The organism is Kocuria sabuli (assembly GCF_040981185.1).
Classification (GTDB): domain Bacteria; phylum Actinomycetota; class Actinomycetes; order Actinomycetales; family Micrococcaceae; genus Kocuria; species Kocuria sabuli.
On record NZ_JAVHZE010000004.1, the window covers coordinates 1 to 226,759 of the forward strand.

211 protein-coding genes, 4 tRNA genes, 1 pseudogene and 1 riboswitch (1 of these 217 cut by a window edge) are annotated in these 226,759 nt (G+C 73.4%); of the genes and pseudogenes, 124 read left to right on the forward strand and 92 right to left on the reverse strand.

Going from position 1 to position 226,759, the window contains the following annotated elements; translation table 11 throughout:
- Positions 1-276: hypothetical protein (locus tag RE027_RS05600; RefSeq protein ID WP_368807267.1), on the forward strand; the 276-nt coding region annotated here is incomplete at its 5' end.
- Here the strand turns inward: RE027_RS05600 and RE027_RS05605 are convergent.
- The 12 genes from RE027_RS05605 to tadA form a co-directional block, all read right to left on the reverse strand.
- Positions 270-764, reverse strand: coding sequence for a nucleoside deaminase (locus tag RE027_RS05605; RefSeq protein WP_368807268.1), 495 nt, complete (start codon positions 762-764; stop codon positions 270-272). The two genes, RE027_RS05600 and RE027_RS05605, sit on opposite strands and share 7 nt — an antisense overlap.
- Before the next feature lie 313 nt (positions 765-1,077).
- Positions 1,078-1,410, reverse strand: coding sequence for a carboxymuconolactone decarboxylase family protein (locus RE027_RS05610; RefSeq protein ID WP_368807269.1), 333 nt, complete (start codon positions 1,408-1,410; stop codon positions 1,078-1,080).
- Positions 1,411-1,589: 179 nt separating this feature from the next.
- Complete coding sequence (locus RE027_RS05615; RefSeq protein ID WP_368807270.1) at positions 1,590-3,065, reverse strand: stealth family protein; 1,476 nt, start codon at positions 3,063-3,065, stop codon at positions 1,590-1,592.
- Between the two features lie 183 nt (positions 3,066-3,248).
- Entirely contained in the window at positions 3,249-4,088 is an 840-nt protein-coding gene (locus RE027_RS05620) for a DNA-formamidopyrimidine glycosylase family protein (RefSeq protein ID WP_368807271.1), read from the reverse strand.
- A gap of 27 nt (positions 4,089-4,115) precedes the next feature.
- Positions 4,116-9,158, reverse strand: coding sequence for an Lhr family ATP-dependent helicase (locus RE027_RS05625; protein WP_368807272.1), 5,043 nt, complete (start codon positions 9,156-9,158; stop codon positions 4,116-4,118).
- On the reverse strand, positions 9,151-9,993 hold the full coding sequence (locus RE027_RS05630) for a DUF4232 domain-containing protein (RefSeq protein WP_368807273.1): 843 nt from the start codon (positions 9,991-9,993) through the stop codon (positions 9,151-9,153). The genes RE027_RS05625 and RE027_RS05630 overlap by 8 nt, the downstream gene beginning before the upstream one ends.
- Before the next feature lie 137 nt (positions 9,994-10,130).
- Positions 10,131-13,001: an FAD-binding and (Fe-S)-binding domain-containing protein gene (locus RE027_RS05635; protein WP_368807274.1), complete on the reverse strand. Its 2,871-nt coding sequence runs from the start codon at positions 12,999-13,001 to the stop codon at positions 10,131-10,133.
- An 86-nt stretch (positions 13,002-13,087) separates the two neighbouring features.
- The gene (locus tag RE027_RS05640; protein ID WP_368807275.1) at positions 13,088-13,414 is read right to left on the reverse strand and encodes a 2Fe-2S iron-sulfur cluster-binding protein; all 327 of its coding nucleotides are present in this window, start codon (positions 13,412-13,414) and stop codon (positions 13,088-13,090) included.
- Between the two features lie 101 nt (positions 13,415-13,515).
- On the reverse strand, positions 13,516-14,349 hold the full coding sequence (locus RE027_RS05645) for a thioesterase family protein (protein ID WP_368807276.1): 834 nt from the start codon (positions 14,347-14,349) through the stop codon (positions 13,516-13,518).
- A 100-nt stretch (positions 14,350-14,449) separates the two neighbouring features.
- Positions 14,450-15,184 (reverse strand): potassium channel family protein, encoded by a 735-nt coding sequence (locus RE027_RS05650; RefSeq protein ID WP_368807277.1) that lies wholly within the window; start codon positions 15,182-15,184, stop codon positions 14,450-14,452.
- A gap of 153 nt (positions 15,185-15,337) precedes the next feature.
- A tRNA-Ser gene (locus RE027_RS05655) sits at positions 15,338-15,424 on the reverse strand.
- Positions 15,425-15,453: 29 nt separating this feature from the next.
- On the reverse strand, positions 15,454-15,996 hold the full coding sequence (gene tadA, locus RE027_RS05660; RefSeq protein WP_368807278.1) for a tRNA adenosine(34) deaminase TadA: 543 nt from the start codon (positions 15,994-15,996) through the stop codon (positions 15,454-15,456).
- A gap of 80 nt (positions 15,997-16,076) precedes the next feature.
- Between tadA and upp the strand changes: the two genes are divergently transcribed.
- From upp to RE027_RS05685, 5 genes are all read left to right on the forward strand, one after another.
- A complete protein-coding gene (upp, locus tag RE027_RS05665) occupies positions 16,077-16,712 on the forward strand; it encodes a uracil phosphoribosyltransferase (RefSeq protein ID WP_368807279.1) in 636 nt (211 codons plus the stop codon).
- A 507-nt stretch (positions 16,713-17,219) separates the two neighbouring features.
- Positions 17,220-18,044, forward strand: coding sequence for a winged helix-turn-helix domain-containing protein (locus RE027_RS05670; RefSeq protein ID WP_368807280.1), 825 nt, complete (start codon positions 17,220-17,222; stop codon positions 18,042-18,044).
- A gap of 94 nt (positions 18,045-18,138) precedes the next feature.
- The gene (locus RE027_RS05675) at positions 18,139-18,678 is read left to right on the forward strand and encodes a SixA phosphatase family protein (protein ID WP_368807281.1); all 540 of its coding nucleotides are present in this window, start codon (positions 18,139-18,141) and stop codon (positions 18,676-18,678) included.
- Positions 18,679-18,731: 53 nt separating this feature from the next.
- Positions 18,732-19,718 (forward strand): aldo/keto reductase, encoded by a 987-nt coding sequence (locus RE027_RS05680; protein ID WP_368807282.1) that lies wholly within the window; start codon positions 18,732-18,734, stop codon positions 19,716-19,718.
- A gap of 13 nt (positions 19,719-19,731) precedes the next feature.
- Positions 19,732-20,916 carry an FAD-dependent monooxygenase gene (locus tag RE027_RS05685; protein WP_368807283.1) on the forward strand — a complete coding sequence of 395 codons (1,185 nt, stop codon included), beginning with the start codon at positions 19,732-19,734 and terminating at the stop codon, positions 20,914-20,916.
- Positions 20,917-21,006: 90 nt separating this feature from the next.
- Here the strand turns inward: RE027_RS05685 and RE027_RS05690 are convergent.
- Positions 21,007-21,082, reverse strand: a tRNA-Arg gene (locus RE027_RS05690).
- Positions 21,083-21,369: 287 nt separating this feature from the next.
- Here RE027_RS05690 and RE027_RS05695 point away from each other — a divergent pair.
- The 3 genes from RE027_RS05695 to RE027_RS05705 all read left to right on the forward strand — a co-directional run bounded on the left by RE027_RS05695 (position 21,370) and on the right by RE027_RS05705 (position 25,135).
- The gene (locus RE027_RS05695; protein WP_368807284.1) at positions 21,370-23,235 is read left to right on the forward strand and encodes a phosphoenolpyruvate carboxykinase (GTP); all 1,866 of its coding nucleotides are present in this window, start codon (positions 21,370-21,372) and stop codon (positions 23,233-23,235) included.
- Positions 23,236-23,398: 163 nt separating this feature from the next.
- The gene (locus RE027_RS05700; protein ID WP_368807285.1) at positions 23,399-23,890 is read left to right on the forward strand and encodes an RrF2 family transcriptional regulator; all 492 of its coding nucleotides are present in this window, start codon (positions 23,399-23,401) and stop codon (positions 23,888-23,890) included.
- Between the two features lie 57 nt (positions 23,891-23,947).
- A complete protein-coding gene (locus RE027_RS05705; RefSeq protein WP_368807286.1) occupies positions 23,948-25,135 on the forward strand; it encodes a globin domain-containing protein in 1,188 nt (395 codons plus the stop codon).
- Between the two features lie 63 nt (positions 25,136-25,198).
- Here RE027_RS05705 and RE027_RS05710 read toward each other — a convergent pair whose 3' ends face one another.
- The gene (locus RE027_RS05710; RefSeq protein ID WP_368807287.1) at positions 25,199-26,599 is read right to left on the reverse strand and encodes a phosphomannomutase/phosphoglucomutase; all 1,401 of its coding nucleotides are present in this window, start codon (positions 26,597-26,599) and stop codon (positions 25,199-25,201) included.
- A gap of 72 nt (positions 26,600-26,671) precedes the next feature.
- Between RE027_RS05710 and manA the strand changes: the two genes are divergently transcribed.
- Positions 26,672-27,829, forward strand: a complete 1,158-nt coding sequence (gene manA, locus RE027_RS05715) for a mannose-6-phosphate isomerase, class I (protein WP_368807288.1) — start codon at positions 26,672-26,674, stop codon at positions 27,827-27,829.
- Between the two features lie 84 nt (positions 27,830-27,913).
- On the forward strand, positions 27,914-28,126 hold the full coding sequence (locus RE027_RS05720) for a hypothetical protein (RefSeq protein ID WP_368807289.1): 213 nt from the start codon (positions 27,914-27,916) through the stop codon (positions 28,124-28,126).
- 12 nt (positions 28,127-28,138) lie between these two features.
- On the opposite strand, the gene RE027_RS05725 is transcribed toward RE027_RS05720, so the two are convergent.
- A complete protein-coding gene (locus RE027_RS05725; RefSeq protein ID WP_368807290.1) occupies positions 28,139-29,011 on the reverse strand; it encodes an FRG domain-containing protein in 873 nt (290 codons plus the stop codon).
- Between the two features lie 136 nt (positions 29,012-29,147).
- On the reverse strand, positions 29,148-30,362 hold the full coding sequence (locus tag RE027_RS05730; RefSeq protein ID WP_368807291.1) for a glycerophosphodiester phosphodiesterase family protein: 1,215 nt from the start codon (positions 30,360-30,362) through the stop codon (positions 29,148-29,150).
- A 129-nt stretch (positions 30,363-30,491) separates the two neighbouring features.
- Between RE027_RS05730 and RE027_RS05735 the strand changes: the two genes are divergently transcribed.
- The 3 genes from RE027_RS05735 to RE027_RS05745 all read left to right on the forward strand — a co-directional run bounded on the left by RE027_RS05735 (position 30,492) and on the right by RE027_RS05745 (position 32,999).
- Complete coding sequence (locus RE027_RS05735) at positions 30,492-31,829, forward strand: hemolysin family protein (protein ID WP_368807292.1); 1,338 nt, start codon at positions 30,492-30,494, stop codon at positions 31,827-31,829.
- A 139-nt stretch (positions 31,830-31,968) separates the two neighbouring features.
- A complete protein-coding gene (locus RE027_RS05740) occupies positions 31,969-32,265 on the forward strand; it encodes a DUF1540 domain-containing protein (RefSeq protein WP_368807293.1) in 297 nt (98 codons plus the stop codon).
- Between the two features lie 164 nt (positions 32,266-32,429).
- Positions 32,430-32,999: a hypothetical protein gene (locus RE027_RS05745; RefSeq protein WP_368807294.1), complete on the forward strand. Its 570-nt coding sequence runs from the start codon at positions 32,430-32,432 to the stop codon at positions 32,997-32,999.
- A gap of 42 nt (positions 33,000-33,041) precedes the next feature.
- Here RE027_RS05745 and RE027_RS05750 read toward each other — a convergent pair whose 3' ends face one another.
- On the reverse strand, positions 33,042-33,545 hold the full coding sequence (locus RE027_RS05750; protein ID WP_368807295.1) for a metallophosphoesterase family protein: 504 nt from the start codon (positions 33,543-33,545) through the stop codon (positions 33,042-33,044).
- A 217-nt stretch (positions 33,546-33,762) separates the two neighbouring features.
- On the opposite strand from RE027_RS05750, the gene RE027_RS05755 reads away from it, so the two are divergent.
- Positions 33,763-34,305: a type 1 glutamine amidotransferase domain-containing protein gene (locus RE027_RS05755; RefSeq protein WP_368807296.1), complete on the forward strand. Its 543-nt coding sequence runs from the start codon at positions 33,763-33,765 to the stop codon at positions 34,303-34,305.
- Positions 34,306-34,381: 76 nt separating this feature from the next.
- On the opposite strand, the gene nhaA is transcribed toward RE027_RS05755, so the two are convergent.
- The 3 genes from nhaA to RE027_RS05770 form a co-directional block, all read right to left on the reverse strand.
- Positions 34,382-35,797: a Na+/H+ antiporter NhaA gene (gene nhaA / locus RE027_RS05760; protein ID WP_368807297.1), complete on the reverse strand. Its 1,416-nt coding sequence runs from the start codon at positions 35,795-35,797 to the stop codon at positions 34,382-34,384.
- Between the two features lie 156 nt (positions 35,798-35,953).
- On the reverse strand, positions 35,954-37,558 hold the full coding sequence (locus RE027_RS05765; RefSeq protein WP_368807298.1) for an ABC transporter permease: 1,605 nt from the start codon (positions 37,556-37,558) through the stop codon (positions 35,954-35,956).
- Positions 37,555-38,499: an ABC transporter ATP-binding protein gene (locus RE027_RS05770; RefSeq protein ID WP_368807299.1), complete on the reverse strand. Its 945-nt coding sequence runs from the start codon at positions 38,497-38,499 to the stop codon at positions 37,555-37,557. The genes RE027_RS05765 and RE027_RS05770 overlap by 4 nt, the downstream gene beginning before the upstream one ends.
- Before the next feature lie 189 nt (positions 38,500-38,688).
- Here RE027_RS05770 and RE027_RS05775 point away from each other — a divergent pair, with 189 nt between their 5' ends.
- A complete protein-coding gene (locus RE027_RS05775) occupies positions 38,689-39,675 on the forward strand; it encodes a hypothetical protein (protein ID WP_368807300.1) in 987 nt (328 codons plus the stop codon).
- A gap of 85 nt (positions 39,676-39,760) precedes the next feature.
- Positions 39,761-40,246: a hypothetical protein gene (locus RE027_RS05780; protein ID WP_368807301.1), complete on the forward strand. Its 486-nt coding sequence runs from the start codon at positions 39,761-39,763 to the stop codon at positions 40,244-40,246.
- Positions 40,247-40,412: 166 nt separating this feature from the next.
- Here the strand turns inward: RE027_RS05780 and RE027_RS05785 are convergent, their stop codons facing one another.
- A complete protein-coding gene (locus tag RE027_RS05785; RefSeq protein ID WP_368807302.1) occupies positions 40,413-41,297 on the reverse strand; it encodes an alpha/beta fold hydrolase in 885 nt (294 codons plus the stop codon).
- Positions 41,298-41,360: 63 nt separating this feature from the next.
- Positions 41,361-41,651: a metallothionein gene (locus tag RE027_RS05790; RefSeq protein WP_368807303.1), complete on the reverse strand. Its 291-nt coding sequence runs from the start codon at positions 41,649-41,651 to the stop codon at positions 41,361-41,363.
- 196 nt (positions 41,652-41,847) lie between these two features.
- Here RE027_RS05790 and RE027_RS05795 point away from each other — a divergent pair, with 196 nt between their 5' ends.
- On the forward strand, positions 41,848-43,134 hold the full coding sequence (locus RE027_RS05795; RefSeq protein WP_368807304.1) for a cytochrome P450: 1,287 nt from the start codon (positions 41,848-41,850) through the stop codon (positions 43,132-43,134).
- On the opposite strand, the gene RE027_RS05800 is transcribed toward RE027_RS05795, so the two are convergent.
- A complete protein-coding gene (locus tag RE027_RS05800; RefSeq protein ID WP_368807305.1) occupies positions 43,092-43,934 on the reverse strand; it encodes an NAD-dependent epimerase/dehydratase family protein in 843 nt (280 codons plus the stop codon). The two genes, RE027_RS05795 and RE027_RS05800, sit on opposite strands and share 43 nt — an antisense overlap.
- A 113-nt stretch (positions 43,935-44,047) precedes the next feature.
- Here RE027_RS05800 and RE027_RS05805 point away from each other — a divergent pair, with 113 nt between their 5' ends.
- Both RE027_RS05805 and RE027_RS05810 read left to right on the forward strand, forming a co-directional pair.
- Positions 44,048-44,548: a pyridoxamine 5'-phosphate oxidase family protein gene (locus tag RE027_RS05805; RefSeq protein WP_368807306.1), complete on the forward strand. Its 501-nt coding sequence runs from the start codon at positions 44,048-44,050 to the stop codon at positions 44,546-44,548.
- Positions 44,549-44,625: 77 nt separating this feature from the next.
- On the forward strand, positions 44,626-45,234 hold the full coding sequence (locus RE027_RS05810) for a hypothetical protein (RefSeq protein ID WP_368807307.1): 609 nt from the start codon (positions 44,626-44,628) through the stop codon (positions 45,232-45,234).
- 39 nt (positions 45,235-45,273) lie between these two features.
- Here the strand turns inward: RE027_RS05810 and RE027_RS05815 are convergent, their stop codons facing one another.
- Positions 45,274-45,441 carry a hypothetical protein gene (locus RE027_RS05815; RefSeq protein ID WP_368807308.1) on the reverse strand — a complete coding sequence of 56 codons (168 nt, stop codon included), beginning with the start codon at positions 45,439-45,441 and terminating at the stop codon, positions 45,274-45,276.
- Between the two features lie 181 nt (positions 45,442-45,622).
- Here RE027_RS05815 and RE027_RS05820 point away from each other — a divergent pair, with 181 nt between their 5' ends.
- The 5 genes from RE027_RS05820 to RE027_RS05840 all read left to right on the forward strand — a co-directional run bounded on the left by RE027_RS05820 (position 45,623) and on the right by RE027_RS05840 (position 48,690).
- On the forward strand, positions 45,623-46,282 hold the full coding sequence (locus RE027_RS05820; RefSeq protein ID WP_368807309.1) for an SDR family oxidoreductase: 660 nt from the start codon (positions 45,623-45,625) through the stop codon (positions 46,280-46,282).
- A gap of 196 nt (positions 46,283-46,478) precedes the next feature.
- The gene (locus tag RE027_RS05825; protein ID WP_368807310.1) at positions 46,479-46,961 is read left to right on the forward strand and encodes a pyridoxamine 5'-phosphate oxidase family protein; all 483 of its coding nucleotides are present in this window, start codon (positions 46,479-46,481) and stop codon (positions 46,959-46,961) included.
- Complete coding sequence (locus tag RE027_RS05830; RefSeq protein ID WP_368807311.1) at positions 46,958-47,296, forward strand: acylphosphatase; 339 nt, start codon at positions 46,958-46,960, stop codon at positions 47,294-47,296. The genes RE027_RS05825 and RE027_RS05830 overlap by 4 nt, the downstream gene beginning before the upstream one ends.
- Before the next feature lie 40 nt (positions 47,297-47,336).
- On the forward strand, positions 47,337-48,308 hold the full coding sequence (locus RE027_RS05835) for a cation diffusion facilitator family transporter (RefSeq protein ID WP_368807312.1): 972 nt from the start codon (positions 47,337-47,339) through the stop codon (positions 48,306-48,308).
- Positions 48,298-48,690, forward strand: coding sequence for a YqfO family protein (locus RE027_RS05840; RefSeq protein ID WP_368807313.1), 393 nt, complete (start codon positions 48,298-48,300; stop codon positions 48,688-48,690). The genes RE027_RS05835 and RE027_RS05840 overlap by 11 nt, the downstream gene beginning before the upstream one ends.
- On the opposite strand, the gene RE027_RS05845 is transcribed toward RE027_RS05840, so the two are convergent.
- Together RE027_RS05845 and RE027_RS05850 are read right to left on the reverse strand one after the other, a co-directional pair.
- Positions 48,665-49,102 carry a DUF779 domain-containing protein gene (locus tag RE027_RS05845; protein WP_368807314.1) on the reverse strand — a complete coding sequence of 146 codons (438 nt, stop codon included), beginning with the start codon at positions 49,100-49,102 and terminating at the stop codon, positions 48,665-48,667. The two genes, RE027_RS05840 and RE027_RS05845, sit on opposite strands and share 26 nt — an antisense overlap.
- Before the next feature lie 32 nt (positions 49,103-49,134).
- Positions 49,135-49,905 (reverse strand): spermidine synthase, encoded by a 771-nt coding sequence (locus RE027_RS05850; RefSeq protein WP_368807315.1) that lies wholly within the window; start codon positions 49,903-49,905, stop codon positions 49,135-49,137.
- A gap of 91 nt (positions 49,906-49,996) precedes the next feature.
- Between RE027_RS05850 and RE027_RS05855 the strand changes: the two genes are divergently transcribed.
- Complete coding sequence (locus RE027_RS05855) at positions 49,997-51,514, forward strand: MDR family MFS transporter (RefSeq protein WP_368807316.1); 1,518 nt, start codon at positions 49,997-49,999, stop codon at positions 51,512-51,514.
- Here the strand turns inward: RE027_RS05855 and RE027_RS05860 are convergent.
- Positions 51,480-52,085: a cyclodeaminase/cyclohydrolase family protein gene (locus RE027_RS05860; RefSeq protein WP_368807317.1), complete on the reverse strand. Its 606-nt coding sequence runs from the start codon at positions 52,083-52,085 to the stop codon at positions 51,480-51,482. The genes RE027_RS05855 and RE027_RS05860 overlap by 35 nt on opposite strands.
- Before the next feature lie 227 nt (positions 52,086-52,312).
- Between RE027_RS05860 and RE027_RS05865 the strand changes: the two genes are divergently transcribed.
- From RE027_RS05865 to RE027_RS05900, 8 genes are all read left to right on the forward strand, one after another.
- Positions 52,313-52,591 carry a hypothetical protein gene (locus RE027_RS05865; RefSeq protein ID WP_368807318.1) on the forward strand — a complete coding sequence of 93 codons (279 nt, stop codon included), beginning with the start codon at positions 52,313-52,315 and terminating at the stop codon, positions 52,589-52,591.
- A 231-nt stretch (positions 52,592-52,822) separates the two neighbouring features.
- A complete protein-coding gene (locus RE027_RS05870) occupies positions 52,823-53,947 on the forward strand; it encodes an endonuclease/exonuclease/phosphatase family protein (protein WP_387920074.1) in 1,125 nt (374 codons plus the stop codon).
- Complete coding sequence (locus RE027_RS05875) at positions 53,944-55,773, forward strand: pyruvate kinase (RefSeq protein ID WP_368807319.1); 1,830 nt, start codon at positions 53,944-53,946, stop codon at positions 55,771-55,773. Before RE027_RS05870 ends, RE027_RS05875 begins: the two co-directional genes overlap by 4 nt.
- 30 nt (positions 55,774-55,803) lie before the next feature.
- Positions 55,804-56,778 carry an acyl-CoA thioesterase gene (locus RE027_RS05880; protein WP_368807320.1) on the forward strand — a complete coding sequence of 325 codons (975 nt, stop codon included), beginning with the start codon at positions 55,804-55,806 and terminating at the stop codon, positions 56,776-56,778.
- 104 nt (positions 56,779-56,882) lie between these two features.
- Positions 56,883-57,695 (forward strand): di- and tripeptidase, encoded by an 813-nt coding sequence (locus tag RE027_RS05885; protein ID WP_368807321.1) that lies wholly within the window; start codon positions 56,883-56,885, stop codon positions 57,693-57,695.
- 184 nt (positions 57,696-57,879) lie between these two features.
- On the forward strand, positions 57,880-58,842 hold the full coding sequence (locus RE027_RS05890; RefSeq protein WP_368807322.1) for a glycerophosphodiester phosphodiesterase: 963 nt from the start codon (positions 57,880-57,882) through the stop codon (positions 58,840-58,842).
- A 114-nt stretch (positions 58,843-58,956) separates the two neighbouring features.
- Positions 58,957-59,856 (forward strand): FAD:protein FMN transferase, encoded by a 900-nt coding sequence (locus RE027_RS05895; RefSeq protein ID WP_368807323.1) that lies wholly within the window; start codon positions 58,957-58,959, stop codon positions 59,854-59,856.
- 533 nt (positions 59,857-60,389) lie between these two features.
- Entirely contained in the window at positions 60,390-64,379 is a 3,990-nt protein-coding gene (locus RE027_RS05900; RefSeq protein WP_368807324.1) for a Pls/PosA family non-ribosomal peptide synthetase, read from the forward strand.
- A gap of 82 nt (positions 64,380-64,461) precedes the next feature.
- Here the strand turns inward: RE027_RS05900 and RE027_RS05905 are convergent, their stop codons facing one another.
- On the reverse strand, positions 64,462-65,175 hold the full coding sequence (locus RE027_RS05905; protein WP_368807325.1) for an AfsR/SARP family transcriptional regulator: 714 nt from the start codon (positions 65,173-65,175) through the stop codon (positions 64,462-64,464).
- Positions 65,176-65,493: 318 nt separating this feature from the next.
- Between RE027_RS05905 and RE027_RS05910 the strand changes: the two genes are divergently transcribed.
- Positions 65,494-65,757 (forward strand): DUF3892 domain-containing protein, encoded by a 264-nt coding sequence (locus RE027_RS05910; protein ID WP_368807326.1) that lies wholly within the window; start codon positions 65,494-65,496, stop codon positions 65,755-65,757.
- A 166-nt stretch (positions 65,758-65,923) separates the two neighbouring features.
- Here RE027_RS05910 and purB read toward each other — a convergent pair whose 3' ends face one another.
- A complete protein-coding gene (purB, locus tag RE027_RS05915) occupies positions 65,924-67,351 on the reverse strand; it encodes an adenylosuccinate lyase (protein WP_368807327.1) in 1,428 nt (475 codons plus the stop codon).
- A 168-nt stretch (positions 67,352-67,519) separates the two neighbouring features.
- Between purB and RE027_RS05920 the strand changes: the two genes are divergently transcribed.
- From RE027_RS05920 to RE027_RS05940, 5 genes are all read left to right on the forward strand, one after another.
- Positions 67,520-68,683 carry a histidinol-phosphate transaminase gene (locus RE027_RS05920; RefSeq protein ID WP_368807328.1) on the forward strand — a complete coding sequence of 388 codons (1,164 nt, stop codon included), beginning with the start codon at positions 67,520-67,522 and terminating at the stop codon, positions 68,681-68,683.
- Positions 68,684-68,739: 56 nt separating this feature from the next.
- Positions 68,740-70,050: a pyruvate dehydrogenase (acetyl-transferring) E1 component subunit alpha gene (gene pdhA / locus RE027_RS05925; protein ID WP_368807329.1), complete on the forward strand. Its 1,311-nt coding sequence runs from the start codon at positions 68,740-68,742 to the stop codon at positions 70,048-70,050.
- Positions 70,047-71,030, forward strand: coding sequence for an alpha-ketoacid dehydrogenase subunit beta (locus tag RE027_RS05930; protein WP_368807330.1), 984 nt, complete (start codon positions 70,047-70,049; stop codon positions 71,028-71,030). The genes pdhA and RE027_RS05930 overlap by 4 nt, the downstream gene beginning before the upstream one ends.
- 81 nt (positions 71,031-71,111) lie before the next feature.
- On the forward strand, positions 71,112-72,632 hold the full coding sequence (locus RE027_RS05935; RefSeq protein WP_368807331.1) for a dihydrolipoamide acetyltransferase family protein: 1,521 nt from the start codon (positions 71,112-71,114) through the stop codon (positions 72,630-72,632).
- Positions 72,633-73,093: 461 nt separating this feature from the next.
- The gene (locus tag RE027_RS05940; RefSeq protein ID WP_368807332.1) at positions 73,094-74,323 is read left to right on the forward strand and encodes an aminotransferase class I/II-fold pyridoxal phosphate-dependent enzyme; all 1,230 of its coding nucleotides are present in this window, start codon (positions 73,094-73,096) and stop codon (positions 74,321-74,323) included.
- Here the strand turns inward: RE027_RS05940 and RE027_RS05945 are convergent.
- The 5 genes from RE027_RS05945 to RE027_RS05965 form a co-directional block, all read right to left on the reverse strand.
- Positions 74,289-74,954: a DNA-3-methyladenine glycosylase I gene (locus RE027_RS05945; protein WP_368807333.1), complete on the reverse strand. Its 666-nt coding sequence runs from the start codon at positions 74,952-74,954 to the stop codon at positions 74,289-74,291. The two genes, RE027_RS05940 and RE027_RS05945, sit on opposite strands and share 35 nt — an antisense overlap.
- 145 nt (positions 74,955-75,099) lie before the next feature.
- The gene (locus RE027_RS05950; protein WP_368807334.1) at positions 75,100-76,113 is read right to left on the reverse strand and encodes a DUF8320 family protein; all 1,014 of its coding nucleotides are present in this window, start codon (positions 76,111-76,113) and stop codon (positions 75,100-75,102) included.
- A complete protein-coding gene (locus tag RE027_RS05955) occupies positions 76,110-77,405 on the reverse strand; it encodes a sensor histidine kinase (RefSeq protein WP_368807335.1) in 1,296 nt (431 codons plus the stop codon). Before RE027_RS05955 ends, RE027_RS05950 begins: the two co-directional genes overlap by 4 nt.
- A gap of 33 nt (positions 77,406-77,438) precedes the next feature.
- Entirely contained in the window at positions 77,439-78,155 is a 717-nt protein-coding gene (locus RE027_RS05960) for a LuxR C-terminal-related transcriptional regulator (RefSeq protein ID WP_368807336.1), read from the reverse strand.
- 135 nt (positions 78,156-78,290) lie between these two features.
- The gene (locus RE027_RS05965) at positions 78,291-79,262 is read right to left on the reverse strand and encodes a hypothetical protein (RefSeq protein WP_368807337.1); all 972 of its coding nucleotides are present in this window, start codon (positions 79,260-79,262) and stop codon (positions 78,291-78,293) included.
- A 73-nt stretch (positions 79,263-79,335) separates the two neighbouring features.
- Between RE027_RS05965 and RE027_RS05970 the strand changes: the two genes are divergently transcribed.
- On the forward strand, positions 79,336-81,042 hold the full coding sequence (locus tag RE027_RS05970; RefSeq protein ID WP_368807338.1) for a long-chain-fatty-acid--CoA ligase: 1,707 nt from the start codon (positions 79,336-79,338) through the stop codon (positions 81,040-81,042).
- Between the two features lie 10 nt (positions 81,043-81,052).
- Here the strand turns inward: RE027_RS05970 and RE027_RS05975 are convergent, their stop codons facing one another.
- Positions 81,053-81,667 (reverse strand): flavin reductase family protein, encoded by a 615-nt coding sequence (locus tag RE027_RS05975; protein WP_368807339.1) that lies wholly within the window; start codon positions 81,665-81,667, stop codon positions 81,053-81,055.
- A 184-nt stretch (positions 81,668-81,851) separates the two neighbouring features.
- Between RE027_RS05975 and RE027_RS05980 the strand changes: the two genes are divergently transcribed.
- Together RE027_RS05980 and catC are read left to right on the forward strand one after the other, a co-directional pair.
- On the forward strand, positions 81,852-82,745 hold the full coding sequence (locus tag RE027_RS05980) for a LysR substrate-binding domain-containing protein (protein ID WP_368807340.1): 894 nt from the start codon (positions 81,852-81,854) through the stop codon (positions 82,743-82,745).
- A 66-nt stretch (positions 82,746-82,811) separates the two neighbouring features.
- Positions 82,812-83,090, forward strand: coding sequence for a muconolactone Delta-isomerase (gene catC / locus RE027_RS05985; protein ID WP_368807341.1), 279 nt, complete (start codon positions 82,812-82,814; stop codon positions 83,088-83,090).
- 394 nt (positions 83,091-83,484) lie between these two features.
- Here catC and RE027_RS05990 read toward each other — a convergent pair whose 3' ends face one another.
- Positions 83,485-83,967 (reverse strand): MarR family winged helix-turn-helix transcriptional regulator, encoded by a 483-nt coding sequence (locus RE027_RS05990; RefSeq protein WP_368807342.1) that lies wholly within the window; start codon positions 83,965-83,967, stop codon positions 83,485-83,487.
- A gap of 59 nt (positions 83,968-84,026) precedes the next feature.
- Complete coding sequence (locus RE027_RS05995) at positions 84,027-84,734, reverse strand: MFS transporter (RefSeq protein WP_368807343.1); 708 nt, start codon at positions 84,732-84,734, stop codon at positions 84,027-84,029.
- Between the two features lie 144 nt (positions 84,735-84,878).
- Between RE027_RS05995 and RE027_RS06000 the strand changes: the two genes are divergently transcribed.
- Both RE027_RS06000 and RE027_RS06005 read left to right on the forward strand, forming a co-directional pair.
- The gene (locus RE027_RS06000; RefSeq protein ID WP_368807344.1) at positions 84,879-85,955 is read left to right on the forward strand and encodes a glutathione S-transferase family protein; all 1,077 of its coding nucleotides are present in this window, start codon (positions 84,879-84,881) and stop codon (positions 85,953-85,955) included.
- A 114-nt stretch (positions 85,956-86,069) separates the two neighbouring features.
- On the forward strand, positions 86,070-86,915 hold the full coding sequence (locus RE027_RS06005; protein WP_368807345.1) for an HpcH/HpaI aldolase/citrate lyase family protein: 846 nt from the start codon (positions 86,070-86,072) through the stop codon (positions 86,913-86,915).
- Positions 86,916-86,948: 33 nt separating this feature from the next.
- On the opposite strand, the gene RE027_RS06010 is transcribed toward RE027_RS06005, so the two are convergent.
- Positions 86,949-87,665, reverse strand: a complete 717-nt coding sequence (locus RE027_RS06010) for an HAD family hydrolase (RefSeq protein WP_368807346.1) — start codon at positions 87,663-87,665, stop codon at positions 86,949-86,951.
- A 156-nt stretch (positions 87,666-87,821) separates the two neighbouring features.
- On the opposite strand from RE027_RS06010, the gene RE027_RS06015 reads away from it, so the two are divergent.
- From RE027_RS06015 to RE027_RS06065, 11 genes are all read left to right on the forward strand, one after another.
- Complete coding sequence (locus tag RE027_RS06015; protein ID WP_368807347.1) at positions 87,822-88,814, forward strand: LLM class flavin-dependent oxidoreductase; 993 nt, start codon at positions 87,822-87,824, stop codon at positions 88,812-88,814.
- Between the two features lie 106 nt (positions 88,815-88,920).
- Positions 88,921-89,967, forward strand: coding sequence for an NAD(P)-dependent alcohol dehydrogenase (locus RE027_RS06020; RefSeq protein WP_368807348.1), 1,047 nt, complete (start codon positions 88,921-88,923; stop codon positions 89,965-89,967).
- A gap of 57 nt (positions 89,968-90,024) precedes the next feature.
- Positions 90,025-92,235 (forward strand): 4-alpha-glucanotransferase, encoded by a 2,211-nt coding sequence (gene malQ, locus RE027_RS06025; protein ID WP_368807349.1) that lies wholly within the window; start codon positions 90,025-90,027, stop codon positions 92,233-92,235.
- A gap of 44 nt (positions 92,236-92,279) precedes the next feature.
- Positions 92,280-93,143 (forward strand): SGNH/GDSL hydrolase family protein, encoded by an 864-nt coding sequence (locus RE027_RS06030; protein ID WP_368807350.1) that lies wholly within the window; start codon positions 92,280-92,282, stop codon positions 93,141-93,143.
- Positions 93,144-93,518: 375 nt separating this feature from the next.
- Positions 93,519-93,755, forward strand: coding sequence for a 50S ribosomal protein L28 (gene rpmB, locus RE027_RS06035; protein WP_368807351.1), 237 nt, complete (start codon positions 93,519-93,521; stop codon positions 93,753-93,755).
- Position 93,756: 1 nt separating this feature from the next.
- Positions 93,757-93,924, forward strand: a complete 168-nt coding sequence (gene rpmG / locus RE027_RS06040) for a 50S ribosomal protein L33 (RefSeq protein ID WP_017832642.1) — start codon at positions 93,757-93,759, stop codon at positions 93,922-93,924.
- A gap of 4 nt (positions 93,925-93,928) precedes the next feature.
- Entirely contained in the window at positions 93,929-94,234 is a 306-nt protein-coding gene (gene rpsN, locus RE027_RS06045; RefSeq protein ID WP_368807352.1) for a 30S ribosomal protein S14, read from the forward strand.
- 73 nt (positions 94,235-94,307) lie between these two features.
- Entirely contained in the window at positions 94,308-94,592 is a 285-nt protein-coding gene (locus RE027_RS06050) for an HU family DNA-binding protein (protein WP_031282576.1), read from the forward strand.
- A gap of 319 nt (positions 94,593-94,911) precedes the next feature.
- Positions 94,912-95,466, forward strand: coding sequence for a copper resistance CopC family protein (locus RE027_RS06055; RefSeq protein ID WP_368807353.1), 555 nt, complete (start codon positions 94,912-94,914; stop codon positions 95,464-95,466).
- A gap of 123 nt (positions 95,467-95,589) precedes the next feature.
- Entirely contained in the window at positions 95,590-97,755 is a 2,166-nt protein-coding gene (locus RE027_RS06060) for a bifunctional copper resistance protein CopD/cytochrome c oxidase assembly protein (RefSeq protein ID WP_368807354.1), read from the forward strand.
- Between the two features lie 41 nt (positions 97,756-97,796).
- Entirely contained in the window at positions 97,797-99,692 is a 1,896-nt protein-coding gene (locus RE027_RS06065; RefSeq protein WP_368807355.1) for an NHL domain-containing thioredoxin family protein, read from the forward strand.
- A gap of 78 nt (positions 99,693-99,770) precedes the next feature.
- On the opposite strand, the gene RE027_RS06070 is transcribed toward RE027_RS06065, so the two are convergent.
- Entirely contained in the window at positions 99,771-100,748 is a 978-nt protein-coding gene (locus RE027_RS06070; protein WP_368807356.1) for a zinc ribbon domain-containing protein, read from the reverse strand.
- Positions 100,749-100,921: 173 nt separating this feature from the next.
- On the opposite strand from RE027_RS06070, the gene RE027_RS06075 reads away from it, so the two are divergent.
- On the forward strand, positions 100,922-101,572 hold the full coding sequence (locus tag RE027_RS06075; RefSeq protein WP_368807357.1) for a hypothetical protein: 651 nt from the start codon (positions 100,922-100,924) through the stop codon (positions 101,570-101,572).
- 66 nt (positions 101,573-101,638) lie between these two features.
- Here the strand turns inward: RE027_RS06075 and RE027_RS06080 are convergent, their stop codons facing one another.
- The 7 genes from RE027_RS06080 to RE027_RS06110 all read right to left on the reverse strand — a co-directional run bounded on the left by RE027_RS06080 (position 101,639) and on the right by RE027_RS06110 (position 107,996).
- The gene (locus RE027_RS06080) at positions 101,639-102,898 is read right to left on the reverse strand and encodes an ABC transporter ATP-binding protein (RefSeq protein ID WP_368807358.1); all 1,260 of its coding nucleotides are present in this window, start codon (positions 102,896-102,898) and stop codon (positions 101,639-101,641) included.
- A 52-nt stretch (positions 102,899-102,950) separates the two neighbouring features.
- Complete coding sequence (locus RE027_RS06085; protein WP_368807359.1) at positions 102,951-103,784, reverse strand: carbohydrate ABC transporter permease; 834 nt, start codon at positions 103,782-103,784, stop codon at positions 102,951-102,953.
- A gap of 6 nt (positions 103,785-103,790) precedes the next feature.
- Positions 103,791-104,783 carry a carbohydrate ABC transporter permease gene (locus RE027_RS06090; protein WP_368807360.1) on the reverse strand — a complete coding sequence of 331 codons (993 nt, stop codon included), beginning with the start codon at positions 104,781-104,783 and terminating at the stop codon, positions 103,791-103,793.
- Positions 104,780-106,102, reverse strand: a complete 1,323-nt coding sequence (locus tag RE027_RS06095) for an extracellular solute-binding protein (protein WP_438612418.1) — start codon at positions 106,100-106,102, stop codon at positions 104,780-104,782. The genes RE027_RS06090 and RE027_RS06095 overlap by 4 nt, the downstream gene beginning before the upstream one ends.
- 215 nt (positions 106,103-106,317) lie before the next feature.
- The gene (locus RE027_RS06100; RefSeq protein WP_368807361.1) at positions 106,318-107,244 is read right to left on the reverse strand and encodes an AEC family transporter; all 927 of its coding nucleotides are present in this window, start codon (positions 107,242-107,244) and stop codon (positions 106,318-106,320) included.
- Between the two features lie 91 nt (positions 107,245-107,335).
- Positions 107,336-107,782: an aspartate 1-decarboxylase gene (gene panD / locus RE027_RS06105; protein ID WP_368807362.1), complete on the reverse strand. Its 447-nt coding sequence runs from the start codon at positions 107,780-107,782 to the stop codon at positions 107,336-107,338.
- A 143-nt stretch (positions 107,783-107,925) separates the two neighbouring features.
- A tRNA-Gly gene (locus RE027_RS06110) sits at positions 107,926-107,996 on the reverse strand.
- Positions 107,997-108,119: 123 nt separating this feature from the next.
- Between RE027_RS06110 and dcd the strand changes: the two genes are divergently transcribed.
- The gene (dcd, locus tag RE027_RS06115) at positions 108,120-108,695 is read left to right on the forward strand and encodes a dCTP deaminase (protein WP_368807363.1); all 576 of its coding nucleotides are present in this window, start codon (positions 108,120-108,122) and stop codon (positions 108,693-108,695) included.
- 60 nt (positions 108,696-108,755) lie between these two features.
- Here dcd and RE027_RS06120 read toward each other — a convergent pair whose 3' ends face one another.
- Positions 108,756-110,105, reverse strand: a complete 1,350-nt coding sequence (locus RE027_RS06120; protein ID WP_368807364.1) for an MFS transporter — start codon at positions 110,103-110,105, stop codon at positions 108,756-108,758.
- A 240-nt stretch (positions 110,106-110,345) separates the two neighbouring features.
- On the opposite strand from RE027_RS06120, the gene RE027_RS06125 reads away from it, so the two are divergent.
- From RE027_RS06125 to RE027_RS06170, 10 genes are all read left to right on the forward strand, one after another.
- A complete protein-coding gene (locus tag RE027_RS06125; RefSeq protein ID WP_368807365.1) occupies positions 110,346-113,468 on the forward strand; it encodes a Na+/H+ antiporter subunit A in 3,123 nt (1,040 codons plus the stop codon).
- Positions 113,465-113,956, forward strand: coding sequence for a Na(+)/H(+) antiporter subunit C (locus tag RE027_RS06130; protein ID WP_368807366.1), 492 nt, complete (start codon positions 113,465-113,467; stop codon positions 113,954-113,956). The genes RE027_RS06125 and RE027_RS06130 overlap by 4 nt, the downstream gene beginning before the upstream one ends.
- Positions 113,953-115,593 (forward strand): Na+/H+ antiporter subunit D, encoded by a 1,641-nt coding sequence (locus tag RE027_RS06135; protein WP_368807367.1) that lies wholly within the window; start codon positions 113,953-113,955, stop codon positions 115,591-115,593. Before RE027_RS06130 ends, RE027_RS06135 begins: the two co-directional genes overlap by 4 nt.
- A complete protein-coding gene (locus RE027_RS06140; RefSeq protein WP_368807368.1) occupies positions 115,590-116,264 on the forward strand; it encodes a Na+/H+ antiporter subunit E in 675 nt (224 codons plus the stop codon). The genes RE027_RS06135 and RE027_RS06140 overlap by 4 nt, the downstream gene beginning before the upstream one ends.
- Complete coding sequence (locus RE027_RS06145) at positions 116,261-116,533, forward strand: MrpF/PhaF family protein (protein WP_368807369.1); 273 nt, start codon at positions 116,261-116,263, stop codon at positions 116,531-116,533. The genes RE027_RS06140 and RE027_RS06145 overlap by 4 nt, the downstream gene beginning before the upstream one ends.
- 5 nt (positions 116,534-116,538) lie before the next feature.
- The gene (mnhG, locus tag RE027_RS06150; protein WP_368807370.1) at positions 116,539-116,997 is read left to right on the forward strand and encodes a monovalent cation/H(+) antiporter subunit G; all 459 of its coding nucleotides are present in this window, start codon (positions 116,539-116,541) and stop codon (positions 116,995-116,997) included.
- Between the two features lie 58 nt (positions 116,998-117,055).
- The gene (locus RE027_RS06155; RefSeq protein ID WP_368807371.1) at positions 117,056-117,328 is read left to right on the forward strand and encodes a DUF4235 domain-containing protein; all 273 of its coding nucleotides are present in this window, start codon (positions 117,056-117,058) and stop codon (positions 117,326-117,328) included.
- Between the two features lie 119 nt (positions 117,329-117,447).
- A riboswitch (TPP riboswitch) is annotated at positions 117,448-117,568 on the forward strand.
- Between the two features lie 92 nt (positions 117,569-117,660).
- Positions 117,661-118,269 carry an ECF transporter S component gene (locus tag RE027_RS06160; RefSeq protein WP_368807372.1) on the forward strand — a complete coding sequence of 203 codons (609 nt, stop codon included), beginning with the start codon at positions 117,661-117,663 and terminating at the stop codon, positions 118,267-118,269.
- Positions 118,266-120,008 carry an ABC transporter ATP-binding protein gene (locus RE027_RS06165; protein WP_368807373.1) on the forward strand — a complete coding sequence of 581 codons (1,743 nt, stop codon included), beginning with the start codon at positions 118,266-118,268 and terminating at the stop codon, positions 120,006-120,008. The genes RE027_RS06160 and RE027_RS06165 overlap by 4 nt, the downstream gene beginning before the upstream one ends.
- A complete protein-coding gene (locus RE027_RS06170; protein ID WP_368807374.1) occupies positions 120,005-120,802 on the forward strand; it encodes an energy-coupling factor transporter transmembrane component T family protein in 798 nt (265 codons plus the stop codon). The genes RE027_RS06165 and RE027_RS06170 overlap by 4 nt, the downstream gene beginning before the upstream one ends.
- Before the next feature lie 9 nt (positions 120,803-120,811).
- Here RE027_RS06170 and RE027_RS06175 read toward each other — a convergent pair whose 3' ends face one another.
- From RE027_RS06175 to RE027_RS06190, 4 genes are all read right to left on the reverse strand, one after another.
- On the reverse strand, positions 120,812-121,693 hold the full coding sequence (locus RE027_RS06175) for an aminodeoxychorismate lyase (protein ID WP_368807375.1): 882 nt from the start codon (positions 121,691-121,693) through the stop codon (positions 120,812-120,814).
- 29 nt (positions 121,694-121,722) lie between these two features.
- Positions 121,723-122,316: a nucleoside/nucleotide kinase family protein gene (locus tag RE027_RS06180; RefSeq protein ID WP_368807376.1), complete on the reverse strand. Its 594-nt coding sequence runs from the start codon at positions 122,314-122,316 to the stop codon at positions 121,723-121,725.
- A complete protein-coding gene (locus tag RE027_RS06185; protein WP_368807377.1) occupies positions 122,313-122,861 on the reverse strand; it encodes a low molecular weight protein-tyrosine-phosphatase in 549 nt (182 codons plus the stop codon). Before RE027_RS06185 ends, RE027_RS06180 begins: the two co-directional genes overlap by 4 nt.
- Positions 122,862-122,947: 86 nt before the next feature.
- Positions 122,948-124,849 (reverse strand): BCCT family transporter, encoded by a 1,902-nt coding sequence (locus RE027_RS06190; protein ID WP_368807378.1) that lies wholly within the window; start codon positions 124,847-124,849, stop codon positions 122,948-122,950.
- Positions 124,850-125,151: 302 nt separating this feature from the next.
- On the opposite strand from RE027_RS06190, the gene dnaK reads away from it, so the two are divergent.
- From dnaK to RE027_RS06210, 4 genes are all read left to right on the forward strand, one after another.
- Complete coding sequence (dnaK, locus tag RE027_RS06195; RefSeq protein WP_368807379.1) at positions 125,152-127,002, forward strand: molecular chaperone DnaK; 1,851 nt, start codon at positions 125,152-125,154, stop codon at positions 127,000-127,002.
- Positions 126,999-127,640: a nucleotide exchange factor GrpE gene (locus RE027_RS06200; RefSeq protein ID WP_368807380.1), complete on the forward strand. Its 642-nt coding sequence runs from the start codon at positions 126,999-127,001 to the stop codon at positions 127,638-127,640. The genes dnaK and RE027_RS06200 overlap by 4 nt, the downstream gene beginning before the upstream one ends.
- A gap of 153 nt (positions 127,641-127,793) precedes the next feature.
- Complete coding sequence (locus tag RE027_RS06205) at positions 127,794-128,807, forward strand: DnaJ C-terminal domain-containing protein (RefSeq protein ID WP_368807381.1); 1,014 nt, start codon at positions 127,794-127,796, stop codon at positions 128,805-128,807.
- Between the two features lies 1 nt (position 128,808).
- Positions 128,809-129,249, forward strand: coding sequence for a heat shock protein transcriptional repressor HspR (locus RE027_RS06210; RefSeq protein ID WP_368807382.1), 441 nt, complete (start codon positions 128,809-128,811; stop codon positions 129,247-129,249).
- Positions 129,250-129,259: 10 nt separating this feature from the next.
- On the opposite strand, the gene RE027_RS06215 is transcribed toward RE027_RS06210, so the two are convergent.
- From RE027_RS06215 to RE027_RS06225, 3 genes are read right to left on the reverse strand one after another with little or no spacing between them, the layout of a single operon-like run.
- Positions 129,260-129,754 carry a GNAT family N-acetyltransferase gene (locus tag RE027_RS06215; RefSeq protein ID WP_368807383.1) on the reverse strand — a complete coding sequence of 165 codons (495 nt, stop codon included), beginning with the start codon at positions 129,752-129,754 and terminating at the stop codon, positions 129,260-129,262.
- On the reverse strand, positions 129,751-130,566 hold the full coding sequence (trmB, locus tag RE027_RS06220) for a tRNA (guanosine(46)-N7)-methyltransferase TrmB (RefSeq protein ID WP_368807384.1): 816 nt from the start codon (positions 130,564-130,566) through the stop codon (positions 129,751-129,753). Before trmB ends, RE027_RS06215 begins: the two co-directional genes overlap by 4 nt.
- Before the next feature lie 4 nt (positions 130,567-130,570).
- Complete coding sequence (locus RE027_RS06225; protein WP_368807385.1) at positions 130,571-131,179, reverse strand: LOG family protein; 609 nt, start codon at positions 131,177-131,179, stop codon at positions 130,571-130,573.
- Positions 131,180-131,249: 70 nt separating this feature from the next.
- Between RE027_RS06225 and RE027_RS06230 the strand changes: the two genes are divergently transcribed.
- The 3 genes from RE027_RS06230 (at position 131,250) to RE027_RS06240 (ending at position 135,080) form a co-directional block, all read left to right on the forward strand.
- On the forward strand, positions 131,250-132,506 hold the full coding sequence (locus RE027_RS06230; protein ID WP_368807386.1) for a multidrug effflux MFS transporter: 1,257 nt from the start codon (positions 131,250-131,252) through the stop codon (positions 132,504-132,506).
- Positions 132,507-132,693: 187 nt separating this feature from the next.
- The gene (locus RE027_RS06235; protein ID WP_368807387.1) at positions 132,694-134,172 is read left to right on the forward strand and encodes an alanine/glycine:cation symporter family protein; all 1,479 of its coding nucleotides are present in this window, start codon (positions 132,694-132,696) and stop codon (positions 134,170-134,172) included.
- 32 nt (positions 134,173-134,204) lie between these two features.
- Entirely contained in the window at positions 134,205-135,080 is an 876-nt protein-coding gene (locus RE027_RS06240; protein ID WP_368807388.1) for a D-hexose-6-phosphate mutarotase, read from the forward strand.
- 99 nt (positions 135,081-135,179) lie between these two features.
- Here the strand turns inward: RE027_RS06240 and RE027_RS06245 are convergent, their stop codons facing one another.
- Positions 135,180-135,575, reverse strand: coding sequence for a hypothetical protein (locus RE027_RS06245; protein ID WP_368807389.1), 396 nt, complete (start codon positions 135,573-135,575; stop codon positions 135,180-135,182).
- Between the two features lie 194 nt (positions 135,576-135,769).
- On the opposite strand from RE027_RS06245, the gene RE027_RS06250 reads away from it, so the two are divergent.
- Positions 135,770-136,549 carry a type 1 glutamine amidotransferase domain-containing protein gene (locus RE027_RS06250; protein WP_368807390.1) on the forward strand — a complete coding sequence of 260 codons (780 nt, stop codon included), beginning with the start codon at positions 135,770-135,772 and terminating at the stop codon, positions 136,547-136,549.
- A 287-nt stretch (positions 136,550-136,836) separates the two neighbouring features.
- On the forward strand, positions 136,837-138,363 hold the full coding sequence (locus RE027_RS06255) for a DEAD/DEAH box helicase (RefSeq protein WP_368807391.1): 1,527 nt from the start codon (positions 136,837-136,839) through the stop codon (positions 138,361-138,363).
- Positions 138,364-138,439: 76 nt separating this feature from the next.
- Here RE027_RS06255 and RE027_RS06260 read toward each other — a convergent pair whose 3' ends face one another.
- From RE027_RS06260 to RE027_RS06275, 4 genes are all read right to left on the reverse strand, one after another.
- Positions 138,440-139,099, reverse strand: coding sequence for an HAD family hydrolase (locus tag RE027_RS06260; RefSeq protein ID WP_368807392.1), 660 nt, complete (start codon positions 139,097-139,099; stop codon positions 138,440-138,442).
- A complete protein-coding gene (locus tag RE027_RS06265) occupies positions 139,096-139,809 on the reverse strand; it encodes an HAD family hydrolase (protein WP_368807393.1) in 714 nt (237 codons plus the stop codon). The genes RE027_RS06260 and RE027_RS06265 overlap by 4 nt, the downstream gene beginning before the upstream one ends.
- Positions 139,810-140,102: 293 nt before the next feature.
- The gene (locus RE027_RS06270) at positions 140,103-140,531 is read right to left on the reverse strand and encodes a VOC family protein (RefSeq protein WP_368807394.1); all 429 of its coding nucleotides are present in this window, start codon (positions 140,529-140,531) and stop codon (positions 140,103-140,105) included.
- 46 nt (positions 140,532-140,577) lie between these two features.
- Positions 140,578-142,680, reverse strand: coding sequence for an acyltransferase family protein (locus RE027_RS06275; RefSeq protein ID WP_368807395.1), 2,103 nt, complete (start codon positions 142,678-142,680; stop codon positions 140,578-140,580).
- Between the two features lie 321 nt (positions 142,681-143,001).
- On the opposite strand from RE027_RS06275, the gene RE027_RS06280 reads away from it, so the two are divergent.
- Positions 143,002-143,580: a CDP-alcohol phosphatidyltransferase family protein gene (locus RE027_RS06280; RefSeq protein WP_368807396.1), complete on the forward strand. Its 579-nt coding sequence runs from the start codon at positions 143,002-143,004 to the stop codon at positions 143,578-143,580.
- Here the strand turns inward: RE027_RS06280 and ppgK are convergent.
- From ppgK to RE027_RS06310, 6 genes are all read right to left on the reverse strand, one after another.
- Positions 143,577-144,413 (reverse strand): polyphosphate--glucose phosphotransferase, encoded by an 837-nt coding sequence (gene ppgK / locus RE027_RS06285; RefSeq protein ID WP_368807397.1) that lies wholly within the window; start codon positions 144,411-144,413, stop codon positions 143,577-143,579. The two genes, RE027_RS06280 and ppgK, sit on opposite strands and share 4 nt — an antisense overlap.
- Before the next feature lie 166 nt (positions 144,414-144,579).
- Positions 144,580-144,897 carry a hypothetical protein gene (locus RE027_RS06290; protein WP_368807398.1) on the reverse strand — a complete coding sequence of 106 codons (318 nt, stop codon included), beginning with the start codon at positions 144,895-144,897 and terminating at the stop codon, positions 144,580-144,582.
- Between the two features lie 599 nt (positions 144,898-145,496).
- A complete protein-coding gene (locus tag RE027_RS06295) occupies positions 145,497-147,020 on the reverse strand; it encodes a SulP family inorganic anion transporter (RefSeq protein WP_368807399.1) in 1,524 nt (507 codons plus the stop codon).
- A gap of 245 nt (positions 147,021-147,265) precedes the next feature.
- Positions 147,266-147,634, reverse strand: a complete 369-nt coding sequence (locus RE027_RS06300; protein ID WP_368807400.1) for a MerR family transcriptional regulator — start codon at positions 147,632-147,634, stop codon at positions 147,266-147,268.
- A gap of 45 nt (positions 147,635-147,679) precedes the next feature.
- The gene (locus RE027_RS06305; RefSeq protein WP_368807401.1) at positions 147,680-148,600 is read right to left on the reverse strand and encodes a ribonuclease Z; all 921 of its coding nucleotides are present in this window, start codon (positions 148,598-148,600) and stop codon (positions 147,680-147,682) included.
- A 62-nt stretch (positions 148,601-148,662) separates the two neighbouring features.
- Positions 148,663-150,018, reverse strand: coding sequence for an MFS transporter (locus RE027_RS06310; RefSeq protein WP_368807402.1), 1,356 nt, complete (start codon positions 150,016-150,018; stop codon positions 148,663-148,665).
- A gap of 320 nt (positions 150,019-150,338) precedes the next feature.
- Between RE027_RS06310 and clpB the strand changes: the two genes are divergently transcribed.
- A complete protein-coding gene (gene clpB, locus RE027_RS06315) occupies positions 150,339-152,954 on the forward strand; it encodes an ATP-dependent chaperone ClpB (RefSeq protein ID WP_368807403.1) in 2,616 nt (871 codons plus the stop codon).
- Positions 152,955-153,232: 278 nt separating this feature from the next.
- A complete protein-coding gene (locus RE027_RS06320) occupies positions 153,233-153,457 on the forward strand; it encodes a DUF3073 domain-containing protein (RefSeq protein WP_368807404.1) in 225 nt (74 codons plus the stop codon).
- A gap of 157 nt (positions 153,458-153,614) precedes the next feature.
- Here RE027_RS06320 and purM read toward each other — a convergent pair whose 3' ends face one another.
- The 6 genes from purM to RE027_RS06350 all read right to left on the reverse strand — a co-directional run bounded on the left by purM (position 153,615) and on the right by RE027_RS06350 (position 158,783).
- Positions 153,615-154,775 carry a phosphoribosylformylglycinamidine cyclo-ligase gene (purM, locus tag RE027_RS06325; protein ID WP_368807405.1) on the reverse strand — a complete coding sequence of 387 codons (1,161 nt, stop codon included), beginning with the start codon at positions 154,773-154,775 and terminating at the stop codon, positions 153,615-153,617.
- 2 nt (positions 154,776-154,777) lie between these two features.
- Positions 154,778-156,544 carry an amidophosphoribosyltransferase gene (purF, locus tag RE027_RS06330; RefSeq protein WP_368807406.1) on the reverse strand — a complete coding sequence of 589 codons (1,767 nt, stop codon included), beginning with the start codon at positions 156,542-156,544 and terminating at the stop codon, positions 154,778-154,780.
- Positions 156,545-156,549: 5 nt separating this feature from the next.
- Positions 156,550-156,978, reverse strand: coding sequence for a hypothetical protein (locus RE027_RS06335; RefSeq protein WP_368807407.1), 429 nt, complete (start codon positions 156,976-156,978; stop codon positions 156,550-156,552).
- A gap of 10 nt (positions 156,979-156,988) precedes the next feature.
- Positions 156,989-157,354 carry a sterol carrier family protein gene (locus RE027_RS06340; RefSeq protein WP_368807408.1) on the reverse strand — a complete coding sequence of 122 codons (366 nt, stop codon included), beginning with the start codon at positions 157,352-157,354 and terminating at the stop codon, positions 156,989-156,991.
- A gap of 5 nt (positions 157,355-157,359) precedes the next feature.
- Positions 157,360-158,391 (reverse strand): asparaginase, encoded by a 1,032-nt coding sequence (locus tag RE027_RS06345; RefSeq protein WP_368807409.1) that lies wholly within the window; start codon positions 158,389-158,391, stop codon positions 157,360-157,362.
- Positions 158,392-158,459: 68 nt separating this feature from the next.
- Entirely contained in the window at positions 158,460-158,783 is a 324-nt protein-coding gene (locus tag RE027_RS06350; protein ID WP_368807410.1) for a hypothetical protein, read from the reverse strand.
- A gap of 169 nt (positions 158,784-158,952) precedes the next feature.
- Between RE027_RS06350 and purD the strand changes: the two genes are divergently transcribed.
- Together purD and RE027_RS06360 are read left to right on the forward strand one after the other, a co-directional pair.
- Positions 158,953-160,275, forward strand: coding sequence for a phosphoribosylamine--glycine ligase (gene purD / locus RE027_RS06355; RefSeq protein ID WP_368807411.1), 1,323 nt, complete (start codon positions 158,953-158,955; stop codon positions 160,273-160,275).
- On the forward strand, positions 160,272-161,252 hold the full coding sequence (locus tag RE027_RS06360) for a phosphoribosylaminoimidazolesuccinocarboxamide synthase (RefSeq protein WP_368807412.1): 981 nt from the start codon (positions 160,272-160,274) through the stop codon (positions 161,250-161,252). The genes purD and RE027_RS06360 overlap by 4 nt, the downstream gene beginning before the upstream one ends.
- A gap of 6 nt (positions 161,253-161,258) precedes the next feature.
- On the opposite strand, the gene RE027_RS06365 is transcribed toward RE027_RS06360, so the two are convergent.
- The 3 genes from RE027_RS06365 to RE027_RS06375 are packed head-to-tail and all read right to left on the reverse strand — an operon-like array spanning position 161,259 to position 162,979.
- Positions 161,259-161,600, reverse strand: a complete 342-nt coding sequence (locus tag RE027_RS06365; RefSeq protein ID WP_368807413.1) for an MGMT family protein — start codon at positions 161,598-161,600, stop codon at positions 161,259-161,261.
- Positions 161,597-162,832 (reverse strand): sensor histidine kinase, encoded by a 1,236-nt coding sequence (locus tag RE027_RS06370; RefSeq protein ID WP_368807414.1) that lies wholly within the window; start codon positions 162,830-162,832, stop codon positions 161,597-161,599. The genes RE027_RS06365 and RE027_RS06370 overlap by 4 nt, the downstream gene beginning before the upstream one ends.
- A gap of 18 nt (positions 162,833-162,850) precedes the next feature.
- The gene (locus RE027_RS06375; protein ID WP_368807415.1) at positions 162,851-162,979 is read right to left on the reverse strand and encodes a hypothetical protein; all 129 of its coding nucleotides are present in this window, start codon (positions 162,977-162,979) and stop codon (positions 162,851-162,853) included.
- 222 nt (positions 162,980-163,201) lie between these two features.
- Here RE027_RS06375 and RE027_RS06380 point away from each other — a divergent pair, with 222 nt between their 5' ends.
- On the forward strand, positions 163,202-163,882 hold the full coding sequence (locus RE027_RS06380; RefSeq protein WP_368807416.1) for a response regulator transcription factor: 681 nt from the start codon (positions 163,202-163,204) through the stop codon (positions 163,880-163,882).
- Positions 163,883-164,273: 391 nt separating this feature from the next.
- Here the strand turns inward: RE027_RS06380 and RE027_RS06385 are convergent, their stop codons facing one another.
- Together RE027_RS06385 and RE027_RS06390 are read right to left on the reverse strand one after the other, a co-directional pair.
- Entirely contained in the window at positions 164,274-164,984 is a 711-nt protein-coding gene (locus RE027_RS06385; protein ID WP_368807504.1) for a FadR/GntR family transcriptional regulator, read from the reverse strand.
- A 133-nt stretch (positions 164,985-165,117) separates the two neighbouring features.
- A complete protein-coding gene (locus RE027_RS06390; RefSeq protein WP_368807417.1) occupies positions 165,118-166,917 on the reverse strand; it encodes an L-lactate permease in 1,800 nt (599 codons plus the stop codon).
- A 275-nt stretch (positions 166,918-167,192) separates the two neighbouring features.
- Between RE027_RS06390 and RE027_RS06395 the strand changes: the two genes are divergently transcribed.
- The 3 genes from RE027_RS06395 to RE027_RS06405 are packed head-to-tail and all read left to right on the forward strand — an operon-like array spanning position 167,193 to position 170,300.
- Positions 167,193-168,068, forward strand: coding sequence for a (Fe-S)-binding protein (locus RE027_RS06395; RefSeq protein WP_368807418.1), 876 nt, complete (start codon positions 167,193-167,195; stop codon positions 168,066-168,068).
- A complete protein-coding gene (locus tag RE027_RS06400) occupies positions 168,065-169,666 on the forward strand; it encodes a lactate utilization protein B (RefSeq protein WP_368807419.1) in 1,602 nt (533 codons plus the stop codon). The genes RE027_RS06395 and RE027_RS06400 overlap by 4 nt, the downstream gene beginning before the upstream one ends.
- On the forward strand, positions 169,656-170,300 hold the full coding sequence (locus tag RE027_RS06405; RefSeq protein WP_368807420.1) for a LutC/YkgG family protein: 645 nt from the start codon (positions 169,656-169,658) through the stop codon (positions 170,298-170,300). The genes RE027_RS06400 and RE027_RS06405 overlap by 11 nt, the downstream gene beginning before the upstream one ends.
- Positions 170,301-170,352: 52 nt before the next feature.
- Here RE027_RS06405 and RE027_RS06410 read toward each other — a convergent pair whose 3' ends face one another.
- Complete coding sequence (locus tag RE027_RS06410; RefSeq protein WP_368807421.1) at positions 170,353-171,138, reverse strand: VOC family protein; 786 nt, start codon at positions 171,136-171,138, stop codon at positions 170,353-170,355.
- A 200-nt stretch (positions 171,139-171,338) separates the two neighbouring features.
- On the opposite strand from RE027_RS06410, the gene RE027_RS06415 reads away from it, so the two are divergent.
- From RE027_RS06415 to RE027_RS06435, 5 genes are all read left to right on the forward strand, one after another.
- Positions 171,339-172,532 carry a glycosyltransferase gene (locus tag RE027_RS06415; protein WP_368807422.1) on the forward strand — a complete coding sequence of 398 codons (1,194 nt, stop codon included), beginning with the start codon at positions 171,339-171,341 and terminating at the stop codon, positions 172,530-172,532.
- Between the two features lie 472 nt (positions 172,533-173,004).
- Entirely contained in the window at positions 173,005-174,081 is a 1,077-nt protein-coding gene (locus RE027_RS06420; RefSeq protein ID WP_368807423.1) for an IS110 family RNA-guided transposase, read from the forward strand.
- Between the two features lie 246 nt (positions 174,082-174,327).
- On the forward strand, positions 174,328-176,055 hold the full coding sequence (locus tag RE027_RS06425; protein WP_368807424.1) for a hypothetical protein: 1,728 nt from the start codon (positions 174,328-174,330) through the stop codon (positions 176,053-176,055).
- 54 nt (positions 176,056-176,109) lie between these two features.
- On the forward strand, positions 176,110-176,274 hold the full coding sequence (locus RE027_RS06430) for a hypothetical protein (protein ID WP_368807425.1): 165 nt from the start codon (positions 176,110-176,112) through the stop codon (positions 176,272-176,274).
- Between the two features lie 13 nt (positions 176,275-176,287).
- Positions 176,288-176,728, forward strand: coding sequence for a hypothetical protein (locus RE027_RS06435; RefSeq protein ID WP_368807426.1), 441 nt, complete (start codon positions 176,288-176,290; stop codon positions 176,726-176,728).
- Between the two features lie 253 nt (positions 176,729-176,981).
- On the opposite strand, the pseudogene RE027_RS06440 reads toward RE027_RS06435, so the two are convergent.
- Positions 176,982-177,220, reverse strand: a pseudogene (locus RE027_RS06440) (hypothetical protein); the annotation flags it as partial.
- A 323-nt stretch (positions 177,221-177,543) separates the two neighbouring features.
- Here RE027_RS06440 and RE027_RS06445 point away from each other — a divergent pair.
- The 12 genes from RE027_RS06445 (at position 177,544) to RE027_RS06500 (ending at position 188,775) form a co-directional block, all read left to right on the forward strand.
- Positions 177,544-178,239 carry a prepilin peptidase gene (locus RE027_RS06445; protein WP_368807427.1) on the forward strand — a complete coding sequence of 232 codons (696 nt, stop codon included), beginning with the start codon at positions 177,544-177,546 and terminating at the stop codon, positions 178,237-178,239.
- Between the two features lie 246 nt (positions 178,240-178,485).
- Positions 178,486-178,713 carry a Flp family type IVb pilin gene (locus RE027_RS06450; protein WP_368807428.1) on the forward strand — a complete coding sequence of 76 codons (228 nt, stop codon included), beginning with the start codon at positions 178,486-178,488 and terminating at the stop codon, positions 178,711-178,713.
- A 129-nt stretch (positions 178,714-178,842) separates the two neighbouring features.
- A complete protein-coding gene (locus tag RE027_RS06455) occupies positions 178,843-179,235 on the forward strand; it encodes a TadE/TadG family type IV pilus assembly protein (protein ID WP_368807429.1) in 393 nt (130 codons plus the stop codon).
- The gene (locus RE027_RS06460; protein ID WP_368807430.1) at positions 179,232-180,248 is read left to right on the forward strand and encodes a pilus assembly protein TadG-related protein; all 1,017 of its coding nucleotides are present in this window, start codon (positions 179,232-179,234) and stop codon (positions 180,246-180,248) included. The genes RE027_RS06455 and RE027_RS06460 overlap by 4 nt, the downstream gene beginning before the upstream one ends.
- A gap of 61 nt (positions 180,249-180,309) precedes the next feature.
- Positions 180,310-181,047, forward strand: a complete 738-nt coding sequence (gene cpaB / locus RE027_RS06465) for a Flp pilus assembly protein CpaB (protein WP_368807431.1) — start codon at positions 180,310-180,312, stop codon at positions 181,045-181,047.
- Complete coding sequence (locus RE027_RS06470; protein WP_368807432.1) at positions 181,044-182,264, forward strand: CpaE/TadZ family protein; 1,221 nt, start codon at positions 181,044-181,046, stop codon at positions 182,262-182,264. The genes cpaB and RE027_RS06470 overlap by 4 nt, the downstream gene beginning before the upstream one ends.
- Positions 182,261-183,799, forward strand: a complete 1,539-nt coding sequence (locus RE027_RS06475; protein ID WP_368807433.1) for a TadA family conjugal transfer-associated ATPase — start codon at positions 182,261-182,263, stop codon at positions 183,797-183,799. The genes RE027_RS06470 and RE027_RS06475 overlap by 4 nt, the downstream gene beginning before the upstream one ends.
- Positions 183,799-184,740: a type II secretion system F family protein gene (locus tag RE027_RS06480; protein WP_368807434.1), complete on the forward strand. Its 942-nt coding sequence runs from the start codon at positions 183,799-183,801 to the stop codon at positions 184,738-184,740. Before RE027_RS06475 ends, RE027_RS06480 begins: the two co-directional genes overlap by 1 nt.
- A 31-nt stretch (positions 184,741-184,771) precedes the next feature.
- Positions 184,772-185,641, forward strand: a complete 870-nt coding sequence (locus RE027_RS06485) for a type II secretion system F family protein (protein WP_368807435.1) — start codon at positions 184,772-184,774, stop codon at positions 185,639-185,641.
- A gap of 4 nt (positions 185,642-185,645) precedes the next feature.
- A complete protein-coding gene (locus tag RE027_RS06490; protein ID WP_368807436.1) occupies positions 185,646-186,416 on the forward strand; it encodes a class F sortase in 771 nt (256 codons plus the stop codon).
- Positions 186,417-186,568: 152 nt separating this feature from the next.
- The gene (locus RE027_RS06495) at positions 186,569-188,023 is read left to right on the forward strand and encodes a hypothetical protein (RefSeq protein WP_368807437.1); all 1,455 of its coding nucleotides are present in this window, start codon (positions 186,569-186,571) and stop codon (positions 188,021-188,023) included.
- A 35-nt stretch (positions 188,024-188,058) separates the two neighbouring features.
- The gene (locus RE027_RS06500) at positions 188,059-188,775 is read left to right on the forward strand and encodes a hypothetical protein (protein WP_368807438.1); all 717 of its coding nucleotides are present in this window, start codon (positions 188,059-188,061) and stop codon (positions 188,773-188,775) included.
- 78 nt (positions 188,776-188,853) lie between these two features.
- Here RE027_RS06500 and RE027_RS06505 read toward each other — a convergent pair whose 3' ends face one another.
- Positions 188,854-189,096 carry a hypothetical protein gene (locus RE027_RS06505; protein WP_368807439.1) on the reverse strand — a complete coding sequence of 81 codons (243 nt, stop codon included), beginning with the start codon at positions 189,094-189,096 and terminating at the stop codon, positions 188,854-188,856.
- 394 nt (positions 189,097-189,490) lie between these two features.
- Between RE027_RS06505 and RE027_RS06510 the strand changes: the two genes are divergently transcribed.
- Positions 189,491-190,081: a thymidine kinase gene (locus RE027_RS06510; protein WP_368807440.1), complete on the forward strand. Its 591-nt coding sequence runs from the start codon at positions 189,491-189,493 to the stop codon at positions 190,079-190,081.
- A gap of 80 nt (positions 190,082-190,161) precedes the next feature.
- On the opposite strand, the gene RE027_RS06515 is transcribed toward RE027_RS06510, so the two are convergent.
- Positions 190,162-190,238: transfer RNA gene (locus RE027_RS06515), tRNA-Pro, on the reverse strand.
- A gap of 241 nt (positions 190,239-190,479) precedes the next feature.
- On the opposite strand from RE027_RS06515, the gene RE027_RS06520 reads away from it, so the two are divergent.
- From RE027_RS06520 to RE027_RS06535, 4 genes are all read left to right on the forward strand, one after another.
- On the forward strand, positions 190,480-192,078 hold the full coding sequence (locus tag RE027_RS06520; protein ID WP_368807441.1) for a M28 family metallopeptidase: 1,599 nt from the start codon (positions 190,480-190,482) through the stop codon (positions 192,076-192,078).
- Positions 192,079-192,344: 266 nt separating this feature from the next.
- Positions 192,345-193,805 carry a M28 family peptidase gene (locus RE027_RS06525; protein ID WP_368807442.1) on the forward strand — a complete coding sequence of 487 codons (1,461 nt, stop codon included), beginning with the start codon at positions 192,345-192,347 and terminating at the stop codon, positions 193,803-193,805.
- Positions 193,806-193,897: 92 nt separating this feature from the next.
- The gene (locus RE027_RS06530; protein WP_368807443.1) at positions 193,898-194,617 is read left to right on the forward strand and encodes an HAD family hydrolase; all 720 of its coding nucleotides are present in this window, start codon (positions 193,898-193,900) and stop codon (positions 194,615-194,617) included.
- A 213-nt stretch (positions 194,618-194,830) separates the two neighbouring features.
- On the forward strand, positions 194,831-195,529 hold the full coding sequence (locus RE027_RS06535; RefSeq protein ID WP_368807444.1) for a haloacid dehalogenase type II: 699 nt from the start codon (positions 194,831-194,833) through the stop codon (positions 195,527-195,529).
- Here RE027_RS06535 and RE027_RS06540 read toward each other — a convergent pair.
- The 4 genes from RE027_RS06540 to RE027_RS06555 are packed head-to-tail and all read right to left on the reverse strand — an operon-like array spanning position 195,519 to position 200,436.
- Positions 195,519-196,526 (reverse strand): NADP-dependent oxidoreductase, encoded by a 1,008-nt coding sequence (locus tag RE027_RS06540; protein WP_368807445.1) that lies wholly within the window; start codon positions 196,524-196,526, stop codon positions 195,519-195,521. The two genes, RE027_RS06535 and RE027_RS06540, sit on opposite strands and share 11 nt — an antisense overlap.
- A 55-nt stretch (positions 196,527-196,581) precedes the next feature.
- Positions 196,582-197,004 carry an organic hydroperoxide resistance protein gene (locus RE027_RS06545; RefSeq protein WP_368807446.1) on the reverse strand — a complete coding sequence of 141 codons (423 nt, stop codon included), beginning with the start codon at positions 197,002-197,004 and terminating at the stop codon, positions 196,582-196,584.
- A gap of 4 nt (positions 197,005-197,008) precedes the next feature.
- Positions 197,009-197,548, reverse strand: coding sequence for a MarR family winged helix-turn-helix transcriptional regulator (locus tag RE027_RS06550; protein WP_368807447.1), 540 nt, complete (start codon positions 197,546-197,548; stop codon positions 197,009-197,011).
- A 53-nt stretch (positions 197,549-197,601) separates the two neighbouring features.
- On the reverse strand, positions 197,602-200,436 hold the full coding sequence (locus RE027_RS06555) for an FAD-binding and (Fe-S)-binding domain-containing protein (RefSeq protein WP_368807448.1): 2,835 nt from the start codon (positions 200,434-200,436) through the stop codon (positions 197,602-197,604).
- Positions 200,437-200,631: 195 nt separating this feature from the next.
- Here RE027_RS06555 and RE027_RS06560 point away from each other — a divergent pair, with 195 nt between their 5' ends.
- Both RE027_RS06560 and RE027_RS06565 read left to right on the forward strand, forming a co-directional pair.
- Positions 200,632-200,790, forward strand: coding sequence for a hypothetical protein (locus RE027_RS06560; RefSeq protein WP_368807449.1), 159 nt, complete (start codon positions 200,632-200,634; stop codon positions 200,788-200,790).
- Positions 200,787-201,359, forward strand: coding sequence for an RBBP9/YdeN family alpha/beta hydrolase (locus RE027_RS06565; RefSeq protein ID WP_368807450.1), 573 nt, complete (start codon positions 200,787-200,789; stop codon positions 201,357-201,359). The genes RE027_RS06560 and RE027_RS06565 overlap by 4 nt, the downstream gene beginning before the upstream one ends.
- Positions 201,360-201,425: 66 nt before the next feature.
- On the opposite strand, the gene RE027_RS06570 is transcribed toward RE027_RS06565, so the two are convergent.
- Together RE027_RS06570 and RE027_RS06575 are read right to left on the reverse strand one after the other, a co-directional pair.
- Positions 201,426-202,349 carry a metallophosphoesterase gene (locus RE027_RS06570; protein ID WP_368807451.1) on the reverse strand — a complete coding sequence of 308 codons (924 nt, stop codon included), beginning with the start codon at positions 202,347-202,349 and terminating at the stop codon, positions 201,426-201,428.
- A gap of 13 nt (positions 202,350-202,362) precedes the next feature.
- Positions 202,363-204,519, reverse strand: a complete 2,157-nt coding sequence (locus RE027_RS06575; protein ID WP_368807452.1) for a transglycosylase domain-containing protein — start codon at positions 204,517-204,519, stop codon at positions 202,363-202,365.
- 91 nt (positions 204,520-204,610) lie between these two features.
- On the opposite strand from RE027_RS06575, the gene RE027_RS06580 reads away from it, so the two are divergent.
- Genes RE027_RS06580 through RE027_RS06590 form a run of 3 tightly spaced genes read left to right on the forward strand, consistent with a single transcriptional unit; the run spans position 204,611 to position 206,238 of the window.
- Positions 204,611-204,805: a DUF4177 domain-containing protein gene (locus tag RE027_RS06580; RefSeq protein WP_368807453.1), complete on the forward strand. Its 195-nt coding sequence runs from the start codon at positions 204,611-204,613 to the stop codon at positions 204,803-204,805.
- 37 nt (positions 204,806-204,842) lie between these two features.
- Positions 204,843-205,328: a RidA family protein gene (locus tag RE027_RS06585; protein ID WP_368807454.1), complete on the forward strand. Its 486-nt coding sequence runs from the start codon at positions 204,843-204,845 to the stop codon at positions 205,326-205,328.
- Complete coding sequence (locus RE027_RS06590) at positions 205,312-206,238, forward strand: NUDIX hydrolase (RefSeq protein WP_368807455.1); 927 nt, start codon at positions 205,312-205,314, stop codon at positions 206,236-206,238. Before RE027_RS06585 ends, RE027_RS06590 begins: the two co-directional genes overlap by 17 nt.
- A gap of 78 nt (positions 206,239-206,316) precedes the next feature.
- On the opposite strand, the gene RE027_RS06595 is transcribed toward RE027_RS06590, so the two are convergent.
- Positions 206,317-206,994, reverse strand: coding sequence for a Crp/Fnr family transcriptional regulator (locus tag RE027_RS06595; protein WP_017832519.1), 678 nt, complete (start codon positions 206,992-206,994; stop codon positions 206,317-206,319).
- Between the two features lie 253 nt (positions 206,995-207,247).
- Between RE027_RS06595 and RE027_RS06600 the strand changes: the two genes are divergently transcribed.
- Positions 207,248-208,420 (forward strand): MarP family serine protease, encoded by a 1,173-nt coding sequence (locus tag RE027_RS06600; protein ID WP_368807456.1) that lies wholly within the window; start codon positions 207,248-207,250, stop codon positions 208,418-208,420.
- 4 nt (positions 208,421-208,424) lie between these two features.
- Here RE027_RS06600 and aroQ read toward each other — a convergent pair whose 3' ends face one another.
- Positions 208,425-208,874 carry a type II 3-dehydroquinate dehydratase gene (gene aroQ / locus RE027_RS06605; protein WP_368807457.1) on the reverse strand — a complete coding sequence of 150 codons (450 nt, stop codon included), beginning with the start codon at positions 208,872-208,874 and terminating at the stop codon, positions 208,425-208,427.
- Between the two features lie 96 nt (positions 208,875-208,970).
- Positions 208,971-210,920 carry an acetate--CoA ligase gene (gene acs, locus RE027_RS06610; RefSeq protein ID WP_368807458.1) on the reverse strand — a complete coding sequence of 650 codons (1,950 nt, stop codon included), beginning with the start codon at positions 210,918-210,920 and terminating at the stop codon, positions 208,971-208,973.
- 174 nt (positions 210,921-211,094) lie between these two features.
- On the opposite strand from acs, the gene nth reads away from it, so the two are divergent.
- The 3 genes from nth to RE027_RS06625 all read left to right on the forward strand — a co-directional run bounded on the left by nth (position 211,095) and on the right by RE027_RS06625 (position 216,569).
- Positions 211,095-211,970 carry an endonuclease III gene (nth, locus tag RE027_RS06615; RefSeq protein WP_368807459.1) on the forward strand — a complete coding sequence of 292 codons (876 nt, stop codon included), beginning with the start codon at positions 211,095-211,097 and terminating at the stop codon, positions 211,968-211,970.
- An 83-nt stretch (positions 211,971-212,053) separates the two neighbouring features.
- Complete coding sequence (locus RE027_RS06620) at positions 212,054-212,743, forward strand: NUDIX hydrolase (protein ID WP_368807505.1); 690 nt, start codon at positions 212,054-212,056, stop codon at positions 212,741-212,743.
- 109 nt (positions 212,744-212,852) lie between these two features.
- Positions 212,853-216,569, forward strand: a complete 3,717-nt coding sequence (locus RE027_RS06625) for an nSTAND1 domain-containing NTPase (protein WP_368807460.1) — start codon at positions 212,853-212,855, stop codon at positions 216,567-216,569.
- 10 nt (positions 216,570-216,579) lie between these two features.
- Here RE027_RS06625 and RE027_RS06630 read toward each other — a convergent pair whose 3' ends face one another.
- Positions 216,580-218,322, reverse strand: a complete 1,743-nt coding sequence (locus RE027_RS06630) for a bifunctional 3'-5' exonuclease/DNA polymerase (protein ID WP_368807461.1) — start codon at positions 218,320-218,322, stop codon at positions 216,580-216,582.
- A 142-nt stretch (positions 218,323-218,464) separates the two neighbouring features.
- Between RE027_RS06630 and ssd the strand changes: the two genes are divergently transcribed.
- The 7 genes from ssd (at position 218,465) to RE027_RS06665 (ending at position 223,529) form a co-directional block, all read left to right on the forward strand.
- Entirely contained in the window at positions 218,465-219,550 is a 1,086-nt protein-coding gene (ssd, locus tag RE027_RS06635) for a septum site-determining protein Ssd (protein ID WP_368807462.1), read from the forward strand.
- Entirely contained in the window at positions 219,547-220,740 is a 1,194-nt protein-coding gene (locus RE027_RS06640) for a TadA family conjugal transfer-associated ATPase (RefSeq protein ID WP_368807463.1), read from the forward strand. Before ssd ends, RE027_RS06640 begins: the two co-directional genes overlap by 4 nt.
- Positions 220,737-221,489, forward strand: a complete 753-nt coding sequence (locus tag RE027_RS06645; protein WP_368807464.1) for a type II secretion system F family protein — start codon at positions 220,737-220,739, stop codon at positions 221,487-221,489. The genes RE027_RS06640 and RE027_RS06645 overlap by 4 nt, the downstream gene beginning before the upstream one ends.
- Complete coding sequence (locus tag RE027_RS06650) at positions 221,486-222,046, forward strand: type II secretion system F family protein (protein WP_368807465.1); 561 nt, start codon at positions 221,486-221,488, stop codon at positions 222,044-222,046. The genes RE027_RS06645 and RE027_RS06650 overlap by 4 nt, the downstream gene beginning before the upstream one ends.
- 119 nt (positions 222,047-222,165) lie before the next feature.
- On the forward strand, positions 222,166-222,480 hold the full coding sequence (locus RE027_RS06655; protein ID WP_368807466.1) for a DUF4244 domain-containing protein: 315 nt from the start codon (positions 222,166-222,168) through the stop codon (positions 222,478-222,480).
- 154 nt (positions 222,481-222,634) lie between these two features.
- Positions 222,635-223,036: a TadE family type IV pilus minor pilin gene (locus tag RE027_RS06660; protein WP_368807467.1), complete on the forward strand. Its 402-nt coding sequence runs from the start codon at positions 222,635-222,637 to the stop codon at positions 223,034-223,036.
- Positions 223,037-223,193: 157 nt separating this feature from the next.
- Entirely contained in the window at positions 223,194-223,529 is a 336-nt protein-coding gene (locus tag RE027_RS06665) for an Rv3654c family TadE-like protein (protein WP_387920239.1), read from the forward strand.
- Between the two features lie 4 nt (positions 223,530-223,533).
- Here RE027_RS06665 and RE027_RS06670 read toward each other — a convergent pair whose 3' ends face one another.
- Both RE027_RS06670 and RE027_RS06675 read right to left on the reverse strand, forming a co-directional pair.
- Positions 223,534-225,876 carry a DEAD/DEAH box helicase gene (locus RE027_RS06670; RefSeq protein WP_368807469.1) on the reverse strand — a complete coding sequence of 781 codons (2,343 nt, stop codon included), beginning with the start codon at positions 225,874-225,876 and terminating at the stop codon, positions 223,534-223,536.
- A 223-nt stretch (positions 225,877-226,099) separates the two neighbouring features.
- Positions 226,100-226,759, reverse strand: the end of a protein-coding gene (locus RE027_RS06675) for an alpha-glucosidase (protein WP_368807470.1). Its footprint extends 1,146 nt past the window's final position; 660 of the gene's 1,806 nt are visible here — the last part of the coding sequence; its start codon lies beyond the right edge, outside the window — the gene reads right to left on this strand; the stop codon is at positions 226,100-226,102.

Here is a 226,759-nt window from a genome sequence, read left to right on the forward strand (position 1 = left end):
CCCGACCAGGCCGCCACCGTCACCGCCTTCCTGCACGCCATGGCCACCGCCGTCGACGACACCCAGGAGATCGGCGACGACAGCGAGGGCACCGGCACCGACCACCCCGGCACCGCCGACGAGCCGGACCTGCAGGACGCCCGCGCGGCCGAGGGGGCGCTGACGGCCGGCAGCGTCCTGCTCGGACGGTGCGCTGGGGGCGGTCGCAGGGCCCCAGCGGGCAGGCCGGGCGGCGCAGCCGGTCCCCGGAACTCCGCCGCGGTCGGCGCTCAGTAGGCGGTGCGGGCCGTGTTCGCGGCCCACGCCTCGAAGGGAGCGGTGCGCTCCTGGAGATCGACGGGACGCACCGGCAGGGAGCGCTCCTCCACCGGCTGGGTGAAGTACTCGTGGAACTCGGCGTCGTCGAAGCCCCCGGCCGCGGCGTCGTGCCGGTCGGCGGCGAACCAGACGGCGTGCAGGCGGGCCCACAGGGACGCGGACAGGCACAGCGGGCACGGCTCGCAGCTCGCGTAGAGGGTCGCCCCGGAGAGGTCGAACGTGCCGAGCTCCCGGCAGGCGGTGCGGATGGCCACCACCTCGGCGTGCGCCGTCGGGTCGTTGTCGGCGGTGACGCGGTTGACGCCGGTGAAGCGGCGGCCGTCGGCGGTGACGACCACGGCGCCGAACGGCCCGCCGTCGGCCGTCGCGTTGCCGACCGCGAGCGCGATGGCCTCGCGCAGGTGCTCCCGGGCCTCGGCCGGGACGGGGCTCACTGGTGTGCTCATGCGGAACTCCAGGGGTGGGGCAGGTGCCGCTGGGGAGCTCGCCGAGCCAGAACCGGGGTCCGCGCCGCCGGCGGCCGCTGCGTGATCGGTGGTGCCGTTCTGCCTGGTGGACGGTCCGGTGGCCCGGACCCTCCGTCGGCCTGTCCCGAGGCTACCGGGCAGTGTTCCCGTTCACAACGGTCGCCGCGGACCCGCTTCCGGTACCCCATCGGTCCCAGCACCGCCGCCGCCGTCACCGCCCCCGGTCGGACGGGACCACCGGTTCGGCGCGAGCTGCCGAACCGGTGGTCCCGTGCGCAGCGGCGGGAGCGGGTCAGGCCTCGTCGAAGATCCGCACGGCCATGGTGCCGTGGGTGACCGCTGCGCCGGCGCCCAGGCCTGCGGCCACCATGACCGCCTCGGCGATCTGGGCCTTCGAGGCGCCGGCCTTCTTGGCCTTGGTGACGTGCACCTCGAGGCAGTAGGGGCACTGGGAGCTGATGGCGACGCCGACCGCGATCAGTTCGCGGTGGAGCTGGTCGATGGCGCCGCCGTCCCGCCCGATCGTCCCGTCGAACGTGGCGAAGGCCTGGAACTCCTGCGGGGCCAGCTCCTTGAAGTCGGTCATGCGCTTGAGGTCGTCCGGAGAGTGGTAGTGGTCGGTCACGGTGACGTCCTTTCGGGTCGGGTGTCCCTGACGCTACCGAGATCCGGCCCGGATACCCACCCCCCCCCGCCTGCGGGAGAGCGGCGCGATGGCGGCACCCCGGTCGGTGCGGATCCTCTGCGGAGGAGGCCTCCTGCCGGTGGGGCCCGCTGCGGGGCGCGGTCAGCGGCAGGGCCCGGTCACTTCTCCCAGGGCGCCTTGATCGGGAAGTAGCGCTCCAGGAACTCCGTCATCCGCTCGGCCCGCTCGGCCGCCGGCACCTCGGGGAAGCTGCCGTCGTTGAGGCAGAACATGTCCAGGCTGCGCCGGCCCAGGAGCTTGTCCATCTGCAGCAACCCCGCCCGGGTGGTCGTGTCCACGTACTCGGTGCGCGCGGTGTCCTGGGTCACGGCCCGGCCGGTCAGCAGCGCGTAGTAGTGGTACAGCGAGTTGGTCACCGAGATGTTGTCCGCGGCGCGGAAGCGGCTGGAGGTGGTGCTCCGGAACTCGCGCGGGAACTCCTGCTCCATCTCGGCCACGACGCTGCGCCGCAGCGGGGCGGCGCAGTGCTCCAGGTGCCGGGTGGTGATCCGGCCGAAGCGCTCCCACAGCAGTCTGCGGTTCACCCGGGCCGCGTTCTCGAAGCCCGAGCGCTCGGGATGGCCCTCGCCCAGGCCGATGCGGGTGCTGGCCTCCACGAACTTCGTCACCCCGCCGGGGGAGAAGAACAGGGAGGGGCCGATCTGGCGGCCGAAGAACATGTCGTCGTTGGAGTAGAGGAAGTGCTCGGACAGACCCTCGATGCGGTGCAGCTGCGCCTCGACCGCCTGCGAGTTGTAGACGGGCAGCCCCGAGGTGTCCGCGAAGAACTCCTCGCTGCGCACCAGGCGCACCCGGGGGTGCTCGGCCAGCCAGGCCGGGGGCCGGGAGTCGGTGGCGATGTAGACGGTGCGGACCCAGGGCGCGAACATGTGCACCGAGCGCAGGGCGTACTTCAGCTCGTCGACCTGCCGGAAGCGCGCCTCGTGGTCGTCGCCCTCGCCCACCACGGCACCCTCCATGTAGGAGGCCCGGACCCGCCGGTACTCGGCGTCGGAGCCGTCGACCCACGAGAAGACCATGTCGACCTCGAAGTCGATGTCGCTGGCGTGGTCGGCGAACATGTTCTCGATGGTCGTCCACTGCTGGCCGAAGCGGTGCACGCTGCCGCGCACGGCCTCGGCGCGGGAGACGGTGCGGCGGGTCAGCGAGTTCTCCACCGGCAGGCGGATCTCGTCCTCGCCGAACTCCCAGAGCTCGATCTGCACGCCGGTCGCGGCGCCGTAGTACAGCTTCGAGCGCTTCGAGTAGTGCGGCCGGTAGAGCCGGAACACGCGGGCGTTGCGGCGGTGCGTGAGCTCCCCGTCCGCGAGCAGCTCGGAGGTCTGCTTCTTCGTGTCCATCGGCTTGACGTAGAACGGCTCGCCCACGGCCGCCTCGACGAGGGCCTCGCGCAGCCGCGCGCGGTCGTGCAGGTCCACCGCCACCACGGGCCGCTCGTCGTTGCCCCGGACCAGGAGGTGGTCGATCCCCGCCTCCTCCAGCACGCGGCGCAGGAACAGCAGGTTCTGCACCATGACGTCGTAGGGCGTCTGGTCGGTGATGCTCAGGGCGAAGCGGTTCTTGTAGCGGACCACGTCCGGGCGCTGGTCGAGCGCCGCGGCGGAGGCACGGGACGCGCTGCGGAACTCCTCGCCGTCGGTCCCGTCCTCGGGGGCGGGGAAGTAGGCGGTGTCGATCAGTGCGGTGTCGATGGTCGTCTCCTGTTCCGGGGCAGAAACTGCGGCGTTCTCAGGATAAGACCATGCCGGAGCACGCCGTCACGTCGGCGGCTGGCAGCGCTCGCAGAACCACAGGGCGCGGTCCTGCGGCGGACCGGGGTGCTCCTCGCCGGGGCCGAGCCCGGCGTCGTCGATCCGCGCCTCACGGATCGGGCTCCCGCAGCGCCGGCACTGCTGCCGGCCCCGGCCGTAGACCCAGAACTGCTCGCCGCGCCGGGCCGGGCCGCCCACGGTGGAGCGCTGCGGGCGGTCCCGGTTGGCGTGCAGCAGGCGGTGGGAGAGGTCCACCACGGCGCCGAGGTCCGGGACCTCGGCCACCGGGGTGAAGGGGTGCAGGCGCTGAAGGAAGAGGATCTCGTTGCGGTAGACGTTGCCGATCCCGGCGAGGTTGCGCTGGTCCATCAGCGCGGCGGCCACGGGCCGGCGCGGGTGCCGGGAGAGCCGGGCCAGGGCCTCGGCCCGGTCCCAGCCCGGGCCGAGCAGGTCGGGGCCCAGATGGCCGACGAGCTCGTCCTCGTCGGCCGTGGCCACGAGGTCCAGCATCCCGAGGTCGAAGCCCACCGCCTGGGCCCCGGCGGTCTCCAGGACCGCCCGGGCCTGGTAGCCGGGACGCCGCCAGCGGGCGCCGCGCGGGTAGACGTGCCACATCCCCTCCATGAGCAGGTGGGAGTGCAGGGTGAGCGGCACCGAGCCCTCCGGCCCGGCGTCCAGGCGGATCAGGAGGTGCTTGCCGCGCGGGAGCACCGCGGTCACGGTGCGCCCGGAGAGGTCCGCGGTGGCGATCGACGGAACGCGCAGGTCGCTGCGCGTGAGGACCTGCCCGGCCAGGGCGCGGCGCAGCAGCGCGGCCTGGCGGTAGACGGTGTCACCCTCGGGCACGGCGGCCTCCTTCCACGGGCGCCCCGGTCACCGGCGCATCCTCAGTCCGCGCGGGGTCGAGTAGAAGCCGCCGGCCAGGAGGGACTCCCGGACCGCGGTCTCGACCGGGCCGTGGCCCAGGACCCCTGTGCCGTTGACCTTCTCGACCGTGAGCTTGTCGACCGCCCCGCGCCGGACGGTCTCGGCCACGGCCGGGCCGGCAGCGGACAGGGCGGCCGTGTCGTCCGTGAACGCGAGGACCGTCCGGCCGCCGCGCTCCACGTACAGGGCCAGGGCGCCGTCCACGAGCACGACGACGGCGCCCGCCTTGCGCCCGGGCCGGTGCCGTCCCGCGGGCGCGGCCTCGCCGTCCGGGGAGGCCGCGGCGACCGGCTCCGGCCACTCGAGGGCGGCCCCGTAGGGGTTGGCCGGATCGGTCGCGGCCAGCGCCAGCGCCACGGGCTCCTCGGCGCGTACCTGGTCGTCGGTGCTGAACGTGCGCAGGTGGTCCACGGTGGCCGCCTGGGCGAACTGGGCGGCGCCCAGTCCCTCGATGAAGTAGCCGCGGCGGGCCCGGCCGGTGTCCTCCAGGGTGGAGAGCACCTTGTAGACCGTGGCGAAGCCGCCGGGGATCTCCTCGACCGCCACGGGCCCCTTGGTCACCACCCCATAGCGGTCCATGAGCAGCTCGGCGGTGGCCGAGGCCCGCAGCGTGGGGTCGAGGGGCTCGGGGCGCAGCATCGACCAGCGCCCCGCCACCAGCGGCGAGTCGTGGCGCTCCAGGGTGGCCGGCCCGCTCGTGACCCGCAGCGCCCCGCCGCTGCCCGGCCGGGACGCGCTGCCGCCGGGGCGCAGCCGGGCCGCGCCCCGGCGGACCGTGGAGCGGCCCCGCGGGGCCCGGGCCTGGTGCCGGTGGGCGGCCTGGCCGCCGGCGAGCAGCGAGCGCACCGGCAGGAAGGTGTCGTTGGTGACCAGTCCCGCCCAGACAAGGTTCCACAGCGCCGTGGTCAGCTCGGCGGCGGGCACCGGCCCCCCGTCGGACTCGAGCAGCCCCAGCAGCTGCGGGAAGAACCACGCGCCACCCGGGGCGAGGACGTCGAGCACGCGGCGCTCGAGGGTGGAGTCCAGGGCGGCCGCCGCCACGGCGAGGGTCTCGGCGGGGGGCAGGGTCAGCTGGGCGGCCTCGCTCAGGTGCAGGGACACCCACCCGTCGTCGCCGGCCAGGGAACCGGCCCCGGACCAGAGGATCTCCCCGGACGCGGTGAGCTCGTCGAGCAGCTCGGGCCGGTAGTCCGCCACCCGGGCCGCGAGCACGAGCGGCTCCCAGGCCGAGGCGGGGACGGCGACGCCGGCCAGCTGATCCACGACGGTGAGCACGCCGTCCTCGCCGCGCAGCTGGTGCCCCCGGCCCACGTGCTGCCAGGCCGGCAGGAACCGGGCGTACACCTGGCCCGGCACCGGCTCCACGTCGCGGCGCAGCGCGGCCAGCGAGCGGCGCCGGATCCGGCGCAGCACCTCCGCCTCGCACCACTCGGACGCGGCCGGCCCTGCCCCGCCGGCGTCCGGGCGCACCGGCCGGAACTCGCCCTCGACCACGCGCCGGTCCGCGGCGAGCCGCTCCAGCGTGGTCCGCACGACGGCCGCGCCCAGCCCCAGCCGCGCGGCGGCCTCGTCCACGGTGAAGGGCCCGTGGGTGCGGGCGTAGCGGGAGACGAGGTCGGCCAGCGGGTCGTCCACCGGTTCGACGAACGCCAGAGGCACCCCCATGGGCAGGGGCACGCCCAGGGCGTCGCGCAGCCGGGAGGCGTCCTCGATCGCGGCCCAGTGCTCCACCCCGCGCAGGTGCACCCGCAGGGCCCGGTTGGCGGCCACGAGCCGCTCCAGCCACCCGGCGGCGACGGCCTCGGGGCAGGCGGCGTCCTGGTCCTCCGGGTCCTGGAGCCGCCGGGCGGCCTCGGCCGTGGTGAGGGGTCCGAGCAGGCGCAGCAGGTCCGCGGCCCCCTCGATCCCGCGCAGCCGGCGGTCCGCGGCCAGGCGCTGCAGCTCCGCCTCCGTGCGCTCGATGACCTCCGGGTCCAGCAGCTCCCGCAGCTCGGCGCGGCCGAGGAGCTCGTTGAGCAGAGCGGCGTCGAGGGAGAGCACAGCCGCCTTGCGCTCGGCGAGCGGGGAGTCCCCCTCGTAGAGGAACTGGGCGACGTAGCCGAACAGCAGGGTGCGGGCGAACGGGGACGGCTGCTCGGTGGTGGTCTCGACCACCCGGATCGCCCGCCGCTCCACGGCCCGGTGGAGCTCCTGGAGGGCGGGCAGGTCGTAGACGTCCTGCAGGCACTCCCGCACCGTCTCCAGGATGATCGGGAACTGCGGGTACTTCCGGGCGACGTCCAGCAGCTGCGCGGAGCGCTGGCGCTGCTGCCACAGCGGCGTGCGCCGGCCGGGATCGCGCCGGGGCAGCAGCAGGGCGCGGGCGGCGCACTCCCGGAAGCGGGAGGCGAACAGCGCCGAGCCGCCCACCTCCTCGGTCACGATCCGGTCCAGCTCGTCGGGGTCGAACAGGAACAGCTCCGCCCCGGGGGGCTCGTCCTCCATGGCCGGCACGCGCAGCACGATGCCGTCGTCGGCCGCCTGCGCGGAGCCGTCCAGCCCGTAGCGCTCGTGCAGCCGCGCCCCCACGGCCAGCGCCCACGGGGCGTGCACGGGCATCCCGAAGGGCGAGTGCAGCACCACCCGCCAGTCGCCGAGCTCGTCGTGGAAGCGCTCGACGACGAACAACCGGTCCGAGGGGACCTGTCCCACAGCCTCCTTCTGCTCGCCCACGTAGGCGAGCAGGTTGTCGGCGGCCCACTGGTCCAGGCCGGCCGCGCTCAGGCGGGCGCGGGCCTCGTCCTCCGCGGCCCCCGCGATCTCCCGGTTGAACCGGCCCAGGGCCCGGCCCAGCTCCACGGGCCGGCCGGGGCCGTCGCCGTGCCAGAACGGGAGCTTGCCGGGGACCCCCGGGGCGGGGGAGACGATCACCCGGTCGTGCGTGATCTCCTCGATCCGCCAGCTGGAGGCGCCCAGCGCGATGACGTCGCCCACCCGCGACTCGTAGACCATCTCCTCGTCGAGCTCGCCGACCCGCCGGGAGTTCTTCCCGTCCTGCTCGCCCACCAGGTAGACCGCGAACAGGCCGCGGTCCGGGATGGTCCCGCCGGAGGTCACCGCCAGCCGCTGCGCCCCGGGCCGGCCCTCGATCGTGCCGGTCTCCCGGTCCCACACGATGCGGGGCCGCAGCTCGGCGAACTCGTCGGAGGGGTAGCGGCCCGAGAGCAGGTCCAGGGTCGCGTCGAAGGCGGAGCGGGGCAGGCTGAGGAACGGGGAGGAGCGGCGGACGGTGTCGAACCACTCCTCGACCTCGACGGGTCCCAGGGCGGTGGCGGCGACGGTCTGCTGCGCCAGCACGTCCAGCGGGTTCAGCGGCACCGCGAGCGGCTCGATCCGCCCCTGCAGCATCTGCTCGACCGTGACGGCCGCGTCCAGAAGGTCCCCGCGGTGCTTGGGGTAGAACCGGCCGCGGGAGACCTCGCCCACCTGGTGGCCCGCGCGGCCCACACGCTGCAGCCCCGAGGCCGCCGAGGGCGGGGCCTCGATCTGGACCACGAGGTCCACCGCCCCCATGTCGATGCCCAGCTCCAGCGAGGACGTGGCCACCACGCACCGCAGCCGCCCGGTCTTGAGGTCGTCCTCGATGACCGCCCGCTGGTCCTTCGAGACCGACCCGTGGTGGGCGCGGGCCAGCACGGGGGCCGCGCCCTCGTAGCGGCCGGTCTGCCGGCGCAGGTCCGCGGGCTCGGCGGCGGCGGCCCCGCCGGCCGCCGCCCCGTTGCCCCCGGACAGGGCGGACCGCAGCACCTCACCGAGCTGCTGGGGCGCGGATCCCGCCGGGAGTCCGCGCGCACCGTCGTCGTCGGGCGGATCGGATCCGTTCCGGCCGGCGCCGTCCGGGTCCGTGTGCTCCACCCGGAAGGCGTGGATCTCGTTGAGCCGCGCCGTGAGCTTCTCGGCCAGGCCGCGGGAGTTGGCGAACACGATGGTCGACCGGTTCTCGAGCACGAGGTCCACGACCCGCTCCTCGACGTGCGGCCAGATCGACGCGGTGGTCGTGGGCGCCAGGGCGTCGAGGTCGTCGTCCCCGAAGCCGGACCCGGCCAGGGACGGCGAGGCGCTCGGCCCGCCCAGCACCGTCATGTCCGGGATCGGCACCGAGACCGTGAGGTCCCACCTCTTCTCCGACCGCGGCGCGACGACGGACACCGGCTCCCGCCCGCCCAGGAACCGGGCGACGGTCTCGACCGGCTCGACGGTGGCCGACAGCCCGATGCGCTGCACCGGCTTCTCCAGCAGGGCGTCCAGCCGCTCCAGGGTGAGGGCCAGGTGCGCCCCGCGCTTGGTCCCGGCCACCGCGTGGACCTCGTCGACGATCACGGTGTGCACGTCCGTGAGGGTCTCCCGGGCCTTGGACGTGAGCATCAGGTACAGCGACTCGGGCGTGGTGATGAGGATGTCCGGGGGACTGGACAGCAGGGCCCGGCGCACAGCCTGCGGGGTGTCCCCGGAACGCACCCCCACACTGACCTCCGGCGGCTCGACCCCGGCGTGGCGGGCGGTCTGGGAGATGCCGATCAGCGGCGCCCGCAGGTTGCGCTCCACGTCCACGCCCAGCGCCTTGAGCGGGGAGATGTAGAGCACCCGGGTGCCGCGCCGCTCGCCCCGGGCGCTCGCGGAGCGGGCCTTGGCGCGCAGGCTCCCGCCGTCCGCGCCGGCCCGGGCCGTGCTCGCCCCCGCCCCGGGTCCGCGGCGGGGCGCCGCGGCGGTGCTCCCGGGCGGTGGCGTCCCGGGCCCAGGGTCCGCGGCGGCCTCGGCCACGAAGCGGTCCAGGGCCCACAGGAACGCGGCCAGGGTCTTGCCCGAGCCGGTGGGTGCCACGATCAGGGCGTGGCGCCCTGCGGCGATCGCCCGCCAGGCGCCCTCCTGGGCGGCCGTGGGCGCGGCGAACGCACCCGAGAACCAGGCCCGGGTGTGCTCGGTGAACAGGTTCAGCGCCGGGTCAGGCACCGAAGCCCTGGATCTCGAGCTGCTGGATGCCGGGGCCGGTGCAGGCCTCGGCGGGGAAGGGGACCACCACGGACTCCGTGCTCTCGGGCGGGTAGACGCGCAGTCCCGCGGCCTCGCGGGCATCGCACGCCGCGTGGTTGCCGGCTCCGCTCATGCGCAGCGCGGCGGTGGCGGACTCGCCGGGGGCGAGGACCCGGCCGGTCCCGGGGACGCCGGCGTCCCGCACCGCCGGGACGCCGACGGCCGTGCCGGCCGCGTCGACGAAGGAGACCCCGGGATAGCCCCCGAGGACGCAGGGCTCCTCGGCCGCGTTGGTCACGGTGACGTCCACGTAGACCGACCCCGCGGCGCCTCCCGCGGGAGCGGCGGAGACGTCCAGCGCAGAGGTCGCGCACCAGCCGGTGCGGGAGGCGGCCGTGCCTCCTGCACCGGCGGCGCCTCCTGCGGCGGAGTCGCCGGAGTTCCTGCTCTCCTCGGCCGGGTCGCCGGAGGTCGTGCTCCCCTCAGTGGGGTCGACGGCGGGCTCCTGCGCACCGGGGGAGCCCGTGGGCCCGTCCGCCGGTGCGGGCGGGCCGGCGGGCTCGGCGGTGGCCTGCTCGTCGGCCCGCTCGTCGGCCCGCTCGTCGGCCGTTCCCGCGGTGTCCCCGGTGTCGTTCCCCGTGCCCTCCCCCGCGGCGGACTCCGCCGGGGCGGGGGAGGCGCTCTCGCTCGCCGCGGGGGCACCGGCGGTGCCGGCCTGCTCCGGCTGCTCGCCGCCGCAGGCGGTCAGCGCCAGGGCGGAGGCGAGGGCCAGCGCACCCAGGGCGGGCCGGGGAGCGGGGGAGAGCGAAGACATGGGCGATATCCTCCTCGTGCGGACGTCGTGGCGGGCCACGCCTTGAGGAGGGGGCCCTCCCAGGGCCTTCATTCTAGGCAGGGCCACCGACACGCCGGCCGGGAGCGGCACCGGCGGTGCCGCTCCCGGTACGGGCGCTACCGCTCGCCGGCCTCCTGCGGGGGCAGCGCGGCGCGCATCACCTCGGCGAGGTGGACGCCGTCGGCGCCGGTGCCCTGGGCGATCTGGGTGCGGCACGAGAAGCCGTCGGCGAGCACGATCGTCCCGTCCGCGGCGTCGCGGATCGCGGGGAACAGCTCCCGCTCGCCGAGGGTCTGCGAGACCTCGTAGTGGCCCGGCTCGAACCCCCAGTTGCCCGCCAGCCCGCAGCAGCCGCCGCCGACCACGGCGGTGTCCACGCCCAGCTTCTCCAGCACCTCGAGCTCGGGGCCGTAGCCGAGCATGGACTTCTGGTGGCAGTGCACCTGGCACAGGGCCTCGGCCGGTCCCGCCTCGGTGGCCAGCTCCTGGAACGGCCACGGGCCGCCCTCGGCCAGGTGGCGGGCCGCGAACGCGCCGATCGTCGTCGTCAGCTCGGAGACGCGCCGGGCGCGGGGGTCGTCGGGGAGCAGCTCCGTGATCTCGTCCTGGAGCATGACCGTGCACGAGGGCTCGAGCCCGATGATCGGGTACCCGGCCTCCAGCAGCGGCTCCATCACGTCGAGGGTCTGGCGCAGCACCTTCTGCGTCATGTCCAGCTGCCCGGTGGAGTGCCAGGTCAGCCCGCAGCAGACGTTGCCCATGGGCAGCAGCACCCGGTAGCCCATGGCCTCGAGCACCTCCACAGCGGCCTTGCCGGGGGCGTCGGCGGAGAAGTTCGTGAACGTGTCCGGCCACAGCACCACGGTGGGCCGGCCGTCGGCGTCGTCGCCGGGGCGGCGGGCGGCGGAACGGCCGCGGAACCACCGGGTGAGCGGCTGGTCGGCGAAGGAGATCATCCGCCGCTTCGGCTCGATCCCGCCCAGGCGCTTGGTCAGCTCCTCGACGGCCCGGTTCGACTCCAGCACGTTGATCAGCCGGAAGGAGAAGGGCACCCTCTCCACGATCCGCATCAAGAGCGGCATCCAGCCCATCGTGAACTGCGCCATGGGCCGCCGGTCCCGGCCCAGGAAGGAGAGCAGGCCGTGCCGGTAGTGGTGGTGCAGGAACTCGGCCTTGTACGTGGCCATGTCCACGTTGACCGGGCACTCGGTGGCGCAGGCCTTGCAGGACAGGCACAGGTCCAGGGCCTCGAGGGTCTCCTTCGACTTCCAGCCGTCCGTGATCGACTCCCCGCGCAGCATCTCGGCCAGGGAGCGGGCGCGGCCCCGGGTCGAGTGCACCTCGTCGTGGGTCGCCTGGAAGGACGGGCACATGGCGCCCACGTCCGAGCGGCAGGAGCCCACGCCCACGCACCGGTTCACGGCGCTGGAGAAGGATCCGCCGTCGCGGGAGAACGCGTGCACGGGCGTGAGCGCGAACGTCCGCGCCCCGGGACCGGGACGGATGCCCCGGTCGATGGGCTCGGGGTCCACGAGCACGCCCGGGTTGAAGAACCCGTCCGGGTCGAAGACGCGCTTGAACTCCGCGAAGGAGGCCAGTGCCTCGGGGGAGTAGATGGTGGCGAGCAGCTCGGAGCGGGCGCGGCCGTCGCCGTGCTCCCCGGAGACCGAGCCGCCGTAGCGGTGGACCAGCTCCGCGGCGCGCTCGATGAACGTGCGGTAGGTCGCCATCCCGTCGTCGGTGCCGAAGTCGAAGGAGATGCGGATGTGCACGCAGCCCTCCCCGAAGTGCCCGAAGGGTATGCCGGTGAGCCCCAGCTCGTGCAGCAGGTCGTAGAGGTCCCGCAGGTACTCGCCCAGGCGTGCGGGCGGGACCGCGGAGTCCTCCCACCCCGGCCAGGCCTCCCCGCCCTCGGGCAGGCGGGTCACGATGCCCGCCCCGGCCTCGCGGATCCGCCACAGGGCCTTGGCCTCGGCCGCGCCGGAGACGGTCACGGAGTCCACGACGTTCTCGGGGACGAGCCCCGGCAGCTCCCGCGCCCGGGCCTCGGCCTCCTCCAGGGTGTCCGCGCCGACCTCGCAGTAGAGCCAGCCGCCGCCGCGGGGCAGCTCGCCGCCGGCGCGCTCCTGACCGGGCCGGGTGCGCAGGGCGTCGAGCAGATCGGAGCCCATGCCCTCGATCGTGTACACCCCGGGCACGCGCAGCTTCGGCGCCGCGGTGGCGGCCTCGAACGCGTCCTGGAAGCCCAGCACGGCCAGCGCGGTGTGGGCGGGCTTGCGGACCAGGCGGACCGTGAGCTCGGTGATGACCCCGCAGGTGCCCTCCGTCCCGGCGAAGGCCTTGGCGGTGTCGAAGCCCTTCTCCCCGAGCAGGTAGTGCAGCCCGTACCCGGAGACCTGGCGGGGGAACTGGCCCAGCTCGGTGCGCAGCATCGCCAGGTGCCGGTCCCGGATCCCGGTCAGCGCCCGGTTGAGCTGCGGGTCGGAGGTCCCGCCCTCGCGCAGCTCGACCTCCCGGCCGTCGGCGAGCATGACCTTCAGCGAGACGAGGTTGTCCGCGGACGTGCCCCAGGCCACGGAGTGGGAGCCGCACGCGTTGTTGGCGACCATCCCGCCGATCGTGCAGCGGGAGTGCGTCGAGGGGTCCGGGCCGTAGGTCAGGCCGAACTCGGAGGCCGCCGCGCGCAGCTGGTCGCAGATCACGCCCGGCTGGATCGTGGCGGTCATCGCCTCGGGGTCGATCGACAGGATCCGGTTGAAGTGCCGGGAGGTGTCGATGACCAGGCCCTCGCCGATCGCGTTGCCCGCCACCGACGTCCCGCCCCCGCGCGAGACCACCGGCCACCCGCGCTCCTGGGCGAGCGCCAGCAGCTCGCGGACCTCCTCCACGCTGCGCGGCTCGGCCACCGCCTCCGGCAGCCGCCGGTAGATGGACGCGTCGGAGACGTAGGCGGCGCGCGTGGTGAGGTCGTCACGGATGTCGGTCATGGGTCCACTTCCTGCGCGCCGGCAACGCCGGTCCGTCCGGGGGGCTGGTCAGAGCGGGCTGTGCCGTCCCCGCAGGGACGACGGGCTCACCACTCGGGGGCGATGGTGACCTCGGCGCCGTCGAGGTCCTCCGACCACTCGACCTGGCAGCTGAGCCGGGAGGTGTCGTGGCGGGTGTCGTCGAGCATGTCGAGGAGGTCCTCCTCCTCGTCGTTGATGTCGTTGGCCTTCGCGAAGGCGCCCTGGTCGAGGTACGAGTGGCAGGTCGAGCAGGACGCGTTGCCGCCGCACGTGGCGAGGATCGGGTACTTGTGCCGGGTGAGGGCCTCCATGAGGCTCTCGAAGTCCTTCCACTCGACACCCTCGGTGCGGTTGCCCTCGCGGTCGATCACGGTGATGTTGATGCTGCTCACTTCGATGGCCTCCTCGGGGCGTGGTGGCCCCTGGTCTCGACGTCGGAAATCCCGCCGCCCATTGTACGGTCGCGCGGCGGGTGCCCCGGACGCGGACGTGCTCAGCCGGAGGCCGGCAGGGGCCGGATCGTCAGGGACTGGGCGACCTGGCCCAGGTAGCCGGCCTCGTCGTGCAGCGCGGACTCGGTGAGGCCCACCCCGGTGCCGCCGAAGGTGACGTGCGTGTCGAGGCCCACCCAGGCGGAGACGGGCTCCCGGACCAGGTGCACGGCGAGGTCCACGTTGGGGAAGGCCAGCTCGTCCGGGCCGACCCGCACGGCGATGCCGTTGGCGGCGTCCACCGCCGCGAGGAACTGCGCCGTCGTGGAGGCCTGCTCCCCGGCGACGACGGCGTGCGGCGCGCGCAGCCACATGGCCGCCCGGCCGGGCCGGTGCTCGCGCACGGTCCGGCCCTCGAGGGAGGCGATGTAGCCGCCGGGCCACCGGCCGGTCATGTCCGCGGACGCCGCGCCGGCCACCGGGGGCAGGGCCTCCCGGTGCGTGCCGGCGGACCCGGCGGTCTCGCCCCGGACCAGTCGCCACACGCTCAGCCGGATGCACGAGCGGCCCGCGTGGCTCATCGTCGCCTCGACCAGCTCGATGGTGCGCCCCGGGCGGAGCACGCGCGTGGTGACCTCCACCTCACCGCCGGGGATGAAGCCGAGGATGTCGTAGGAGAAGCGCACGGGCAGGAGGTCGTCGCGGGGGTGGTCGACCTCCACGGCGTGGGCGAGCAGCCCCGAGGCGGCGCCCATGTGCTGCTCGGCGTCGTTCCACGCGCCCTGCGAGTGCAGCGTCGAGCGGAACCTGGTTCCGTCCAGCCGCACGAAGTAGGCGTCCGGGTACTCCTCCCCGTCCGTCCCCAGGTGTCCGAGTGCCTGCGCCGACGCCGTCATGGTGCACCTCTCTGCTCGGCGCCCGCCGGGCGGCGGGCTGTGAACGGCACCACGGTAGCCGGTGCCGGTCGCCGTCGTCGGCACGCCCCCGCCGCCCGGGCTACTCCGGGGGCCGGGAGTTCCCGGGCTGCTGCGGCGGCTCCGCCAGCAGACCGCGCAGCTCCGCGAGCTCACGGCTCAGCCGTTCGACGTGGGCCACGGTCACGACCGTGCTCTTCTCCTCCTCCTCGGCGACCTGCTGGATGAGCCACGACGCCAGGGTCGCGGTGACCACGCCCAGGAGCGCGATGCCGTAGAGCATCAGGGCGACCGCGATGAGCCGGCCGGTCGGCGTCACGGGGTACAGGTCGCCGTAGCCGACGGTGGTGACGCTGACGACGGCCCACCACAGGGCGTCCCCGAAGTTCGTGATGAGGGACCCGGGGCGGTTCCGCTCGGCGTCGTACATGGCGAGGGCCGCGATGTAGACGAGCAGACAGGACCCGCCGGTGACGTAGACGATGACCCGGCCCCGGAGGGCGGTGCCGGCGACCCGGTGGAGCACGTTGAGGGCCGTGAGCAGGCGCAGCAGCCGCAGCGGCCGCAGCATCGGCAGGGTGACGATCACGAGCTCGTGCAGGTTGCGGAAGAACCAGGAGCGCCGCTCGGGCGCCAGGGCGAGGCTGACGACGTAGTGGGCGACGAACAGCAGCCAGATGCCCTGGAGGGTCGTGTGGGCCACGCCGGAGGGGATCGTCCCGGGGGAGAGTACCTCCCAGCTGTACACGGCCAGATAGGTGAAGGCCGCGAGCATGACCGGCCATTCCGTGAGTTCGGTCCACCGCTCCAGAGTCATGGCTCCAGTAAACCCCTCCCCCGCAGGCCGGGCCCGCCGTCCCGGAGGGGCGGCTCCGCGGGCGGCCGTGCTCGTCGTGCGGCCGGACGGGCCGGGCATGACGGAGGCCCCTGCCTCCCCGGGATCCCGGGGAGGCAGGGGCCTCGTTCTACGCGGTGACGGAGGGATTTGAACCCTCGTTGGCTCTTACACCAAACATCATTTCGAGTGATGCACCTTCGGCCGCTCGGACACGTCACCAGCTCGCAGTACTGTACCGGCTGGCGCGCTCAACCACCAAAACCCCCCGTGTCCCCGGGAGGGGGACCCGGCGGGCCGTCGTCGCGCCCGCCGCGCCGGTGCCCGGCGAAGAAGTCGAGGAGCAGGCGCGAGCACTCCTCCTGCAGGACGCCCCCGGTCACCTCCACCCAGTGGTTGAGCCGTCGCTCCCGGAGCACGTCGAGGACGGAGCCCGCGGCCCCGGCCTTGTCGTCCCACGCGCCCAGCACCACCCGGGGCACACGGGCCAGGACGACGGCTCCGGCGCACATCGCGCACGGCTCCAGGGTGACCACGAGCGTGCAGCCGTCGAGGCGCCAGGTGGCCAGTGCGCGGGCTGCCTCCCGCAGGGCCAGGACCTCGGCGTGGGCCGTGGGGTCGCCGTCGGCCTCCCGGCGGTTGCGGCCCCGGCCGAGCACCGTGCCGTCCGCGGCGACGACGACGGCGCCGATCGGCACGTCCTCGGTCGCCAGGGCGGCCCGGGCCTCCGCGAGGGCGAGCCGCATCCACTCCTCGGCGCGGGCCTCGGTGCGGGTGCGTGGGGGCAGGGCCATGCGGGTCATCTCCTGGGCGGGGTCGGCGGACCGGGCGGGCGCCGCGGCGGGGGCCGGGAACCCGGTGGTAATTTTGGTCCATGCGAGTGACCGTTCTCGACCACCCACTGGTGGCGCACAAACTGACCGTCCTCCGGGACAAGAACACCACGTCCCCGGTGTTCCGACTGCTCGTCGAGGAGCTCGTGACGCTGCTGGCGTACGAGGCCACCCGGAGCGTCCGCGTGGAACCGGTGGAGATCGACACACCGGTCACCCGGACCACCGGGGTCGGGCTGTCGAAGCCCCGGCCGCTGGTCGTGCCGATCCTGCGGGCCGGTCTCGGCATGCTCGAGGGCATGACCCGGCTGATCCCCACGGCCGAGGTGGGCTTCCTGGGCATGGCCCGCAACGAGGACACCCTCGACATCATCACGTACGCCGAGCGTCTGCCCGACAACCTCACCGGGCGCCAGGTCTTCGTGCTCGACCCGATGCTCGCCACGGGCGGGACGCTGCGCGAGGCGATCAAGTTCCTCTACCGCCGCGGCGCCGAGCAGATCACGTGCGTCTGCCTGCTCGCGGCCCCCGAGGGGCTGGCAGCCCTGGAGGAGGAGCTCGGGGACTCCGAGGTGAACATCGTCCTGGCCGCGAGGGACGAACGGCTCGACGAGAATGCGTACATCGTCCCGGGGCTCGGCGACGCCGGTGATCGGCTCTACGGCGTGGTGGACTGAGCACCGCCCCCGGAAATCAGCGGATCCGCCGCCCTGAAGGCCCGCCGACCCCGTCGGCGGGCCTTTCGCGTACCCAGAACACCGTGTCCGGATGCTGAGACGCGATATCCATCGAAAGAACGCTCTTGACATCGCGAAGTCGTTTGTGCTTGGGGTCCGGAAGGCTACCAGGAATGCTCAGAAGCCTGATTTTTCGCGGAACAGGGGCTCCGGAGGGGCGCGGGGCGCGGGTGAAGGAGGTTCATTTTGGTGCGGGGTTTCGATGGCTGTCGTCCTCGTCTCACATCGTGAGAAAGTGTCGAGAATATTACTTGCGTGTTCGACAGCACTGGTGGACCATGAGATCAACGCCACTGTCAGGGATCTTTCAGCTTCGCGGGGACCGTCCCCGGGAAACACGGAGCCGGGAATCCGGGAGCTGGGAGTGGTGGGGTCGGTCCGAGGGGCGGAGCGACCCGGGTCGGGCGGAGGACGCCCACCGGACGACGGCAGAGACGAGGGCACCAAATGCCAGGCACACCGGGATACGTGCACATTTCTCAGCGCAACCGCACGAGCGAGGCGCGTGGCGCCCGCCGTCCGGCCACGGCTCCCGATCGGGCGCCGGCGGCGCCCGCCGACTACCGCAGTCTCCGCAGCACGATCGGGGCCATGCCCGCCGCGCCCGGGGAGCCGCCGCTTCCCACGCGCCTGCAGCGGGAGAGCACGCCACGGCCGCAGGTCCAGGAGAACGAGGCCCGCGGCTTCGTGATCTACGTGGGTCTCAACGAGGAGATCGCCGCCGCGAACGGCACCTCACTGGTCAAGATGGTCCAGAGTATCCGGGCGTACGCCCAGCAGCTGGTCCCGGAGGCCGACTCCTACGCCGCGGTCGCCCTGGCCCCGGCCAACACCTCGGGCACCGACCTCGAGGTCGTCCGCAACGCCCTCGGTGACCCCACCTCGGGGACCGTGCGCCCCGCGGCCCCCGCCGCACCGGCGCCGGCGCCCGAGACCAGGACCAACCAGTCCAACGGCGTGCTCATCGACCTCTCCCGGAGGGAGGTCTTCCTCGACGGCGGACTGCTCAACCTGACCTTCAAGGAGTTCGAGCTGCTGAACTACCTCGTGGAGAACGGCAGCCGCACCGTCGGCCGGCACGAGCTGCTGCACAGCCTGTGGCGGGACTCCGAGGAGGTGCCGAACGAGCGCACCATCGACGTGCACATCCGGCGCCTGCGCTCCAAGCTCGGCCGGCTCGCCAACACCGTGCGCACCGTCCGCGGCCAGGGCTACCGCTTCTACGAGCACCCCGAGGTCGTCGTGTGGGCGGCCCCCGAGTACTCCATCTGATCCGTTCCCGACCCGTGCAGGCCCCGGCTCTCCTCCGCGACGCGGAGACGCCGGGGCCGTCCCGTGCCGGGCGGGCGCGTGGCATCATGAACCGATGACCCGCCACGACCGCAAGAAGCTCGTCCTCATGCGCCATGCGGAGGCGGAACACCCGTGGGGTGTGACCGACCACGACCGCCCGTTGCACCGGAGCGGGGCCGCGGACGCCGCCGCGGCCGGCCGGTGGCTGCTGGCGCAGGGCCACGTGCCGGACATGATCCTGTGCTCGAGCGCCCTGCGCGCCCGGCAGACCTGCACCTGGGTGTGCAGCGTCCTCGGTGACCTCGCGCCCACGGCCCGGCTCGACGAGTCGCTCTACGGCGCCGCGGACGCCCGGATCATCGCGGCGGTCAACCACGTGCCGGACACCGTGGAGTCCCTGCTGCTCATCGGCCACCTGCCGGGCCTGCGCGACGCGGCCCTGCGCCTGGCCACACCGGACTCCGACTACGACGCCGTGATGGCCCTCGCCGACGGCTGCCCCACCTCCGGGCTGGCGGTCCTCGAGGTCCCCGGGACCTGGTCCGAGCTGGACGGCGCCGACGCCCGGCTGGTGGACTTCACCGTGCCGCGGCCGCCGTCGGGGGACCGCTGAGCCGCGGGTCCGCCACCGGGGCGGGCGGCGACCGGGAACGAGAAGGAGCGAGGATGCGACAGACGGTGTTCACCCCGTCCGGGGACCGCGTGGGCGCGGTCGGGTTCGGGGCCATGGGCATGAGCTGGGTCTACGACCGGCACGGGCTGACCGAACGGCAGAAGCACGAGGTGCTCCACCTCGCGGTGGACCTCGGGATGAACTTCGTGGACACCGCCGTGCTCTACGGCGGGGGAGCGAACGAGGAGCTCGTGGGCGCGGCACTCGGGGCCCGCCGCGACGAGGTGTTCCTCTGCTCCAAGACGGGCCTGCGCGCCGCCTCCCTCGAGCCTCCCCGGACCGAGCGCTGCGGGCGCCCGGAGGAGGTGCGCCGGTCGGTCGAGGACAGCCTGCGCCGGCTGCGCACCGACGTCGTGGACCTCTACTACCTCCACCGGGTCGACCCGGACGTACCCCTCGAGGAGACGTGGGGCGCGATGGGCGAGCTCGTGCGTGCCGGGAAGGTGCGCCACGTGGGTCTGTCCGAGGTCAGCACGGAGCAGGCGGACCGGGCGCACGCGATCCACCCGGTCGCCGCGATCCAGTCGGAGTACTCGCTGTGGACCCGCAACCCCGACGGGTCGGGGCCCACCTCCGACGGCGACCCCTCCGGGGACGTCATCTCCTGGTGCGCCGGCCGCGGCGCCGTGTTCGTCCCCTTCTCCCCGCTGGGCCGCGGCTACCTCGCCGGCACGCTCGCCGGCCGGACGTTCTCGGCCGCAGACTTCCGCTCCCGCAACCCCCGGTTCACGCCCGAGGCCATGGCGGCCAACGAGGACACCGTGCTCGGACCGCTGCACGAGGTCGCCCGGCGGCACGGGGTGTCCCCGGCGGCGGTGGCGATCGCGTGGACGACGGTGCGGGGCGAGCACGTCCTGCCGATCCCGGGCACCACCGACCCCGTCCACCTGCGCGAGGACGCCACGGCCGCGGAGCTGCGGCTCGCGGACGAGGACCTCGAGCTGCTGGACGGCGTCGTGGCCACCGGCGACCGGTACTGAGCCGGAGCCCGTCGTGCGCGCCGTCGTCTGCGGGGCCGGCATCGCGGGGCTGGCCCTCGCCGGGTGCCTGGGCCGGAAGGGCTGGGGCGTGGTGGTCCTGGAGCAGTCGCCCCGGCCCCGGGAACAGGGCTACATGATGGACTTCTTCGGCCCCGGCTGGGACGCCGCCGAGGCCATGGGGGTGCTGCCCGCCGTGCGGGAGCTCGGCTACGCCGTGGACCGGCTCAGCTACGTGGACGACCGCGGCCGGGACCGGGCGGGGCTGCCCGTCGCCCGGTTCGCCGGTGCCCTGGACGGGCGCCTCACCAGCGTGATGCGCCCGGACCTCGAGCGGGTCCTGCGCGAGCACGCCGAGGGCGTGGCCGAGCTGCGCTTCGGCGTGCGCGTGACCGGGGTCCGCACCCGGCCCGGCGGAGCGGCCGCCGTGCTCGACGACGGCACCGAGCTGGACGCCGACCTGCTGGTCGGCGCCGACGGGATCCACTCCGCGGTCCGCCGCGGCGCGCTCGGTCCGGAGGAGCGCTTCCGGCGGGGTCTGGGGCTGCACACGGCGGCGTACGTTTTCGAGGACCCGGAGGCGTACCGGCAGGTGGGCCCCCGCTTCTGTCTCACGGACAGCATCGACCGGGCGATGGGCTTCTACGGGCTGCGCGACGGGCGCGTGGCGGCCTTCGCCGTGCACCGCACGGACGAGGTGTCCCTGCCGGCCGACCCGCGCGCGAGACTGACCGAGGTCCACGGCTCCCTCGGCTGGATCGTGCCCCGGGCCCTGGCGGCGTGCCCGGCCGCCGGCCAGGTGTACTACGACCAGGTCCTCCAGGTGGAGGTGCCGCGCTGGAGCGCGGGCCGGACCGTGCTGCTCGGGGACTCCGGCCAGGCGGTCTCCCTGCTGGGCGGTCAGGGTGCCTCGCTGGCGGTCGCCGGCGCGTGGCTGCTCGCCGAGCGGCTGTCCCGCGCCGCGTCGGTGGAGGAGGCGCTCGGGAGCTGGGAGCGGCGCTGGCGCCCCGTGGTCGCCGAGAAGCAGCGCGTGGCCCGCGACGGGGCGCAGTGGTTCCTGCCCGCCTCCCGTACGCGCCGCCGGGCCCGCCGCCTCGCGCTGCACCTGGCCGCCCTGCCCGGGCTGGACGCGGTGGTCACCCGGGGAGTGGTGGGCCGGGCCGGGGGTGACATCCACGCCCTGGCGGCGCGCGCGGACTGAGCGGCCCGGAGCTCCCGCGCCCCTGCTCCCCGGGCCGGCGCACGAAAAAGCCCCTCACCGGCATTCCTGCCGGTGAGGGGCTTTTTTCTGTGGTGCGCCCGAAGGGATTCGAACCCCCAACCTTCTGATCCGTAGTCAGATGCTCTATCCGTTGAGCTACAGGCGCATCGGCTTCCCGGCGTCACCGCCGTCCAAGCCGGGTACAACTCTACATGCGGGCCCCGGCAGCGCAAAATCCGGCGGCGGCCCCGTCCGCGGACCGTCGCGCGCGTAATCCTGCTGGGGCGGGCCGGATCCGGAGGCTAGGATGGGCCCACATCACAGTAGAGACCGGCCGCCCACCTCCATGCCGCTCACTGTGGGCCCGGCACGACCGGGTCGGGTGTTCGATGACGAGCGCCACCACGAGAGCCCCGGGCGGTCGGCGGACGGCCTCAACGAGGAGACATGTCAATGGCTGACAACCCCACTGCAACGACGGAGACGACCGGGCTGACCGAGGCTGTGACGAGCGCGCTGGACAACGCCCCCACCACCCACGCGCACCTCCTCGGGTGGGTGCGCGAGATGGCGGAGCTGACCCAGCCGGACCGCATCCACTGGGTCGACGGCTCGGAGGACGAGTGGAAGCGGCTCACCGACGAGCTCGTGGACGCCGGCACCTTCGTGCGCCTGGACGAGGAGCAGTTCCCCAACTCCTTCGCCGCGTTCTCCGACCCGGACGACGTCGCCCGCGTCGAGGAGCGCACCTTCATCTGCACCAAGACCGAGAAGGGTGCGGGTCCCACCAACAACTGGGAGGACCCGGAGGTGATGAAGGCGTCCCTGCGCAAGAGGTTCCGCGGCGCCATGCGCGGGCGGACCATGTACGTCATCCCCTTCGTCATGGGCCACCTCGAGGCCGCCCGGCCGAGCTACGGCGTCGAGATCACCGACTCCGCCTACGTGGTGTGCTCGATGCGCATCATGGCGACCATCGGCACCCCCGTGCTCGAGAAGATGACCGAGCAGAACGGGTTCTTCGTCGAGTGCCTGCACTCCCTCGGAGCCCCGCTGGCCCCGGGCGAGGAGGACGTCCCCTGGCCCTGCAACCCGGCCAAGTACATCGTGCACTTCCCCGACGACCGTGCCATCTGGTCCTTCGGTTCCGGCTACGGCGGCAACGCCCTGCTGGGCAAGAAGTGCTACGCCCTGCGGATCGCCTCGGCCATCGCCCACGACGAGGGCTGGCTGGCCGAGCACATGCTCATCCTGAAGGTCACCAACCCCGAGGGCGAGAGCAGGTTCATCTCCGCCGCCTTCCCGTCCGCGTGCGGCAAGACGAACTTCGCGATGCTCGAGCCCACGATCGAGGGCTGGAAGGCGGAGATGGTCGGCGACGACATCGCCTGGATCCGTTTCGGCAAGGACGGCCAGGCCCGCGTGACCAACCCCGAGGCCGGGCTCTTCGGCGTGGCCCCGGGCACCGGCTGGCCCACCAACCCCAACGCCATGCGCGCCATCGCCCGGGGCAACACCATCTTCACGAACGTTGCGCTCACCGACGACGGCGGCGTCTGGTGGGAGGGCATGACCGAGGAGGTCCCCGAGCACCTGATCGACTGGAAGGGCCGCGAGTGGACCCCGGACTCCGGCCGGCCGGCCGCGCACCCGAACTCCCGGTTCTGCACCCCCATCAAGCAGGTCGACATCCTGGCCCCCGAGTACGACGACCCCGAGGGCGTGCCGCTGTCCGCGATCGTCTTCGGCGGGCGCCGCAAGACCACGGTGCCGCTGGTCTCGCAGGCCTTCGGGTGGGAGCACGGTGTCTTCCAGGGCGCCACGCTCTCCTCGGAGACCACGGCCGCGGCCAAGGGCGCCGTCGGCGTGGTGCGCCGCGACCCGATGGCCATGCTCCCGTTCATCGGCTACAACGCCAACGACTACCTCGCGCACTGGGTCGAGATCGGTGAGCGCGTGGGCGAGGAGAACATGCCGGAGGTCTTCTACGTCAACTGGTTCCGCCGCACCCCGACCGGCGGGTTCGCGTGGCCCGGCTTCGGCGAGAACTCCCGGGTGGTCAAGTGGATCGTCGAGCGCCTCGACGGGACCGCCGGCGGCCGGGAGACCCCGATCGGCACCGTGCCCACCCCGCAGGACCTGGACCTGACTGGCCTGGAGATCGCCGACGAGGACCTCGAGGCCGCCCTGGCGGTCGACGTCGAGGAGTGGAAGGCGGAGCTGCCCAGCATCGACGGGTGGTTCCAGAGGCTGGGCCACGTCCCCGAGTCGATCGTCGAGCAGCGCGCCGGCCTGGAGAACCGCCTGCACCAGGCCTGAGCCGCGGCCCCGGGCAGCACCCGGGGCCGCCGGACCGACGGAGGGGTCTCCCGCACCGGGAGGCCCCTCCGTCGTGCGTGGGAGAATGGGAGGGCCCCCGCCGGACGGCCGGGCGCGCCGGGAACCGGGAAGGAGCAGCCATGAGGACCGAGAGGGCACGGCCGTGCGGCTGACGGCGTTCTCCGACATCGCCCTGCGGGTCCTGCTGCTGACCGGTGCCGCCCCCGAGGGTGCGAAGCTCACCACCCGCGCCATCGCCGAGGGGGTCGGTGCGCCCTACCACCACGTGACCAAGACCGTGGGCCGGCTGAGCGGGCTCGGCCTGCTCGCCTCGAGCCGCGGCCGCACCGGCGGGGTGTCCATCACCCCCGCCGGCCTGGACGCCACCGTGGGGGCGCTGCTGCGCGAGCTCGAGGCGGGCTCCGCGATGGTCGCCTGCGAGGCCCCGGACGGGGACTGCCCCCTGGACCACGGGTGCCGGCTGCGCCGGGCCCTCGCGGACGCCCGGGAGGCCTTCTACCGCGCGCTCGACGACGTGCGCGTGCGCGACCTCGTGAGCGAACGGCAGGTGGGCCCGGTGCTCGTGTCCATCGGGATGCGGCCGCCGGAGCCGCCCGGACGCCACGTCGCGGATGCGGCGTCACCGATTGCTTAATAAAGCATTTCAGATGCTAGTTTCAGGGTGTCAGATCCCGGCACCCAGGAGGCAACAGTGCTGTCCGAGCAGTCCCGTCCCGTCATCGAGCAGACCATCGGCGTCGTCGCCGAGCGCATCCCCTTCATCACCCCGCAGTTCTACCGCTCCATGTTCGAGGCGCGCCCCGATCTGCTGGACGGCATGTTCAGCCGGGCCAACCAGAAGAACGGGAGCCAGCCGCAGGCGCTCGCGGGCTCCATCGCGATGTTCGCGTCCTGGCTGCTGTCCCACCCGGAGGGCTACCCGGACGAGCTGCTCTCCCGCGTGGCGCACAAGCACGCCTCCCTGGGCGTGCTCCCGGAGCACTACCCGATCGTCCACGAGCACCTGTTCGGTGCGATCGCCCGGGACCTCGGCGACGCGGCGACCCCCGAGGTCGTCGCCGCCTGGGACGAGGTGTACTGGCTGATGGCCGACGCCATGATCAAGATCGAGGAGGGGCTCTACGGGTCCCAGGCCAACGACGTCGTCGTCGCCCCGTTCCGGGTCGCCGCGAAGGAGCAGGCCGGGGTCGGCACTGTCGCCCTCACCTTCGAGCCCGCCGACGACACCCCCATGACCCCCGCCGTGGCCGGGCAGTACGTGACCGTCCAGGTGCGGATGCCCGACGGCGTGCACCAGCCGCGCCAGTTCACCCTGGTGCCGGGGCCCGAGGGGACCCGCCGCATCGCCGTCCGCCTCGACGAGCGCGGGGAGGTCACCCCCGTGCTGCACCACGACGTCCGGGTGGGCGACGTCCTGCAGGTCTCCAACCCCTACGGCGACGTCGTGCTCCCGGAGGGGGAGGGGCCGCTCGTGCTGGCCTCCGCCGGCATCGGCGTCACCCCGATGCTCGCCTTCCTGGACCGGCTCGTCCGCCAGGAGTCGCGGCGCGAGGTCCTGGTGCTGCACGCCGACCGCTCGGTCGCGACCTGGTCCCTGCGCGAGCTGCACGAGCTGCTCGTGGCCGAGCTGCCCGGTGCGCGCCTGGAGACCTGGATGGAGACCCCCGGCGAGGGCGACCACGACGGGTTCATGGACCTGACCGGAGTGCGGCTCCCCGCCGACGCCCAGGTGGTGCTGTGCGGCCCGCTGCCCTTCATGCGGGCCGCCCGCTCGGCCGCGATCGCCCAGGGCGCGCCCGGCCGCAGCATCGCCTACGAGATCCTCGGCCCGGACCAGTGGATGCTCCACGACGACGCGCGCGAGGCCGTCGTCGCCTGAGTTCCTCCCGGCAGCACACAGCCCCGCCGGACGGCCGTCCGGCGGGGCTGTGTGCTGCCGGGCTCAGGAACGCACGAGCTCCAGCACCCGGTCCCGGACCCGCTCCATCGTCTCGGTGTCCTTGGCCTCGACGTTGAGGCGCAGGAACGGCTCCGTGTTGGACGGGCGCAGGTTGAACCACCAGCCCTCGTCCGGGCAGCTGAGCGTGGTCCCGTCCAGGGTCTCCACGACCACGTCGCGACCGGTGAGGGCGTCGACGACCCGCCGGACCGCGCCCGCCTTGTCCTCCACCGTGGAGTTGACCTCCCCGGACGCCGCGTACGGGTCGTACTGGTGCATCAGCTCGCTCAGCGGCCGCTCCTGCTCGCCCAGCGCCGCCAGCAGGTGCATCGCGGCGAGCATCCCGGTGTCGGCGTTGAAGAAGTCGCGGAAGTAGTAGTGCGCGGAGTGCTCGCCGCCGAAGACCGCGGACTCCTCCGCCATCACGGCCTTGATGAACGAGTGGCCCACCCGGGTGCGCACGGGGCGCCCGCCGCGGGCGGTGACCAGCTCGGGCACGGCCCGGGAGGTGATGAGGTTGTGGATGATCACGGGCGTCTCGATGCCCTCGGCCCGGGCCCGCTCGATCTCCCGGTCGGCGACGAGCGCGGTCACGGCGGACGGGGAGACCGTCCCGCCCTGCTCGTCGACCACGAAGCAGCGGTCGGCGTCGCCGTCGAAGGCGATGCCCAGGTCCGCGCCGTGCTCGCGCACGGCGCGCTGGAGGTCCACGAGGTTCTCGGGCTCGAGCGGGTTGGCGGGGTGGTTCGGGAACGTGCCGTCCAGCTCGAAGTACAGGGGGACGATCTCCAGGGGGAGCCCCGGCAGGACGGCGTCGCCCAGGACCGCGGGGGTGGTCAGCCCGGCCATGCCGTTGCCGGCGTCGACCACCACCTTGAGCGGGCGGGCCCCGGACAGGTCCACGAGGGAGCGCAGGTACTCGGCGTAGCCGGCCAGGACGTCCCGCTCGCTCACGGTGCCGGGGTCCTGGACGGCCGGGACGTCGCCCTCGTCGAGGTACCGCTGCGCGAGGTCGCGGACGTCGTAGAGGCCGGTCTCGGAGGAGACCGGCACGGCCCCGGGCTTCGACATCTTCATGCCGTTGTACTCGGCGGGGTTGTGGCTGGCCGTGAAGGTCACCCCGGCGGCGTCGAGCGTCCCGGAGGCGTAGTACAGCTCGTCGGTGGAGACGAGCCCGATCTTCAGGACGTCCGCGCCCCGGCGGACGGCGCCCTCGGCGAAGGCGTCCATGAACTCCGGGGAGGAGGGGCGCATGTCCCCGCCCACGAGGACCGTCCGGCCGGCGAGGTCCAGGACGTCCACGAACGCCGCGCCGGTGGCCCGGACCGTCTCGGCGGTGATGGATTCGCCCACGATGCCGCGGACGTCGTAGGCCTTGAACGAAGCTGAGAGATCGATAGTCACAAGCGCTGATCTTAGGCCACGGCTGCTCCCGATCGCCCATCCGGCGGTCCGTCCTGTGATTGGATGACGGGCATGGGTGAGATCCTTCGCATGCGCAATCCGGTCCAGCACTATGCCTGGGGCTCGCGCGAGGTGCTGGCCCGGCTCCGGGGCGGCACCGTGCCGAGCCCCGAGCCCGAGGCCGAGCTGTGGGTCGGCGCGCACCCCTCCGCGCCGTCGGCGGTGCTCGTCGACGGCCGGGAGCGGTCGCTGGACCGGCTCGTCGAGGAGGACCCCGAGGGCTACCTCCCGGCGTCGGCGCGCGGTGGACAGCTGCCCTTCCTGCTCAAGATCCTGGCCATCGACGCCCCCCTGTCCATCCAGGTCCACCCCTCGCCGGAGCAGGCCGAGGAGGGCTACGAGCGCGAGCAGCGGGCGGGGATCCCCCTGGACGACCCGGCACGCAACTACAAGGACCGCTCCGCCAAGCCCGAGACCGTGGTGGCGCTCACGGAGGTGGGGCTGCTCACGGGCGTGCAGCCCGCCGAGCGGCTGCGCGCCACGGCCGACCGGCTGGGACTGGGGTGGCTGCGCGCCGCCGCGGACGGCGAGCGCCCCGCGCTGCACTCCGTGCTCGCGCTCGACGACGACGCCGCCGCGGCCGCCGTGGACGCGACCGTCGCCGCGGCCCGCGCCGCGGAACCGCAGGACCCGGTGGCCGCGCTGGTCCGGTACGTGCACGACCGGCACCCGGGGGACCGCGGCCTGCTGGTGGCGGTGTGCATGCACCACGTGCACCTGGAGCCGGGGCAGTCGCTGCACACCCCGGCCGGGCAGGTCCACGCGTACCTCTCCGGGACGGCGATCGAGGTGATGAGCTCCTCGGACAACGTCCTGCGGGCCGGGCTGACGGGCAAGCACGTGGACGTGCCCGAGCTGCTCGCGGTGCTGGCCGACGTGCAGGCCGACCCCGATGTGGTCGAGCCCCCGGCCGACGAGCACGGCGCGCGTGTCTACCCCCTGTGGGACGAGCGGCTGTCCCTCGTCGCCCACGAGCTCGTGCCGGACCGCAGCGTGCCGTTCGAGCTGCGCGGGACCGCCGTGCTCCTCGCCGCCGGGGACCGCGTGGTGGTGCGCGGCCCGGACGGGGAGTGGGTGCTGGGCGGCGGGGAGTCGCTGCTCCACCGGGGCGCCACCACCGCAGTGGAGCTTTCCGGGGACGCCCGGGTGTTCACCGTCTCCTGCGGCTGAGCCGGGTCCCGCGCGCCCGGGGACCTACACTGGGCCCACCGGTACCGGAGCGCCCGGCGCCTGTTCCTCCCCGGGAGGCCCGCCATGAGCACCACCCCGTCCGACGGTCTGCGCGGCACCACCGCACCGTGCCCCCGCTGCGGCGCCACGGGCTTCGAGCTGGTCTACGTGCAGATCATGCCCGACGACTGGGACACGGCGCGCGACGTGGAGCTGGCGTCCCCGGCGATGATGCTGCCCGACGGGCGTGCGCCCGAGTTCTCCTGCCAGAACGGCGCCTGCCGCCACCTCTGGTGAGCCCGCGGGAGCTCAGGGGACCGGGGCCTGCGGGCCCTCGGTCATCCCGGGCGCGGCAGGGCCTTCGCCCGGCCGCATCTCCGGGCGCGGCCCGTAGTAGCGCCGCAGCCACCGGGACAGCCCGTCGAGGCCGGGGAAGAGCACCCGTTCCGTCACGTTGGCCTGATCCAGGTGGTCACGGATCCGCCACTTGAGCCCCGCCGGGATGACCACCTTGCGGTAGAGCTCCGGGTGCTCGCCCAGCCAGTCGTGCAGGGAGGCGGTCGCCCCGGGCATCGCGGAGAAGACGGCCGACTGGTTGACGATCCGCTCGTCCAGGGAGGGCGGCTCGAAGAACAGGGGAGCGGCCTGCGCGCCGTCGCCCAGGCACCGGTCGAAGTCCTCCAGCGTGTAGGCGATCCGCGTGAGCATGTCGGTGGTGAACAGTCCCGCCTCGTGCGAGCGGATCTCGCGGCGCAGCTCCGCCGGCAGGAGCTCGTGGGCCGCGGCGTAGTCCACGCACCACACGGCGCCCGGCGCGTCGTAGCAGCGGGGGTCGGCGGTGGCGAAGTGCAGGGCCACGTACGGGGAGTTGGTCCAGTCCAGCAGGCGGGTGGGCAGGCCGTGGTGCTGCGCCACGGACAGCCAGTTCCAGTCGGAGTCCCCGGGCGAGGTGTCCCGGGCGGCGTACTTGCGGAAGTTGCGCAGGAGGTGCGGCTCGATCCGGTCGCTGGACCCGCCCCGGAGCCGGTACAGGCTGGTGTGCAGGTCCTGGTCGGCCAGGGCGTGCCCGCGGTAGACCACGTTGATCCGGAACTTGCCGCGGGACGGCTGCCAGTCGCTGTGGGTGAGGGCGTCGATCAGTCCGTAGAGGTCGTCGTCGGCGATCTCGATGACCGGGTCCATGGCCGGTGCCCCTGCCTCTCCGCGGGTCCTCCTCGACAGCGTGCGCCCCACGGTAGTGCCCGCCTGCCGCCCGGGGAAGCCCCGCGGTCCCCGGACAGCGGTCCCCGGCCCGCGGTCCCCGGCCCGCGGTCCCGGCTCAGTTCGCGAAGACGTGCTGCAGGGTGCCCTCGTCCGTCCACAGCGCCACGGAGTCGCCGCCGTTGTCGAGGACGGAGGAGGTGCCGCCGTGGTGGAAGGCGTCCCCGGTGCCGGTCCCCGGCCCGGTGCGCACGCGCAGCCGCGCGCCCGGGACCAGCTCGTAGCCCTCTCCGACGGTCAGGACGTTGTTCGCGGCGTCGCGCAGGAGCCAGCCGCTGACGTCCACGGTGCGGGTGCCCGTGTTGGCCAGCACCACGTGCTCACCGGTCCCGTACCGGACGTCGTCGCCCGGCACGTCGTTGACGGCGCCGGAGATCTCCACGCCGTGGTCCGCCGGGTAGGGGTCCCGTCCACCGAGGAGGCGTCCGGTCTGGACCGGGAAGTCCCCGGTGACCATGTCCACGCCCAGGTCGAGCACGTGCTGCACGGCCTCGGGGGAGTTCACCGTGTAGACGCCCAGGTCCAGGCCGGCGGCGTCGACGCGCGCGACGCCGTCCGCGTCCAGGGCACGGTAGTCGGTGCCGATCGAGTCGACGAATCCCGCCCAGCGTCCGATCGTGGCCGCGTCCGGGACGGAACCGGTCAGCTGCTGCAGGGGGACCTCGGGGGCCAGCCCGGCGAAGACCCGGTTGGAGCCCTCGTCGAAGCCGATGACGGTGACCTTCCCCGCCTCCAGCAGCTTCGCCCACACTTCGTCCTCGGCCAGGGCATCGGCGACGACCTGCTCGATGCCGGGGGAGTTCTTCGGGGACTTGATCTCGATGTAGACGCCGGTGTTGACGGTGGCGATCCTCGCGGCGTCGTCGAAGTGCGGGATCCGCTCCCCGGCGAACCGCGCGCCGAAGTAGGAGCCGGCGTCGAGCTGCTGGAGCTCGGCCCAGGTGAAGGACGTGACGGGGTCGTTCTCCCGGCCCGGGAAGACGTCCTCGACGTCCGTCGTCCGGGCGGGGGTGCTGTCGTGGAACAGGAACGGCACGCCGTCGGCACTGAGCTGGACGTCGACCTCCAGGTAGTCGGCTCCGGCGGCACGGGCGTCCTTGAACGCGGCCACCGTGTTCTCGGGGGCGGTCCCGGCGGCGCCGCGGTGGCCGATCACGAGGGGACGCTCGGCGTCGGGGACGGCGGCGGCCGGCGCCGCGGCGGTCAGCACGGAGGCCGCGGACAGCGCTCCGGCGGCCACGGCGCGCAGGGCGGGAACGGGACGAGCGGGCACGGGGGGCTCCTTCGGGAGGCGGGGACGGTGCCCCGCCAGTCCACGGGGGCAGGATGACGGCGCGGCCGACGCGGGGTGAAGCACCGGTGATCTCCTGGCGTCCGGCGACCGGCCGGTAGCGTGGGCGGCATGGACTCCGACACCCTCGTCAACCTGCTCCTGGTACTGCTGTTCGTGGCGGTCGGGGGAGTCTTCGCCGGCACCGAGATGGCGCTCGTGAGCCTGCGGGAGAGCCAGATCAAGAGGATCGAGCGCTCGGGGCGGAAAGGTGCCCGGACCGCGGCGCTCGTGCGGAACCCCAACCTGTTCCTGTCGGCCGTCCAGATCGGCGTGACGGTGGCCGGGTTCCTCTCCTCGGCCTACGGCGCCGCCACGCTCGCCCCGGACGTGGCCCCGCTGATCGAGCGGGCCGGGCTCTCCGCCTCCGCGGCGCAGACCACGGCGCTGATCGGGATGACCCTGGTGATCGCCTACCTCTCCCTGGTGTTCGGCGAGCTCGCGCCCAAGCGCCTGGCCATGCAGCGCGCCGTGGGCTTCACCCGGCTCCTGGCCCCGCCGCTGAACCTGTTCGCCACCCTGATGCGCCCCGTCATCTGGCTGCTCTCCGCGTCCACGGACCTGGTGGTGCGGCTGGTGGGCGGGGACCCGCACGCGGCCGCGGAGGAGGTCTCGGCGGAGGAGGTCCGCGAACTGGTCGTGGACACCCGCGGCATCGGCCCCGTCTCCCGCTCGATCCTCACGGACGTCTTCGAGGCCGGGGAGCGCAGCCTGGCCGAGGTGATGCGCCCCCGCCCCGACGTCCGGTTCCTGGACGGCACCCTGTCCGTCACGGAGGCGTACCGCACGGCACTGTCCCTGCCGCACTCGCGCTACCCCGTCACGGGCGGGTCCGTGGACGACGTCCTGGGCTTCGTGCACATCCGCGATCTCGTGCGGGCCGACGCCGACGGGGACGGGGTCATCGAGGCGCCGCCGCGGACCCTGGGCGACGTCGTGCGGCCCATCCCCTTCCTGCCCGGGACCAACCTCGTGCTGCGCACCCTGCAGACCATGCGCAAGCAGGGCCAGCACATCGCGCTCGTGGTCGACGAGTACGGCGGGACGGCGGGGATCGTGACCCTGGAGGACCTGGTCGAGGAGCTCGTCGGCGAGATCTACGACGAGTTCGACGACGGGCGGCGCGAGCACGAGGACACGGTGCTGCGCACGGGCGAGGCCGTGCTCGTGGACGGCGGGCTGATCATCCAGGAGGTGCCGCAGGAGACGGGCCTGAGCATCCCCGAGGGCCACTACGAGACCGTGGGCGGGTTCGTCATGGAGCGGCTGGGCCGGGTGGCCCGGCCGGGCGACGCCGTCGAGGTGGACGGGTGCCGGCTGGAGGTCCTCTCCGTGGACCGCACCCGGGTGGAGCGGGTGCGGATCGCGCGCGTGCCGGGCAGCTCACCGGCCGGGGGAGGTGCGTCCTGACCGGGGCCGCCCGGGGCCGCGCCCGGTGACCGGAAATGCGCATGAGAAGCTGTGCTATTCATTCCTGCTCGCCGGGCGCATCCTGGAGGAGTCCGGCCGGGGTCGCTCCGGTCCCGTGGAACCTCCAGGAGGAACAGTCATGGCCACCACAGAGTTCGTTCCCGTCTCCGACTGCACCGTGGGGCAGTGCTCGTTCAACCACGAGCACGAGTGCACCGCCCACGCCATCACCGTGACCGGCTCCGCCGGCCACGCCCACTGCGGCACCTTCATCTCGCTCGGCCCCGACGGCGGCCTGCCGACGCTCCACGCCGAGGTCGGCGCCTGCCAGCGCAGCGAGTGCAAGCACAACTCCCACCTCATGTGCACCGCCCACGACGTGAAGATCGGGGCCGGCGCCGACGAGGCGGACTGCCTGACCTACCAGGCGGCCTGAGCCGCGCCGCGCCGTCCGCCCACGGCGCCGCCCCTGGACCCGGGCTGCCGGGACCAGGGGCGGCGCCGTGTCCGTGGCAGGTGCCCCTGTGCCCCGGGCGCCCGGACGCGGGACAATGGAGGTGTCCGAACGGAGACCCCGGACGACGAGAGGACGGTACGACCATGGACGAGGAGATCCGGCTCAGCGGAGCCGAGCACCCGCACGTGCAGATCCCGCGGCTCGGGGAGCTCGATGCGGTCTGGGTGCGGCGGGTCGTCCTGGCCGCCGTGCTCAGCCTGGTCGTCGGGCTGCTGGGCGGCATCGCGGCCGCCCTGCTGCTGGGCGACGACGGGCGGCTGGGCCCCGCGCAGTGGGGGCTCGTGGCCGGCGGGGCGGCCCTGCTGGTCAGCGGCATCGTCCTGTCCCTGACCCGCGCGGACGACGCCCCCCGCAACGACCTGATGGAGGCCCGCGCCCGGGCCGCCAAGGGGCTGCGGATGTCCGTGCGCCGGGCCGCGATCCCGCAGGACCCGGTCCTGCGGGAGATGCAGGACTACATGGCGGTGGAGATGGTGCAGTACGCGTGGCCGATCCTGCTCGCCGTGCCCGGCATGGCACTGGTGGTGTGGGCGATCTTCGTGCCCGTGCCCATCGTGGTCCTGGCGCTGCTCCTCGTGCTGGTGTGGGCCGTGGTCCGGGTCAACGGGACCGTGGTGGGCCGGCGCTACTACAGGCTGCGGGGCCTGCTCTGAGGGACCTGCTCCGGCCGGCCGCGCCCGCCGGACTCGGGCGGGTCAGCGCCGCGGGAGGCGGACGAGCTCCACGTCGGTGAGCCGGCCGCCGTCCGCGACGGCCGTGAGGTACGTGCAGTACGGCTGCCGCCGCCGGTCCGTGGGGGATCCCGGGTTGAGCAGCCGCATGCCACCGGCGGTCGTGCTGTCCCAGGGGATGTGACTGTGCCCGAAGACCAGGACGTCGAGGCCCGGGTGGGCCCGGTCCGTGCGCGCCTCCCGTCCGGCCGCGGCACCCGTCTCGTGCACCATGCCGAAGCGCACGCCCCCGATCGTCTCGCGGGCGACCTCCGGCAGGCGCGCCCGCAGCTCGGGGCCGTCGTTGTTGCCCCACACCCCCACCAGCCGTGCGGCCCGCTCCTCGAGCCGTTCGAGGGTCGCGAGGTCGACCCAGTCGCCGGCGTGGAGGACCACGTCGGCGTCGCCGACGGCCTGCCACACCGGGGCGGGCAGGTCGCGGGCGCGCTTGGGGACGTGCGTGTCGGCCAGGAGCAGCAGCTTCACCATGGTCCTCAGCCTCGCACGATCCGCACCCTCCCGGTGATCGCCGAGGGAGAACGACCCCTGGTGGGCTTCCCCTGCCGGGTTCCCCGCGTCCACAGTGGACCTGTACGACCGCAGCGAGGGGCACGGCGCGGAGCGGCTCGCACGCCGGCTCCGCGCAGGGGCGGGCCGCCCCGCCCCCGTTGCCCCCGTCTTCGTCCATCCAGCAGGAGGTATGCGCATGACCACCGACATCACCGGCAAGAAGATCGCCTTCATCGCCACCGACGGCGTGGAGGAGCCGGAGCTCACCGAGCCCTGGAAGGCCGTCCAGGAGGCCGGCGGCACCCCCGTCCTGCTGTCCCAGAAGGAGGGCAGCATCACCGCGATGCAGGGCGACTGGGACCACGCCGGCAGCTACGACGTCGACGCCGCGCTCGCCGACGCCACGGCCGAGGACTTCGACGCCCTGGTCCTGCCCGGCGGCACCCTCAACGCCGACAACGTGCGCGTGGACCAGGACGCCCTGCGCCTGGTCCGGGAGTTCGACGCCGCGGGCAAGCCGATCGCCGCCATCTGCCACGCCCCCTGGATCCTCATCGAGGCGGGGCTGGCGCAGGGCCGCCGGCTCACGTCCTACAACTCCCTGGCCACCGACCTCAAGAACGCCGGCGCGGACTGGGTGGACGAGGAGGTCGTCGTCGACGGCCGGCTCGTGACCTCCCGCAACCCCGGCGACCTCGAGGCGTTCAACCGGGAGGCCCTCAAGCTGTTCGCCGGTTGATCCCACCGCCGGTGCACAGGGAAGACCCCCGTCCGGGACGTCCGGGCGGGGGTCTTCGCGTGGGGTCGGCCTCGGGCTAGCGGTGCTCGTTCCCGTGGGTCTCGTGGTCCGGGTCGACCTGGACGGGCCCCACGCGCTCGGGGCCCTCGTCCTCCTCGTAGACGTCCGGGATGCCGTCGTGGTCGGCGTCGGCCGACTCCTCCGCCTCCACGTCCCGGTAGTGGCGGTTGCGGGCCCGGAGGATCAGTGTGGCCAGCAGCGCTGCCAACACGGAGGCGGTCAGGATCGCGACCTTGGCGTGGTCGCCGGGCAGGCTGCCCGGGGTGAAGCTCAGCTCCGCGATCAGCAGGGAGACCGTGAAGCCGATGCCGGCCAGCAGGGCGACGCCCACGAGGTCGATCCACTTGAAGGAGGGGTCGAGCCGGGCGTGCGTGACCTTGGTGAGCAGCCACGTGGCGCCCACGATGCCGATCGGCTTGCCCAGCACCAGACCGGCGACGATGCCGAGGGTCACGGGCGCGCTCAGCGCCGAGGTCAGCCCGTCCCAGCCGCCCACGGTGACGCCGGCGGAGAAGAAGGCGAACACCGGAACGGCGAAGCCGGCCGAGATGGGGCGGAAGCGGTGCTCGAACTCCTCGGCGAGCCCGTGCCCGGCGGCCGGCCCGCCGCTGGCCTGGCTGCGCAGGACGGGGACGGCGAACCCGAGCAGGACCCCGGCCACGGTGGCGTGGATCCCGGCCTCGTGGACCAGGGCCCAGACCACCAGGCCCAGGGGCAGCAGGATCACCCAGGCGGCCCATGCGTGCAGACCGAAGAACCGGGGGAAGCGCTGCGCGAGGAAGGTGAAGACCGCCAGCGGGACCAGCGCCAGCAGCAGGGGCTGGGCCGAGACGTCCTCCGAGTAGAAGACGGCGATGATGGTGATCGCCAGCAGGTCGTCGACCACGGCCAGCGTCAGCAGGAACAGCCGCAGCGCGGTGGGCAGGTGCGAGCCGATGATGGCCAGCACCGCCACGGCGAAGGCGATGTCGGTGGCCGTGGGGATGGCCCAGCCACCGGCGGTCTCGGGGTCGGAGGCGTTGAAGGCGACGTAGATCAGGGCGGGCACGACGACGCCGCCCACGGCGGCGGCGACCGGGACCATGGCCTTGCGGAACTCGCGCAGGTCACCGGCCACGAACTCGCGCTTGAGCTCCAGACCCACCAGGAAGAAGAAGATGGCGAGCAGCCCGTCGGCCGCCCACTTGCCGAGGCTGAGCCGCAGGTGCCAGGGCTCGTAGCCGATCTCGTAGTCGCGCAGGGCGAAGTAGCTGTCCGCGAGCGGCGAGTTCGCCCAGATGATCGCGATGAGGGCCGCAGCCACGAGCAGCAGTCCGCCGATGGTCTCCTTGCGCAGGATCTCCCCGATGCGCAGGACCTCCCGGTAGCTGCCCCGCCGCAGCGTGTCGTGGCTGTGGTCCTCCGGGCGGACCGTGGGGTCGTGGCTGGACATAGTGGCTCCTTCGTCAGGGGTCGCTTGATGTGCTCATGCCGACCAGACTTCCCGGCTCACCTGGTATGCAGTCTACGGAACGCGGTGGGGCGCGCCACTCGGGCCCCACCCGCCGTCCTCGCCCCTGCGGCGGGGCGGACCCGGCGCGCGGGCGCGTCAGGCGAGCAGGTCCCGGCGGCCGAAGCCCGCGGCCGCGGCCGCCACGAGGGCGAGCCCCGCCGCGGTCAGGCCCAGCAGGGGGGCGGCCGCCCAGTCCTCGGAGGGCACCAGCGGCGTCAGCTGGACGGGGGAGAGGTTCCTCGCCCACCCGGGCAGGCCCAGCAGCTGCCCGAACCACGCGACGAACACCACGTAGGCGACCACGACCCAGCTCAGCCCGGCGGCCCGCGGCGCCAGCCCCACCAGGGCGGCGGCGAGACCCGCCACGACCAGGACCGCGGGCAGATAGGCCAGGGCGGCCAGGGTGAGCTCGCCCGTCCACCGGGCGTCGCCGGTGGTCGCGGTGACTCCCGCGCCCAGTGCGGCCCCCGCCAGCACGAGGGCCAGCAGGGCCTCCACGCCCACGACGGCGAGCCAGCCCAGCATCCAGCGCACCCGGTCCACCCCGGCCGTGAGGACCAGGCCGGCGCGCCCGTCCTCCTCCTCCCCGCGCAGTCGCAGCACCCCCGAGACGGCGAAGGCGACCACCCCGAGGGCGAGATAGGACAGTGTCGCGGCGGCGAAGGACTCGGTGAGGGCACCGAGGTCCACGGCGAGCCAGTCGCCGAGCGAGGGGAGGTCCGCGATGCTGTCCTCCAGGGAGTCGGCCAGCGAGCCGAAGGCCAGGCCGAACAGGACGAGACCTGCGGTCCACCCGGCGAAGGTTCCCCGCAGCAGGCGGCGGGCCACCCCGGTCGTGGAGAGCAGGGACCGGCCGGCGGACGCGGGGCCGGGCCGGGCCGGCCGCAGGCCGGCGCCCAGGTCGCGGCGCTGGGCCAGGACGACGGCCGATGCGAGCAGGACCGCGGCCAGTGCCGCCGACAGCGCCAGCGGCCACCAGCGCAGGTCCACGTAGAGCCGGGTCTGCTGGGCCCAGGCGATGGGCGAGAACCAGGACAGCCACGAGCCGGTGGGCTCGATGACGTCGCCGACCCCGCGCACGAGGAAGGCGGCGCCGAGCACGGCCATCGCCATCCCGGACGCGGCCCGCGAGTGCTCGGTGAGCTGGGCGGTCACGGCGGCCACGGCGCCGAACACGAGACCGGTCAGCGCCGTGGCGAGCCCCCAGGCCACGGCGTCGGCCCCGCCCAGTCCCCCGGCGAGGAGCCCCGCCGCGATCCCCGCGCCGACCGCCGCGTCCGCCACGGCGACCGCACCGAGGGCGGCCGCCGCCGGCGCGAAGCGGCCGACCGGCAGGGCGCGGACGACCTCCAGCCGCCCGGACTCCTCCTCCGCCCGCACGTGCCGGCTCGCGAGCAGGATGCTCATGACGGCGGTCGCCACCAGGACCGACAGGCTCAGCTCGTTGGCCGTCATGGCGCCCAGCGTGTAGTCGTCCGCCCCGAAGGCCGGGCCGGTCATCATGACGGCCGAGGGATTGTCCAGCAGCGAGGCCCGCGCCTGGCGGGCCTCGCCGTCGGGGAAGGTCTCCTCGAGGGCCAGCACGGTCCCGTACACGGTGCCGGCGAGCGCCAGGACCCACACCAGGATCCGCACCCGGTCCAGGCGCAGGTTGAGCCGGAACAGCCGGCCCGTTGCGGTCCACGGCTCGGCGGTCCTCACCGGGGCGCCTCCGCGTCCTGCGCGGAGCCCCGCTCGGCGCCCCGCTCGGCGAGGCGGTCGCCGTAGTGACGCAGGAACAGCTCCTCGAGCGAGGGCGGGGCGACGGTCAGGTTCTGCACCCCCAGATCGGCCAGCGCCCGGAGGACCTCGGGGATCCGGGCGTCGTCGACGTCGAAGGCGAGCCGCCCGTCGTCGTGCACCAGGTGGTGCAGCCCCTCCACCGCGGCCAGCCGGGCGGGGTCGGCGGTCGTGGTCGCGGTGACCGCGGAGCGGGTCAGGTGGCGCAGCTGCGCGAGGGTCCCGCTCTCCACGTCCTTGCCGGCACGGATGATGGTCACGGTGTCGCAGAGCTTCTCGACCTCGGCCAGGATGTGGCTCGAGAGCAGCACCGTGCTGCCCTCGTCGCTGAGCCGGCGCACCTCGTCCGTGAACACGGCCTCCATGAGCGGGTCGAGCCCGGAGGTCGGCTCGTCCAGGACGTACAGCTCCGCCTGGGCACTGAGGGCCGCCACGAGGGCCACCTTCTGCCGGTTGCCCTTCGAGTAGCTGCGGGCCTTCTTCGTGGGGTCGAGCTCGAAGCGCTCGATGAGCTCGTCGCGGCGCCGGCGCCGTCGCCGTCCCCCGCGGATCCCGGTGAGCAGGTCGATGATCTCGCCGCCGGTGAGGCCGGGCCACAGGCTGGTGTCCCCGGGGACGTAGGCGGTGCGGCGGTGGACCTGCACGGCGTCCGCCCAGGCGTCCAGGCCCAGCACCCGGGCGGTCCCGGCGTCGGCCCGGAGCAGGCCCAGCAGCACCCGGATCGCGGTGGACTTCCCGGAGCCGTTCGGGCCCAGGAACCCGGCGACCTGGCCGGCGGGGACGGTGAGGTCGAAGCCGTCCAGCGCGGCGGTCGGACCGAAGGTCTTCACGAGCCCGCGGGCCTCGATGACCGGGGTGTCCATGGGTGCTCCTGACGGGTCGGTGTCGACGACGGGCTCGGTCCCCACGCTAGGCACGCGCCCGGAAGGGGACAAGCGGGGCGCCGTCCGGGTCGCCGCCTGTCACAAACCCTCCGGCAGCCCGCGGTGCTCACGCCCAGGTCAGGAGGCGTGCCACGCTGTCAGCACATCCGTTCGAGGAGAGGGAGTCCCGTGCTGGAGATCCGCGGTGCCGCCCAGGACAGGTCCACGGCCGAGCCCCGGCGTCCCGCCCGGGCGGCGGCTCCCGGACGGCGCCCCGCCGTGGTGCCGGCGTCGCTGCTCGCGCTCGGCGCGGCCCTCGTCGTCGTGTCCCTGCTGGGCGGGCCGGCATGGTCGGGGGTCTCGCGGGACGCCGGATTCGCGCTGCTCACGGTGGGCGGCGTCGGACTGCTCCTCACCGCCGGCGCGCCGCGGCGGCACGCTCCCCGGCCCGTGGAGGAGCAGCGTCCCGCGGTCCCCGGGCCGCCGGCGCCCCGGAACGACCAGCTGGGTCTCGTGGGGATCCGCGAGGAGCTCGACGTCGTCGACGTGCTCCGCGACGTCCGCCCCGGTCAGGAGCTCTGGTGGATGGACACCTTCCCGCTGACGCTGGCGGGTGACCTCGACGCGATCCGCCGGTCGCTCGACGCCGGGGTCCGGGTCCGGCTCCTGGTCCTCGACCCCCGGTCGCCGGCGCTCGCGGCCCGGCTGCGGGAGATCCGCCAGCACTACGGCCTCTCGCCCATGGACCTGCGCCGCGGCTTCGACACGCTGGTCCACCAGCTCCGGGCCCTGGGCGAGACCGATCCCGTGGTGGCCGAGCGCCTGGAGGTGCGGGTCCACGACGGCTCGACCGGGGCGCCGCTCTTCCTGGTCCTGGGGGATCCCGCCGCGGCGGAACCCGCGGCGGACCCGGGCACGACCCAGCAGACACCACCGGCCACGCCGGAGGTCGTCCGCGCCTACAGCAGCTACTACCTCCTCGACGCGAGCCAGGACATGCCCTACCTGGAGTGGCGGCAGGGGTCGTTCGCGGAGCGGCTGCACGGCTACGCGCGGCACCACTGGGCGGAGGGGCACACGGTGTTCCCGATCGCGCCGGGAGACCGCTCGGCCTCGGCGTTCAACGTCCGGACCGAGCGCGCCCCGCACACGGCCCGCGGCGCCGACGGCTCCTGAACGTCCGTCCCCGCCGGCGCGGCGGGAGCGCCGCGGGGCGCCGCGGAGCGTGGCGGCGAGACCATCAGTATGCTGAGATGGCGGCATGGACGTTTCGGACTTCAAGACACTGTTCGGGGACAGCATCCGCACCTGGCTCGACTGGGACGCGCTCGACGACGAGAACGCCCGGGTCGAGCACCTGGTGCTCTCGGCACGGGAGGGCGTCGGCGAGCTCTACACGGTGTGGCACGTGGACCCCGAGGGCAATCCCGGAGAGTGGTCGCACCCGCAGCACCGGCCGCTGACCATTGCCCAGGCGGCCGGGACGAGCTGGCCGGACGACCGGCAGGAGAAGCTCGACAGGATCGGCGAGGAGCTCGCGGACGACGACGAGCCCGTCCAGCTGACCGTCCCCGTCTACCGGGCGGACGACAACCTCGTGGTGCTGGACTCCAACCACCGGGTCGTGGGGGCCTACCGTGCGGAGGCGGACCTGCGGGTGCTGCTGGTCGTGCTGGCCGGACCGGCCTCCTCCCTCATCCTGCCGGGCCTGGCGCAGGTGGAGAACGACCGGGCCGGCAGGATCTGAGGCCGGAGCACCTGCCGGCCGTGCCCGAGGTCTCCGTGTGTCCGCACCGCGTCCGGTGAGTCCGTCCTGTCCCGCGCCGTGCGCCTCGTCGAGGCGTGACGCAGGATGTCCCCGTCGCCGGTGCCCGGACCCCGGATCTCGTGCCGCGGGGGCGGGATCGGTGGTGTCAGCCGGAGTGCTCCTGCTGATCCGCGGCGGCGAGGTGCTCCAGGATCACGTCCGCCAGAGGGGTCAGCGCCGCGTCGGGCAGGGCATGGCCGAGGCCCGGGACGGTGCACAGCCGGGCGGAACCGATCGCCGCGGCGAGGTGCTGGGCGTGCGGCGGAGGATTGACCGGGTCCTCCGGCGCCTCGACCACGAGCACGGGTACCGTCACACCGGCAAGTTCCCCGCCCCGGTCCAGTCCGGACTGGTCGGCGAGGGCGTGGGCGGCCGGGTTCGTCATGGTGCCGGCGTGGGCGGTGGCGCGCTCCTCCAGCCGCCGGAACTCGTCAGGGTCGAACGGCATGGCGGTGCCGTGGAGGATCCGCCAGTGCTCGACCCGCCACTCCAGCTCCTCCTTCGGCGAGCGGGGGTCGGCCAGGTGCGACCACAGCTGCAGCAGCCGGGGGTCGGGCCCCGGCAGCTCCGGCTGGCCGACGCCGGTGGGGCCGGCCAGGCCGGCGCCCAGGGCCGATGTCGCGAAGAGCGTGGCGCTGAGCAATCGGTCGGGGTGGTCGAGGAGGAGCAGCTGGGCGAGCGTCCCGCCCATCGACATGCCGACCACATGGGCCCGGTCGATGTCCAGTGCGTCCAGGACCGTGACCGCGTCCTGCGCCAGGTCGCGCAGCGCATAGGGGTGCTCCGCGAAGGCCCGTGTCGACCGGCCGGTGTCCCGGTGGTCGTAGCGGATCACCCGGTGCCGGGCGGCCAACCGGTCCACGAAGGCCTCCGGCCAGCCCATCGCCGAGGCGTTGGCCCCCATGACCAGCAGCACGGCGGAGGTGCCCGAAGCGCCGATGTCCTCGGCCCACAGCTCGTAGTGCCCGTCCACCCGCACGGTGTGCTCCATGGCTCTCATCATCGCCCGTCCGGGACGACGGGGCCAGCCGGCGGTCTGAAGGACCCGCGCAGGTCACGGCCGCGGCCGCTGCCACCGGAACAGCGCACGGGCCCGACCGGGCCCGGTCGTCTGGGCCCGGTCGGCGAGGCCCGTGACGCCCGAGTGCTCGGCGCAGCTGGCGCAGCAGTACATGGTGCCGTCGGCCTCGACCCCATGGCCCAGGATGCGGCAGCCGCAGTGGGCGCAGGTCGGGGCCGTCGCGTGGGCGGCGCACTTGAAGCTGTCGAAGGTGCCGGTCCGCTCTCCCTGGGTGACGGTGAACGCCTTGTCGTAGTCGTTGCCGCACGTGTCGCAGGTTGCCATGGTCGTCTCCTGGTCGGGATGGTCCGGCGCTTCGTCGCGCCGCGGGCCCGTGGCGCGCCCGGTTCTCGCCGGCCTGCGAGGTGGGACCCACGTCACTTCCAGTCCAGAAGCGCCGACTCGGGGGCATTCCCGGGTCGGGGAGTGTGACGTCCGGCCGGCCCGTGAGCCACGTCACGGCCGCCGCTAGCATGGCGCCATGAGCGACCACGACGCCCGCTGCCCCGTCCCGCACCGTGAGCAGAACGGTGACCGGCGCCGGACCGCACCGCCCGGAGAGCCCGGCACGCCCCGGGTGGAGGTGCTCGACGGGGTGTGGCACGTCCGCGCCCTGCCGCTGGTGCGCCAGGTGCTGCGCGAGGCCGACGCCACGGTGCAGGCTGGGTTCAGCGCGGAGACCGCACGCCAGGGACTCACGGGCGACCACCCGCCTGTGCTCTACGCCGACGGCCCCGAGCACCGGAGGCAGCGCACCGCCACCGCGAAGTTCTTCACCCCGGCCACGGTGAGCCGGCGCTACCGGGATCTCATGGAGGAGCGGGCCGACGAGCTGGTCGAACAGATCCGGCGGGACGGCGGGGGCGAGCTCTCCGCCGTCACCCTGCGCTACTCGGTGGAGATCGCCGCCCAGGTGGTGGGTCTGACGAACTCGGACGTCGACGGGATGTCCCGGCGGCTGGAGCGCTTCTTCGACGGCCCCGGCACCGGCTCGACCGGCGCGCGGCAGCGCTGGCTCAGGGCCCGGCTGGGTGCCGTCGCCGGCTCCGTGCGGCCGATGTGGGCGATGAGCGCCTTCCAGTTCCGGGACGTGCGCCCGGCCGTCGCGGCGCGCCGGAAGCAGCCCCGGGAGGACGTCATCTCGCACCTGCTCGAGCAGGGCTGCACGGACCGGGAGATCCTCGTCGAGTGCCTCACCTACGCGGCCGCGGGCATGGCCACCACCCGGGAGTTCATCGCGGTGGCCGCCTGGCACCTGCTGGAGGACGACCGGCTGCGCGCGGCGTACCTCGAGGCCGACGAACCGGCCCGGCACGGGACCCTGCACGAGATCCTGCGCCTGGAGCCGGTGGTGGGCCACCTCTACCGGCGGAGCACGCGGGAGCTGGTCCTGGAGGACGGCGAGGAGCGCCACGTGGTGCCCGCGGGCGCGCTGCTGGACCTCTCCGTCCGCCAGGCCAACCTGGATCCGCAGGAGCTGGGGGAGGACGCCCGGCAGATGTGCCCCGAGCGCTCCCGCCCGAAGGGAGTGCGCCCCGAGGCGATGTCCTTCGGCGACGGCGCCCACCGCTGTCCCGGCGGGTTCATCGCGATCCAGGAGACCGACATCTTCCTGCAGCGGCTGCTGCGGCTGCCGCTGGAGTTCGCGCACCCGCCCCGGGTCTCCTGGGCCGAGCTGACCGCCTCCTACGAGGTGCGCGACGTCGTGCTGCGGGTGGGCACCGGTCAGGGGTGGCGCGCGCCCTCACCGGCGAGCACCGCGCGGTAGCCCTCCCGGTAGGTGGGGTAGCGCAGCCGCACACCGGACTCCCGCAGCCGGGCGTTGGACAGCCGCTTCGAGCCGCGCCGGGGCGCGTCCGCCTCCGGCACGTCCTCGGGCGGCGGGGCCCCGAGCTCGTGCGCCAGGAACTCGAGCACCTCCCGCTCGGGGACGGGCTCGTCGTCCGTGCCCAGGTACAGGGTCAGCGGCTGGGCGTCCATGGTCAGCAGGTGCACGGCGGCCGCGGCGGCGTCGTCGCGGTGGATCCGGTTGGTCCAGGCGGCGCCGGAGGCGGAGTCCCCGGAACGCACCTTGTCGATCAGCCGCGTCCGGCCCGGCCCGTAGATCCCGGACAGCCGCAGGACCGTGCCGTGCGGGAACTGCTCGTGGAACAGCTCCTCGGCCCCCAGCAGGACCTCCGCGGTGGGGGTCGCGGGGGCCGGCGGATCGTCCTCCGTGACCTCACCGCCGTCGGCGTCCCCGCACACGGCGGTCGAGGAGACCAGCAGCGCCCGGCGGGGGAGGGCCCCGGCGGTACGCAGGCCGTCGAACAGGTGGCGCAGCCCGTCGAGGTAGGCGGCCCGGTAGGCCTCCGGCGTGCGCCCGTCCGCGGCCGTGGCGACCACGAGCAGCTCGACGTCGGCGGGCAGCTCGGGCGCCTCCGTGCTCAGGTCCACGGGCATCCCGATCAGCGGCGGCGGCACCAGCTCCGCCCGGCGGCGCAGGCCGAGCACCTCGTGCCCCTGCCCGGCCAGCCGCAGCCCGATCTCCGTGCCCAGGTCTCCGCATCCCGCGATCACCACGCTCATGCCGGTCATTCTCGCACCCCTCGCGCGTTCCGTCCCGGCCGGCGCCACGCCGTTCCCACCGGGCCCGCTCCGGCATAGGTTGGGAGCGGACGCAACGACGAGGGGAGACGGCGATGGACCGGTACCGCGACGACGTGGAGGAGATCCCGGCCGAGGCCTGCTGGGAGCTCCTGGGCCCTGCGGGGATCGGCCGGCTGGCCGTGGTGGTGGACGGGGAGCCGGAGATCTTCCCCGTCAACTACGCGGTCGACGACGGAACGCTCGTCTTCCGCTCCGGAGAGGGCACGAAGGTCGCCGGAGCGGTCCCGCAGGCGCCGGTGGCCCTCGAGATCGACGGTCACGACCCGTCCACCTCCCGGACCTGGAGCGTGGTCGTCAAGGGACGTGCCGAGGAGGTGCGGCGGGGCCACGCCCTGATGCGGGCCCTCGAGCTTCCGCTGTTCCCGGCCCAGGGCGGAGTGAAGGACCGGTTCGTCCGGATCGCGCCGACCGCGGTCACCGGCCGCCGGTTCACCGTGGCCGACCCGGCGGCCTGGAACTCGTCCTCGGCCGCCGGGCGGCGGACCCCGTCCGGCTCGGTGCCCTGGACGAGGGCCGATCCCGGCCGTCCGTGAGGGACCGGGGCCGGGCTCTGCGGAGCAGGCCGTGTCGGGGCGGGATCGGTCGCGGAGCCGGTCAGTAGGGTGGGGGCATGGCAGCGCACACCGTCCGCACCGTGGGGCACCCCACCCGCTCCGCCGAGGAGTCCGTGGAGCTGCTGCGGGAGTCCGGCGTGCAGGAGCTCGCCGACATCAGGACGGTGCCGCGCTCGCGGACCGATCCGCAGTCCGACCTCGACGAGCCGCCGGGAACGCTCGGGGCGGCCGGCCGGCCACGCCTGCCGCACGGGGCGGGGCCGGCGTCCCGCGACGCTGCGGGACTTCGCCGTGGTCGACGGAGACCGGATCACCTACCCAGGAGGAGAACCATGCAGCACCTGAACGAGATCGCCCTGCAGCACCTCAACGAGGCCCGCCACAACGGCCACGGCCGCAGCACGGAGCGCCTCCTGCACCAGAAGGTGCTGCGCCAGACGCTGCTGGCCATGAAGGAGGGCACCGTGCTCGCCGAGCACAACGCCCCGTACGCGGGGAGTCTGCAGGTCCTGCACGGACGGATCCGCGTCACCTCGGGCGAGGACCTCGTGCTCGAGGCCGGACAGCTGCACGTGATCCCCGAGGAGCGACACTCGGTCGAGGCCCTCGAGGACTCGGTGTTCCTCCTCACCGCGGTCACGGGCATCGAGGACGCGGCCGAGTAGCAGCGGGCCCGGCGCGGTCCCGCCGAGGACGGACGGGACTCATCGCCGGCCCAGGTGCTTCTCCCGGCGGTAGGCGATGAACACGCCGGAGAGCGCGATCATGAGCATCATCGCGGCGATGAGCGCGAGCGTCCACGCGCCGTCGATCAGCGCGACGACCAGCAGGACGAGGGCGATCGCGCACAGCAGGAGCTGGAAGATCAGCACGGGGTCAGCCTCCGGTCGGGTACAGGGGTCCTGTCGAGGCTACCCGAGCACGGGACGGCTCCGGGCGCCGGGCGGGCGCATTCCCGGTTTCGCCGAGCGCGTGAGCCGTGTTCATGTGCCCGGGAGGGGTCTAGCGTCGGGGAGGAACGCCACATCCCCACAGCATTGCAAGGAGCTCCCCATGTCCCACGTAGCCATCATCGGCGGCCACGGCAAGATCGCACTCATCCTGGCCCGGCAGCTCGCGGCCGGCGGCCACGACGTCACGAGCGTCGTCCGCAACCCGGACCACACGGACGACGTCGAGAACACCGGCGCGACCCCCGCGGTCGCCGACGTCGAGCAGCTGTCGGTCGCGCAGATCGCCGATCTGCTCGAGGGCCACGACGCCGTGGTGTGGAGCGCCGGTGCGGGCGGCGGCAGCCCCGAGCGCACCTACGCCGTGGACCGGGACGCGGCGATCCGCACCATGGACGCCGCCGAGGTGGCGGGCGCCAAGCGCTTCGTGATGGTCTCCTACTTCGGCGCCGGCCAGGACCACGGCATCCCGGAGGACGAGCCCTTCCACGCCTACGCACAGGCGAAGGCCGACGCCGACGACCACCTGCGGGTCTCCGCGCTGGACTGGACCATCGTGGGCCCCGGCGCGCTCACCGAGGAGGAGCCCACCGGCAGGATCGACGTGTCCACGGGCGAGCGCGACGGCGACCACCAGACCTCCCGCGCCAACGTGGCCCTCGTGATCTCGGCGGTGCTGGACGACCCCTCGACCGTGGGGAAGAAGATCGACTTCTCCGACGGGCAGACGCAGATCCCGGACGCCCTCGAGGTGCAGGCCTGACCGGGAGAGCGCACCCGGACGCGGGGCGGCCCCGGGACCCGGACGGGTCCCGGGGCCGCCCCGCGTCGTCTCCGGACCTCCCGGGCGCCGGGCGCGCCGGGCGGCCCCGCCCGGCGGACGACGCACGGTTCCGCCCACGATGAATTCCGGGTCCTCGACCGTGCCACGGAGGGCGGTCGTTCCCTAGTCTGGCCACATGAGCACGCACCAGGATGACATCCAGCACATCGTCGACTTCGTGAACCGCACCCGCGTGGGCATGCTCGGCACCCGGGAGCCCACCGGCAAGCTCGTCAGCCGGCCCATGACCGTGGTCGACGTCGCCCCGGGGGAGGACCTCAGCTTCTTCACCAGTCTGGACACCTCCGCGATCCGGGACGTGCGGAGCAACGACGCCGTCAACGTCGCCTTCGTGGGCGAGCACGAGTGGGTCTCGATCTCCGGCGCCGCCGAGGTGGTCGAGGACCCGAAGGTGATCGAAGGACTGTGGTCCGACGCGCTGAAGGCCTACTACCCGGACGGGCCCGGCACCCCCGGGCTCGTGGTGCTGCGCGTGCGCACCGAGACCGCCGAGCACTGGCGCAGCCCCGGGACGGTCGCCACCGCCCTTCGCTGGGCGAAGGCCCAGGCCACCGGTGAGCAGATCGACCCGGGCGAGTCCACGGTGGTGGACCTGTGAGCCTGCCGCCCGTCCACCAGGAAGCCTCCGAGGGGCGGGACTCGGAGCGGCTGGACCTCGACGAGCCGCTGCGGCTGACCGCGGTGGTGCACGGCGCGGTCCAGGGCGTCGGCTTCCGCTGGTGGACCGCGAGCCGCGCCGAGGAGCTGGGGCTGCAGGGCTCGGCGGTGAACAACACGGACGGGACCGTGGGCGTGATCGCCGAGGGTCCCCGGCACGCCGTGCGGGACCTGCTCCGGGCCCTGCACAGCGGCGGCACGCCCGGCGCCGTCATGAAGGTGGACTCCCACTACGGCCCGGCCACCGGCGAGTTCACCGGCTTCGTCACCGGCTGAGCCCGACGGACCGCGCGTCCCGCCGTTCTACGATGGGGGCATGGCTCACGACCACACCGGGGACCGCGGGCGCGCGGCGCACGGGCACGACCACGGGCCCGGGCACTCGCACGCACGGCCCGGGACCGACCGGTGGCGGATCGCCACCGCGTTCGGCATCACCGCCGTGCTGTTCGTCGTGCAGTTCGTCGGCGCGCTGTGGACCGGCTCCCTGGCCCTGCTCTTCGACACCGCCCACGTGCTCACCGACGCCGGCGGGCTGCTGCTCGCCCTGGTCGCCGCACAGCTGAGCCTGCGCCCGCCGACGGCCCGGCGCACGTGGGGCTGGCGGCGGGCCGAGATCGTGGCCGCTGCGTTGCAGGCGGGCGTGCTGCTGGCCGTGGGGCTGTTCGTGCTGGTGGAGGGCGTGCGCCGTTTCGTCGAGCCGCAGCCGGTGGCCTCCGCCGAGATGATCGTCTTCGGCGTCATCGGCCTGCTGGGCAACATCGTCGCGATGATCGTGCTCTTCGGGGGCCGCCGCTCCAACCTCAACCTCCGCGCGGCGATGCTCGAGGTGCTCAACGACGCGCTGGGCTCCGTGGCGGTGATCGTCGCCGCCGTGGTCATCACCCTCACCGGCTGGGTGCAGGCGGACGCCGTCGTGGCCCTGCTCATCGGGGCGCTCATCGTGCCCCGCACCATCCGGCTGCTCGTCGAGTCCCTGTCGGTGCTGATGGAGAGCGCGCCCCCGGGCCTCGACCTCGCCGACGTCCGCGGCCACATCCTCCGGCTGCCCCACGTGGTGGAGGTCCACGACCTGCACGCGTCCCGGATCTCCTCGGACCTGCCCGTGCTCACCGCCCACGTGGTGCTGGAGGAGGAGTACTTCTACACGGGGGGTTCGGCCGAGGCCCTGGGCCGGATCCAGCGGTGCGTGGCGGAGCACTTCCCGGTCTCCGTCCAGCACTCCACGATCCAGCTGGAGCCCGCCGACCACGTCGAGCCGGAGGTGTGCGCGCCCCATGACCACTGAGCCCCCGGCCCGCGCCGAGCAGCACTGCCTGGTCGTGTACGTCCCCGCCACCGCCGCGGAGGCCGTCCTGAAGGCCCTCGGCGACGCCGGGGCGGGACGCGCGGGGCACTACTCGCACGTGGCGTTCGTCAGCCGGGGGACCGGCCGCTTCACGCCCCTGCCCGGGGCGCGGCCCACGATCGGGGAGGTCGGGACGCCGGAGGAGGTCGACGAGGTCCGCATCGAGACGCTCTACCCCGCGGCCGAGCGCGAGCGCGTGCTGCGGGCGATGGCCGGGGCCCACCCCTACGAGGTCCCGGCCTTCGCCACCTTCCCGGTCCACGACCGGGGCCCGTCCTTCGACGAGCAGGGCCGCCTCAGGAGCCGGCCGGATCCTGCCTGAGCGCGGAGCGGACGAGGAACCGCTTGCCCTCCGGCGCCTCGACCGAGAAGCCCGACCCGCGCCCCTCCACCACGTCCACCGTGAGCAGGGTGTGCCTCCAGTAGGCGAATTGCTCCCGGGACATCCAGAACTCGAGCTCGGCCGTGGCCGGGTCCCCGGGCAGGGTGAACACGCCCAGGAGCACGTCCGCGGAACCGGTGAGGAAGTCCCCGGCCGGGTAGCACATGGGGGCGGAGCCGTCGCAGCACCCGCCGGACTGGTGGAACATCAACCGGCCGTGCAGCTCCCGCAGCGTCCCGAGCAGCTCCACGGCGGCCGGGGTCAGCGCCACACGGGAGAACGTCTCCCCGTCGACGGCGGGGGCGGACTCCAGGACGGCGGGGTGCTCGACGGCGTGGTCGGTGCTGCTCACGGGGCGCTCCTCGGCTCGGGGTGTGACCCACGCTACAGGCGGCTGAGCAGTTCCTCCAGGCCGAGCCCGTCCAGCACGCCCGCCGGGTGCGGCCCGGCCGCCGCGAACGCGGCCGCCCACTCCCGGGGCAGCGGGCGGCACCCGGCCACGAGGACCAGGTTGCCCGGGTAGCGGCCGGTGAGCAGCCGCTCCTCGGCCAGGCACCACACGTCGGCGAACACCGAGCGCATCGCCCGGGCCTGGCCGGCGAAGAAGCCCAGCCCGGGGTCGTCGCCCACGTTGACGACCAGCACGCCGCCGGGCGCCAGCAGCGCGGCGGCCTCGGCGTAGAAGGACGGCTCCGTGAGGTGGCCGGGCGCGTCGCGGCCGGAGAAGACGTCGAGGACCACGAGCTCCGCGGTGCCGGGGGCGACCACGTCGGGCAGGGCCGCCCGGGCGTCGTCGACGACGACGCGCACGTCCGCCCCGGCCGGCAGGGGCAGCGCCTCGAGGACGAACGCGGGCAGCTCCCGCTCGAGCTCCACGGCGACCTGTGCGGACCCCGGCCGGGTCGCGGCCACGTACCGGGCCAGGGTCAGGGCCCCCGCGCCCAGGTGCACCGCGGTGACCGGAGCGCCGGGGGCCGCCACGACGTCGACGATGCCGCCGATCCGCCGCAGGTACTCGTAGAAGATCTCCTCCGGGTGCGCCAGGTTGACGTGGGACTGCTCGGCCCCGCCGATGGACAGGACGAACCCGCCCTCGGTGAACCCGTCCGGGGTGATCTCGGCGTGCACGCCGGCGTCCTTGAGATATCTGCGCATGAGCCCATTGTCACTGCCCGGCCGGGAATGAACCGGGGCGCGGGAAAGCTCTACGGGTGAATCACTGCTGCGTCCCGAAGGATCCCTGCCCATGACCCCCGATCTCCCCGTGTCCGAGGCCGCACCGGCCCCCGCACCCTCCGCCGGTGTCCCGCACACGGCGCCCCCCGCCGCTGTCCCCGACACCGACCACTCCGCCCGCAACCGGCTGGTCATCGGCCTGCTGCTGGTCTCCACGTTCGTGGTGATCCTCAACGAGACGATCATGGGCGTGGCCCTGCCCCGCCTCATGGACGACCTCTCCGTCACCGCGGTCGCCGGCCAGTGGCTCACGACCGCATACATGCTCACCATGGCCGTGGTCATCCCGGTGACGGGGTTCCTGCTCCAGCGCCTGCACACCCGGCCCGTCTTCCTCATCGCCATGACCCTGTTCAGCCTGGGCACGCTGATCTGCGCGGCCGCCCCCGGGTTCGGGACGCTGCTCGCGGGACGCGTGGTGCAGGCCTGCGGCACCGCCGTCATGATGCCGCTGCTGATGACCACGGTGCTGACCCTCGTGCCGCCGGCCGGGCGCGGCCGGGTCATGGGCAACATCTCGATCGTCATCTCGGTCGCCCCCGCGATCGGGCCCACCATCTCGGGCGTCATCCTCAGCGTGCTGGAGTGGCGGTGGATGTTCATCCTCGTGCTCCCGATCGCGGTGGGCTCCCTGCTGCTGGGCGCCTGGCGGATGCAGAACGTCACCGAGCCCCGGCCGGCCCCGCTCGACGTCGTCTCGGTGGTGCTCTCGGCGCTGGGCTTCGGCGGGCTGGTCTACGGCCTGAGCACCCTCGGGGAGGGCGGCGAGGCCGCCGTCCCGGCGTGGGTCCCGCTCGTGCTGGGCGCGGTGGCGCTGGCCGTGTTCGTGCGGCGCCAGACGCGGCTGCAGCGCTCGGACCGGGCCCTGCTGGACCTGCGCACGTTCCGGTCGCGGCTGTTCACGATGTCCACGGTGGTGCTGGCCGTCAGCATGATGGCCCTGTTCGGCACGCTGATCGTGCTGCCCATCTACCTGCAGACCGTGCACGGACTCGATCCCCTGGGCACGGGCCTGCTGCTGCTGCCCGGCGGGCTCGTCATGGGCCTGCTCGCCCCCGTCGTCGGCCGGATCTACGACCGGTCGGGCCCCACCGTGCTGCTCGTGCCGGGCTCGGTCCTGCTGAGCGCGTCCCTGTGGTACCTCGCGTCCACCTCGGCGGACACGCCCGTCCCGATGGTGCTGCTCGCCCACGTGGTGCTCAGCACGGGCCTGGCCCTGATGTTCACCCCGCTGTTCACCGCCGGCCTGGGTTCCCTGCCGTCGTCGCTGTACTCGCACGGCTCGGCGATGGTGGGCACCCTGCAGCAGGTGGCGGGGGCCGCGGGCACGGCCCTGTTCGTCACCGTGATGACCCTCGGGGCCGCCGGCGCCGCGGCCTCCGGCGCCGGCGGGCTCGAGGCCACCGCGGCGGGCGTGCGCGGCGCGTTCGTGTGCGGCGGGATCGTCTCCCTGCTGGCCGTCGCCGGGTCGTTCTTCGTGCGCCGCCCCGCGCTCAGTCCTGCACCCGCTCCCGGATCTGCCGGCTGAGCTCCGCGGCGTCCTCGAGGGCGCGCTCGCCACGGGCCACCTCCGCCCGCAGCGGATCCACCACGGCGGCGTCCTTGAGCGCCCGGACGTTGATCTCGAGGGTGACCAGCGCCGTCGCGACGGCGGCGCGGGCGGCCTCCACGGCGGCCGCGGCGTCGCTGAGCACGTTGGGGTTGCACCAGCCGGTCAGCTCCCGGGCGAGGGCGAGCACCTCCGCGCCCACGCCGATCAGCTCCTGCGGGGGCCGTGCCGCGCCCGCGGTCGCCTCCTGCACCGCCCGCGAGCGCTCCGCCTTCTGCTCGTCGGTGTCGTGGGGCAGGTCGTACGCCGCGGAGAGCTCCCCGAAGGCCTCCGCGTCCGCGTCGGCGAGCCGCAGGGCCGCCGGGATCAGCTCCTCGGCGCGGGCCGCCGCGCCCGCCGCGTGCTCCGAGCCGGTGGAGTAGCGCGCGGACATCGCCAGCAGGGCCGCGCCCAGTGCCGCCTGCAGAGCCCCGGCGGCGCCGCCGCCGGGGGCGGGGGCGTCCGAGGCCATGCGCTGCACGTAGGTCTTGACGTTCTCCGAGCTGATCACGGTCGTTCCTTCCGGTGGGCGGACGCCGCGCCGGGGCGGCGCGGCGTCCGCACGAGCCTAACCGCCCGTGGTGCGCCTCACAGCCCTGCCGACGCGAATGCACGGCCCGTCAACCGTCCCGAAACGTCCCGGCCACATCGGCGGACGATCCTGGGAGCGTCCGACACACCCCCCCCCCGCCGACGGTCCCGACCCCGAGGGGCGGGGCCCCGAGAGGACGTGCCGCCATGACCGCTCCTTCCGCACCGACCCCCGACGCGACCGCCCCCGGCACGACCGCCGGCACGACTGCTGACGGCGGCTGGATCCAGGACCCGGCCCTGATCCGGGCCGGCGACCGGATCGAGGTCTGGGAGCAGGACACCCTCTGCCACGTCGGCACCGTGGGCCAGTCCGCGCCCCACCTGGGCCTCCTCTGGATCCTGGAGGCCCGGACCGGGTCCCGCCGGCTCGTCCCGTTCCACGACCACCGCCTGCGCCTGTCCCCGTTCGCCCGCGCCGCCTGAGCCCGCCCCGGCCGACCTCCCCGACCTCCCTCCGTTCAACCGCTGTTCGCCCGCGCCCGCTACGGTCGGCACTGACAGCGGGACGGACGAGGAGGATCATTGGGACTGAGCAGATCGACGACGGCGGCGGGACTCGCGGCGCTCCTGGTGGCCGCGGGACTGCCGGCCGCGGCCGGACAGGGCCACGACCGAGGACCCGGAGGGGCTCACCCGCACGGGAGGGGGCACGGCGTGACGGCGCAGGAACCGGTGCGGTTCATGACCTACAACGCGTCGCTCAACCGCGCGGTCGAGGGAGGACTCCAGCAGGACCTGGCCACGCCGGGCGACGCCCAGGCGCGGGCGGTGGCCGAGGTGGTCCAGCGGACCGCCCCGGACGTCCTGCTGCTCAACGAGTTCGACCACGACGCGGCGGGCCGCTCGGCGGAGCTGTTCCGCACGAACTACCTGGCGGTCCCGCAGAACGGCCAGGACCCGGTGGACTACCCCTACGTCTACACCGCTCCCGTGAACACGGGGGTGGCCTCGGGGCTGGACCTGAACCAGGACGGGGTCGTGGGCGGGCCCGACGACGCGTGGGGCTTCGGGCTGTTCCCCGGCCAGTACGGGATGGTGCTGTACTCCCAGCACCCCCTCGACGTGGACGGCATCCGCACCTTCCAGGACTTCCGGTGGGCGGACATGCCCGGCAACCGCCTGCCCGGGGACTTCTACACCCCGGAGCAGGCGCAGCGGGTGCGGCTGTCCAGCAAGTCCCACTGGGACGTGCCGGTGCGCATCGGGGGCACGACGGTCCACGTGCTGGCGTCCCACCCCACCCCGCCGACGTTCGACGGCCCCGAGGACCGCAACGGCCGGCGCAACGCCGACGAGATCCGGTTCTGGGCCGACTACGTGCGCGGCCCCGCGGCGTCGTCGTACGTCTACGACGACGAGGGGACGCGCGGCGGGCTGCGGCCCGGGGAGCGGTTCGTGGTGATGGGCGACCAGAACGCCGACCCGCACGACGGCGACTCGTGGCCCGGGGCGATCCAGCAGCTGCTGGGGCACCCGCGGGTGCAGGACCCGCTGCCCGCCTCCGCCGGCGGCCCCGAGGCCGCGGCCCGGCAGGGCGGGGCCAACCTGGCGCACCTCTCCGACCCCGCGCACGACACCGCGGACTTCGCCGACGACCCGGCCCCCGGCAACCTGCGGGCCGACTACGTGCTGCCGTCGAAGAACCTGCGGGTGGTCGGTGCCGGGGTGTTCTGGCCCGCCCCCGGCGAGCCCGGCGCGGAGCTGACCGGCGAGCACCCGTTCCCGGCCTCCGACCACCGCCCGGTCTGGGTGGACGTGGTCCCGGGGGGCCGGCGATGACGGCCCGGCAGGAGCGCGCCGCGGAGCTCCTCGACCGCCTCCTGGCCCTCGTCGACGTGGTGACCGCCGCCCGCCGGGCCGCCGTGCCGGAGCTCGAGCGGGTGACGCCCCGCCACCGCCGCTCCGCCCTGAACCTCGTGGACTACGTGGCCCTGCGCAGCCAGGACGTCCGGGACCTGCAGCGGGAGCTCAGCGCCCTGGGCGTGTCCTCGCTCGGGCGGATGGAGGCGGGCGTCATGACCCACCTGACCGCCGTGGTGGAGACCCTGCAGGCGCTCTCGGGCCGCGCCGACGTGGACTTCGCCGCCCCCGACCCCGGGGTGGCGCTCGAGAAGCCCGAGCTGCCCGGGGCCGAGGTCCTGCGCCGCAACACCGCCGCGCTGCTGGGCCCGGGCCGGGAGGACCGGCACACCCGCATCATGGTGACCCTGCCCTCGGAGGCGGCCGCGGACCGCCGCCTCGTCGAGTCCATGGTCGGCGCGGGGATGGACGTGGCGCGGATCAACTGCGCGCACGACGGGCCCGAGCAGTGGGCGGCCATGGTGGAGCACGTGCGGGCGGCCGAGCGCGCGGCCGGGCGGGAGGTGCGCGTGGCGATGGACCTCGCCGGGCCGAAGCTGCGGACCGGGCCGATCGAGCCGGGCCCGCAGGTCGAGAAGATCAAACCGGCCCGGGACAGCCGCGGCCGGGTGACCGACCCCGCCCGCCTGTGGCTGGGCGAGGCGGACCCGGCGGTGGACGACGACGCTCCGTCCGTCCCCCTGGCCGACCCCGCCTGGACCGCGGCGCGCGTCCCCGGGGAGAAGCTGCGGCTGAAGGACGCACGCGGCTCCGGGCGGACCCTGCGGGTGCTGGAGGCGACCGGGCCCGGTGTGCTGGTCGAGTGCTCCAAGACCGTGTACTTCGCCACGGGGCTGGCCGTCGAGGCGGAGGACGGCACCGAGGGCGTCCTCGGCGAGCTGCCCGCCGTCGAGCAGTTCCTGCGCGTGCGCACCGGCGACGTGCTCGTGCTGACCCGGGACATGGCCCCCGCCCCGGCCCGGGCCTGCGGGCCGCACCGGATCGGCTGCTCCCTGCCCGAGGTCTTCACCGACGCCCGGGAGGGCCAGGCCGTGTGGCTCGACGACGGGAAGATCCGGTGCCGGATCACCGCCGTGTCCCCGGACGAGATCGAGCTCGCGGTGCTGCAGGCCGGCCCCGGGGGCGTCAAGCTCAAGGCGCGGAAGGGCATCAACCTGCCCGAGACCGACCTGCGGATCTCGGCGCTCACCGACGAGGACCGCGCCCACCTGCCGTTCGTGTCCGCCCACGCGGACGTGGTCAACATGTCCTTCGTCCGCTCGCGCCAGGACGTGACCGACCTGCTGGACGAGCTCGAGGCCGTCGGCCGCCGTGAGCTGGACATCACCCTCAAGGTCGAGACGGTGGGCGGCTTCGAGGCGCTGCCGCTCATGCTCCTGGAGGCCATGCGGTGGCAGGACGTGGGCGTGATGATCGCCCGCGGCGACCTCGCGGTCGAGGCCGGCTTCGAGCGGCTCGCCGAGGTGCAGGAGGAGATCCTGTGGCTGTGCGAGGCCGGGCACGTCCCGGTCGTGTGGGCCACCCAGGTCCTCGAGTCGCTGGCCAAGAAGGGCCTGCCCTCCCGCGCCGAGGTCACGGACGCGGCGATGGGCCAGCGTGCCGAGTGCGTGATGCTCAACAAGGGCCCGTTCGTGGTGGACGCGATCGAGGCCCTCGACGACATCCTGGTGCGGATGGAGGGGCACGCGGACAAGAAGTCGGACATGCTCCGCCGGCTCAACGCCTGGGCGCCGTTCGCGCCGTGACAGCTGTGACGGCCGTGCCACACTGGTGGCATGGCCGCCCGTGACACCGCAGTCCTCCGTTTCCTCGCCGCCCCGACCGACGCCGGGCGCACCGGCACCGTGGACGGCGGGCGCGTGCTCGAGTGGATCGACAAGGCCGCGTACGCGTGCGCCGTCGGCTGGTCGCGGGCGTACTGCGTCACGGCCTACGTCGGCAACATCCACTTCGACCGCCCGGTCAGCGTGGGGGACATGGTCGAGGTCTCCGCGAAGATCGTGCACACCGGCCGCTCCTCGATGCACATCCGGGTGGAGGTGGCCTCCGCGGACCCCCGCGAGCAGGGGGTCACGCTCCGGGACACCTGCCTGATCATCATGGTGGCCGTCGACGGGGACGGCCGCCCCACCCCGGTCCCGCAGTGGGCGCCCGAGACCGAGCACGAGCGCGAGCAGCAGGCGCTGGCGCAGCGGCGGATCGAGTTGCGCAACAGCATCGAGGCGCTGATGGCCGACCAGAAGTACACCGGCGAGGGCACGGCCGAGGAGACGGCGCTGCGCTTCCTCGCGGCGCCCACGGACATCAACTGGGGCGGGAAGGTGCACGGCGGGACGGCCATGCGCTGGATCGACGAGGCCGCGTTCGTGTGCGGGTCACGGTGGGCCGGGCGGCCGGTCATCGCCGTGTACGCGGGCGGGGTCCGCTTCTACCGGCCCATGCACATCGGCCACCTCGTCGAGGTCCGGGCGCGGCTGATCCACACCGCGGCCCGGGGCCTGCACATCTCCGTCAACTGCTGGTCCGGGGACCCTGCCACGGGCGAGCTCGAGCTGACCACCAACTGCCTGATGGTCATGGTCGCCCTCGACGACGACGGGCGCGCCCTGCCCGCCCGGCAGTGGCACCCGGTCAGCCAGGAGGACCGGGACCTGGACGCCTTCGCCCGCCGGGTGGTCCGTCTGCGCGCCGACTTCTCGGACTCCTTCCAGCGGGTCGACCCCTCGGTCTCCCTGCTGCCCGGGGACTGAGGGCCCCACCGCCTCCGCCGTCGGCGAATCCCCGTGCCTGCTCAGTGTGCTGTGCATATAGTGGGCCGCAGACCACCGTCCCGGCACTCAAGGAGAACCCTCCCATGGACCTCAATCCCCTGAGCAAGGCGTTCGACGACGAGGGCAGGCCCCAGCCCGCCGTCAACAAGGCCTTGGACACCCTGCTGCGGGTGCAGCGCCCGGTGGTCCTGAGCTTCGTGAAGAAGGAGCGCGCCGACCACCCCGACGACACCCCCGAGCAGCTGGCCAAGCGCCTCGAGAAGATCTACGTCCGGTCGGTGACCATGGGCGGCGGTGCCGTGGGTGCGACCGCCGTGGTCCCCGGCATCGGCACCGTCGCGTCCCTCGGGCTGTCCTCCTTCGCGGTGGTCGGCTACCTCGAGGCCACCGCCCTCTACGCCCAGGCGGTCGCCGAGCTGCACGGCGTGCACACCGAGGACCCCGAGAAGACCCGCACCATGGTCATGGCCCTCATGCTCGGCGAGGACGGTCAGCAGGTCATGAACCAGATCCTGGCCAGCGGCACCAAGGGCAAGGGCATGGTCTCGTCCTGGGGCCTGATGATGGGCAAGGACGACTCCAAGACCTTCGACGTCGGCCGCACCGTCCGCAACATGTTCGTCAAGCGCTTCATCGCCAAGCAGACCGGTGCCCTGTTCGGCCGCGCCCTGCCGTTCGGCATCGGCGCGGTCGTCGGCGGCGGCGCGAACCTGGCCATGGCCAAGCAGGTCATCGCGGCGACCCACGAGGCGTTCGGTCCCCTGCCCGAGAGCTTCCCCGCCGGGCTCCAGATCCAGGAGCGGGCCCCGAAGTTCGACGGCGCGGACGACGAGAAGGACGAGAAGGCAGCCACGGCCCGCGGCGAGATCACCGGGGAGAACTCCTCCGCCGAGTAGCACCCGCAGGCCTGCCCCGCAGGTCCCCACGACGACGACGCCCCGCCTCCCGGCGGGGCGTCGTCGTCGTTCACGGCCCCGGGGCCACGGGTTGGCCCGGCGTTCTCCGGCGGTTCTCCTCCGGCTCCTAGCCTCGGGGGCGAGCGGGGGCCACCGCCGCCCCGCCGTGAGCCGAGGGAGCGCCGTGCGACCGATCGTCTACGCCCACCGGGGGTCCAGCGCGGCCTATCCCGAGCACACGCGGGCCGCCTACGTCCAGGCGCTGCTGGACGGTGCCGACGGCGTGGAGTGCGATGTCCACCTGACCCGCGACGGCCACCTCGTCCTCCACCACGACGCCCAGCTGGGACGCACCAGCGAGGGCCGCGGGCCCGTCTCCGCCCGCACGCTGGCCGAGCTCCGCCGCCTCGACTGGGTGTCCTGGAAGGGCGTGCCGATCCCGCCGGGCCACGGGCGCGCCGACCGCCAGCTGCTGACCCTGCCCGAGCTCCTGGACCTGCTGCGCGACGCCGGCCGGCCCGTGGGCCTGGCCGTGGAGACCAAGCACCCCAGCCCGTACGGCCACCGGCTCGAGGAGGAGGTCCTGAGCGTGCTGATGCGGGAGGGGTGGGACCCCGAGACGGGCCGGCTGGGCCGGATCACGGTCTCGCTCATGAGCTTCCACCCCGACGCCGTCCGTCACCTCCTCGAGACGGTTCCCGCCCGGCACGTGTGCCAGCTGGTGGAGACCACCACCCGCCGCACCGTCCGGGACAGCCTGCGCGTGGGCCGCACGGCCGCCGCGGTGCTGCACGCCGGGATGCGGTTCGTGGTGCCCCCGGCGCTGCCCGTGATCGCGGCCGGCCTCGTGGACATCGTGGGGCCCGGCATGGACTTCGTCCGGGCCCGCCCCGACCTGGTGCGGCAGTGGGCGGCCGAGGGACGCGTGCTGCGGGTCTGGACGGTCGACACGGCGCGGGACGTGGACCTGTGCCGCGCACTGGGGGTCCAGCAGCTGACGTCGAACCGCCCGGCCGACGTGCTGCGCCGGCTGGACGCCGGACCCGGCGGCGCCCCGACCCCTCTCCCGGCCGCTCTCCCGGCCGGGGCGCCGGCCCGGAACCGGATCGCCGCACCGCCCCGGTTCGCGACGGCCGAAATGCGCTGAGCACCGGCCGCGTTCCTCGCCCGTGGGCACCGGCGCGCGTATGCTCATCAGCACCTGTCCGGCGTCCTCCGAGGCCTTCTCCACGCGCCGGCACCAGACCGCCAGGAGACGGCCATGTCCATCCCGACCCCACCCGGCGCCCCGGGCACGGGCACCGTCCGCACCCCCGCCGCGGACCTGCAGGGGGAGGCCTGCCGGCTCGTCGAGCGCGTCCGCAACGAGGTCTCCTGCGCCGTCGCCCCCGAGCGCATCGACTCGGAGCTGTCCCTGCTGAACCGGTTCGCCGAGCACGAGGACATCGACGTGGTCGTCGGTCCCGTCCTGGCGGAGATCCTCGCCGCAGCCCTGCGCACCGCCCGCCTCACGAGCGGGCTCGTGGACCCCACCACCGGCGGCGCGGCCTGGCGGGCCCAGGACGGCCTCCCCGCCTGCCCGGCCCCGGGGATCGGCCACCTGGACCTGGACCTGCCGGCCCGGCGGCTGCGCATGCGGCGCGGCACGGTTCTGGACGTCGCCGAGGTCGCCGATGCCTGGGCCGCGGACCGCACGGCCCGGCTCTTCGCCGAGGCGTTCCCCGGCCACGCGCTCGTGGTCCCGGCCGGCGGAGTGCTCGCCGTGGCCGGTCCTCCCGCCGCGGCCGCCGCCCTCGCCGCGGCCCCGGGCCGGACGGGCCCCGGACCGGACACCGCCCTGGCCCCCGGGGCCTGGACCGGCCTGGTGACGGCGGGCCGCCGCGGTCTCGCCGTGCTGCACCGGCCCGGGGGCGCCCTGGTCGACCCGGCCACCGGCGCCGCCGCCGAGAGCCCGTGGGACCGGGTGGCCGTGGCCGCCGGCAGCGCGGTGGAGGCGCAGGCCTATGCCCGTGCCTCGCACGTGCTCGGCTGGGACGCGCCCGGGTGGGTCGCTGCGTGCGGGGCGGACGGCGAGTTCACCGGCACCCGCCCCGGCACCGTCCTCCGGCGCCGCCTCCGCACCCCGGGCTGGCCGCGGCCGGGCGCACGCGCCGCCGCCTGAGCGGCGCACGGAACCCGTGGCCACCCCCGCGCGCAGAGCCGTGCGCCGACCGCTCCCGGGGCGGCTTCCCGACGCCCAACGGGCCTGCTCGGTCGTTCACGAAAAGTAACACGGCGAATTTCTTTCCCGCGTGTCCGCCCGCTCCGGCGGGGACCGCCACCATGTGCGCCGGGTCCGTCCCCGGGGCAGTTGCCTCGGGCTCCGGGTGACCCCGGGGACTCCGCGGCCTGTCATTGCAGTCGAAAACGTCTCGTTGGTCGAGACACTTCGATGTGATCCCGCCCACGTTCGGCCCTCGCCCCCGATCGGCCGGGCCGCGCGAGCGCCCGGGGACAGCTCAGCGATAACGCATCGATAACGCCGACGTCACGGAGGCGTGAGGGGGACATAACAGCGCTCTCAGTAGAACGGACCTGCCGGTAACACCGGTGTCCGCGCATCGAAAGGAGTCGGAGATGACCTCAGCGCCACAACGCTCACACCGCCGCGACGGGGGGTCGCCGGCAGAGCGAGTGCTGTGGGACGAGACTGCGGTGCAGGGGGGCTCCGCCGGGGCGCGGCCGAGGACGGGTTCCTCCGCGCAGGGGGGCCGGGGCTCGATCACGAGGCCGAGCCGGCTCCACCACTTCTTCGAGCGCAGCTGCGATCTCACGCCCCAGGCCGAGGCGCTGCACGCCGACGGCAGGTCCTACACCTATGCGGAGCTGGACGAGCTGGCCAACCGCATGGCCCACCTGATCGCGAGCTACGGCCTGTCCGCGGGGGACCGCGTGGGCATCGTCCTCCAGCGCTCCACGATGCTGTACGCGTCGCTGCTGGCGGTCCTCAAGACGGGCGCCGCGTTCGTCCCGATCGACCCGAACCTGCCCGCCGACCGTGTGCAGTTCATCGCCGAGGACTCCGACCTGTCCCTCATCCTCACCTCGGCCGAGCTCGTGCCCCTGGTCGAGGACGCGCCCGCGGACGTCGTCGACGTCGGGCGGATCGGCGCTCAGCTCGACGAGGCGCCCGCCCGCCGCCCGGAGGTCCGCCACGAGGGCGACCCCACGTGCTACATCATCTACACCTCGGGCTCGACCGGCCGCCCCAAGGGCGTGGAGGTCGCGCACTCGAGCATCTGCAACTTCATCGAGATCGTGCCCGAGGTCTACGACGTCCGCCCGGAGGACCGGGTCTACCAGGGCATGACCATCGCCTTCGACTTCTCCATCGAGGAGATCTGGCCGACCTGGGCCGTCGGCGCCGCCCTCGTGGCCGGCCCCACGGACGACGCCCGCCTGGGCGAGGGCCTGGTCACGTTCCTGCAGCGCATGGAGATCTCCGTGCTGTACTGCGTGCCGACCGTCCTGGCCACCCTGGAGCACGACCTGCCCCGCATCCGGAGCATCCTCGTGGGCGGTGAGGCGTGCCCCGCGGAGCTCGTGGAGCGGTGGTCCACGCCCGAGCGCCGGATGCTCAACACCTACGGCCCCACCGAGGGCACCGTGACCGCCACGTGGGGCGAGCTGACCCCCGGGCGGCCCGTGACCATCGGCAAGCCCCTGCCCACCTACGAGGTGCGCATCCTCGACGAGACGATGAACGAGCTCCCCGAGGGCGAGCCGGGCGAGATCTGCATCGCCGGGCCGGGCGTGGCCCGCGGCTACGTCAACCTGCCCCACGTCACCGAGGAGCGTTTCCGACCGCACCCGGACGGGCCCCGGGCCGGGCGGATCTACCGCACCGGCGACCTGGGCCGGATCCTGCCCGACGGCGAGATCGAGTACCTCGGCCGCGCCGACAGCGAGGTGAAGATCCGCGGCCACCGCGCGGACCTGCAGGAGATCGAGAACGTGCTCCGGCGCGACGACGCGGTGGCGGACGCGGCCGTGAAGCTCGTCTCCGGCGGCGACGACGTCGCCGCGTTCCTCACCCTGCGCGGGGAGGTCCGCGACGAGCGGGCCCTCTTCGAGCTGCTGCACGACTCCGTGGTCGCGGCCCTGCCGCCGTACATGGTCCCGTCCTTCTACGAGGTCCTGCCCGCCATGCCGATGATGGTGAGCGGCAAGGTGGACCGGAAGAACCTGCCCGACCCCAGCACGCCCCGTTTCGTGACGACGGTGGGCCTGGTCCCGCCGCAGACCGAGACGGAGTGGCAGCTCACGGAGGTCTGGTCCAGGGTCTTCCGGATCCCCGTCGACCAGCTCTCCTCGGAGGCGGACTTCTTCATGGAGCTCGGCGGGCACTCGCTGCTCGCCGCCACCGCCACGTCCGAGCTGCGCCGGGAGCTGACCGGCCAGGACATCTCCATCGCGGACATCTACACCTACCCGACCGTCCGGGACCTGGCACGCCACCTCGACGCCGCCCCGGCCGTCGTCCCCGCGGTCGCCACACCGGACGACCGGCCCTCCGCCCTGCACCACACCGGCGGCCGGGTGGCCCTGTGCGGTTTCGCCCAGCTGACGACCATGGTGCTCGCCGCCATGGTCGTCGGGTCCCCGCTCGCGGCGGTCCTGTACTCCTCCGGCGGGGAGTTCAGCTACCCGCTCATGTGGGACCTGCTGCTCGTGGGCCTGCTCGTCTCCGTGCTCGCGCGCTTCTTCCTCCCGTTCCTGGGCTCCCGGGTGCTGGGCCGGTTCGTCCGGCCGGGCCACCATCCGCTGTGGGGGAGGCAGTACTACCTGCTCTGGTGCATCGACGGCCTGACCCGGCTCTCGCCGCTCAGCCTCCTGACCGGCACCCCGATGGCCGCCGTCTACCTGCGCCTGCTCGGGGCCAGGGTCGGCGCGGACGCCCACGTGGGCACGGCGGCCGTGGGCCTGCCCTCCCTGGTGAGCATCGGCTCCCGCGCCAGCATCGGCTACGGGTCCTCCGTGCAGACCGCGCAGGTCGAGGAGGGCTGGGTGACCATCGCCCCGGTGCGGGTCGGCGACGACGCGTTCGTGGGCGCCAACGCCATGCTGCAGCCCGGTTCCCGGGTCGAGGACGGCGCCCGGCTGGCGGAGCAGTCCCTGGCCGCCCGCAACCAGACGATCCCGGCCGGCGAGCGCTGGCTCGGTTCCCCGTCCCGGCCCGCCGACGGCGACGACGAGCTGCTCGAGCGGATGGAGCGGCGCCCGCTGCCCAGCGGCCGCTGGCCCGCCCCGCTCGCGGCCGGGCTGCTCCTGGGCTGGATGGTCCTCGAGCTGCTGCCCTTCGTCCTGGTGCTCCCCTCCTTCCTGATGATCTGGGCCGCGGCACTGGAGTTCGGTCTTCCGGTGGGGCTCGCGCTCACCCCGGCGGTCGGCATCGTCTACGTGCTCACGGTCTGCGCCGTGGTCGCCGTCGGCCGGAAGATCGTCCTGCGCCGGACGCCCACGGGCATCCACCCGGTCCGCAGCGGGCTGGGCGTGCGCAAGTGGATGGCCGACCAGCTGCTCTCCACCAGCCTGGAGAGCACGAACGCCCTGTACGCCACGATGTACACCGTGCCCTGGCTGCGCGCCCTGGGCGCCAAGGTAGGCTCGCGCTCCGAGGTCTCCACGGTCGGGCACATCGACCCGGACCTCCTCACCCTCGGCGAGGGGAGCTTCGTCGCGGACATGGCCAGCGTGGGCAGTGCGGTCTACCACCACGGGCACCTGCACATGGAGCGCACCGTGGTCGGCGACCGCTCGTTCGTGGGCAACGCGGCGTTCGTGCCCTCCGGCACCCGGATGGGCGACGGCTCCCTCGTGGGCGTCGCGTCCGTCCCTCCGGCCGACGTGCCGGACGGCACGTCCTGGCTGGGCTCGCCGGCCATGTTCCTGCCCCGGCGGCAGGACAGCGGCAACTACGACGAGAGCCTCACCTACCGGCCGTCCCGGGGGAAGGTGGCCGCCCGGCTGATCATCGAGGCGCTGCGCATCACGGTGCCCCCGGCGCTGATCGGCCTGATCGGCTACCTCGGCCTGCTGGCCTCGGTGACCCTGGTGCCCCGGGTGAGCCTGCTCGGCTTCGTCGCGGTGCTGCCGCTGATCGCCCTCGCCACGGGGTTCACCGTGGTGCTCGCCGTCGTCGTCCTCAAGTGGGCGATCGTGGGCCGGTACCGGCAGCGGATCGAGCCCCTGTGGGACAACTTCGTGCGGCGCAGCGAGTTCGTCACGGGTGTCTACGAGTCCGCCGCGGTCCCCGCGCTCATCGGCGGACTGGTGGGGACCCCGCTGATCGGCCCGGTCCTGCGCCTGTTCGGCGCGCAGATCGGCAGGCGGACCTACATCGGGACGACCTACCTGACGGAGTTCGACCTCGTGCACATCGGCGACGACGCCGCCGTCTCGACGGACGTGTCCCTGCAGACGCACCTGTTCGAGGACCGGGTGATGAAGATGTCCTACGTCGAGATCCTCGAGGGGGCCAGCGTCGGGGCGCGCTCGATCGTGCTCTACGACACGACGGTCGGCGCCGGCGCCTCCGTCGACGGGCTGTCCCTGGTGATGAAGGGCGAGCAGCTGCTGCCCGAGACGACCTGGCGGGGCATCCCGGTGCGCTCCGCCTCGGCCGCCCTCACCGCGGGACGCTGACCGGGCCATGGACCGCACAGAGGTGTCCCCGCGACCCGGGGTCGGGCCGCGGGGACACCGTGCCCGCCCGGGGGCGAGCGCGTCAGGCGCTGCGCATGTACCCCATGAGCTGCGTGATCTGGGGGGAGGGCGGTGCGCCGAGCTCGTCGGCCATCGTGCTGCAGAAGCTGCGGAAGGTCTGCAGGGCCGGAGCGTTGTTGCCGAGTCCGAGGTCCGCCTCGATGGACACGCGGACCGCGCTCTCCCGCAGGGGGTCCAGGGCCCGGACGTTGTCGGCCAGCAGGTGGGCGCGGTAGAAGTCCCCGTGCTCCAGGGACAGCCGTGCGAGGTGCTCCACGGCGTTGACGTACAGCGTCCGCAGCCGGTCCTGCTCGGCCATCACCCAGCCGTCGTACCAGCCGGGCAGCAGCTGGGCGCCGGCCGGGTCGAGGAACCACGGGTCCTCCGTGGCGGGCACGGTCGCGGCGGCCGCCTCGTGCAGGGACCGGTGCAGCTCGTGCAGGTCCACCAGGACCGGCTCCGCCAGGGCGATGTTGTTGCCCCGGGTCCCGACGGCCCCGGGGACCTGGCGGGAGAGGTTGAAGACGGTCGTGCGCAGACTGCCCATGGCGCGCTCGGCCGTCCGGTCGGGCCACAGCAGTTCGCCGAGGAAGCGGCGCGGCTTCGGGCCGAGGACGGCCAGCGCGGCCAGCAGTCGCTGCTGGCGGTGGCCGAGGGCCAGCACCGAGCCGTCGAGTTCGACCTCGACGTTGCCCAGCAGCCGCAGCGTGATCGAGTGTTCCCCATCCATTGTCATGATCCCCCACTGTCATGAACTCTGTACCCCGATGCGTCCCGGCCGGTCTTCCCCCGAAGACCGTGGGCCGGGCGCCTTCCCCCCGGTCCCGCAGCGCTGGATCCGGTGCCGTGGGTAGAGAGGGGTCAAACAACGATGATCCCGGCAGACGCGTCGTGAGTCAAAAGTGAACGCCGGATGTCGTCGAAAGCAAAGAAAACCCGAAGGACCGGGGACGCGTCCGGCCCCGAGCATTGCGCACCGTCCGAGACAGTGGTACAAGGCTGATTCCCGCGGCCGGCAGCACCGGTCCGGGGCACGAGCTCAGGAGTTCTTCCGATGACCGACCATCGACCCGTCACGGGGGTCCGCACGGATTCCCTCGGAAACATCGTCGCCCTGTGCAATCCCGCCGAGGTGTGGTCCCCGCGGTCCATCACCCGGATCATCCGGGACATCGAGAGCGGGGTGCACGACTACTACGTCCCCGGCACGTCCGGCCGGCTCAGCGTCCGCGTGGTGTCGGCAGGGTGCGAGAAGCGCCTGTGGGCCGCGCCGGAGGACACCGCCTGCAACAACCTGCACGACCTGCCCTCCGTCTGATCCCGTCGCCCGGGGAGGCGCCCGGGGGAGGGCGTCCGGGAACGGGGTGCCCGCCGCGGGCCGCCCGGTCCGTGCGCCCGGGGTGCCCGCACCGCACGGTGCGGGTCCGTGCGGTGCGGGTCCGTGCGGCGCGGGTCCGTGCGGCGCGGGTCCGTGCGGCGCGGGCTCAGAGGAAGCGCACGAGCTCGGCCGCGATGCCCGTGTAGGTGGCGGGGGTCAGCCCGGAGAGCCGGCGCTCGGCCTCCGGGGGGAGACCCAGCCCGGCCACGAACTCCTGGAGCCGTGCCGCGTCCACCCGCCGCCCGCGGGTCAGCTCCTTGAGCCGCTCGTAGGGGTTGTCCATGCCCTCGACGCCGGCGATCGCCTCGGCGCGCATGACCATCTGGATCGCCTCCGCGAGCACCTCCCAGTTCTGGTCGAGATCGGCGGCCAGGACGTCCTCCGCCACGTCCAGGCGGGCCAGGCCCTTGCTCACGTTGGAGACGGCGAGCAGGGAGTGCCCGAAGGCCACGCCGATGTTGCGCTGGGACGAGGAGTCCGTGAGGTCGCGCTGCCACCGGGACGTCACGAGCGTGGCGCCCAGGGCGTCGAGCAGGGCGTTGGAGAGCTCCAGGTTCGCCTCGGCGTTCTCGAAGCGGATGGGGTTGACCTTGTGCGGCATGGTGGAGGAGCCCGTGGCCCCCTCCACCGGGATCTGCTGGAAGTAGCCGATCGAGATGTAGGACCAGACGTCCGTGCAGAAGTTGTGCAGGACCCGGTTGAACCGGGCGAGGTCGGCGTAGAGCTCCGCCTGCCAGTCGTGGGACTCGATCTGGGTGGTCAGCGGGTTCCAGCTCAGGCCCAGGCCCTCCACGAAGCCGCGCGAGACCTCCGTCCAGTCCGCGCCCGGCACGGAGGCGTAGTGCGCCGCGTAGGTGCCGGTGGCGCCGTTGATCTTGCCGAGGTACTCGGTGCGCTCGATCCGGGCGAGCTGGCGGCCCAGGCGGTGGGCGACCACCGCCATCTCCTTGCCCAGGGTCGTGGGCGTGGCGGGCTGGCCGTGGGTGCGGGAGAGCATCGGCGTGCCCGCGGCGGACCCGGCGAGGGCGGCGACGTCGGTCACGAGCGCCCGGGCGGCGGGCAGCCACACGTCGGTCGTGGCGTCCTTGATGCCCAGCGCCCAGGCGAGGTTGTTGATGTCCTCGGAGGTGCAGCCGAAGTGCACGAGCGGCACGAGGTGCTCGAGGCCCAGGGCGGGCAGGCGGCGCCCGATGTAGTACTCCACGGCCTTCACGTCGTGGACCGTCACGGCCTCGATCTCCGCGAGCTCGGCGACCGCCTCCGTGTCGAAGTCCGTGACGATCCGGCGCAGCCCGGCGACCTGCTCGTCGGTCAGGGGCGCCAGGCCCGGCAGCACCGAGCGCTCGGCGAGGTGGATGAACCACTCGACCTCCACGTGCACGCGGTTGCGGTTGAGGGCGGCCTCGGAGAGGTGGTCGACGAGAGGGGCGACGACCGGCTGGTAGCGGCCGTCGAGCGGGCCCAGCGCGACGGCCGGGACAGCGGCCGCGAGCGAGGCACGACCGGAGGACAGGATGCGATCGGTGTTGGGCATGGGCACATTCTCCCACGGCGGCCGCAGCCCCTCCGGTGCCCGGTTTGTGGCCCGCCGCCAAGAAAACCACGGCGGGGTTGTAGCTTTTCCGACCGAGCAGTACGGAGTCGGGCGGACGGGCGTCATGCACCGGGGGATCCCCGGGGGAGCGGGGATAGCATGACCTCCATGAGTACCAGCGACGCTACCCGCACCCTGGCCGGAGACACCCCGGCCCCGGGCGCGGCCACCGCCACCACCCCGGCGGTCCTGCCGCGCCCCGCCCTCTCCCGGCTTCCCTGCTACGTGGCCGGCAAACCGCCGCACGTGGTGGAGGGGCTGCCCTCCTACAAGCTGTCCTCCAACGAGAACCCGTTCGGGCCCGTACCGGCCGTCCGCGAGGTCCTCGCCGACTGGGACGCCGTGCACCGCTACCCCGAGACCACCTCCGCGCAGCTGCGGGAGGTGCTCGGCGAGTTCCTCGGGGTGCCCGCGGAGGACATCGTCACCGGCGCCGGCAGCCTCGGCGCCCTCAACCAGCTGCTCGGCGCCTTCGTGGGCACCGGCGAGGACGGCGCCCCGGACGAGGTGGTCCACGCGTGGCGCTCCTTCGAGGCCTACCCCATCAGCATCGGGCTCTCCGGGGGCCTGAGCGTCCCGGTCCCCAACCGCCGCGACGGCTCGCACGACCTCGAGGCCATGGCCGCCGCCGTCACCTCGCGCACCCGGGTCGTGCTGCTGTGCACGCCCAACAACCCGACGGGCCCGAGCCTCACCACCGCCCAGGTCGAGGAGTTCCTCGCCGCGGTGCCCCACGACGTCGTCGTGGTCGTGGACGAGGCCTACCAGGAGTTCCAGCGCCGCGACGACCTCGTCGACGGCATCGACGTCTACCGCCGGCACCCCAACGTCGTGGTGCTGCGGACGTTCTCCAAGGCCCACGGGCTGGCCGGGCTGCGGATCGGCTACTCCGTGGCGGGCCAGGGGATCACCCAGTACCTGCGCCAGGCCTCCCCGGCGTTCTCCGTGACCGATCTCGCCCAGCAGGCCGCCATCGCCTCCGTGCGCCACTACGGCCAGGTCGCCGAGCGCGTCCAGCGGGTCGTCGACGAGCGGGAGCGGGTCCTGGCCGGGCTCGACGAGCTCGGCTGGCCGTACCCGGAGACCCAGGCGAACTTCGTCTGGCTCGGCCTCGGCGAGCACAGCGGGGGCTTCGCCGAGCTGTGCGACGCCCACGCGCTGGCCGTGCGCCGCTTCGGCGACGAGGGCGTGCGCGTGACCATCGGGGAGCCCGAGGCCAACACCCGGTTCCTCGAGCTGTGCGCGCAGTTCCCGCACCCGCCCGTGCTCTGACCCGAGGGCGCACCCGCCCGGCTCCCTCCCGAGCAACCCGAAAGGACGTCCTGACCATGGATGCCGCTCCATCCTCCCCGGCCGCCCGCGTGCCGGACCGCACCGTGCCGCCACCGGAGGTGCGCACCCGGCTGGTCCAGCTCCTCGACCCGGACGGCCGCCGGCACGAGGACCCCGTGCTCTCGCCCCACGTCGGCGACATCGGCGTGGAGGAGCTGTGCGGGCTCTACCGCTCGATGGCGCTGGCCCGGCGCTTCGACGAGGAGGCGACCAACCTCCAGCGGCAGGGCCAACTGGTGCTCTGGGCGCCGATGCGCGGACAGGAGGCCGCCCAGGTGGGCTCCGCCCGCGCGCTGCGCCCGGCCGACCACGTCTTCCCGACCTACCGCGAGCACGCCGTGGCGATCGAGCGGGGCGTCGAGCCCGCCGAGCTGCTCACCGTCTTCCGCGGCCACAGCGCCGGGGGGTGGAAGCCCAGCCGGCACCACATGAACGTCTACTCGATCGTCCTCGGCTGCCAGGTCCCGCACGCCGTGGGCTACGCCATGGGCATCGACCTGGACCGCCGCGCGGCCGAGGCCGAGGGCCGCGAGGTCGAGCCGTCCGCCGCGGTCGTGTACTTCGGGGACGGCACCTCCACCCAGGGCGAGGTCCACGAGGGCATGGTGTTCGCCGCGTCCTACGACGCACCGGTGGTCTTCTTCGTGCAGAACAACCAGTGGGCCATCTCGGTGCCCTTCAGCACCCAGTCCCGCGTGCCCCTGGCCGAGCGCGCCGCCGGGTACGGCTTCGAGGGGATCCGCGTGGACGGCAACGACGTCCTGGCGGTCCTGGCCGCCTCCCGGTACGCGCTGGAGAAGGCCCGCGCCGGGCAGGGCCCCGTGCTCGTGGAGGCCGAGACCTACCGCCTCGGCGCCCACACCACCGCCGACGACCCCACCAAGTACCGGCTGCGGGAGGACGAGCGGCACTGGGCCGAGCTCGACCCCCTGCTCCGCCTCGAGGCCCACCTGCGCGAGGACCACGGCACGGGCGACGCCTTCTTCGACGCGGTCGCGGCCGACGCCCAGGCCTTCGCGGAGCAGGCCCGCACCCACGTGCTGGCGATGGAACCGCCCTCGTTCGAGGAGTTCTTCGACCGGACCTACGCCGAGCCGCACCCCCTCGTCGAGGAGGAGCGCGCCTGGTACGCGGCCTACCAGGCCGGTTTCGACGACGACAGCCCGGGCGGGAGCCAGGACGACGGCGGGACCGGCACAGCCGGGCCCGACCGCGGCACCCAGGCCGCGAGCCTGACCGTGGCCGCCGACCCCGTCGACGGGGTCCCCGACGAGCGCTCCGCCGGCACCGAGGAGGACCTCGCATGAACGCCGCTCCCGACCTGACGATCGCCAAGGCGGTCAACGCCGGCCTGCGCCGGGCCATGGAGGAGAACCCCCGGGTGCTGCTCATGGGCGAGGACATCGGCTCCCTGGGCGGTGTCTACCGCGTCACCGAGGGACTCAAGAAGGACTTCGGCGGGCACCGCGTGATGGACACCCCGCTGGGGGAGGCCGGGATCGTGGGCACCGCCGTCGGGCTCGCCCTGCGGGGGTACCGGCCGGTGTGCGAGATCCAGTTCGACGGCTTCTCCTTCCCCGCCTTCAACCAGATCACCACGCAGCTGGCCAAGATGCGCAACCGCACGGGCGGGGACGTCACGGTCCCGGTGACCATCCGGATCCCGTACGGCGGGGTGATCGGCTCGGTCGAGCACCACTCGGAGTCCCCGGAGGCCCTGTTCGCCCACACCGCGGGACTGCGCATCATCACGCCGTCCAACGCCCAGGACGCCTACTGGATGACGCAGCAGGCCATCGCGTGCGAGGACCCGGTAATCGTCTTCGAGCCCAAGCGGCGGTACTGGCTCAAGGGCGCGGTGGACACCCGGCGCCCCACCGCCGACCCGTTCTCCGCGCAGGTGGTGCGGCCGGGGGAGGACGCCACGGTGGTGGCCTACGGCCCGCTCGTGCCCGTCGCCCTCGCCGCCGCGCAGGCCGCCGAGGAGGACGGCCGCAGCGTCGAGGTGATCGACCTGCGGTCCCTGTCGCCGATCGACTTCGACACCGTCGAGGACTCCGTGCGCCGGACCGGGCGCCTCGTCGTCGCCCACGAGGCCCCGACCTTCGGCGGGCTCGGCGGGGAGATCGCCGCCCGCATCACCGAGCGGGCGTTCTACTCCCTCGAGGCGCCGGTGCTGCGGGTGGGCGCCTTCCACCTGCCGTACCCCGTGGCGGCCGTCGAGGACCAGTACGTGCCGGACCTCGACCGGATCCTCGAGGCCCTGGACCGGTCCTTCGCCTACTGACCCCGCCGACCCGGTCGCCGGACCCCCGGGCCGGCGGCACCGCCGCCGGCCCGGGTGCCGTGCGAGAGAGGAAGTACTGACATGTCCCAGATCTTCAAGCTGCCCGACGTCGGCGAAGGCCTGACCGAGGCGGAGATCCTCGCGTGGAGAGTGGCGCCGGGGGAGACCGTCACGGTCAACCAGGTGCTGGTCGAGATCGAGACGGCCAAGTCCGTGGTCGAGCTCCCGTCCCCCTACGCGGGGACGGTGCTGGACCTGCTCGTGTCCGAGGGCCGCACGGTCGAGGTCGGCACCCCGATCATCGCCGTCGGCTCCCCCGAGGAGGCGGCCGGCGCGGGAGCCGGCCCGGAGGGGACGCCGGGGATCCTGGGCGAGACCCGGGTGCCTCCCGAGCAGCCCGACGCCGACGAGGACCGCCCGCTGGTGGGCTCCGGGCCCAAGGCCGACCCCGTGCGCCGGCGCCGCCGGAGCACCCCGCCGCCGGCCCCCGAGCCCTCCCCGCAGCCCGACCGTTCCGCGGGGTGGGCGGAGAAGCTCACCCGCGGCCCGCTGAGCACCGGGCTCGGCGGGGGGATCGGCACGGCCGCCCAGGGCATCGCCGGCCGCGCCGCCCGCCTCGCCGGCGACAGCGGCGTCTGGCGCCGGCCCGGCCGCCCCGACGGGCCGGGTCCGGCCGCTGCGCCGACTGCGGTCGCCGCGACGGCTGCGGCCGCTGCGGCTCCGGCGGCGGCGGTCCCGCGCCGCCCGGCGCTGGCGAAGCCGCCCGTCCGCAAGGCCGCCCGGGACCTGGGCGTCGACCTCGCCGAGGTCCCCGCGACCGGGGCCGCGGGACAGATCACCAAGCAGGACCTCATGGCCCACGTCGCCCGGCTCGGCGAGGCCGGGGCCCGGCGCCGCGCGCCCGCCGCCGAGGAGCGGATCGAGCGGGTCCCCGTCAAGGGCGTGCGCAAGGCCACCGCGCAGAACATGGTGCGCAGCGCGTTCAGCGCCCCGCACGCCTCGGTGTTCGTGGAGGTCGACGCCACGCGCACCATGGAGTTCGTCCAGCGGCTGAAGGCCGCCCCGGACTACGAGGGCGTCAAGGTCACGCCCCTGCTGGTGCTGGCCAAGGCCGTCGTCTGGGCCGTGGCCCGCAACCCGCAGGTCAACGCGACGTGGACGGACGAGGAGATCCTCGTCAAGCACTTCGTGAACCTGGGCATCGCCGCCGCGACCCCGCGCGGGCTCATGGTCCCCAACATCAAGGAAGCACAGGAGCTCTCGCTGCGCGAGCTGGCCGTGGCTCTCGACGAGCTCTCGCGCACCGCGCGGGCGGGACGCACCCAGCCGGCGGACATGCAGAACGGCACCCTGACCATCACCAACATCGGCGCCCTCGGCCTGGACACCGGCACGCCCATCATCAACTCCGGTGAGGTGGCGATCGTCGCCTTCGGCAGCATCAAGCAGAAGCCCTGGGTCGTGGACGGCGCTGTGGTCCCGCGCTGGGTCACCACGCTGGCCGGCTCCTTCGACCACCGGGTGGTGGACGGGGACCTCGCCGCCCGCTTCACCGCGGACGTCGCCCGGATCCTCGAGGAACCGGCGCTGCTGCTCGAGTGAGCCCCGGCGGCGCCCCGGACCGACCGGCACGGCAACGGCCCCGCACCGATCGGTGCGGGGCCGTGTGCTGCGTCGTCGACGAGCGGGCCTCCACGTCTGCGGCTCTCCCCGCCGGGCCGGTGCCCGGCGCCGCGCGGACGTGGAACGGGGTGGTCGCCGGCCGCGCGAGGCGTCGCATCTCTCGTGGACCCGTGATTGAAATCCCCCCAGACACAATCACACATCTCATTCACGACGGATCACTCGTGCGACGCCGCCGCGGCGGCGACCTTCCCGGTCGGTCTCCGGTGCTTCCACCGGGGACCTGTCCCCCCACGCCCGGAGATCCGCCTCAGCGCGGCCTCCCGGCGTCCAGGACTGCGTCAAGTATGGCCCAGGCCCTGGACGAAAGTCTGTCCCCCGAAGTGCACCCGGTCCGCGACGGACGGCCCCGCCGCGGCCTCCGGTCGTAGGGTGGGGCCATGCAACCGCGCCCGCAGCCCCGCCCGTCCGCACGCTCGGCGGTCCCGCCGTTCCGGGTGATGGAGATCCTCGCCGACGTCGAGCAGCTGCGCGCCGCCGGCCGCGACGTCGTCTCGCTCTGCGCCGGCGAGCCCTCCGGCGGCGCCCCGCAGGTCGTGGCCCGCGCGGCCGCCCGGGTGCACGCCCGCAACGAGGGACTGGGCTACACCCCCGCCCTCGGGATCGAGCCGTTGCGCCGCGCCGTGGCCGGGCACTACGCCCGGTGGTACGGCCTCGACGTCGCGCCGGAACAGGTCGCCGTCACCACGGGTGCCTCGGGGGCGCTGGTCCTGACCTTCCTCGCGGCCTTCGACGTGGGGGACCGGGTGGCGGTGTGCCGCCCGGGCTACCCGGCCTACCGCAACACCCTGTCCGCCCTGGGCGCGGAGGTGGTGGAGCTCGACTGCGGGGCGGCGACCCGGTTCCAGCCCACGCCGGCGGTGCTCGACGCCGCGGTGGCCGCGCACGGCCCGCTGCACGGCCTGGTCGTGGCCGGTCCTGCCAACCCGACCGGCACCGTGCTGGAGCCCGCCGAGCTGGCGGCACTGGCCCGGTGGTGCGCCGAGCACGGGACGCGGCTGATCAGCGACGAGATCTACCACGGCATCGTGCACACCGCCCCGGCGGGGAGCGGCGGCCGTGGCGGTGGGCCGTACCGCGGCACCTGCGTGTGGGAGCACGAGCCCGGTGCCGTGGTCATCTCCTCCTTCTCCAAGTACTGGGGGATGACCGGGTGGCGGCTGGGCTGGGCCCTGCTGCCCCGCGACCTCGTGGCCCCGGTCGACGCGCTCGCCGGCAACGTCAGCCTCTGCCCGCCCGCCGCCGCCCAGCACGCGGCCGTGGAGGCGTTCACCGAGGAGGCCTACGCCGAGGCGGACCGGGCGGTCGAGCAGTTCGCGCGCTCCCGGAGCCTGCTCCTGGACGCCCTGCCCGCCCTCGGCTGGGGCGAGAGCGCGCCGGCGGACGGCGCGTTCTACCTCTACGCGGACCTGGGGGAGCAGCTCGAGCGCCACGGCAGCTCCCTGGAGTGGTGCCGCCGCCTGCTGGAGGCGGAGGCCGTGGCGGTCGTGCCGGGGCTGGACTTCGACGCCGCGCGCGGCCACCGGACCGTCCGGCTCTCCTTCGCCGCGGGCCCGGCGCAGGTCGAGGAGGCCGTCACCCGGATCCTGCGGTTCCAGGCACGGCCCTGAAGCACCCGGCGAGGTGACCGGGGAGCACGCCCGCGCGCAGCAGGAACGCGTGGGCGGTGGTGGGACCCACGAAGACGAGCCCCTGCTCCTTGAACCGGGCGGCGAGCCCGTCCCCCTCGGGGGAGCGGCGGGTCAGCTCCAGCACGGACCCGGGCGGCCGCGCGCCCTCCGGAGGGCTCCCGGCCTGCCGCGCCCAGTCCACGGCGCCGAGCCCGGCGCACGCGCGGGCGTTGTGCACCACGGCCTCGATCTTCACCCGGTTGCGGATGACCGCGGGATCGAGCAGGAGCTCGTCGACGTCGTCCTCGGTCATCCTCGCGACCTCCTCGGGGACGAAGCCCCGGAACGCCCGGCGCAGCCCCTCCCGGCGCTGGGCGATGCTCCACCGGGCCAGGCCCGCCTGGAGGATCTCGAGGCTGAGCGCCTCGAACCAGCCGGGGGAGTCGGCGGGCGGTGCTCCCCAGCGGTGGTCGTGCTCCTCGAGGGCGGCCGGTCCCGTGGGAGCCCAGGGGCAGCGGCGCACTCCGTCCCCGCAGAGCACGGCGCGCAGGGCGTCGTCGGGGCGGGGCGCGCCGCCGGTGGGGCCGGAGTCGGAGGGGTCCGGGTCGTGCCCGGCGGAAACGGTGTCCATGGGATCACCGTAGGAGTGCCGGGAGCGGCCACGGCGCCCGCGCGCGCCGCTGTGGACGGCCCGGGCCGGGTGCCGCGCACCCGTCCTCCGGTGCAGTGCGGCCGGCCCGGTGCATGCCGCGGGCCGGTGGTCGCCCCGGCCCGGGTCAGAACCGGGAGATCTCCCCGGTGCCGTCGGCGATCTCGATGGCCACGGGCTCCTCGTCCCCCGCGTTGCCGTCGTGGACGATGAACACGGCGGTGGGGTCCCCCTCGGGGAAGGCCCGGATCGTCACCGAGCCGGACGTCGCGGCGTTGAGCACCTCCATCGACTGCCGGGTCGCGGCCCGCAGCACGGCGGTGGGCAGGGGCTTGCCCCGCTCGTCCAGGATGTCCACGAGCACCCCCCGGGCCCGTGCCGCACGGGTGACCTCGAGCAGGTACGGGGTGGCGATCGAGCGGCCCCGGATGGAGTCCCGCAGCTGCGCCTCCGTGAGCCGGAACTGGTCGATCTCGTAGTCGGAGACGGGGGAGGAGTCGTGCGCGATGCGCTCGAGCAGTCCTCCCGCGAGGCGGCGCACCTCGTGCACGCGCTGCACGGAGGCGTTGACGGTGTCCTTCTCGGCCTCCTCGTGGGACCGGGCCGAGGCCACCATGTCCCGGGCCTCCGCGAAGGCCACGGAGGCACGGTCGTACTCGCGGGAGATCAGCTGGCTCGCGAGCAGCAGGGCCGCGGCCGCGGCGTTGCTCAGGGCGGCGTCCCACACCCCGAGGGCAGAGCGTGAGCCCCACGTCATGGAGATGGCCACGGCGATCACCAGCGTGACCCAGCCCCACCCGCCGCGGCGGCGGATGCCCAGGACCACGAGGAAGCCGTCGAAGCCCAGGGTGAACCACTGCCCGCCGAACAGCTCGGCCTGGGGGTCCAGGGCGTCGAAGGAGCGCTGGATCGAGACCAGCATGAGCAGCACGGCCAGGGCCGTGGGCAGGTCGGGCAGCCGGCGTCGCCCGTACGGGTAGACGACGAGGGCCACGGCGATCACGTAGGTGACGAGCGCGGCCTGCATGAGCTCCGGCTTGTCCATGTTCTGCGTCTGCAGGATGCCGAGCACCACGGGGATCAGGAAGAAGACCGTGCAGGCCACCAGGATCAGCGGGTGGAAGAGCGCGCGGGAGATCACGGGCGGGCGTCCCGCGGCCAGAGGATCGTCACGCTGGTGCCCCGGCCCGGTGCGGTGTCGACGTCGACCGCGCCGCCCACGTGCTGCACGCTGCCCAGGATGGACACGCGCACCCCGAGCCGCCGGGAGTCGACGCTGCGCAGCTGGAAGCCGCGGCCCCGATCCACCACCTGGAAGCGCAGGTAGAAGCCCTCGGGATTGATCGGGGTGGGCGGGCACACGCCGCCGTCCATGGTCACGAACGTGATGTCGGTGCCCGAGTGCCGGGCGCTGTTGGAGACCGCCTCGGTGATGGCCTGGACCAGGGCCTGCGCCGTCTCCGCGGGGAGCAGGGGCCGCGGCTCCCCGGGGGGCCTGATGTAGGGCGTGATGCTGTTGAAGCGCACCCGGTTGCGCCACGGGGACAGGGACTCGAGCAGGTCGTCCAGCAGCGTGTGCACCATCGTGGTGCCCTTGCCCTGGGCGCGGCGCTCCTCGAAGACGAGGACGTCGAGGGCGCGCTGGGCCAGCTCGCGGGTGCGCCGCTGGACCGGGCCCGGGGCACGGCCGGCGTCGAGCAGGGCCGCCATGACGTTGTCGTGGATGAGGCGGTCCAGCCGTTCCTGCTCCTCGGCCTGGGACCGGGAGCGGGTCAGCTGCAGCTCCTGGGCGATCGCGTCCGCGTAGACCTGGTCCGCGTTCCGCCCGCCCCTGAGGACGAAGCTGATCAGCACCACCAGCACCACGCCGAACGCGATCCGGCTCGTGGCGTCGAACAGCACGTCCATGATGTCGGGCGCGGCCGCCGTCTTCGCCATGACCAGGACGTAGAGGACCGTCACCGAGGCCAGGTACGCCACGGCCAGCTCCAGGCTCCACACGGCCACGGTGGCGGCGGCCGCGAGCAGGATGAACGGCTCCACCCACGGGTCCTGGGGCGGAGCGGCGCCCGTCCAGGCCAGCGGCAGGGTGACGACGGCGAGCGCGACCAGCACCGGGGCCGCCAGCACCGGCCAGGTCCGCACCTGCTGCCGGGCCGCCTGCAGCAGCAGCACGCACCCGTTGAGCAGCAGCACGGCCAGGAAGACCAGGTGCCACGGCGCGAAGGAGCGCAGCTGGTCCTCCAGGACGGTGAGGGACTCCAGGAACAGCGCGACGGCCACCAGCCCGTGGCAGATGTTCGCGAGCAGGAGGATCCGGTAGGAGTTCATCCCCAGCTCCTGCGGCGAGGCCGGCACCAGGAGACCGGTGCGGCGCCGCCGGGCCGGGACTTTCCGGTAGGCGAGCGGGGAGCGGGGCGCGGCGTGGCTCACGGAGCGGCGGTCCTCACCGGAGCCGGGGGCGGCTCACCGGTGCTTCTCCGCCGTGTTGACGTCCGCCGTCGGCTCCACGAGGCCGTCCTCGATCGCCCGGATGCGCAGGTCGATCTTCGTCGGGGCCGGCCGGCCCACGCGCGCGTACTTCTCGCGGATGCGGTCGATGTTGGTCTTCACGGCGCTCTGCTTGATCCCCATCCGGCGGGCCACCTGGACCTGGGCGAAGCCGGAGGCGTAGAGCCGCAGGGTCTCCTGCTCGCGCGGGGAGAGGCTGGCCCGGGAGAACTCGACGTCGCCGTCGATCGCGGCCGCGAGCTCCTTGGTGATCACGGGCTTGCCCTCGGCGATGTTGCGGGCCTCCTCGATGGCGTGCTCGAGGGGGTCCGACTTGCGGACGAGCCCCAGCGCGCCCGCCCGCAGCGCCTCGCGGATCAGGGCGGCGTTCTCCCCGATGCTGAAGATCAGCACCTTCATGCCCGCGGCCCGCAGCAGCTCCACGTTGGGGGCGGGGCGGGACATGTCGTCCAGGGAGAGGTCCAGGAGCACGACCTCGCACTCGATCCGCTTCGCGCCCTGGGCGGTCAGGGCGGGGTTCTCCGGGTCCCGGCCCAGCTGGTCCAGGAGGCCCGGCACGGTGGAGGCCGATCCGACGAGCTTCACGTCCGCCTGGGACGTCATGGAGACGAGGCGGACGCCCTCGCGGACGACCTCGTGGTCATCGACGACGGCGACAAGGGTGGACGGCATGGGCGTTTCCTCCGGGTGCTGCTCGATGGGCCGGTCCGCAGATTTCCGCGTGGGGGTGACGGATCTCACCGAGGTGCTCCGATTGTCCCCCTTCTTGTGGTCGGATGCGAATCCAACACGGTCCGGGCGCGAACGTTACCTTCCGGTGTCTCCCCAGCGGTCGACCCGGCGGTGGTAGCGGGTGCCCCACATCCCGCCGAGCACCGCGCCGAGCAGGTCGACGACGAGGACGGCGGCCACCGCGATCAGCCCCGGGACGAGCAGGTCCCCGATGAGCGCCTGCGCCGAGACGCCGACCGGGGCGAGTCCGATGGTGTCGGCCCACACCAGCCCGGCCACGGTCGCCACGGAGCGGCCGACCAGGGACCACAGCCACACGGACACGCCCTGCCGGGCGCCCGAGAAGCGGGCCATCCGGCCCGCGGCGTACCCGCCGCCGAGGAAGGCGACGAACTCGACGAGGCCGAGCACCGCGGCCCCCGTCCAGGCCGCCGCGGACCCGGCGGCCAGGTCGTCGACCACCCCGCCCATGCCGCTGTCGACCCGGAAGCCCAGGGCGGCCGCGGCCAGACCCGCCGGCGCCAGCAGCAGCCAGGTCACGGCCAGGGCGCTGAGCCAGCCGAAGAAGCCGGGGACCAGCTGCAACCCGCCGAACTCCTCCCGCTGCCGGGCGTAGCGGATCGCCGGATCCACCGGCAGGGGACCCGCGCCGGGGGCGGGGTACCCGGGGGCAGGCTGCCCGGGAGCAGGGCGATCGGGCACCCCGCCCGGCCCGGCCGCGTGTCCGCCGCCCCCGACCACGGGCGTCGGGTCGGTGCGCGGGCCGAGCTCGGGAGGCGGTGCGTGGTGCTCCGGCACCGGGCGCTGGGCGCCCACCGCCGGCAGTGGCCGGGTGTGCTGGGCGTCGTCGTCGTACCACGCCCAGTCCTCGGTGCCGGTGTCCGGTGCGCGGCGCTGCGGCGCGGTGTGGTCGGAGGTGCCCGTCCCGCGGAACCTGCTGACCGGGGGGATCGGGCGCGTGGCGTCCGTGGTGTCGAGCGGGTCGGTGTCCGACCAGGGCATCGGGTCGTCGGCGGAGGGCGAGCCGGGTGTCGAGGAGGGGGTCATGTCATCGAAGTCTACGGGCGGGCGCGCCGCCGGGACTGGGAGCCCGTGCCGGGCGCCGAGTAGTGTACGGGCCATGCCTGCCGAATCCACGCGCGACTTCCTGCGTGCCCGCCCCTGGACCGCCAGCTACGACGCAGGGGTCCCCGTGGACCTGGACCTGCCGGAGACCTCGCTGGTGCACCTGCTCGAGCGGTCGGTGGCCCGCCACGGCGGGAAGACCGCCCTCGAGTTCTTCGGGGCCCGGACCACCTACGCCGCGCTCGGGCTGCAGGTCGAGCGCGCCGCCGAGGGGCTGCGCCGGCTCGGCGTGCGCCGCGGGGACCGCGTGGCGATCGTCCTGCCGAACTGCCCGCAGCACATCGTGGCGTTCTACGCCGTGCTGCGCCTGGGCGCCGTCGTCGTGGAGCACAACCCGCTCTACACCGAGTCCGAGCTGCGCCACCAGTTCGAGGACCACGGCGCGCGCGTGGCGATCGTGTGGGACCGGGCGGCCGAGCGGATCCGATCGCTGCCCGCCGGGCTGCGGGTCGACGCGGTCGTGGCCGTGGACATCACGGCGGCCATGCCGCGGACCCAGCAGCTGGCCCTGCGCCTGCCGCTGCCCACCGTCCGGGCCTCCCGCGCCCAGCTCACCGGTCCGGCGCCGGGCACGATCCCGTGGCGGCAGCTGCTGGCCGCGGACCCGATCCCGGTGGAGCACCCGCGGCCCACCGCCCACGACCTCGCCCTGCTGCAGTACACCTCCGGCACCACGGGCCTGCCCAAGGGCGCGATGCTCACCCACCGCAACCTCGAGTCCAACGCCCTCATGGGCCAGCACTGGCTCGGCTCCACCGAGCACGAGGTGGTGCACGGCGTGCTGCCCCTCTTCCACGCCTTCGGCCTGACCCTGGGGGTGACCTTCGCGATCTCCCTGGGGGCGGAGCTCGTGCTGTTCCCGACCGTGCGGGCCGACCTCGTCCTCAAGGCGATGAAGCGCTCGCGGCCCACCGTGCTGCCCGCCGTGCCGCCGGTCTACCAGAAGCTGCTCGACGCCGCGCAGGAGAAGGGCGCCGACCTGCGGGGCATCCCGGTGGCCGTCTCCGGGGCCATGACCCTGCCCGTCCCGCTCGTGGAGCGGTGGGAGCAGGCCACGGGCGGGGCCCTGATCGAGGGCTACGGGCTCACCGAGTGCTCCCCGCTCGTGGCGTGCAATCCGCTCAACGACTCCCGCCGCGCCGGTTCCATCGGGATCCCCTTCCCGTCCACCGAGATCCGGCTCGTCGACCCGGAGACCCTCGAGGACGTCCCCCGGGAGCACGAGGGAGAGCTGTGGGTGCGCGGCCCGCAGGTCTTCCAGGGGTACTGGCAGCGTCCCGACGAGACCGCCCGGGCCCTCACCGCGGACGGGTGGCTGCGCACCGGCGACATCGCCACGGTCGACGACGCCGGTTTCCTGCAGGTGGTCGACCGGCTCAAGGAGGTCGTCATCACCGGCGGGTTCAACGTGGCCCCCACCGAGGTGGAGAACGCGCTGCGGCGCCACGACCGCGTCGAGGACGCCGCCGTCGTGGGGCTCACGGACCCGCGCGGCGGCGAGGTCGTCGTCGCGGCCGTGGTCCTGGCGCCGGGCACGGAGCTCGACGAGGACGCCCTGCGCGAGCACTGCTACGCCGAGGTCACCCGCTACAAGGTGCCCCGGCGGATCGTGGCCGTCGACGAGCTCCCGCGCACGATGCTCGGCAAGGTCCAGCGCCGCGAGGTCCGCCGCCGGCTGGAGCGCACGGGCGTGCGGCTCTGAGGCCGGGGGTTCAGGGCAGGTCCGCCTCCGGGGCGGCGTCCCGGTAGGGGACGCGCCGGATCGAGCGGATCCGCCCGAGCTCGCCCCACTCGTCGCGCCCGAGCCGGGCGATCGGCTCCAAGGCCCGCACCAGGGGACCCCGCTCGTCCATGTCCTCCTCGTCGACGACCACGTGCGTGACCGCGCCGAAGACGAGGAAGCTGTCCCCGATCGGCAGGGGCTGCGCGTGCAGCCGGCACTCGATGGCGGCCGGGGACTCCGCGACGCGGGGCACGCCCACGGTGAGCGACGGCTCGCGGGTGAGACCCACGGCGTCGAACTCGCTGATCTCCGGGGGATAGTCGGTGCTCGTGGCGTTGATCCGCTCGAACAGGCCCGCCGGCGCGAAGTTGACCACGAACTCCCCGGTCCGCCGGATGTTGCGGAGGCTGTCCTTCTCTCCGACGGAGACGAACTGGACGATCGTGGGCGTGCTCGAGGCCACCGTGAAGAACGAGTGCGGAGCGAGGTTGTCCACGCCCGCCGCCGAGCGGGAGCTGACCCACGCGATCGGGCGGGGGACGACCAGGGACTTGACCGTCCGGGCGAAGGAACCGTGCCGATCCGCGGGGATGTCGGTGCGCATGGCCCCATTCCACCACTCCCGCCGGGCCCCGTCACGGTCGCCGGTGCTCCGCCGGGAGGCACCGCAGCGCGGGATTGGGACGAAGTGCTGCCTCAGTACTGTGGTTCCCGTGTATTCTGCGCATCAATATGCGGGCGGGGTCGACGACGACCCCGCGGAGCGAGCGGAAGGACGGCCGTCCACGATGGAGATCCGGCAGCTCAACTACTTCATCGCCGTGGCCGAGGAGCGGCACTTCGGCCGGGCCGCCAAGCGCCTGCACATGGCCCAGCCGCCCCTGTCCCAGCAGATCCGCCAGCTCGAGGAGCAGCTGGGGGTGCGCCTGCTGGACCGGACCACCCGCCGGGTGGATCTCACCGCGGCCGGGCAGGTCCTCCTCGACCGGGGGCGGAGGATCCTCGGCGAGATCGAGACCCTCGAGGCCGACGTCCACCAGGTCGGCCGGGGCACCACGGGCGTGCTGCGCGTCGGCTTCTGCGGCTCCGCGACCTACGGGCTGATGCCGGGCGTGGTCCGGCGGGCCGAGGAGGCCATGCCCGGACTGTCCCTGGCCCTGCACGGCGAGATGCTCACCCCCGCCATGGAGGAGGGGCTCCGGGAGCGCACGCTGGACGCCGCGCTGCTGCGTCCCCCGGTGGCCTCCCCGGACCTCGAGCACCGGGTCGTCGCGCGCGAGCCCCTCGTGGTCGCGGTGCCCGCCGGGAGCTCCCTGGCCGAGGACCGCCCGGTGGCCGTGCACGAGCTGCACGGGCAGGACTTCGTCGCCTGCCCGCCGGACTCCGTGCTCTACCGGGCCGCCGCGGACCTCTGCCGCCAGGCCGGGTTCCAGCCCCGGATCGCGCGGGTGGCGGGGGAGATGTCCGCGCTGCTGGCCTTCGTGGCCGCCGGTGGCGGCGTGGCCGTGGTCCCCGCCGGCCTGCGTGCCGTGCAGCTGGCGGGCGTCCTGTACCGCGAGATCGAGCACGCGCCGCTGCTCGAGCTCGCCGTCGCGTGGCGGCGCGAGGACCGCTCCGCGCTGCTGCACCGCTTCGTCGACCTCGTCGTCGACCTCCAGGCCGGGACCGCCCCGGCCCCGTAGCACGCCCTGCCCTGGGTCCGGCCCGCCCGGGCCCGCGGCACCCACCGCACCGGAAGGACATCCTCCGTGAAGTACCTGGTCCACATGGACGTCGACCTGCCCGCCGAGATGCCCGCCGATCAGGCCGCGGAGCTCAGGGCCACCGAGAAGGCCTACTCCCAGGAGCTGCAGCGCGCCGGCAAGTGGCCGGAGATCTGGCGCGTGGTCGGCGGGCACGCCAGCTACTCGGTCCTCGACGTCGACTCCCACGACGAGCTGCACGAGATCCTGCAGAAGCTCCCGCTGTTCCCCTACGCGGACATCACCGTGGTGCCGCTCGCGAAGCACCCCTCGGACGTGAAGTAGTCCTCCGCGCCACGAGCCGGCGCCGCGGGTGGAGCAGGTCGTGCACGTCCACTCCGGGGCCCGCTCGGCACGCGGGAACAGGGGCCCGGGAGCCACCGGGAAGGGGGGTCACGGCGCCCTGTGCGTTTTCTGGATGTAAACCGGAAGAGTGGCTTGCCCATGCAGATCACTGGGTCTATGGTGAATCTGTCGTCGGCGATGGCCCGGGTGCGATCCCCCCATCGGCCCCGGATGGTTCCTGCCGGCGACTGGCGTCCCATTCCCCCGATCGGGATGCCCGACAGGCCCTGCCGATCCCCCCATGCGGCAGGGCCTGTCCCCTTTCCGCACCCGACCGCTCCGCTGGGAGCGCCCCGCCGGGAGCGACCCGCCGGGGCGGGTCAGGGGGCCGGTGTCAGCACAGCCCCAGCTCCTCGAGCCGGGGGACGACCTTGCCGGACAGGCGGCGCAGCGTGTCCATCTCCTCCTGCGTCAGGTGGTCGATGAACGCCGCGCGCACCATCTCGAGATGGCTCGGGGCGGCGGACTCGATGGCCCGGCGGCCCTCCGGGGTGATCCGCACGTCGAGGCCACGGGCGTCGCTGTCGCACGGCAGGCGCTCGAGCAGCCCGCGCCGGGCCATGCGGGAGAGCAGGTGGGACAGCCGGCTGCGCTCCCAGCCGAGCTCGTTTAGGAGGTCCCGGGACCGGACGACCCCCGTGGCGCTCTCCGAGAGCTGGACGAGGACCTCGTACTCCGAGCCGGACAGCGAGCTGTCCCGGGACAGCTGGCGGTCGACCGCGGTCTGCATGCTGCGGCTCAGGGCCAGGAAGCTCCGCCAGGCGCACTGCTCCTCGTCGGACAGCCAGTTGACCTCGGTGGGCTCCGGGGGGTTCATGCGGGGATCCTCTCGTACGGGGAAAGACCTCCCAGTATATATTGATACATCAACAAAAGTCAACCGCCGGGCAGCTCCTCCGGCGGAGGACCTCCGTCGCGGCCGTACCGGGTCCGGGGGTGGCTGCGGATCCACTCCGAGTCGTAGTGCTCCCGGGGGTCGGGTCGCCGCAGGCGTTCCGCGTAGCCCGTCGGGCGCAGCGGCGAGTCGTCGTCGTCGGGCGGGGTGAACGACGCCATGGCGACCAGGCCGAAGCCCAGGCCCGCGGCGACCATCAAGGACATGCCGCAGACGACCAGCACGCCGACGTAGTCGTCGACCAGCTCGGCGCGGGCGGTGCCCTCGAGGGCGGACTCCACCGCGAACACCCCGGCCAGGGGGGCGCACCCGAGCAGCAGCAGGGCCGTGGGGATCAGCCACAGCCTCGAACGGCTCCGCAGCGGGGGTACCGCGGGGTCCTGGAGGGCCGGGTGCAGCTGCGCCTGGACGGCGACGAAGCCGACCGCGCCCGGCACGGCCAGCAGGGCGCCGGCGGCCCAGCCCCAGGGCTCGCCCAGTGCCACGAGCCCGGCGCCGAGCAGGATGCCCAGCATGACGAGGGTGAAGGAGAGGCCGCGGGCCATCCGGCGGGTGGCCCGCGGAGAGGCCCGCGGCGCCGGGACGGGTGCCGGAGGGTCCTGGCGGGGTGCGCGCTGCCCGTACTCGGGCTCGTTGCCGTGGCTGCTCATGGGCGGGATCCCGTGCTGGAGGTTGCTGGTCGGCTCCACTCTAGACCTCACCTCCGACGGAACTCTGCCTGGCATCTTCCCGGTGCGTGACATATCATCAAAAGCAGGGGGGAACCCGCGGCCGCTCCGTCACGGGCCCGGCCGGCGCCCCGCCGTCCAGCAGTGCAGCCCCGAGGAGCCACCATGTCGCAACGCAGCACCCAGCAGTCCGAGCACAGCACCGCCGGCGCCTACGTGCGCCCCGGCGAGGAGTTCACCCGGGACACCACCTACATCGAGGACCGGATCGTCCGCGACCCCGCCACCGCCCGTGTGGGCGAGGGGTCGCAGGTCTGGCCGGTCGAGGCCGGGCGCTACCGGCTCGTGGCCGCCCGGGCCTGCCCCTGGGCCAACCGCACCCTGATCGTGCGCCGCCTGCTGGGCCTGGAGGACGCGCTCCCGGTGGGCCTGCCCGGGCCGGTGCACGACGCCCGGTCGTGGACCTTCGACCTCGACCCCGACGGGCGGGACCCCGTGCTGGGCATCGAGCGGCTCCAGGAGGCGTACTTCGCCCGCTACCCGGACTATCCGCGCGGGATCACCGTTCCCGCCGTCGTGGAGATCGCCAGCGGCAAGGTCGTGACCAACGACTTCCCCCAGTTGACCGAGGACCTCGCCAAGGAGTGGGGCGCGTTCCACCGGGAGGGCGCCCCCGACCTCTGGCCGGCCGAGCTCGAGGACGAGATGCGCGAGGTGATGCAGCGCGTCTACACCGAGGTCAACAACGGCGTCTACCGGTGCGGCTTCGCCGGCTCCCAGCAGGCCTACGAGAAGGCCTACGACCGGCTCTGGGCCGCGCTGGACTGGCTCGAGGACCGCCTGGCCACCCGCCGCTACCTCATGGGGGAGCAAATCACCGAGGCCGACGTGCGGCTGTTCACCACCCTGGTGCGCTTCGACCCCGTCTACCACTCCCACTTCAAGTGCTCGCGCAACAAGCTCACGGAGATGCCGCACCTGTGGGGCTACGCCCGGGACCTCTTCCAGACCCCCGGGTTCGGGGACACCGTGGACTTCCAGCAGGTCAAGGAGCACTACTACATCGTCCACGAGGACATCAACCCCTCCCGGATCGTGCCGGTGGGACCCGATCTGCGCAACTGGGTCTCCGCGCACGGCCGGGAAGCCCTCGGTGGTGCGCCCTTCGGCACGGGAACGGCGCCGGGCCCCGTCCGGCCCGAGGAGCGGGTTGACCGACGTCACACACCCCTGACCGTCTGAGCGCCGCTCCGCCCCGGCGCGCCGCCTACAATGGACAGCGCCCGCGGCCCGGGCCCGCTCACGAGGACGTGGACCACCGGGGCCCTCCGTCCCTCCTCCCCGAAAGGACCTCCCGTGGCCCCCTACCGCAATCAGCGCGCCGCCGCACTGCCGGCCCGCCTGTCCCGCTCGTGGCTGCTCACCTCGGCCGCCGACCCGTCCGTCTTCCCGGCGGCGCTCGCGTCCGAGGCCGACTCCGTGGTGTTCGACATCGAGGACGCGATCCCCGCCGACGACAAGGACCAGGCCCGGCGCAACGTCGTGGAGGCCCTCGACGCCGGTGCGAGCGCCTGGGTGCGGATCAACGACATCACCACGCCGTTCTGGGAGGAGGACCTGGCCGCGCTCAGCCGGGTCGGCCGCCTGCGGGGGATCATGCTGGCCAAGACGGAGCATCCCGACCACATCACCAAGACCGCCATGATGGCGCCTGCCGGCACGCCCGTCGTGGCCCTGATCGAGTCCGCCGTGGGCATCATGAACGCCAACGACATCGCGCGGGCCCCGGGCGTGTTCCGGCTCGCCTTCGGGGTCGGCGACTTCCGCCGCGACACCGGCACCAGCGGGGACCCGATGGCCCTGGCCTTCGCGCGCTCGAGCCTCGTGGTGGCCTCCCGCGTGGGCGAGCTGCCCGGCCCCATCGACGGTCCCACCCTGGGTGCCTCGGGGGAGGAGCTCGCGCAGGCCTGCGCCGTGACCCAGTCCATGGGCATGACCGGCAAGCTGTGCCTGGACCCGGCGCAGACGGACGGGATCAACCGCAACCTCGCCCCGAGCGAGCAGGAGGTCGCCTGGGCGCACGAGCTCATCACCCAGCACGACTCCGGGCACGTCGTGGGCGACGGCAGCTACCTGCCCCGCCTGGCCCGGGCGCGCAAGGTCTCCGAGCTGGCCCAGACCTACGGCATCTGGAACCGCTGAGCCGACCGGGCGGGGCGCCTGCCGGTGCCCCGGTCAGCCCAGCCAGCGGGCCATGAGCTCCCGGAACGCGGGGTCCGTCAGCGAGGCCGCCCGGTGGTGGGCGGGCACGGGGTCCCCGTCCGGGACCGACGGCACGGCCACGACCACCAGCCCGGCCGACACGGCCGAGGTCGCCCCCACCACGGAGTCCTCCACGGCCAGCGCCTCCGCCGGGGCGAAGCCCAGCCGCCGCACGGCCTCGGCGTAGATGTCCGGGGACGGCTTGCCGCGCGGCACGTCCTCGGAGGAGACCCACGTGCTGAGGTGGGGGGCGAAGCCCGCCTGCTCCAGCTTCACGCCGAGGATCGTGCTCGTGGAGTTGCTGGCCACGGCCACGGGCAGCCGCTCGGCGAACGCGCGCACCGTCTCGAGCGCGCCCGGCAGAGGGACGATCTGCCCCGTCAGCGTCCGCTCCTCGGTGCGCAGCACGTCGGCGTGGACCAGGGCGCGGTCGGCCCCGGCGGCGTCCGCGATCGCCGTGGCGACGTCCGCCGCCGACCAGCCCATCATGGCCCGCTCCATGGCGTCGGTGAACTCCAGCCCGTGGCGCTCGGACACGGCGCGCTGGACGCGCGCCCAGTTGGCCTCCGTGTCCATCAGGATCCCGTCGCAGTCGAAGACCACGCACGCCGGCACCCAGTCCGCCGCGGGCGCGGGCAGCTCGTGCGAGGGCAGGGACCGGGAGGTGACAGGGGGCGGTGAGGATGTCATGGTCCCATCGTGCCTCACCCGGGACGGGTCGTCGCGGGGGTGTGAGGAGCACGACGTGCGGAATAAGCGCCCCCGCCCGGGGTGTTGCGGCCAGCGAACCCCTTCGTGATCGCCCCGACATCGTCCCCGGTCATCCCCCGACGGAAGAAGCCCCTCTTGCCCGCCACGCCCCGCGTCCCGCTGTCCGCCCTCGACCTCGTGCCCCTGTCCGAGGGGCGCAGCACCGCGGACGCCCTCCGGGAGGCGGTCGACCTCGCCCGCCGGCTCGACGCGTCCGGCTACCGGCGGCTGTGGTACGCCGAGCACCACAACACCGAGGCGTTCGCGTCCTCGGCCACGGCGGTGCTCGTCGGCCAGGCGCTCGCCGCGACCGAGCGCATCCGCGTGGGCTCCGGCGGGATCATGCTGCCCAACCACGTCCCGCTGACGGTCGCCGAGGCCTTCGGCACGCTCGCCAACCTCTACCCGGGGCGCGTGGACCTCGGCCTGGGGCGCGCGCCGGGCACCGACATGCGCACCGCCCTCGAGCTGCGGCGCGGCCAGGCCGGCCACGACACCTTCGAGGCCGACGTCCGCCGGCTGGTGCGCCTGTTCGGCAACCAGGGGCAGGAGGCCGTGCGGGCGCCCGTGGCCCGGGGCACGGGCGTGCCCCTGTGGATCCTCGGCTCCTCCACGGGCGGCGCCGAGGTCGCCGCCCGGCTCGGCCTGCCCTACGCGTTCGCCTCCCACTTCGCCCCGGCCATGATCATGGACGCGATCGCCCTGTACCGGCAGCGCTTCGACGCCGACGCGCCCACCGCCACGGTCGAGCGCCCCTACGTGGTGGTCGCGGCGAACGTCCTCGCCGCGGACACCGACGAGGAGGCGCGCCGCCAGTTCACCACCCACCAGCTGCTCGTGCGCGGGATCGCCCGCAACGACCGGCGCCCCCTCCAGCCGCCCGCCGAGCGCGTCGAGCTCAGTCCGGCGGAGGCGGGCATGGTCCAGGAGCACCTGGCCGTCTCGGCCGTCGGCACGCCCGAGCGGGTCGTCGCCGAGCTCGAGCAGGTCGTCGAGATCACGCGCGCCGACGAGCTGATGCTCAACAGCTACGCCCACGACCCCGAGGTGCGCGCACGGTCCTACGAGCTCGTCGCCCACGCCTGGTGAGCGCACCGGCCCGACCGCACGACCTCGGACTGCACGACCCCAGACCGCACGACCTCCGCCGGGCGACCTCCGCCGGGCGGCATCCGCACCACGACAGGAGCACCCCATGACCACCGTCCCCGCCCTCGAGGCCGTCTCCACCGACTCCGGCTTCCGCCGCACCACGATCGAGCGCCGTCCCGTCGGCCCGAGCGACGTCGAGATCGAGATCCACTTCGCCGGCATCTGCCACTCCGACATCCACGTCGCGCGCGACGAGTGGGGCGGCACGCGCTACCCCGTCACCCCGGGGCACGAGATCGTCGGTCGCGTCAGCGCCGTCGGAGAGGCCGTGACCGGCTTCGCGCCCGGCGACACGGTGGGGGTCGGCTGCTTCGTCGACTCCTGCGGCCGGTGCGAGTACTGCACCGACGGCCAGGAGCAGTTCTGCACGGAAGGCGTGACGGCCACCTACAACACGCCCCAGGCCGACGGCACCGCCACCCGGGGCGGCTACAGCGGCGCCGTCGTGGTCGACGAGCGCTTCGTCCTGCGCGTCCCGGAGGCCCTCGACCCCGCCCGGGCCGCTCCGCTGCTGTGCGCGGGGATCACCACGTACGCCCCGTTCAAGCGCTGGGGCGCGGGCCCCGGGCGCAAGGTCGCGGTCCTGGGCATGGGCGGGCTCGGCCACGTCGCCGTGAAGATCGCCGCCGCCATGGGCGCCGAGGTCACCGTCCTGAGCCAGAGCCTGTCCAAGCAGGAGGACGGACTGGCGTTCGGCGCGACCGACTACTGGGCCACGAAGGACCCCGAGACCTTCGAGCGCAACCAGGGCCGCTTCGACCTGATCCTCAACACGGTCTCCGCGGACCTGCCCATCGAGCAGTACCTCTCCCTGCTGCGGGTCGACGGCGTGCTGTGCTCCGTGGGGCTGCCCACCGAGCCGTACAGCGTGCGGGCGATGGCTCTCGCCGCACGCCAGCGGGTGCTCACGGGCTCGATGGTCGGGGGGATTCCGCAGACCCAGGAGATGCTCGACTTCTGCGCGGAGCACGGCGTGGAGGCGGAGATCGAGCTGATCGGCGCCGACGACGTCGACGCCGCCTACGACCGGGTGGTCGCCTCGGACGTGCGGTACCGCTTCGTGATCGACGTCGCCCGCACCCTGGCGTAGCCACCGGGATCGTCAGCACCCTGCGACCCGGGGCGGGCTCTGGTTAGAGTGGTCCCCATGGCCGACACCACCACCACTCCCGACCCGCTGCACCGGCTCGCCGAGGCGTACCGGGTCTCCACGACCTACTCCGGGTTCGACGGGCAGGAGCAGGAGGTCCCGGACACGACGCTGCGAGCCGTCCTCGACGCCCTGGGCGCGGACGCCGGCGACGACGACACCGTCGAGGCGTGCCTGGCCCAGCGGGAGCTGGCGCCGTGGCGGCGGACGCTGCCGCCCGTCGTCGTCGCCGTCGACGGCGCCCGCACCCGGTTCGCGGTCCACGTCCCGCACGGCTCCTCCGTGCGGGTCACCGTCGTGGCGGAGGACGGGACGCGGACCGCGGCCCCGGAGATCGACAACTGGCGCTCCCCGCGCGACGTCGACGGCGTGCTCACCGCGCAGGCCACCTTCGAGGTCCCCGAGGGCCTCGGCACGGGCTGGTACGAGGTCCGGGCCGAGTGCCCCGAGGTCGACGGCGGCCGCGCCGTCACCACGCCGCTCGCGGTGACCCCGCGCCGGCTCTCCACCACCGACCGGCTGCACGGCCGGCGCCGCTGGGGCTACATGGCCCAGATCTACTCGGTCACCTCGGGCCGCTCCTGGGGGGTGGGCGACGTCTCGGACCTCGCGAGCCTGGCGGCCGTCTCCGGGGAGCAGGGCGCGGACTACCTGCTGGTCAACCCGCTGCACGCCGCCGAGCCCACCCCGCCGGTGGAGCCCTCGCCGTACCTGCCCACCAGCCGCCGCTTCTTCAACCCCCTCTACCTGCGCATCGCCGAGATCCCCGAGTACGCCTACCTGCGCCCGGCCGACCTCGAGGTCGTCAACACGCTCGCCGCGATCCAGCGCCGGGAGAACCTCGACACCAGCACCATCGACCGGGACAAGGCGTACGCGGCCAAGCTGAAGAGCCTCGAGCTGCTGTTCACCGTCCGCCGCTCCCCGCACCGCCAGCAGCAGCTGCGCCGGTTCGTGGCCGAGGGCGGCCAGGGCCTGCAGGACTTCGGCCTGTGGTGCGCGCTGCGGGAGGAGCTGGGCGAGGACGCCCCGGAGTGGGAGGACGTGGCCGCGACCCCCGGCTCCCCGTACGCGGTCGAGGCCCGGACCCGGCTGGCCCGCCGGATCGACTTCTACGTGTGGATGCAGTGGCTGCTCGACGAGCAGCTCGAGTCCGCCCAGCGGGCCGCCCACCTGGCCGGGATGGACATCGGCGTGATCCACGACCTCGCGGTCGGCGTGCACAAGCAGGGCGCCGACGCGTGGACCCTCCAGGACGTCCTGGCCTCCGGGGTCAGCGTGGGCGCGCCCGCGGACATGTACAACCAGAAGGGGCAGAACTGGTCCCAGCCCCCGTGGCACCCCGAGCGCCTCGCCGAGGCCGGGTACCTGCCCTGGCGGGACATGCTGCGCACCATCTTCCGGCACGCCGGCGGGATCCGGGTGGACCACGTCCTCGGCCTGTTCCGGCTGTGGTGGATCCCGGACGGCCAGGAGGCCTCCGAGGGGGCCTACGTCTACTACGACCACGAGGCGATGGTCGGCATCCTGGCGCTCGAGGCCGAGCTCGCCGGGGCCGTGGTGATCGGCGAGGACCTCGGCACCCTGGAGCCGTGGGTGCGGGAGTACCTCGCCGAGCGCGGCGTGCTGGGGACGTCCATCCTGTGGTTCGAGCTGGACGGCGACGAGCCCCTCCCGCCGGCGCAGTACCGGGAGCTGAGCATGGCCTCCGTCAGCACCCACGACTTCCCGCCCACCGCGGGCTTCCTCGAGGGCGTGCAGGTGGATGTGCGCGAGCAGCTCGGCCTGCTGGCCCGCCCGGTGGAGGAGGAGCGGGACGAGGCCCGGAAGCAGCTGGACACGTTCTTCGCGGCCGTGGCCGACGACGGGCTCCTCCCCGAGGGCGCGGCCACGGGCGAGCAGGGCCGGGTCGAGGCGCTGCACCGCTACCTCGCGCAGGCCCCGGCGCTGCTGTTCAACGTCTCCCTCGTGGACGCGGTCGGCGAGCGGCGGATGCAGAACCAGCCGGGCACCGGCGACGAGTACCCCAACTGGCGGGTCCCCCTGGCCGACGGCGCGGGCAACCCGGTCCTGCTGGAGACGCTGCCGGAGAACCCCCGGGCCGCGTCGCTGGTCCGCGCGATCAACGAGGCCCTCGGCACCGGGCCCCGCTTCCAGCGGGTGGGGGAGCCCGCGCAGCCCCAGCACACCGACCGCACGGAGCCCTGAGCCCCGGACGGTCCCCCCGCCGCCCCCGAACGGAGGACCACCGCATGACGGAGCCGACGACGCCCCGCCCGGCCCCTGCCCCGCCCGCCCCGCCCGTCCGGTACGTGGCCCTCGGCGACTCGATGACCGAGGGCGTGGGGGACCCCGACCCCGCCCGCCCCAACGGGGTGCGCGGCTGGGCCGACCTCGTGGCCGAGCAGCTGACCGCGGCCCACCCGGACACCCGCTACGCGAACCTGGCGGTCCGCGGACGCCTGCTGCGCGGGATCGTCGAGGGGCAGCTGGACGCGTGCCTGGCCCTGGAGCCGACCCTGGTGAGCCTCTACGCCGGCGGCAACGACATGCTCCGCCCACGGGCGGACGTGGACGCCCTCATGGAGGTCTACGAGCACGCCGTCGCCCGGCTGCGGTCCTCCGGCGCGGAGGTGGTGCTCTTCACGGCCTTCGACCCCGGCCGTGACGCCCCCACGTCCTGGACCCGCCCCCGGCAGGCGCTCTACAACGAGCACGTGCGGGAGATCGCCGACCGGCACGGCTGCCTGGTGCTCGACTACTGGCGGATGCGCACGCTGCAGGACTGGCGGTACTGGGCGGTGGACCGGCTGCACATGTCCGCCGCCGGGCACACCCACGTGGCGGCCCGGATGCTGGAGCTGCTCGGCGTGGCGCACGCGCTCGAGCTGCCGCCCACGGAGCAGCTGCCCGTCACCGCCAGCCCCGGCGTGCTCAAGGAGGACCTGTACTGGGCCCGCGAGTACCTGCTTCCCTGGATCGGGCGCCGGCTGCGCGGCACCTCCTCCGGCGACGCGGTCACCGCCCGCCACCCCGAGTGGACGACCCTGCTCCCGCGCGACGTGCTCCCCGCCGGGCCCGCGCCCCGCGGCGCCGCCGGCCAGGTGCGCGCCTGAGCCCGCCGTGGACCCGCGCCGCGCGGCCCGCCGCGCCGAGCACCGGGTGCCCGGGGAGGCCTCCGGTTTGCGGGGCTCCCGGGAGCCGGTAGACTGGCCAGAAGCTGGTCACGCCTGACGTCAGGTTGCGGGGAAGTCCGTACGGGCCTAGACTTCAAGGCTGTCGTGTGGTGGAGTCCACCTTCCGGCACCTTGATCTTCACCGTCTTCATCGTGGCGAGGCCTTCGCCGGTTCCGGCCGCGGGCCTTACGAGAGGGCCCGGTTGGCGAACGGTGGCAATTCTGAAGGTGACGGGACGCTCTCGGCCGCAGGTGAGTGATCATCCGCGGCTCCCACTGCGTGCCGTCATTTCGTCAACATTGGAGGAGAACACTATGGCAGCGCACTGCCAGGTGACCGGAGCTCAGCCGGGCTTTGGGCACAGCATTTCGCACTCGCACCGCCGTACCAAGCGCCGGTTCGACCCGAACATTCAGAAGAAGCGCTACTGGGTGCCGTCGCTGCGGCGCGCCGTGACGCTCAACGTCAGCGCCAAGGGCATCAAGGTCATCGACGCCCGCGGCATCGATTCCGTCGTGACCGACATGATCGCACGTGGGGAGAAGATCTAGCATGGCCAAGGACAAGGACGTTCGTCCCATCATCAAGCTGAAGTCCACCGCCGGCACCGGTTTCACCTACGTGACCCGCAAGAACCGCCGCAACGACCCGGACCGCATGGTCCTCAAGAAGTACGACCCGGTCGTCCGCAAGCACGTCGATTTCCGCGAGGAGCGCTGAACCCATGGCCAAGAAGTCCAAGATCGCCAAGAACGAGCAGCGCAAGGTCATCGTCGAGCGCTACGCCGCGAAGCGTGCCGAGCTCAAGAAGACCCTGGTCGACGAGAACGCCACCGACGAGGCCCGCGAGGCCGCCCGCCTGGGCCTGCAGAAGCTGCCGCGCGACGCCTCCCCGGTCCGTCTGCGCAACCGCGACCAGATCGACGGCCGTCCCCGCGGCACCCTCCAGAAGTTCGGCATCTCCCGCGTCCGTTTCCGCGAGATGGCGCACCGCGGTGAGCTGCCCGGCATCACGAAGTCCAGCTGGTAATTTCTGACGCAGGAGCGCGACCGGTCTCCGGGGCCGCGCTTCCCCACGACCCCAAGTCCAGGAGGACATGAACATGGCTAAGAACCGCAGTGAACTTGTCGCAGAGGTCGCCGAGAAGGCCGGCACCACCAACGCCGCCGTCAACGGGGTGCTGGACGCGATGTTCCAGGTCTTCGAGGAGTCCGTCTCCGCCGGTGAGAAGATCACCATCCCGGGCTGGCTGGCCGTCGAGCGCACCGACCGCGCCGCGCGCACGGGCCGCAACCCGCAGACCGGTGAGACCATCGAGATCCCGGCCGGCCACGGCGTCAAGCTGACCGCTGGTTCCAAGCTCAAGGCGGCCGTGTCCAAGAAGTAGGGACACCCGCGGGTCCGTTCCGGACCCTCTCCATGGCTTCGTCCGAAGGGGCGGCCCCCGCCGGGGGCCGCCCCTTCGGCGTGCTCGGCCGGGGTGCCCGCAATTGGCCGGGCCCGCGCGGTGCCGCACATAATGGGAGCACCGAGCCGGCCGGTGCGCCGGGGAGGGGACGCGCGCACGCGGCCCCGCCCACGGCCGGCCTCCCGGGCCGCGGCAGGACGTCCGGCGCCCCCTGGACGCCGCCGACCGTCCCGGTCCGGCGGCCCCCGTACCGACGGCCCACCGACGCCACGCCCGGCACCCGAGGAGACAGCACACCATGCGCACCACACGACGCGCCGCCGCCCTGCTGGCGGCGGGCGCCCTCACCGTCCTGACCGCCCTGCCCGCCTCCGCCCACGACGAGCTCACGGCCGTGACCCCCGAGCCCGGCTCGGCCCTGACGACCGCGCCGCAGGAGCTGGAGCTCACCTTCTCCGGCCAGGTCATGGACATCGGGCACCAGGTGCAGGTCACCGACTCCGAGGGTCGCTCCGTGACGGACGGCCCGCTCGAGACCGTGGGGAACCGGATCGTCCAGCCCCTGGCCGACGCCGGGCCCGAGGACGAGACCTACCAGGTGGTCTGGCGCGTCGTCTCCAGCGACGGGCACCCGATCGAGGGGACCTTCGCCTACGAGGTCGGGACCGGCGCCGAGCCCTCCCCGGGGGTGAGCCCCACGGCCGAGGTCCCCGCCGACCAGGCGCAGAACGCCGCGGACCGGGCCACCTCCGGTGCCGCCCCCCTCTGGCTGGTCGCCGTCGGCGGCGCAGCGGTGGCCCTGGCCGTGCTCGGCGCGGTGAGCATCGCGTCCCGCCGGCGCCGCAGGGGGTGAGCGGGGCGCGCCCGCCCGGCCGGGCCTCCGCGCGGGCGGGACCCGGGCGCGGACGGATTTGCGCGGCGGGGGACAATGGACGGAGCTGCCCCGACGCCGTGGGGCGGATGGAGGAGACACACCATGAGCACCAGGACGGCCGAGCGCGCCGACCACGGGACGGCCGCGCAGCCGGGCGGCCGGGGACTGGACCCCTGGCTGCTCGCGGCCGTGCCCGTCGTGGCCCTCACGGCGCTCGTCGTGGCGATGGCCTGGACCGGGTCGGGCGACGCCCGGCTCGCCGCCGACCCCGGGGCGCTGGTCCGCTGGGGCCTGCCCGCCGCCGAGCTCGTGCACAACGGCGCGCTGGTCGTGGTGCTGGGCGCTCTGCTCTTCGCGGTGGGGATCGTGCCCAGCGCCCGTGGCGGCGGCGGCCGCGGCCGGGCGGGCGCCGGGGACGGGGCCACGGCCCCGGAGCACCCGCTGTTCACCGCGACGCTGCGCCTGGCCGAGGCCGCGGCCGTGGTGTGGACCGTGGCGGCCCTCACCGTGCTCGTCCTGTCCTACTCCGACGTCGCCGGCGTGCCCGTGGGCGGGGACGGGACGTACACCCAGCAGCTGCTGCACTACGCCACGGACATCCCCACGGGCCAGGCCCAGACGGCGATCGTCGTGGTGGCCGCCGTGGTGACCACCCTCGTCTTCGGGGTCCGGGCGCTGCTCGGGCTCCTGCTCACCCTGGCCCTGTCCTGCGTCGCCCTCGTGGCGATGGCCCTCAACGGCCACTCGGCGGGCGGCGACGACCACATGGGCGCCGTCAACTCCCTGGGCCTGCACCTGCTGGGCGCGTGCCTGTGGACGGGCGGGCTCGTGGTGCTGGCCTGGCTCTCGCCGCAGCTGAGCGCCCCGGACGCCGGCACCGGCACGCTGCCCGAGGGCGCCGCCCGCGGCCGCGCACCGGCCGGCACCCGGGGCCGCGCGCCGATCGCGGTCGTGGTGCTGCGCCGGTTCTCCGCCGTCGCGTTCGGGGCCTTCTTCCTGGTGCTCCTCTCCGGGACGGTCAACGCGGCGGTGCGGATCGGGTCCTGGGACCAGCTCTCCAGCGGATACGGCGGGCTCGTGCTGGTCAAGGCCGCCCTCACCCTCGCCCTGGGACTGGCGGGCCTGGCCCACCGCCGGTGGCTGGTCCCCGCGCTCGAGGCCGGCCGGCTCACGGCCCGCCGCGCGGTGTGGCAGCTGGTGCTCGGGGAGCTGCTGGTCATGGGCGCCGTCATGGGCGTCGCCGTGGCCCTGTCCCGGACGGCGCCGCCGGTGCCCGAGGAGCTCGCCCCGGACGCCTCCCCGGCCCTGATCCTCACCGGGTACGAGCTGCCCCCCGAGCCGACCGCTGCCTCCTGGTTCACCACCTGGCGCGTCGACTGGCTGTGGCTCGCCGTGTGCGCGTTCCTCGCCCTCGTCTACCTCTGGGCGTTCGTGCGCGTGCGCCGGCGCGGGGACACCTGGTCCGTGCTGCGCGCCCTCTCGTGGCTGACCGGGCTCGGCATCCTGTTCTACACCACCTCCGGCGGGGTCGCCGTCTACGGCCGGGTCCTGTTCTCGGCGCACATGGTCGAGCACATGACGCTGACCATGGTGGTGCCGATCTTCCTCGTCCTGGGCTCCCCGGTCTCCCTGCTGCTCAAGGCCCTGGAGCCCCGGCACGACGGCTCCCGCGGGCCCCGGGAGTGGATCCTGCGCCTGGTGCACTCCCCGTTCGGCCGGGTCGTGACCCACCCCATTTTCGCCGCCGTGAACTTCGCCGGCTCGATCCTCGTCTTCTACTTCACCCCGCTGTTCCACTTCACGCTGCACTACCACGTGGGCCACGTGTTCATGGTCGTGCACTTCCTGATCACCGGGTACCTGTTCATGCTCGTGCTGATCGGCAGCGACCCGATCCCGTACCGCCCCGGCTACATGATGCGCCTCGTGCTGCTGCTGGCCACGATGGTCTACCACGCCTTCGTGGGCGTGGCCCTGACCGGCTCGGACACCCTGCTGCAGGCCTCCTGGTTCGGCAACACCGGACGCGACTGGGGCCGGTCCGCGATCGAGGACCAGCAGTTCGGCGGTGCCCTCATGTGGGGGATCGGCGAGTTCCCCACCGTCGTCGTCGCGGTCTCCGTGGCCGTCCTGTGGGCGATGGCGGGGAGCAAGGAGAACCGCCGCGTGGACCGCCAGGCGGACCGCACCGACGACGCCGAGCTCAAGGCCTACAACGACATGATGGCCGGGCTCGCGGAGCGCGACGGCCGCGCCGCCCGCCGCTGAGCCCCGCACCCACCGCACCCACCCGAAAGGACCCGTTCCCCATGCGCCTCACCTCCCGCGTCCGCGCCTCCGAACTGCAGGGCCGCGCCTGGCTCAACACCGGCGGCCAGGACCTGGACCTCGCCGCCCTGCGCGGCAAGGTCGTGATCCTGGACTTCTGGTCCTTCTGCTGCATCAACTGCCTGCACGTGCTCGACGAGCTGCGGCCCCTCGAGGAGCGCTTCTCCGACGTCCTCGTCACCGTGGGGGTGCACTCGCCGAAGTTCGAGCACGAGGCCGACCCGGAGGCGCTCGCCGCGGCCGTGGACCGCTACGAGGTCCACCACCCCGTGCTCGACGACCCCGAGCTGACCACCTGGGACGCCTACACGGCCCGGGCCTGGCCGACCCTCGTCGTCGTGGACCCCGAGGGCTACATCGTGGCGCACCTGTCCGGGGAGGGCCACGTCCAGGGCCTCGTCTCCGTCGTCGAGGAGCTCGTGGCCGAGCACGAGGCCCGGGGCACCCTGCACCGCGGCGACGGCCCCTACGTCCCGCGCCCGGCGCCCGAGGGCGACCTCCGCTTCCCCGGCAAGGTCCTGCCGCTGCCGGACGGCTCCTTCCTCGTCTCCGACACCGGCCACCACCGCCTCGTCCAGCTCGGCAACGACCTGGAGACCGTCCGGCGCGTGATCGGCGCCGGGCAGAAGGGCCACGAGGACGGGGACGCCGGGAGCGCCCGCTTCACCGAGCCGCAGGGCCTCGCCCTGCTGCCCGGGGACGTGCGGACGGCGGTCGGCTACGACGTGGTCGTGGCCGACTCCGTGAACCACCGGCTGCGCGGCGTGGAGCTCGCCACCGGCGCGGTGCGCACGGTCGCCGGCAGCGGCGTGCAGCGCCTCCTCGACGAGGAGCGCGCCCGGGGCGCCGAGCCCAACGCCGTGCCCGAGGGCGCGGACCCGCTGAGCGTGGCGCTGTCCTCCCCGTGGGACGTCGTGTGGTCCGCCCGGGCCGACCGGCTCGTGGTGGCCATGGCCGGCACCCACCAGCTGTTCTCCTTCGACCCGCGCAGCGGCCAGCTCGCCGTGCTCGCCGGCACCGGGGACGAGGGCCTCAAGGACGGGCCCGCCGCCGAGGCGTGGTTCGCCCAGTCCTCGGGGCTCGCCGAGGACCACCTGGGCAACGTGTGGATCGCCGACTCGGAGACCTCCGCCCTGCGCGTGCTCCGGTTCGGCGACGACGGCGCCGTCACGGTCTCGACCGCGGTCGGGGAGGGACTGTTCGACTTCGGCTTCCGCGACGGCGACGCCGGCCAGGCGCGGCTGCAGCACTGCCTCGGCGTGGCCCAGCTGCCCGACGGCTCCGTGGCCGTGGCGGACACCTACAACGGCGCCGTGCGCCACTACGACCCGCGGACGGGCCAGGTCGCCACCCTGGCCCGCGGCCTGGCCGAGCCCTCCGACGTGCTCCTGGACGTCTCGGGGGAGGAGCCGCTGCTCGTCGTCGTCGAGGCCAACGCCCACCGCCTGGTCCGCGTGCCGATCCCCGCCACCGCCCAGCGCGTCGACGAGGGCGCGGCGCAGACCCAGCGCGCGCGCACGAAGTTGGCCCCGGGCGCGCTCTCTGTCGACGTGCGCTTCGCGGCGCCGACCGGGCAGAAGCTCGACGACCGGTGGGGCGACCCCACGCAGCTGAAGATCTCGTCCTCCCCCGAGGCGGCGCTCGTCGAGGGGGCCGGCACGGCGCAGGGCCTGCGCCGTGAGCTCGTGCTCGCGGAGGGCGTCACCGAGGGCGTGCTGCACCTCACCGCGCGCGCCGCGGCCTGCGACGGCGAGCCGGGCGGGGAGATCCCCGACCACGCCGCCTGCCACCTGTACCAGCAGGACTGGGGCATCCCGTTCGTGCTGGACGCCGAGGGCGAGGCCGAGCTCGTGCTGGACCTGCGCGGGGTCAACTGAGCCCTGCCGGCGGGCCGGCGCCGCCCCGGGACCCCGCGTCCGGGACGGCGCCGGCCCGGGGCCGCTCGTGCGGCGGCCTCAGCCGCGCGGGGTGACCCGCACCGTCGAGCCGTCGACGGCGAGCTCCGCGGCGAGCTCGAACGGCACGGTCCGCTCGAGCCGCTCGACGTCGCCCGTGAAGAGGTCCAGGGAGTCGAACGCGATCCGGGCGGTGCCGCGCGCCGGTTCCAGCGACCAGCCGCCCTCCGCGCCCGCCTCGATCCGCGGGTCCGGATAGGACTCGATCGTCCACTCCACGTCTCCCTGGACCCGCCCGTCGAACTCGTAGGAGAACGGGCAGCCCGTGGGGAAGAGGGTGCTCTGCTCGGCGCAGCCGTCGAGGTGCTCCTGCAGCCGGCGGTCCACCTCCTCCTCGAGCGCCGTGGTGGGCCGGGGCTCCAGCACGATCTCCGCCTCCTGGCCCGGGCCCGTCAGCACGGTGCTCACCGGCTCGGCCTCCAGGAACTCGGAGGTGTAGGAGGCCGTGTAGGTCCCCGGGAAGAACGCGGAGAACTCCCCGGAGGAGTCCGGCAGCGCCACGGACATGCCGTTGATGTCCACGGAGGTCACGCCCGGCAGAGCGACCGTCAGCGTGGGCAGCGGGGTCTCGTCGAAGGCCCACACGGTGAAGAAGCCCCACTGCGTGTCCACCGGGTGCAGGCTGAACTCGGAGCTGTGCCGCGTGCCGCCGACGCTGTAGTCGGCGCGCACCACGGCCCGCTCGCCGTCGTTGCTCACGGTGGACACCTCGACGTCCTCGAGCTCCTCGGCCGAGGCCTCCAGGGGGTCGCCGTCCAGCATCGCGGCGTTGGCCTCGGGGACCCGGGCGTTGAGCAGCCCGAGGGCCTGCCCGCCGTCGCCGTCCCGCAGCTGCTGGAAGTACGCCCGCACGTCCGTCTCCGGGCCGTACAGGTACTTGTTGACCAGGGCGATGGTGACGGCGGCGGCCGCCATCCCGAGCAGCACGAGGAACAGCCAGGCCCCGAGGGCCTTGAGCACGCGGGCGTTGGACTCCATCCGTTCACGCTAACCGATCCCCTCCCCGCCCGCCCGTCCACGGGGCCGCCCGCCCGCCCACGGTGCGGCACGGGGCGTCCCGTGCCGCACGGGACGCCCGGGCGGGTACGCTGGCGTGCCGCGGCCCCTCCCGCGCTCCGCCCGTCCCCGTTCCCCGTCTGGAGCTGACTCCCATGGCCGACGCCGTCCGGCAGGTCCCCGAGAAGTACGGCCCCGTCCGCGCCGTCCTCCGCCCGCGGCTGGGCGCCTACGGCCGGCGCCTGCTCGCCTGCCTGGCCCCGCTGCTCGTGGGCGCCGTGCTCCTGCTGCTGCTCTGGTCGCGGCGGCCCGCCCCGGTGGTCGCCGCCGTGCTCCTGGCGCTCGTGCTGCTGGCCGGCCTGGCCTGCTGGGTCCGGCTGCGCCCCGCGCTCGTGGTGCGGACCGACAGCCACGTCCTGCGCTCCCGCACCGTGGGCTTCGCCGCGACACCGCTCGCCCGGGTCGACCACGTCGTCACGGTCGGGGCGCTGCACCGCTCGGCCGGCAGCCCGCGGCGGGCCGGCCGGCCCCACCTGTGGGCGGCCGGACCGTCGGGCCGCCGCGTGCTGGCGCTGGACGGCGTGGTGTGGGACGGGCGCACGCTCGAGGAGGTGGCCGAGGCCCTGGGCGCGCCGCGCACCCACGTGGAGCACACGACCGCCCGGGAGGCCGCCGCGCGCTGGCCCCGGCTGGTGCCCTGGCGGCTCAAGCACCCGGCGGCGGCCTCCGCCGCGTCCTCCGCGGGGCTGCTCGCCGTCCTCGCGCTCGTGCTCTGGCTCCTGCTCGGCCTGCCGGGCGCGGACTGAGCCGGCACGTGCGAGGAGCCCGCCGCCCGGGGCCGGGCGGCGGGCTCCTCGTGACCGGGGGAGCGGTCAGCCGGCGGCGGCCAGCTGCTGGCGGGCCCGGTCGATCTCGGCCTTGCGCTCCTCGGTCGCCTCGCGGGTCAGCTCGGCACCGGCCTCCGCGTCCCGGGTGAGGTTCTCCCCGGTCTCGGGGTCGAAGACGTGCATCCGGCGGGTGTCGATCCAGATCCGCCCCTGGGTCCCGCCGCGGATGCGGGAGGTGGCGTCCAGCGACACGACGATCTGCGGGTGCATCTCGTCCCCGTCCAGGTCCTGCGCCAGCTCGTCGAGCTTCGCCTTGACGGTCTCGTCCTGCTGGTAGTTGATGTAGCCGTACTGCTCGTTGCCCATCCACTCCGTGTGGGTGAACTCGGCGTCGAAGGTGGTGCCGCGGGAGACCTTCGCCTCGTCCACGAACTTGGCGTCCTCGAAGTGCTCCGGGCGCAGGCCCAGCAGCACGATCCTGTCGTCCCCGGGCAGCTTGCCCGCGGCCTGCTGCGGCACCGGGAAGTCGCCCAGCGGGGTCTCGAACACGTCGCCGCGCACGTGCGCCGGCAGGAAGTTCATCGACGGGGAGCCGATGAACCCCGCCACGAACAGGTTGGCCGGCTGCTCGTAGAGCTCCCGGGGCGAGGCGATCTGCTGCAGGATGCCCTTCTTGAGCACGGCCACGCGGTCGCCGAGGGTCATGGCCTCGGTCTGGTCGTGGGTCACGTAGACCGAGGTGATGCCCATCCGCCGCTGCAGCTGGGCGATCTCGGTGCGCATCTGGCCGCGCAGCTTCGCGTCCAGGTTGGACAGCGGCTCGTCGAACAGGAACGCGTCCGCGTCCCGCACGATCGCCCGGCCCATGGCCACGCGCTGACGCTGACCACCCGAGAGGTTGGCCGGCTTGCGCTCCAGGTGCTCGTCGAGGTCCAGCGTCGACGAGGCGTGGCGCACCTTCCGGTCGATCTCCTCGTCGGAGAACTTCCCCTTGGACAGCCGCAGCGGGAAGGCGATGTTCTCGTAGACGGTCAGGTGCGGGTACAGGGCGTAGTTCTGGAACACCATGGAGAGGTTGCGCTCGCGCGGCTCCTTCTCGTTGACGCGCTCGCCGTTGATCAGCAGGTCCCCCGAGGTGATGTCCTCGAGGCCCACGATCATCCGGAGCAGCGTCGACTTGCCGCAGCCGGAGGGGCCCACGAGGATGAGGAACTCGCCGTCGGCGATGTCGATCGAGACGTCGTTGACCGCGGGGAAGCCGTCGCCGTACTTCTTGACGAGATGGTTGAGGGTGATGGATGCCATCTGGGACTCAGTCCTTCGTTCGGTTCGGGAAAAGCGTCGGAGGCGGGCGGGCTCAGCCCTTGACCGCGCCCTGGGTCAGGCCGGAGACGATCTGGCGCTGGAAGAGCAGCACCAGGATCACCACCGGGATGGTGACGATGATGGCCGCCGCGGAGATCGCGCCCGCAGGGTCCTCGAACTGCGAGGCGCCGGTGAAGAACGCGAGCGCCGCGGGCACCGGACGGGCAGCCTCCGTGGAGGTGAGGCCGATGCCGTAGACGAAGTCGTTCCAGGCGATGAAGAAGGCGATGATCGCGGTGGTGAACACGCCGGGCAGGGCCAGGGGCACGATCACCTTGGTGAACGCCTGCCAGGTCGTGGCGCCGTCCACCTGGGCGGCCCGTTCGAGGTCCCACGGGATCTGCTGGAAGAAGGCCGTCAGGGTCCAGATGGAGATCGGCAGGGTCAGCGAGAGGTAGGGGATGATCAGGCCGGGCCACGTGTCGTAGAGGCCGATCTGGCGCCACAGGTTGAACAGCGGGGTCACGATCGAGACCACGGGGAACATGGACACGGCCAGGGCGACCGTCAGGATCAGCTTCTTGCCGGGGAAGTCCAGGCGGGCGATCGCGTAGGCGCACAGCGTGGCCAGGACGACCGCGATGAACGTCGCGATCAGGCAGATGCCGATCGAGTTCCGCAGCGAGGGCAGGAACAGGTCGCGGGCCGAGCCCACGAAGAGCGCCGAGTAGTTCTCGCCGACCCACTCGGTGGGCAGGAACTTCCCGGAGGACAGGTCCGCCGGCGCCTTGAAGGACGTCATCAGGATCGAGGCGACGGGGAACAGTGCGTAGATCAGGACCAGGACCGAGACGACGGCCCAGCCGACCTTGTGCTTGGTGGACATGGGCGATTACCTTCCCTTCCCGGCGCCGGCGAGATCGACCTTGAACACCTTGATGGCGAGGAAGGCGATCAGCAGCACGCAGACGAACAGGATCACGGAGATCGCGGAGCCGAGCCCGATCTCCAGTCGGCCGATGGACGTGCGGTAGGCCAGCAGGGACAGCGTCTCGGTGCCGTACTGGCCCTGGGTCATGATGAAGATGTTGTCGAAGATGCGGAAGGCGTCCAGGGCGCGGAACACGACCGCCACCATGATCGCGGCCTTCATGTTGGGCAGGATCACCCGGGACATCCGCTGCCACCAGGTGGCGCCGTCCACCCGGGCGGCCTCGGTGTACTCGCTCGGCACCTGGGCCAGGCCCGAGAGCAGCAGCAGCGAGATGAACGGCGTGGTCTTCCAGATCTCGGAGGCCATGATCACGAACAGGGCGGACCAGGTGTTGGAGAACCAGTTGAAGTCCGGGCCGATGCCCGGCACCCAGGAGAACCAGTTGTTGACGTAGCCGGTGGTGATGTCGAACGCGTAGAACCACGCGAAGGCCGAGACCACGGTGATGATGCCGTAGGGCACCAGGATCGCGGTGCGCAGCAGGCCCTTGGTGCTGCGGATCGCGTTGTTCATCACGAGCGCCAGGGCGAAGCCCAGGACGAGCTCCACGATCACCGTGACCACCGTGATGAGCACCGTCACCCCGAGGTCCCGCCAGAACACGATGTCGGACAGGACCGTGGTGTAGTTGCCGGCGAAGACGAACTCCCTGTTCCCCGGGTCGGTGAGCCGGAACGAGAAGAGCGAGTCCCACAGCGCCTGCAGGATCGGGTACATCGTGACCAGCAGCATCACGATGAACGCCGGTCCGGCGAGCATCCAGCCCAGCTTGCGCTCGGAGCGGGCGCGGTCGGACATCGCCGGCTTGGCGCTGCGGCGCCCCGTCACGGGCGCGGGCGCGGCCTCCCGGGGACCGGTGCCGGGAGCGTTGGGGTTGACGACGGTGCTCATAGCAGCTTGTCTCCCTTCAGGACGGCCTCGATGAACGCGGAGGTATCACGGGGCGTGTTCTCGGTGACGGACGCCGGTGGCGTCCACTCCTGCTGGATGGCGGTGGAGACCTCGTTGTAGTACGGGGTCTGCGGACGCGGCGCCGCCTGGTCCAGGGACTCCCGGATGGTCTCGTACATCGGGAAGGCCTCCCGGACCTCGGGGTCCTCGTACGCGGCCTCGGACGCCGCCGGGTTGCCGTTGGTCACGAAGTAGTACGCCTGGTTCTCCGGCTGGACGATGCACTCCACGGCCTCCCACGCGAGGTCCTGGTGCTCCGACGTGGCGCCCACACCCAGGTTGATCCCGCCCAGCGGGGGAGCGGAGGGCTCGTCCGGGTCCACCCGCGGCCACAGGGCCCAGCCGATGTCCTCGAACATGGACCGCTCCACGGTCCCGCCCTCCACGGCCGCGGCGGTGGCCGCGTAGATGAAGGGCCAGTTGACCATGAACGAGCCGTTGTCGGACTGGAACTCGATCATGGACGTGTTCTCCGTGGAGGTCGGCAACCCGGGCCCGCCGAGGCCGTCCCGGCCGATGGTGCCCACGATATCGGCGGCCTTCAGCGCGGCCTCCGAGTCCATGCCGATCACGATCTCGTCGGCCGGGGCCTCCGGGTTCTCGATGATCTCGCCCCCGGCGGACTTGATCAGGCCGTTGACCCACACCGTCATCGACTCGGCCGACGTGCCCTGCACCCCCAGGTACTTGTCCTGCTCCCGGGCGGCGTCCATGATCTGGTCCCAGGTCACGGGCTCGTCCATGTTCAGGCCGGCGGCCTCCGCCACGGACTCCCGGTACCAGAGCAGCTGCGTGTTGGCCCAGAACGGCACCGAGACCAGCTCGTCCTTCCACATGGCGCCCTCGAGCGGGCCGGCCAGGACGTCCTGGGTGGTGGCCTCCTCGACGTCGCCCGGCACGGGCGCCAGGAACCCGGGCTCGGCCAGCTCCGGGATGAAGGGCGGGTCGAGGCTCATGATGTCCATCGTCGTGTCCCCGGCGGCGAGGCGCCGGGCGAGCTGCTCGCGCTGGCCGTCGGCGTCGCGCGGGAGCAGCGCCGTCTCGATGTTGTACCGGCCCCCGGACTCCTCCGAGCACTGCTGGGCCAGTTCGGCCTGGCCACCGGCGTCCGGATTGATGTACCAGGTGAGGGTCGGGGTGCCGCCGGCGTCGGCGTCACCGCAACCCGTCATGATGAGGGCGCCCACGGCACCCAGGGCGGTGGCGGCACCGAGCCGTCGCCTCCCGGAGGTCCTGTGGGGGTGTGAGGTGGTGGTCAACTGTCTGTTCCTCCCCTTCGGCGATGTGGCGGCCCGCGAGGGACGTCGAAGGGATCCTGTGGGACCCGCTCGGCGGGACGGTCGGTGGTGCGTGCTGCCGATCGACCACCACTCCTGCGCGGAACTTCAGTGTATGAGTGCGTTACCTCACAAACCAGTAACCTGTGTGTTTGCGAACGAGCGCCGTCTGTGCTTCCAGGGCGCGGGTCCGCGGCTCAGGAGAGCAGCAGGGCCACCCCGGCCATGGTCAGCATCGCGACGACCGTGGTCAGCAGCACCGTGTCACGGCACAGCTGCTCGGCGCGGCCGTAGCGCACCGCCGCGATGTAGATGTTCTGGGCGGTGGGCAGCGCCGCCATGACCACCACCGCGTAGAGCAGGTGCCCGTCCAGGCCCAGCACGAACCTCGCGAACAGGAACGCGAGCAGCGGGTGGAGCAGCAGCTTCAGCAGGCAGGCCAGCACCACGTCCCGGCGCGGGCCGGCCCCGGCCCGCAGCGGCACCGCGCCCACCAGGGAGATCCCGAAGGCCATCAGCATCGCCGGGATCGAGGCCCCCGCCACCAGCTCCACGGGCTCGTGCACCACCTCGGGCAGCCGCCAGCCGGTCACCGCGAAGAGGATCCCCAGCCCCGAGCCCACGATCATCGGGTTGGTCACCACGTTGCCCAGCACCGTGGCCGGGCTCGGGCGGCGGCCGTCCGTGAGCGTGTCCATGATCGTCAGGTACACCGGCGTGTTGAGGGCCAGCTGGAACAGGATGACGGGCACCACCATGGTCGCGTCGCCGAGCACGAAGACGGCGATCGGGATGCCCAGGTTGGCGGAGTTCACCTGGGAGGCGGCCTGGGCGCCCATCAGCGTGGTGGCCGCGTCCCTGCGCAGCACCCAGCGGGCGATCGCGGCGTAGACCAGGGTGGTGGCCACGGCCGAGACGGCGGCGACCAGCAGCGGGGCGGAGAGGATCCGGCCGATGTCGGCCTCGGAGATGGTCAGGAACAGCAGCGGCGGACTCGCCACGTAGAAGGCGAACTTGCTCAGCACCAGCTGCCCCTGCGGGCCCAGCACCCGGCGCCGGCCCACCACGTACCCGGCCCCGATGACGGCCCACACGATGAAGAACCCCGAGAACACACCGGCCACGGGGCCCTCCTTCGAACCGTCGGAACCCGCGGACCCGGGCCCCTACAGTTCTATCCCATGCCCGGGGTCCTCCCGGGCAGGGCGGGCCGCGTCAGGCGGGGGGCAGGTCGGCCCGGGCCGCGGCGAGGGTCCGGGACAGCGGGGGGCGGGCGACGCCGTCGAGCAGCGCCTCCGCCGGGTCCCCGCCGAGATCGGCGATCCGGTTCCGTGCGTCCACGTGCACCACGCGGGGGACGTGGGCGCGGGCCTCGGCGTCGTCCATCTGGGCGTAGCTGATGAGGATCACGAGGTCGCCCGGGTGGACCAGGTGCGCCGCGGCGCCGTTGATCCCGACGACGCCGGAGCCGCGCTCGCCGGCGATGGTGTAGGTCTCCAGGCGGGCGCCGTTGGTGACGTCCACGATGGAGACGAGCTCGCCCGGCAGGATGTCGGCGGCGTCCAGGAGGTCCTGGTCCACGGTGACCGAACCGACGTAGTGGAGGTCGGCCTGGGTCACGACGGCCCGGTGGATCTTGGCCTTGAACATGGTGCGCAGCATGACGGGAGATCTGCTCCTCGTGGGCGGGGTGCGGGGGCCGGCCCCGGGCGTTCGGCGGGCGGGGCGCGGGAACATCCTACGCCGGGACCCCCGGGCACGACGAACGCCCCGGCCCTTCGAGGGCGCGGGGCGTTCGGTGCGAGAGCGGCTGACGGGAATCGAACCCGCGTATCAGGCTTGGGAAGCGTGCGCTCTACCATTGAGCTACAGCCGCGCATCCGTGCTCCGTCCGGTGCGTGCACCGGACGAGGACACCACCACACTGTACACCACCTGCCGCGGCCGGGCGGGGGCGGGACACGGTTCCGGCCGGCCGGCGTGCGATACCTTGGGGACCGTGCTGATCTCTGACCGCGACATCCGCCGGGAGCTCGACGGCGGCCGGGTCGTCCTCGAGCCCTACGACCCCGCCCTGATCCAGCCGGCCAGCATCGACGTGCGGCTGGACCGCTGGTTCCGGCTCTTCGACAACCACAAGTACGCGCACATCGACCCCTCCGTGGAGCAGCCGGAGCTCACGCGGCTCGTGGAGGTCGAGCCGGACGAGGCCTTCGTCCTCCACCCGGGGGAGTTCGTCCTGGGCTCCACCTACGAGAAGGTGAGCCTGCCGGACGACATCGCCGCCCGCCTGGAGGGCAAGTCCTCCCTGGGGCGCCTGGGGCTGCTCACCCACTCCACCGCCGGGTTCATCGACCCCGGTTTCTCCGGGCACGTGACCCTCGAGCTGTCCAACATGGCGACGCTGCCCATCAAGCTGTGGCCCGGCTCCAAGATCGGCCAGCTGTGCTTCTTCCGGCTCTCCTCACCCGCCGAGCACCCCTACGGGGACGGGGCGTACGGCAACCGGTACCAGGGCCAGCGGGGTCCCACGGCCTCCCGCAGCCACCTCGGGTTCTCGCGCACCAGCATCTGAGGGCCCCGAGTCCGGGGGCCCGGCATCCGCGGGCCCCGCGGCTGTGGCCCGCGCCGGGGCTCAGCGGTGCCCGGCGGCCCGGGGCCGCTCGGGGGCCGCGGTCTGCTCGGGGTCCCGGGCGCCGAGGAGCAGCAGCAGGCCCGCGCCGATCACCAGCAGGATGCCCAGGATCCCCCAGCGCTGCGCCCCCAGCACCGAGACGAACACGGCGAACAGGGTGGGCGCCAGGAAGCTCACGGCCCGGCCCGTGGTGGCGTAGAGCCCGTACAGGGCGCCCTCGTGGCCGGTCCGGGTGAGCCGGCCCAGGAACGTCCGGGAGGCCGACTGCGCCGGGCCCACGAACAGGCACAGGAGCAGCCCGCAGACCCAGAACGCGGCCGTGCCGTCGAGGAACAGCAGCGGGGTGCCCGCCAGGAGGATGCAGACCAGGGACGCGACGATGACCCGCTTGGGCCCCACCCGGTCGTCGAGCCGGCCGCCCACGAGCGCCCCCACGCCGGCGGCCACGTTGCCGACGATCGCGAAGACGATGACCTCGGAGAGGGTGAAGCCGAAGGTGCCGGCCGCGATGACGCCGCCGAACGTGAACACGGCGTTGAGCCCGTCCCGGAACACGGCGGAGGAGAGCAGGAACCACAGCGTCTGCGGGGCGTCCCGGTACAGCCCCCGCAGGGTCGCCCACAGCTGCCGGTAGGACGCGGCCACGGACGGGCGCGGGCCCCGTCGGGTGGGCCGGATCTCCGGCACCACGACCAGGACGGGGATCGAGAACAGGGCGATCCACAGGCCCGAGAACAGCGCCACGGCCCGCACGTTGAGCGCGTCCTCCTCGGGGATGCCCAGGAAGCCGGGGGTGACGAAGCCGAACAGGACGATCGCCAGGGCCACGATCCCGCCGAAGTAGCCCAGCGCCCAGCCCTGCCCGCTCACGCGGCCGATGTGCTCGCGGCCCGCGATGCCGGGCAGCATCGCGTTGTAGTTGACCACCGCGAACTCGTCGAAGACGTTGGCGAGCGCCAGCAGCGCGACCCCCAGGTAGAGGAACGGGTACTGGGGGTAGACCAGGAAGCACAGCGCGGTGAGCAGGGCGGTGAGCATCGTGTTGACGCCCAGCCACAGCTTGCGGCGCCCCGCGCCGTCGCTGCGCTGGCCCACCACGGGGGCCAGCAGGGCCACGACGACGCTCGATGCGCCGATCCCGTAGCCCAGCACCTGCGTGGCGTGGTCCGCTCCGCCGAACGGGTCGCTGGTGAGGTAGACGGTGAACACGAACGTGGTCATCACGGCGTTGAAGGCCGCGGAACCGGCGTCCCACAGGCTCCAGGCCCACACGTGCGAGCGGCGGGGCGTGCGGGGTGCCGCGGGGAGCGCGGAGGGCGGGGTCGGGGAACCCGGGGGAGCGGTGTCCATGGCTGTCATGCTAGGCCTGCCGTGCCCCCTCGCGGGGCAGGACCCGCGAGACCCCGCCTGCGCGGCCCCTCCTCCCGGCGCGCGGCGGAACGGCGCGGAACACAGTCGAGAGGCCGTTTGGTAGGCTGGTCCTCCCCGGGGGCGCCCCGGACACCCCGTGACCGCACAGGTCCTCCGTGCCCGCGTCCGGGTGCCACGACGCCCGCCCGCCGACACTCTCCCCGCCCCCGGAGGCGATCGATGACCGCTGTGCTCCTGCTCCACGCAGTGACGGCCGTCGTCGCGCCGTTGCTGTTCGCGCGGATGGGGCGCAGCGCCTTCTACGTCCTGGCCGCGGTGCCCTTCACCGGCTTCGTGTGGCTGCTGGCCTCCGCCCCGCGCGTCTACGGTCCCGGCGGCGGCTGGACCGAGGGCGGGCAGTGGATCCCGTCCCTGCGGCTGGACCTCGTGCTGCGGATGGACGCCCTGGCGTGGACCATGTCCCTGCTCGTGCTCGGGGTGGGCTCCCTGGTGCTGTTCTACTGCGCCCGCTACTTCAAGCCCGGGGCCGGCGACCTCGGCGGCTTCGGGGCCCAGCTGCTCGCCTTCGCCGGGGCCATGTTCGGCCTGGTGACCGCCGACGACATGCTCCTGCTGTTCGTCTTCTGGGAGATCACCACCGTCCTGTCCTTCCTGCTCATCAGCTACAGCCGGACCCGCCTGTCCGCCCGCCGGGCGGCGCTGCAGGCCCTGGTGCTCACCACCGCCGGCGGGCTCGCCATGCTGGTGGGCATCGTGATGCTGGGCCAGGCCGCCGGCACCTACCGGATCTCCGAGGTGCTCGCGGCGGCGCCCGCGCTGGCGCAGCGCGGCACCCTGGTGGACGTGGCCGTGCTCCTGCTGCTGGTGGGGGCCGTGACCAAGTCCGCGCTGATCCCGCTGCACTTCTGGCTGCCCGCCGCGATGGCGGCGCCCACGCCGGTGTCCGCGTACCTGCACGCCGCCGCGATGGTCAAGGCCGGCGTGTACCTGGTGGCCCGCTTCGCCCCGGGCTTCGCCGAGACGGCCCTGTGGCAGCCCACCGTCATGGTCCTGGGCCTGGGCACCATGCTCTTCGGCGGCTGGGCGGCGCTGAAGCAGTACGACCTCAAGCTGATCCTCGCCTACGGCACGGTGAGCCAGCTCGGCTTCCTCGTGGTGGTCGTCGGCCGGGGCGCGGCGGACACGGCGCAGGCGGGTCTGGCCATGCTGCTCGCGCACGGGCTGTTCAAGGCCACGCTGTTCCTCGTGGTCGGGATCATCGACCACCGGGCGGGCACCCGGGACATCCGGCGGCTGTCCGGGCTCGCCCGCCGCGTGCCGGTGCTGTTCGCCGTCTCGCTCGTCGCCGCGGCCTCCATGGCGGGACTGCCGCCCCTGGCCGGCTTCGTGGCCAAGGAGTCCGTGCTGACCGCGTTCGCCCACGAGGTGGACAGCGCGGCCGGAATCGCGGTGCTCGCCGGGCTCGTCGTCGGCTCCGTGCTGACCTTCGCCTACAGCGCCCGGTTCGTGTGGGGCGGTTTCGCGCAGAAGTCCGCCGCGTTCTCCGAGCTCGACGCCGGGGTGGGCGGCAAGGCCGTGATCAGCGACATGCAGCGCGTCGAGCCGGCGTTCCTCGCCGCCCCGCTCGTGCTCTCCGTGCTCACCGTGGTCTTCGGCCTCTGGCCGCAGCCGGTCAACGCCATGCTGCAGCCCTACGTGGACCAGTTCCCCGTTGCGGGGGAGCACGAGTTCTACCTGGCCCTGTGGCACGGGCCGACCCCCGCCCTCGGGCTGTCGGCGCTGATCATCGCGGGCGGGCTGCTGATGTACCTCGCCAGGCGCCGCGTCGCCGACCTCCAGCGCGCCCTGCCCTCGATGCCCCGGGGCGAGCTGCTCTACCGGCGGGCCGTCAACGGCCTGGACCTCGCGGCCGTGTGGATCACCGGGCGCACGCAGCGCGGTTCGCTGATGTTCTACCTCTCGGTCATCCTCGTCACGGCGATCGTCGTGCCCCTCGTGGGCCTGGTCGTGGAGGAGACCCCGCCGCTGGGGGCCCTGCGGGTCTCGGACGGACCGGCCCAGCTGATCGCCGGCGTGGCCATGGTCGTGGCGGCCCTGCTCGTGCCCCTGGCCACGAAGCGCTTCCTCGCCGTGCTCCTCGTCTCGGTCACGGGCTACGGCCTGGCGCTGCTGTTCGCCCTGCAGGGCGCCCCGGACCTCGCCCTGACGCAGACGCTCGTCGAGACCGTCCTGCTCGTGGCCTTCGTGCTCGCGCTGCGCTCGCTGCCCGCCCCGCTGTGGCACCGCAACCCCGCCGGGCGCCGCCTCCTGCGCGGCACCATCGCCGTGTCCTTCGGGCTGTTCATGATGGCGCTCGCGGCCTTCAGCATCTCCTCCCGCACGGCCGAGCCCATCTCCCGGCAGCTGCCGCGGATGGCCTACGAGATGGGCGACGGCCAGAACGTCGTCAACGTCATCCTCGTGGACATCCGCGCGTGGGACACGTTCGGGGAGATCACGGTGCTGGTGCTCGCCGCGACCGGCGTGGCGTCCCTGATCTTCGTCACGGGGCGCGGGGACCGGATCGTGCGCTCCGGCGACGACCCGACCACCGAGCAGCTGCGGATCATCCGCCGGCGCAGCTCGGCGGCCGTCGTCCCGTCCGGCGGCAGCCTGGACGCCGTCCTCGACCGCCGGGCCGCCGAGGACCCGGCGGAGGACGCGTACCTGCTGGCGGGACGCACCCTGGCCCCCGAGCGGCGCTCCATCGTCTTCGAGGTGATCACCCGCCTGCTCTTCCACACGTTCATGATGGTCTCGCTCTACCTGCTGGTCGCCGGGCACAACGACCCCGGCGGCGGCTTCGCCGGCGGGCTGATGGCCGGGCTGGCCCTGACCGTGCGCTACCTCGCGGGCGGTCGCTACGAACTGGAGCGGTCCACCCCGATCAACGCCGGCACGATGCTCGGGACCGGGCTGGCGCTCGCCGCGCTCTACGCCCTCACCCCGGTGTTCCTGGGCGGCTCCGTGATGCAGAGCTACACGGTGGAGGTGGACCTGCCGGTCTTCGGCCACGAGAAGTTCGTGTCCGCGCTGGTCTTCGACGTGGCGGTCTACCTGATCGTCGTCGGGCTCGTCCTCGACATCCTGCGCTCGCTGGGCGGGCGGATCGACGAGCGGATCGAGGAGGACGCCGTGCGCCGTGACCGGCGCACCTCGGGGCGCGGCACGCGCATCCGGGTCACGCGGCAGCGGCGGGCGGCGTCCGGGGTCGCCGGGTCGTCCGTGGCCGCGTCGGCGACGTCGCCCATCCCGATCACGACGGCCGGCGCGGGCGCCGGCGAGGGGAACGAGCACCGATGAGCGTGAACCTGACCCTGCTGGTCGTGATGGGCGTGCTCTACGCCGTGGGGGTGTACCTGCTGCTCGAGCGCTCGCTCACCCGCGTCCTGCTCGGGCTGATGCTGCTCACCAACGGTACGAACCTGCTGATCCTGCACGCGGGCGGCGTCCCGGGCCTCGCGCCCCTCTACGACGGGTCGGTCCCCGCGGAGGACTACAGCGACCCCCTGCCCCAGGCGCTGATCCTCACGGCCATCGTGATCTCCCTGGCCGTGACCGCGTTCCTGCTGGGCATGATCTACCGCTCCTGGGTGCTCGGGCGCCGGGACGAGATCCAGGACGACGTGGAGGACCGGCGCGTGGCGCGGCAGTCGTCCTACGACGTGGAGGACGACGCCGAGGTCCCCGCCGACACGACCGAGTTCGACGAGGCGCCCCGCCGCTACGACCCCGACGAGGCCCTCGAGGCCCCCGGGGCCCCGGCGACCCGACGGGAGGAGCCCCGATGACCGTCCACCTCGCGCAGCTGGCCCCGCTGGCCGTCATCATCCCCTTCCTGGGCGCGGCCCTGGGCCTCGTGCTGCTGCGGCGCAACGCCCTGCAGCGGGCCGTGGCGATCGGCTCCCTCGTGCTGACCCTCGCGATCGAGGTCGCCGTGCTCACGAGCACGTGGGAGGCCGGCCCCCAGGCCGTCCACCTGGGCGGCTGGGCGGCGCCCTGGGGCATCGTCATGGTCGTGGACCAGCTCTCGTCCCTGATGCTCGTGGTCTCCACGGTCGTCTCGCTCGCGGTGCTGGTCTACGCCAGCGGGCAGGGCGTGGCCGACGGCGACAAGGAGGGCCCGATCTCGATCTTCCACCCCTCCTTCCTCATCCTCGTGGCCGGCGTGTCCAACGCCTTCCTCGCGGGCGACCTGTTCAACCTGTACGTGGGCTTCGAGATCCTGCTGACCGCGTCCTACGTCCTCATGACGATGGGCGGGACGGTCCAGCGGATCCGCACGGGCGTCACCTACGTGGTGGTCTCCGTGATCTCCTCGGTGCTGTTCCTGATCACCATCGCGATGGTCTACGCCGCCACGGGCACCATCAACATGGCCGACCTCTCGGGGAAGCTCGCGGACCTGCCCGTGGGCACCCAGATGCAGCTGCACCTGATGCTGCTCATCGCCTTCGGCATCAAGGCCGCGGTCTTCCCGCTGTCCTTCTGGCTGCCGGACTCCTACCCCACGGCCTCCGCCCCCGTCACCGCCGTGTTCGCCGGGCTGCTGACCAAGGTGGGGGTCTACTCGATCATCCGCACGGAGACCGTCCTGTTCCCGGGGGAGCAGCTCGACACCCTCCTGATGTGGGTCGCGCTGCTCACCATGGTCGTGGGCATCCTCGGCGCGCTCGCCCAGATCGACCTCAAGCGCATGCTCTCCTTCACCCTCATCAGCCACATCGGGTACATGATCTTCGGGGTGGCGGTGGGCACCCAGGAGGCGATGTCCGCGACGGTCTACTACGTGGCCCACCACATCGTGATCCAGACCAGCCTGTTCCTGGTGGCCGGGCTGATCGAGCGCCGCGGCGGGTCCACCAACGTGGACCGGCTCGCGGGCCTGGCGAAGATCTCCCCGCTGCTCGCCGTGCTCTACCTCGTGCCCGCGCTCAACCTCGGCGGGATCCCGCCGTTCTCCGGCTTCCTCGGCAAGACGGGGCTCCTGCAGGCCGGTGTGAACCGCGGCGACCCGCTCGCCTACGTGCTGGTGGCCGGCTCCGTGGCGGTCTCCCTGCTGACCCTGCTGGTCATGGTCCGCGTGTGGAACCGCGTCTTCCTGCGCACGCCGCAGGACGCGGAGTATCCGGACCCGATCCTGCTGGCCCCGGTCCCCGCGGGATCGCGCTTCCTGCTCACCTCCGGCGCCGTCGACGACCAGGATGGCCGGTTCTCCGGCAAGGGCGACGTGCGGCTGATGTCCCCCTCGATGCTCGGCAGCGCCTCCGCGCTCGTCGTCGTGGGCGTGGCCCTCACCGTCTTCGCGGGACCGCTGTTCCAGCTGGCGGACAACGCCGCCGAGAACCTCGTGCGGCCCGAGCGCTACGTCGGTGCCGTGCTGGACCCCGGTTCGGCCCCCCGCCCCGTCGTGGAGGAGGCCCCGTGAGCCGGCGACCCAAGAACTCCCTGCTCGTCGAGCTCCCGCTGCTGGTGTGGCTGGTGTTCGTGTGGGGCGCCCTGTGGGGGGACTTCGGCCCGGGGAACCTGATCCTCGGCGCGGTCCTGGCCCTGCTCGTGACCTGGGTGCTCTACCTGCCCCCGGTCCAGCTCTCGGGCCGGTTCGACCCGCTGCAGTTCGCCCTCTTCGCCGTCACCTTCGTGTGGCAGGTCGCGAAGGCCAGCGTGGAGGTCATGCTGATCGCGGTCCTCGTGGGCCCCCGGGCGCGCAACGCGGTGGTGGGCGTCGGCCTGCGCACGCGCTCGGACCTGCTCCTCACGGCCACCGGCCACACCATGACCCTGATCCCCGGCTCGCTCGTGGTGGAGGTCGACCGCGCCACGGCCACGCTGTACTTCCACGCGCTCAACGTCCGCACCCCCGAGGAGGCCGAGTCCTTCCGCCGGTCGGTGCGGCAGGTCGAGGCCGCGTGGATCCGGATCATGGGCTCCCGGGAGGAGCTCGCCGCCCTGCGGGCCGAGCGCCGCGGGGGAGGCCGTGCGGCCGCGGAGCAGCGGGACAGCGCCGCGATCGGCTCCCCGGTCACGGCCGGGCAGCAGATCGTGGGCGGCCGTCGGACGGACGTCCCGACCGAGACCCCCGAGGAGGACCGCCCGTGATGGAGATCGCCGTGGCCGTGGCGGCCGTGCTGCTCAGCACGGCCACCGCAGGCGCGCTCTACCGCCTCGCCAAGGGCCCGTCGCTGCTGGACCGCGTGGTGGCCACGGACGTGCTGCTGGCCATCGTCGCGGCCGCCCTCGCCGTGGAGATGGCCTACCACGGCCACCTCGACAACCTGATTCTCATGGTGATCGTCTCGCTGGTCGGCTTCATCGGGTCCGTCACGGTGGCGCGCTTCGCCACCCAGACCGCCGAGCACGGGAAGTGAGCGCCGTGCTGGACACCGTCCTGGACGCCGCCGCGGCCGTGTGCATGGTGCTCGGCGCGCTCATGTCCCTCGCCGCCGCGATCGGCCTGGTCCGGTTCCCGGACCTGCTGACCCGCATGCACGCCGGGACCAAGCCGCAGGTCTTTGGGCTGCTGCTGCTGCTCACGGCCGTCGCCCTGGAGAACAGGGACCCGGTCATGGTCCCGCTCATCGTGCTGGGCTGGGTCTTCCAGCTGCTCACCGTGCCGGTCTCGGCCCACATGGTGGGCCGCTCCACGTACCGCACGAAGCACCTCAACCGGGCCACGCTGACGCAGGACGACCTGCAGGAGGTGCTCAACCGCACCGGCGAGCGGGGCACCGGCGAGCCGGGCCCGGCCGGGCCACCGGCCGCGGACGGCCGGCGCGCCGACGGCCGGCACGTCGACGGACAGCAGACTGACGGATCGGGGCGGACGCGTTAGGCTGGGCACGATCGACCGGGCGCACCCGCGCCGCCCCGACGACAAGGAGCAGCAGTCCATGAACACGAAGATCCTCGAACTCGCCGGCACCGGCCTCTCGCTGGGCGGTGTGGCCCTGTCCCACAAGGTGCTCGGCTCGGTGTGGACGCGCGCCACCGGCAACCCGCCCCCGGCCAAGAACCCGGACCCGGACGAGGCGTGGACCGGCATCATCATCTGGTCCCTCGTCACGGGGCTCGTGGGCACCGTCATCAAGGTCGCCATCTCCCGCCAGGTCGCCAAGATGGAGAACGAGGACAAGCCGAAGGCCAAGAGCCAGGCCGAGGTCTGAGTTCCGCAGGCACCTCGTGAGGGGGCCCGTTCCGCCGGACACCGCATCGGTCCCCGGCGGGACGGGCCCCCTGCGCGTGCGGGGAGCAGGCCGGTGCGCGGCCGGGGTAGACTCGGGGCACTGAACGACAGGGGAGCGCTGCCCGCCGGAAGGCCGGCGCGGCGCTGAGAGTGCGGATCGCCGCAGACCCTCGAACCTGCTCCGGTTAGCACCGGCGAAGGGAGTCGAGCATCTCAGGGGTGCACCCCGGGTGCGCGCCGACGGCGCGGCCCGTGGCGTCCCGTCCCCTCCTGGTACCGATGGCTCGCAGAGCCCAGGAGGAAGAACGTCCGATGAACACCACCACCCACCGTCCCGCAGCCCGTGCCCGCACGTCCTGGCGCGTCGTCGACATCGTCGTGGCGGCCGTTCTCGCCGCCGTGTGCGCGGTCGTCTTCTGGGCGTGGTCGAACCTGCTCTACCCGCTGACCGCCGCGGCCTCGGTGGCCTACCCGCCCGGGACGGCCCTCATCGGAGGGGGCTGGCTCGTGGCCGGCGTGCTCGGCGGCCTGATCATCCGCAAGCCCGGCGCCGCCCTGTTCTGCGAGCTGCTGGCCGCGGTCCTCGAGGGCCTGCTCGGCACGCACTTCGGCTGGACGGTGGTCCTCTACGGCCTGATCCAGGGCCTCGGGGCCGAGCTCGTCTTCGCCGCCGTGCGCTACCGCCGGTTCAACGCAGCCGTCGCCGTGGCCGCCGGCGCGGTCAGCGGTCTGTTCCTGGGGATCACCTCGAACGTGCTCGCCAACTACGAGTGGGCCCTCGGTCACCAGATCGCCTACCTGGTCTTCTCGGTCGTGTCGGGCGCGGTGCTCGCCGGCCTGCTGATGTGGGCCGTGGTCAAGGCGCTCGCGGCCACGGGCGTGCTGCAGGGCCTGGCCTCGGGCCGGGTCGCGCGGCGATGACCGCCTCGCCGGGGCGGCGCCCCGGTGCGCCCACCGCTGCGGGGGCGCGCGTCGAGGCCCGGGGTTTCGGCTGGCACCACCCCGGCCGGGACGCCCCTGCCCTGCGGGGCATCGACCTCGTGGTCGAGCCGGGGGAGCGGGTGCTCCTGCTCGGGCCCAGCGGGGCGGGCAAGTCGACCTTCCTGCACGCCCTCGCGGGGGTCCTGCACGACGACGACGGGCTCTCCCGCAGCGGGGAGCTGCTGCTCGACGGCACGGACCCCGACCGGGCGCGCGGCCGGGCGGGGCTCGTGCAGCAGGACCCCGAGTCCCAGGTGGTGCTGTCCCGGATCGGCGACGACACCGCCTTCGGCCTCGAGAACCTCGCCGTGCCCCGGGAGCAGATCTGGCCGCGGGTCCGCGCCGCCCTCGACGACGTGGGGCTGCCCCTGCCGCTCGAGCACCCCACCGCCGCCCTGTCCGGCGGGCAGAAGCAGCGCCTCGCGCTCGCGGGCGCGGTGGCGATGCGACCGGGCCTGCTCCTGCTGGACGAGCCGACCGCGAACCTGGACCCCGCCGGGGTGCTGCAGGTCCGGGACGCCGTGGTCGAGTGCCTCGACCGCAGCGGGGCGGCCCTCGTGGTCGTGGAGCACCGCGTGGCCGTGTGGGCCGAGGCCGTGGACCGCGTCGTCGTCCTCGGCCGCGACGGCGGGATCAGCCACGACGGGAGCCCGGCCGAGGTGCTCGGCGCGGCCGCCGACGAGCTGGGCCGCGCCGGGGTGTGGGTCCCGGGGCGGATCCCGCCCACCCGCGTGCCCGCCCGCGCGCAGGACGAGGACGGGGAGCCGCTGCTGGGCGCGGCCGGGCTCGCGGTCTCGCGGACCCAGCCCTCGGCGCGGCAGCTGCGCGCCCGGCGCCGGGCCGCGCGGCGCGGCCGGCCGCTGTCGGACGCCGCCGCGGGCGGGGACCTGCCCGTCGCCGCGGCGGGCATCGGACTGGACCTGCGCCGCGGCCGGGCCGTGGCGGTGACCGGCCCCAACGGCGCCGGCAAGTCCACCCTGGCGCTGACCCTGGCCGGGCTCCTGGCCCCCGTGCGCGGAGCCGTCACGGCCGGTCCGGCGCTGGCGCGCGGGGCGGGCGCCGATCCGCTGGCCTGGAGCGGCCGGGATCTCGTGGCCCGCATCGGGACGGTCTTCCAGGAGCCCGAGCACCAGTTCCTGCGCGCCACCGTGCGGGCGGAGCTCGAGCACGGCCCGCGCCTGGCGGGCACGCCCGCGGCCGAGCGGGACCGGCGCACGGACGAGCTGCTCAGCCGACTCCGGCTCGCCCACCTGGCCGGGGCCAACCCCTTCACCCTCTCCGGGGGAGAGAAGCGGCGGCTGTCCGTGGCCACCGTGCTGGCCACGGACCCGGACGTCCTGGTGCTGGACGAGCCCACGTTCGGCCAGGACGCCCTGACCTGGGCCGAGCTCGTGGACCTGCTCGTGGAGCTCGTGGACGACGGCACGGCCGTGCTCGCGGTGACCCACGACGAGGACTTCGTGCGCGCCCTCGGGGCCGAGGTGCTGGAGCTGGGGTCCTCCGGCGTCCCGGCGCCGGGGAGTCCGGCGCCGGGGAGTCCGGCACCGGGTGCCCCGGCATCCGGTGCCGGCCTCCCCGGCGCGCCGGGGCGGTTCACCGGCCTCCCCGGCCCGTCCGCCGGGGACCCCGGGGCCGCGCCCAGCGCGGTGCCCGGGCCGGCGCGGGAACCGGTCCGATGAGCGCCCCGGTGATCGCCCCGGCGGTCCGTGCGTCCCTGCTCGGCCGTGCGAACGCCGTGGTCAAGCTGGCCGGTGCCCTGCTGCTCACCGTGGTGCTCGTGGTCAGCGCGGACCCCGTGACGTCCGGGATCGTGCTGCTGTGCGAGCTCGGGCTGCTGGCGTGCGCCGGCCGCCGCCCGCTCGCGCTGCTGCTGCGGGCCTGGCCCCTGCTGCTGGCGGCGCTGGTGAGCGGCTGGGGCACGGCCCTGCTCGCGGAGGACTCCGGGCCGGTGCTGCTGGACCTCGGGGTCACCGAGCTCTCCGCGGGCTCGGTGGCGGCGGGCGCGGCGATCGCCCTGCGCGGGCTCGCGCTGGCGCTGTCGGGGCTGGTGGTGGTGCTCAGCACCGATCCCACCGACCTCGCCGACGGCCTCGCCCAGACGGTCCGGCTGCCGGCCCGCTTCGTGCTCGCGTCGCTGGCGGCGCTGCGGCTGGTGGGCGTGATGTTCACCGAGTGGACCACGCTCGCGATGGCCCGCCGGGCCCGCGGTGCCGGCTCCGGGCACGGCCCGGTGGGCGCCCTGCGGGAGTTCGGCGGCCAGGCCTTCACCCTGCTGGTGCAGTCCCTGCGCCGGGCCACCAGGCTGTCGGTGACCATGGAGGCCCGGGGCTTCGGCGCGGGCCCGCGCACCTGGGCCCGGGTCCCCGGGTACTCGCGGGCGGACGCCGTGGTGCTCACCGGGTGCGCGGCCGCGGCGGTCGCGGGCCCGGCGGTGTCCGTCCTGCTGGGCACGCACCGCTTCATCTGGGCCTGATCCCCGGGCTCAGGCCTGCGCGACGTAGCCCGTCACGAGGCGGGTGAGCTCCGGGTCCACGGGCAGGGGCTGGTGGTCCAGACGGCGCACCGGCACCGCGAGCCGGATGCTGGAGACGAGCCACACCGCGTCCGCCGCCATGAGGTCGGCGGGGTACAGCGGCCCGTAGCCGAGCTCCCAGCCGTCCCGCCGGGCGGCGGCGAAGATCGCGGCCTGCGTGGTGCCCGGCAGGATCCCGTGCGAGGGCTCCGGGGTCACCAGGACCCGGCGGTCCCCGCGCACGCGGGCGCAGACCACGGAGGACGTGGCCCCCTCCAGCACCCGGCGGTCCTCGGTGGTGAAGACCGCCTCGTCCGCGCCGAGGGAGCGGGCGTGCCGCAGGGCGGCCATGTTGATCGCGTAGGAGAGGGTCTTGGCCCCGGGCAGCAGCCACGGGTAGCCGGAGTCCTGGGCCGGGTCGTGGCCGCGGGGCAGCAGCACCGCGGCCACGCCCTCCCGGCGCTGCCGGAACGTGGACTCCGGCACGGGAGTCACCACGACCCACGACCACGGTCCGTCCTCGGGGGTGCCGCGGCTGATCGCGACCTTGACGCTGTGCTCGGCGCCGAGCCCCCCGTTCCCGCCGGGGGCGGCGTGGGCGAGGCCCAGCTCGACGGCCTCGCGCACCTCCTGCGCAGCGGGCACCGGCAGCTGGGCCAGGCGGGCGGAGGCGGACAGGCGCTGGTGGTGGGCCCCGAACTTCTGCACGCGCCCGTCGACGGCGCGCAGGGTCTCGAAGACCCCGTCCCCGCGGGTGAGGCCCTGGTCGTCGACGCGCACCAGGGGGACGGCCGGGTCGGCGAGGACGCCGCCGGGGCGGGCCGGGTCGAGGACGACGACGGTGCTGGTCACGGTTTCCTCCTGTCGGTGCGCCCGGCCGCTCAGTGGACGGGGCCGGGATGCAGGATGTCCACCTGTTCCCAGACGTGGTCGTCCGCCAGGTAGGCGTCCTCCTGGGCGGCCCACCGGTCCCAGTGCTCGGCATAGTAGGCGCCGTCCCGGCTCAGGGCGCGGTCGTAGCGCAGGGCCGTGGGCAGCTCCACCCACACCGAGACGTCGAGCAGCGCACGGGCGGCGGCGCTGCACGCCCCGACGCCCTCCAGGACGACGACCTCCGCGACCCGGGTCAGCCGGGGGGTGCCGGGCGAACCGGTGAGCCAGTCCCAGGCGCTCCACTCGGCGTCCCGGCCGGCGCACAGGGGGGTGAGGACCTCGTCCACGTAGGTCCGGGTGCCGGGGCAGAGCCCGTCCCAGCCGGGGTAGAGGTCCTCGAGGTGGAAGAGGGTCACGTCCCGCACGGGACGCAGCACCGCGGCGAGCTGCTCCGCCAGGGTCGTCTTGCCCGCGCCCGAGCGCCCGTCGATGCCCACGAGGTACGGGCGGTGGGTGGGGACGGGGAGCAGCCGCGCCAGGTTGGTGCCGGCGGGATTGGCCTGGGCCACCGCCGGGTCCAGCTCCAGCTCGATGTCGATCACGGGCGCCCGGCGTCCTGTGCCCGGTCCCGGCCCGCGCCGGTCTCCCCGGGCGCGGTGCCCAGCTCCTCGGCGACGGCTCGGACGACCCCCGGCACGGCGGCGGCGATCATGCCGTAGGTGGTCTCGAAGTCCTCCGCGCCCCCGTACCAGGGGTCGTAGATGCCCAGCTCGGTGTGCTCGGCCCCGGCGGCGGCGGGGTCGAACTCGCGCAGCAGGCGCACCTTGGCGGCGCTGGGCCCGTCGGGGGCGAGCTCGCGCAGCCGCCGCCAGTGGGGCACGTCCAGGGCGAGCACCAGGTCGCGGTCCTCGAACCGGACCGGGTCGAACACCTGGGCGGCGTGGGCGGAGGCGTCCATGCCCTCGCGGCGCAGGAGGTCCCCGGCCCGGGGGTCGACCGGGTTGCCGAGCTCCTCGTCGCTGACGCCGGCCGAGTCGACGCGCACGCGCCCGCCGAGGCCGGCGGCCTCGAAGGCGCGGCGCAGGGCGAGCTCCGCCATCGGCGAGCGGCAGATGTTGCCGGTGCACACGGCCACGATCGAATACATAGCGCGCAGTCTAAGCCGCAGGCTCCCGAGACGAGAAGTGCGGCCGCCGCCCGGGGGCGTCGGCCGCACTGGAGCAGGGCATCGGCTCAGGTGTTCGTCTCCTGCTCCTTGTACACGTGCTCGAGCTCGTTGCCGTCCTCGTCCACCTGCCGGTACCAGTCGGTGACGACCGGGGCGTGGGGGTCGAACGTCTCCCCGGCGGAGCGGTCGCCCTCGGCGTGCCTGACCCGCAGGGCGAAGTCGTTGCCGTGCTTCTCGATGCCTTGGACCACGGCATTGCGCACCGCTGCGGTGGCGAACCTCGCGCGGATGGTCGCCGGGTCGTTGTGGAGCTCCTTGTAGAAGGAGATCATCAAGAACGCCACGACCACGGCGAAGGGCAGGGCCGAGACGGTCACGAGGTTCTGCATGCCGGTGAGGGCATCGCTGCCGCCCGCAAGCATCATGACCACGGCGATGCCAGCCAGGGACAGCCCCCAGAAGATGACGATGCCCTTGTTCGGCTCCGGATCCCCGCGCGAGGACAGGGTGCCCATCACGATGGAGGCGGAGTCGGCGCTGGTGACGAAGAAGATGCCGATGATGACCATCGCGAGGATCGAGGTGATCGCGCCCAGCGGCAGCGCGTCCAGCATGGCGAAGAGCATCGCTTCCTGGCCGCCCGCCCCGGCGAGGTCCGTGCCGCTCTGCTGCAGGTACATGGCGGTCCCGCCGATCACGATGAACCACAGGACGCACATCGAGGAGGGCACCACGAGCACCACGGTCACGAACTGGCGCAGCGTGCGCCCACGCGAGATCTTGGCGATGAACATGCCCACGAAGGGTGACCAGGACAGCCACCAGGCCCAGTAGAAGACGGTCCAGGCGGTGGTGAAGCCTGCGGCGTCCTCGCCCCAGGCGCCGGTCTGTCCGGTCATCCAGAAGTAGTCCTGCAGATAGGTGCTGAACACGGCCGGGATGTGGTCCAGCAACAGGACGGTGGGACCGGCCACGAAGACGAAGACGGCCAGCAGCAGTGCCAGCACCAGGTTGATGCTGGAGAGGTAGCGGATGCCGCGGGCCACGCCCGAGACGGCGGAGACGACGAACGCGGCGGTCAGGACGGTGATGATCACGATCAGTCCGATGTTGCCGAACGGTCCCCAGCCGCCGACGATCTCCAGGCCGCGGGAGATCTGCAGCGCCCCGATGCCGAGGGAGGCCGCGGTGCCGAAGAGGGTCGCGAAGAGGGCGAAGATATCGATAAGCCGGCCGAGCCCACCCTCGGCGCGGTCCTTGCCGATCAGGGGCACGAAGATGCGGCTGATCAGCGGGGCGCGTCCGCGCCGGTAGGTGCCGTAGGCGATGGCCCCGCCCACGACGGCGTACATGGCCCACGGGTTCAGGGCCCAGTGGAAGGCGGTCTGGACAAGGGCGAAGACGGTCATCTCCGCGGCTTCCGGAGTCGTCGGGAAGCCGGGGACTCCGCTGGTGAAGTGACTCATCGGCTCGGAGGCGCCGTAGAACATCAGGCCGATGCCCATGCCGGCGGCGAAGAGCATGGCGAGCCAGGCGAAGAACGAGTACTCCGGCTCCTCCCCGTCCAAGCCCAGCGGGATGCGCCCGGTCTTGCCGAAGCCCACGAAGAGCATGAAGAGCACGGCCACCGTGGACAGTGCGGTGAAGAACCAGCCGGTGTTGGCGGTGACCCAGCCGAGTGCGGCCCCGGAGGCCGCGGTCAAGGTCTCGGTGGAGAGGGCGCCCCAGGCGATGAAGGCGAGGATGCAGACGGCGGTGACGAAGAATACGACCTTGTCGGTGCCGTAGCTGAGGTTGCGGTCCTCCACGGCGATGCCGGGGACCAGCGCAGGGTGGATACCGTGCGGGTAGCCCGAGTCCGGCTTCTGCAGCCGCTTCGACCCGCGCTCGTGGCGACTGGTCGCCTTCGGCTCGGGCGGGCCGGTTTCCCCCGTGTCCTGATGGGGTGGTTGAGGCGGAGTGCTCACGAATCCTCCTGCGTGGTGGGGTGGGTACGGTGTCGCGACGGAGCACGGTGGCGAGCGCGACGCTCTGAGGTGTGGACCGCCCCGACGACTGGGGAATGAAGGCCACTCTAGCGAACGGACTTTTTCGGCTGAAGGTCAGGCCCCGCTCCCGGTGTCACACCCGGCAAGTTGAGTGATATCGACTCAACTGAACTTGACAGCCTTCGCCCATGTGACAAACTTGAGCCAGGAAGACTCAAGAACTGAGACCTCCGGGAGCCCCTTGGGCCCTCGGACCCGTTCGATCGAAGGAGAACACGTCCATGTCTCGTGCAGTAGGAATCGACCTCGGCACCACCAACTCCGTGGTCTCGGTGCTGGAGGGCGGCGAGCCCACCGTCATCGCGAACGCCGAGGGCAACCGGACCACCCCGTCCGTCGTCGCCTTCTCCAAGGACGGCGAGACCCTGGTCGGCGACATCGCCAAGCGCCAGGCCGTCACCAACGTCGACCGCACCATCGCCTCGGTCAAGCGCCACATGGGCACCGGCTGGTCGCAGGAGATCGACGGCAAGACGTACACGCCGCAGGAGATCTCGGCGCGCATCCTCATGAAGCTCAAGACCGACGCCGAGTCCTACCTCGGCGACAAGGTCACCGACGCCGTGATCACCGTCCCGGCGTACTTCAACGACGCCGAGCGCCAGGCCACCAAGGAGGCCGGTGAGATCGCGGGCATGAACGTGCTGCGCATCGTCAACGAGCCCACCGCCGCAGCCCTGGCCTACGGCCTGGAGAAGGGCAAGGAGGACGAGCTCATCCTGGTCTTCGACCTCGGTGGCGGCACCTTCGACGTCTCCCTGCTGGAGGTCGGCAAGGACGAGGACGACTTCTCCACCATCCAGGTCCGCTCGACCGCCGGTGACAACCGGCTCGGCGGCGACGACTGGGACCAGCGGATCGTCGACTGGCTGCTGTCCCAGGTGAAGTCCAAGACCGGCGCCGACCTGGCCAAGGACAAGATCGCCCTGCAGCGCCTGAAGGAGACCGCCGAGCAGGCCAAGAAGGAGCTGTCCTCCGCGACCAGCACCAACATCTCCCTGCAGTACCTCTCCGTGACCCCCGAGGGCCCCGTGCACCTGGACGAGCGGCTCACCCGCGCGAAGTTCGAGGAGCTCACCCGGGACCTGCTCGAGCGCACCGAGAAGCCGTTCAAGGACGTCATTTCCGAGGCCGGCATCTCCGTGTCCGACATCGACCACGTGGTCCTCGTCGGCGGCTCGACCCGCATGCCCGCCGTTGTCGAGACCGTCCAGCGCCTGGCCGGCAAGGAGCCCAACAAGGGCGTCAACCCGGACGAGGTCGTCGCCGTCGGCGCGGCCATCCAGGCCGGCGTGCTCAAGGGCGACCGCAAGGACGTCCTGCTGATCGACGTGACCCCGCTGTCGCTGGGCATCGAAACCAAGGGCGGCGTGATGACCAAGCTCATCGAGCGCAACACGGCCATCCCGACCAAGCGGTCCGAGACCTTCACCACCGCGGAGGACAACCAGCCGTCCGTGTCCATCCAGGTCTTCCAGGGCGAGCGCCAGTTCACCCGGGACAACAAGAACCTGGGCACCTTCGAGCTGACCGGCATCGCCCCCGCCCCGCGCGGCATGCCGCAGATCGAGGTCACCTTCGACATCGACGCCAACGGCATCGTCCACGTCTCCGCGAAGGACAAGGGCACCGGCACCGAGCAGTCGATGACCATCACGGGAGGGTCCTCCCTCTCCAAGGAGGACATCGACCGCATGGTCAAGGACGCCGAGGCCAACGCCGAGGCCGACCGGGTCCGCCGCGAGGCCGCCGACCTGCGCAACAACGCGGAGCAGCAGGCATACTCCGTGGACAAGCTGCTGAAGGACAACGACGAGAAGCTGCCCGCGGACGTCAAGGCCGAGGTCCAGGCAGACGTCGACGCCCTGAAGCAGGCGCTCGAGGGCGACGACGAGGACGCCGTGAAGTCCGCCTACGACAAGCTGCAGCAGTCCCAGACCAAGCTCGGCGAGGCCCTCTACGCGCAGGCGCAGACCGACGGCGCCGAGGGCGCCCCGGACGCGGGCGCCGCGGCCGGTGACGAGGACATCGTCGACGCCGAGGTCGTCGACGACGAGGACGAGAAGAAGTGAGCATGCCCGATCCCACGCCAGGACCCGACGAGAACCCGGTGGAGAACGCTCCCGAGCCCTCCGCCGGCACCCCCGACGAGCAGCGCGCGCAGGACTCCGGCGCCGGCCCCCAGGAGGAGGCCGGGCCGGAGGGCCTGACCGTGGACGACATCCTCTCCACGCCCCAGTCGACCGACGCCGGCTCCGCCGACGCCGGGGCGGCGGCGGCCGAGGACCCGTCCGCGGCGCTGGCCGAGGAACGGCTCGAGGAGCTGCGCCGGCTGCAGGCCGAGTTCGTGAACTTCAAGCACCGCACGGCCCGCGAGAAGGAGCAGCTGCGCACGTTCGTGACCGGCGACCTCCTGCAGACGCTGCTGCCGGTGTTCGACGACATCGACGCGGCCCGCCAGGCCGGGGACCTCACCGACGGCCCGTTCGCGGCGATCGCGAACAAGCTCGAGGAGATCCTCGTCCGGCAGGGACTGACCCGCATCGGGGCGGTCGGCGAGAAGTTCGACCCGAACGTCCACGAGGCGGTCCTGCAGCAGCCCACGAGCGAGGTCGAGCCCGACCAGGTCTCGATGGTGCTGCGCTCCGGCTTCCGGATCGGCGAGCGCGTGGTGCGGCCGGCCCAGGTCGCCGTCGCGGTCGCCGAGTGAGGCCGGACCCGGCCTGAACCGGGCGGGAGGGGAGGCCCGGCCACGGGCCTCCCCTCTCGGCCCCGCTGCGCCGCGGCGCCCCGGGGCGACCCCAGGACTTCCACCGGGTGCTGCTCGTCAGGACCCCGACCGGCCCCACAGAAAGGAGGCGTCATGGCCAGCCAGGACTGGATCGACAAGGACTTCTACAGCATTCTCGGCGTCTCCAAGGACGCGTCCGAGGCAGACATCAAGAAGGCCTACCGCAAGCTCGCCCGCCGGTTCCACCCCGACCAGAACCCCGGGGACGCGGAGGCCGAGCAGCGGTTCAAGGACATCGCGGAGGCCCACTCCGTGCTCTCCGACCCCGAGGAGCGCAAGCAGTACGACGCGATCCGCGCGATGGGCTCCGGTGCCCGCTTCACCGCCGGCGGCCCGGGCGGTGCCGGCGGCTCCGCGAACTTCGAGGACCTCTTCGGCGACGTCTTCAGCGGCGGCGGCCGCCGCCGTACGAGCTACTCCACCGGCGGCTACGGCGGGGGCTTCGGAGGTGCGGGCGGGTTCGAGGACCTGTTCTCCCAGTTCGGCGGTCAGGGCGGCTACGGCGCGCCCGGGGGCGGGTACCAGGCCCCGCCCGCGCGCGGGGAGGACATCCGCACGGAGACGACCATCCCGTTCCGCTCCTCGGTGCGCGGGACCACCGTCAAGCTGCGCCGCGGCAACGGGCAGGAGACCACGGTGCGCGTCCCCGCGGGGGTGCGGGACGGGCAGAAGCTCAAGCTCGCCGGCAAGGGCCACTCCGGCCCGGGCGGGCCCGGCGACCTCTACGTCACCGTGCACGTGGGCTCCCACCCGTTCTTCACCCGCGTGGAGGGCACGGACGACGTCGAGGTCACCGTGCCGATCACGTTCCCCGAGGCCGCCCTGGGCGCCACCATCGAGGTGCCGACCCTGGACGGCGGCACGGTGCGGGTGAAGGTGCCCGCGGGCACCTCGTCGGGCCGGCGCTTCCGCGTCAAGGGCCGCGGCTTCAGCACCGCGAAGGGCGCGGGCAACCTCATCGTGACCGTCGAGGTGCACGTGCCGCCCCACCTGGACGGGCCGGCCGAGGCCGCCGTCCGCGCGTTCGCCGAGGCGACCGCGGACGATGACCCCCGGGCGGGCCTGGCCGCGAAGGCGCGGGTCTGAGATGGCCCTCGACGCCGACCAGCCGCTGTTCGTGATCTCCGTGGCCGCGGAGATCGCCGAGATGCACCCGCAGACGCTGCGCCAGTACGACCGGCTCGGCCTGGTCAAGCCGTCCCGCGCCCCGGGCCGGGCCCGGCGCTACTCCCAGCGCGACATCGAGAAGCTGCAGCAGATCCAGGTGCTGTCCCAGCAGGGCGTCTCGCTCGAGGGCATCCGGCGGATCCTGCAGCTCGAGAACCAGGTCGCGGTCCTGCAGGCGAAGGTGGCGGAGCTGTCCCTGGATCTCGAGGAGGCCCGGGACCGGGCCGAGGAGTCCTCGCGGATCTTCGCCGCCGGCGCCGGCGGGGACGTGGTGCGCATGGCGCGCGGCTCGCGGCCGCGCGCCCGCAAGATCTCCCAGGCCGTGGTGCTCTACCGGCCGCCGCGGCAGCAGGAGCGCTGAGCGCCCGGCCTCAGCGCAGCCGCTTCTCGAAGCCCACGTCGTACACGCCGTCCTCGTAGACCTGGGCCCGTCCCGGCAGGAGCACGTAGCCGCTGCTGCGGTACAGGGCGAAGGCCTCGGGCTGGCGGTTGCCCGTGGTGAGGCGGACGCGCCGGTAGCCCGCGGCGGCGGCGAGCCGCTCGAGCTCGGCCAGCACCCGCCGGGACAGCCCGCGCCGGCGGTGCGCGGGCGCGGTCCAGATCCGCTTGAACTCCGCCGTGGCGTCGTCGTGCCGGCGGAACGCGCCGCCGGCCACCGTCAGCCCGCCCTCGAGCAGCAGGACCAGCCCGCCGGTGGGCGGAGCGAAGTCGTCCACCGGGTGCTGCTCCATCTCCTCCGCACCGATCCGGGGCCCGTAGCGCTCCAGGTACTCGTGGTGCAGGCCCTCGAGCAGCGGACGCGTGCGCGGGTCCTCCGGGGGCACGAGGACGAACCCGTCCCGCCCGGGGGCCGCCCCCGCGCTCACGGGAGCCGGCGGTAGGTCAGGTCGCGCGGCACCCGGCCGGCCTCCTGCGCCTTGCGCTCGAAGCTCGTGAGAACCCGTCCCTCCCAGCGGGGGGCCCAGCCCGCGTCCGGGTGCTCCTCGTCGGCGAGCGGGCCCGGGTGGACGTTCTCGAAGTGTGGGGACGCGTCCAGGACCTCGCGCATCACCACCGCGTACTCCTGCCAGTCCGTGGCCAGCCGCCACAGCCCGCCCGGCACGAGCACCCGGGCGGCCAGCTCCGCGAACCCGGGGGAGACGAGGCGCCGCTTGTGGTGGCGGGTCTTGTGCCAGGGGTCCGGGAAGAACACCCACAGCTCGTCCACCGAGGCCGGGGCGAGCATGTGCTCCAGCACCTCGGGGGCGTTGGCCTGGACCACCCGGACGTTGTCCACGCCGGCCTGGGCCGCCTTGAGCAGCAGGTCCGCGATCCCCGGCTTGTACACCTCGACGGCGAGGTGGTTGCGCCCGGGGTCCTGGGCGGCGGCGTGGACGATCGCCTCGCCCAGCCCGGAGCCGACCTCCACCACCAGCGGGGCCTCGCGCCCGAAGGCCGCAATGGCGTCGAGCTCGTGGTCGGGGTGCACGGAGGTGTCCGTGCGCACGCGCGGGACGTCCAGCACCCGGGCGGGCGCCCAGTCGTCCCACGCCTTCTGACGGCGTGCGGTGAGACGGTCGCCGCGGCGCACGAACGAGTACGGCCGGCGGTGGAAGGCCTCGGGAACGGGACCCTGGGCGGGACCCTGGGAGGGGCTCTCGGCGGGTTCTTCGGCGGGGGTGGGAGTGTGCTCGGTCATCGCCCTACATCCTAGGCGCAGGCCGGGCCGGTGCCGTCCCGCTGCCCGGGGGCTCGGCCCAGCGCCGGCGGGGGGCCTCCCACACCGCGAAGCGGGCCAGCAGCTCGTCCGCGTCCCCGGCGACGACGGCGGCGTCCCGGTGCTCCGGGTGCACGAGCCCGGCCGCGGACATCGCGGCGACCGCCTCCAGCAGGGGCGTCCAACAGCCCGAGACGTCGAGGAAGCCGACCGGCTTGGCGTGCACGCCGAGCTGCAGCCAGGTCCACGCCTCGAAGATCTCCTCGAGGGTGCCCAGGCCTCCGGGCAGTGCCACGAACCCGTCCGCGAGGCGGGCCATCTCCGCCTTGCGCTCGTGCATCGTCCGGACGACGCGCAGCTCGCTCAGACCGGTGTGGGCGGTCTCCTCGTCGACGAGCGCGCGCGGCATCACCCCGATCACCTCGCCCCCCGCGGCCAGGGCGGCGTCGGCGACGACGCCCATCAGCCCCACGTGGCCCCCGCCGTAGACCACGCCCACGCCGCGGCGGGCGAGCTCGGCGGCGAAGGCCCGGGCGGCCTCGGCGAACAGGGGGTCGGCGCCCAGGGAGGCCCCGGTGTACACGGCGAGTCTCATGGGGACATTCTCGGGGTGCCGGCGCCGATAGCATGAATCGCGCCCCGCACCCCGTTCCCCGAGGACCCCCATGAGCTCATCGACCCCCGGCGACCCCGTGCGCTCCCGCCTGCGCCTGTCCGGCAGGACGGACCGGGTCGTGCTCGTCGCGGCCCTGGGGGTCCTCAGCGCGGTCAGCCCCATGGCCACGGACATGTACCTCGCGTCCATGCCGGCCATGGCGGGGCACTTCGGGGCCTCGGCCTCCGCGGTGCAGCTGACCCTGACCAGCTACATGGTCGGCATGGCCCTGGGGCAGTTCCTGCTCGGGCCGGTCTCCGACGTGCTCGGCAGGCACCGGCTCATGGTCGCCGGCAACGTGCTGTTCCTGGTCAGCTCCGTGGCCGTGGTCCTCGCCCCCGGCATCGGGGCGGTCATCGTGCTGCGCGCGGTGCAGGGCGCCGCCGGTGCGGCGGGCGTGGTGATCGCCCGCGCCGTGGTCTCCGACATCGCCTCCGGACGCCGGGCCGCCAAGCTCTTCTCGGTCCTCGCGACCATCACGTCCCTGGCCCCGGTCGTGGCCCCGCTGCTGGGCGGGGTGATCGCCACCGTGGCCCCCTGGCAGACCGTGTTCTGGGCGCTCGCCGCGTTCGGGCTGCTGATGCTCGCGTGCTCCGTCCTCGTGGTCCCCGAGACCCTGCCGTCGCACCGGCGCCACCGCGGCGGGGTCGGCGCCGTCGTCGACGGCTCCTGGCGCGTGCTGCGCACCCCGTCCTTCATGGCCTACGCGCTGGCCTTCGGCCTCGCGTTCGGGGCCCTGTTCTCCTACATCTCCGCCTCCTCCTTCGTGGTGCAGAACGTGCTCGGCTACTCGGCGCTCGGCTACTCCGTGGTCTTCGCCGTCAACGCGGCCGGCTCGATCCTCGGGGCCGTCGTCAACACCCGGCTCGTCGACCGGGTCGAGCCCGCGGCGGTGCTGCGCACCGCCCTCGTGGTCATGGGCACGGTCAACGTGGTGGGCCTCGTTCTGGTCCTGGCGGGGATCACCGGGTGGACCACGCTGGCGCACCTGTTCGTGAGCCAGACCTGCGTCGGGTTCACCTTCGGCAACGCGGTGGCCCTCGCCCAGTCGCGGGTGCCCGGCCGGGCCGGCGCCGGGTCGGCGGTGCTCGGGCTGGTGCAGTTCCTCCTCGGCGGCCTCGTGAGCCCGCTGACCGGTCTGGCCGGGCCGCACAGCGCGGTGCCCATGGCCGTCTCGATGGCGGTCTGCTCGGTCCTGGCCGTGGCCGCCGTGCTGGCCGCGGGCCGGCTCTCCCGCCGTCCGCCGCAGGCGCCTGCCGGCCCGTGACCGGCAGGTCCCCGCGGCTTCCGGCGCGTCCCGGCATGTTCCGGCACGGGCCGGACCGTGGGCGGCACCGCCTCGGCCCTGACCGGCCGGCCCCCGGCGGTGTGATGAGATGCTTCCTGCGGGGACGCGGATCACACCCTCGGCCGGTCCCCGCTCCACCACCCGCCCGACACCCACGGGAGAACACGTGCTCCAATCCATCGAGACCGCCCTCGGCACCCTGGGCGGCATCATCTGGGGACCCTATGTCCTGGTCCCCCTGCTGCTGCTCACCGGCCTGTACCTCACCGTCCGGCTGGGCGGGCTGCAGTTCCACCGGCTCGGCCCCGCGCTGCGCCTGGCGCTGTTCGAGCGCAAGGACGCCGACGCCCGCGGCGGCGACGTCACCCAGTTCCAGGCGCTGACCACGGCGCTCGCGGCCACCGTCGGCACCGGCAACATCGTGGGCGTGGCCACCGCCATCTCGATCGGCGGTCCCGGCGCGCTGTTCTGGATGTGGGTCACCGGCCTGCTCGGCATGGCCTCCAAGTACTCCGAGGCGTTCCTGGCCGTGCGCTTCCGCACCACGGACGCCAAGGGCGAGATCTCCGGCGGCCCGCAGTACTACCTGGAGCGCGGCATCCGCAACCGCCTCGGCACGTTCCTCGCGATCTTCTTCGCGGTCGCCGCGGCCCTGGCCGCGTTCGGCATCGGCAACATGACGCAGGGCAACTCCATCGCCTCCAACGTCGAGAGCTCCTTCGGCGTGCCGACCTGGCTCACCGGTGCGGTGCTCGCGGTGCTCACCCTGGCCGTGCTCGTGGGCGGCATCAGGTCCATCGGCAAGGTGACCGCCGGGCTCGTCCCGGTGATGATCCTCTTCTACGTGCTGGGCGCGCTGTTCATCCTGGTCGTGAACGTCGCCGCCATCCCGCAGGCGCTCGGGCTCATCCTCACGGACGCCTTCACGGGCAGCGCGGCGGTCGGCGGCTTCGCCGGATCCGCCATCATGCTCGCCGTGCAGATGGGCGTGGCCCGCGGCATCTTCTCGAACGAGTCCGGCATGGGCTCCGCCGCCATCGCCGCGGCAGCGGCCGGGACCACCCACCCGGTCCGCCAGGGCCTGGTCTCCATGACGCAGACCTTCATCGACACCATCATCGTGGTGACCTGCACGGGTCTCGTGCTCATCACCACGGGCGTGTGGGAGCAGGGCGCGGACTTCGCCGCGACCATGACCGGTGACGCGTTCAGCCGGGGTCTGCCGGGGCAGTGGGGGCACCTCGTGGTCACCCTGGGCCTCGTCCTCTTCGCCTACTCGACGATCCTCGGCTGGGCCTACTACGGCGAGCGCTGCATGGAGCGGCTGTTCGGCCGGGCGGCCGTGATGCCCTACCGGGTGGTGTTCTCCGCGGTCGTCTTCGTCGGCTGCACGGTCCCGCTGGCCGTGGTCTGGAACTTCGCCGACGTCATGAACGGGCTGATGGCGATCCCCAACCTGGTGGGCCTGCTCATCCTCTCCGGGCTGGTCGCCCGGGAGACCAAGCACTACCTGGACCACGACCCGCAGCTGCGGGCGAACCGGCAGCAGATCGAGGAGTTCATGGAGGGCCACCCCGGCGCGATCGACTCCTCCGAGCGCGCCGGCGTCCGACGCGGCCCGGCGACCGAGGGCCCGGCCTCCTGACGGAGGCCGGGCCCTCGGTCTAGCCTGGGGCCATGAGCCGACTTCCCGACCCCCGCCCGTTCTCCTGCGCGGACGCCACCGGCGCGGTCCTCGACCAGGGCGCGCAGGTGACCGACTGGATCCCCACCGGGCACGCCCCGGTGCTGTGGCTGTCCCCGAGCACGGCGCTCGAGACGGGCGCCCCCGTGCGCGGCGGCGTCCCGATCTGTTTCCCCTGGTTCGCGGACGGGGCGCAGGGCGGGCGTGCGCCCAAGCACGGCTTCGCCCGCACGCTCCCGTGGCACGTCGAGTCCCGGGAGTCCTCCGACCACGAGGCCGTGGTCGTCTACCGGCTGACCGACGCGGACGTCACCGACCCCGCCCACCGTGAGCAGTTCCCGTACCGCTTCGAGGCGTACTACGTGGTCCGCTTCGGGACCGAGCTGTCCCTGGAGCTGAGCATCACGAACACCGACGACCGCCCCTTCGACGTCGAGGAGGCCCTGCACGCCTACCTGGTGGTCGGGGACGTGCGGAAGATCCGGGTCGAGGGCCTGGAGGGCGCCGAGTACCGGGACAAGGTGCTGGGCCGGGACGACTGCGTGCAGGAGGGCGAGCTCCGGCTGGAGGGGGAGACCGACCGCGTCTACCGCTCGGGCGCGGACGTCTCCGTGGTGGACCCGGTGCTCGGGCGCGTGCTGCGCATCCGCAAGAGGGACTCGCGGAGCACCGTGGTGTGGAACCCGTGGGCGGAGCAGGCGGCGGCCATGGCCGACGTGGGCGCGGACGGCTGGACCGGCTTCGTGTGCGTCGAGGGGGCGAACATCCACGCCGAGTCCGTGCACCTGGAGCCGGACGAGACCCACACCATGGGCTACCGGGTGTCGGTGGAGGCCACGGAGCAGGACCCGGGCCGGCCCGCCGGCTGACCGGTGGACGCGCCACGGACCCCGGGACGGCACGGAAGAGCGGGTGCCGCCCGTCCGTGCGGACGGGCGGCACCCGCTGGGCCGGCCCGGGGCCGGGGACTACTTGGAGACGATCAGGGCCGCGGCGATGGCGGCAAGGAAGGCGTCCTTGGAGAGACCGGTGCCGGCCTCGGAGGGACGGACGCCGTCCTCCTGGGTCATCTGCGGGTTGCGGAAGTACATGGACAGCAGCCCGGCGGAGAAGGCGCCGAGGGCGAGGCCCGCGAGGCGCTTGTTGACGAACGGCGTCACCAGGGCGGCGCCGATGCCGATCTCCGAGTAGGCCACGAACTTGCCGAAGGCGTCGGCGTCCCACTCCTGGAACTGGGGGACGCCCGTGGCGGCGAACTGCTTGAGTCCCTCGGCGGCCTCCGTGGGAAGGTCCTTCTTGCCGTAGCCGGACTGGAGCAGGTAGGCGCCGGAGACGCCGCGCAGGATCGCGTTGGAGAGGCTCATGGTCGGTCCTTTCGTAAGGGGAGACGGGGTCGTTGAGTCGTCAATGACCCTATCAGGGGAGGCCCCGCGCCCTCCGGCCGGGACGGGCCCGGAGCGAACATCCGCCCCGCCGCGCGGTGCGGCGCCTAGGCTGGTCACCCGCTATCCGCGAGCGGGACGCCGTCCGCGTCCCGCCGCCCGACGGAAGGACAGACGTGGACATCGAGACCATGAAGAAGATCCTGCTCGTGCTCACCAGCCACGACACCCTCGGCGACACCGGGGAGCCCACCGGCTACTTCGTCGGCGAGGCGGCCCACCCGTGGAAGGTGTTCCGGGACGCCGGGTACTTCGTCGACTTCGCCTCGATCGCCGGCGGCCAGCCCCCGCAGGACGGCACGGACGAGGAGGACGAGGTGCAGCGGCAGTACCTCGAGGACGAGACCGTGCGGGCCTCCCTGTACAACACCCCGAGGATCAGCGTGGTCGACCCGGACCAGTACGACGCCGTCTACCTGGTGGGCGGGCACGGCACCATGTGGGACTTCGCCGGCAACGCCGACCTGCAGTCGCTGGTGGCCGCCGTGCACGACGCCGGGGGGATCGTCGGCGCCGTCTGCCACGGACCGGCCGGGCTCGTCGACGTGGAGCTCTCCACCGGCCTGCGCATCGTCGAGGGGCGCCGGGTGGCCGCGTTCACCAACGCCGAGGAGGACGAGGTCGGCAAGTCGGACCTCGTCCCGTTCCTGCTCGAGGACAAGCTCGTGGAGCAGGGCGCGGACGTGCGGACGGCGCCGAACTGGACCGAGAACGTCGTCGTGGACGACCGCCTCGTCACCGGGCAGAACCCGCAGTCCGCGGCCGGCGTGGCCAAGGAGATGACCAAGCTCCTGACCGAGGTGGTGCGCGGTCAGAAGGCCGTCCAGGAGGCGGACTCCGCCGCGCTGCGCCAGGCGCGGGACGCCGAGAAGTCCGAGGACGACGACGAGGGCTGAGCTCCCGCCGACCGGGGCGGGGCGTGCTCTCGGCCACATTCCCGTGGTGGCGTCCCGCCCGTGCTGTAGGGTGAACGGTATTGCACATGGCACTGCTCCCCGTTCCCGGGTGAGCAGGCAGGCGTCGAGCACCCCTTTCTTCTTCCAGCGTGGCACCGTTCCAGACGGTCTCCGCCCGCTCGCAGGGGCTCCAGGAGTCATTCGGCGCAACCCGGCGCGCTACCCCCTTGCCGGGACATCCGATCGAAAGACGTATCCCAGTTTTGGCTACTTTCACCGACCTTGGTGTGCCCAAGGCCCTTTCCGCCGTCCTCGCCCAGCAGGGCATCGAGCAGGCGTTCCCCATCCAGGAGAAGACCCTCCCCGACTCGCTGGCCGGCCGTGACGTGCTCGGCCGCGGCAAGACCGGCTCGGGCAAGACCGTGGCGTTCGCGCTGCCGCTCGTGTCCCGGCTCGCCGGGCTGAGCGGCAACGGTGCCCGGGCGGCCCGCCGCGCCAACCGGCCCACCGGTCTGGTCCTGGCCCCGACCCGCGAGCTGGCCACCCAGATCGACCGCGCGATCGCCCCGCTGGCCGAGGCCGCCGGGCAGACGACCACCGTCATCTTCGGCGGGGTCTCCCAGCGCAACCAGGAGAAGGCGCTCGCCAAGGGCGCCGACATCGTCATCGCCTGCCCCGGCCGGCTCGAGGACCTGCTCAAGCAGAACGTCCTCACGCTCGACGACGTCCGCGTGACGGTCATCGACGAGGCCGACCACATGGCCGACATGGGCTTCCTGCCCGTGGTGACCCGCATCCTCAAGCGCACCCCCCAGGGCGGGCAGCGGCTGCTGTTCTCGGCGACCCTCGACGGCGGCGTGGACAAGCTCGTCAAGCAGTTCCTGTCCAACCCGGTCAAGCACTCCGTGGACGCCCCCCAGGCCTCGGTGTCCACCATGGACCACCACGTGCTCGTGGTGGACGCGGACGAGAAGCAGGAGCTCATCGAGGCCCTGGCCTCCGGCACGGGCCGCCGCGTGATGTTCACGCGCACCAAGCACCGCGCCAAGAAGATGGCCCGCAAGCTCAGCCAGATGGGCATCCCGGCCGTGGACCTGCACGGCAACCTGTCCCAGAACGCCCGCGACCGCAACCTGGCCCAGTTCTCCGCCGGTGACGTGCGCGTGCTCGTGGCCACGGACGTGGCCGCGCGAGGCGTGCACGTGGACGAGGTCGAGCTGGTCGTGCACATCGACCCGCCCACCGAGCACAAGTCCTACCTGCACCGCTCCGGGCGCACCGCCCGCGCCGGCGCCTCCGGCTCCGTGGTCACGGTGGCCACCAAGGAGGAGCGCCGCGAGGTCACGCAGCTGATGAAGGCCGCAGGCGTCACCGCGAACTTCGACACCGTGACCGTCGGCTCCCCGGCCGTGGCCGAGCTCGTGGGCGAGCTCGCCGAGAAGGTCGCCTACGTGCCCCAGCCCGTCCAGGCCCAGGGCCGCCCGGCCGGCGGCCAGCGCTCCGGCGGCGGCCGTTCCGGCGGCCGTGGTGGCTCCGGCGGCAACCGCGGCCGCGGTGGGCAGAACCGCTCCGAGCAGCCGCGCAACGCCTCCCGCGACCAGCGCGCCGAGACCGGCCGCGCCGGCTCGCGGCCGGGCAACGGCTCGGCCTCCCGCTCGGCGGCCCCGGCGCGCTCGGCCGCGCCCAGCCGCTCCGCGGCGCCCACGTACTCCACCGAGTCCGCACCGGACCGCGCGACCCAGGCCGCGTCCGCGCGCCGTCGCACCCGCGGCCCGCGCCGCGCGTCCTCCCCGCAGGGCACCGCGACCCGCTGACCCGCGCCGCCCACGAGGGCGCACCCCCTGCTGCTCCGCCTCCCGCGGACCGGCCGGAGGTGTGCCCTCGTGGCCGTTAAGCCCCGGGCCCGAGCGAGCGCAGGAACGCCAGGGTGACGTCCGTGTGGGCGTCCACGTGCACGAAGCCGGGCGCCGGCTCCACGGGCAGCTCCCCGGGGACCACGACCACCGGCATCCCGGCCGCCGCGGCGCTCGCGGCGCCGGTCTGGGAGTCCTCGACCGCCACGCAGCGCGCGGGGTCCACCCCCAGGAGCCGGGCCGCGCGCAGATAGGGCTCCGGGTGCGGCTTCGCGTGCTCGACGTCCTCCTGGGACACGACCACCCGCAGCACCTCGGGGGCCCCCGACGCGGTGCCCCGCGCGACCACGGTCAGCGCGTTGGTCACCACGGCCCCGGGGATGCCGGCCCGCTCCAGCTCGTCCAGCAGCGCGCGCATGCCGGGCAGGAAGGGGACCTCGCCCGTGAGCGAGTCCGCGACCGCCCGGCCGAGCTCCGCGGTGATCGCCTCGACGGTGCCCCCGGCCCCGCGCTCGACCATCAGCCGCGCCGAGGTCGGCACGGTCCGGCCCAGGGTGGCGAGGTCGTCCTCGGTGCTCCACCCGACGCCGTACCGGTCGGCCACCGCCCGCTTGGCCACGGCCCACTGGGGCTCGGAGTTCACGAGGGTGCCGTCGTGGTCGAAGAGGACGGCGGCGGGGAAGTCGGGGGAGCTCACGGGCGGGCCTCCTGGGCGGGGTGGAAGGGCGACGACGGGGAGTGCGGGTCCAGCGAGCGCAGCAGCTCCAGGGTCAGCTCCCGGTGGGAGCCCAGGTGCAGCAGCCCCGGACCGGGCCCGACCGTCTGCTCTCCGGGGACGACGACCGTGGGAATGCCCGCGGCGACCCCGGCGGCCGCACCGGCGGGGGAGTCCTCGACCACCACGCACCGGGCGGGGTCCACCCCGAGCCGGCGCGCCGCCGTGAGGTAGGCGTCCGGGTCCGGCTTGGGGCGCACGCCCTGCGCGTACTCGTCGGTGCCCACGACGACCCGGACGAGGCCCGGCGGGGCCACGGAGGCGGTCTGCCGGGCCAGCGCGGAGCTCGCGTTGGTGACGATCGCCGCGGGGATCCCCGCGGTCGCCAGCTCCTCGAGCAGGTCCCCGATGCCGTCGATGAAGGACAGCTCCGTCCCCTCCAGCACCCGCACGCTGTGCGCGAAGATCGCCCGGAACAGCTCGTCGTCGTCGAGCGGCACCCCGATCCGCTGCATCCGGGCGATCGTCGCGGCCACCGGCCGGCCCAGGGTGTCCTCGGTGTCCTGCGGGGTCCAGATCCGGCCGTGCTCGGCGGCGAGGTCCTGCTTGGCCTCCTCCCACAGCGGCTCGGTGTCGACGAGCGTCCCGTCGTGGTCGAAGAGGACGGCGTGCGGGAAACCGGGGGAGGACATGCGCCCCAGCCTACCGGGACGCGCACGCCCCGGGCCCGTCCCGGACCGGGACCAGAACGCGGACGCGGTCCAGGAGCGCTACAACGAGCAGGACCCCTGCGAGGCCTCCGGGGAGATCGCCCAGGAGCTGCGCGCCACGGCGGACGCCTTCGACGCGGTCGCCGGGGCGCAGTGGGCCCGGACGGGCCGCCGCGGGGACGGCAAGGAGTTCACCGTGGCGGGCTTCGCCGTGTACTTCCGGCACGACGTCGAGCACCACCTGCGCGCCGACGTCCGCGGCCGACCGTCCGGGCTCAGCCCAGGTGCACGGTCCCGTCGTCGTCGATCCGCCAGCCCGGGTTGTGCGCGATCTCCCAGACGACGCCGTTCGGGTCCGCCACGTGCGCGTGGAACACGCCCCCGAACGGCCCCGGCCGCGGACCGGTGAGCACGGTGCCGCCGGCCGCGGCCATCGCGTCGGCGGTCGCGCGCACCTCGGCCTCCCCGGCCACGTTGTGCGCCAGCGTCACGCCCTGCGCCGGGGCCGTCCCCGTCCGGCCCAGGTCCTGGGCGAAGAGCACGGCGTCGAACAGGCCCAGCACGGTCCCGGGGGCCGTCTGGAAGAAGAGGATCTCGCCCGGGACGTCCAGCAGCGGCTCCCAGCCGAGGCCGCGCACGTAGAACCGCCGCGCGGCGTCGAGGTCCGGGGTGGAGAGGGTCACGAAGTGCACGCGCGGGTCCACGGGGGCCTCCTCGGAGTCCGGGGCGCGGCCCGGGACGGGCGCCGCCTCACCAGCCCAGCGTAGACCGCAGCCGCTGCTCGACGTCGGGGGTGAGCGTCGCCCCGTAGCTGGAGGTGACGTGGTCGAGGTCCCGGTAGACGACGACGTTGCCGATCACGGCGGGGCAGACGTCCGCGGTGCACAGCCGGTCGGTGAGGTCCACGGCGTGCAGGCCCTCGTGCCGTGCGGCCACCTCCAGCAGCGGGTTGACCTCCTGGAGGGCCTCGGAGCGGGCCACGTTGCAGCGCGGGTGGTCGGCGCCGTAGGTCTCGACGCACTCGAACATGTCGTAGTCGAAGCGGGGGTTGTCCCGGAACGCGACCACCGGCAGCCCCGCCTCCAGCAGGGGGGCGACACCCTCCTCGTAGCGGTCGACGAGCTCCTCGTGCGGGGCCCCGGCGAGGCTGCGGGTGCCGATGGTGAGCACGGCGTCCGGGGCCTGCGCCAGGGCGGCCTCCCGGGCGGCGGCGTTGAAGGCGTTGCACTCGTCGCCGAGCCCGGGGGAGGGGCCCGCGTACCGGCAGGCCATCCGGAGGTAGCTGATCACCTTCCACCCGTGCCGCTCGGCGGCCCGGGTGATCGGGGTCAGCAGCTGCATCGCGTGGGAGTCGCCGATCACCACGAGCGTCCGCGCCGGGACGGAGCCGTCCGTGGGGCCCACGGCCCAGCAGTCGCCGAGCTCGCCGATGCGGTCCCGGCCGTCCTCGACCGCGCACTCCAGACCCGTCTCGCCCCACTCGGTCTCGCGCTCGGCGTCGGTGGGGACGGGCGGGACCCCCTCCGGGGCCGAGGCCTCACCGCGCAGCACCGCCGCACCCGGGTAGTTCGCCTCGGTCCGCTCGATGCCCTGCTGGTGCGCCGCCCGCACGAGGGCCCCGCTGTGGGCGGCCCCCACGGGCACGGCCACGAGCACCAGGGTGGCGACCAGCCGGGCGAGATCGCCCGCCCCCAGCATCGGACGCCGGGCGGAGGCCCGGACGGTGCGCACGAGCAGGACGGGCAGGCGGGTCAGCGGAGCGGTCAGCCGCGTCAGCAGCAGGGAGCCCGCGAGGATGCCGAGCCCGTGCAGCACCGGCACGTCCTCGCGGATGGCGACCAGCGCGTAGGTGACGAGCAGCGGCCAGTGCCACAGGTAGATGCCGTAGGCGCGGTCCCCGAACCAGATGAGCGGCCGGGCCGCGAGGACCCGGTCGACCCCGCCCCGGGTTCCCGCGGCCAGCGACCCGGCCAGCAGCACGGCCGTGGCGCCCAGGGTGGGCGCCAGGGCCACGGAGCCGGGGAAGCGGGTCTGCGCGTCGATCAGGAACGGGGTCGCCACGACGGCCGCCAGACCCGCCCACCCGAGGCCGGCGGAGAGTGCGCGCCGCGCCGCGCCGGACGGGGCCCCGGCCCGGGGCTGGGCCCCGGCGGCGAGCGCGGCCAGCGACCCGAGGGCGAACTCCCAGACGCGGGTCAGCGAGCTGAAGTAGGCGCCGTCCGGCGTCGCGGCCGTGGCGTGCACCGACCAGGCCAGGGACGCCGCGAAGAGCGCGGCGAACAGACCGCCGGCCAGGACCCGGAAGCGCAGCCCGCTCCGGTGCGCCACCCAGGCGGTGCCGGCCAGCAGCAGCGGCCAGACCAGGAAGACCTGCCCCTGCAGGGACAGCGACCACGTGTGCTGCAACGGGGTGGAGGAGGCGCCCCCGCCGGCGTAGTAGTCGACCGCCTCGGCGGCCAGCACCCAGTTCTGGACGTGGAAGAGCGAGCCCCAGGCGTGGCCCAGGAAGGTGTCCCAGCGGCTGGGCGGGAAGAGCAGCAGCACCGTCGCCAGGACGGCGAGCAGCATCACCGACAGCGGTCCGAGGAGGCGGCTGAAGGTGCGCAGCCAGTACGAGGTCACGGCCAGCGGCCGGCCCTGCTCCACCCGGCGCACGAACGATCCGGTGAGCAGGAAGGCGGAGAGGACGAAGAAGACGTCGACGCCCCCGGAGACGCGGTCGGTCCAGACGTGGAAGGCGACGACGAGCAGCACGGCCACCCCGCGCAGGCCCTGGATCTCGGGGCGCAGGGCCGGGCGTGCGGCGCGCTCCGGTCGGGGCGGCGACGTGCGCTCAGCGGTCAGCAGGGTCAAGAGGGGGCTCCCACCAGGTTCAGGGTCCGCCCCGGTGCGCCGTGCGGATCGGGTTCTCGGCGCTGCCCGCCGGCGCCGGGCGCGCGGGGGACTCCGGCTCAGGGAGGACGGGCCGGGCGATCGCCGAGCCCGTCCGAGGCTAGCGCAGGGACCGCGCCGGGGACAATGGCGACGATCACGGCCCGGCGTGCGAGGAGCACCAGGTCGGGGCGGGAACGCGGCGCTCCGGCGCCCTGCCGCGGCGGCGACGGACTACCCTCGGAAGCAGCGGGGTCGGGTCCCGGCCTGCCCGTGCGGGGCGGCGGACGGACGGGAGGTCACATGGCACAGCACCAGGAGGAGACCGAGCCGGTGGAGTCGCCGTACTACCACCGTGTGGTCACGGTGCCCAACGTGGTCTCCGTGGTGCGCTTCGCGCTCATCGTCCCGGCCGTGCTGGCCGTGCTGGACATCGACGAGCACCCGGTCCGCGCGCTGGTCCTCGTCGCCGTCTTCTGCCTGACCGACTGGGTCGACGGCACCCTCGCCCGTGCCCTGCGGCAGGGCAGCCGGGTCGGCGAGGTCATGGACCCCATCGCGGACCGGCTGGGGACCGTGGCGATCGCCGTGGCCGCGAGCGTCGTCGGGCTGTTCCCGTGGTGGGTCCTCGTGGTCGTCGCGGTGGTGGACGCCGTGGTCGGCGTCGCCACCCTGGTGCGCGGGACCCTGGGCGCCCTGCGGGTCACGGTGGTCGGCAAGGCCAAGACGGCTCTGCTCATGCTCGGGACCGTGCTCGTGCTGGCGGGCCCGGCGTGGTCCAGCCCCGAGGTCACCGACGTGGGCCGGGTGCTCGTGCAGGTCGCGGCCGTCCTGCACGTCCTGGCGGGGATCCAGTACTTCCGCCAGGCCCTCCGCCGCTAGACCTCCAGGGGCGGCAGGGCCAGGTAGGCGTGCCGGGCCGCCCCGATGATCCCCGCCGCGTCGCGCAGCTCGGCGGGCACCACGCGCGTGTCCAGCCGCAGCCGCGGGAGGAACTGCTCGTGCTGGGCCGAGATGGCCCCGCCCACGATGATCAGGTCGGGGGAGAAGAGGAACTCCAGGTGGCTGAAGTACTCCTGGAGGCGTTCGGCGTAGACCGGCCAGTCCAGGCCCTCGCGCTCCCGGGCCAGGGCCGAGGCCCGCACCTCGGCGTCCGCGCCGTGCAGCTCGAGGTGGCCCAGCTCCAGGTTGGGCACCAGCTTCCCGTCCACGATCAGCGCGGAGCCGATCCCGGTGCCCAGGGTGATGATCAGGACGGTGCCGGTGCTCCCGCGGCCGGCGCCGTAGCGGACCTCGGCGAGGCCTGCGGCGTCGGCGTCGTTGATGACCTGCACGGTGCGGCCCAGCCGCTCCGTGAGGAACCGGTGGGCGTCCAGCCCGATCCAGGCGTCGTCGATGTTCGCGGCCGAGCACGCCACGCCCTGGCGCAGGATCATGGGCAGCGCCACCCCCACGCTCGCCTCGGGGTCCGGCGCGCTCGCCGCCTCGGAGAGCTCCGCGACGAGCAGTTCGAGCCGCCCGGCGACGGCGTCCGGGGTGGCGGGATCGGGGGTGGGGTGCTGCAGGACCGGGGTGGTCAGGGTGCCGTCGGCCATGTCCACGGTCGAGTACCTGGTCCGGGTGCCGCCGATGTCCACGCCGATGTGGTGGCGGTGCAGGGTCGACCAGCCGGTCGAGGCGGACGTGGGGGCGGAACGGGGCGGGGGAGGGGCCATCCGGCATCCTAGGGGTCGAGGTGGGAGCACACGGCGGCGACAGGACCTGGCGACCGGCTCGACGCTTCCCGCCGGGTGCGGGCTGTCGTCGTGCCGGCACCCGGCCCATTCTGCCACTGCCCTCCGCGGGGGCGCCCGCGCCGCCCCCGCTCCCGGGCGCGGCCCCTCAGCCGCGGGGCCCGGAACCCGGCGACCGGTCGCGGCCGGGCCGTCCGGCGTCGCCCCGCGAGTCCGCGAGCTCCCAGGAGAACGGGGCGCGGGGGGCGCTCGTGCCCTCGGCCAGCTCGTTCACCGCGCAGGTGATCAGGTCCCGGTGGCCCGGCGGCAGCTGCAGGCACCCGTGCAGGTACGCCTCGACCTCCAGGGTGCCGGCCTCGCCGCCGAGCTCGAAGTACTGCCACCACAGCTGATCCGTCGCCACGCCGGCGTGCTCGGCGGTGCGTCTGGCCAGGCGCGCCTGCACGGCTCCGGCGGTGTCGTCCATGGGGGGCTCCCTGGGGTGTGCTCGCGTCGGAGACGTCCCGGGCCGGGCGCCGCGCTGCGCAGCGGTCCGGGCCGTCTCGGCGGCGATGCGGTGGCACCGCCGCGATCCATCGTCGCGTCCGGTCCCGGGAGCGGCCACCCTGTGCCCGGTGGTCGTGCGTTTTCCGGACCTGCCGTGCTCTCCTCGGACCGCGTCGGTCCCGGTGCCGGCGGTGCGGGGGCGTCGTGGCGGGGCTCGCGACCGCAGCGGCTGCGGTCCGCCGCGGGAGGTCCCCGGCCCCGTGTGCGCTCTCGGGCGGGCCGTGTGCGCGCGGACCGGGGGCAGAACAGGGGGAGCGGGGCGGCCCCCCAGCCTGCCCCGCTCCCTGCTGCTCCCTCGCACGGACCGGTTTCTCGCGGTGCGTCCGGAACTTCCGGATCCGGTCGCACCACCGATCGACGTCGCAGGAGCCGGGGGATGGTCTTTGCCGACCACAGAATCCCCTCGTGAGAAGCAAGAATGGTCGATCCCCGGTGGATCGGCAAGGCCTCCCCTGTGACCCAGTTCACATGCAGACACAAAGGGTTGTCATCGCGAATGCCGCGTTCCCGCGGCACCGCTCAGTGCCCGCCGCTGAGCATCCCGCCCAGGCGCACCCGCATCCGGCGGCTGGCCTGGTTGAGCCCGGCGATCTCCACGTCCTTGCCGTAGTGGGCGTACTTGTCGGTGACCGAGTCCAGGGCCGCGACGGTGGAGGCGTCCCACAGGTGGGAGTCGGAGAGGTCGATGACCACGTGCTGGGGGTCCCCGGCGTAGTCGAACATCGTGTAGAGGTCGTTGGAGGAGGCGAAGAACAGCTCCCCGTGCACGGTGTAGACGGCCGTCTCCCGGCCGTCCCGCTGCTCGAGCTCCCGGTCCACGGTGACGAAGTGGGCGACCCGGCGGGCGAAGGCGACCATGGCGACGAGCACCCCGATGATCACGCCGAGGGCGAGGTTGTGGGTCCACACGGTCACGACCACGGTCGAGAGCATCACCAGGGTCTCGGGGACCGGCATCCGGGCGAGGGTGGCCGGGCGGACCGAGTGCCAGTCGAAGGTCGCCCAGGACACGAAGATCATGATCGCCACCAGCGCGGCCATCGGGATCACCGCCACCACCTGGCCCAGGGTGACGACCAGGATCAGCAGGAACACGCCCGCGAGGAAGGTGGAGATCCGGGTGCGGGCCCCGGACGCCTTGACGTTGATCATGGTCTGGCCGATCATCGCGCAGCCGCCCATGCCGCCGAAGAGGCCCGAGACCACGTTCGCGACGCCCTGGGCCCAGGACTCGCGGGTCTTGTTCGAGCGGGTGTCGGTGATGTCGTCGACGAGCTTGGCCGTCATCAGCGACTCCAGCAGCCCCACGATCGCCATGGTGAAGGCGTACGGGGCGACGATCTCCAGGGTCTCGAGGTTCAGCGGGACGTCGGGGAAGAACAGGGAGGGGAGCGCGTCCGGCAGCTCGCCCTTGTCCCCGACCGTGGGCACCTCGGTGCCGAAGGTGACCACCAGGACGGTGATCACCACGATGGCCACCAGCGGGGCCGGTACCGCACGGCTGACCCGGGGGAAGAGGAAGACGATGGCCAGGCCCAGGAGGGTGAGCGGGTAGACGGCCCAGGGGACGCCGATCAGCTCGGGGACCTGCGAGGTGAAGATCAGGACGGCCAGGGCGTTGACGAAGCCCACCATCACCGAGCGGGGGATGAAGCGCATCAGCCGCGCCGCCCCGATCAGGGCGAGCACCACCTGGAACACCCCGGCCAGGATCACGGCGGCGATGAAGTACTCGATGCCGTGGGAGGCCATCAGCGGGGCGATGACCAGGGCCACCGCGCCGGTGGCGGCCGAGATCATGGCCGGGCGCCCGCCCAGCACCGCGGTGGTCACGGCCATGGTGAAGGAGGCGAAGAGGCCCACCCGCGGATCGACACCGGCGATGATCGAGAACGCGATCGCCTCGGGGATCAGCGCCAGGGCCACCACCAGCCCGGCCAGGACCTCGGTCTTGAGGTGGCGGGGGGAGCGGAGGGTGCGGCGGACGGACTGGCGCTGCTCGGGCGTCGGTGCCGGGGCGGTCCCGGTGGTGGTGCTGGCCAAGTCGAGGCTCCGTTCGTGAGGGCATGAGGGCGTGCGGGCCCTTGGGCGGAGTGCGTGCAGGAGGAGGGCGCGACGTCGCACCCGTTGCCGGGTGGGCCGGCTGCTGCGCCCGTCCAACTCTAACGTGGCGTAAGGGTAGGGTGGCGTGTCCGCGGTCGGAAGAGACCTGTCTCATGCCCGGCCGCGGGGCGCCCGGCGCCCGGTCCGGGGAAGGGCTCACGTGCAGGAGCGGGCCGCGGACGCCGTCACCGGCCGAGCCGCTGCTCCAGAATGGCGATGAACTCGTCCGCCTGGGCCAGCTTCCGGGCCAGCTTGTCCCGCTCGGGGCGAGCCCGCTCCAGGTGGTCCGCGAGCCGCTCCGGGGCGGCGTCCTCGGTGCCGAGCAGCTCCAGCAGCTCCGCCATCTCCTCCAGCGTGAAGCCCAGCGGCTTCATCTGCCGGACGACCAGCAGACGTTCCACGTCCTGCTCCGTGTACACGCGGAACCCGCCCTCCGTGCGGGAGGCCGGCAACAGGCCCACGTCGTCGTAGTGACGGATCGTGCGCAGGGACAGGCCGGTGCGCTCGGCGAGCTCGCCGATCTGCATGGTGCCTCCGCGAACGCGTTGCGGCATGGGGTGACCTCCAGGAAGTGCGGGACAGCCGAGTCTACCAACCCGTCACGAGCGTTCTCCCGGATGCCCGCCCGCGGAGGTCTCGCGGCGCCGTCCCGGCAGGGGGATCCGGTCCAGGTCCTCCGCGGCCAGCACGGCGGTGCCCCGGGCGCGGGCACGGGCCTGCTCGGCGAGCGGCGCGACGTCGGGATAGCGCGACGAGAAGTGGGTGAGGAGCAGCGCCCGGGCGCCCCCGGCGGCGGCGAGCGCCCCGGCCTGGCCGGCGGTGAGGTGGCGGTGCTGCGCGGCGAGAGCGGCGTCGTCGTCGGCGAAGGTGGACTCCGCCACGAGCAGGTCGGCCCCCTCGGCGAGCTCCTCGGCGCCCCGACACGGCGCCGTGTCCATGACGAAGGCGAAGCGCTGGCCGGGCCGGGGAGCGCTCACGTCCTCGAGCCGCACCCCGTGCAGCCGGCCGTCGCGCTGCAGCCGGCCGACGTCCGGGCCGGTGATCCCGGCCGCCGCGAGCCGGTCCGGCAGCGTCGTGCGGCCGTCGGGCTCCACGAGCCGGTAGCCGTAGGTCTCGACGCGGTGGTGCAGGGGGCGCACCTCCAGGCCGGGCGCCACGGCCCCGGAGGAGCCGTGCGGGTGCAGCCGCAGGTCCAGGCCCGGGGTGGCGAGGGAGACGAGCGCCCGGACCACCTCCTCGCCGGAGGCCGGGTAGTGCAGGTGCACCGGGTGCGCCACGCCGTCCAGGACCATGCGCGAGAGCACCCCGGGCAGTCCGTAGCAGTGGTCGCCGTGGACGTGGGTGAGGCAGATCCGCGTCACCTGCGTGGCCGGGACGCCCGCGTGGGTCATCTGCCGCTGCGTTCCCTCCCCGGGGTCGAAGAGCAGGCCCGCTCCGTCCCAGCGCAGCAGGTACCCGTTGTGGTTGCGGGTCCGGGTGGGGACCTGCGAGGCGGTGCCGAGGACGACGAGTTCACGCATGGCACCGAGTGTGCCACCGGGCCGTCCGGGGGCGGGGAGCCCGCCCCCGGACGGTGCGGGAGTCACTGCGGGACGAGGTTGCTCCAGGTGACGGTCCGGGAGCTGTTCGCCGGGACCGGGCCCGGCTGGGCGGCCTCCGGGAGGAGCACCACGAGGGTCCCGAAGGCCCGGGTGGACCAGGGGGAGAGGGCACCCGCCGGGGGCGCGGCCGGGACCGTCCCGGAGCGCTGCATCCGCACCGCGTGGCCCAGGATCAGCAGGCCGACCAGTGCCAGGCCCACGCCCACCCAGGCCGGTGCGCGGTAGCCCCACCCGGCGGTGATCACGGCCCCGCCCAGGAAGGCGCCCATGGCGTTGGCCAGGTTGAACGCCGCGTGGTTCATGGCGGCGGTCAGGGAGGGGGCGTCCTTGGCCTCGCGCAGCAGCCGCATCTGCAGGGACGTGGTGAACACGGACCCCATGATCCCGATCCAGAGCACGCCGAACACGGCGGCGGCGGGCAGGTGGGCGAAGAGCCCGAAGAAGACGAGCGCGACGGCGGAGACGGCACCGGCGCCCAGGGCGGTCTTCTCGATCGAGCGGTCGACGAGCGGGCCCACGATCAGCGAGCCCAGGGTCATGCCCACGCCGAACACGGCCAGCACCCAGGGCACCGCCGAGAGGCCGAGGCCGGTGAGCTCGGTGAGGGTGGGGGAGATGAAGGTGTAGACCGCGAACATCCCGCCGAACCCGACGGTCCCGGCGATGAGGGTCAGCGTCACCTGCGGGCGGCCCAGGGCGCGGACCTCCTGGGCGACCGAGACGCCGCCGCCCTGCTGGGTCCTGGGCACGAAGAGGGCCAGGGCCGTGACGGTCAGCAGCCCGATCAGCACCACCAGGCCGTAGCCGGAACGCCAGCCCAGGGCCCCGCCGAGGGCGGCGGCGAGGGGGACGCCCACGATGTTGGCCACCGTCAGGCCCAGGGCGACGCGCGCCACGGCGGTGCCGCGGCGCTCGCGGGGCACCAGGGAGGAGGCCACGACGGCGGCGACCCCGAAGTAGGCCCCGTGCGGCAGGCCGGAGAGGAAGCGGGCGGCGTAGAGCCAGTCGAGGGAGGGGGCCGCCGCCGAGAGGGCGTTGCCGGCGGTGAACGCCGCCATCAGGCCCAGCAGGAGGGTCTTGCGCTCCACCCGGGAGGTGAGGGTCGTGATCAGCGGCGCGCCGACCACCACGCCGAGGGCGTAGAGCGAGATGGAGTGGGCGAGGGCGGGGATCGAGGCGTCGAAGTCCTCGGCGATGAAGGGCAGCAGGCCCATCGAGGCGAACTCGGTGGTGCCGACGCCGAAGCCGCCGAGGGCGAGGGCGAGGATGGCGAGCCGGGTGCCGGTGGGGCCGGGGGCGTTGATCACCTGGAGCACGGCAGTGCGGGGTGCGGACATGGCGGATCCTTCCGTGTGGAGCTGGAGGGGGAGGAAGGCGCGTCGTCGGGCCGAACTGGATGAGGCTCCGACACTACGGAGAAAGTCGGGCGCACCCAAGGGTTCGGCCGTGTGATCTTGGACAAACAAGCAGAGTTGTGATAGAGGTCGCGTCCTTCGCGGGGTGGGGGTGTCGCCCCGCATCCGGTGTCACCACGGGGAATAGGATCTGGCCGACCAAGGTTGAGTGGAGTAGACTCAGGTTAGCTGAATGAACCGCCCGCAGTCAGTGGCGAGAAGCACCCGGGTCGGTTCGTCCCGATCGTTCAGAAGGAGCCGCAGTGGAGACCAAGTTCACCACCAAGTCGCAGGAGGCGCTCTCCGCCGCCTCCACCAACGCCTCGACCGCGGGCAATCCGCAGGTCGAGCCCGCCCACGTCCTCAAGGCCCTGCTGGACCAGCGCGAGGGTGTCGCCGTCGCGGTCCTGAAGGCCACCGGCGCCGACGTCGATGCGGTGTCCGCGGAGGCCAGTGCGGCCATCAAGGCCCTGCCCTCGGCGTCGGGGTCCTCGACCGCGCAGGCCCAGTTCAACCGGGGCGCCCTGCAGGTCATCCAGGCCGCGGAGCAGTTCGCCCGCTCGATCGGCGACGAGTACATCTCCACCGAGCACCTTCTGTACGGCCTGGCCCAGCAGGAGGGCCGGGTCGGGGAGATCCTCCGCGGCGCGGGCGCCGGCCCCGACCGGCTCCGGACCACCATCCCTTCCGTGAGAGGAGACCGCCGCGTGACCACCCCCGACCCCGAGGGCACCTTCCAGGCGCTCGAGAAGTTCGGCACGGACCTGACCGCGACGGCCCGCGAGGGCAAGCTCGACCCCGTGATCGGGCGCGACTCCGAGATCCGGCGCGTGGTCCAGGTGCTGTCCCGCCGCACCAAGAACAACCCCGTGCTCATCGGCGAGCCGGGCGTCGGCAAGACCGCCGTGGTCGAGGGCCTCGCCCAGCGCATGGTGGCCGGGGACGTCCCCGAGTCCCTGCGGGGCAAGACGCTGATCTCCCTGGACCTCGGGTCCATGGTGGCCGGCGCCAAGTACCGCGGCGAGTTCGAGGAGCGGCTCAAGGCCGTGCTCGAGGAGATCAAGCAGTCCGAGGGGCAGGTCGTCACGTTCATCGACGAGCTGCACACCGTCGTCGGCGCCGGTGCGTCCGAGGGGTCCATGGACGCTGGGAACATGCTCAAGCCCATGCTGGCCCGCGGCGAGCTGCGCCTCATCGGCGCGACCACCCTGGACGAGTACCGGGAGAACATCGAGAAGGACGCGGCGCTGGAGCGACGGTTCCAGCAGGTCTACGTCGGCGAGCCCTCCGTGGAGGACACCGTCGCCATCCTGCGCGGGCTCAAGGAGCGCTACGAGGCCCACCACAAGGTGCAGATCGCGGACTCGGCCCTGGTCGCGGCCTCGACGCTGTCCAACCGCTACATCCCCGGCCGCCAGCTGCCGGACAAGGCCATCGACCTCGTCGACGAGGCCGCCTCCCGGCTGCGCATGGAGATCGACTCCGCCCCGGAGGAGATCGACCAGCTGCGCCGCGCCGTCGACCGCCTGACCATGGAGGAGCTCGCGCTGGAGCGGGAGACCGACCCCGCCTCGGTCGAGCGGCTCGCCGCGCTCCAGCAGGAGCTGGCCGACAAGAGGTCCGAGCTGGACGCCCTCAACGCCCGGTGGGAGGCCGAGAAGGCCGGCCTGAACCGCGTCGGCGACCTCAAGGAGCGGATCGACAACCTGCGCTCGCAGGCCGAGGTGGCCCAGCGCCAGGGCGACCTCGCGGAGGCCTCGCGGCTGCTCTACGGCGAGATCCCCGCCATGCAGAAGGAGCTCGACGCCGCCCAGGAGCAGGAGAGCGCCACGGAGGCGCGCCAGACCATGGTCTCCGAGGAGGTCACGGCCGACGACGTCGCCGAGGTCATCTCCGCGTGGACCGGCATCCCCGCCGGGCGCATGCTGCAGGGCGAGACCGAGAAGCTGATGCACATGGAGGAGCTCCTCGGCCGGCGGCTGATCGGCCAGCACCGGGCCGTGCAGGCCGTCGCGGACGCGGTGCGCCGCTCGCGCGCGGGCGTCTCCGACCCGGACCGGCCGATCGGCTCGTTCCTGTTCCTCGGCCCCACCGGCGTGGGCAAGACCGAGCTGGCGAAGTCGCTGGCGGAGTTCCAGTTCGACGACGAGCGCGCGCTGGTGCGGATCGACATGTCCGAGTACGGCGAGAAGCACACCGTCTCCCGGCTGGTCGGCGCGCCCCCGGGCTACGTCGGCTACGAGGAGGGCGGGCAGCTCACGGAGTCCGTGCGGCGCCGCCCGTACTCGGTGGTCCTGCTCGACGAGATCGAGAAGGCCCACCCGGACGTCTTCGACATCCTCCTGCAGGTGCTCGACGACGGGCGGCTCACCGACGGCCAGGGCCGGACCGTGGACTTCCGCAACGTGATCCTGATCCTCACCTCGAACCTGGGCAGCCAGTTCCTGGTGGACCAGACGATCGACCAGGACGCGAAGCGGAACGCGGTGATGGGCGTGGTCAACGCCTCGTTCAAGCCGGAGTTCCTCAACCGGCTCGACGACGTGATCCTGTTCGACCCGCTGTCCACCGCGGACCTGAGCCGGATCGTGGACATCCAGGTCGCCCAGCTGGCCGAGCGCCTGGGCCAGCGCCGGCTGGGCCTGGAGGTCACCCCGGCGGCGACCGAGTGGCTGGGCATCACCGGCTACGACCCCGCCTACGGCGCCCGGCCGCTGCGCCGGCTGGTGCAGCGCGAGATCGGCGACAAGCTCGCCCGGGCGATCCTGTCCGGGGCGGTCGTGGACGGCGACACCGTGCGGGTGGACGTCGACGCGGACGTCGTGGCCGACGGCCTGACGGTCACCGCGGTGCGCGAGGAGGCCCACGCCGCCCGCTGAGCCCGGGGCCGGTCGCGCCGGGGCCGGGCGGAGCGTTCCGCCCGGCCCCGCGGGCCGCCGCCGGGGACCCGGCGGCGGCCGGCCGACGCCCGGCCCGGACGGGCGGCGGCCCGCCGCTCGTGAGGTTGCCGACAGTGCGCCGTGCGCGGGGCGGGGCGGGCGCAACGCTCCGGCAAACCATGTACCCTGGTCTCACGAACCATTCATACGACATTTCCGGGGCCGTACTCTGTGCCTGAGTGCCGCCGTCCGGACCAAGAGACAGAGGGGGTCACGCCATGGGGCGCGGCCGTCAAAAGGCTAAGGCGACACGGCAGGCGCGGGAGATGAAGTACTTCAGCCCGCAGACCGACCTCACCGCACTCCAGCGGGAACTGCGCGGCAGCGAGCAGTCCTCCCCGTTGCGGGAACCGGTCGAGGAGACCGTCGACGAGGGCGAGGACGACTACTCCGCCTACGTCGACAAGTACGTGGACGACTACGACGAGGACTACCGCCGGTAGGCAGCCGGGAACTCCGCTCGTCTCAGCAACATCAGCGCATCTGAGGTGCCCCTCCTGGACGGGCACCTTCTTTGCGTGCCCCGGACCGCCCCGCCGAGCCGCCGCCCCACCGGGCGGGTGCTCCGGCGGGGCGGTCCTTCCGTTCCGCCGGAGCGGCTCAGCCGGCGTAGGCGCTGACCATGCGCACCGCGCCGCCGTCCACGCCCTTGGCGCCCTGCACCCAGTCGGGGCCGCTGTGCTCGGCGTCCGGGTCGATCTCGCCCACGGTGCCCATGACCCACGAGCTCAGCCCGCGGGCCGTGAGGTGGGCGACGGCGTCGTCGGCCGCGGCCGGGTCCACGACGGCGACCATGCCCACGCCGAGGTTGAGGGTCCGCTCGAGGTCGGGCAGCGGGACGTTGCCGAGCTGGCTGATCAGCTGGAAGATCGCGGGCAGCTCCCAGGTGGAGCGGTCCACCGTCGCCTCCAGTCCCGTGGGCAGCACCCGGGCGAGGTTCGCGGCCAGGCCGCCGCCGGTGACGTGGCTGAAGCCGCGCACGCCGTGGCCCGTGCTGCCGTCCGGCCCGTTGACGGGGAAGGCGGCCGCGAGGTCCAGGACGTCGGCGGCGTAGACGCGGGTGGGCTCGAGCAGCTCCTCGCCCAGGGTGCGGCCGAGCTCGCTGACCTGCCGGTCCAGGGACCAGCCGGCCACGTTGATGACCTTGCGCACCAGCGAGTAGCCGTTGGAGTGCAGCCCGGAGGAGGCCATGCCGATCACCACGTCCCCGGAGCGCACCCGGTCCGGGCCCAGCAGCTCGTCGGCCTCGACGACCCCGGTGGCCGCCCCCGCCACGTCGTACTCGTCCGGGCGCAGCAGGCCCGGGTGCTCGGCGGTCTCGCCGCCGACCAGGGCGGTGCCCGCCTGCTCGCACGCGGCGGCGATGCCGCGCACGATGTCGGCGATCCGCTCGGGCACCACGCGGCCGGTGGCGATGTAGTCGGTCATGAACAGCGGCCTGGCGCCCACCACGACGATGTCGTCGACGACCATGCCGACCAGGTCGAACCCGATCGTGTCGTGCACGTCGAGGGTCTGGGCGATCGCGACCTTCGTGCCCACGCCGTCGGTCGAGGTGGCGAGGTAGGGCTTGCGGTAGCTCGTGAGCTCGGAGACGTCGAACAGGCCCGCGAACCCCCCGACCCCGCCGATCACGTTCGGGGTGTGCGTGGCCTTGACCGCGCTCTTCATGAGTTCGACGGCGCGGTCGCCGGCCTCGACGTCCACACCGGCGCTGGCGTAGGTGACGGTGCGGTTCGTGGAGGAGGGGTGCTGGGCCATGGTCAGGCGTCCTTCGCGGTCTCGTGCTGGGCGGCGGGCTGGGGTCCGGGCTCGGCGGACCGGGCGGGCACCCGGTCCTCGGGCAGGAGCAGGTCCTCGAGATCGGAGTCCGGCCCGGGGTCGCAGCCCGTGGAGCTGTCCTGGTAGCCCGGGTCCTCGTCGGAGATGCGGGTGCGCCCGGCGGCCCGGCGGGACAGCCCGTCGTCGGCCGAGGGGTGGGTGTCGATGGACACCGCGGAGGCGTGCTCGGGCCGCTGGGCCACGGACGGCTCGCCCGGCGCCCGGCGCGGCGAGGAGTCCACCGGCTTGCGGGCCTCGAAGACGTTCTTGCCCAGCTTGTCCGCGTCCGGCAGGCGGGTGGGGTAGGTCCCGGAGAAGCAGGCGGTGCACAGCTCGCCGCGCTCCTGCTTGGTGGCCGAGACCATGCCCTCCTCGGAGATGTAGCCGAGGGAGTCCGCGCCCAGGGACGCCCGGATCTCCTCGACGCCCAGGCCGTTGGCGATCAGCTCCGCGCGGGAGGCGAAGTCGATGCCGTAGAAGCACGGCCACTTGATGGGCGGGGAGGAGATCCGCACGTGGATCTCCGCGGCCCCGGCCTCGCGCAGCATCCGGATGAGCGCGCGCTGGGTGTTGCCGCGCACGATCGAGTCGTCGATGACGACCAGGCGCTTGCCCGCCACCACGGACTTCAGCGGGTTGAGCTTGAGCCGGATCCCGAGCTGGCGGATGGTGTCCGAGGGCTGGATGAAGGTGCGGCCCACGTAGGCGTTCTTGACCAGGCCGTTGCCGAAGGGGATCCCGGACTCCTCGGCGTAGCCGATGGCCGCGGGGGTGCCGGACTCGGGGGTCGGCATGACCAGGTCCGCCTCGGTCCCGTGCTCCCGGGCCAGCCGGCGGCCCATCTCCACGCGGGACTCGTACACGGAGCGGCCGTTGATGGTGGTGTCCGGGCGGGCCAGGTAGACGTACTCGAACACGCACGCGGCGCGGCGGGTCTCGGCGAAGCGCTGGGAGCGCAGCCCGTGCTCGTCGATGGCCACGAACTCGCCGGGCTCGATCTCCCGGACCAGGGACGCGCCCACGATGTCCAGCGCGGCGGTCTCCGAGGCCACGACCCACCCCCGGTCGAGCCGGCCGAGCACCAGTGGGCGGATGCCCTGCGGGTCGCGGGCGGCGTAGAGGGTGTGCTCGTCCATGAACGTGAGGCAGAAGGAGCCCACGAGCTGGGGGAGCAGGTGCATCGCGGCGTCCTCGAGGGAGCCGTGCGGGTGCTCGGCCAGCAGCGCGGTGACCAGGGCGGTGTCCGTGGTGTTGCCCTGCGCCATCTCGCCCCGGGAGGGGAAGCCCGACTTGTCGATGAGGTTGTCGTAGAGCTCGGCGGAGTTGGTGAGGTTGCCGTTGTGCGCGAGCGCCACGGTCCCGTGCGGGGTGGCGCCCAGGGTGGGCTGCGCGTTGGCCCAGTGGGACCCGCCCGTGGTGGAGTAGCGGCAGTGGCCCACGGCCAGGTGCCCGGTCAGGGTGTTGAGGGTCGTCTCGTCGAAGACCTGCGAGACGAGGCCCATGTCCTTGTACACGGAGATGCGCTCGCCGTCGCTGGCGGCGATGCCCGCCGACTCCTGGCCGCGGTGCTGCAGCGCGTAGAGGCCGTAGTAGGCCAGCTTCGCGACCTCCTCCCCGGGGGCCCACACGCCGAACACGCCGCACGCGTCCTGGGGGCCCTTCTCTCCGGGGAGCAGGTCGTGGCTGAGTTGTCCATCAGGGTGAACCACGTCGATCAGCCCTCTCTCGAGCTTCGGGGGTCGTCGGCCGGCGGGTCCTCGGCCCGCGGGCCCGGGACGGCGTCCTCGTCCACGACCTCGGTGGTGACGGCCCGCGCGCGGGCCACGGAGATGCGGTCCAGCACGAGAGCCACGACGGCTCCGGCGGCCAGGCCCAGGACGGCGAAGACCGAGACCATGAACAGGACCACGGTTCCCTGGGTGAACTGGGCGCTGCCCCCGCCGGCCAGGCCGACCAGCACGCCCACGACGATGCCCACGATCCCGCCGAGCACCACGAACGCCCAGATGTTGGGGGCGCGGCGCAGCGTCATCTGCTGCTGCCCGGCCTCGGCGAGCGGCGCGGCCGTCCGCCCGCGGCGGCGCCGGCGCGGCGGCTTCCGCGCCGACGGGCGCGGAGAGGAGGGCGAGGGTGCGGAGGTCATGTCCTCCAGGTTACCGGGCGAAGAGGGGCAGGGCGTCCGCCAGGTCGGTCCGTGTGCCCGAGGCCACAACCGCCCCCGAGGCGACGGCCTCGGACCACGTCAGGGCGCCCGTGGCCAGGCCCAGCCAAGTGCGGGCGTCGGTCTCGACGACGTTGGGCGGGGTGCCCCGGGTGTGCCGGGGGCCGGCCACGCACTGGGTCACGCCGAAGGGCGGCACGCGCACCTCCACGCTGTTGCCGGGCCGGCGCTCGGCGAGCTCCTCGAGGCAGTACCGCACGGCGGTGGCCACGGTGGGGCGCGGGGCGGCGTCCGGGTCCGTCCGCCAGGCGTCCAGGGCCGGCACTCCGTCGGCGGGGTCGATGCGGCGGCGGGCCACGGCGCCTAGTCCTGCCCGAGCGCCCGGACCAGCTCCGGGCCCAGGAGCTCCACGAGCGGGTCGGCCAGGCGGATCCGGCCCACGGGGCGGGACGCGCCCAGAATGGGGCGCACCACCCGGCCGATCACCGCGGCCGCGGCCGGCGCGGGCACGGCCCCGGCGTGGGCCAGCAGGCTCAGGCCGACGAGCGCGTTGGCGCGGGAGCCGCCGTCGAGCACCTTCAGGGCCACCGACCAGCCGTCCCGGGTGCCGAGCGCCAGCACGCCCTCGGCGCCGAGCTTCGCCACGACGTCGAGCTCCTCCATGACCACGGTGTTGTACTTGCCGCGGCCGTGCACGAACTCGGGGTAGTCGAGCATGCACTGGGCCACCGTGGCGGCCCGGGCGTCGGCGTCGAGGTTGCCCGCGGCCCGGCCGAGGGTCGAGTACGCGCGGGCGAGACCGGTGAGGGAGATCGCCGCCAGCGGGGCGCCGCAGCCGTCCACGCCCACGTGGGCCACGCGCTCGCCGGAGAACTCCTCGACGGTCTCCAGCACGGTGCGCTGCAGCGGGTGCTCCGGGTCCAGGTAGCTGTCCGTGGGCCAGTCGTTCTCGGTGCAGGCCCACAGGAACGCGGCGTGCTTGCCGGAGCAGTTCATGCAGATCGGGGTCTTCCCGCGCCCGGCGCGCACGAGCTCGGTCCGGACCTCCTCGTCCTCGGGCCAGTCCGGCGGGCACTGCAGCGCGTCCTCGGTGAGCCCGGCGGCCTCGAGGATGGAGCTGACGGCGCCGAGCTGCTCGAAGGAGCCGATGTGGGAGGCGGCGGCGATGGCCACCTGGGCCCCGCGCAGCGGGACCCCGGCCTTCATGGCGGCGATCGTCTGGAACGGCTTGAGGGTGGAGCGGGGGAAGATCGGGGCGCCGATGTCGCCCAGCTCCACCGCCACGTTCCCGTCCGGGTCCAGGACCACGGCGGAGCCGCGGTGGCGGGACTCGAGGAAGCCGCTGCGCTCGATCACCGCGAGGTCCACGGCACGGTCCGAGGTGAAGGTCTGCATCCGCCCAGTATGTCAGCCGGGCGGGACCCGCCCCGGCCGCTGCCGGGCGGACCGGTGGTGCACCGCGCTCAGTTGTCCGTGCCGGCGTCGGCGTCGGTGTCCGCGCCGGTGCCCGCACCGCCGACGTCGCCGCCCGTGCCGCCCTCGGGGACGGTGCCCTCGGCGCCCGTGTCGGTGGTGGTGTCGTCGCCCATGCCGGTCTGCCCGACCGTGGGCTCGGTGCCCATCCCGGTCTCCGTGGCGGTGGGGTCGGCGCCCATCTCGGACTCCGCCATCGAGTTCTCGGGCACGGACTCGGCCGGCGCCTCCGTCTCGGTGTTGTCGCAGCCGGCCAGGAAGAGGCCGAGGACTGCGGCGGCGGATGCTGCTGTGAGTCGTCTCTGCGTGCTCATGCCTTCACGGTAGGACTGTGGCCGGTGCCACAAGGGGCGGTGTCCGAGAAAGTCACAGGTGGGCGGAGATTGCGAGGAGAACATCAGGATGCTTATCTATACTGGAGGGTTGGGACCCGGTGGTGCCGACGATGTGTCAGAAGCCGCCGCCGCCCACTAGCCTGAGGGCGTGAAGGTTCTGGTACTGGGCCCCGGAGGCCGCGAACACGCAATCATCCGTGCACTGCTGGCAGATCCCGAGGTCGCGCAGGTGCACTGCGCACCGGGCAACGCCGGCATCGCGCAGCTCGTCCCGGTCCACGCCGTGGACGCGAACGACCCGGCGGCGGCCACGGCCCTCGCCCGCGAGCTCGCCGTCGACCTCGTCGTCGTCGGACCCGAGGCCCCGCTGGTGGCCGGTGTGGCCGACGCCCTGCGCGAGGCCGGCTTCCCCGTCTTCGGCCCCTCGCAGGCGGCGGCGCGGCTCGAGGGCTCCAAGGCGTTCGCCAAGGAGGTGATGGCCTCCGCCGGCGTGCCCACCGCCATGGCACGCGTGGCCACCACCGAGCAGGAGGCCGCCGACGCCCTCGACACCTTCGGCGCCCCCTACGTCGTCAAGGACGACGGGCTCGCCGCCGGCAAGGGCGTGGTCGTCACCTCCGACCGCGCCGCCGCGCTGGAGCACGCCGCCGCCTGCTTCGCCGCGGGCGGGAGCGTGGTGGTCGAGGAGTACCTCGACGGCCCTGAGGTGTCCCTGTTCGTGCTCACCGACGGCTCCCGCGTGATCCCGCTGAGCCCGGCCCAGGACTTCAAGCGGATCCACGACGACGACGCGGGCCCCAACACCGGCGGGATGGGCGCCTACACGCCGCTGCCGTGGCTGCCGGAGGGCTTCGTGGACGAGGTCGTGGAGCGGGTCGCCCGCCCCACGGTCGAGGAGATGCGCCGCCGCGGCACCCCGTTCGTGGGCGTGCTCTACTGCGGGCTGGCCATGACGAGCCGCGGCCTGCGCGTGATCGAGTTCAACGCCCGCTTCGGGGACCCGGAGACCCAGGCCGTGCTCGCCCGGCTCGCCACCCCGCTCGGGCGGCTGCTGCTCGACGCCGCGGCCGGCCGGCTCGACGAGGCCGAGCGGCTGCGCTGGCGGCCCGAGACGGCCGTCGCCGTCGTCGTCGCCGCCCGGAACTACCCGGAGACCCCCCGGAAGGGCGACCCGGTCGGCGGTCTGGAGCAGGCCGGTGCCCTCGAGGGCGTCCACGTGGTCCACGCCGGCACCGCGGTGGCCGGCGAGGGGCAGCACGCCGGGCGGATCGTCTCCGCCGGTGGGCGCGTGCTCGCCGTCGTCGCCCTCGGGTCCGACCTCGAGGCCGCCCGCGAGCGCGCCTACCGCGGGGTGGAGCTGGTCGAGCTCGAGGGCTCGCAGCACCGCACCGACATCGCCCTCAAGGCCGCACAGGGCCTGGTCACCGTCCCCGGCGTCTCCGACCCCCGTCCCCGGCAGGAGCAGGCATGAGCGAGCAGGGCACCGTCACCACCCCGCCGGAGATCCCCGGGTGGACCCACCTCTACTCCGGCAAGGTCCGGGAGCTCTACGTGCCCGACGGGTCCCGGCTGCGGGCCACGGGCGTGGCCATCCACGACGACGCCGAGTACCGGGCGGGCTCCGTGCTGGTGGTCGCCACGGACCGGATCAGCGCGTTCGACGAGATCGTCCCCACGCTGATCCCCGACAAGGGCAAGATCCTCACGCAGCTGTCCCTGTGGTGGTTCGAGCAGCTCGCCGGGGTCCCCAACCACGTGCTGACCACCGACGTGCCCGAGTCCGTCCGGGGGCGGGCCGTGGTCTGCAAGAACCTCTCGATGTTCCCGGTCGAGTGCATCGCCCGCGGCTACCTGACCGGCTCCGGGCTCAAGGACTACCGGGCGGAGGGCCGGGTCAGCGGCATCGAGCTGCCCCCGGGGCTCGTGGACGGCTCCCGGCTGGCCGAGCCGATCTTCACCCCGACCGGCAAGGCGGAGGTGGGCGAGCACGACCTGCCCATCACGTTCCAGGAGATGGCCGACGTGGTCGGTCATGCCGTGGCCGACCGGCTGCGCGAGCTGACCCTGACGATCTACGGCGCCGCCGAGGAGATCGCCCGGGAGCGCGGGATCATCGTGGCCGACACGAAGGTCGAGTTCGGCCTGGACTCCTACCGCGGTGCCATCACTCTCGGCGACGAGGTGCTCACCCCGGACTCCTCCCGGTTCTGGGACGCCGAGACCTACGCGCCGGGCCGGTCCCAGCCGTCCTTCGACAAGCAGTACGTGCGGGACTGGCTGCGCTCGGACGAGTCCGGCTGGAGCGGGACCGGTCCGGTGCCGCAGCTGCCGGACGACGTCGTGGAGAAGACCCGCGCCCGCTACGTCGAGGCGTTCGAGCGGCTCACGGGCCGGACCTTCGACCCGGAGGGCAGCTTCTTCGAGGTGGCCGGCCCGCCGGATTACTGAGCCGGCTCAGGCGCCCGGGTCCTCCGGGACCCACAGCGCGCGGGCCATGTCGACGCGCACGAGGTGGCGCTCGTCCTCGAGCAGCGGCGTGCCCTCCTCGCGGTACCGCGCCCGGGCCTCGGCCTGCAGGTGGTCGGCGAGCGTGCCCTGCACGGTCACGACCCGCCACCACGGCAGCTGCGCGCCGGTGGGGTTGCGGGCCATGAGCGTGCCCACCAGGCGGGGGGAGCGGCACTCGGCCAGCTCCGCCACGTCCTTGTAGGACAGCACCCGCCCCGGGGGGATGGCGGCGACGACGCCGGCCACCCGCCGCGCCAGCTCGTGCGGCGGGCCGGGGGGCTGGGTCACAGGGCCTCCCGGCCGTCCACGGGGAGGCTGACGTCGAGCACCCACTGCCCGTCCTCGGGGCCGCTCTGGGCGCGGCCGCCCAGCAGCGAGACCCGCTCCGTGATCCCGCGCAGGCCCAGGCCCGAGGACAGCTCCGAGGCATGGGTGCCGGTGGGCTTGCTGCCGGGGAGGGGGTTGGTGACCCGCAGCCGCAGCTCGTGCTCGTCCGCCGTCACCGAGATGAGGCAGCGGGACTCCCGCGGGGCGTACTTGATGATGTTGGTGACGGCCTCCTGCAGGATGCGGGCCGCCGTGCCGCGGACGGTCGTGGGCATGGCCTCGAGGTCCCCCGTGAGTTGCACGTCGGGCTCGAAGCGCAGGTCCCGCAGGCTCGCGGCGAGGGACGTGACCACGTGCTCCAGGCTGCCGATGGCCAGGCCCGCGCCCGTGACGTCGCGGGGGTGGTCCTCCCCGTCGTTCTCGTCCCGCAGCAGCCGCAGCAGCACCCGCAGCTCGTGCAGGGCCGAGCGGGCCGCGTCCTCGACGGTCTCGACGACCTGGTGCAGCTCCCCGACGTCCTCGGAGCGGCGCCGGCTCATGGTCTGCATCGTGATCAGGGTCAGCTCGTGGGCGACGACGTCGTGCAGGTCCCGGGCCAGCGCCTGGCGCTCGTCCTCCCGGAGGCGCACGTTGAGGACCTCGAGGTCGCGGACGCGCTGCTCGTTCCGCTGACGCTGCTGACGGAAGTGGCGGATGCCGGCGCCCAGGAGCGCAGGCAACGCCACGAAGACAAGCAGGGTCCAGAACAGCGCGCCGTCAAAGCCTCCCCGGATGGTCACTGCTGTCAGGAGCCACGCGAGGTAGACCAGGAGATGGGTGACGATGAACCGGCTCGTGGCGGTTGCCACCACCGCCAGGGTCACCACGGCCGCTGCGATCATCGCTGACACGTAATTGCCCAAGATGAGCGAGGTGATCAAGCAGCTGACCGATGCGGCAGATGCCCAGGTCGCACGCCATCCCACCAGTCCGACCACGGCATAGGCCAGCACACTGTCCAGAACGAGCAGGAACTCACGTGACAGCGAACCGTCAAAAGTTCCCACGAGATGGTTCAGGTCGTCGGCCAGAGAGAAGAGGGCATAGACGACGAGCACCGCGGACAGCCACCAAGCGATGGGCTCGGCGTGGAAGAACTCGTTCTTCCGGGCTGTTCGCGGTGCTCGTTCGATGGATGCGGTTACATCAGTCACAAGGACAGTGATACCGCATCAGCAGGCTGCGGGGAACCAGCCGCACATCACATAGCGAGGGATGGCGTTGGCGGGAGCCACGGGGGCCACGACGAGGGTCGTGGCGACGAGGGTGGCGGCGAGGGCGCTGGTGATCTTCTTCTTCATGGGGGGACTCCTTGGCTCACGAGGACAGCACCGGATCGGGGGGACCGCGGCAAGGTCTGGGGGGAGAGATGTCCCTGCCACGAGGGGGGTGTGCGGCCCTGGTGACTACAACTTTGCCAAAGTTAACAGAATCGGTCCATCGACCTTTGTCCAGACTATTTATGACTTACGTCGATTATGACGCATTGCACTTTGGGGGACATCGAAAAATAGACTGTGCGTGTGACTGATTGCAGAGTGCTTGTCGTGGACGACCAGCCGTTGATGCTGGAGGCCCTGAAGTCCTTCTTCTCGGCCGAGCCCGGGTTCGACGTCATCGGGACGGCGTCCAACGGCCGTGAGGCGGTGGACCGCTGTCTGGCGTCCGATCCGGACGTGGTGCTGATGGACATGAAGATGCCCGTGATGGACGGCATCGAGGCCACCCGGGAGATCACTTCGCGCAGTCCGCGGTCCAAGGTGCTCGCCCTCACCACGTTCTCCACGCTGGAGTTCGTGGTGCCGGCACTGCGCGCCGGCGCCGCCGGCTACCTGGTGAAGGACGCGCGCCCCGACGAGATCATCACGGCGGTGCACCAGGTCCTCGACAACGAGATCGCCCTCTCGCCGGCGATCGCCCGGGCGCTGGCGGACAACGTCATCTCGGTCCCGGACCAGCAGCAGGCGCGCTCGGCGGACGACGCCCTGCGCTCCCTGCTGACCGACCGGGAGATGGAGACGGTGACCCTCCTGGCGCAGGGGCTCAGCAACCGGGAGATCGCCGAGCAGATGCACGTCTCCGAGGGCAGCGTGAAGGCCTATCTCGGCCGGGTGTGCGAGAAGTTCGGGGTCCGTGACCGCGTGCAGGCGCTCATCAAGGCGTACCAGAGCGGTCTCGTGGACCCGCAGCTGCGCGACCTCTGAGCTCCGGGCCCGCCGTCGGAGCCCCGGCTCCGGACGGAAGTCCAGTGGGGATGTAGACGAAAGTGTATTCATCTGCATTAGCAAACGCGGCAGAATCATCAGTGCGAGCAGAGGAAACAAGTCGGTGGATGAGTGAGAGACATCCCCACGGCGCACGGCCCATTCCCCCTTGAGGCCCTGCCCCGGACCGGATGGTCCACCGACCTGCTCACGGTAGGGGGCCGCCCCGGGATAGTCCCCCCTGGACCGGGATGCGGCCGCGCAAGGCCTGGATCACCTTGCACCCCCAGCGGCCGACGGCCCCCTACCGTGCAACCTCGCGGACGAGCGCAACGGCCCCACCGGAACCGGTGGGGCCGTTCTCGTGCGCGCCCGGGCCGTTCAGGCCTGTTCAGGCCTGCGGGCTCCGGGCGGCACCGCTGTGGCCGAAGAACCAGGTGATGTGCTCCCGCAGCGCGGCGGCCGCGTCCTGGCCCCGCCGCTCCTGGAAGGCCCGCAGGATCTCGCGGTGCTGCTGCTGCAGGGTGCGGCGGACCGCCGGCCAGTCGTCCAGCCGGGCCACCGTCTCCTGCACGTAGCCGATCGTGGCCTGGCGCAGCGAGGACATGACGGTCTCCACCACCACGTTGCCCGCCAACGAGGAGAGCAGGACGTGGTACTCGGCGTCGAGGGCGTGGAACTGCTCGTCCGGCAGCTCCGGGTCCTCCATGGCCGCCACGAGCTCGGCCGCGTGCGCGAGCGCCGCCGCCCGCTCGGGGGTCTCCGGGGCGACGGCCGCCTCGAGCGCGGACTGCGTCTCCAGCAGCAGCCGGGTCTGCACCAGGTCCCGCACGGGCAGGGAGCGGGTGGCCACGTGCAGCCGCAGGGCCCAGCCGAGGGCGGCCGAGGGCTCCGAGATCACGATCGCCCCGGCGGCCGGGCCCGAGCCGGTGGAGGAGCGGACCAGTCCCATGGCGTCCAGGATGCGGATCGCCTCCCGCACCGAGGCGCGGGAGATGCCGAACTCCTCCGCGAGGTGGCGCTCCCCGGGCAGCTTGTCGCCCACCGAGATCTCCCCGGAGCGCAGGCGCTCCTCGAGCCAGTCGAGGACGACGGTGTACATGCGCGAGGCCGAGGGCACGGGCGGCTCCTGACGGTAGACGGGGTGCGCTCCAGTCTAGGGAACGGACCGGGTCCGCGTTCCACGGCGACGACGGCCCCGGGCACTGGCCGAGGGTCGTCGCCCGGCGTGGCCGTCACCTGCCGGAGCGGATCTCGCCCCGCTTCTCCACGGGGGTGTCCTGGCGCATGAGCCGGCGGGCCAGGAGGGCCAGTCCGGCGATGACCAGGACCAGCATGATGGTGCCCGGGTTGAGGCCCAGGCCGTGGATGAAGATGTAGGCGACGGGGCCCGCCACGAGGCAGTAGTAGGTGGTCACGAGAACGGTCTTGCGCAGCAGGTCGCCCTCGCGGCCGAGCAGGCCCACGGTCGCGGAGGCCGCGACGATGTTGTGGATGGCGATCGGGTTGCCGCCGGCGCCGCCGACGGCCTGGGCGGCCACGACGAGCTCGGGCCGGTCGAGGCCGATCTGGACGCCGGTGGAGTACTGGAACTGGGAGAAGGTCAGGTTGGAGATGGTGTTCGACCCGGCGACGAAGGCGCCCAGCGCGCCGATCCAGGGGGCGATCAGCGGCCAGGTGCTGCCCGAGATCGCGGCGGCCCCCTCGGCGAGGGTGACCGGCATGCTGGAGAGGCCCGAGTCGTTGAGGGCCGGGCCGGACTGGATGAGCACGCGCACCAGGGGGACGGCGAAGAGCAGTGCGGCGGCGGTGCCCGCGAGCTGACCCGCCGAGATCCTGATCGTCCGGGCAATCTCGCGGGAGCTCATCCGGTGCACCAGGTAGGCGAACAGCGAGGCGAGGATCAGCACGAAGCCGGGCAGGTAGAACGGCTGGACGCTCGTGGAGATCTCGGTGCCCAGGATGTTGCCGAACGGGATGGCGAGGCCGGTCAGGAACTCCTTCAGCGGAGTGATGACGCGGGTGGCGACCAGCAGCCCCGCCATCAGAGCGTAGGGGGCCCAGGCGCGGGCCATGCTCATGTGCGTGGAGACGTCCGTGGCCTCGGCCGGCTCGATGGTGCCCATCCAGCGATCGGACCAGGAGGAGCGCGGCCCGAAGTCGAAGCTGTCCTTCGGCATGAGGAAGCCCTTGCTGGAGGTGAACATCACCAGCGCCAGGCCGATGAGCCCGCCGAACATCGAGGGGAACTCGGGGCCGAGGAAGCGCGCCACCAGGACGTAGGGGACGGTCATGGCCAGGGAGGCGTACACGGCGAAGGGCCAGACGGCGAGCCCGTCGCGGAAGCGCCGGTCGGGGCCGAAGAACCCGGTGAGCATGGTCACGAGGATCAGCGGGATGAGGACGCCCACGACGGCGTGCATCGCGGCCGTGTAGAAGCCGATCGAGTTGAGGAACTCCGGCATGGTCAGACCCAGGACACTCACACGCTCGGCGACCGCGGGGTCACCGCCCAAGCCTCCTGCGACGCCCACGAGGATGGGAGTCCCGACGGCGCCGAAGCTCACGGGGGTGCTCTGGACGATCAGTCCCACCATGACGGCGGCCATCGCGGGGAAGCCCATGGCCAGCAGCAGCGGAGCCACCACCGCGGCGGTGGTGCCGAAGCCCGAGACGCCCTCGATGAAGGAGCCGAAGAGCCAGCCGATGATGATGGCCTGGACCCGCCGGTCGGCCGAGATGTTGTTGAAGCCGGCGCGGATCGTGGCCATGGCCCCGCCCACGGTGAGGGTGGAGAGCAGCAGCAGGGCTCCGAAGACGATGTAGAGCATGGTGATGGCCACGATGAGGCCCTCGACGGTGGCGGCCAGCACCCCGGTGAAGCTCATCTGCCACACGGTCAGCGCCACCACGACGGCGGCGACGTAGCCCACCGGCATCGCGAACTTCGCCGGCCAGCGGAAACCGGCCAGGAGCACGCCCACCAGGAGGAGGGGCAGAAGAGCCAGGAGGCTCAGCACGGCGAGATTGTCCACGGAGAATTCCTTTCTGGACCCCTGCCGGACGAGGAGGGGCGAGGAGCGGGAGAGAGTGCCGGCGGCGGGACCCGGCCCTGGTCGACCTATGGTCGGACCACAGAGGTCCGGCCACGATGATGGCATGAGGCAGATCACACCTCCAAGCATGTGTCGGTCATGTTCGCGTCACCTGGGGCGGCGATTGTGTGACCGCACTCACCGGTCTAGCATGGTCAGACCACACGCGGCGCTCCGTCGTCGTCCCCTGTTCCGCTCCCGTCCCCGGAGGCCGCATGAGAATCGCACTGTTCGCCACGTGCATTGTGGACGCGATGTACCCCAAGGTCGCGCTGGCCACCGTGCGGGTGCTCGAGCGGCTCGGCCACGAGGTGGTGTTCCCGCCCGGGCAGGGGTGCTGCTCCCAGATGCACGTCAACAGCGGCTACTTCGACGACGCCCTGCCCGTGGTGCGCAACCACGTGCGGGCCTTCAGCGCCGCCGACTACGACGTCGCCGTGGCGCCGTCGGGCTCCTGCGTGGCCTCCCTCGGGCACCAGCAGCCCATGATCGCCCGCGCCGGCGGCGACGAGTCCCTGGCCCGGGACGCCGAGGCCGTCGCCGCGAACACCTACGAGCTCTCCCAGCTGCTCACCGACGTGCTCGGCGTGACCGACGCCGCGGCCCAGCTCGGCTCGTGGTTCCCGCACCCGGTGACCTACCACCCGTCCTGCCACGGCATGCGCCTGCTGCGCCTGGGCGACCGGCAGAAGGACCTGATCGCCTCGGTGGCCGGGCTCGAGCTCGTGCCGCTGTCCGACGCCGAGGAGTGCTGCGGCTTCGGCGGCACGTTCTCCTTCAAGGTCCCGGAGGTCTCCGCGGCGATGGCCGAGGAGAAGATCGACAACATCGTCTCCACCGGCGCGAAGCTGTGCACCGGGGGGGACGCCTCCTGCCTCATGCACCTGGGCGGGGCCATGGCCCGCCGGGACACCGGCGTGGCCACCGTGCACTTCGCCGAGATCCTCGCCTCCACCCGCGAGAACCCGCTCGAGGTCTCCGGGCCGGTCGAGCTGTCCATCCCGGGGCGCCGGGCTCCGCGCCCGGCGTCGTCGTCCTCGCCGTCCTCCCGCCCGTCCGCGCAGTCCGCCGTCTCAGGAGGTGCCCGGTGAGCCGCACCGCCCTGGGCATGCCCGCCGTCCGTCCCGTGCACGGGCAGGGAAACCTGCACGCCGATACGGCGTTCCCCGCCGCCGCGAAGCACGAGCTGGGCAACGCGCAGCTGCGCGCCAACATCCGCCACGCCACCCACACCATCCGCGGCAAGCGCGCCCGGGTGGTCGAGGAGCTGCCGGACTGGGAGGAGCTGCGCAGCGCCGGCTCCGCGATCAAGGAGCGCGTCATGGCGCACCTGCCGGAGCTGCTCGAGGAGTTCGAGGCCAACTTCACGGCCCGCGGCGGCACCGTCCACTGGGCCCGCGACGCCGCCGAGGCCAACCGGATCGTGACCGAGCTCGTGCAGGCCACCGGGTCCACCGACGTCATCAAGATCAAGTCCATGGCCACCCAGGAGATCGGCCTCGAGGCCCACCTCGAGGAGCACGGGATCACCGCCACCGAGACCGACCTCGCCGAGCTCATCGTCCAGCTGGACCACGACAAGCCCTCCCACATCCTCGTCCCGGCCATCCACAAGAACCGGCACGAGATCCGCGACATCTTCCTGGCCGAGATGCCGGAGACCGACGAGAGCCTCACCTCCGAGCCGCGGGACCTCGCCGAGGCGGCCCGGTCCCACCTGCGGGAGAAGTTCCTCTCCACCTCGGTGGCGGTCTCGGGGGCCAACTTCGGCGTGGCCTCCACCGGGACGCTGACCGTGGTGGAGTCCGAGGGCAACGGGCGGATGTGCCTGACCCTGCCGGAGACCCTGATCACCGTGATGGGCATCGAGAAGATCGTGCCCACCTTCCAGGACCTCGAGGTCTTCCTGCAGCTGCTCCCGCGCTCCTCCACCGGCGAACGGATGAACCCCTACACGTCCCTGTGGACCGGCGTCACCCCCGGTGACGGGCCGCAGGACGTGCACGTGGTGCTGCTGGACAACGGCCGCACCGCGGTGCTCGACGACCCCGCCGGGCGCTCGGCGCTGCACTGCATCCGCTGCTCGGCGTGCCTGAACGTCTGCCCCGTCTACGAGCAGACGGGCGGCCACGCCTACGGCTCCACCTATCCGGGGCCCATCGGGGCGATCCTCTCCCCGCAGCTCACGGGCATCACCTCCGCCGAGAACGCGTCGCTGCCGTACGCGTCCACGCTGTGCGGGGCCTGCTACGACGTCTGCCCGGTGAAGATCAACATCCCCGAGATCCTCGTGCACCTGCGCGACGAGGACGTGCGCACCCGGCACGGCGAGCGGCCCGACGACGACGACGCCGCCGACTCGGGGTCGCGGCCCCGGCGCGGGCCGCAGGTCCCGTCCCAGATGGACCTGATGATGAAGGGGGCGTCCTTCGTGATGTCCTCGGGCACGCGCATGGCGCTCGCCGAGAAGGGCCTGCCGCTGGGACGGGCCGTGGCTGGGCGCGACCGGGCCATCTCCTGGCTGCCCGGCATGGCGGGGGGTTGGACCGAGCAGCGGGACATCCCCGCCCCGCCCCGGGAGTCCTTCCGCAACTGGTGGGCCAAGCACGGCGACGAGACCGAGCAGCGGGTGCAGGACGACGGGTTCCCGGGAGCCGGAACCGACGAGGAGGCGAGCGATGAGCACTGACGCGAAGACCGAGATCCTGGCCCGGATCCGCGGTGCGCTGGGCGACCGCCCGGCGGTGCCGGAGATCGAGCGCAGCTACCGGACGGTCTCCAGCAGGGCCCACGAGGAGGTCGTCGACATGCTCGAGGACCGCCTCCTGGACTACAAGGCCACCGTGCACCGCGAGACGCCGGAGTCCCTGCCCGCCCGGATCGCCGAGCTGCTGGGCACCTCCGCCCGCTACGTGGTGCCCGAGGGCCTGGACCCCTCGTGGCTGCCGGAGGAGACCGGCATGCGCCGCGCGATCGTGGACCCCAACGACGCCCGGGCGGCCTCGGCGCTGGGGGTGCGGGAGCTCAACGCGGTGGACGCGGTGGTCACGGCCTCCACGGTCTCCTGCGCCGAGACCGGCACGATCTTCCTGACCGGTCGCGCCGACGAGGGCCGCCGCGCGATCAGCCTCGTCCCGGACCACCACATCTGCGTGGTGCCGCTGGACTCGGTGGTCGAGCTGGTCCCGGAGGCGCTGGCCCGTGTCACACCCACAGCGCCGGTCACGATGATCTCCGGGCCGTCGGCGACCTCGGACATCGAGCTCGAGCGGGTCGAGGGCGTGCACGGGCCCCGGCGACTGGACGTGGTCCTGCTCGGCTGACCGGTGGCCGGGAGCCGCCGGCCGGCCGAGCAGGACGCTCCGGGCGCGGCGGCTACATGGTCTCGCTGGGCGACATGACCACGAAGACCTCACCGTCGGGGCCGGCCGCCACGGCCATCCGCCCGTACTCGAAGTCCGAGGGCTCCGAGCTGATCGAGCCCCCCGCCCGGCGGATGCGCTCGGCGGCCTCGTCGACGTTCTCGACCTGGAAGGCGACGCCCCACCCGGGCTGGGCGTCGCCGGCGTCGGGGACCGGTCCGCCCATCCCGCCGGCGGGCCGGTCGCCCCCCGGCACGGTGAACAGGGCGTAGGGCATGGAGTCGTCGCCGATGTCCTGGTACGTGTAGCCGAAGATCTTCGCGTAGAAGTCCCGGGCCGTGGAGGGGTCGCCGGTCATCAGGTCGCACCAGGCCACCGCGCCGGGCTCCTCGACGCGGCCGAAGCCGATGTGCTCGTGCGCCTGCCACATCCTGAACTCCGCCCCCGTGGGGTCGACCCACACCCCCATGGACCCGAAGGGCCCGACCTCCATGGGCTCGTACACCTGGGTGGCCCCGGCGTCGCCGGCCGTGGCGGCGTCGGCGGCGATGTCGTCGGTGGCGAGGTAGACCGACCACACGTGCGGGGCGTCCTCCATGCCCTCCATGGTGGGGGAGAGCCCGGCCACGACGTCGTCGTCGACCAGGGCGTTGCAGTAGCCGCCGTACTCGGGCTGGGACTCGCTGAACGTCCAGCCGAGGACGTCGCGGTAGAAGTTCTGGGTGCGCTCCAGATCGGATGCCATCAGGTCCACCCAGCAGGGCGTGCCGGCGGGCCAGGAGTTCGAGTGCGTGGTCATGACGAGTGTCCTTCGCAGAGCGGTGGAAAAGGATGTGCCGGGGAGTCGCACCGGCCGGTGTGACCTCCGACACTTCCCATGCTAGGAACCTCCCCGGACGCCCTAAGGCCCGGCCGGCAGTCCATCGAGCGGGGGCGTTCCGGGCCCGTCGTGCTCTGGAGAATGCGGATCTAGGCTGTCCCCATGAGGAGGGAGACGCCATGAGGTTGATGCTGCTGACCGCCGGTTCCCGCGGGGACGTGGAGCCGTTCGCCGCGCTGGCCCGCTGCGCCGCCGCGCAGAGGCACGAGGTCCGACTCGCGGCGCCCGAGAACCCGGGGGCCGACCTGGCCGGCCTCGACGCCGTCAGCCTGGAGGTCGACTTCCAGCGGCTGGTCGGCACGCAGGGGGCCTCGCCGTGGACGGCGGTGCGCCGCTACCGCACCGAGGTGGGCCCCGGCATGCGCCGGATGCTCTCCGCCGCCGTGCGCGAGACCCTGGCCTTCCGCCCGGACGTGGTCGTGCACCACCCGAAGGTCCTCACCGCGCCGGCGGTCGCCGACGCGCTCGGGGTCCCGCACGTGGTGGTGGAGACGGTGCCCGTCCTCACCCCCACCCGGGAGTTCCCGGCGCCCGGGGTGGTCACCCGTGACCTCGGGCCGTTCAACCGGTGGACCTACGCGGCCACCCGGAGTGCCGCGCGGATGTTCCGCCGCGACATCGAGGAGGCGTGCGCGCAGCTGCCCGGCTCCACCCCTGCCGCCGCCCCCTCCGCGCCGACGGCGTCCCTGGTGCCGATCAGCCCGCAGCTGCTGCCGCGTCCTGCCGACTGGCCGGCCTCGACCCACCTCACCGGGGCGTGGCACGACGACGCCGGCGCCCCGGAGCTCGATCCCGCCGTGCTGCGGTTCCTCCGGGGCGGGGCGTACCTCGTGGCGACCTTCGGCTCGATGGCCGCCGGCGATCCGTCGAGCCGGGGGAGGGCGGTGGTGGAGAGCGCCCGCGCCCACGGGCTGCGGACGCTGCTGCTCACGGGCTGGGGCGGCCTCGCCCTGCCCGACGAGCTGCGCGGCGACGACGTGCACGTCGCCCGGTCCGTGTCCCTCGACGCCGTGCTGCCCGGTGCGGCACTCGCCGTCCACCACGGCGGGGCGGGGACCGTGCACGCCGTGGCCCGGGCCGGCGTCCCGCACGTGGTGGTGCCCTTCCTCGCCGACCAGCCGTTCTGGGGCCGGCAGATGCACCGGCTCGGGCTCGCGGCGACTCCGGTCCCGCGGAAGCACCTGACGACGGCGCGTCTCACAGCGGCCGTCGTCGAGGCCCTGTCCTGCGCGTCCACCGCCGAGTGGGTGGGGCGGGAGATCCGCGAGGAGCACGGGCTGCACGAGGCGCTGTCCGTTCTGGCCTCCTGCTGAATTCGGACCAGCGGATCAGCCGGCTCAAGGGCGAGGTGCTCGTTTCATGCCTTCCCGCCCCGCAGGGAGGGGCGCCCGACGCGGACACATTCTTCGACGGTGGGTGATCCGTGAGCCCGGCCTATATGGCACCGCTGGCGCCTCCATCGGCGCCCCAGAAACCATTGACGACGTCTGTGAATCTTACGTGGCTGGTCCGGGACCGGCTGGCAGGGTTGACGTCGGTCGCCTCGCCGCGGTCGTGACTCATGACAACACTGGCCCCCGTGGGTGCCTTGCCTATGAACTGTCCGACCGTGGTGGGCGGCCGGCGCCGGCCCGGCCCACCTCGATGGCCTGATCAGAAGCCTGCCCGACCTCGCGGGGTCGTGGCCCATCACAGGTCTGCCTCGAAGTGACCTCTCCCGGGCACGGCGCCGGTCCGCAGCGACCAGGAACACTGCCCCGTCTGATGGAGAGGATCCCTGATCACGTGAACACCATTGTCGCCAACACACATTCGTTCGTCATTGGCGTGGACACCCACGCCAAGACCCACACCTACTCCGTACTGGCCTCCAACGGCGAGCATCTGGGAACGGAGGCCTTCCCCAACACCCACGCCGGCAGGACCCGCGCGATCGCCTGGGCGGCACGGCGCACCGGTGGAGACCTCGCCGCACTGTGGGTCATCGAGGGCATCGGCAGCTACGGGGCCCAACTCGCCCGCCAGGTGGGGCTTGCCAGCTACCGAGCAGTCGAAGCGGCCCGGATGAGCAGGGGCGAACGTCGCGGCATCGGCAAGTCCGACCCGATCGACGCCCGTCGCATCGCCGCCGCCGTGCTGCCCCTGGCCGAAGAGCAGCTGCGCACCCCGCGGATGGACGAAGGGATCCGGGCGGCCGCCCAGATCCTGCTCACCGCACGAGACGAACTCACCGGGGAGCGGACCAGGGCCGTGAACGCCCTGACTGCCCTCGTGCGCATCGCCGACCTCGGCATCGACGCCCGGCATCCGCTCGGCGCGAAGAAGATCGCCGAGATCTCCCGCTGGCGCCCACGCGAGGAGGACCTCGGCGCCGCGACCGCCCGCACCGAGGCCGTGCGCTTGGCCAAGAGGATTCTCGCCCTCGATGCGGAGATCACGGACAACACGAACCGAATCAATGAGCTCGTCGCCGCCAGCCCCGCCGCGGCCCTGATCGCCGAGACCGGGATCGGGCCCGTCACCGCAGCCACCGTCCTGGTCGCCTGGTCTCATCCCGGACGAGTCAGGGACGAGGCCGCGTTCGCCGCGCTGGCCGGGGTGAACCCCATTCCGGCGTCCTCGGGCAACACCACCCGGCACCGGCTCAACCGCGGCGGCGACAGGCGTCTCAACCGCGCCCTGAACGTCATCGCCATGGTGCGGATGGTCCACCACCCCCGAACCCGCGCCTATGCCGACAGGCGCCGGGCGGAAGGCAAGACCGACCGCGAGATCCGCCGCTGCCTCAAGCGCTACCTCGCCCGACGCCTCTACCGCCATCTCAACACCACCGCGGCGGAATTGGGGGTTGACGGGATATAGAAGCTTCATAGGGGCCGTACAGCAGAGCCGTGTGAACCAACCACGGCTGTTGACGCATGCGGGTCTGAGGAATTGGTGCCGAACCAGTGTAGTTTGCGTTTGGGAAAAGTGCGTTGCCAGGCATCCGGCCCGGTGCATCAAGGAGCAGGGGCAGGTATGGACGGCGACGAGCAAGCAGAACGCACAGCCTCTGCGGAACGGCTGTCCGGTGTTGCCCGGGCCGATGCACGAGACGGGGTCGAGGGAGTGCAGGAACTGGAGCACGCCCTCACATTCCTCGGTGAGCTCGATCTCCGGACGCTGCGGGAGATCGAGCGCGAGCTCGACCGTCCCGACAGCATGATCACCAGGCCGGTCGGGGGAGAGCGCGGTGGTCTCGCCGTCTTTCTCGGCACGCGCTACGCCGCGGCGTTCCCCGCCTCCCGCTACCACCCGAGCACGCCGGTCACGCAGGTACGGGCGCGACTGCTGGACACCCTGGTCTTCCGCGAGATCCGGATCGCCCACGGCAGCACGATGTTCGATCGGGCCGTGCGAGGGGTCCAGGCCGCGCTCGGCCTGCCCCCGCACGACAGCCTCGCGGAGACGGGGTTCGTCGAGTACGGAACGCCGAGCGTCTTCCTGCTGCTCGACGTCGCGGCGTCCTTCGCGACTGTGCAGCTCAGCAGGACCTCCGCGCACATCACCGCGTCCATGGGCTACTCCGGGGTCGACGCCTACGCGGACGCCCTCGACGCCTGTCACTTCATGACCACCCCCTTCGCCAGACACCTCCTGCGATCCAGGCCAGGCCCCGACAAGCTGGCGATCCGGGCACTGCGCGGGCGGCTGGACGCCTTCGGGGTCTCGCCCACCGATCTCGACGGCGACCGTCTGCGGACCGAGCTCTTGAAACTCCGGGATCGGTTGCCGGCGCTGAGCAGCGCGTACTCCACCTGGGGGCCCACCGAGGACGCCGTGCGCCGGAAGCCCCCGGCCACTGCGGGGAGGCCGGACGAAGTGCGGACATCGTTCGCCGTCTCCGGGCGTCCGGGACGGCCACGGACCGCCGGTGAGGCCGAACAGCAACACCTCTCCCGCAGGAACTGGGCACTTCGGGTGCGGGAGCGCAGGGCCCTGCTGGGAGCGGTTCTGGCGGTCGCCGCGATCGCGATCTTCTGGTGGTCGGCGCAGGCGGCCTCGCTAGAGCTGTCGGGCCGGATCATCGTGCTCGCCGGCCTGATGGGGGCCGTCGCCGGCGCTGCCCTGGCTGCCCTGCTCGACTCCCGGGCGCAGGCCTTCTTCCGAGCCGCGGAGGGGCTCAGCATGTACACGGTGCTGCAGGGCCGACGGGACGCGCAGTTCCTGCGCGCCCTGCGGGCGCTGCGCCCGGACCTCTTCGTCGAGGCCCGCCACGCGGGTCTTCCCCGGCTCTTCGCCGTGGTGGTCGAGCGCAACGGCGTCCTGTTCCTGGGCAGCGGCGTGCGTCCCCGCGTCGTCGCCGCGTTCCACTGGTTGCACGTCCGGCAGGTCACGGCTCCCGAGGATCCGCCCGGGACGCCCCGCCACCGAGCGCACCGGGTGGACTTCGTGGTCCGCAGGGACGGAGCCGAGGTGGAGCTCGGTTTCCCGCTCGAGCGGGCGAAGGTGGCCTGGACCCGGCGCAGCTACCTCGAGAACAAGCCGCTGGAGGCGGTGCTCTCGCTCCTGCAGGGCCTGCGGCACACCTGGGGGCTGTCGCCGCTCGGCGCACGCAACGGCGGCGAGGACGTGGACACCTCCGAGCGCCTGCGCCTGCTGAGCGGCGCCGACGACGTGGCCGGCACCCGCTGGGAACAGGAGGCCCTCGACTGGGAATTCGGCCCCCGCCTTCCGCTGGAGCTCTCCGGTGCCGGCGCGGCACGCCGGGAACAGGCCGTGCTGGGAGTGCTCGTCGTGGTCATGGCGTTCGGCTTCGTGCTCGTCCCGCTGATGCTGTCCCGGCTCGTCAACTAGTTTCGGCAGCCGCAATGACTCATCGCGAGCCAGGGTGTACTCGGGGCTGTGAGCATGGCCGGCGATACAGCGCGGTGCCACGCGATGCGCGCCCACGGTGCGATCTCCCGCTACGCCGAGGACGAGGTGCAGGTCCTGCTCGGCTACCTCCGCTTCCGTATCGGCTTGCGCCGTGACGGGCAGCAGATCCCGCTGATGGTGGGTGAACGGGCCGTCTGAGGACAATGGGCCCATGACTCGCGCCGCACCTGAGCCACGCGAACAGCTCGCCGTGAGCCGCATCGTGATCGCTGCCGTGGCGGGACTGATCGGTCTCGCCACGTCGGTGGCCCTGTACCTCGCTCTGGTGCACGCGGTTCCGTTGGTGAGCTGGGGCACCGACGAGGAGGAGCTCCTGCGCATCGAGGGTGCACACGACGTGCGTCTGGCATCCGTGTTCGCTGTGCTGGCGGGCGTCCTGCTCCTGGCAGCCCGTGCTTGGTGGACGGGTGGCATCGCGGTGGCAGCAGCCTGCCTGCTGGCTGTGCTGGCCCATGAGAACACGATCGCGTCCTGGGGCTTGTTACTGGTCTACGTGCTGGTCCTGCTGGTGGGTTGTGGCGTCGTCGTCGGAGGGGCCGCGAACCGACGGAGTACGACACCGTCGTCGTGGGCACACGGTCGCCTCGGATGACCGGGCTGCTCTCACCTCGCCGCACCGGCCGGAGATTGGAGGAGCCGCAGGCCGGGGAGTCCGGGGTCTTCCAGCTCTTCACCATCCGGGGTGTAGTCGGAATCTGAAGCCGCCGGTCTGCAGCGATCATGTGCTGGTAGATCCCGCAGGTCGCCCCCGACCTCGACGTGCTGGTTGCCGCCGAACAGGTCCCCCAGCCGCTGGCACCGTTTGTCGGGAGCTCCTCGTCGGTGGCGGTCTTGAACCCGGTGAACAGCGGCTCGTGCGCCAGCCGCCGGATCACGGTGTCAAGAGACGACCCCTCGCACCCGCACCGACGACACCACTAGTCCGGCTCGACGACGTGGCATGACAGAATCGCCCAATTCGGCTCGAGCTGCTGACCGAGGACTTCGAGGCCGAGCTCGTCCAGATGGACGAAGTAGCCAGATCAGGCGAAGGTAGCGCGAGGCACGTCGGGGTCTTCCGGATGGGCGGCGTAGGAACCTCCATCATCGGGAGACCTCGACCTCTGTCCAGCAACCACATGCCGGCCATGCTCACGGCCCCGGAGCACACCCTGGATTGCGATGAGACCCTTTCCTGAGCGGGTCGGGCTGTTGATCCAGGTTCTTCCTGTGCTCAACTGCCTGATAATTCCGGTCGATAAATTCACGAGCCTACTGGCCTCGAATTTCTGAAATGCCGTGCGACCTGCTGGGGCGCGGAAAAGCTCCTCTCCTCGGTTAGGGTCTGTGTCGTACAGCACCCCCGATCGGGGGACAGCATCTCGTCGGGTGACTGCCAAACCGCCCACGAACCGGAGGGACCGATCCGTGCAGACCGTCGTGGAGGCAGTGCCGCTCTGGTTGGTGCTCGTCATGTGCCTGGTCGGCGGGATGATCGGATCGTTCCTGCCTCGGGTGGTCGTTCGATACAGCCCCGTCGTGGACGAGCCGATGCCGCCACCGTCCCGGCCGCTGCTGGTGGCGGCGACGGCGGCGCTGTTCGCCCTGATGGCTGTGTTCCTCGGACTGTCGTGGGAGCTGCCGGCGTACCTGTTCTTTGCCGCGGTCGCCGTGGTGCTCACGGTCATCGACCTGCGCCACCATCTGCTCCCCAATGCCGTGGTCGGGCCCGCATTGGGCATCGGACTCGTGCTCTTGATCGTTGCCTCGGCAGACGAGGGCACCTGGGGTGCGCTGCTGCGGGCCGTACTCGGCGCTCTCGTGCTGTTCGTTCTGTACCTCGTGCTGGCGCTCATCTCGCCGGCCGGCCTCGGCATGGGCGACGTCAAGCTCGCCGCGGTGCTGGGGCTATTCCTCGGCTACCAGGGCTGGGGTGCGCTGTTCGTCGGCGCGGTGCTGGCATCGGTGATCGGTGCGGTGGTGGGGCTTGCCGTGCTGGCGTCCCGCCGCGGGGGCCTGCGCAGCGACGTGCCGTTCGGACCGTCGCTGCTGGCCGGCGCCCTGCTGGCCGTCGTGGTGGGGGAATGGGTGGCCCGTGAGTACCTGCTGCCGGGGCTGTACTGACGCCGTTCGGGGGACAAACGGGCTCGTGCATATCTCCATGCAGACAAATGCAGTACCTCACTAGGCATTACGTCCCTTTTTGACGTCCCCCAAAGTGTATGCGTCTGAATGCTTGTATGTTTGCGATCGTGACGGATATCTTTTCTACAGGTCGGTAGGCAAGTGGCAGTCAGCTTCGCAGGACGCGGGTGCCAGGGCTCGTTCGCCGACTCATCCCCCTTATTTCACTCATCGTGAGGACTCATCATGCTGCCCCTTCTCGTCACCCTCCAGTACGTCGCCGACACCAAGAACTCCATCGTGGACCGCCTGACCCGCGAGGAGAAGGGCGCCACCGCCGTCGAGTATGGCCTGATCGTTGGGCTGATCGCCGTGGTGATTATCGTTGCGGTCACTCTGTTGGGTAACCAGCTCAACGCACTGCTCGGCAAGGTCACTGGCGGCCTGGCTGAGGGCTCCGGTGTGGCTAAGTAGTTTCCAGTCACAAATGAAGCGCCGCGGCGTCCCGCATCGGGGCGTCGCGGCACTTTGCATGACGGACTCGAAGCTGACGCCTGAGTCCTCTGACATCTCCACCCACTTCTTCCATGGGAAGGCCCGACCATGATTCCGTGGCGCATGGAGCGCGGCGCAGCTGCCGTGGAGTTCGCGCTGGTGGTTCCTGTGCTCCTTCTCCTGCTGCTGGGCATCATCGAGTTCGGCCGGGCGTACAACACCCAGATCAGTCTTACCCACGCGGCGCGGGAGACCGCCCGCCACATGGTCATCCACGACGACGGCACGGCGTCCGCCACGGCGTGGACTGCTGCCTCGGCCGCCGGCAGGAACGCCGCCCCGGCTTTGAAGGGCTCCGACATGGCCTTCACAGGCACCTCGACCAAGTGCACGGCGGGATCCATGCTTACCGTCACCATCACCTACCCCCTGAAGACCGTCACCGGTGTCGCCAAGGACATGACCCTGTCCGGAAAGGCGGCCATGCGATGCGGCGGTTGACCAACCACCTGGCGCACGCCCGTGCCGTGCACCGGGAGAACGACGAACGCGGAGCCGTGGCCGTCATTACCGCCCTCTGCCTGGTGGTGCTCGTCGGCTTCGCGGCGATCGCCATCGACGTCGGCATGATGTACGAGGAGCGAGCGCAGCTGCAGAACGGTGCTGATGCAGCGGCCTTTGCTGTCGCTCAGGACTGTGCCGTCGGCACCGACTGCCTGGATGCTTCAGCCGTTCTACCCCGCGCGCAGCAGATGGCTGACGCGAATGCCCGTGATGCGCGCTCGAAGGCCACGATCCTCGAGCTCGACAAGACGAAGCAAAAGGTCCGCGTTCAGGCCTCCACCGTGGACGGCAAAAGCGGTGCCGGTTCCCTGGCTCTGTCCTTCGCCCCGGTGCTCGGCATCGACAAGGCCACGGTGGGTGCGACCGCGTCGGCGGTCTGGGGAGCGCCGAAGGCGGGGACCGCGATGTTCCCGATCGCCTTCGCCGCGTGCGAGTTCCATCTCACCGGGGCTCCCCAGGTTCTTGTCCTCGGCGGCAAGGGGCCGACCAAGTGCCCCAAAACGGGTGGCAGTACCGGTCATGTGGGTGATCTGCCGGGCGGCTTCGGTTGGATCGGTGAGAAGGACTCGACCTCGTGCGGTGTCTACGTCGCCGCCGGAGACACGGTGAAGAGTTCGACCGGAGCGAGCATCCCGTCCGGCTGCACCACGGCTGCCACGGAGGCCGCGCTCAAGAACAGGACGGTCCTTCTCCCCGTCTACGACCAGATCGGCGTCGGCACCGGCAACAACGGCACGTACCGCATCGCGGCCTGGGCCGCCTTCGAGGTCCACGGCTACACCTTCACCGGCAACGTCAACTGGAACCCGGGGCTGGTCACGGGAGCCTGCGGGACCAACTGCGACGGCATCTACGGACGTTTCGTCCGCTTCGTGACCCTGGACGACGCAGGGTTCGTCATGGGTCCCCCGACGTCCTACGGCACCACCGTCGTGGAGCTGCGCGACTGATGTCTCCTCTGCTCCGGATCCCGACCACCGCTCCCCTTCTCCCGCACACGGAAGTACGACTGTGAAGACTCGCATTCTCGCCGGATTCGTGATGGCGATCCTCGCCATCGCCGGACTCGTCATCGTCAGCACCTACGTCGGAACCGCGGATGCCCGCGCCCTGGACCAACAGGAACCGAAAGAGGTCTATCTGATCACCGCGCCGATCCTGAAGGGCACGCCCGTGGAGGAGCTCGGTGAGTCCCTCGCCCTGCACACGGTGCCCGCTGCCGTTGTGCCCGACGGTGCGCTCTCCTCCCTGGACGGTCAGAGCGGCAAGGTTGCCGGTGTCGACCTGCAGCCGGGGGAGCAGCTGCTCGACTCCCGTCTGGTCGACCCACAGGCGCTCGAAGCACCCGGGACGGTGCCGGTGCCCAAAGGTCTGCAGGAGGTCACCATCCAGCTGGACGCTCCCCGCGTGGTGGGTGGTCAGCTGGCGGCCGGGGACATGGTCGGTGTCTTCGTCTCCTTCGAGGGGGACGACAACAGAGAGTCCAAGACGGCCAAGGACCTGGACAAGATCCTGGTCACCTCCGTGCAGGGCGCACCCAGCGCTGCTGAGCCCGCAGAGGGCGCGGAGACGGCTGAGGCAGGCGCTCCGGCCGTGCCGGAGAGCTCGCTCCTCGTCACCTTCGCAGTGAACGCCGACACGGCCGAGAAGATCGTCTACGCCTCCGAGTTCGGCCGGATCTGGCTCTCGCTCGAGCCCGAGGACGCCGAGCAGAACGCCAACGGCGCCACGAGGAGTGATTTCGAGTGAGCCGCATCCTGCTGGTCACCAAGGACCCGTCCTACGACGTCCAGTTCCGGAAGGGCATCGACGGGCGTCTGCCCGGCGAGATGCAGACCGTCTTCAGCGCGGCGCTGCCGGCCACGCCGGACGAGCTGCTGGGCCGCTCGGTGGGTGAACTCCCCACGGTCGTGGTCCTCGGGCCCGGCCTGGACTTCCACGACGCGCTGCGGCTCGGCGGTCTGTTCGACATCCAACGTCCCGAGGTCTCCCTGGTGCTCGTCGCTCCCGCGGACATGTCCCTCGCCATGGCTGCCATGCGGGCCGGCTTCCGCGACGTGCTCGACGTGGACGCCGATGTCGACGGCATCCTCAGCACGATGTCGCGGGTCCTGGACGCCGCAGAGTCTCGCCGGCGGGTCTCGCTCCAGGGATGGTCCGCCGGGGAACCCGGTGCGCTCTCGGTCCATGACGACACCCGCGTCATCGTCGTCACGTCCCCCAAGGGCGGCGTCGGCAAGACCACTGTCGCCACCAATCTGGCCGTGGGCCTCGGCCGGACCGCTCCGATGAACACGGTGATCGTGGACCTGGACGTCCAGTTCGGGGACGTCGCCGCCGCCCTGCGCCTGGCCCCCGAACACTCGCTGACCGACGCCGTCACCGGACCCTCCGTCGACGACTCCCTGGTGCTCAAGACCTTCCTCACCGTCCACCCTGCGTCCGTCTACGCCCTGTGCACCCCGGCGAATCCGGCCGAGGGGGAGCTGGTGGGAGCAGCGCAGATCACCCACCTGCTCGACCAGCTGGCGGGCCAGTTCCGGTACGTCGTCGTCGACACCGCTCCGGGACTCGGCGAGCATGCGCTCGCCGCCCTCGAGGCCGCCACCGACGTCGTCTTCGTCACCGGCATGGACGTCCCCGGGGTGCGCGGGCTGCGCAAGCAGATGGACCTGCTCGGAGAACTCTCCCTGGTGCCCGAGAGCGCCTCCGTGGTGCTCAACGCCGCCGACCGCAACACGGGACTTTCCGTGCAGGATGTCGAGGCCACCATCCGGACACCCGTCGACCATGTGGTCCCGCGCTCCCGGATGGCCGTGTACGCCACCAACCGCGGCGAGCCGCTGATCCTGCACGCGCCCAAGGACAAGGCCGCCCGGCAGCTGCAGGGTCTCGTGGACTCCTTCACCCCCGATCGTTCCGCCTCGAAGCGAGGCATCCACCGGAAGGCCATGGCCCGACCATGAAACTTGCAGATCGTCTCGCCGCCGCCCGCGGTGAGAGCGTCCCCCCGCTGCACGACGACACCGCTGCGCGCATCCCTGAGCAGGATCCCGGCGACTCCACTGTGCAGACCGCGGAGGCGCCGGCCGAGATCTCCGATCTCCGAGCACCGGACGGCGCCGAGGAACCCGGCTGGAACGAGCCGGGAGGCTCGATGTCCTTCTCCGAACCGGCTGCCGCGACCACGGCCGAACTGACCCCCCGGACTCAGGCCGGCCGGTTCGACGCGCTGGCCGGGCTCAAGCAGCGGGTCAAGCAGGAGCTGCTGGACCGGATCGGCTCCCGCCAATCCGATTCGAGCCTCAGCGACGGCGACCTCAAGGAGTTCGCGACCAGAGAGCTCACCCGTATCGTCGGTGAGGAGCGGGTGCCGATGTCCTCCGAAGAGCGGACCCGGCTGATCCGCTCCGTCAGCGACGACGTCCTCGGCTATGGCCCGCTCCAGGAACTGCTCGACGACGACTCCGTCACCGAGATCATGGTCAACGGACCCAATCAGATCTTCGTCGAGCAGAAGGGCAAGGTCTCGCTCTCCGAGGCGACCTTCACCTCGGAGCAGGACCTGCGGCACGTCATTGAGAAGATCGTCACCCAGGTGGGCCGGCGCATCGACGAGTCTTCGCCCCTGGTCGACGCACGCCTTCCCGACGGCTCGCGGGTCAACGCGGTGATCCCGCCGCTCGCGGTGAAGGGGTCCTCGCTCACCATCCGCAAGTTCGCCAAGGATCCGCTGACCATCGAGGACCTCATCCGCTTCGGATCGGTCTCCCCGCAGATGGCCGACCTGCTCCGGGCCTGCGTGGAGGCGCACCTGAACATCCTGGTAGCCGGCGGCACCGGCACGGGCAAGACCACGATGCTCAACGTCGTCTCCTCCTTCATTCCTCACGGCGAGCGCATCGTCACGATCGAGGACGCCGTCGAGCTGCAGCTGCAGCAGGAGCACGTGGTCCAGCTCGAGTCTCGTCCGGCGAACATCGAGGGCAAGGGGGAGATCTCCATCCGGGACCTGCTCAAGAACTCCCTGCGCATGCGACCCGACCGGATCGTGGTGGGGGAGTGCCGCGGGGGCGAGGCCCTGGACATGCTCCAGGCGATGAACACCGGCCACGACGGCTCGCTCTCGACCATCCACGCCAACTCCCCGCGCGACACCATCTCGCGTCTGGAGACCTTGGTCATGATGGCCGGTATGGATCTGCCGCAGCGGGCGATCCGCGAGCAGATCGCCTCGGCCATCCACCTGGTGGTCCAGCTCTCCCGGCTGCGCGACGGCACCCGCCGCGTCACCCACATCACCGAGATCCAGGGCATGGAGGGCGAGACCGTCACCCTGCAGGACGCCTTCCTCTTCGACTGGGACGCCGGCGTGGACCCGCGCACCGGTCGTTTCCGGGGTACGACCCGCTCCACCGGGGTGCGCCCGCGGTTCGTGGACAAGTTCGATGACTACGGCATCAAGCTGCATCCCTCCGTCTTCGACCCGGGGAGAAAGTGATGCTCCTGATCGGATTCGGCTTCCTGACGCTCGCGGGCGTGCTCGGGCTCTTCGTCGTCTTCCGCTCCCGTACGCCCCGGTTGCCGATGGACCGGCGCCGTCCGCTGCGGACGGCCCGTGAGCAGACCCCGTCGCAGCTGACCCGTCTCACAGGAGTCACCACCGAGGCCGTCAGCGAGTTCCTGGATGAGCGCGGGTGGACGCGGCGCATTGCTGCAGCCCTCGAGAACGCCGGGATCAAGGCCTCACCCGCTGACTTCCTCGTACTGGTCGCAGCCGGAACGGCGGCCGCCACCGCGGTCGGGACGATCGCCGGTGGTGGCCTGCTCGGGGTGCTGTTCCTCCTCGCAGCGCCGATGGTGGCCAAGGTCGCAGTCGGCTTCCTCACCGCCCGCCGCAAGCGAGCCTTCGCCGATCAGCTCGACGACACCCTGCAGCTGTTCGCCGGCTCTTTGCGCGCGGGCCACTCCCTGCTGCGGGCCGTGGACGCGGTGGCCCGGGAGTCCCAGTCCCCGACCTCCGAGGAACTCACCCGCGTGGTCAACGAAACGCGGCTCGGCATGGACCTCGACACGTCGCTCCACCTGACCGCCCAGCGGATGGAGTCCGAGGACTTCTCCTGGGTCGCCCAGGCCATCGGCATCCACCGCGAAGTCGGCGGTGACCTCGCCGAGGTGCTCGACCGCGTCGCCGGAACCATCCGCGAGCGCAACCAGATCCGGCGCCAGGTCAAGACGCTCTCCGCCGAGGGAAAGATGTCCGCCTACATCCTCATGGCCCTGCCGGTGCTGATCGCCGCCGTCCTCACTGTGATCTCCCCCGAGTACATCTCCCAGTTCCTCACGAGCGGGATCTTCGGCTACGCGATGATCGTCGTCGCCCTGCTGATGTTCGCCATCGGCGGGTTCTGGATGTCCCGGATCGTCAAGATCCAGTTCTGAGCTCCTCCACCCGTTCCTCGAAGGACCTCTCATGACCTCCCTGTTCCTCGGTCTCCTCCTCCTCGCCGGTGCGGCCGCCCTGGCCATCTGGCTCGCCGTCGGCGTGCGCTGGGGCGGCGACCGGCTGGTGCGCCAGAACCTCGGCATCGGTTTCGGCGCGACCGAGACCCAGGCGATCCGCGACGCACCGGACTTCGGCTGGGCCCGCCGGTTCACCACGGAGAACGGACGGGATCGGCTCGAGGGCCTGCACGCCAAGGCGGGACGACCCGCGGACTGGCCGGTGGCCCGGCTCATGGCCTACAAGGTCTACGCCCTGGCCGGCGCTGTGCTTCTCGGCCTGCTTCTCCTCGCGCTGGCGGGGGACAACGGCATGATCGTGCTGATGGTCGCAGCCATCCCACCGGTGGCCTACTTCGTGCCGGAGCTGCTGCTGTATTCCCGCGGCACCGAACGACAGAAGGCGATCGGTCTGGAGCTCGCCGACACCCTGGACCAGATGATGATCGCGGTGGAGGCCGGCCTGGGCTTCGAATCGGCCATGGCCCGCGCCGGGCAGAACGGCAAGGGTCCGCTCGCGGAGGAGCTGATGCGCACCCTGCAGGAGATGCGCGTGGGCATTCCGCGTCGCGACGCCTACCTGGCGCTGGAGCAGCGCACCGACGTGCCCGACCTGCGCGCATTCACCCGGGCGGTGATCCAGGCGGACGCGTACGGCATCTCGATCTCCACGGTGCTGCGGACCCAGGCCAACGAGATGCGGGTGAAGCGACGGCAGCGGGCCGAGGAGGCAGCGCAGAAGATCCCCACGAAGATCCTCATCCCGCTGATGCTCTTCATCCTCCCGGTGCTGTTCCTCACCGTGCTGGGGCCCACGGTCCTCAACGTGCTGAAGATGTAGTCCGATGCCGATCCAGGATGATGCAAATTTTTCCACGACGGCCGCGGTCCGACGCCCCGTGCCGTCGGTCCTGCTCGCCGCCGTCTCGCTGGCAGCGGTCGTCCTGCTCCTCCAGCAGTGGCTGACCGGTGCCCCGGCGGCCGGCTTCGGTGGGGACGTCCAGCACGGCGACCCCGCCTCGGTGAGCGCCCCCGACCCGCTGAACGCCACCTCGCTCTTACCGGACGACGCCCGGGCGGCCGGCGACCCCGGCGCTCACCCTGCGGTGCGGGGCCCGGAGAACTGCGGACACCTGCAGACCCGGGCTCGGGTCTGTTCTCCGTCGATCGGCATCGATGCGGCGCTCGAACCCGTGGCAGCCGATGCGGCCGGGAACATGGCGGTGCCCACGCACGACGACCACGCGGCGCTCGGCTGGTACTCGGCCTCCGCCCCGGTCGGCGGGGAGCACGGCAACGCGGTGCTGGCCGGGCACGTTGACTATCCCTACGACGCCCCGACCCTCGGCACCCTGTACACGGCGCAACCGGGGCAGAAGCTGTGGGTCTCGGACGGCACCGGGCGAGTGTTCTCCTACACGGTGACGGCGGTGCGCGAGCCGACTCCACGAGACGCTCCGCCGCTCGACATCTTCGAGCTGACCGGTGATCCGGGGCTGTCCCTGATCACCTGCTCCGGCGACTACGTCCAACCGGACGGATCGCCGTCGTGGTCCTACACGAACAACCTCGTCGTCGACCTGGCCCTCGACCCCGAGACCAGCCCTGTCCCGTGACGTCGCCGCAGAGGTGCCGGTCCCCTCTTGTGGGCACATCCGCTGTCGCACTACGTCTTCCGCGGACAACAGCTCGTCCATGCAATTACATTAGTAAAGATCGATCCACCCCCTCACCGGCCGATCCCCATCTCACCCTTCCAGGAGTTTCCATGCCCCGCCCCGCTCCGACCTCCCGCGGCCGGCTCCTCGCGCTCGCAGCCCTTGCCGGCACCACCGCGGTGACCGGAACGCTGGCCGGCGCGACCCCGGCCGTGGCCGCGCCGGTCGCCATCGCGGGTTACGTGTCGGAGATCCCGGAAGGCGGGCCGGAGACCGACGCTGAGTCCCACCTCTCTCCGGTGGTGCTGACCAACGGCGACACCGCCTACGGGATCCATGAGGACCAGCCCCTGGCTCCGGCCGGGAAGCCTGTGCTGGACGATGAGAGCTACACGGTGGCCGAGCCGTTCGACGACCCGGAGGCCGGGTGGCAGAGCGTGGTGGGGGAGAAGGCCGGCGACGCCCCGGTCTACTGGGAGCCGGAGAACGCCGCTCTGGCCGGCTACATCCTCTCGGCCTTCGGTGCCACCGACGACGCCGACGAGGCGCTCGCCGTGCACCGGGCCGTGCGCTCGCTGTCCACGGCCGCCGACCGTCCCCTCCCGGGGCCCTCCGGGTTCGAGCAGTCCCACCTCGACCGCGCCGCGTTCCTGGTTCAGGACGCCCGCACCAACGTCCCGTCCGTGACCCCGCAGAGCAGCTACACGATCTCCGTGTCCTTCGAGCCGGACGGCCGGCCCGACACCCTGCTCGTCCAGATGCCGCAGGCCTACTACACCACCACTGTCACCCTGTCGGGGCCCGTCACCTTCGCGGACGGGACGACGACGCGGACCTTCACCGGCGGAGACCGGGACAAGTACCTGGAGCTGGCCGTGCCCGCCGGAGTCACCGAGGGCGAGTTCACCGCCGACCTCACGGCGACCATGCCCTCGACCGAGCTCACCGTCCTCGCCCACGAGCAGTACCGCGATCTGCTCATCGCCGGGCAGGAACGCACGCTCGACTGGGGGGCGAGTGCCGATTTCAGGATCGCCGCGCCGAGTGGGTCCACGCCGACCGCGCCGACTCCGCCGAAGACCGGCGCCGTGGACCAGGACGAGGCTCTGCCCGACAGCTCCGAGGGCGACGACAGCAGCAGCCACGACAACGACACAGGTTCTGCCCCGGTGGCCGGCGACAGCCCGTCGGGCGATCCCGTCGACGGGAAAGCCATCACCGTGGCGATTCCGGGCGGGAACCGGGACAACCGCGGCACTGGTGGGGGAGACCTGCTCGTCGTCGACGCTCCGGACACCCGTACCACCGCCGTGGTCGAGGCCTTCGTCCTGTTCGACGAGCAGACCTCCACCCACACCGAGGTCGTCACGGAGACCACCACGACGACGGGGGGAGCCGCGTACGCCGACCCGGCCATGGCGAACACCGGCATGGGGGCGGCAGCCACCGCGAGCGGACGCGGCACGGCCACCTCAGTGGTTCTCGCCGCAGTCGCCGTCGTCGCGGCACTCGGCGCATGGGCGCTGCGCCGCCGCCCGTCCGTCTCCACGGACCGCTCTGCCTGATGTCCACTTCCGCCCCAGTTCTCCGGGAGACCTCCATGTTCCGCAAGACCCGCACCGTCGTCGTCGCGGCCCTCGCGCTCGCGGCCCTCACCGGCTGCGGTGGTGCCGCGGCCGAGGCGCGTGGGACGCACACCTACGAGCCCCTGCCGCCGCTCAGCACGGCGACGCCCAGCAAGAGCCCTGCGCCGCAGCCCACGTCCCGCCCGGCGCCGCAGCCGACCGCCCAGCCGGAACCGACGTCCGCTCCCGCGACGCCGGCCGAGGCCTCCGGCGGAGGAACTCTTGCGGCCGGGGAACCGGCTCAGGCCGCAGCACCGGTCGGGAGTGCGACGCAGACCCTCGTTCCCGAGCAGGGAACTGCTGCGGGACAGGTGCTCGCCAGCGGCACTGGATCGGCAGATGCCGGACCGGTCGGCGGTGGTGCCCCGGTCCAGGTGACGGAGCGGACGTCGACCAGCACCACGACGACCACGTCAACGACGCTCGAAGCCGGCCTGATGGTCGTGGTGATCTGCGAGGGGCTGTGCGTGCTGGGCGACCTCTCCGCCCCGGAACTGGCCGGGCAGGGCGGGCCGTTCTCCCCGGATGATCTGCGGCGGGCGCTGGAGGAGGGACTGGGCCTCCAGGGGGGCGAGCAGCAGCGACTGACCGACGAGCTGGTCGACCAGCTCGTGCAGGAGAAGTGGTCTCTCGCGGAGCGGGACCTGGAGGGCGGGGACGAGAAGCTGGTCTTCTCCTCGTCCCGGAAGTAGCCGGAGCAACTGAGCGCCCGGACGACCGAGCCCCGCCGCGCTGTGTGCGACGGGGCTCGGTCGTCCGGGCGGCTGGGCTCACAGGGGAGGGGCCGCCCAGTGCACGGCGAAGCACGCGGTGGCGGCCATCGAGTACAGCCACACCGAGGCTTCACGGGTCCACGGCACCTTCTTGGTCATGGCGGAACTGATCACCGCGATGACGGCCAGGCCGATGCCCAACCACAGGGACCACTGCGTGAACAGCTCGAGGGCGGCGTTCAGGACGCTGCCTCCGGCGCGGTCCATCATGCCGCCGATCATGTTGACGTGCTGACTCATCTGCAGTCCTCTCCCCAGAGCGACTCGACGTCCGGACATCCCCCCTGGATGCCCGCGACAGACCGGCAGTTCTCTCCGTGCTCCCGTGGAACACCCGCACCGAACGCGTGGGCCCGAGGGCGGTGAGGAGAGCGCTGTAGCCACGACGGCGGATCGGCCTGCCGTGACGTACCGAGCGGTAATGCCTGGTCGTTTCGAGCGTAATTCATGTATTTGCGTCTTGGCGGGTGGAGCCTGCCCCTGCTTTGGGGGGCATCCTGCGCCCGTCCTGTGGTGGACGTACAGTGTCCTGGAACCGTCCGGGGCGCTCTTGTTCCGGACCTGCAGCACGCCTCCAGGAGACACCCGTCGTGAACACCCCCATGCCCCCGACCCAGCACAGCAGCACCGCCTGATGGCCAAGCTCTACTTCCGCCACGGCGCGATGAACTCCGGCAAGTCCACGGTCCTGATCCAGGCCGCCCACAACTACGAGGAGCGGGGCCAGAAGGTCCTCGTGGCCAAGCCGGCCGTCGACTCCAAGGGCGCCGACACCGTGGTCTCGCGGCTGGGGGAGTCGCGCAACGTGGACCTCCTGCTGGCTCCGGAGGACCTCGTGCGCGAGCACTTCCGCACGGCCGTCGAGGAGAACGGGCCCGTGCACTGCCTGTTGGTGGACGAAGCACAGTTCCTGACGCCGGAGCAGGTGGACGACCTGCTGCGCATCGCGGTGCTCGACGGTGTCCCGGTGCTCGCCTACGGCCTGCGCACGGACTTCCGCACCGAGGCGTTCCCCGGCGCGGCCCGCCTGCTGGCGGTGGCGCACACGGTCGAGGAGCTGCGCACGATCTGCCGCTGCGGGTCCAAGGCCATGTTCAACGCCCGGCTCGTCGGCGGGGAGTTCATCTTCGAAGGGGACCAGGTGGCCATCGACGGCGCGGCGGTCTCCTACGAGTCGCTGTGCGCGGCCTGCTACCTCGATCGCTCCGGCGGCCGGCTGAGCTGACCCCCTCGGCCGCACTCGCCCAGCGGGAGCCGGGCACGCAGAAGGCCCCGGACCGCAGTGGTCCGGGGCCTTCTGTTTCGTGGTCGGGATGACAGGATTTGAACCTGCGACCTCGTCGTCCCGAACGACGCGCGCTACCAAGCTGCGCCACATCCCGTGAAGCATCCGACATCCTGCCGGAAACAACTGCTCCATCATAGCCATCCGCGCCCGCGCGTGGGAAATCGGGCCCCGGCGGCCGTGTCGGGCCCGGATCCTGTCCACGAATCTGTGGACAAAAGTTATTGACCCACGAGTAACCTCCCTGTGAACATGTGCAAATCCGAGTCGTCCCCTCGACGACTGTGAACCGCGTCACGGCCGGGTCACCTCCCGGCCGTCGCTCACCTGGAGGTTCCATGCCCGTTCGCACGCCCAGCTCCTGGATCACCTCGGCCGTTCTGGCCGGTGCCCTGGCGCTCACGGCCACCAGCGCCGTCGCGGCCCCCTCCCGCGACCACAGCAACAACAACACCACCCACAAGATCACCCAGGCCGTCACCCAGCAGAAGCTCGCGGACCACCTGACCGCCTTCCAGTCCATCGCGGAGGCCCACGACGGCAACCGCGCCTCGGGCACCTCCGGCTACCGGGCCAGCGTGGACTACGTGGTCGAGCGGCTGCGGGCCGCCGGCTACACCCCGGAGGTCCAGGAGTTCACCTTCCCGTACTTCGAGGAGGTCGGCCCGACCACGGTCAGCGCGGACGGCACGCAGCTCGCCGCGGAGGACGTCGCCGTGATGACCTACTCCGGCACGGGCACCGTCACCGCGCCGGTGCAGGCCGTGGACACCACCGGGGAGCGCGTGGCCGGCACCAGCGGCTGCGAGGCGAGCGACTTCGCCGACTTCCGGGCCGGCAGCGTGGCCCTCCTGCAGCGCGGCAGCTGCTCCTTCGCCACCAAGGCCGCCCACGCCGAGGCCGCGGGCGCCTCCGCCGTGCTGATCTTCAACACGGGCCTGCCGAACAGCGAGTCCGCGGTGGCCGGCACGCTGGGCTCGCCCGAGGCGACCACCCTGCCGACGGTCGGCCTCAGCTACGCGGCCGGCGTGGACCTGCTGGACGCCGGGGAGGTCACGGTCGTCACGGACACCGTCTCCGAGAACCGCACCACCTACAACGTCCTCGCCGAGACCGGCACGGGCGAGCCCGGGAACACGGTCATGGTGGGCGCGCACCTGGACAGCGTCCCGGTGGGCGCGGGGATCAGCGACAACGGCACCGGGTCGGCGGGCGTCCTCGCCATCGCGGAGGCCCTGGCCAGGACGAAGACCGAGAACAACGTGCGCTTCGCCTGGTGGGGCGCGGAGGAGCTCGGCCTGCTGGGCGCCGAGCACTACGTCGAGGACCTCGCCGCCAACGACCCCGGGGCGCTCGAGGACATCGCGCTGTACCTGAACTTCGACATGATCGGCTCCCCGAACTACGGCCGCTTCGTCTACGACGGCGACGGCTCCGCGTTCGGCCCGGAGGTCTCCGCGGAGGCCCCCGAGGGCTCCGGGGCGATCGAGGCGGCGTTCCACGAGTACTTCGCCTCGGCGGGGCTGGCCTCCGGCGAGACCGAGTTCAGCGGCCGCAGCGACTACGGGCCGTTCATCGCCGTCGGCATCCCTTCCGGCGGTCTCTTCACCGGCGCCGAGGGCGTGAAGACCGAGGAGCAGGCCGCGCTGTTCGGCGGCCAGGCCGGGGCCGCGTACGACTCCTGCTACCACTCCGTGTGCGACGACATCACCAACGTCAACCTCCAGGGCATGGAGGAGATGTCCGACGCCGCCGCGGCCGTCGTCCTGCGCTATGCGATGTCCACCCACGACGTCAACGGCGAGGGCGAGCCCTACCGGCAGAAGGGCCGGGGCGCCACGGGCCACCCGCAGGGCAAGGACCGCGGCCACGGCCCGCACTCCGAGCACGGCCGGGGCCACGGGCACGGGCACGGCCACGACAAGGCGGCCGCCTGACCGCCACCGGGCTCGACGGCCGGACGGCCCCGCCGGGACGCCCCGCGCGTCCCGGCGGGGCCGTCCTCTTTCTCAACATGCCGGGAATCCTTGTCCTGCCCTCCCCGAGCTGGGACTCTGTGCATATCGCTCCACCGGCACGATGGAGCCGACGTCACGGTCGGGTCCCGACCGGCCTCAGCCTCGGGAGGGCACATGCGCCACTGCACCCACCACCACCGGGCCGTGAGCGCCCGGGCGGAGTCGACAGCACCGGGGCGATCGCGATGACCGCGGAACCCGGCCCTCCGGTGCAGGTGCTGGAGCACCTCGAGGTGTTCCAGGCCATCGCGAACGCCAACGACGGCAACCGTGCCTCGGGCACGTCCGGCTACCGGGCCAGCGTGGACTACGTGCTCGGCCGGCTGCGGGCCGCCGGCTACGCCCCGCGCGTCCAGGAGTTCACGTTCCCGTTCTTCCAGGAGCTCGCCCCGACGACGGTCACGGTGCCCGGGCCGGGCGGCGCCCCGCGGCAGCTGACCGCCGAGGAGGCGGCGGTCATGTCCTACTCCGGCTCCGGCAGCGTGACCGCGCCGGTGCAGGCCGTGGGCACGACCGGGGAGCCGGCCGCCGGCACCAGCGGGTGCGAGGCCGAGGACTTCGCCGACTTCGAGGCGGGCAACGTGGCCCTGCTCCAGCGGGGCACGTGCGCCTTCGCGGTGAAGGCCGCCAACGCGCAGGCCGCCGGTGCCTCCGCCGTGCTGATCTTCAACACGGGCCTGCCCGGGGAGGAGGGCGTGGTCGCCGGCACCCTCGGCGAACCGGGCGTGGTGACCATCCCCGTGATCGGCCTCAGTTACGCGGCCGGGAAGGCGCTGCTGGGCGGGGGTGAGATCACGATCACCGCCGAGACGGTCTCCGAGAGCCGCGAGACCTCCAACGTCCTCGCCGAGACCGGCACGGGCGACCCGGCGCGCACGGTCATGGTGGGCGCGCACCTGGACAGCGTCCCGGAGGGCCCCGGGATCAACGACAACGCCTCCGGCTCCGCGGGTATCCTCGCCATCGCCGAGTCGCTCGCGGGGACGGAGACCGAGAACAACGTCCGTTTCGCGTGGTGGGGCGCGGAGGAGCTCGGCCTGCGCGGATCCCGGCACTACGTGGCCGACCTCAAGGCCAACGACCCCGCCGCGCTGGAGGCCGTCGCGCTGTACCTGAACTTCGACATGATCGCCTCCCCGAACCACGGCCGCTTCGTCTACGACGGCGACGCCTCGGCGTTCGGCCCGGAGGACGGCTCGGTGCCCGCCCCGGCCGGATCCGCCGCGATCGAGGCGGCCTTCCACGAGCACTTCGGCTCCGTGGGGCTGGCCTCGGGCGAGACCGAGTTCAGCGGCCGCAGCGACTACGGGCCGTTCATCGACGAGGGCGTCCCCTCCGGCGGCCTCTTCACCGGCGCCGAGGGCATCAAGACCGTGGAGCAGGCCGCGCTGTTCGGCGGCCGGGCCGGGGTCGGCTACGACTTCTGCTACCACGCGTCGTGCGACGACCTCAGCAACATCGACGTCCGGGCGCTGGACGAGATGACCGACGCGGCCTCCGCCGTGGTCCTGCGCTTCGCGAACTCCGCCCTGGACCTCGAGGAGGAGGGCCGGCAGCTGCGCCTCGCCGTGCCGCCCGTTCCGGCCGCCACCGTCGACCAGGGCCACGGCCCGAGCAACGCCGCCGAGGAGAAGCAGGGGTCATGAGCGGGCAGCACCCGGGCGGGGCCCCGTCCGGGTGCTGCGCCGCACCGGGAGCGGCCGTTGATCAGCAGTCTTAGTGATGACATGCTGAGACCATGACCTCCTCCGGATCCGAGAGCTCGTCCGCGCCCACCCGCCGCACCCGCCGCGGTGTGCTGTTCGACGTCGACGGCACCCTCATCGACTCCAGCTACCTGCACACCGTCGCCTGGTGGCACGCCTTCAACCAGGCCGGCCACGACGTGCCCATGCACCGCATCCACCGGCTCATCGGGATGGGCTCGGAGCAGCTGATCGACCAGCTGCTGCCCGCCGACCGGGACACGGACGAGGACGCCGCCATCGGGGCCGCCCACGGCGCGCTGTTCTCCGTGTACTGGGCCGGGCTCACGCCCACCCGCGGCGCGATGGAGCTGCTGCGCCGCTGCACCGACGCCGGTCTGGTGGTGGTGCTGGCGTCGTCGTCGAACGCCACCGAGGTCGCCGCCATGCGCGAGGCCCTGGGCTCCGACGACGTCCTCACCGCGGTGACGACCGCCACGGACGCCGAGCAGAGCAAGCCCGCCCCGGACATCTTCGCCGCGGCGCTCGAGGCCGGAGGCCTGCGCGCGGAGGACGCGATCGTGGTGGGCGACGCCCGCTGGGACGTCGAGTCCGCGTGGAAGCTGGGGCTGGACGCCGTGTGCCTGACCAGCGGCGGGATCAGCGAGAGCGAGCTGCGGGAGGCCGGGGCCGCCGCCGTCTACGCGGACCCGCAGGCCCTGCTCGAGGACTTCGAGAACAGCCCGCTGGGCCGGCTCGCCGCGGCCGGCTGAGCGCACGGCTCGGCGCCACCGCTCCGGCGGCGTCCGCGGCGGGCCCGGCAGCCGGTGCCCGGGGCAGGAAGCGGGCTGCACGGCCCGGCGGAGTGACCGCCACGCTGCCCACCGGTTCATGACGCCGGCTCCGCGGGGCCGAGCGGGACCCGCCCGTATCCTGTGGGCACCACCGGTTCCCCCGGGAGCCGCCGCAGGGCGAGGGGAGCAGGCATGACCGCCGACGAGAAACCGGTCCTCGTGTTCGACGTCAACGAGACGATGTCCGACATGAGCCCGCTGCAGGGCGTCTTCGAGGAGCTGGGGCTGCCGGGCCCGCTCGCGCAGACGTGGTTCGCCGGCGTGCTCCGGGAGGGCTTCGCACTGGCCGTGCACGGCGAGTCGCAGCCCTTCGCGGTCCTGGGGGACTCCGTGGCCCGCTCCCTGTTCGCGGCCCAGGCGCCGAACCGGGACGTGGAGGAGGCCGTGCGCCACGTCCGGGAGGGCATGCAGCGGCTGCCCGTCCACCCGGACATCCGGTCGGGGATCACGGCCCTCGCGGAGGCGGGGTTCCGGATCACGGCGCTGACCAACGGCTCGCAGGCCACCTCGGAGGGCCTGCTGGAGCGCGGCGGGGTGCGCCAGCACTTCGAGCACGTGCTCTCCGTGGACGACGCCCCGTGCTGGAAGCCCGCCCCGGAGGCCTACGCCTGGGCGGGAGGCATCTGGGGCCTTCCGCTGGAGCGCGCCCTGATGGTGGCGGCGAACGCCTGGGACCTGCACGGCGCGGCCCGGGCCGGGATGCGCACGGTGTGGGTGGACCGCGACGGTGCACCGTGGCCGGAGTACGCGCGCACCCCGGACCTCAGGGTGTCCGGGGTGCGCGAGCTCGCCGCGCGGCTGCGCGGCGACGTGGCCGGTCTCAGAGGCTGACGACCATCTTGCCGGTGTTCGCCCCGGCCAGCAGGTCGATGAACGCCTGGGGGGCGTCCTCGAGGCCCTCCCGCACGGTCTGGTCCCACGCGATCTCGCCGGACGCCAGCCAGCCGGCCATCTTCTCCCGGAACTCCGGGGCCATGTCCTGGTAGCCGCTGACGAGGAAGCCCTGCAGGGTCAGCATCTTGCCGATCGCCAGCGCCAGGTTGCGCGGCGCCGCCGGCGGCTCGGTGGCGTTGTACTGCGAGATCGCCCCGCACAGGCACACCCGGCCCCGGGTGTTCAGCACGGAGATCGCCGCCTCGAGGTGCTCGCCGCCCACGTTGTCGAAGTAGACGTCGACGCCCTCGGGCGCCGCCTGCCGCAGCTGGGGGAGCACCGGGCCGTCGTGGTAGTCGAAGGCGGCGTCGAAGCCGAGCTCCAGCAGGCGCCGGACCTTCTCCGGCGAACCCGCGCTGCCGATCACGCGGGCGGCGCCGCTGAGCCGGGCGATCTGCCCGACCAGCGAGCCCACGGCCCCGGCGGCGCCCGAGACGAACACCGTGTCCCCGGGCCGGAACCGGGCGGCGCCCATGAGGCCCGCGTACGCGGTGAGCCCGGGCATGCCCAGCACCCCCAGGTAGGCCGGCTCCGGAGCGAGCTCCGGGTCCACCGCGGTGGCGGCCGCGGCGTCCAGCAGCGCGTGCTCGCGCCACCCGGAACCGTGCAGCACCGTGGTGCCCACCGGCAGCTCCGGGGCGGCCGAGGCGACGACCTCGCCCACGGCGCCGCCGTCCAGCGGCTGGTCCACCTGGAACGGCGGGACGTAGGACTTCACGTCGTTCATCCGGCCGCGCATGTACGGGTCCACGGACATCCAGCGGTTGGCGACCAGGACCTGTCCGGGGCCCGGCTCGGGCAGGTCGGTCTCCTCGAGCCGGAAGTTCTCCGGGACGGGGGCGCCCTGCGGGCGGGAGGCCAGGACGACCTGGCGGGTGCGGGTGTGCTGCGTCATCGGTGCTCCGGATCGGTCGATCGGTAGGGGGCGGGGGTGCTCTCGGGCCGGGGGCTCAGTCCTCGACGACCTCGACGGCGACGTCGATGTTGCCCCGGGTGGCGTTGGAGTACGGGCAGACCTGGTGGGCCTTCTCAGCCAGGGCCCGGGCGGTGTCCTGGTCGAGGTCGGGCAGGACGACCTCCAGGGCGACCTGGAGGGCGAAGCCGCCCTGGCCGTCGCCGCCGATGCCCACGCGGGCCCCGACGCTGGACTCGCCCAGGTCGACCTTCTGCTGCCGGGCGACGAGCTGGAGGGCGGAGTGGAAGCACGCGGCGTAGCCGGCGGCGAAGAGCTGCTCCGGGTTCGTGCCGTCGCCGGAGCCGCCCATCTCCTGCGGGACGGCCAGTCCCAGGTCGATCCGGCCGTCGGTGGTGCGGGTGCGGCCGTTGCGGCCGGCGCCGGTGGCGAGGGCCTCGGCGGTGTAGACGGTCTGCATGGGTTTACTCCTCGGTGGGGTTCTCGGACGGGGTGGTCCCGGACGGGGTGGTCCCGGACGGGACGGCCCCAAGTGGGGTGGCGCCGGACGCCGTGGTCTCCGGCGCGGTGCCGGCCGGGGCGGTGCCGGAGGCGCCGATCCTGCGGGCGAGCCGGTGCAGGGTGGCCATCTCCTCCGGGGCAAGCCCGGAGGCGTCCAGGACGCGGCGCTGCACGTCCGGCGCGCGCTCGCGCAGCCGGTCGCCGGCCGCGGTGAGGTGCACGGTGACGCGCCGCTCGTCGGCGTGGCCGCGGCGGCGCTCCAGCAGCCCGCCGGTCTCCATCCGCTTCAGCAGCGGGGAGAGGGTCCCGCTGTCCAGGCGCAGCCGGGAGCCGAGCGCGGTGACGGTCTGCCCGTCCTCCTCCCACAGCGCCAGCAGCGCGAGGTACTGCGGATAGGTGAGGCCGAGCTCGGCCAGCGGCTCGCGGTAGGCCGCCGTCGTGGCCCGGGAGGCCGCGTAGAGCGCGAAGCACAGCTGCGCGTCGAGCCGGAGATCTGCATCCATGTCCTCATGGTTGCACGCAACTCAGTTGTGCACAACTTGATGGAAGGATCGGCTCAGCGGGTGGCCTCCTCGAGGTGCTCCAGCACGTGCCGGTAGGCGTGCCCGGTGGCCTCCGTCATGCCCTGCTCGCAGGTGCGGTTCAGGGACGCGTAGGCGTCGAAGCGGCGCTGGTTGACCTCCCGGGCCTCGGCCGCCGTCGCCGACGCCGTGAACTCCGGGTGCAGCATGCCGCGGTCCCCGGCGTAGGCGCAGCAGCCCCACGCCGCAGGCACCACCACGTCGTCGCTGATCGCGCGGGCGATCGTCTCGAAGGCCCCGGTGACGCCCAGGTGCACGCTCGAGCACGTGGGGTGCAGCGCCATGGAGCCCACGGGCCGGCTCACGCGCAGCCGCCCCAGGACCCGGTCGGCGACGAACTCGACCGAGTCCACGAAGCGCAGGGCGGAGTACGGGCTCGAGGCCGCGGCCAGCTCCGCCATGGTCTCCAGGCCCTCGGTGCAGGAGGCGGCGTCGCAGACCACCGGCATCTCCCCCTGCCGGGAGGCCTCCCAGAGGGCCGCGAGGGTGCGCTCGGACATCGTCGCGTACCCGGTGGGCAGGCCCTTCGACTTCCACGGCGTGCCGCAGCACAGGCTGCCGATGCCCTCCGGGACGGTGACGCGCACCCCCGCGCGGTCGCACAGCGCCAGGAGGGCCTGGGACGCGGTCAGGCCCTCGCCCTCCGGGGTGCCGAACATCGAGTTGATGCAGGCCGGGAAGAACACCGCCTCCGCGCCCGCGTCCCGCCGGCGCGGCCGGGCGGGACCGCCCGCGGGCAGCTCCTCCTTGTACTGCGGGACGTGCTCGCCGCCCAGGACGGCGCGGGCCAGCGTCGTGGCGGCCCGGGGCAGCGCCGGGGGCAGCCTGTCCGCGACGCTGAGCCCCAGCCCGGCGCCCGTCGTCGTCGCCCCCCAGGCCGTGGCCGCGGCGCCCCAGCCCGCGTCCGCGACCCTGCTGTGGTTCTCGGCGCGCAGCCGTCGCACGAGGTCCCCCGTGTTGATCAGCACCGGGCACGCGGTCACGCACATCCCGTCCACGGCGCACGTCTGCAGACCCTCGTAGTCGTACTCGGTGCGCAGTCGGGCGGCGAGCTCGGCGTCCCCGCGCTCCTCGGCGGCCGCGATCTCCCGCCGGCCCACGATGCGCTGGCGCGGGGTGAGGGTGATGTCCTTGGACGGGCACACCGGTTCGCAGTAGCCGCACTCCACGCACCGGTCCACCTCCTGCTCGACCGGGGGCGCGGTCTTGAGGTCGCGCACGTACACCGTGGGGTCCTCGTTGAGGAGCACCCCCGGGTTGAGCAGCCCGTCGGGGTCCACCAGCCGCTTGAGCTGCACCATCACGTCGTAGAGCTCGTCCCCGTACTGCCGGCGCACGAACGGGGCCATGTTGCGCCCGGTCCCGTGCTCGGCCTTGAGGGACCCGCGGTGGTCGAGGACCAGGTCGACCATGTCCTGGGTGAAGCGCTCGTAGCGGGCCAGCAGGTCGGGGCGGTCGAACTGCTCGTTGAGCATGAAGTGGACGTTGCCGTCCTTGGCGTGGCCGAAGATCACCGAGTCGCGGTAGCCGTGGGCGTCGAAGAGCGCGGTCAGCTGCTCGCACGTCTCGCCCAGCTCCGGGACGGGCACGACGACGTCCTCCAGCAGCGCGTTGGACCCGCTCGGCCGGTTGCCCGCCACGGTGGTGTAGAGGCCCTTGCGCACCGTCCACAGCGCGGCCCGGGCCGTGCGGTCGTCGGTCAGGGCGGCCGGCGCCGCCAGGTCGAGGGAGCGGAACAGCACGGCGGCCGCGGCGGAGAGCTCGCGCTCCTCCTCGAGCGTGGCGCCCTGGTACTCCACGAGCAGCGCCGCGTGCTCGTCGACGTCGACGTCCATGATCTGCGCCGGCGCCAGGCCGGTGCGCTGGGAGACCTTCAGGGAGGTCGCGTCCAGCAGCTCCACCGTGGCCGAGCGCGCCTCCACCAGAGCCGGGACCGTGCGGGTGGCCGAGGCCAGGTCCGGGAACACCAGCAGCCCGGTGGAGGCGAACGGGAGGATCGGCACCGTGCGGAAGACCGCCTGGGCCACGAAGCCCAAGGTGCCCTCGCTGCCGATCAGCAGGTGCTCCAGGATCCGGACCGGTTCGTCGTGGTCCAGGAAGGAGTTGAGGCCGTAGCCCATGGTGTTCTTCATCGAGAACTGCTGCTCGATCGTGCGCACCGACGCCGGGTTGCCCCGCACCCGGTCGCGCAGCCGCAGCAGCCCCTCGTGCAGCGCCGGCTCCAGCTCCCGCAGCCGCCGGTCCGCGTCCGGGGCGGCGGTGTCCACGGTGGTGCCCGAGGGCAGCACCACCACCATGGACTCGAGCGTCCGGTACGTGTTGGTCTCCGTCCCGCACGCCATCCCGGAGGAGTTGTTCGCCACCACGCCGCCCACCGTGCAGGCCGCCTCGCTCGCCGGGTCCGGGCCCAGCTTGTGCCCGGACGGGGCCAGCCGGGCGTTGACCTGGCGCACCGTGGCCCCGGGCTGCACCCGCACGCGCCGCCCGTCGTCCAGCACCTCGACGTCCCGGAAGTTGCGGCGCACGTCCACGAGCACCTGGTCCGTGACGGACTGCCCGGACAGGGACGTGCCGCCGGAGCGGAAGGTCAGCCCGAGCCCGTGCCGGGCGACCGCGCGGAAGAGGTTGCCCATGTCCCCGGCCGAGCGCGGGCGGACCACCGCGGCCGGCTGCAGCAGGTAGTGGGAGGCGTCGTGGGCGAGCGCCCGGTGCTCGAGCTCCGAGTCCACCACCGCGTCGCGGCCGCACCAGGTCCGGAGGTCCTCCCGCAGTGCCTCGGCGGCGGGGGAGCGGTGTGCGGCGACGGTCATGGGAGGTCCTCCGGGAGGTCGGGGCGGCCGGTGTGGTGCGTGCCACATCCCATGGTAGGACCACACGGGCCGGGGCGGGAGGGCGTCCGCCTCCGGCCGTCGCATCCCGCGCGGGGAGTTGTGGGCGGCGTCGTTTTGCGGGAAGCTCGCCCCACGGGCTGCCGGGCCCGCGACCCGACCCTGGAGGAGACGACCATGGACCCCATCTGCCCGTCCTGCGGCGGACCCCTGCGCCAGATCCCCGAGGACCAGTGGCCCGAGGGCGGCCCGGTGCCCCAGGGCACCGAGGAGATGTACCTGTGCGACAGGACCAACCACCGGATCATCGTGGCGGTGCCCGAGATCTCCGGATGAGCACCCCGGATCCACCGGCCCGCCGCGTCGTGGTGGTGCACGGCTACGACGCCGCCCCCGATCAGCACTGGTTCCCGTGGCTGCGCGCCGCGCTCGCCGCCGACGGCGTGCACACCGTGCTCGTGGCGCTGCCGGATCCCTCCGCCCCCGAGCCCGGGCCGTGGCAGGACGCCGTGGCGCGGGCGGTGGGGGAGCCCGACGAGCGCACCCACCTGGTCGGCCACAGCCTGGGGTGCGTCACGATCCTGCGCCACCTCGCCGGTCTGCCGCGGCCCTGGACGCTCGGGGGGCTCGTGCTCGTGGCCGGCTTCACGGGACCGCTGGAGAGCGAGCCGTCCCTCGACGCGTTCCTGGCCGAGGACGTGGACGTCGCCGCGGTGCGCGAGGACGCCCGGCGCCGGCTGGTGATCCGCTCCGACGACGACCCGACCGTGCCGGCCGCCGCCAGCGACGCGCTCGCGGCGCGGCTGGACGCCGCGGTCCGGGTGGTGCCCGGGGCCGGGCACTTCCGGGGCGCCGACGGGATCACGCGCCTGCCCGCCGTGCTGGACGCGCTCGGGCCGCGCTGACCCGGGGCGCCGGGCCGGGACGCCCGGTGACCGGGCGCGGCCCGGCTCCGCCGTCCAGCGGGAGGGCTAGTCGGTGAGCGTCAGCAGCACGGCCTCCGGCGGGCAGAACAGCCGGATGGGCGCGAAGCGCGACGTCCCCAGGCCCGCCGAGACGTTGACCGGCACGCCGCCCTGGGTGATCAGCCCCTTGCAGCGCTCGGGTTCGAGGTCGCAGTTGCTCACCAGGGCCCGCCCGCCCGGCAGGCAGACCTGCCCGCCGTGGGTGTGGCCCGCCAGCACCAGGTCCGCGCCGTCGTCGGCGAAGCGGTCCAGGGTCCGCAGATAGGGGGCGTGGGCCACCCCGAGGCGCAGGTCCGCCGTCCCGGGCTCCGGGAAGCCGGGGTGCCGGTCGTAGCCCAGGTGCGGGTCGTCCACCCCGGACAGGTCCAGGGTCAGCCCGGCGACCTCCATCCGGGCGGCGCGGTTGATCAGGGGCGTCCAGCCGGCGGCGTCGAAGGCCTCGTGCATGGCGCGGGTGGGGAGCCGGGTCACCTCCTCCCGCGACTCCGCGGACGTGTCCCGCCACAGGTAGCGCACCGGGTTCTTCGGCTGCGGGGCGAAGTAGCAGTTGGAGCCGGGGACGTAGGCCCCGGGGAAGCGGAGGAGCGGGTCCAGGATCTCCAGCAGCCACGGCAGCGCCCCGGGGTGGGAGAGGTTGTCCCCGGTGTCCACCACGAGGTCCGGCTCCAGGGCGGCCAGCGAGTGCACGAAGTCCCGCACCGTCTCCTGGCCGGGCCAGACGTGCAGGTCGGACAGGTGCAGGATGCGCAGGGGCGCACTGCCCTCGGGCAGCAGCCGGAGCCGTTCGGTGCGCAGCTGGAAGCGGCGGCGCTCGACGACGACGCCCCACGCCCCGAGGCCCGCCGCCGCGGCGGCACCGGCCCCCGCGACGGCGGCGGCCGCGCGCAGGACCGGAGCGGCGGGGTGCCGCGCGGTGTTCGCGGTGCTCATCCGGTCCCCGGGGTCAGCCCGGCCGCGAGGTGCCGTTGCGCCCCTCGAGCACCTTCTCGGAGGGCTCCTCGAACTTGTCGGTGTCGTAGTCCCGGGCCACCTCGCGCATGAACTGCTGCCACTGGCCGCCGGCGTAGGTGGAGCCGTCCACCCAGTCGTCGCCGGTGGTGCGGTCCCCGCCGATGTTCAGCCCGTTCAGGGAGCGGGAGCCGAACTCGTAGTTGCCGACCCACGACGCGGTGGCGAGGCCCTTGGTGTAGCCCACCATCCACGTCTGGGTGGAGTTGTCCGTGGTGCCGGTCTTGGCCGCGGAGGCGCCCGGCAGACCGATCTCCCGCTGCCAGCCGGAACCGCGGATCAGGGTCTGGTTCAGGGCGTAGTTCACGCCGTCGGCGACGTCCTCGCTGATCACCTGCTCGCACGAGGTCTCGGGGATCTCGTACTCCCGGCCCGTGTAGTCGACGACCTTCTCCAGGGCGCGCGGCTCGCACAGCTCGCCACGGTTGGCGAACGCCGCGTAGGCCCGGGCCATGGTCATCGGGGAGATGTCCACGGAGCCGCCCAGCAGGGAGGACAGCACCGTGGTGTCCACGGGCTTGCCCTCCTTGCCGTCGTGGATGCCCAGGGCGTCGGAGATCTCGCCGATGTGGCACAGATCGAGGTCCTCGGCCATCGCGTAGATCGCGGTGTTGATGGAGTTGTACAGGCCGAAGTCGGCCTCCATCTGCCGGGTGTAGCCGGGCTCCGCGTTCTGGATCTCGAAGCCCTCGCCGTTGTTGCCGGGCTCGATCTTGTAGCCGCTGTCCAGGCACGTGGCCTTCCAGCGGTGGTCGGCGGGCCACCGGGTCTGGGTGGCGTCGAGCTGGTCCTCCGCGCCGTTGCCGGCGTCGATCCACGTGGCGTACGTCAGCGGCTTGTAGGTCGAGCCGACCTGGAAGCCCCCGGCCCCGCCCATCGAGCGGTCCACGTTGAAGTTGTACGTGGTGTTGGAGCTGCCCTCCTCGGCGGAGTAGAACGTGTTCTGCGCCATCGCCACGATGTCGCCGTTGGAGGGCTCGAGCGACACGAGGGCGGTGGAGACGTTGTCCGGGTTGTCGTCCGGCGGCTGCGTCTCGTTGACCGCCTCCTGGGCGGCCCGCTGGGCCTCGATGTCGAGGGTGGTCGTGATGGTGAGCCCCCCGAGTTGCAGCGTCTTGAGCCGCTCCTCGGGGGTCTCGCCGAACGCCGAGTCCTGCAGGATGACGTTCTGGACGTAGTCGCAGAAGTAGGGGGCGGTCTCCGCGGCCGTGCACCCGGAGTTCGTGGGGTGCAGGTCCAGCTGGATCGGCTCGGCGGCCGCGGCCGCGTGCTCCTCCTGGGTGATGGCCCCGGTGGTCAGCATCGTGTCGAGCACGATGTTGCGCCGCTCGGTGGCCGCCTCGGGGTTCGCCGCGGGGTCGTAGTAGTTGGGGGACTGGACCATCCCGGCCAGCACCGCGGCCTGGGAGATGCTCAGCTCGGCGGCCGGGATGCCCCAGTAGTACTGCGCGGCGGCCTCCACGCCGTAGTTCTGACCGCCGAAGAGCACCATGTTCAGGTAGCCCTCCAGGATCTGGTCCTTGCTCAGCTCCTGCTCCATGGAGAGGGAGAGCTTGATCTCCTTGATCTTGTCCGCGTAGCCCTTGTCGGCGCCGATGGTGGTGGTCTCCTCGCCGGCGCGGACCTGGGAGTCGATGATCAGGTTGTTCACGTACTGCTGCGTGATGGTCGAGGCGCCCTGGCGCGCGTCGGGGCGGATGATGTTGTTGCCCAGCGCGCGGATGATGCCGCCGAGGTCCACGCCGCCGTGCTCGTAGAAGTCCCGGTCCTCGATCGCCAGGATCGCGGCCTCCATGTGCGGGGAGATCTCGTCCAGGGCGACGGGGGTGCGGTTCTGCGCGTAGAACGACGCGATCTCGGTCCCGTCGCGGGTCACGACCGTGGAGGCGCGGGACATCGGTCCCGCCTGCATCTGCGCCGGGAGGTCCTTGAACCACGCGATCGAGGCGTTGGCGGCGAGGCCCGTGGCCGCTGCGGGGGGGACCAGGAGACCGGCGGCCACGATGCCGGCGACGATGCTCGTGGCGATGAACGCCACGACGTTGCCGAGGGCCGACGGTGCCTGCGCGGCAGAGTTCTTGCGGGAAGCCATTGGGACAGTCTACAAGCGCGAACCGGTCCGGAGCCGGTGTGCGGGCCGTCACGGCGGAGCGCGTCCCGCCGTTCGTGGCTACGCTGGGCCCATGACTACCTGGGAATACGCCACCGTGCCGCTCATGATCCACGCGACCAAGCAGATCCTCGACAACTGGGGCGACGACGGGTGGGAGCTCGTCACCGTCCTGCCGGGATCCACGCCGGCCGACGTCCCGGCGGGCAACATGAACGCCCCGGTCCAGACCAACCCCATCGCCTACTTCAAGCGCCCCAAGGCCTGAGGCCCGGGCGCAGCAACCGAGATCTCCGGAGGACTCCATGAGCAACGATTCCGTCGTCGACGCCCGCATCGCCGAGCTCGGCCTCGAGCTGCCGGCCGTCGCGGCCCCCGTGGCCGCCTACGTGCCCGCCGTGGTCACCGGCTCCTGGGTGCACACCTCAGGACAGCTGCCGTTCGTGGACGGCGAGCTGCCCGCGACCGGCAAGGTCTCCGCGTCCGGGGCCGCGGGCACCGTGTCCCCGGACGAGGCGCAGCAGCTCGCGGCCCGCGCCGCACTCAACGCGGTGGCCGCCGTCAAGGAGGCGGTGGGCGACCTGGACCGGGTCGTGCGCATCGTCAAGGTGGTGGGCTTCGTCGCCTCGGACCCGGGCTTCACCGGGCAGCCCGGGGTGGTCAACGGTGCCTCCGAGCTGCTGGGCAGCATCTTCGGGGAGGCGGGGGTGCACGCCCGCTCCGCGGTGGGCGTCGCGGTCCTGCCGCTCGACTCACCGGTCGAGGTCGAGGTCGTTGCCGAGTTCCGCTGATCCGCCGATCCGCTCCCTCCGGACGGACCGGCTCCCGCCGGTGCGGTACTTCGAGGTCCCCGAGCGCCAGCGCAAGGCCGCCGAGGCCTGGCTGGAGCGCGGTGCCGGCATCCCGGGCAGCACCCCCACCCCGGCGTCCGCGGTGGTGTTCGTCCGGGACGGGGAGCGCGGCGTCGAGACCTATCTGACCTACCGGCCCGGCAACTCGCCGCTGGGCACCGTGGGCTTCCCCGGCGGCCCCGTGGAGGCCCACGACGACGAGCCCCTGGACTGGGCCGGTCCCACGCCCACGCAGTGGGCGCGCCGGCTCGGCATGGGCGGCGACGTCGGACGCTCCCGCCGCGCCGTGGTCGCCGCGGCGCGCCAGGCGTTCGAGGAGGCCGGGGTGCTGCTGGCGGGGTCGGAGCCGATGAGCACGGTGGAGTCCGTGGAGGGGGCGGAGTGGATGCGCTCCCGCGAGGCGCTCGCCCTCGGGGACGTGTCCCTGGCCCAGGTGCTCGGACGCCGCCGGCTCGTGCTGCGCTCGGACCTGCTGCGGCCTCTGGCGCACTGGGTCACCTCCGACTTCGCCCACCGCCGCTACGACATCCACTACTTCACCGCGGTGGTCCCCGACGGGCAGAGCCCCACCCTGCTGGAGTCCACGGGCGTCTGGGGCCGGTGGGTGGAGGCCGCCCAGGCCGTGGCCGAGCCCGGGGGCAGCTGGCTCGGGGACCTGGTGGGCCAGGAGGACACCGTGGGCCGCTCGGTGGGCGACCTGTCCTCGCCCGGGGTCCAGTGCGTCCTCGAGTCGATCGCCGAGTGCTCCTCGGCCATCGCCTTCCTGGCCCGGAACCGGGCCGTCGTGACCCGCAACCCGGTGCTGGAGGTGCGCGACGGCCGCCCCGTGCTGCGCCTCGACTGGTCCTGAGGCCCGTCCGGCACCGGACACGGCGACGGCCCGGTCACCTCGCGGGTGACCGGGCCGTCGTGCCGTTGCCGCACGGGTTCAGCGGCTGCGCTGCTTCAGCCGCTGCAGGTCCAGGATCACCACGGCGCGGGCCTCCAGCCGGATCCAGCCGCGCTGGACGAACTCGGCCAGGGCCTTGTTGACGGTCTCGCGGGAGGCGCCGACGAGCTGGGCCAGCTCCTCCTGCGTCAGCTCGTGCGCCACGAGGATGCCGTCCGTGGCGGGCCGGCCGAAGCGGTCGGCCAGGTCCAGGAGGGCCTTGGCCACGCGGCCGGGCACGTCGGAGAAGACGAGGTCGGCGAGGCTCTCGTTGGTGCGCCGCAACCGGCGGGCCAGGGCCTGGAGCAGCTGCGCGGACACGTCCGGGGAGCGCTCGATGACCTTCTTGAGGTTCTCGTGCTTGAGCCCGGCCAGGCGGGTCTCGGACACGGCCGTCGCGGACGTGGAGCGCGGGCTCGGGTCGAACAGCGCCATCTCGCCGAACAGCTCGCCCGGGCCCATGATCGCCACGAGGCTCTCGCGGCCGTCCGGGGCGGTCCGCCCGAGCTTGATCTTGCCCGAGATGATGAAGTAGAGCTGGTCGCCCGGATCGCCCTCGTGGAACAGCGTGGAGCCGCGCGAGAGGTCGACCTCGGTGAGCTCCTCGGTGAGCGCGGCGAACGCCTGGTCGTCCAGGGACGCGAACAGGGGAGCTCGGCGGAGGACGTCGATATCCATGGTTCTCCTCAGAGTTACGCCGCCGCGTGCCGTGGCCCGCGGCGGCCGATGTCGGCGGGTGCCGCCCGCACCTGTGTGTGAGCGACCTAACGTACCTGACGTTCACTGTAGTGTCTCCGGCGCGCGATTCCCAAGGAGGGGCGTGGCGGGCCGGGGCGCGGCGGCGGGAACGCTGCACGAATCTCACAGCCGGGCTCCCTATGCTGGGGGCTCGCTCCCGGGCCCGGTCCCACAGAACACGCAGAGGAACCCGATGTCTTCGTCCTTCAACCTGCTCGACGTCCTGCTGGTCGTGGTGCTGCTGGGCTACCTCTTCTACGGGTTCAGCCGCGGCTTCTTCAACTCCCTGTTCTCCCTCGCCGGCCTCGTGCTGGGCGGCGTGGCGGCGTTCACCGCCGCCCCGTGGGTCAGCGCGCAGGTGGACTCCCAGTACCGGGTGGGCGCCGTGCTGGCCACGGTGCTCGTGCTGCTGGTCGCGGGCCAGATGCTCGGCGGGATGCTCGGCCGCGCCCTGTCCGCGGTGACCGAGCGGATGCGCCTCGGGCTGCTGAACCGGATCGCCGGGGCGGTGCTGGACGTCGCCGTGGCCGCGCTGGTGCTCTCGCTGCTCGCCTCGCTCGTGGGCCAGCTCGGCATCCCGTCCGTGTCCCAGCAGGTGGCCTCCTCCACGGTGCTGCGCACCATCGACGAGCGGACCCCCGCACCGGTCCGCGAGGTGGTGACCGAGGCCCGGGACGCCGTGGGCGGGGCCACCGGGATCCGCCAGCTCGACGCCCTGCTGTTCCCGGCGCAGGAGGCCCCCGACGAGGGCGTGGACACGCCGGCCCTCGAGGAGGCCGGGCGCTCCGTGGTGAAGGTCTACGGGACCGCGGAGGAGTGCCGGCAGAACCAGGCCGGCTCCGGCTTCGCGACCACCGCCGGGCAGGTGGTGACCAACGCCCACGTGGTCGCCGGGGTCGACGAGCCCGTGGTGCAGACCCGGAACGGCCAGGTGCACCGCGCCGCGGTCGTCCACTACGACCCGGGCACGGACCTCGCCGTGCTCTCGGCGCCGAGTCTGCAGGTCCCGGGCCTGGCGCTGGGGGAGGACCCCGCCGCGGGGGACCTCGTCGCGTTCATGGGCTACCCCCTGGGCGGGCCCTTCGCCGTGGGGCCCGCCACCGTCCAGGGCTCCGCGCTGGCCCCGGTGCAGGGCGGCGGGGCCGCCCCGGCCACCATGGAGATCATCCAGCTGGCCGGGGCGGTCCGGCAGGGCAACTCGGGCGGGCCGCTGGTGGCCCAGGACGGGACGGTGGTCGGGGTGGTCTTCGCCAAGGCCCTCGAGGACGAGGTGGGCTACGCGCTCACCCTGGGCGAGCTGCGCGGCGCCCTGGACCAGGCCGCGGGCAGGACCCAGCCGCTCGTGCCGGGCACGTGCGCGGCCTGAGCCGTTAGCCCTCCAGCGTGCGCAGCAGGTGCTCGACGGCCAGCTCGTAGCCGAAGGCGCCCGCCCCGGCGATGACCGCGTCCGCCTGCAGGGACACGTAGGACGTGTGCCGGAACGGCTCGCGCCGGTGCACGTTGGACAGGTGCACCTCGACCACGGGCAGCTCGGCGGCCTCGAGCGCGTCGTGGATGGCGATCGAGGAGTGGGTGAACGCCGCGGGGTTGATCACGATCGCCGCCGCCGCGGTCCGGGCCTCCTGGATCCGGTCCACGAGGACGCCCTCGTGGTTGGACTGGTGGAACACCACGTCCCACCCGCCGGCCGCGGCCCGGGCGCGCACGGCCTCCTCGATGTCCGCGAGGGTCGTGGTGCCGTACACCTCCGGGCGCCGGGTGCCGAGCAGGTTGAGGTTGGGGCCGTTGAGGACGTAGATCGGTCTGCGCGAGGCGGTCATGGCCGCATCCTCTCATTCCGGGGCCGGCCCCGGGCGCGGCAGCGCCCCCTCGCGCGGCGGGGGCGAGGGGGCGCTGCCGTGCCGGCTCGTGCCGGGCTACTTGCCGAGCGAGTCCACGATCTGCTGCATGACCGTCTGGTCCGCGAGCGTCGAGACGTCGCCGACCTCCCGGTTCTCCGCGACGTCCTTGAGCAGGCGGCGCATGATCTTCCCGGAGCGGGTCTTCGGCAGCTCGGGCACGATGAGGACCTTCTTCGGCTTGGCGATCGGGGAGATCTCCTTGCCCACGTGCGCGCGCATCTCCTCGGCCAGCTCCGCCTTGTCCCGGCCCTCGGCGTCGGCCTGGTCCGAGAGGATGACGAAGGCGATCACGGCCTGTCCGGTGGTCTCGTCGGTGGCGCCCACGACCGCGGCCTCCGCGACCGAGGGGTGGGAGACGAGGGCGGACTCGATCTCGGGGGTGGAGAGGCGGTGCCCGGAGACGTTCATCACGTCGTCCACCCGGCCCAGGATCCAGACGTCCCCGTCGGCGTCGCGCTTGGCGCCGTCGCCGGCGAAGTACATCTCGCCGAACCGGGACCAGTAGGTGTCCACGTAGCGGTCGTCGTCGCCCCAGATGGTGCGCAGCATCGACGGCCACGGCTCCCGGAGCACGAGGAAGCCCGAGGTCCCGTTGGGGACGGGCTGCCCGGTGTCGTCCACGACGTCCACCTTGATGCCGGGCATCGGGACCTGCGCCGAGCCCGGCTTGGCGACGGTCACGCCGGGCAGCTGGGAGATCATGATCGCGCCGGTCTCGGTCTGCCACCAGGTGTCCACGATCGGGCAGCGCCCCCCGCCGATGACCCGGTGGAACCAGGTCCAGGCCTCCGGGTTGATGGCCTCGCCCACGGTGCCCAGCACGCGCAGGGACGAGAGGTCGTACTCGGCGGGGATCTCCTCGCCCCACTTCATCATGGTGCGGATCGCGGTGGGGGAGGTGTACATGATGGTCACGCCGTACTTCTGCACGATCTCCCAGAACCGGCCGCGGTGCGGGGAGTCCGGGGTGCCCTCGTAGATCACCTGGGTGGAGCCGTTGACCAGGGGCGCGTAGGCGACGTAGGAGTGACCGGTCACCCAGCCGACGTCGGCGGTGCACCAGTAGACGTCGGTCTCCGGCTTGAGGTCGAACACGTTCTTGTGCGTGAACGCGCCCTGCGTGAGGTACCCGCCGGTCGTGTGCATGATGCCCTTGGGCTTGCCGGTGGTGCCGGAGGTGTAGAGGATGAACAGCGGGTCCTCGGCGCCCTGCTCGGACGGGGTGTGCTCCGCGGAGGCGGACTCCACCGCGTCGTGCCACCACACGTCCCGGCCCTCGGTCATCTCGACGTCCGACTCGTTGCGCCGCACCACGAGGACGTGCTCGACGGAGGAGCCGCCGCGGGAGAGGGCGTCGTCGACCGCGGGCTTGAGCATGGAGGGCTTGCCGCGGCGGAAGGTCCCGTCCGCCGTGACCACGAGCTTCGCCTGGCCGTCCTCGACGCGCGAGAGCAGGGCGTCCGCGGAGAAGCCGCCGAAGACCACGGAGTGGATCGCGCCGATGCGCGCGCAGGCCAGCATCGCGATGACCGCCTCGGCGATCATCGGCAGGTACAGGGCCACGCGGTCGCCCTTGGTCACGCCCAGGCTCTCCATGGCGTTGGCGGCCCGGGAGACCTCGTCCTTGAGCTGGGCGTAGGTGTAGCTGCGGCTGTCGCCGGGCTCGCCCTCGAAGTGGATGGCGACCCGCTCCCCGTTGCCGGCCTCGACGTGGCGGTCCACGGCGTTGTAGCAGGCGTTGAGGGTGCCGTCCTGGAACCACTTGGCGAACGGGGGGTTGGACCAGTCGAGGACCTCGGTGAACTCCTTGTTCCAGGTCAGCAGCTCGCGCGCCTGACGGGCCCAGAACTCGACCCCCTCGGCCTCGGCCTGGTCGTAGAGCTCGGCGCCGGCGTTGGCCTGGGCCGCGAAGTCAGTGCTGGGGGCAAAGGTCTGGATCTCGGCAGGAGTGGAGTCCGAAGCCATGTGGTCTTCCCTTCTCGTCGCGCACGGTGCACGGGCGCCCGGCGGCACCGGGCACCCGTGTCACAGCTCACACAGTGTCCATGTCACCCTAGACGATCGCCCCACCCGGTTCCACAGCCACCCCGCCGTGCGGGGTCACGGAGCCCGGGTCCTCGCCCGGCCTAGAATCGGGGGATGGCCCCACCCCCTGTGCCCCGCCCTCCCGCCCACCTGCGCCTCGTGGACCCCGCCAAGGCGCGGGCCGGTGCCGCCCGGCGCCGCCGCACGGGCACACCGGAGTCGCCGCTGGGGCTCAAGCGCAGGGCCCGGCGCATCAACGCGGTCCTCGCCGGGGCCTACCCCTACGCGGTCGCCGAGCTGGACTTCCGCTCGCCCTACGAGCTGCTCGTCGCCACGGTGCTCTCGGCCCAGACCACGGACGTGCGCGTGAACGCGACCACCCCGTCCCTGTTCGCCGCCTACCCGACGCCGCGGGCGCTCGCGGAGGCGGACGAGGCCGAGGTCCAGCAGATCGTCCGGCCGCTCGGCTTCTACCGGGCCAAGACCCGCTCGATCCAGAACCTGGCGCAGAAGCTCGTGGACGACCACGACGGCGAGGTGCCCGGCCGGCTGGAGGACCTCGTCACCCTGCCCGGCGTGGGCCGCAAGACCGCCAACGTGGTCCTCGGCAACGCCTTCGGGGTCCCCGGGATCACGGTGGACACCCACTTCGGGCGGCTCGCCCGCCGCTTCGGCTGGACGGGCGAGGAGGACCCGGTCAAGGTCGAGCGGGACGTCGCGGCGCTGTTCGAGCCGCGGGACTGGACCGACCTGTCGCAGCGGCTCGTCTACCACGGGCGGCGCATCTGCCACTCGCAGCGCCCGGCGTGCGGGGCGTGCCCCGTCGCGGACCTGTGCCCCTCCTACGGGACCGGGCCCACGGGGACGGCCGAGGCGGCGGCGCTGCTCAAGTACGAGTTCGCCCCCGGGCGCGAGGAGCTGCTCGAGGCGTACCTGGCGGGCCGCACCCGGGCGCAGCTGCGCGCCGACGGCTGGACGCTGAGCCCGTGATCGGGGCGGACGGGGGCGGGCCGGGCACGGGCGACGCCTACCAGGACCTGCTGCGGGTGGCCCGCGGCGGCCACCGCCTGCGGATGGAGGACCGCGAGCCGTGGCGGATCGGGCGCATCGACGAGAACTACCGGCGCTCGGCGGTGCTCATCCTCTTCGGCGCGCTCGACGACCTGCCCTCCCGCCGCGCCGAGCCCGCGCACGGGGTGGGCCGGGACCTCGACGTCCTGCTCGTCCAGCGCGCCGCGACCCTGCGCTCCCACCCGGGCCAGGTCGCCTTCCCCGGCGGCCGCCTGGACCCCGAGGACGGGGACCCGCACGAACTGGTCACCCTGCCCGGGGGGCAGGTCAGCGCCGCGCACGTGCGCGCCGCGCTGCGCGAGGCCGAGGAGGAGACCGGGCTCGACCAGGCGGGCGTGGAGGTGCTCGGGGCCCTCGCCCCGGTGCCCCTGCCCGTCTCCAACCACCTCGTCACCCCCGTGCTGGGCTGGTGGCAGGACGTCTCGCCCGTGGACGTCGTGGACCACGCCGAGTCCTCGCTCGTGTTCCGCGTCCCGGTCCTGGACCTCGTCGACCCGGCCAACCGGCACTACGCGACCGTGACCCGCGGCCGGCAGACCTACCGCTCGCCCGCCTTCACGGTCACCGTGGCCGGCACGGCGTCCACGGTGACCGTCTGGGGGTTCACCGGCGTGCTCCTGGACCGGGTGCTCACCGCCCTCGGCTGGGCCGTGCCCTGGGACACCGGCCGGCTCCTGCCCGCACCGCTGTAGCACGACCCGGGGGACCGCGCTCCTGCCGGCGCAACATTGCCGGAGCAGGGGCGGGCGACCTTACGATGCCAGGGTCCCCCGTGTCCACGACCCCCCGAGGAGGCTCCCGGTGGCCTCGACCCGCCCCGGCACCGACCGGCCACGGCTCGCCGAGCAGCTCAGCGCCGCCCGCCGGGAGCGCGGCCTGTCCGTGCGCGCGCTCGCGGCCGCCTGCCGCCTGCCCGCCAGCACCATCCAGGGCTGGCTCAGCGGGGCCCATCTGCCCGGCCCGGCCCTGCGCGAGGAGTTCACCGCCCTCCTGGACGCCCTCGGGCTGACCGAGGACCGGCCGGCGGAGCTGTGGTGGCAGGACGTCAACCGCTCCCGCACGCCGGCCCAGCCGGCCACCACCCCGTACGTGGGCCTGCGCTCGTACCGGCCCGAGGACGAGGCGCACTTCTTCGGCCGCGACGCGGAGGTCGCCGAGCTGGGGGAGCGGGTCGCGCGGCTGGCCGGCGCCGACGGGCCCCGCATCCTCGCGGTCGTGGCGGCCTCGGGCGCGGGCAAGTCCTCCCTGCTGGGCGCCGGCCTGCTCGGCCGGCTGCGCGCGGAGGGCGGGCCGCTGCACGGCTGGAGCGCGCTGGCCACCACCCCGGGCCTGGATCCCGGGCGCCGCCTCGACGACGCCGTCGAGGCGGACCCGGACCTGCTCGTCGTCGACCAGCTCGAGGAGCTCTGGACCGGTTCCCGGGACGCCGGGCAGCACGGGCGGTTCCTGGACCGGCTCGCCGCGGCGAGCCGGGACCGGGTGGTCGTGGTGGGGCTGCGGGCGGACTTCTTCGGCCCCGCGAGCAGCCACGCCGAGCTGCGCGCCGCCCTCGAGCACCCCGTGCTGCTCGGGGCCCTGACCCGCGAGCAGCTGCAGCGGATCGTCGTCGGGCCCGCCGAGGCGGTCGGCGCCCGCGTCTCCCCGGACCTGGTCGAGGTGATCCTGCGGGACGTCGCCCCCCGGGGCACGGAGATCGGGGTGGGGCTGCTGCCGCTGCTCTCCCAGGCGCTGCTCGGCACGTGGGAGCACGCCCGCACCCGGGAGCTGACCGTGACCGACTACCACGCGGCGGGCGGCATCACGGAGGCCGTGGACCGCCGGGCCGAGGAGGTCTACGCGGACCTGGACCCCGGCGAGCAGGACCTCGCCCGGGCGCTCTTCCTGCGCCTGGTCCGCGTGGTCGGCACCGGGTCCTCCGCCACGGTGGTGCGCACGCCGATGCCGCGCGAGGAGCTGCCGGAGGGCGGCTCCTCCGTGGTCGAGCACTTCGCCCGCGCCCGCCTGCTGACCGTCGACCGGGACGAGGTCCAGCTCAGCCACGAGTCCCTGCTGGACCACTGGTCCCGGCTCAGCCGCTGGATCGAGGACAGCCGGCGCGACCTCTACGTCCGCCAGCAGCTGCAGCGCGCCACCCAGATGTGGCTGGCCAACGACCGTGACCCTCTCGCGCTCATCCCGCTGGGCCAGCTGGCCTCCTTCCGGGACTGGACCGGCGACCCGCGGCAGCAGGCCCTGCTGAGCCCGGCCGAGCGCGAGTACCTGGAGGAGAGCGAGCGGCACTACGACGACGCCCTGGAGCGGCAGAAGCGCAGCGCCCGGGAGATCGAGCGGCGCGGTCACGTGGCGCTCGTCCTGCTGGCCCTGGCGGTCTGCGCGGCCCTGGTCGCGGGCGTCCTGGGGATCCGGGCGGAGCACTTCCAGGCCGACGCGGAGACGGCCCGCGACGAGGCCCTCTCCCGCCAGACGGCGCTGGAGGCCTCCCGGATCCGGGGGGAGTCGCCCAACCTCGCCGCGCAGCTCAGCCTGGCGGCCTACCGGATGGCGCCGACCCGGGAGGGCACCTCCGCCCTGATCGACGCCACCGCGGTGAGCTCCCCCGAGCGGTGGATCGGCCCGGACGGCGCGTCCCGGCTCGCGGCGCTGGACGACGGCTCGGTGGTGGCGCGCGCCGCCGGGGACGGCCGGCTGTCCGTGTGGCACGACTTCCGGAGCCTGGTCGAGGACCGGGAGGACGTCCTGGTCGTCGAGAACGCCGACGAGGAGCGCGGCCTGGCCGACGTCGACCTCGTCGAGCGGGACGGCAGGGTCCTCGCGGCGACCGCCGGGAAGGGCCACGTCAGCCTGTGGGACGTCACGGACTCGCCCGCGCAGCAGCTCGCCGAGCTCCAGGTGGACCCCGGGACCCCGTTCAACGCGGTGGCGTTCGCGCCCGGCGGGCGGCAGCTGCTGGCCGGCGGGAGGGGTGAGGTGCTGCGCTGGTCGCTCGAGGACGCGGGCTCACCGGACGCGCTGCCGCGGCTGCCCCTGGGCGAGGACGCCGACGTCCTGGCCGTCGCCGCGGCCGCCGACGGCACCGTCTACGCCGGCGGGAGCTCCGCGGGCATCACCCGGTACGCCACCGGCGGCGGGCGCACCGAGCGCCTCGACACGGTCCCCACCAGCCGCATCGTCCGGTCCCTCGCCCTCGACGACGACGGCGCGCGCCTGGCCGTGGGGCTCAGCGCGCGCGAGCTGCGGCTGTACGACGTGGCGGGCGACCGGCTGGCCGAGGCCGGGACCGTCACGGACTTCGGCAGCTGGGTCAGCGACGTCAGCTTCTCCCCGGACGGCGAGCAGGTCGTGGCCGCGAGCTACGACCAGAACGCCTACGTGCACCGGCTGCCCGGCCTCGAGCGCGTCGAGGTCCTCCCCACCGCCGCGCGGGTGACGGGGGCGCTGAGGGTGGGCGAGCGGGTGGTCACCACCTCGCAGGACGGCACCACCCGCTCGTGGGACCTGGAGGGCCCGGTGATCCACCGCCGCGGCGACCCGGTGTACCAGCTCTCCACCGACCGCGGGGCCACGGTGCTCAGCGCCGTGGGCATCGGCGGGGGCGTCGTCTCCCTCTTCGACCTCACGGAGGAGTCCCCCGTCCCGCTGCCGTCCCCGCAGGCCCCGCCCGGGGAGAAGCTCTGGTACGCCGGAGCCGTGGCACCCGACGCCTCGTTCGTGGCCGGCGGCACCGAGGCCGGGGACCTCCTCGTCTGGCCGCTCGAGGACGGGCGCCCGCAGGAGCCGGAACAGGCCCCGGCCCTGGACGTCGGGGTCACGGGTGCCGACGTCTCGGCGGACGGCAGCACGGTCGCGGCGTGGTCCGAGGTCGGCACCGAGATCGCCCTCCTGCGCCGGGACACCGGGGGAGCGGTCCGGCGCGTGGCCACGCTGCCCGTGGGCGGGACGGAGGCGGCGCGGTTCAACGCCTCCGGGACGGTGTTCGCGGCGGCGGACGACGCCGGGCACGTGCAGCTCTGGGACGTCACCGACCCGGCCGCGCCCCGGCGGACCGCGGAGCTCACCCTCGACTCGGTCGCCACCTCCGCGGTGTTCTCCCCGGTGGACGACGTCCTGGCCGTGGGCACCGAGGGCGGCCGGGTGCGCCTCTGGGACGTCGCGGACCCGTCCGCCCCCCGTCCCCTGGGCGAGACCTCGGACGCCCTGTCCTCGGTCAAGGGGCTGCAGTTCTCCCCGGACGGCGCCCGGCTGGCGGGTGCCTCCGGCGACAAGTTCGTGTGGATCTGGGACGTGGGCGCCGCGGACCTGAAGGTCTACGCGGCCCTGTCCGCCTCGGGGGCCCGGATGAACGACGTGCGCTTCGTCGGCGAGCAGCTGGTCGCCACCGGGGACGACGGCATGGTGCGCAGCTGGCTGGTGGAGACCGAGGACGCCGTCGAGGCCGTGTGCGCGGGCCGCGGGGACCGGATCACCGAGGACGAGTGGCGCCGGCACGTGACCGGGGCGCCCTACCGGGAGCTGTGCTGAGGGCGCCCGCTCACTTGGCGTCCGCGTAGGACTCCACCACGGCCACGCTGACGGGGAACTCCACCGGGATCCGTCCGAACACCATGGACCCCGCCTGCTCGGCGCACCCGCGGACCAGCTCGGCGGCGCGCCCGGCGTCGTCCTGCGCGCAGTGCAGGACGATCTCGTCGTGCAGGAAGAACACGAGCTCGGCGTCGACCCCCTCCCGCACGAGGGCGGAGCGGATCGCGCCCATCCAGCACATCGCCCACTCGGCCGCGGTGCCCTGGACCACGAAGTTGCGGGTGAACCGGCCCTGGCCGCGGGCCATCGCCCCGGCGCGCCGCTCGGCCTCCGCGGTGCCGGTGTCGCGCTGGGCCGCGTCCCAGTCCGGTCCCGGCCGGGGCGACCAGCGGCCCAGGTGGGTGCACACCTGCCCGCCGGTCTCGCCGACCCGGGCCGCCCGCTCCACGTAGTCCACGGCCCGGGGGAACATCCGGGCCAGGTGCGGCATGAGCCGGCCCGACTGCCCGGTGGTCGCCCCGTACATCGCCCCGAGCATGGCCACCTTCGCCTGCGGGCGCTCGGTCAGCTCCGAGTCGCGTTCCTCGCCGAGGTCCGCGATGGACTGGTAGAGGTCGCGGCCGCGGGAGGCCGCGGCCAGGGCGTCGTCGTGGGCCAGGGCCGCCAGGACGCGCGGCTCCAGCTGGGCCGCGTCGGCGACGACGAGCACGCGGCCCGGATCCGCCCGCACGGCGTCGCGCACGACGTGCGGGATCTGCAGGGCGCCCCCGCCGCGGGCGGCCCACCGGCCCGTGACCACGCCGCCCACCACGTACTCCGGGCGGAAGCGGCCGTCCCGCACCCAGGTGTCCAGCCAGTGCCACCCGTTGGCGCTGAGCAGCCGGGCCTGCTTCTTGTGCTCCAGGACGGGCTCGATCAGCGCCTGGCGCCCGCCGGCCAGCGCGGGCACGGCCCGGGCCCACTCGACGAGCTCCCACTGCCGGGTGCTGGTCACGTCGATCCCGGCCGTGCGCATGGCCTTGAGCAGCTCCTGCGGGGAGTCCGGGTTCAGCCCGGGAGCGTGCAGCACCTCCCGCAGCCGCCGGACGGTCGCCTCCATCCGCTCGGGGCGCTCCCCGGGCGGCGGCTCCGGCCCGAGGGCCTCCTCGAGCAGGGCCCGGTGGACGTCCTCCCGCCACGGCACCCCGGCGTGCTGCATCTCGGCGGCGATCAGCGCCCCCTGGGACTCCGCGGCCAGCAGCAGGGCCAGCCGGCGGGGGTCGGCCGCGCCCGCCACGGCCGCGAGCTGGGCCCGCAGCTCCCCGACCAGGTCGTCCACCCCCGGCCCGGCGGCGCGCGGCAGCTCGAACAGGCTCGACTGGCCCCGGGCGGGCCGCGGGGGCGGCAGCAGCCCGGGGGCCTCGTCAGCGGGCAGGGGCGCCAGCACGGGCACGTAGGGCAGCGGGCCGTCGGCCCCGGACCCGTGCGCGGTCGCGGCGGTGGCGAGGACGGCCTGGCACAGGCGCAGGTCGTGGCACCGCTCGACGCGCACACCGGCGGCCAGCAGCTCGGGGGCGACCGCTCCGGTGCGCTCCCAGGTCCAGCGCGGTGGGGTGCTCCCGCTCCGGCGGGTCTCCTCCTCGCGCTCGGCCACGAACCCGGCCAGCTCCCCGGCGGGCACGTCCTCGACGGCGCCGGCCGTTCCGCCGGTCACGACCACGGCACGGTGCCCGCCCCGTTCCTCCTCCGCTGCTCCCACCACGATGTGCATCTGGCCATTGTCCTGCACGGGTCCGTCACCGTAGGCCGGTGCCCGGACTGCACACGCGGCCGCGATCCTCCGGGCCCGGGACCCCGTCCACATCCCGCGCCGGCCCGGCCCGGGCACCGGCGCCCCGCCCGAGAGTGGGCCCATGAGCACCGCAGCCCACCGCCCCGCTCCCGCGCCGGGCACCCCCGCCGCCAGGACCCGCACGGTCCGGCTCGTCAGCGACGACCCCGCCCTGCGCGCCACGGTCGAGCGCGTCTGCGCCGCGGCCGGCACCGAGCTGCTGGCCGGCCCCGCCGACCCGGCCGCCGCCGCGCGGGCGCCCCTGGCGGACACCGATCTGGTGGACGTGCGCCACGCGGTGCGGGGCAGGGTCCGGCCCGGCACCGTGCTGCTGGGCCGGCCCGAGGACACCGGGCTGTGGGACCGGGCGGCCGAGCTCGGCGGCTGCGCCGTGGCGGTGCTGCCGGACGCCGCGGGCTGGCTCGCCGACCTGCTCGGCGAGGGGCGCGGCGGCGGATCCGGCCCGGGCGGCACGGGACGCGTCGTGGGCCTCCTGGGCGCGGTGGGCGGGGCCGGCACCTCCACGCTGGCGTGCTGGCTCGCCGACCGCGCCGCGCAGGAGGAACGACCGGCCGTGCTCGTGGACGCGGACCGCGAAGGGTGCGGCATCGACGTCCTGCTGGGGCTCGAGGACCGCGACGGCCTGCGCTGGCCCGACCTGCTGCGGATCGCCGGGACGGTGCACGCCGAGCAGCTGTGGCCGGCCATGGCCCGGACCGGGCGGCTGCGCTGGCTCTCGTGGGACCGCTCCGGCGCGTACGGCGCGGCCGCGCCGTACGGGCCCGTGCTCGAGGCGCTGCGCCGGGTCGCGGAGATCGTCGTCGTGGACCTGGGCCGGGCCGGGCGGGCGGCGGCGGACACCGCGGCCCTGTGCGACGAGGTCCTCGTGCTGGTGCCCCGGACGGTGCGCGGCGTGCTCGCGGCCCGGTGGGCGGCGGACCTGCTGGAGGGGGTCCCGGCCCGGCTGGTGCCGGCCGGGCTCAACGTGGCCGACGTGGACGACGCGCTCGCCGCCGCCACGACCGGCCTGTCCGTGGCGGGGTCCGTGCGCTTCCACGGGGGCGTGCCCGAGGCCGCCGAGACGGGACGCCTCCTCGACGCCGGCCGCTCCCGCCGGCTCGCCAAGGACGTGGCCGTCCTGCTCGGTGCCGTGGGAGCGGTCCGGTGAGCACCGCCGTGCCCGCGCTGCCCGCCGCGCTGTTGGACGACGTGCGGGACCGGCTGCTGTCCGCGCCGGGTCCGGTCACCGACGCCGACATCGCCGAGGCCGTGCGGGCCAGCGGCCGGGTGCTCGGGGCCGCCGGCACGCTGCACGCGGTGCAGGTGGTCCGGGCGGAGCTCACCGGCCTCGGCGTGCTCGAACCCCTGCTGCCGCACCGGGGGCTCACCGACGTCTACGTCAACGGGGCCGAGCAGGTGTGGCTGGAGACCGAGGCCGGGGTGCGGCGGGTCGAGTCCCCGTTCCGCTCCGACGCCGAGGTGCGGGCCCTGGCCGTGCGGCTGGTCACCGCCGCCGGGCGGCGGCTCGACGCGGCCCACCCGTGCGCGGACGTCCAGACCGCGGCCGGGTACCGGGTGCACGCCGTCCTCCCGCCCGTCTCCACCGGCGGGACTCTGCTCTCCGTGCGGTTCCGCAGCCCCCGGACCCTGTCCCTGCACGACCTCGTGGACGTGGGCACCGTCCACCCCGTCACGGCGGAACTGCTCACGGGAGCGGTGCGGTCGGGCGCGAACTTCCTGGTCAGCGGGGCCACCGGGGCCGGGAAGACCACAGTGCTTAACGCCCTGCTGTCCCGCACGCCCCCGCACGAGCGGATCGTGCTGATCGAGGACGCCGCCGAGCTGCGCCCCGAGCACCCCCACGTGGTCGGGCTCCAGGCACGGCACGCCAACGCCGAGGGCGCCGGCGGCATCGACCTGGCCGAACTCGTCCGCCAGGCGCTGCGGATGCGGCCCGACCGGCTCGTGGTGGGGGAGTGCCGCGGGGCCGAGGTTCGTGAGCTGTTCACGGCACTGAACACCGGCCACGCCGGTGCGGGAACGGTCCACGCGAACTCCGCCGAGGCCCTGCCCGCCCGGCTGGCGGCGCTCGGCGCCCTGGCCGGGATGAGCCGGGAGGCGGTCACGCTGCAGGCCGCGAGCGCCCTCGATCTCGTGGTCCACGTCGCCCGCGCCGGCGGCCGGCGCGAGGTGCGGGCCGTGTCCCTGCTGGAGGAGCACGCCGGGTCCCTCGTCACGGTGCCCGCGGCCGTCCAGACCGGCGGCGCGGTCCACCGCGGACCGGGCTGGGAGAGTCTGTGCACCCTGCTGGAGCCCGGTCCCGCCGCGGGACCGGGCTCCTCGCGGAGCCTCACGTGAGCGGGCTGCTGGTCCTCGTCCTGTGCCTCGCCGGGTGCTCGGCCGCCCTGCTCGGCGGGCCGGCCCACCGGGTGCGGGCGGCCGCGCGGCGGGAGCCGGACGACGGCCGGAGCCTGCCGTGGCGGGCCCGGCTCTCCCGGGACGCCACGGCGGAGGCCGCCGAGTGGATCGCGTTCCTGCGTCGGCTGGCGGCGCTGCTGCAGGCGGGCCGCTCGCCGGCCGCGGCCTTCGAGGGCGGCACCGGCGCAGCGGGTCCCCGGCGCCGCACGGCCACCACCCGGCACGTGGACCGGCTCTGCACGTCCGTGGCGGCCGCTGCCCGTCTGGGCCTGAGCACCTCGGACGCCCTGGCGGCCGTGCCGGCCCCGGAACTCGGCCACCGGCCCCTGGAGCGGTGGGCGGTCTCGGTCACCGCGGAACTCGCGTTGTGCTGGGAGGTCTCCGAGCGCACCGGCGCGCCCCTGACCGAGCTGCTCGGTGGCCTCGCCGACGCCCTCGAGGCCGAGCTGGACGCCGAGGCCGCCCGCAGCACGGCGCTGGCCGGGCCCCGCTCGACCGTCCGGATCCTGACCTGGCTGCCGGTGCTGGGGATCGCCCTGGGAATGCTGATGGGCGTCGATCCGCTGCGCACCCTGCTCACCACCCCGTGGGGGCTGGCCGCGCTCCTCGCCGGCGCGGCGCTCACGCTGCTGGGCCGGGCGTGGACGCGGGCGCTGATCGGCCGGGCCGAGGCCGTGGGTGCACGATGACCGTCCTCGGGGCTGTCACCGGCCTGCTGCTGCTCGCGGCCGCCACGGTGCTCGTGCTCCCGCCCCGGACCCGGCTGGCCGTGCCGTCCGGTCCGGCGGCCCACCGCCGGGCTCCCGCGGCGCACGTCTCCGCTGGGGTCCTCGTGGAGCTGACCGCGGCCATGCTGGACGCCGGTCTGCCGCTGGGGGAGGCCGTGGCCGTCCTGGGCGGGAACCGGAGGAGCGCCCCCGGCAACGCCCTGTCCGCAGTGGGCGCCGGGCTGCGGCTGGGCCTGCCGTGGCACACGGCCTGGGCGTCCGCGGGAGAGCTGCCGGCGCACCTGGAGGACTACCGGGAGGCGCTCGCCTTCACCGCGACCTCCGGAGCCCCGTCGGCGCGGAGCCTGCGGTCCCAGGCCTCCCAGGTGCGCCGGACTGCCTACCGGCGGGCCGAGCGCGCCGCGGAGGCGCTGTCCGTGCAGCTCGTCCTGCCGCTGGGGCTGTGCTCCCTGCCGGCCTTCGTCTGCTGGGGCGTGCTGCCGGTCGTGATGGGCCTGGTCCCGGAGGTCTTCGGATGAGCCGCCCCGCGCGGAGCCGCGCGCCCCCGCCCGCGCGAGCCCGTCCCGCCCGTTCCCCGGCCGAGCCGGTCCGCACCGCCTCCGCCGATCCTGATCCCACCCACCCGAAAGGACCCGTCATGTCCCAGCACCAGTCGTCCCCGCCCCGGTTCTCCCCGCGCGAGGTGTCCCCGCGCCGGCGGGCCGTGGCACCGGGCACCGCCCCGGGCGCCGCCGTCGCCCCGATCTTCCGGAGGGCCACCGCGACCGGCGCCCCCGCCCCGCGCCGGCCGCTCCGGCGGGCGGAGGAGGCGGACCTCGGCGCGACCACCGTCGAGTACGCCATGGTCGTCCTCGCGGCCGCTGCCTTCGGCGGCGTCATGGCCGCGGTGCTCTCCTCCGGCCAGGTGCGAGAGCTGCTCACCGCGATCATCGAGAAGGCGCTCGGCGTCTGAGCACCTCCTCGCGCGCGGCCCACGGCGCCGGACCCGGCGCCGTGGGCCGCGCGGCCCCCGATCTCCGCGGGCGGGACCGCTGCCCCGGGAACACCGGCCCGGGACCGCCGCTTCGGCTCCGTCCACCCACCCCGTTCCCCGCGAGGAGACCACCATGACCACCCACCGCCCCCGCCCGGTGCCGTGCTCCGCACCGTCCGACCGCGGCGCCGTCACCGCCGAGACGGCTGTGCTCCTGCCCGCCCTCGTGCTCCTCCTGGCCGTGCTGCTCGCCGCGGCCGCCGCCGGCATGACCCTCATCCGCTACGAGGAGGCGGCGCGGGCCTCGGCCCGGGCCGCGGCCCGCGGCGAGAGCCCCGCGGTGGTCCGCTCGACCGCGCTGTCCGTGGCGGGCCAGGACGCGGCGGTGCACCTCGCCGCCGACGCCGGGACGTCCACGATCACCGTGACGGGGCCGGCCCCCGGGGTCCTGGGCGACTGGGGCGGCTGGGAGTTGCGCGCCGAGGCCTCCGCCGCGACCGAGGGCGCCCGCGCGGCAGGGGGACACGGTGGATGACCCGACGGCCTCCAGGGGTCACCGACCGGTGTCCCGATCAGTGACCAGCCCGGTGACCCGCCCGGAGAGGGCCCGGAGCGCACCGCCGCCTGCCGGGCACCACGACCACCCGCCCGGCAGGCGCGGGGTTCCGGACCGGGACCGCGGCAGCGGCACCGTGCACGCGCTGACGCTCACCATGGTGCTCGGGGTGCTCCTCCTGACCGTGCTGCTGCTCGCCCAGGCGGGGATCGCGACCCACCGGGCGGGAAAGGCCGCCGACCTCGCCGCCCTGGCCGCCGCCGACACCGCCCGGGGCCTCGTGGCCGGTGACCCGTGCGCCACCGCCGCGGACGTGGCCCGGCGCAACGGCGCGGAACTGGAGCTGTGCGAGCTCGTGGAGCCGGGGCGGGTCGTCGTCGACGTGCGCACCACGGTGGCGCTCGACGGTCCGCTGGCCCGGTTCGGGGCCGCCCGGGGAGTCTCCCGGGCCGGACCGCCGGAGGGTCCCTGAACGCTCAGCCGCCCGGGGCGTCGTGCAGCAGCGCGTCGATCAGCCGCACGGCACCGCACTTGTCCAGCGGGTGGTTGCGGTTGCCGCACTTGGGCGACTGCACGCAGGACGGGCAGCCGTGCTCACACTCGCAGGAGGAGATCGCCTCCCGCGTGGCGCGCAGCCACGCGACGGCGGTGTCGTAGCCGCGCTCCGCGAAGCCCGCGCCACCGGGGTGCCCGTCGTAGACGAAGACCGTGGGCAGCTCGGTGTCCGCGTGCAGCGCGGTCGAGAGCCCGCCCACGTCCCACCGGTCGCAGGACGCCACGAGCGGCAGCAGGCCGATCGCGGCGTGCTCGGCGGCGTGCAGGGACCCGGGGACGTCCGGCTCCTCGATCCCCGCGCCGCTCAGCACGGCCCCCGGCACGGTGAACCACACGGACCTGGTGAACAGGTCCCGGGCGTCGAGGTCGAGGGGCTCCTCGCCCAGCACCTCGTTGGAGACCACGGCCTTGCGCTGGAAGGAGACCACCTTCGTGGTGACCTGCACCTGGCCGAAGTGGACGGTGACCGGTCCCCAGGACTCGGAGCGCTCCTCGGCCACCACGGAGACCTGCGTGACGTCCCGGGCGGTCGTGTAGAAGTCCGGGTGCGCCCGCGTCACGGCCGCGAAGGAGTCCGCCTCGTTGAGCTCGTCGACGATGTAGGTCCGGCCCTGGTGCACGTACACGGCCCCGGGGTGGGCCTGGTAGTGGGACTGGGGGGAGTCCATGGTGCCCAGCACCGCGCCCGTGTCCGTCTCGATGATCCGGATCGGGCCGCCGCCGTCCGAGCGCAGGGACACCATCCCGGCCGCCGACTGCGGGTGCGTCCAGAACCACCCGCTCGGCCGGCGGCGCAGGTGCCCGTTGGCCACGAGGGAGGCGAGCACCTCCTCGGCCGTGGGACCGAAGGCGGCGACCTCCTCGGCGCGCAGCGGCTGCTCGGCCGCGGCCGCGCACAGGTGCGGAGCGAGCACGTAGGGGTTCGAGGGGTCGAAGACGGTGGCCTCGACCCCCACGTCGAAGACCGCCTCCGGGTGGTTCACCAGGTAGGTGTCGAGCGGGTCGTCGCCGGCCACGAACGCCGCCAGCGCCTCCTGCCCGGCCCGGCCCGCCCGGCCGATCTGCTGGAAGAACGACGCCCGTGTGCCGGGCCAGCCCGCCACCACCACGGCGTCCAGACCTGCCACGTCGATGCCGAGCTCGAGCGCGGACGTGCTGGCGACGCCGAGCAGCCGCCCGTCCCGCAGCGCCGCCTCCAGGGCCCGGCGCTCCTCGGGCAGGAAGCCGGAGCGGTAGGCCGCCACCCGGTGGGCCAGCGAGGGGTCGACCTCCTCGAGCTGGCGGTGGGCGATCTGGGCGATCGTCTCCGCGCCTCGGCGGGACTTGATGAACGCGATCGTGCGGACCCGGCGCAGCACGAGGTCCGTGAGCATGTCGGCGGCCTCGGCCAGGGCGGTGCGGCGCACCGGGGCGTCGTTCTCGCCCCCGCCGTCCGTCTGCTCCGGCTCCCAGAGCACCACGGTGACCGGTCCGTGCGGGGAGAAGTCCGTGGTCACCGGCGTCACCTCGGCCGCGGGGGCGCCGATGAGCCGGGCGAAGGAGGCGTGCGGCTCGAAGGAGGTCGCCGAGGCCCCGATGAACACCGGGTCCGCGCCGTACGCCCGGCAGATCCGGCGCAGCCGCCGCATGAGATTGGCCACGTGCGAGCCGAAGACCCCGCGGTAGGAGTGCGCCTCGTCGACGACGACGTAGCGGAGCCGGCGGAAGAACCGGGACCAGCGCGCGTGGTGGGGCAGCACCCCGTAGTGCAGCATGTCCGGGTTGCACAGCACCACGTCGGCGTGGTCCCGGACCCACCGCCGCTCGGCCGGGTCGGTGTCGCCGTCGTAGGTCGCGGCCCGGAGCGTCGGCAGCCCCAGCGCCTCGAGGCCCTTGAGCTGGTCGGCGGCCAGCGCCTTGGTGGGCGAGAGGTAGAGGGCGGTGGCCTCGTCCGGGTGGCGCACCATGCCGGGATGCGCGAGCGCGGCGAGCCGGCCCCGGTGCACGGCGTCGGCCACGGGCGCCTGGTAGGCCAGCGACTTGCCCGACGCCGTGCCGGTGGCCACCACCACGTGCCGCGGGGCCAGCACGGCCTGGACCTGGTGCAGATACGGCCGGTGCACCCCGAGCCGCGCGTAGGCCGCGACCACGTCCGGGTGCAGGTGCTCGGGCCACGGCGCGGTCACGGCGTCCCGGTCCGGCAGCTCCCGGACGTGGCGCACCTGCTCGGGCGCGTCGCCGCGGCCGAGCAGGGGGATCAGGGACGCGTGGTCGGAGGACGGCACCGGTTCATTGTGCCACCGCGCTCCCGGGAGCCCACCCGCGCAGGGGCCCCCGGGGACCGCCGGGTCGGCGGAGCCGCCGGGCCGGGACGGCCCGGCGCCGGTGTCCCGGCCCGATGCTCCGACGTGGTGCTCCGACGTGGTGCTCCGGCCCGGTGCCCCCGTCCCGGGAGCCGATTCCGGGAGACCGCTTCCCCCGGGCTGACCGGCCCGCCGTTCCTGCTCCTCAGCCCTGCGCCGCCGCGTCGCGGACCCGCCGGTGCACGCGCGCCTCCCAGGGGGCCAGGGCGGCGACGTCCGCCGGTGCCGGAGCGCCGGGACGGTTGGTGAGCAGCACCTCGGTGCCGGCCCAGGCGCCGGCCCCGGGGAGCTCGACGCCCACCTCATCGCCCGAGACGTTGCAGAGCACGAGCAGCTCCACCACGCCCAGGCGCCGGGTGAAGGCGTAGACCTGCTCGTGCCCGGGCAGCAGCATCGTGAAGTCGCCCAGGGCCACGACGGGCTCGGCGTGCCGCAGTTCGATGAGGCGTCGGTAGTGGTGGAACACCGAGTGCTCCTCGGCGCGGGCCGTCTCGGCGTTGACCACGTCGTGGTTGGGGTGGACCGGGATCCACGGGGTGCCGGTGGTGAACCCGGCGTGCGGACCAGGAGTCCACTGCACGGGGGTGCGGGCGTTGTCCCGCCCCGTCCAGCGCAGCCCGGCCAGCACGGTGGCCGGGTCGGCGCCGGCGGACACGGCGTGGCGGTAGTGGTTGACCGACTCGATGTCGCGGAAGTCCTCGATGGTGGCGAAGGGGGCGTTGGTCATGCCCAGCTCCTCGCCCTGGTACACGTAGGGGGTGCCGCGGTGCAGGTGCAGCAGCGTGGCCAGACACGTCGCCGAGGC

Coding starts and splice junctions, on each gene's coding strand:
- RE027_RS05605 (WP_368807268.1), bottom strand. CDS start 764: ATGAGCACACCAGTGAGCCCCGTCCCGGCCGAGGCCCGGGAGCACCTG.
- RE027_RS05630 (WP_368807273.1), bottom strand. CDS start 9,993: ATGTCTTCGCTCTCCCCCGCTCCCCGGCCCGCCCTGGGTGCGCTGGCC.
- RE027_RS05635 (WP_368807274.1), bottom strand. CDS start 13,001: ATGACCGACATCCGTGACGACCTCACCACGCGCGCCGCCTACGTCTCC.
- RE027_RS05645 (WP_368807276.1), bottom strand. CDS start 14,349: ATGACGGCGTCGGCGCAGGCACTCGGACACCTGGGGACGGACGGGGAG.
- RE027_RS05650 (WP_368807277.1), bottom strand. CDS start 15,184: ATGACTCTGGAGCGGTGGACCGAACTCACGGAATGGCCGGTCATGCTC.
- tadA (WP_368807278.1), bottom strand. CDS start 15,996: ATGGCCCTGCCCCCACGCACCCGCACCGAGGCCCGCGCCGAGGAGTGG.
- upp (WP_368807279.1), top strand. CDS start 16,077: ATGCGAGTGACCGTTCTCGACCACCCACTGGTGGCGCACAAACTGACC.
- RE027_RS05670 (WP_368807280.1), top strand. CDS start 17,220: ATGCCAGGCACACCGGGATACGTGCACATTTCTCAGCGCAACCGCACG.
- RE027_RS05675 (WP_368807281.1), top strand. CDS start 18,139: ATGACCCGCCACGACCGCAAGAAGCTCGTCCTCATGCGCCATGCGGAG.
- RE027_RS05680 (WP_368807282.1), top strand. CDS start 18,732: ATGCGACAGACGGTGTTCACCCCGTCCGGGGACCGCGTGGGCGCGGTC.
- RE027_RS05695 (WP_368807284.1), top strand. CDS start 21,370: ATGGCTGACAACCCCACTGCAACGACGGAGACGACCGGGCTGACCGAG.
- manA (WP_368807288.1), top strand. CDS start 26,672: ATGGGTGAGATCCTTCGCATGCGCAATCCGGTCCAGCACTATGCCTGG.
- RE027_RS05720 (WP_368807289.1), top strand. CDS start 27,914: ATGAGCACCACCCCGTCCGACGGTCTGCGCGGCACCACCGCACCGTGC.
- RE027_RS05725 (WP_368807290.1), bottom strand. CDS start 29,011: ATGGACCCGGTCATCGAGATCGCCGACGACGACCTCTACGGACTGATC.
- RE027_RS05735 (WP_368807292.1), top strand. CDS start 30,492: ATGGACTCCGACACCCTCGTCAACCTGCTCCTGGTACTGCTGTTCGTG.
- RE027_RS05740 (WP_368807293.1), top strand. CDS start 31,969: ATGGCCACCACAGAGTTCGTTCCCGTCTCCGACTGCACCGTGGGGCAG.
- RE027_RS05745 (WP_368807294.1), top strand. CDS start 32,430: ATGGACGAGGAGATCCGGCTCAGCGGAGCCGAGCACCCGCACGTGCAG.
- RE027_RS05750 (WP_368807295.1), bottom strand. CDS start 33,545: ATGGTGAAGCTGCTGCTCCTGGCCGACACGCACGTCCCCAAGCGCGCC.
- RE027_RS05755 (WP_368807296.1), top strand. CDS start 33,763: ATGACCACCGACATCACCGGCAAGAAGATCGCCTTCATCGCCACCGAC.
- nhaA (WP_368807297.1), bottom strand. CDS start 35,797: ATGTCCAGCCACGACCCCACGGTCCGCCCGGAGGACCACAGCCACGAC.
- RE027_RS05770 (WP_368807299.1), bottom strand. CDS start 38,499: ATGGACACCCCGGTCATCGAGGCCCGCGGGCTCGTGAAGACCTTCGGT.
- RE027_RS05780 (WP_368807301.1), top strand. CDS start 39,761: ATGGACGTTTCGGACTTCAAGACACTGTTCGGGGACAGCATCCGCACC.
- RE027_RS05785 (WP_368807302.1), bottom strand. CDS start 41,297: ATGGAGCACACCGTGCGGGTGGACGGGCACTACGAGCTGTGGGCCGAG.
- RE027_RS05790 (WP_368807303.1), bottom strand. CDS start 41,651: ATGGCAACCTGCGACACGTGCGGCAACGACTACGACAAGGCGTTCACC.
- RE027_RS05795 (WP_368807304.1), top strand. CDS start 41,848: ATGAGCGACCACGACGCCCGCTGCCCCGTCCCGCACCGTGAGCAGAAC.
- RE027_RS05800 (WP_368807305.1), bottom strand. CDS start 43,934: ATGAGCGTGGTGATCGCGGGATGCGGAGACCTGGGCACGGAGATCGGG.
- RE027_RS05805 (WP_368807306.1), top strand. CDS start 44,048: ATGGACCGGTACCGCGACGACGTGGAGGAGATCCCGGCCGAGGCCTGC.
- RE027_RS05810 (WP_368807307.1), top strand. CDS start 44,626: ATGGCAGCGCACACCGTCCGCACCGTGGGGCACCCCACCCGCTCCGCC.
- RE027_RS05820 (WP_368807309.1), top strand. CDS start 45,623: ATGTCCCACGTAGCCATCATCGGCGGCCACGGCAAGATCGCACTCATC.
- RE027_RS05825 (WP_368807310.1), top strand. CDS start 46,479: ATGAGCACGCACCAGGATGACATCCAGCACATCGTCGACTTCGTGAAC.
- RE027_RS05835 (WP_368807312.1), top strand. CDS start 47,337: ATGGCTCACGACCACACCGGGGACCGCGGGCGCGCGGCGCACGGGCAC.
- RE027_RS05840 (WP_368807313.1), top strand. CDS start 48,298: ATGACCACTGAGCCCCCGGCCCGCGCCGAGCAGCACTGCCTGGTCGTG.
- RE027_RS05850 (WP_368807315.1), bottom strand. CDS start 49,905: ATGCGCAGATATCTCAAGGACGCCGGCGTGCACGCCGAGATCACCCCG.
- RE027_RS05855 (WP_368807316.1), top strand. CDS start 49,997: ATGACCCCCGATCTCCCCGTGTCCGAGGCCGCACCGGCCCCCGCACCC.
- RE027_RS05865 (WP_368807318.1), top strand. CDS start 52,313: ATGACCGCTCCTTCCGCACCGACCCCCGACGCGACCGCCCCCGGCACG.
- RE027_RS05875 (WP_368807319.1), top strand. CDS start 53,944: ATGACGGCCCGGCAGGAGCGCGCCGCGGAGCTCCTCGACCGCCTCCTG.
- RE027_RS05880 (WP_368807320.1), top strand. CDS start 55,804: ATGGCCGCCCGTGACACCGCAGTCCTCCGTTTCCTCGCCGCCCCGACC.
- RE027_RS05885 (WP_368807321.1), top strand. CDS start 56,883: ATGGACCTCAATCCCCTGAGCAAGGCGTTCGACGACGAGGGCAGGCCC.
- RE027_RS05895 (WP_368807323.1), top strand. CDS start 58,957: ATGTCCATCCCGACCCCACCCGGCGCCCCGGGCACGGGCACCGTCCGC.
- RE027_RS05905 (WP_368807325.1), bottom strand. CDS start 65,175: ATGACAATGGATGGGGAACACTCGATCACGCTGCGGCTGCTGGGCAAC.
- RE027_RS05910 (WP_368807326.1), top strand. CDS start 65,494: ATGACCGACCATCGACCCGTCACGGGGGTCCGCACGGATTCCCTCGGA.
- purB (WP_368807327.1), bottom strand. CDS start 67,351: ATGCCCAACACCGATCGCATCCTGTCCTCCGGTCGTGCCTCGCTCGCG.
- RE027_RS05920 (WP_368807328.1), top strand. CDS start 67,520: ATGAGTACCAGCGACGCTACCCGCACCCTGGCCGGAGACACCCCGGCC.
- pdhA (WP_368807329.1), top strand. CDS start 68,740: ATGGATGCCGCTCCATCCTCCCCGGCCGCCCGCGTGCCGGACCGCACC.
- RE027_RS05930 (WP_368807330.1), top strand. CDS start 70,047: ATGAACGCCGCTCCCGACCTGACGATCGCCAAGGCGGTCAACGCCGGC.
- RE027_RS05935 (WP_368807331.1), top strand. CDS start 71,112: ATGTCCCAGATCTTCAAGCTGCCCGACGTCGGCGAAGGCCTGACCGAG.
- RE027_RS05940 (WP_368807332.1), top strand. CDS start 73,094: ATGCAACCGCGCCCGCAGCCCCGCCCGTCCGCACGCTCGGCGGTCCCG.
- RE027_RS05945 (WP_368807333.1), bottom strand. CDS start 74,954: ATGGACACCGTTTCCGCCGGGCACGACCCGGACCCCTCCGACTCCGGC.
- RE027_RS05960 (WP_368807336.1), bottom strand. CDS start 78,155: ATGCCGTCCACCCTTGTCGCCGTCGTCGATGACCACGAGGTCGTCCGC.
- RE027_RS05965 (WP_368807337.1), bottom strand. CDS start 79,262: ATGACCCCCTCCTCGACACCCGGCTCGCCCTCCGCCGACGACCCGATG.
- RE027_RS05970 (WP_368807338.1), top strand. CDS start 79,336: ATGCCTGCCGAATCCACGCGCGACTTCCTGCGTGCCCGCCCCTGGACC.
- RE027_RS05975 (WP_368807339.1), bottom strand. CDS start 81,667: ATGCGCACCGACATCCCCGCGGATCGGCACGGTTCCTTCGCCCGGACG.
- RE027_RS05980 (WP_368807340.1), top strand. CDS start 81,852: ATGGAGATCCGGCAGCTCAACTACTTCATCGCCGTGGCCGAGGAGCGG.
- RE027_RS05990 (WP_368807342.1), bottom strand. CDS start 83,967: ATGAACCCCCCGGAGCCCACCGAGGTCAACTGGCTGTCCGACGAGGAG.
- RE027_RS06000 (WP_368807344.1), top strand. CDS start 84,879: ATGTCGCAACGCAGCACCCAGCAGTCCGAGCACAGCACCGCCGGCGCC.
- RE027_RS06010 (WP_368807346.1), bottom strand. CDS start 87,665: ATGACATCCTCACCGCCCCCTGTCACCTCCCGGTCCCTGCCCTCGCAC.
- RE027_RS06020 (WP_368807348.1), top strand. CDS start 88,921: ATGACCACCGTCCCCGCCCTCGAGGCCGTCTCCACCGACTCCGGCTTC.
- malQ (WP_368807349.1), top strand. CDS start 90,025: ATGGCCGACACCACCACCACTCCCGACCCGCTGCACCGGCTCGCCGAG.
- RE027_RS06030 (WP_368807350.1), top strand. CDS start 92,280: ATGACGGAGCCGACGACGCCCCGCCCGGCCCCTGCCCCGCCCGCCCCG.
- rpmB (WP_368807351.1), top strand. CDS start 93,519: ATGGCAGCGCACTGCCAGGTGACCGGAGCTCAGCCGGGCTTTGGGCAC.
- rpmG (WP_017832642.1), top strand. CDS start 93,757: ATGGCCAAGGACAAGGACGTTCGTCCCATCATCAAGCTGAAGTCCACC.
- rpsN (WP_368807352.1), top strand. CDS start 93,929: ATGGCCAAGAAGTCCAAGATCGCCAAGAACGAGCAGCGCAAGGTCATC.
- RE027_RS06050 (WP_031282576.1), top strand. CDS start 94,308: ATGGCTAAGAACCGCAGTGAACTTGTCGCAGAGGTCGCCGAGAAGGCC.
- RE027_RS06055 (WP_368807353.1), top strand. CDS start 94,912: ATGCGCACCACACGACGCGCCGCCGCCCTGCTGGCGGCGGGCGCCCTC.
- RE027_RS06060 (WP_368807354.1), top strand. CDS start 95,590: ATGAGCACCAGGACGGCCGAGCGCGCCGACCACGGGACGGCCGCGCAG.
- RE027_RS06065 (WP_368807355.1), top strand. CDS start 97,797: ATGCGCCTCACCTCCCGCGTCCGCGCCTCCGAACTGCAGGGCCGCGCC.
- RE027_RS06070 (WP_368807356.1), bottom strand. CDS start 100,748: ATGGAGTCCAACGCCCGCGTGCTCAAGGCCCTCGGGGCCTGGCTGTTC.
- RE027_RS06075 (WP_368807357.1), top strand. CDS start 100,922: ATGGCCGACGCCGTCCGGCAGGTCCCCGAGAAGTACGGCCCCGTCCGC.
- RE027_RS06080 (WP_368807358.1), bottom strand. CDS start 102,898: ATGGCATCCATCACCCTCAACCATCTCGTCAAGAAGTACGGCGACGGC.
- RE027_RS06085 (WP_368807359.1), bottom strand. CDS start 103,784: ATGTCCACCAAGCACAAGGTCGGCTGGGCCGTCGTCTCGGTCCTGGTC.
- RE027_RS06090 (WP_368807360.1), bottom strand. CDS start 104,783: ATGAGCACCGTCGTCAACCCCAACGCTCCCGGCACCGGTCCCCGGGAG.
- panD (WP_368807362.1), bottom strand. CDS start 107,782: ATGCTGCGCACCATGTTCAAGGCCAAGATCCACCGGGCCGTCGTGACC.
- RE027_RS06120 (WP_368807364.1), bottom strand. CDS start 110,105: ATGGACACCGCTCCCCCGGGTTCCCCGACCCCGCCCTCCGCGCTCCCC.
- RE027_RS06125 (WP_368807365.1), top strand. CDS start 110,346: ATGACCGCTGTGCTCCTGCTCCACGCAGTGACGGCCGTCGTCGCGCCG.
- RE027_RS06130 (WP_368807366.1), top strand. CDS start 113,465: ATGAGCGTGAACCTGACCCTGCTGGTCGTGATGGGCGTGCTCTACGCC.
- RE027_RS06135 (WP_368807367.1), top strand. CDS start 113,953: ATGACCGTCCACCTCGCGCAGCTGGCCCCGCTGGCCGTCATCATCCCC.
- RE027_RS06155 (WP_368807371.1), top strand. CDS start 117,056: ATGAACACGAAGATCCTCGAACTCGCCGGCACCGGCCTCTCGCTGGGC.
- RE027_RS06160 (WP_368807372.1), top strand. CDS start 117,661: ATGAACACCACCACCCACCGTCCCGCAGCCCGTGCCCGCACGTCCTGG.
- RE027_RS06165 (WP_368807373.1), top strand. CDS start 118,266: ATGACCGCCTCGCCGGGGCGGCGCCCCGGTGCGCCCACCGCTGCGGGG.
- RE027_RS06170 (WP_368807374.1), top strand. CDS start 120,005: ATGAGCGCCCCGGTGATCGCCCCGGCGGTCCGTGCGTCCCTGCTCGGC.
- RE027_RS06185 (WP_368807377.1), bottom strand. CDS start 122,861: ATGTATTCGATCGTGGCCGTGTGCACCGGCAACATCTGCCGCTCGCCG.
- dnaK (WP_368807379.1), top strand. CDS start 125,152: ATGTCTCGTGCAGTAGGAATCGACCTCGGCACCACCAACTCCGTGGTC.
- RE027_RS06205 (WP_368807381.1), top strand. CDS start 127,794: ATGGCCAGCCAGGACTGGATCGACAAGGACTTCTACAGCATTCTCGGC.
- RE027_RS06210 (WP_368807382.1), top strand. CDS start 128,809: ATGGCCCTCGACGCCGACCAGCCGCTGTTCGTGATCTCCGTGGCCGCG.
- trmB (WP_368807384.1), bottom strand. CDS start 130,566: ATGACCGAGCACACTCCCACCCCCGCCGAAGAACCCGCCGAGAGCCCC.
- RE027_RS06225 (WP_368807385.1), bottom strand. CDS start 131,179: ATGAGACTCGCCGTGTACACCGGGGCCTCCCTGGGCGCCGACCCCCTG.
- RE027_RS06230 (WP_368807386.1), top strand. CDS start 131,250: ATGAGCTCATCGACCCCCGGCGACCCCGTGCGCTCCCGCCTGCGCCTG.
- RE027_RS06240 (WP_368807388.1), top strand. CDS start 134,205: ATGAGCCGACTTCCCGACCCCCGCCCGTTCTCCTGCGCGGACGCCACC.
- RE027_RS06245 (WP_368807389.1), bottom strand. CDS start 135,575: ATGAGCCTCTCCAACGCGATCCTGCGCGGCGTCTCCGGCGCCTACCTG.
- RE027_RS06265 (WP_368807393.1), bottom strand. CDS start 139,809: ATGTCCTCCCCCGGTTTCCCGCACGCCGTCCTCTTCGACCACGACGGG.
- RE027_RS06280 (WP_368807396.1), top strand. CDS start 143,002: ATGGCACAGCACCAGGAGGAGACCGAGCCGGTGGAGTCGCCGTACTAC.
- ppgK (WP_368807397.1), bottom strand. CDS start 144,413: ATGGCCCCTCCCCCGCCCCGTTCCGCCCCCACGTCCGCCTCGACCGGC.
- RE027_RS06290 (WP_368807398.1), bottom strand. CDS start 144,897: ATGGACGACACCGCCGGAGCCGTGCAGGCGCGCCTGGCCAGACGCACC.
- RE027_RS06300 (WP_368807400.1), bottom strand. CDS start 147,634: ATGCCGCAACGCGTTCGCGGAGGCACCATGCAGATCGGCGAGCTCGCC.
- RE027_RS06305 (WP_368807401.1), bottom strand. CDS start 148,600: ATGCGTGAACTCGTCGTCCTCGGCACCGCCTCGCAGGTCCCCACCCGG.
- RE027_RS06310 (WP_368807402.1), bottom strand. CDS start 150,018: ATGTCCGCACCCCGCACTGCCGTGCTCCAGGTGATCAACGCCCCCGGC.
- RE027_RS06320 (WP_368807404.1), top strand. CDS start 153,233: ATGGGGCGCGGCCGTCAAAAGGCTAAGGCGACACGGCAGGCGCGGGAG.
- purM (WP_368807405.1), bottom strand. CDS start 154,775: ATGGCCCAGCACCCCTCCTCCACGAACCGCACCGTCACCTACGCCAGC.
- RE027_RS06335 (WP_368807407.1), bottom strand. CDS start 156,978: ATGACCTCCGCACCCTCGCCCTCCTCTCCGCGCCCGTCGGCGCGGAAG.
- RE027_RS06345 (WP_368807409.1), bottom strand. CDS start 158,391: ATGCAGACCTTCACCTCGGACCGTGCCGTGGACCTCGCGGTGATCGAG.
- RE027_RS06350 (WP_368807410.1), bottom strand. CDS start 158,783: ATGAGCACGCAGAGACGACTCACAGCAGCATCCGCCGCCGCAGTCCTC.
- RE027_RS06360 (WP_368807412.1), top strand. CDS start 160,272: ATGAGCGAGCAGGGCACCGTCACCACCCCGCCGGAGATCCCCGGGTGG.
- RE027_RS06375 (WP_368807415.1), bottom strand. CDS start 162,979: ATGAAGAAGAAGATCACCAGCGCCCTCGCCGCCACCCTCGTCGCCACG.
- RE027_RS06385 (WP_368807504.1), bottom strand. CDS start 164,984: ATGTACACCGTCGTCCTCGACTGGCTCGAGGAGCGCCTGCGCTCCGGG.
- RE027_RS06395 (WP_368807418.1), top strand. CDS start 167,193: ATGAGAATCGCACTGTTCGCCACGTGCATTGTGGACGCGATGTACCCC.
- RE027_RS06405 (WP_368807420.1), top strand. CDS start 169,656: ATGAGCACTGACGCGAAGACCGAGATCCTGGCCCGGATCCGCGGTGCG.
- RE027_RS06410 (WP_368807421.1), bottom strand. CDS start 171,138: ATGACCACGCACTCGAACTCCTGGCCCGCCGGCACGCCCTGCTGGGTG.
- RE027_RS06415 (WP_368807422.1), top strand. CDS start 171,339: ATGAGGTTGATGCTGCTGACCGCCGGTTCCCGCGGGGACGTGGAGCCG.
- RE027_RS06430 (WP_368807425.1), top strand. CDS start 176,110: ATGGCCGGCGATACAGCGCGGTGCCACGCGATGCGCGCCCACGGTGCG.
- RE027_RS06435 (WP_368807426.1), top strand. CDS start 176,288: ATGACTCGCGCCGCACCTGAGCCACGCGAACAGCTCGCCGTGAGCCGC.
- RE027_RS06450 (WP_368807428.1), top strand. CDS start 178,486: ATGCTGCCCCTTCTCGTCACCCTCCAGTACGTCGCCGACACCAAGAAC.
- RE027_RS06455 (WP_368807429.1), top strand. CDS start 178,843: ATGATTCCGTGGCGCATGGAGCGCGGCGCAGCTGCCGTGGAGTTCGCG.
- RE027_RS06475 (WP_368807433.1), top strand. CDS start 182,261: ATGAAACTTGCAGATCGTCTCGCCGCCGCCCGCGGTGAGAGCGTCCCC.
- RE027_RS06480 (WP_368807434.1), top strand. CDS start 183,799: ATGCTCCTGATCGGATTCGGCTTCCTGACGCTCGCGGGCGTGCTCGGG.
- RE027_RS06485 (WP_368807435.1), top strand. CDS start 184,772: ATGACCTCCCTGTTCCTCGGTCTCCTCCTCCTCGCCGGTGCGGCCGCC.
- RE027_RS06490 (WP_368807436.1), top strand. CDS start 185,646: ATGCCGATCCAGGATGATGCAAATTTTTCCACGACGGCCGCGGTCCGA.
- RE027_RS06495 (WP_368807437.1), top strand. CDS start 186,569: ATGCCCCGCCCCGCTCCGACCTCCCGCGGCCGGCTCCTCGCGCTCGCA.
- RE027_RS06500 (WP_368807438.1), top strand. CDS start 188,059: ATGTTCCGCAAGACCCGCACCGTCGTCGTCGCGGCCCTCGCGCTCGCG.
- RE027_RS06505 (WP_368807439.1), bottom strand. CDS start 189,096: ATGAGTCAGCACGTCAACATGATCGGCGGCATGATGGACCGCGCCGGA.
- RE027_RS06510 (WP_368807440.1), top strand. CDS start 189,491: ATGGCCAAGCTCTACTTCCGCCACGGCGCGATGAACTCCGGCAAGTCC.
- RE027_RS06520 (WP_368807441.1), top strand. CDS start 190,480: ATGCCCGTTCGCACGCCCAGCTCCTGGATCACCTCGGCCGTTCTGGCC.
- RE027_RS06525 (WP_368807442.1), top strand. CDS start 192,345: ATGACCGCGGAACCCGGCCCTCCGGTGCAGGTGCTGGAGCACCTCGAG.
- RE027_RS06530 (WP_368807443.1), top strand. CDS start 193,898: ATGACCTCCTCCGGATCCGAGAGCTCGTCCGCGCCCACCCGCCGCACC.
- RE027_RS06535 (WP_368807444.1), top strand. CDS start 194,831: ATGACCGCCGACGAGAAACCGGTCCTCGTGTTCGACGTCAACGAGACG.
- RE027_RS06540 (WP_368807445.1), bottom strand. CDS start 196,526: ATGACGCAGCACACCCGCACCCGCCAGGTCGTCCTGGCCTCCCGCCCG.
- RE027_RS06545 (WP_368807446.1), bottom strand. CDS start 197,004: ATGCAGACCGTCTACACCGCCGAGGCCCTCGCCACCGGCGCCGGCCGC.
- RE027_RS06550 (WP_368807447.1), bottom strand. CDS start 197,548: ATGGATGCAGATCTCCGGCTCGACGCGCAGCTGTGCTTCGCGCTCTAC.
- RE027_RS06555 (WP_368807448.1), bottom strand. CDS start 200,436: ATGACCGTCGCCGCACACCGCTCCCCCGCCGCCGAGGCACTGCGGGAG.
- RE027_RS06560 (WP_368807449.1), top strand. CDS start 200,632: ATGGACCCCATCTGCCCGTCCTGCGGCGGACCCCTGCGCCAGATCCCC.
- RE027_RS06565 (WP_368807450.1), top strand. CDS start 200,787: ATGAGCACCCCGGATCCACCGGCCCGCCGCGTCGTGGTGGTGCACGGC.
- RE027_RS06570 (WP_368807451.1), bottom strand. CDS start 202,349: ATGAGCACCGCGAACACCGCGCGGCACCCCGCCGCTCCGGTCCTGCGC.
- RE027_RS06575 (WP_368807452.1), bottom strand. CDS start 204,519: ATGGCTTCCCGCAAGAACTCTGCCGCGCAGGCACCGTCGGCCCTCGGC.
- RE027_RS06580 (WP_368807453.1), top strand. CDS start 204,611: ATGACTACCTGGGAATACGCCACCGTGCCGCTCATGATCCACGCGACC.
- RE027_RS06585 (WP_368807454.1), top strand. CDS start 204,843: ATGAGCAACGATTCCGTCGTCGACGCCCGCATCGCCGAGCTCGGCCTC.
- RE027_RS06595 (WP_017832519.1), bottom strand. CDS start 206,994: ATGGATATCGACGTCCTCCGCCGAGCTCCCCTGTTCGCGTCCCTGGAC.
- RE027_RS06600 (WP_368807456.1), top strand. CDS start 207,248: ATGTCTTCGTCCTTCAACCTGCTCGACGTCCTGCTGGTCGTGGTGCTG.
- aroQ (WP_368807457.1), bottom strand. CDS start 208,874: ATGACCGCCTCGCGCAGACCGATCTACGTCCTCAACGGCCCCAACCTC.
- acs (WP_368807458.1), bottom strand. CDS start 210,920: ATGGCTTCGGACTCCACTCCTGCCGAGATCCAGACCTTTGCCCCCAGC.
- nth (WP_368807459.1), top strand. CDS start 211,095: ATGGCCCCACCCCCTGTGCCCCGCCCTCCCGCCCACCTGCGCCTCGTG.
- RE027_RS06620 (WP_368807505.1), top strand. CDS start 212,054: ATGGAGGACCGCGAGCCGTGGCGGATCGGGCGCATCGACGAGAACTAC.
- RE027_RS06630 (WP_368807461.1), bottom strand. CDS start 218,322: ATGCACATCGTGGTGGGAGCAGCGGAGGAGGAACGGGGCGGGCACCGT.
- ssd (WP_368807462.1), top strand. CDS start 218,465: ATGAGCACCGCAGCCCACCGCCCCGCTCCCGCGCCGGGCACCCCCGCC.
- RE027_RS06650 (WP_368807465.1), top strand. CDS start 221,486: ATGACCGTCCTCGGGGCTGTCACCGGCCTGCTGCTGCTCGCGGCCGCC.
- RE027_RS06655 (WP_368807466.1), top strand. CDS start 222,166: ATGTCCCAGCACCAGTCGTCCCCGCCCCGGTTCTCCCCGCGCGAGGTG.
- RE027_RS06660 (WP_368807467.1), top strand. CDS start 222,635: ATGACCACCCACCGCCCCCGCCCGGTGCCGTGCTCCGCACCGTCCGAC.